Source organism: Bacillus sp. FF-1 (assembly GCF_028548245.1).
In the GTDB taxonomy this organism is placed as follows: domain Bacteria; phylum Bacillota; class Bacilli; order Bacillales; family Bacillaceae_G; genus Bacillus_A; species Bacillus_A paranthracis.
On sequence record NZ_JAQQGG010000002.1, the window covers coordinates 346,029 to 576,714 of the forward strand.

General features: G+C 32.7%; 248 protein-coding genes, 7 pseudogenes, 1 riboswitch and 1 other annotated feature (1 of these 257 running past the window's edge). Of the genes and pseudogenes, 102 read left to right on the forward strand and 153 right to left on the reverse strand.

All coding sequences use genetic code 11. The features are described 5' to 3' along the window. The first annotated feature begins 124 nt into the window (after positions 1 to 124). On the forward strand, positions 125 to 541 hold the full coding sequence (locus PQF83_RS07165) for a DUF3995 domain-containing protein (protein WP_000905587.1): 417 nt from the start codon (positions 125 to 127) through the stop codon (positions 539 to 541). Positions 542 to 680: 139 nt separating this feature from the next. After that, positions 681 to 884, forward strand: a complete 204-nt coding sequence (locus PQF83_RS07170; protein WP_000878365.1) for a hypothetical protein — start codon at positions 681 to 683, stop codon at positions 882 to 884. A 268-nt stretch (positions 885 to 1,152) separates the two neighbouring features. Here the strand turns inward: PQF83_RS07170 and PQF83_RS07175 are convergent, their stop codons facing one another. After that, complete coding sequence (locus PQF83_RS07175) at positions 1,153 to 1,365, reverse strand: hypothetical protein (protein ID WP_000416572.1); 213 nt, start codon at positions 1,363 to 1,365, stop codon at positions 1,153 to 1,155. Between the two features lie 189 nt (positions 1,366 to 1,554). Here PQF83_RS07175 and PQF83_RS07180 point away from each other — a divergent pair, with 189 nt between their 5' ends. The 6 genes from PQF83_RS07180 (at position 1,555) to PQF83_RS07205 (ending at position 6,902) form a co-directional block, all read left to right on the forward strand. Beyond that, complete coding sequence (locus PQF83_RS07180; RefSeq protein WP_000565723.1) at positions 1,555 to 2,559, forward strand: DUF1835 domain-containing protein; 1,005 nt, start codon at positions 1,555 to 1,557, stop codon at positions 2,557 to 2,559. A gap of 144 nt (positions 2,560 to 2,703) precedes the next feature. After that, positions 2,704 to 3,108 carry a hypothetical protein gene (locus tag PQF83_RS07185; protein ID WP_000282686.1) on the forward strand — a complete coding sequence of 135 codons (405 nt, stop codon included), beginning with the start codon at positions 2,704 to 2,706 and terminating at the stop codon, positions 3,106 to 3,108. Positions 3,109 to 3,267: 159 nt separating this feature from the next. Then, positions 3,268 to 4,503, forward strand: coding sequence for a cytochrome P450 (cypA, locus tag PQF83_RS07190; RefSeq protein ID WP_000062106.1), 1,236 nt, complete (start codon positions 3,268 to 3,270; stop codon positions 4,501 to 4,503). Positions 4,504 to 4,770: 267 nt separating this feature from the next. Further along, positions 4,771 to 6,054 carry an MFS transporter gene (locus PQF83_RS07195; RefSeq protein WP_000106380.1) on the forward strand — a complete coding sequence of 428 codons (1,284 nt, stop codon included), beginning with the start codon at positions 4,771 to 4,773 and terminating at the stop codon, positions 6,052 to 6,054. Beyond that, positions 6,044 to 6,676, forward strand: coding sequence for a Vat family streptogramin A O-acetyltransferase (locus tag PQF83_RS07200; protein ID WP_001069222.1), 633 nt, complete (start codon positions 6,044 to 6,046; stop codon positions 6,674 to 6,676). The genes PQF83_RS07195 and PQF83_RS07200 overlap by 11 nt, the downstream gene beginning before the upstream one ends. Positions 6,677 to 6,746: 70 nt before the next feature. Further along, a complete protein-coding gene (locus PQF83_RS07205; protein ID WP_000046091.1) occupies positions 6,747 to 6,902 on the forward strand; it encodes a DUF1540 domain-containing protein in 156 nt (51 codons plus the stop codon). A gap of 101 nt (positions 6,903 to 7,003) precedes the next feature. Here the strand turns inward: PQF83_RS07205 and PQF83_RS07210 are convergent, their stop codons facing one another. Then, positions 7,004 to 7,456, reverse strand: a complete 453-nt coding sequence (locus PQF83_RS07210; RefSeq protein WP_048519999.1) for a PadR family transcriptional regulator — start codon at positions 7,454 to 7,456, stop codon at positions 7,004 to 7,006. Between the two features lie 92 nt (positions 7,457 to 7,548). On the opposite strand from PQF83_RS07210, the gene PQF83_RS07215 reads away from it, so the two are divergent. The 4 genes from PQF83_RS07215 to tet all read left to right on the forward strand — a co-directional run bounded on the left by PQF83_RS07215 (position 7,549) and on the right by tet (position 10,971). Continuing rightward, a complete protein-coding gene (locus tag PQF83_RS07215) occupies positions 7,549 to 8,127 on the forward strand; it encodes a cysteine dioxygenase family protein (protein ID WP_000954454.1) in 579 nt (192 codons plus the stop codon). Positions 8,128 to 8,303: 176 nt separating this feature from the next. Then, positions 8,304 to 9,155 (forward strand): Cof-type HAD-IIB family hydrolase, encoded by an 852-nt coding sequence (locus PQF83_RS07220; RefSeq protein WP_000766401.1) that lies wholly within the window; start codon positions 8,304 to 8,306, stop codon positions 9,153 to 9,155. Between the two features lie 339 nt (positions 9,156 to 9,494). Beyond that, positions 9,495 to 9,557, forward strand: a complete 63-nt coding sequence (locus tag PQF83_RS28560; protein ID WP_106081929.1) for a tetracycline resistance efflux system leader peptide — start codon at positions 9,495 to 9,497, stop codon at positions 9,555 to 9,557. A 37-nt stretch (positions 9,558 to 9,594) separates the two neighbouring features. Further along, positions 9,595 to 10,971, forward strand: coding sequence for a Tet(L)/Tet(K)/Tet(45) family tetracycline efflux MFS transporter (tet, locus tag PQF83_RS07225; RefSeq protein WP_252213118.1), 1,377 nt, complete (start codon positions 9,595 to 9,597; stop codon positions 10,969 to 10,971). A gap of 238 nt (positions 10,972 to 11,209) precedes the next feature. Here tet and PQF83_RS07230 read toward each other — a convergent pair whose 3' ends face one another. The 4 genes from PQF83_RS07230 to PQF83_RS07245 are packed head-to-tail and all read right to left on the reverse strand — an operon-like array spanning position 11,210 to position 15,725. Continuing rightward, a complete protein-coding gene (locus tag PQF83_RS07230) occupies positions 11,210 to 11,683 on the reverse strand; it encodes a hypothetical protein (RefSeq protein WP_001072817.1) in 474 nt (157 codons plus the stop codon). Further along, complete coding sequence (locus tag PQF83_RS07235; RefSeq protein WP_047956284.1) at positions 11,649 to 13,790, reverse strand: site-specific integrase; 2,142 nt, start codon at positions 13,788 to 13,790, stop codon at positions 11,649 to 11,651. The genes PQF83_RS07230 and PQF83_RS07235 overlap by 35 nt, the downstream gene beginning before the upstream one ends. A gap of 2 nt (positions 13,791 to 13,792) precedes the next feature. Next, the gene (locus PQF83_RS07240) at positions 13,793 to 15,139 is read right to left on the reverse strand and encodes a tyrosine-type recombinase/integrase (RefSeq protein ID WP_047956283.1); all 1,347 of its coding nucleotides are present in this window, start codon (positions 15,137 to 15,139) and stop codon (positions 13,793 to 13,795) included. A gap of 34 nt (positions 15,140 to 15,173) precedes the next feature. Continuing rightward, a complete protein-coding gene (locus tag PQF83_RS07245; protein ID WP_000708737.1) occupies positions 15,174 to 15,725 on the reverse strand; it encodes a helix-turn-helix domain-containing protein in 552 nt (183 codons plus the stop codon). 692 nt (positions 15,726 to 16,417) lie between these two features. Here PQF83_RS07245 and PQF83_RS07250 point away from each other — a divergent pair. The 3 genes from PQF83_RS07250 to PQF83_RS07260 all read left to right on the forward strand — a co-directional run bounded on the left by PQF83_RS07250 (position 16,418) and on the right by PQF83_RS07260 (position 22,061). After that, on the forward strand, positions 16,418 to 18,205 hold the full coding sequence (locus PQF83_RS07250; protein ID WP_000994081.1) for a PAS domain-containing sensor histidine kinase: 1,788 nt from the start codon (positions 16,418 to 16,420) through the stop codon (positions 18,203 to 18,205). A gap of 214 nt (positions 18,206 to 18,419) precedes the next feature. Next, on the forward strand, positions 18,420 to 20,546 hold the full coding sequence (locus tag PQF83_RS07255) for a peptidoglycan D,D-transpeptidase FtsI family protein (RefSeq protein WP_000743748.1): 2,127 nt from the start codon (positions 18,420 to 18,422) through the stop codon (positions 20,544 to 20,546). 336 nt (positions 20,547 to 20,882) lie between these two features. Further along, a complete protein-coding gene (locus PQF83_RS07260; RefSeq protein ID WP_000932127.1) occupies positions 20,883 to 22,061 on the forward strand; it encodes a macrolide family glycosyltransferase in 1,179 nt (392 codons plus the stop codon). A 49-nt stretch (positions 22,062 to 22,110) separates the two neighbouring features. Here the strand turns inward: PQF83_RS07260 and PQF83_RS07265 are convergent, their stop codons facing one another. Next, entirely contained in the window at positions 22,111 to 22,791 is a 681-nt protein-coding gene (locus PQF83_RS07265) for an aspartate/glutamate racemase family protein (protein WP_000864405.1), read from the reverse strand. A gap of 153 nt (positions 22,792 to 22,944) precedes the next feature. Then, a riboswitch (SAM riboswitch) is annotated at positions 22,945 to 23,060 on the forward strand. A gap of 139 nt (positions 23,061 to 23,199) precedes the next feature. Here PQF83_RS07265 and PQF83_RS07270 point away from each other — a divergent pair. The 4 genes from PQF83_RS07270 to PQF83_RS07285 all read left to right on the forward strand — a co-directional run bounded on the left by PQF83_RS07270 (position 23,200) and on the right by PQF83_RS07285 (position 26,495). Continuing rightward, a complete protein-coding gene (locus PQF83_RS07270; RefSeq protein WP_001038200.1) occupies positions 23,200 to 23,748 on the forward strand; it encodes an ECF-type riboflavin transporter substrate-binding protein in 549 nt (182 codons plus the stop codon). Between the two features lie 10 nt (positions 23,749 to 23,758). Beyond that, a complete protein-coding gene (locus tag PQF83_RS07275; RefSeq protein ID WP_001182485.1) occupies positions 23,759 to 25,459 on the forward strand; it encodes an ABC transporter ATP-binding protein in 1,701 nt (566 codons plus the stop codon). Then, entirely contained in the window at positions 25,452 to 26,252 is an 801-nt protein-coding gene (locus tag PQF83_RS07280) for an energy-coupling factor transporter transmembrane component T family protein (RefSeq protein WP_000282909.1), read from the forward strand. Before PQF83_RS07275 ends, PQF83_RS07280 begins: the two co-directional genes overlap by 8 nt. Before the next feature lie 135 nt (positions 26,253 to 26,387). Further along, a complete protein-coding gene (locus PQF83_RS07285; RefSeq protein WP_000120182.1) occupies positions 26,388 to 26,495 on the forward strand; it encodes a YjcZ family sporulation protein in 108 nt (35 codons plus the stop codon). A 92-nt stretch (positions 26,496 to 26,587) separates the two neighbouring features. Here the strand turns inward: PQF83_RS07285 and PQF83_RS07290 are convergent, their stop codons facing one another. Together PQF83_RS07290 and PQF83_RS07295 are read right to left on the reverse strand one after the other, a co-directional pair. Continuing rightward, on the reverse strand, positions 26,588 to 27,856 hold the full coding sequence (locus PQF83_RS07290; protein WP_001012258.1) for a sensor histidine kinase: 1,269 nt from the start codon (positions 27,854 to 27,856) through the stop codon (positions 26,588 to 26,590). Between the two features lie 88 nt (positions 27,857 to 27,944). Next, positions 27,945 to 28,826, reverse strand: coding sequence for a serine/threonine protein kinase (locus PQF83_RS07295; RefSeq protein ID WP_000651950.1), 882 nt, complete (start codon positions 28,824 to 28,826; stop codon positions 27,945 to 27,947). A gap of 128 nt (positions 28,827 to 28,954) precedes the next feature. Between PQF83_RS07295 and PQF83_RS07300 the strand changes: the two genes are divergently transcribed. The 12 genes from PQF83_RS07300 to PQF83_RS07355 all read left to right on the forward strand — a co-directional run bounded on the left by PQF83_RS07300 (position 28,955) and on the right by PQF83_RS07355 (position 41,512). Next, complete coding sequence (locus PQF83_RS07300) at positions 28,955 to 29,467, forward strand: GrpB family protein (protein WP_000437685.1); 513 nt, start codon at positions 28,955 to 28,957, stop codon at positions 29,465 to 29,467. Between the two features lie 167 nt (positions 29,468 to 29,634). Continuing rightward, the gene (locus PQF83_RS07305) at positions 29,635 to 30,624 is read left to right on the forward strand and encodes a zinc-binding dehydrogenase (RefSeq protein ID WP_000644542.1); all 990 of its coding nucleotides are present in this window, start codon (positions 29,635 to 29,637) and stop codon (positions 30,622 to 30,624) included. A 261-nt stretch (positions 30,625 to 30,885) separates the two neighbouring features. After that, a complete protein-coding gene (locus tag PQF83_RS07310) occupies positions 30,886 to 31,485 on the forward strand; it encodes an undecaprenyl-diphosphatase (protein ID WP_001104978.1) in 600 nt (199 codons plus the stop codon). Between the two features lie 313 nt (positions 31,486 to 31,798). Then, complete coding sequence (locus tag PQF83_RS07315) at positions 31,799 to 33,937, forward strand: penicillin-binding protein (protein ID WP_000549359.1); 2,139 nt, start codon at positions 31,799 to 31,801, stop codon at positions 33,935 to 33,937. Positions 33,938 to 34,117: 180 nt separating this feature from the next. Further along, a complete protein-coding gene (locus PQF83_RS07320) occupies positions 34,118 to 34,714 on the forward strand; it encodes a TetR family transcriptional regulator C-terminal domain-containing protein (protein WP_001042680.1) in 597 nt (198 codons plus the stop codon). A gap of 84 nt (positions 34,715 to 34,798) precedes the next feature. After that, positions 34,799 to 35,620, forward strand: a complete 822-nt coding sequence (locus tag PQF83_RS07325; protein ID WP_000504475.1) for an SDR family NAD(P)-dependent oxidoreductase — start codon at positions 34,799 to 34,801, stop codon at positions 35,618 to 35,620. Positions 35,621 to 35,675: 55 nt separating this feature from the next. After that, positions 35,676 to 35,934, forward strand: a binding site (T-box leader). Between the two features lie 65 nt (positions 35,935 to 35,999). Continuing rightward, complete coding sequence (locus PQF83_RS07330; protein ID WP_000792988.1) at positions 36,000 to 37,238, forward strand: MFS transporter; 1,239 nt, start codon at positions 36,000 to 36,002, stop codon at positions 37,236 to 37,238. Positions 37,239 to 37,349: 111 nt separating this feature from the next. Beyond that, entirely contained in the window at positions 37,350 to 38,372 is a 1,023-nt protein-coding gene (locus PQF83_RS07335; protein WP_000849933.1) for a serine hydrolase domain-containing protein, read from the forward strand. A 4-nt stretch (positions 38,373 to 38,376) separates the two neighbouring features. After that, positions 38,377 to 38,970, forward strand: coding sequence for a GNAT family N-acetyltransferase (locus tag PQF83_RS07340; protein WP_000350625.1), 594 nt, complete (start codon positions 38,377 to 38,379; stop codon positions 38,968 to 38,970). 142 nt (positions 38,971 to 39,112) lie between these two features. Beyond that, a complete protein-coding gene (locus tag PQF83_RS07345) occupies positions 39,113 to 39,745 on the forward strand; it encodes a VanZ family protein (RefSeq protein ID WP_000281835.1) in 633 nt (210 codons plus the stop codon). Positions 39,746 to 39,999: 254 nt separating this feature from the next. Continuing rightward, positions 40,000 to 40,506 (forward strand): DUF3189 family protein, encoded by a 507-nt coding sequence (locus PQF83_RS07350; RefSeq protein ID WP_000576331.1) that lies wholly within the window; start codon positions 40,000 to 40,002, stop codon positions 40,504 to 40,506. Between the two features lie 199 nt (positions 40,507 to 40,705). Beyond that, positions 40,706 to 41,512: a DegV family protein gene (locus PQF83_RS07355; protein WP_000831948.1), complete on the forward strand. Its 807-nt coding sequence runs from the start codon at positions 40,706 to 40,708 to the stop codon at positions 41,510 to 41,512. A 173-nt stretch (positions 41,513 to 41,685) separates the two neighbouring features. On the opposite strand, the gene PQF83_RS07360 is transcribed toward PQF83_RS07355, so the two are convergent. Next, on the reverse strand, positions 41,686 to 42,258 hold the full coding sequence (locus PQF83_RS07360; RefSeq protein WP_000684439.1) for a DJ-1/PfpI family protein: 573 nt from the start codon (positions 42,256 to 42,258) through the stop codon (positions 41,686 to 41,688). 594 nt (positions 42,259 to 42,852) lie between these two features. On the opposite strand from PQF83_RS07360, the pseudogene PQF83_RS07365 reads away from it, so the two are divergent. The 6 genes and pseudogenes from PQF83_RS07365 to PQF83_RS07390 all read left to right on the forward strand — a co-directional run bounded on the left by PQF83_RS07365 (position 42,853) and on the right by PQF83_RS07390 (position 49,349). Further along, a pseudogene (locus tag PQF83_RS07365) lies at positions 42,853 to 43,384 on the forward strand (recombinase family protein). 63 nt (positions 43,385 to 43,447) lie between these two features. Further along, positions 43,448 to 44,410 (forward strand): helix-turn-helix transcriptional regulator, encoded by a 963-nt coding sequence (locus PQF83_RS07370; RefSeq protein ID WP_001124121.1) that lies wholly within the window; start codon positions 43,448 to 43,450, stop codon positions 44,408 to 44,410. Between the two features lie 74 nt (positions 44,411 to 44,484). Then, positions 44,485 to 45,117, forward strand: coding sequence for a type 1 glutamine amidotransferase family protein (locus PQF83_RS07375; protein ID WP_001193573.1), 633 nt, complete (start codon positions 44,485 to 44,487; stop codon positions 45,115 to 45,117). A gap of 320 nt (positions 45,118 to 45,437) precedes the next feature. Then, positions 45,438 to 45,887: a GNAT family N-acetyltransferase gene (locus PQF83_RS07380; RefSeq protein ID WP_000072998.1), complete on the forward strand. Its 450-nt coding sequence runs from the start codon at positions 45,438 to 45,440 to the stop codon at positions 45,885 to 45,887. Positions 45,888 to 46,708: 821 nt separating this feature from the next. Beyond that, the gene (locus PQF83_RS07385) at positions 46,709 to 47,932 is read left to right on the forward strand and encodes a MerR family transcriptional regulator (protein WP_000690086.1); all 1,224 of its coding nucleotides are present in this window, start codon (positions 46,709 to 46,711) and stop codon (positions 47,930 to 47,932) included. Between the two features lie 112 nt (positions 47,933 to 48,044). Then, on the forward strand, positions 48,045 to 49,349 hold the full coding sequence (locus tag PQF83_RS07390; RefSeq protein WP_000202836.1) for an MFS transporter: 1,305 nt from the start codon (positions 48,045 to 48,047) through the stop codon (positions 49,347 to 49,349). 40 nt (positions 49,350 to 49,389) lie between these two features. Here the strand turns inward: PQF83_RS07390 and PQF83_RS07395 are convergent, their stop codons facing one another. Then, positions 49,390 to 50,088, reverse strand: a complete 699-nt coding sequence (locus PQF83_RS07395) for a hypothetical protein (protein ID WP_001990662.1) — start codon at positions 50,086 to 50,088, stop codon at positions 49,390 to 49,392. Between the two features lie 508 nt (positions 50,089 to 50,596). Here PQF83_RS07395 and PQF83_RS07400 point away from each other — a divergent pair. The 3 genes from PQF83_RS07400 (at position 50,597) to PQF83_RS07410 (ending at position 52,744) form a co-directional block, all read left to right on the forward strand. Beyond that, on the forward strand, positions 50,597 to 51,397 hold the full coding sequence (locus tag PQF83_RS07400) for a GNAT family N-acetyltransferase (protein WP_001009625.1): 801 nt from the start codon (positions 50,597 to 50,599) through the stop codon (positions 51,395 to 51,397). A gap of 45 nt (positions 51,398 to 51,442) precedes the next feature. Beyond that, complete coding sequence (locus tag PQF83_RS07405; RefSeq protein ID WP_000725530.1) at positions 51,443 to 52,309, forward strand: glycerophosphodiester phosphodiesterase; 867 nt, start codon at positions 51,443 to 51,445, stop codon at positions 52,307 to 52,309. Between the two features lie 87 nt (positions 52,310 to 52,396). Further along, on the forward strand, positions 52,397 to 52,744 hold the full coding sequence (locus PQF83_RS07410) for a VOC family protein (RefSeq protein ID WP_001022864.1): 348 nt from the start codon (positions 52,397 to 52,399) through the stop codon (positions 52,742 to 52,744). Between the two features lie 155 nt (positions 52,745 to 52,899). Here the strand turns inward: PQF83_RS07410 and PQF83_RS07415 are convergent, their stop codons facing one another. Continuing rightward, the gene (locus PQF83_RS07415; RefSeq protein ID WP_000021777.1) at positions 52,900 to 53,361 is read right to left on the reverse strand and encodes a DUF2306 domain-containing protein; all 462 of its coding nucleotides are present in this window, start codon (positions 53,359 to 53,361) and stop codon (positions 52,900 to 52,902) included. A 159-nt stretch (positions 53,362 to 53,520) separates the two neighbouring features. On the opposite strand from PQF83_RS07415, the gene PQF83_RS07420 reads away from it, so the two are divergent. Next, a complete protein-coding gene (locus PQF83_RS07420; RefSeq protein WP_000495173.1) occupies positions 53,521 to 54,051 on the forward strand; it encodes a DUF4269 domain-containing protein in 531 nt (176 codons plus the stop codon). A gap of 44 nt (positions 54,052 to 54,095) precedes the next feature. On the opposite strand, the gene norG is transcribed toward PQF83_RS07420, so the two are convergent. Beyond that, positions 54,096 to 55,532 carry an efflux pump transcription regulator NorG gene (gene norG, locus PQF83_RS07425; RefSeq protein ID WP_440017518.1) on the reverse strand — a complete coding sequence of 479 codons (1,437 nt, stop codon included), beginning with the start codon at positions 55,530 to 55,532 and terminating at the stop codon, positions 54,096 to 54,098. A 145-nt stretch (positions 55,533 to 55,677) separates the two neighbouring features. Here norG and PQF83_RS07430 point away from each other — a divergent pair, with 145 nt between their 5' ends. The 14 genes from PQF83_RS07430 to PQF83_RS07495 all read left to right on the forward strand — a co-directional run bounded on the left by PQF83_RS07430 (position 55,678) and on the right by PQF83_RS07495 (position 66,005). Beyond that, a complete protein-coding gene (locus PQF83_RS07430; RefSeq protein ID WP_001107013.1) occupies positions 55,678 to 56,589 on the forward strand; it encodes a DMT family transporter in 912 nt (303 codons plus the stop codon). A 106-nt stretch (positions 56,590 to 56,695) separates the two neighbouring features. Further along, a complete protein-coding gene (locus PQF83_RS07435) occupies positions 56,696 to 57,154 on the forward strand; it encodes a GNAT family N-acetyltransferase (protein WP_001025608.1) in 459 nt (152 codons plus the stop codon). A 30-nt stretch (positions 57,155 to 57,184) separates the two neighbouring features. Then, a complete protein-coding gene (cutA, locus tag PQF83_RS07440) occupies positions 57,185 to 57,523 on the forward strand; it encodes a divalent cation tolerance protein CutA (RefSeq protein ID WP_001160785.1) in 339 nt (112 codons plus the stop codon). A gap of 25 nt (positions 57,524 to 57,548) precedes the next feature. Continuing rightward, positions 57,549 to 57,995: an NUDIX domain-containing protein gene (locus tag PQF83_RS07445; protein WP_000066164.1), complete on the forward strand. Its 447-nt coding sequence runs from the start codon at positions 57,549 to 57,551 to the stop codon at positions 57,993 to 57,995. Between the two features lie 203 nt (positions 57,996 to 58,198). Then, entirely contained in the window at positions 58,199 to 58,465 is a 267-nt protein-coding gene (locus PQF83_RS07450; RefSeq protein WP_001071388.1) for a heterocycloanthracin/sonorensin family bacteriocin, read from the forward strand. A 101-nt stretch (positions 58,466 to 58,566) separates the two neighbouring features. Next, entirely contained in the window at positions 58,567 to 59,583 is a 1,017-nt protein-coding gene (locus PQF83_RS07455) for a serine hydrolase domain-containing protein (protein WP_000288913.1), read from the forward strand. 31 nt (positions 59,584 to 59,614) lie between these two features. Further along, positions 59,615 to 59,758, forward strand: a complete 144-nt coding sequence (locus tag PQF83_RS07460) for a hypothetical protein (RefSeq protein WP_000653680.1) — start codon at positions 59,615 to 59,617, stop codon at positions 59,756 to 59,758. A 284-nt stretch (positions 59,759 to 60,042) separates the two neighbouring features. Further along, positions 60,043 to 61,251 carry an L-lactate MFS transporter gene (locus tag PQF83_RS07465; RefSeq protein ID WP_000815154.1) on the forward strand — a complete coding sequence of 403 codons (1,209 nt, stop codon included), beginning with the start codon at positions 60,043 to 60,045 and terminating at the stop codon, positions 61,249 to 61,251. A 270-nt stretch (positions 61,252 to 61,521) separates the two neighbouring features. Beyond that, positions 61,522 to 62,148 carry a cadmium resistance transporter gene (locus tag PQF83_RS07470; protein WP_000258891.1) on the forward strand — a complete coding sequence of 209 codons (627 nt, stop codon included), beginning with the start codon at positions 61,522 to 61,524 and terminating at the stop codon, positions 62,146 to 62,148. Positions 62,149 to 62,337: 189 nt separating this feature from the next. Then, entirely contained in the window at positions 62,338 to 62,763 is a 426-nt protein-coding gene (locus PQF83_RS07475) for a GNAT family N-acetyltransferase (RefSeq protein ID WP_000706719.1), read from the forward strand. Positions 62,764 to 62,977: 214 nt separating this feature from the next. Then, on the forward strand, positions 62,978 to 63,421 hold the full coding sequence (locus tag PQF83_RS07480; RefSeq protein ID WP_000757639.1) for an NUDIX hydrolase: 444 nt from the start codon (positions 62,978 to 62,980) through the stop codon (positions 63,419 to 63,421). 30 nt (positions 63,422 to 63,451) lie between these two features. Beyond that, complete coding sequence (gene dnaN, locus PQF83_RS07485; RefSeq protein WP_000394454.1) at positions 63,452 to 64,582, forward strand: DNA polymerase III subunit beta; 1,131 nt, start codon at positions 63,452 to 63,454, stop codon at positions 64,580 to 64,582. Between the two features lie 22 nt (positions 64,583 to 64,604). Next, positions 64,605 to 65,126, forward strand: a complete 522-nt coding sequence (locus PQF83_RS07490; RefSeq protein ID WP_000276526.1) for an NUDIX hydrolase — start codon at positions 64,605 to 64,607, stop codon at positions 65,124 to 65,126. Positions 65,127 to 65,171: 45 nt separating this feature from the next. Further along, complete coding sequence (locus PQF83_RS07495) at positions 65,172 to 66,005, forward strand: alpha/beta fold hydrolase (RefSeq protein WP_000269889.1); 834 nt, start codon at positions 65,172 to 65,174, stop codon at positions 66,003 to 66,005. A 53-nt stretch (positions 66,006 to 66,058) separates the two neighbouring features. On the opposite strand, the pseudogene PQF83_RS07500 reads toward PQF83_RS07495, so the two are convergent. Continuing rightward, a pseudogene (locus PQF83_RS07500) lies at positions 66,059 to 66,460 on the reverse strand (MBL fold metallo-hydrolase); the annotation flags it as partial. A gap of 249 nt (positions 66,461 to 66,709) precedes the next feature. Between PQF83_RS07500 and PQF83_RS07505 the strand changes: the two are divergent. The 3 genes and pseudogenes from PQF83_RS07505 (at position 66,710) to PQF83_RS07515 (ending at position 69,413) form a co-directional block, all read left to right on the forward strand. After that, positions 66,710 to 67,687 (forward strand): annotated as a pseudogene (locus PQF83_RS07505) (LAGLIDADG family homing endonuclease). Between the two features lie 135 nt (positions 67,688 to 67,822). Further along, on the forward strand, positions 67,823 to 68,908 hold the full coding sequence (locus PQF83_RS07510) for a hypothetical protein (RefSeq protein ID WP_000494909.1): 1,086 nt from the start codon (positions 67,823 to 67,825) through the stop codon (positions 68,906 to 68,908). A 109-nt stretch (positions 68,909 to 69,017) separates the two neighbouring features. Beyond that, the gene (locus PQF83_RS07515; RefSeq protein ID WP_001169703.1) at positions 69,018 to 69,413 is read left to right on the forward strand and encodes a RidA family protein; all 396 of its coding nucleotides are present in this window, start codon (positions 69,018 to 69,020) and stop codon (positions 69,411 to 69,413) included. Between the two features lie 724 nt (positions 69,414 to 70,137). On the opposite strand, the gene PQF83_RS07520 is transcribed toward PQF83_RS07515, so the two are convergent. From PQF83_RS07520 to PQF83_RS07540, 5 genes are all read right to left on the reverse strand, one after another. Continuing rightward, positions 70,138 to 70,953 (reverse strand): YwqG family protein, encoded by an 816-nt coding sequence (locus tag PQF83_RS07520; RefSeq protein ID WP_000799784.1) that lies wholly within the window; start codon positions 70,951 to 70,953, stop codon positions 70,138 to 70,140. Between the two features lie 78 nt (positions 70,954 to 71,031). Beyond that, positions 71,032 to 72,657: a DnaJ family domain-containing protein gene (locus PQF83_RS07525; RefSeq protein WP_000207492.1), complete on the reverse strand. Its 1,626-nt coding sequence runs from the start codon at positions 72,655 to 72,657 to the stop codon at positions 71,032 to 71,034. Between the two features lie 87 nt (positions 72,658 to 72,744). After that, on the reverse strand, positions 72,745 to 73,110 hold the full coding sequence (locus PQF83_RS07530; RefSeq protein ID WP_000428034.1) for a hypothetical protein: 366 nt from the start codon (positions 73,108 to 73,110) through the stop codon (positions 72,745 to 72,747). A gap of 253 nt (positions 73,111 to 73,363) precedes the next feature. Further along, positions 73,364 to 73,735: a YxiJ-like family protein gene (locus PQF83_RS07535; protein WP_000765967.1), complete on the reverse strand. Its 372-nt coding sequence runs from the start codon at positions 73,733 to 73,735 to the stop codon at positions 73,364 to 73,366. Between the two features lie 12 nt (positions 73,736 to 73,747). Continuing rightward, positions 73,748 to 74,599 (reverse strand): patatin-like phospholipase family protein, encoded by an 852-nt coding sequence (locus tag PQF83_RS07540; protein WP_000789271.1) that lies wholly within the window; start codon positions 74,597 to 74,599, stop codon positions 73,748 to 73,750. 179 nt (positions 74,600 to 74,778) lie between these two features. On the opposite strand from PQF83_RS07540, the gene PQF83_RS07545 reads away from it, so the two are divergent. Beyond that, entirely contained in the window at positions 74,779 to 75,156 is a 378-nt protein-coding gene (locus tag PQF83_RS07545) for a PH domain-containing protein (RefSeq protein WP_000522480.1), read from the forward strand. A 121-nt stretch (positions 75,157 to 75,277) separates the two neighbouring features. Here the strand turns inward: PQF83_RS07545 and PQF83_RS07550 are convergent. The 5 genes and pseudogenes from PQF83_RS07550 to PQF83_RS07570 form a co-directional block, all read right to left on the reverse strand. Continuing rightward, positions 75,278 to 75,751, reverse strand: a pseudogene (locus PQF83_RS07550) (GNAT family N-acetyltransferase); the annotation flags it as partial. 1 nt (position 75,752) lies between these two features. Continuing rightward, complete coding sequence (locus tag PQF83_RS07555; protein WP_000999059.1) at positions 75,753 to 76,274, reverse strand: YfiT family bacillithiol transferase; 522 nt, start codon at positions 76,272 to 76,274, stop codon at positions 75,753 to 75,755. A gap of 16 nt (positions 76,275 to 76,290) precedes the next feature. Further along, on the reverse strand, positions 76,291 to 76,818 hold the full coding sequence (locus tag PQF83_RS07560; RefSeq protein ID WP_000708331.1) for a GNAT family N-acetyltransferase: 528 nt from the start codon (positions 76,816 to 76,818) through the stop codon (positions 76,291 to 76,293). A 63-nt stretch (positions 76,819 to 76,881) separates the two neighbouring features. Beyond that, the gene (locus PQF83_RS07565) at positions 76,882 to 78,204 is read right to left on the reverse strand and encodes an FAD-dependent monooxygenase (protein WP_000482072.1); all 1,323 of its coding nucleotides are present in this window, start codon (positions 78,202 to 78,204) and stop codon (positions 76,882 to 76,884) included. An 82-nt stretch (positions 78,205 to 78,286) separates the two neighbouring features. Next, positions 78,287 to 79,066, reverse strand: a complete 780-nt coding sequence (locus tag PQF83_RS07570) for an undecaprenyl-diphosphate phosphatase (protein ID WP_001104264.1) — start codon at positions 79,064 to 79,066, stop codon at positions 78,287 to 78,289. A 132-nt stretch (positions 79,067 to 79,198) separates the two neighbouring features. On the opposite strand from PQF83_RS07570, the gene PQF83_RS07575 reads away from it, so the two are divergent. Then, positions 79,199 to 79,405, forward strand: coding sequence for a hypothetical protein (locus tag PQF83_RS07575; protein WP_001225587.1), 207 nt, complete (start codon positions 79,199 to 79,201; stop codon positions 79,403 to 79,405). 53 nt (positions 79,406 to 79,458) lie between these two features. Here the strand turns inward: PQF83_RS07575 and PQF83_RS07580 are convergent, their stop codons facing one another. From PQF83_RS07580 to PQF83_RS07595, 4 genes are all read right to left on the reverse strand, one after another. After that, positions 79,459 to 79,839, reverse strand: coding sequence for a nucleotide excision repair endonuclease (locus tag PQF83_RS07580; protein ID WP_001048949.1), 381 nt, complete (start codon positions 79,837 to 79,839; stop codon positions 79,459 to 79,461). A 77-nt stretch (positions 79,840 to 79,916) separates the two neighbouring features. Next, positions 79,917 to 80,480, reverse strand: coding sequence for a GNAT family N-acetyltransferase (locus tag PQF83_RS07585; RefSeq protein WP_000282916.1), 564 nt, complete (start codon positions 80,478 to 80,480; stop codon positions 79,917 to 79,919). A 28-nt stretch (positions 80,481 to 80,508) separates the two neighbouring features. Beyond that, positions 80,509 to 81,081: a hypothetical protein gene (locus PQF83_RS07590; protein WP_001079219.1), complete on the reverse strand. Its 573-nt coding sequence runs from the start codon at positions 81,079 to 81,081 to the stop codon at positions 80,509 to 80,511. 181 nt (positions 81,082 to 81,262) lie between these two features. Further along, positions 81,263 to 82,693: a PQQ-dependent sugar dehydrogenase gene (locus PQF83_RS07595; RefSeq protein ID WP_272792292.1), complete on the reverse strand. Its 1,431-nt coding sequence runs from the start codon at positions 82,691 to 82,693 to the stop codon at positions 81,263 to 81,265. 136 nt (positions 82,694 to 82,829) lie between these two features. Here PQF83_RS07595 and PQF83_RS07600 point away from each other — a divergent pair, with 136 nt between their 5' ends. Together PQF83_RS07600 and PQF83_RS07605 are read left to right on the forward strand one after the other, a co-directional pair. Beyond that, positions 82,830 to 83,087, forward strand: a complete 258-nt coding sequence (locus tag PQF83_RS07600) for a hypothetical protein (protein WP_000173558.1) — start codon at positions 82,830 to 82,832, stop codon at positions 83,085 to 83,087. A 90-nt stretch (positions 83,088 to 83,177) separates the two neighbouring features. Continuing rightward, positions 83,178 to 83,357 (forward strand): hypothetical protein, encoded by a 180-nt coding sequence (locus PQF83_RS07605; protein WP_000026330.1) that lies wholly within the window; start codon positions 83,178 to 83,180, stop codon positions 83,355 to 83,357. A gap of 102 nt (positions 83,358 to 83,459) precedes the next feature. Here the strand turns inward: PQF83_RS07605 and PQF83_RS07610 are convergent, their stop codons facing one another. From PQF83_RS07610 to PQF83_RS07640, 7 genes are all read right to left on the reverse strand, one after another. Then, positions 83,460 to 84,122 (reverse strand): serine/threonine protein kinase, encoded by a 663-nt coding sequence (locus tag PQF83_RS07610; protein WP_002163628.1) that lies wholly within the window; start codon positions 84,120 to 84,122, stop codon positions 83,460 to 83,462. 335 nt (positions 84,123 to 84,457) lie between these two features. Beyond that, positions 84,458 to 84,898: an NUDIX hydrolase gene (locus PQF83_RS07615; protein WP_001202608.1), complete on the reverse strand. Its 441-nt coding sequence runs from the start codon at positions 84,896 to 84,898 to the stop codon at positions 84,458 to 84,460. A gap of 202 nt (positions 84,899 to 85,100) precedes the next feature. Further along, the gene (locus tag PQF83_RS07620) at positions 85,101 to 86,216 is read right to left on the reverse strand and encodes an NAD(P)/FAD-dependent oxidoreductase (protein WP_002163627.1); all 1,116 of its coding nucleotides are present in this window, start codon (positions 86,214 to 86,216) and stop codon (positions 85,101 to 85,103) included. A 125-nt stretch (positions 86,217 to 86,341) separates the two neighbouring features. After that, on the reverse strand, positions 86,342 to 86,995 hold the full coding sequence (locus PQF83_RS07625) for a YdeI/OmpD-associated family protein (RefSeq protein WP_000022222.1): 654 nt from the start codon (positions 86,993 to 86,995) through the stop codon (positions 86,342 to 86,344). Between the two features lie 148 nt (positions 86,996 to 87,143). Further along, the gene (locus PQF83_RS07630) at positions 87,144 to 88,097 is read right to left on the reverse strand and encodes a MepB family protein (protein ID WP_272792293.1); all 954 of its coding nucleotides are present in this window, start codon (positions 88,095 to 88,097) and stop codon (positions 87,144 to 87,146) included. A gap of 87 nt (positions 88,098 to 88,184) precedes the next feature. Further along, positions 88,185 to 88,553, reverse strand: a complete 369-nt coding sequence (locus tag PQF83_RS07635; RefSeq protein WP_000403460.1) for a DUF4180 domain-containing protein — start codon at positions 88,551 to 88,553, stop codon at positions 88,185 to 88,187. Positions 88,554 to 88,689: 136 nt separating this feature from the next. After that, complete coding sequence (locus PQF83_RS07640) at positions 88,690 to 89,382, reverse strand: HAD family hydrolase (RefSeq protein WP_000540741.1); 693 nt, start codon at positions 89,380 to 89,382, stop codon at positions 88,690 to 88,692. A 263-nt stretch (positions 89,383 to 89,645) separates the two neighbouring features. Here PQF83_RS07640 and PQF83_RS07645 point away from each other — a divergent pair, with 263 nt between their 5' ends. Both PQF83_RS07645 and PQF83_RS07650 read left to right on the forward strand, forming a co-directional pair. After that, positions 89,646 to 90,182: a DinB family protein gene (locus tag PQF83_RS07645; protein WP_001167121.1), complete on the forward strand. Its 537-nt coding sequence runs from the start codon at positions 89,646 to 89,648 to the stop codon at positions 90,180 to 90,182. A 147-nt stretch (positions 90,183 to 90,329) separates the two neighbouring features. Continuing rightward, positions 90,330 to 90,512 carry a hypothetical protein gene (locus PQF83_RS07650; protein WP_000273226.1) on the forward strand — a complete coding sequence of 61 codons (183 nt, stop codon included), beginning with the start codon at positions 90,330 to 90,332 and terminating at the stop codon, positions 90,510 to 90,512. 169 nt (positions 90,513 to 90,681) lie between these two features. Here the strand turns inward: PQF83_RS07650 and PQF83_RS07655 are convergent, their stop codons facing one another. The 4 genes from PQF83_RS07655 to PQF83_RS07670 form a co-directional block, all read right to left on the reverse strand. After that, positions 90,682 to 91,281, reverse strand: a complete 600-nt coding sequence (locus tag PQF83_RS07655; RefSeq protein WP_000010578.1) for an undecaprenyl-diphosphatase — start codon at positions 91,279 to 91,281, stop codon at positions 90,682 to 90,684. A gap of 405 nt (positions 91,282 to 91,686) precedes the next feature. After that, positions 91,687 to 94,245, reverse strand: a complete 2,559-nt coding sequence (gene pulA, locus PQF83_RS07660; RefSeq protein WP_001178496.1) for a type I pullulanase — start codon at positions 94,243 to 94,245, stop codon at positions 91,687 to 91,689. Between the two features lie 482 nt (positions 94,246 to 94,727). After that, positions 94,728 to 96,431 carry a M4 family metallopeptidase gene (locus PQF83_RS07665; protein ID WP_002163626.1) on the reverse strand — a complete coding sequence of 568 codons (1,704 nt, stop codon included), beginning with the start codon at positions 96,429 to 96,431 and terminating at the stop codon, positions 94,728 to 94,730. 382 nt (positions 96,432 to 96,813) lie between these two features. Then, positions 96,814 to 97,314 carry an AraC family transcriptional regulator gene (locus PQF83_RS07670; protein WP_000869970.1) on the reverse strand — a complete coding sequence of 167 codons (501 nt, stop codon included), beginning with the start codon at positions 97,312 to 97,314 and terminating at the stop codon, positions 96,814 to 96,816. Positions 97,315 to 97,533: 219 nt separating this feature from the next. Here PQF83_RS07670 and PQF83_RS07675 point away from each other — a divergent pair, with 219 nt between their 5' ends. Together PQF83_RS07675 and secY are read left to right on the forward strand one after the other, a co-directional pair. Next, complete coding sequence (locus PQF83_RS07675) at positions 97,534 to 98,001, forward strand: VOC family protein (protein ID WP_000589645.1); 468 nt, start codon at positions 97,534 to 97,536, stop codon at positions 97,999 to 98,001. A 353-nt stretch (positions 98,002 to 98,354) separates the two neighbouring features. Then, the gene (secY, locus tag PQF83_RS07680) at positions 98,355 to 99,659 is read left to right on the forward strand and encodes a preprotein translocase subunit SecY (RefSeq protein WP_000490140.1); all 1,305 of its coding nucleotides are present in this window, start codon (positions 98,355 to 98,357) and stop codon (positions 99,657 to 99,659) included. Between the two features lie 19 nt (positions 99,660 to 99,678). Here the strand turns inward: secY and PQF83_RS07685 are convergent, their stop codons facing one another. Beyond that, positions 99,679 to 100,710 carry a DnaA N-terminal domain-containing protein gene (locus PQF83_RS07685; protein WP_000700988.1) on the reverse strand — a complete coding sequence of 344 codons (1,032 nt, stop codon included), beginning with the start codon at positions 100,708 to 100,710 and terminating at the stop codon, positions 99,679 to 99,681. Between the two features lie 421 nt (positions 100,711 to 101,131). Here PQF83_RS07685 and PQF83_RS07690 point away from each other — a divergent pair, with 421 nt between their 5' ends. Beyond that, positions 101,132 to 101,995 carry an alpha/beta fold hydrolase gene (locus PQF83_RS07690; protein ID WP_000136574.1) on the forward strand — a complete coding sequence of 288 codons (864 nt, stop codon included), beginning with the start codon at positions 101,132 to 101,134 and terminating at the stop codon, positions 101,993 to 101,995. Positions 101,996 to 102,104: 109 nt separating this feature from the next. Here the strand turns inward: PQF83_RS07690 and PQF83_RS07695 are convergent, their stop codons facing one another. Continuing rightward, positions 102,105 to 102,440 (reverse strand): hypothetical protein, encoded by a 336-nt coding sequence (locus PQF83_RS07695; protein ID WP_001257755.1) that lies wholly within the window; start codon positions 102,438 to 102,440, stop codon positions 102,105 to 102,107. A gap of 11 nt (positions 102,441 to 102,451) precedes the next feature. Beyond that, the gene (locus tag PQF83_RS07700; RefSeq protein ID WP_000025611.1) at positions 102,452 to 103,621 is read right to left on the reverse strand and encodes a ParM/StbA family protein; all 1,170 of its coding nucleotides are present in this window, start codon (positions 103,619 to 103,621) and stop codon (positions 102,452 to 102,454) included. Between the two features lie 209 nt (positions 103,622 to 103,830). Here PQF83_RS07700 and PQF83_RS07705 point away from each other — a divergent pair, with 209 nt between their 5' ends. Beyond that, positions 103,831 to 104,235 (forward strand): hypothetical protein, encoded by a 405-nt coding sequence (locus tag PQF83_RS07705; RefSeq protein ID WP_001080322.1) that lies wholly within the window; start codon positions 103,831 to 103,833, stop codon positions 104,233 to 104,235. A 44-nt stretch (positions 104,236 to 104,279) separates the two neighbouring features. On the opposite strand, the gene PQF83_RS07710 is transcribed toward PQF83_RS07705, so the two are convergent. The 7 genes from PQF83_RS07710 to sleB form a co-directional block, all read right to left on the reverse strand. Beyond that, entirely contained in the window at positions 104,280 to 104,816 is a 537-nt protein-coding gene (locus PQF83_RS07710; RefSeq protein ID WP_000158237.1) for a DUF1697 domain-containing protein, read from the reverse strand. 16 nt (positions 104,817 to 104,832) lie between these two features. Next, complete coding sequence (locus PQF83_RS07715; protein WP_001077572.1) at positions 104,833 to 105,900, reverse strand: aromatic acid exporter family protein; 1,068 nt, start codon at positions 105,898 to 105,900, stop codon at positions 104,833 to 104,835. Between the two features lie 109 nt (positions 105,901 to 106,009). Next, on the reverse strand, positions 106,010 to 106,507 hold the full coding sequence (locus PQF83_RS07720) for a GNAT family N-acetyltransferase (RefSeq protein WP_001020862.1): 498 nt from the start codon (positions 106,505 to 106,507) through the stop codon (positions 106,010 to 106,012). A 25-nt stretch (positions 106,508 to 106,532) separates the two neighbouring features. Then, positions 106,533 to 106,889, reverse strand: a complete 357-nt coding sequence (locus tag PQF83_RS07725; protein WP_000976536.1) for a hypothetical protein — start codon at positions 106,887 to 106,889, stop codon at positions 106,533 to 106,535. A 112-nt stretch (positions 106,890 to 107,001) separates the two neighbouring features. Next, on the reverse strand, positions 107,002 to 107,598 hold the full coding sequence (locus tag PQF83_RS07730; RefSeq protein ID WP_000698002.1) for a YhcN/YlaJ family sporulation lipoprotein: 597 nt from the start codon (positions 107,596 to 107,598) through the stop codon (positions 107,002 to 107,004). 26 nt (positions 107,599 to 107,624) lie between these two features. Next, positions 107,625 to 108,965 carry a germination protein YpeB gene (gene ypeB, locus PQF83_RS07735; RefSeq protein ID WP_000943712.1) on the reverse strand — a complete coding sequence of 447 codons (1,341 nt, stop codon included), beginning with the start codon at positions 108,963 to 108,965 and terminating at the stop codon, positions 107,625 to 107,627. 15 nt (positions 108,966 to 108,980) lie between these two features. After that, on the reverse strand, positions 108,981 to 109,760 hold the full coding sequence (gene sleB / locus PQF83_RS07740; protein WP_001249248.1) for a spore cortex-lytic enzyme: 780 nt from the start codon (positions 109,758 to 109,760) through the stop codon (positions 108,981 to 108,983). 144 nt (positions 109,761 to 109,904) lie between these two features. Between sleB and PQF83_RS07745 the strand changes: the two genes are divergently transcribed. After that, positions 109,905 to 110,237: a DUF3889 domain-containing protein gene (locus tag PQF83_RS07745; RefSeq protein WP_000734897.1), complete on the forward strand. Its 333-nt coding sequence runs from the start codon at positions 109,905 to 109,907 to the stop codon at positions 110,235 to 110,237. A gap of 112 nt (positions 110,238 to 110,349) precedes the next feature. On the opposite strand, the gene PQF83_RS07750 is transcribed toward PQF83_RS07745, so the two are convergent. The 4 genes from PQF83_RS07750 to kynU form a co-directional block, all read right to left on the reverse strand. Beyond that, positions 110,350 to 111,267 carry a serine hydrolase domain-containing protein gene (locus PQF83_RS07750; protein ID WP_000347543.1) on the reverse strand — a complete coding sequence of 306 codons (918 nt, stop codon included), beginning with the start codon at positions 111,265 to 111,267 and terminating at the stop codon, positions 110,350 to 110,352. Between the two features lie 117 nt (positions 111,268 to 111,384). Further along, entirely contained in the window at positions 111,385 to 112,224 is an 840-nt protein-coding gene (gene kynA, locus PQF83_RS07755) for a tryptophan 2,3-dioxygenase (protein WP_000661965.1), read from the reverse strand. A 33-nt stretch (positions 112,225 to 112,257) separates the two neighbouring features. Next, positions 112,258 to 112,887, reverse strand: a complete 630-nt coding sequence (kynB, locus tag PQF83_RS07760; protein ID WP_000858056.1) for an arylformamidase — start codon at positions 112,885 to 112,887, stop codon at positions 112,258 to 112,260. A 2-nt stretch (positions 112,888 to 112,889) separates the two neighbouring features. Beyond that, positions 112,890 to 114,176 carry a kynureninase gene (kynU, locus tag PQF83_RS07765; RefSeq protein WP_000287844.1) on the reverse strand — a complete coding sequence of 429 codons (1,287 nt, stop codon included), beginning with the start codon at positions 114,174 to 114,176 and terminating at the stop codon, positions 112,890 to 112,892. Positions 114,177 to 114,335: 159 nt separating this feature from the next. Here kynU and PQF83_RS07770 point away from each other — a divergent pair, with 159 nt between their 5' ends. Beyond that, positions 114,336 to 114,947, forward strand: coding sequence for a TetR/AcrR family transcriptional regulator (locus PQF83_RS07770; RefSeq protein ID WP_000799603.1), 612 nt, complete (start codon positions 114,336 to 114,338; stop codon positions 114,945 to 114,947). Between the two features lie 35 nt (positions 114,948 to 114,982). Here the strand turns inward: PQF83_RS07770 and PQF83_RS07775 are convergent, their stop codons facing one another. After that, on the reverse strand, positions 114,983 to 115,420 hold the full coding sequence (locus PQF83_RS07775; RefSeq protein ID WP_000062940.1) for an NUDIX hydrolase: 438 nt from the start codon (positions 115,418 to 115,420) through the stop codon (positions 114,983 to 114,985). 96 nt (positions 115,421 to 115,516) lie between these two features. On the opposite strand from PQF83_RS07775, the gene PQF83_RS07780 reads away from it, so the two are divergent. Further along, positions 115,517 to 116,320: an arylamine N-acetyltransferase gene (locus PQF83_RS07780; RefSeq protein WP_000076718.1), complete on the forward strand. Its 804-nt coding sequence runs from the start codon at positions 115,517 to 115,519 to the stop codon at positions 116,318 to 116,320. A 27-nt stretch (positions 116,321 to 116,347) separates the two neighbouring features. On the opposite strand, the gene PQF83_RS07785 is transcribed toward PQF83_RS07780, so the two are convergent. The 7 genes from PQF83_RS07785 to PQF83_RS07815 all read right to left on the reverse strand — a co-directional run bounded on the left by PQF83_RS07785 (position 116,348) and on the right by PQF83_RS07815 (position 121,524). Continuing rightward, positions 116,348 to 116,806, reverse strand: a complete 459-nt coding sequence (locus PQF83_RS07785; RefSeq protein WP_000006421.1) for an SRPBCC family protein — start codon at positions 116,804 to 116,806, stop codon at positions 116,348 to 116,350. A 115-nt stretch (positions 116,807 to 116,921) separates the two neighbouring features. Next, positions 116,922 to 117,161 (reverse strand): DUF3953 domain-containing protein, encoded by a 240-nt coding sequence (locus tag PQF83_RS07790; RefSeq protein WP_001080078.1) that lies wholly within the window; start codon positions 117,159 to 117,161, stop codon positions 116,922 to 116,924. Positions 117,162 to 117,297: 136 nt separating this feature from the next. Next, positions 117,298 to 117,555 carry a DUF3977 family protein gene (locus tag PQF83_RS07795; RefSeq protein ID WP_000873834.1) on the reverse strand — a complete coding sequence of 86 codons (258 nt, stop codon included), beginning with the start codon at positions 117,553 to 117,555 and terminating at the stop codon, positions 117,298 to 117,300. Positions 117,556 to 117,667: 112 nt separating this feature from the next. After that, entirely contained in the window at positions 117,668 to 119,518 is a 1,851-nt protein-coding gene (locus tag PQF83_RS07800; protein ID WP_000881402.1) for a sigma-54-dependent Fis family transcriptional regulator, read from the reverse strand. Between the two features lie 314 nt (positions 119,519 to 119,832). Next, positions 119,833 to 120,171 carry an NIPSNAP family protein gene (locus tag PQF83_RS07805; protein WP_000499967.1) on the reverse strand — a complete coding sequence of 113 codons (339 nt, stop codon included), beginning with the start codon at positions 120,169 to 120,171 and terminating at the stop codon, positions 119,833 to 119,835. Between the two features lie 27 nt (positions 120,172 to 120,198). Next, on the reverse strand, positions 120,199 to 120,741 hold the full coding sequence (locus PQF83_RS07810; protein ID WP_000584348.1) for a GNAT family N-acetyltransferase: 543 nt from the start codon (positions 120,739 to 120,741) through the stop codon (positions 120,199 to 120,201). 12 nt (positions 120,742 to 120,753) lie between these two features. Beyond that, on the reverse strand, positions 120,754 to 121,524 hold the full coding sequence (locus tag PQF83_RS07815; protein ID WP_000493623.1) for a DeoR/GlpR family DNA-binding transcription regulator: 771 nt from the start codon (positions 121,522 to 121,524) through the stop codon (positions 120,754 to 120,756). A gap of 250 nt (positions 121,525 to 121,774) precedes the next feature. On the opposite strand from PQF83_RS07815, the gene PQF83_RS07820 reads away from it, so the two are divergent. Next, positions 121,775 to 122,266: a hypothetical protein gene (locus PQF83_RS07820; protein ID WP_000836189.1), complete on the forward strand. Its 492-nt coding sequence runs from the start codon at positions 121,775 to 121,777 to the stop codon at positions 122,264 to 122,266. A gap of 320 nt (positions 122,267 to 122,586) precedes the next feature. Then, positions 122,587 to 123,183, forward strand: a complete 597-nt coding sequence (locus PQF83_RS07825; protein ID WP_000914447.1) for a hypothetical protein — start codon at positions 122,587 to 122,589, stop codon at positions 123,181 to 123,183. Positions 123,184 to 123,265: 82 nt separating this feature from the next. Here the strand turns inward: PQF83_RS07825 and lpdA are convergent, their stop codons facing one another. From lpdA to PQF83_RS07850, 5 genes are all read right to left on the reverse strand, one after another. Then, positions 123,266 to 124,645, reverse strand: a complete 1,380-nt coding sequence (lpdA, locus tag PQF83_RS07830; RefSeq protein ID WP_000041191.1) for a dihydrolipoyl dehydrogenase — start codon at positions 124,643 to 124,645, stop codon at positions 123,266 to 123,268. A 15-nt stretch (positions 124,646 to 124,660) separates the two neighbouring features. After that, on the reverse strand, positions 124,661 to 125,860 hold the full coding sequence (locus PQF83_RS07835; protein ID WP_000257752.1) for a dihydrolipoamide acetyltransferase family protein: 1,200 nt from the start codon (positions 125,858 to 125,860) through the stop codon (positions 124,661 to 124,663). Between the two features lie 27 nt (positions 125,861 to 125,887). Further along, positions 125,888 to 126,922 (reverse strand): acetoin:2,6-dichlorophenolindophenol oxidoreductase subunit beta, encoded by a 1,035-nt coding sequence (gene acoB, locus PQF83_RS07840; RefSeq protein ID WP_000198894.1) that lies wholly within the window; start codon positions 126,920 to 126,922, stop codon positions 125,888 to 125,890. A 17-nt stretch (positions 126,923 to 126,939) separates the two neighbouring features. Next, positions 126,940 to 127,938, reverse strand: a complete 999-nt coding sequence (acoA, locus tag PQF83_RS07845; protein WP_000921302.1) for an acetoin:2,6-dichlorophenolindophenol oxidoreductase subunit alpha — start codon at positions 127,936 to 127,938, stop codon at positions 126,940 to 126,942. 169 nt (positions 127,939 to 128,107) lie between these two features. Then, positions 128,108 to 128,587: a DinB family protein gene (locus PQF83_RS07850; RefSeq protein ID WP_000951610.1), complete on the reverse strand. Its 480-nt coding sequence runs from the start codon at positions 128,585 to 128,587 to the stop codon at positions 128,108 to 128,110. Between the two features lie 188 nt (positions 128,588 to 128,775). Here PQF83_RS07850 and PQF83_RS07855 point away from each other — a divergent pair, with 188 nt between their 5' ends. Together PQF83_RS07855 and PQF83_RS07860 are read left to right on the forward strand one after the other, a co-directional pair. Then, complete coding sequence (locus PQF83_RS07855; protein WP_001036865.1) at positions 128,776 to 129,621, forward strand: oxidoreductase; 846 nt, start codon at positions 128,776 to 128,778, stop codon at positions 129,619 to 129,621. Between the two features lie 41 nt (positions 129,622 to 129,662). Next, positions 129,663 to 130,172, forward strand: a complete 510-nt coding sequence (locus PQF83_RS07860) for a GrpB family protein (protein WP_000901188.1) — start codon at positions 129,663 to 129,665, stop codon at positions 130,170 to 130,172. 76 nt (positions 130,173 to 130,248) lie between these two features. On the opposite strand, the gene PQF83_RS07865 is transcribed toward PQF83_RS07860, so the two are convergent. The 8 genes from PQF83_RS07865 to PQF83_RS07900 form a co-directional block, all read right to left on the reverse strand. After that, positions 130,249 to 130,629, reverse strand: a complete 381-nt coding sequence (locus PQF83_RS07865) for a DUF4181 domain-containing protein (RefSeq protein ID WP_000355403.1) — start codon at positions 130,627 to 130,629, stop codon at positions 130,249 to 130,251. A 19-nt stretch (positions 130,630 to 130,648) separates the two neighbouring features. Next, positions 130,649 to 131,089: an NUDIX domain-containing protein gene (locus PQF83_RS07870; protein ID WP_001082139.1), complete on the reverse strand. Its 441-nt coding sequence runs from the start codon at positions 131,087 to 131,089 to the stop codon at positions 130,649 to 130,651. 35 nt (positions 131,090 to 131,124) lie between these two features. Further along, positions 131,125 to 131,463 (reverse strand): DUF4181 domain-containing protein, encoded by a 339-nt coding sequence (locus PQF83_RS07875; RefSeq protein WP_071735919.1) that lies wholly within the window; start codon positions 131,461 to 131,463, stop codon positions 131,125 to 131,127. A 41-nt stretch (positions 131,464 to 131,504) separates the two neighbouring features. Then, positions 131,505 to 132,341: a PP2C family serine/threonine-protein phosphatase gene (locus PQF83_RS07880; RefSeq protein WP_000557570.1), complete on the reverse strand. Its 837-nt coding sequence runs from the start codon at positions 132,339 to 132,341 to the stop codon at positions 131,505 to 131,507. Further along, entirely contained in the window at positions 132,325 to 132,810 is a 486-nt protein-coding gene (locus tag PQF83_RS07885; protein ID WP_002163623.1) for an HIT family protein, read from the reverse strand. The genes PQF83_RS07880 and PQF83_RS07885 overlap by 17 nt, the downstream gene beginning before the upstream one ends. Before the next feature lie 102 nt (positions 132,811 to 132,912). Beyond that, the gene (locus PQF83_RS07890; RefSeq protein WP_002163622.1) at positions 132,913 to 133,083 is read right to left on the reverse strand and encodes a hypothetical protein; all 171 of its coding nucleotides are present in this window, start codon (positions 133,081 to 133,083) and stop codon (positions 132,913 to 132,915) included. 296 nt (positions 133,084 to 133,379) lie between these two features. After that, positions 133,380 to 134,216, reverse strand: coding sequence for an ABC transporter permease (locus tag PQF83_RS07895; RefSeq protein WP_001084762.1), 837 nt, complete (start codon positions 134,214 to 134,216; stop codon positions 133,380 to 133,382). Next, positions 134,209 to 135,414: a quaternary amine ABC transporter ATP-binding protein gene (locus PQF83_RS07900; RefSeq protein ID WP_000370623.1), complete on the reverse strand. Its 1,206-nt coding sequence runs from the start codon at positions 135,412 to 135,414 to the stop codon at positions 134,209 to 134,211. The genes PQF83_RS07895 and PQF83_RS07900 overlap by 8 nt, the downstream gene beginning before the upstream one ends. A gap of 170 nt (positions 135,415 to 135,584) precedes the next feature. Here PQF83_RS07900 and PQF83_RS07905 point away from each other — a divergent pair, with 170 nt between their 5' ends. Next, positions 135,585 to 136,442, forward strand: coding sequence for a glycine betaine ABC transporter substrate-binding protein (locus PQF83_RS07905; RefSeq protein WP_001227645.1), 858 nt, complete (start codon positions 135,585 to 135,587; stop codon positions 136,440 to 136,442). A gap of 45 nt (positions 136,443 to 136,487) precedes the next feature. On the opposite strand, the gene clpP is transcribed toward PQF83_RS07905, so the two are convergent. Further along, positions 136,488 to 137,069 carry an ATP-dependent Clp endopeptidase proteolytic subunit ClpP gene (gene clpP, locus PQF83_RS07910; protein WP_000991625.1) on the reverse strand — a complete coding sequence of 194 codons (582 nt, stop codon included), beginning with the start codon at positions 137,067 to 137,069 and terminating at the stop codon, positions 136,488 to 136,490. Positions 137,070 to 137,090: 21 nt separating this feature from the next. Next, positions 137,091 to 137,777: an RNA polymerase subunit sigma-70 gene (locus tag PQF83_RS07915; protein WP_000337497.1), complete on the reverse strand. Its 687-nt coding sequence runs from the start codon at positions 137,775 to 137,777 to the stop codon at positions 137,091 to 137,093. 143 nt (positions 137,778 to 137,920) lie between these two features. Here PQF83_RS07915 and PQF83_RS07920 point away from each other — a divergent pair, with 143 nt between their 5' ends. The 3 genes from PQF83_RS07920 (at position 137,921) to PQF83_RS07930 (ending at position 139,450) form a co-directional block, all read left to right on the forward strand. After that, the gene (locus PQF83_RS07920) at positions 137,921 to 138,241 is read left to right on the forward strand and encodes a 2Fe-2S iron-sulfur cluster-binding protein (protein ID WP_001125380.1); all 321 of its coding nucleotides are present in this window, start codon (positions 137,921 to 137,923) and stop codon (positions 138,239 to 138,241) included. Between the two features lie 4 nt (positions 138,242 to 138,245). After that, positions 138,246 to 138,908: a ribose 5-phosphate isomerase A gene (rpiA, locus tag PQF83_RS07925; RefSeq protein WP_000364536.1), complete on the forward strand. Its 663-nt coding sequence runs from the start codon at positions 138,246 to 138,248 to the stop codon at positions 138,906 to 138,908. A gap of 107 nt (positions 138,909 to 139,015) precedes the next feature. Continuing rightward, positions 139,016 to 139,450, forward strand: coding sequence for a GNAT family N-acetyltransferase (locus tag PQF83_RS07930; protein ID WP_000555715.1), 435 nt, complete (start codon positions 139,016 to 139,018; stop codon positions 139,448 to 139,450). A gap of 130 nt (positions 139,451 to 139,580) precedes the next feature. Here PQF83_RS07930 and PQF83_RS07935 read toward each other — a convergent pair whose 3' ends face one another. The 9 genes and pseudogenes from PQF83_RS07935 to PQF83_RS07975 all read right to left on the reverse strand — a co-directional run bounded on the left by PQF83_RS07935 (position 139,581) and on the right by PQF83_RS07975 (position 146,253). Next, complete coding sequence (locus tag PQF83_RS07935) at positions 139,581 to 140,948, reverse strand: lytic polysaccharide monooxygenase (RefSeq protein ID WP_196240861.1); 1,368 nt, start codon at positions 140,946 to 140,948, stop codon at positions 139,581 to 139,583. A gap of 353 nt (positions 140,949 to 141,301) precedes the next feature. Then, positions 141,302 to 142,495, reverse strand: a complete 1,194-nt coding sequence (locus PQF83_RS07940; protein WP_000124900.1) for a macrolide family glycosyltransferase — start codon at positions 142,493 to 142,495, stop codon at positions 141,302 to 141,304. 100 nt (positions 142,496 to 142,595) lie between these two features. Continuing rightward, positions 142,596 to 142,802 (reverse strand): annotated as a pseudogene (locus PQF83_RS07945) (hypothetical protein); the annotation flags it as partial. Between the two features lie 32 nt (positions 142,803 to 142,834). Continuing rightward, positions 142,835 to 143,353, reverse strand: a complete 519-nt coding sequence (locus PQF83_RS07950) for a DNA topology modulation protein (protein WP_000720550.1) — start codon at positions 143,351 to 143,353, stop codon at positions 142,835 to 142,837. After that, entirely contained in the window at positions 143,350 to 144,276 is a 927-nt protein-coding gene (locus tag PQF83_RS07955; RefSeq protein ID WP_000389483.1) for a phosphotransferase enzyme family protein, read from the reverse strand. Before PQF83_RS07955 ends, PQF83_RS07950 begins: the two co-directional genes overlap by 4 nt. Positions 144,277 to 144,291: 15 nt before the next feature. Continuing rightward, positions 144,292 to 144,687: a ribosomal maturation YjgA family protein gene (locus tag PQF83_RS07960; RefSeq protein WP_001093428.1), complete on the reverse strand. Its 396-nt coding sequence runs from the start codon at positions 144,685 to 144,687 to the stop codon at positions 144,292 to 144,294. A 65-nt stretch (positions 144,688 to 144,752) separates the two neighbouring features. After that, positions 144,753 to 145,460, reverse strand: a complete 708-nt coding sequence (locus tag PQF83_RS07965) for a class I SAM-dependent methyltransferase (RefSeq protein ID WP_000655486.1) — start codon at positions 145,458 to 145,460, stop codon at positions 144,753 to 144,755. 21 nt (positions 145,461 to 145,481) lie between these two features. Further along, positions 145,482 to 145,835 (reverse strand): MmcQ/YjbR family DNA-binding protein, encoded by a 354-nt coding sequence (locus tag PQF83_RS07970; protein WP_000994635.1) that lies wholly within the window; start codon positions 145,833 to 145,835, stop codon positions 145,482 to 145,484. 13 nt (positions 145,836 to 145,848) lie between these two features. Next, positions 145,849 to 146,253: a GNAT family N-acetyltransferase gene (locus PQF83_RS07975; protein WP_000288941.1), complete on the reverse strand. Its 405-nt coding sequence runs from the start codon at positions 146,251 to 146,253 to the stop codon at positions 145,849 to 145,851. 253 nt (positions 146,254 to 146,506) lie between these two features. Here PQF83_RS07975 and PQF83_RS07980 point away from each other — a divergent pair, with 253 nt between their 5' ends. Further along, entirely contained in the window at positions 146,507 to 147,892 is a 1,386-nt protein-coding gene (locus PQF83_RS07980; protein WP_000714669.1) for an S-layer homology domain-containing protein, read from the forward strand. 2 nt (positions 147,893 to 147,894) lie between these two features. After that, positions 147,895 to 148,107 carry a DUF3006 domain-containing protein gene (locus PQF83_RS07985; protein WP_000820164.1) on the forward strand — a complete coding sequence of 71 codons (213 nt, stop codon included), beginning with the start codon at positions 147,895 to 147,897 and terminating at the stop codon, positions 148,105 to 148,107. 141 nt (positions 148,108 to 148,248) lie between these two features. Here PQF83_RS07985 and PQF83_RS07990 read toward each other — a convergent pair whose 3' ends face one another. The 8 genes from PQF83_RS07990 to PQF83_RS08025 form a co-directional block, all read right to left on the reverse strand. Further along, positions 148,249 to 148,665 (reverse strand): GNAT family N-acetyltransferase, encoded by a 417-nt coding sequence (locus PQF83_RS07990; RefSeq protein WP_000680403.1) that lies wholly within the window; start codon positions 148,663 to 148,665, stop codon positions 148,249 to 148,251. Positions 148,666 to 148,697: 32 nt separating this feature from the next. Beyond that, positions 148,698 to 149,054 carry a hypothetical protein gene (locus PQF83_RS07995; RefSeq protein ID WP_000828021.1) on the reverse strand — a complete coding sequence of 119 codons (357 nt, stop codon included), beginning with the start codon at positions 149,052 to 149,054 and terminating at the stop codon, positions 148,698 to 148,700. Then, complete coding sequence (locus tag PQF83_RS08000; protein ID WP_000450774.1) at positions 149,051 to 149,827, reverse strand: serine hydrolase; 777 nt, start codon at positions 149,825 to 149,827, stop codon at positions 149,051 to 149,053. Before PQF83_RS08000 ends, PQF83_RS07995 begins: the two co-directional genes overlap by 4 nt. Before the next feature lie 144 nt (positions 149,828 to 149,971). After that, a complete protein-coding gene (locus PQF83_RS08005; protein WP_000617502.1) occupies positions 149,972 to 150,484 on the reverse strand; it encodes a GNAT family N-acetyltransferase in 513 nt (170 codons plus the stop codon). Between the two features lie 34 nt (positions 150,485 to 150,518). Beyond that, on the reverse strand, positions 150,519 to 151,529 hold the full coding sequence (locus PQF83_RS08010) for an HAAS signaling domain-containing protein (protein WP_001048868.1): 1,011 nt from the start codon (positions 151,527 to 151,529) through the stop codon (positions 150,519 to 150,521). Beyond that, positions 151,516 to 151,863, reverse strand: a complete 348-nt coding sequence (locus tag PQF83_RS08015; RefSeq protein WP_000339350.1) for a PadR family transcriptional regulator — start codon at positions 151,861 to 151,863, stop codon at positions 151,516 to 151,518. Before PQF83_RS08015 ends, PQF83_RS08010 begins: the two co-directional genes overlap by 14 nt. A gap of 169 nt (positions 151,864 to 152,032) precedes the next feature. Beyond that, positions 152,033 to 152,365: a DUF952 domain-containing protein gene (locus PQF83_RS08020; RefSeq protein ID WP_000629057.1), complete on the reverse strand. Its 333-nt coding sequence runs from the start codon at positions 152,363 to 152,365 to the stop codon at positions 152,033 to 152,035. Positions 152,366 to 152,447: 82 nt separating this feature from the next. Beyond that, positions 152,448 to 154,523, reverse strand: a complete 2,076-nt coding sequence (locus tag PQF83_RS08025) for a HelD family protein (protein WP_001059521.1) — start codon at positions 154,521 to 154,523, stop codon at positions 152,448 to 152,450. 365 nt (positions 154,524 to 154,888) lie between these two features. On the opposite strand from PQF83_RS08025, the gene PQF83_RS08030 reads away from it, so the two are divergent. Beyond that, complete coding sequence (locus PQF83_RS08030; protein WP_000127497.1) at positions 154,889 to 155,743, forward strand: CPBP family glutamic-type intramembrane protease; 855 nt, start codon at positions 154,889 to 154,891, stop codon at positions 155,741 to 155,743. A 39-nt stretch (positions 155,744 to 155,782) separates the two neighbouring features. On the opposite strand, the gene PQF83_RS08035 is transcribed toward PQF83_RS08030, so the two are convergent. The 3 genes from PQF83_RS08035 to recQ all read right to left on the reverse strand — a co-directional run bounded on the left by PQF83_RS08035 (position 155,783) and on the right by recQ (position 159,231). Further along, entirely contained in the window at positions 155,783 to 156,520 is a 738-nt protein-coding gene (locus PQF83_RS08035) for an SAM-dependent methyltransferase (RefSeq protein ID WP_001004313.1), read from the reverse strand. A 184-nt stretch (positions 156,521 to 156,704) separates the two neighbouring features. Then, entirely contained in the window at positions 156,705 to 157,088 is a 384-nt protein-coding gene (locus PQF83_RS08040; RefSeq protein WP_000546576.1) for a gamma-glutamylcyclotransferase family protein, read from the reverse strand. Between the two features lie 25 nt (positions 157,089 to 157,113). Next, positions 157,114 to 159,231, reverse strand: a complete 2,118-nt coding sequence (gene recQ, locus PQF83_RS08045; RefSeq protein WP_000494287.1) for a DNA helicase RecQ — start codon at positions 159,229 to 159,231, stop codon at positions 157,114 to 157,116. A 1,074-nt stretch (positions 159,232 to 160,305) separates the two neighbouring features. On the opposite strand from recQ, the gene PQF83_RS08050 reads away from it, so the two are divergent. From PQF83_RS08050 to PQF83_RS08060, 3 genes are all read left to right on the forward strand, one after another. Continuing rightward, positions 160,306 to 160,929 carry a hypothetical protein gene (locus PQF83_RS08050; protein WP_000287692.1) on the forward strand — a complete coding sequence of 208 codons (624 nt, stop codon included), beginning with the start codon at positions 160,306 to 160,308 and terminating at the stop codon, positions 160,927 to 160,929. A 128-nt stretch (positions 160,930 to 161,057) separates the two neighbouring features. After that, the gene (locus tag PQF83_RS08055) at positions 161,058 to 161,414 is read left to right on the forward strand and encodes a hypothetical protein (RefSeq protein ID WP_000606239.1); all 357 of its coding nucleotides are present in this window, start codon (positions 161,058 to 161,060) and stop codon (positions 161,412 to 161,414) included. Positions 161,415 to 161,547: 133 nt separating this feature from the next. Then, a complete protein-coding gene (locus PQF83_RS08060; protein ID WP_000877582.1) occupies positions 161,548 to 162,000 on the forward strand; it encodes a hypothetical protein in 453 nt (150 codons plus the stop codon). 152 nt (positions 162,001 to 162,152) lie between these two features. On the opposite strand, the gene PQF83_RS08065 is transcribed toward PQF83_RS08060, so the two are convergent. From PQF83_RS08065 to PQF83_RS08075, 3 genes are all read right to left on the reverse strand, one after another. Continuing rightward, entirely contained in the window at positions 162,153 to 162,983 is an 831-nt protein-coding gene (locus tag PQF83_RS08065; protein ID WP_000540608.1) for a GH25 family lysozyme, read from the reverse strand. Positions 162,984 to 163,387: 404 nt separating this feature from the next. Further along, positions 163,388 to 164,122 (reverse strand): N-acetylmuramoyl-L-alanine amidase, encoded by a 735-nt coding sequence (locus PQF83_RS08070; RefSeq protein ID WP_000135297.1) that lies wholly within the window; start codon positions 164,120 to 164,122, stop codon positions 163,388 to 163,390. Between the two features lie 239 nt (positions 164,123 to 164,361). After that, positions 164,362 to 164,811, reverse strand: a complete 450-nt coding sequence (locus PQF83_RS08075) for a DUF6884 domain-containing protein (protein WP_001253261.1) — start codon at positions 164,809 to 164,811, stop codon at positions 164,362 to 164,364. A 293-nt stretch (positions 164,812 to 165,104) separates the two neighbouring features. On the opposite strand from PQF83_RS08075, the gene PQF83_RS08080 reads away from it, so the two are divergent. Continuing rightward, positions 165,105 to 165,302: a DUF4017 family protein gene (locus tag PQF83_RS08080; RefSeq protein ID WP_000789869.1), complete on the forward strand. Its 198-nt coding sequence runs from the start codon at positions 165,105 to 165,107 to the stop codon at positions 165,300 to 165,302. Between the two features lie 18 nt (positions 165,303 to 165,320). Here the strand turns inward: PQF83_RS08080 and PQF83_RS08085 are convergent, their stop codons facing one another. From PQF83_RS08085 to PQF83_RS08100, 4 genes are all read right to left on the reverse strand, one after another. After that, positions 165,321 to 166,967, reverse strand: a complete 1,647-nt coding sequence (locus tag PQF83_RS08085) for a M3 family oligoendopeptidase (protein ID WP_000481353.1) — start codon at positions 166,965 to 166,967, stop codon at positions 165,321 to 165,323. A 105-nt stretch (positions 166,968 to 167,072) separates the two neighbouring features. Beyond that, positions 167,073 to 168,002 (reverse strand): manganese-dependent inorganic pyrophosphatase, encoded by a 930-nt coding sequence (ppaC, locus tag PQF83_RS08090; protein WP_000416845.1) that lies wholly within the window; start codon positions 168,000 to 168,002, stop codon positions 167,073 to 167,075. A 161-nt stretch (positions 168,003 to 168,163) separates the two neighbouring features. Then, positions 168,164 to 168,829: a lytic polysaccharide monooxygenase gene (locus tag PQF83_RS08095; protein ID WP_000850064.1), complete on the reverse strand. Its 666-nt coding sequence runs from the start codon at positions 168,827 to 168,829 to the stop codon at positions 168,164 to 168,166. Between the two features lie 224 nt (positions 168,830 to 169,053). Further along, positions 169,054 to 169,557 carry a GNAT family N-acetyltransferase gene (locus tag PQF83_RS08100; protein WP_001180575.1) on the reverse strand — a complete coding sequence of 168 codons (504 nt, stop codon included), beginning with the start codon at positions 169,555 to 169,557 and terminating at the stop codon, positions 169,054 to 169,056. A 105-nt stretch (positions 169,558 to 169,662) separates the two neighbouring features. Between PQF83_RS08100 and PQF83_RS08105 the strand changes: the two genes are divergently transcribed. Beyond that, a complete protein-coding gene (locus PQF83_RS08105; RefSeq protein ID WP_000875268.1) occupies positions 169,663 to 170,304 on the forward strand; it encodes an HD domain-containing protein in 642 nt (213 codons plus the stop codon). A gap of 67 nt (positions 170,305 to 170,371) precedes the next feature. On the opposite strand, the gene PQF83_RS08110 is transcribed toward PQF83_RS08105, so the two are convergent. The 7 genes from PQF83_RS08110 to PQF83_RS08140 all read right to left on the reverse strand — a co-directional run bounded on the left by PQF83_RS08110 (position 170,372) and on the right by PQF83_RS08140 (position 178,010). Beyond that, positions 170,372 to 170,740, reverse strand: coding sequence for a carboxymuconolactone decarboxylase family protein (locus PQF83_RS08110; RefSeq protein WP_000399705.1), 369 nt, complete (start codon positions 170,738 to 170,740; stop codon positions 170,372 to 170,374). A gap of 102 nt (positions 170,741 to 170,842) precedes the next feature. Further along, positions 170,843 to 172,333 (reverse strand): alanine/glycine:cation symporter family protein, encoded by a 1,491-nt coding sequence (locus PQF83_RS08115; protein WP_272792294.1) that lies wholly within the window; start codon positions 172,331 to 172,333, stop codon positions 170,843 to 170,845. A gap of 107 nt (positions 172,334 to 172,440) precedes the next feature. Then, positions 172,441 to 173,925 carry an aldehyde dehydrogenase family protein gene (locus PQF83_RS08120; protein WP_000956375.1) on the reverse strand — a complete coding sequence of 495 codons (1,485 nt, stop codon included), beginning with the start codon at positions 173,923 to 173,925 and terminating at the stop codon, positions 172,441 to 172,443. Between the two features lie 18 nt (positions 173,926 to 173,943). Beyond that, positions 173,944 to 174,840: a 4-hydroxy-tetrahydrodipicolinate synthase gene (gene dapA, locus PQF83_RS08125; RefSeq protein ID WP_000789610.1), complete on the reverse strand. Its 897-nt coding sequence runs from the start codon at positions 174,838 to 174,840 to the stop codon at positions 173,944 to 173,946. A gap of 22 nt (positions 174,841 to 174,862) precedes the next feature. After that, positions 174,863 to 175,804, reverse strand: a complete 942-nt coding sequence (locus tag PQF83_RS08130) for a proline racemase family protein (protein WP_001025583.1) — start codon at positions 175,802 to 175,804, stop codon at positions 174,863 to 174,865. Beyond that, positions 175,801 to 176,838, reverse strand: coding sequence for a proline racemase family protein (locus PQF83_RS08135; protein ID WP_001257532.1), 1,038 nt, complete (start codon positions 176,836 to 176,838; stop codon positions 175,801 to 175,803). Before PQF83_RS08135 ends, PQF83_RS08130 begins: the two co-directional genes overlap by 4 nt. Continuing rightward, on the reverse strand, positions 176,835 to 178,010 hold the full coding sequence (locus PQF83_RS08140) for an NAD(P)/FAD-dependent oxidoreductase (protein ID WP_001215251.1): 1,176 nt from the start codon (positions 178,008 to 178,010) through the stop codon (positions 176,835 to 176,837). The genes PQF83_RS08135 and PQF83_RS08140 overlap by 4 nt, the downstream gene beginning before the upstream one ends. 180 nt (positions 178,011 to 178,190) lie before the next feature. On the opposite strand from PQF83_RS08140, the gene PQF83_RS08145 reads away from it, so the two are divergent. From PQF83_RS08145 to PQF83_RS08160, 4 genes are all read left to right on the forward strand, one after another. Beyond that, positions 178,191 to 179,852 (forward strand): sigma-54 interaction domain-containing protein, encoded by a 1,662-nt coding sequence (locus tag PQF83_RS08145; protein WP_000885712.1) that lies wholly within the window; start codon positions 178,191 to 178,193, stop codon positions 179,850 to 179,852. Between the two features lie 74 nt (positions 179,853 to 179,926). Beyond that, complete coding sequence (locus PQF83_RS08150; RefSeq protein WP_000182238.1) at positions 179,927 to 180,199, forward strand: (2Fe-2S)-binding protein; 273 nt, start codon at positions 179,927 to 179,929, stop codon at positions 180,197 to 180,199. After that, positions 180,196 to 180,528, forward strand: a complete 333-nt coding sequence (locus tag PQF83_RS08155; RefSeq protein WP_000087049.1) for a (2Fe-2S)-binding protein — start codon at positions 180,196 to 180,198, stop codon at positions 180,526 to 180,528. The genes PQF83_RS08150 and PQF83_RS08155 overlap by 4 nt, the downstream gene beginning before the upstream one ends. After that, positions 180,525 to 181,760 (forward strand): NAD(P)/FAD-dependent oxidoreductase, encoded by a 1,236-nt coding sequence (locus PQF83_RS08160; RefSeq protein ID WP_001000597.1) that lies wholly within the window; start codon positions 180,525 to 180,527, stop codon positions 181,758 to 181,760. Before PQF83_RS08155 ends, PQF83_RS08160 begins: the two co-directional genes overlap by 4 nt. 24 nt (positions 181,761 to 181,784) lie before the next feature. Here PQF83_RS08160 and PQF83_RS08165 read toward each other — a convergent pair whose 3' ends face one another. Further along, positions 181,785 to 182,093, reverse strand: a complete 309-nt coding sequence (locus PQF83_RS08165; RefSeq protein WP_000447759.1) for a YxcD family protein — start codon at positions 182,091 to 182,093, stop codon at positions 181,785 to 181,787. After that, positions 182,081 to 182,530: a hypothetical protein gene (locus tag PQF83_RS08170; protein ID WP_000914477.1), complete on the reverse strand. Its 450-nt coding sequence runs from the start codon at positions 182,528 to 182,530 to the stop codon at positions 182,081 to 182,083. The genes PQF83_RS08165 and PQF83_RS08170 overlap by 13 nt, the downstream gene beginning before the upstream one ends. Before the next feature lie 259 nt (positions 182,531 to 182,789). On the opposite strand from PQF83_RS08170, the gene PQF83_RS08175 reads away from it, so the two are divergent. Continuing rightward, a complete protein-coding gene (locus tag PQF83_RS08175) occupies positions 182,790 to 183,554 on the forward strand; it encodes a DUF1836 domain-containing protein (RefSeq protein WP_000447224.1) in 765 nt (254 codons plus the stop codon). A gap of 180 nt (positions 183,555 to 183,734) precedes the next feature. Here the strand turns inward: PQF83_RS08175 and PQF83_RS08180 are convergent, their stop codons facing one another. From PQF83_RS08180 to PQF83_RS08190, 3 genes are all read right to left on the reverse strand, one after another. Continuing rightward, positions 183,735 to 184,571, reverse strand: a complete 837-nt coding sequence (locus PQF83_RS08180) for a metallophosphoesterase family protein (protein WP_000680858.1) — start codon at positions 184,569 to 184,571, stop codon at positions 183,735 to 183,737. Between the two features lie 64 nt (positions 184,572 to 184,635). After that, positions 184,636 to 185,133: a GNAT family N-acetyltransferase gene (locus PQF83_RS08185; protein WP_000454877.1), complete on the reverse strand. Its 498-nt coding sequence runs from the start codon at positions 185,131 to 185,133 to the stop codon at positions 184,636 to 184,638. Between the two features lie 35 nt (positions 185,134 to 185,168). Next, positions 185,169 to 186,284 (reverse strand): HD domain-containing protein, encoded by a 1,116-nt coding sequence (locus PQF83_RS08190; RefSeq protein WP_000275985.1) that lies wholly within the window; start codon positions 186,282 to 186,284, stop codon positions 185,169 to 185,171. A gap of 277 nt (positions 186,285 to 186,561) precedes the next feature. Between PQF83_RS08190 and PQF83_RS08195 the strand changes: the two genes are divergently transcribed. Beyond that, entirely contained in the window at positions 186,562 to 187,167 is a 606-nt protein-coding gene (locus tag PQF83_RS08195; RefSeq protein ID WP_000254816.1) for a DedA family protein, read from the forward strand. A 59-nt stretch (positions 187,168 to 187,226) separates the two neighbouring features. Here PQF83_RS08195 and PQF83_RS08200 read toward each other — a convergent pair whose 3' ends face one another. Then, a complete protein-coding gene (locus PQF83_RS08200) occupies positions 187,227 to 187,694 on the reverse strand; it encodes a hypothetical protein (RefSeq protein WP_000711953.1) in 468 nt (155 codons plus the stop codon). A gap of 140 nt (positions 187,695 to 187,834) precedes the next feature. On the opposite strand from PQF83_RS08200, the gene PQF83_RS08205 reads away from it, so the two are divergent. Next, positions 187,835 to 188,059: a hypothetical protein gene (locus tag PQF83_RS08205; RefSeq protein ID WP_000558707.1), complete on the forward strand. Its 225-nt coding sequence runs from the start codon at positions 187,835 to 187,837 to the stop codon at positions 188,057 to 188,059. A 39-nt stretch (positions 188,060 to 188,098) separates the two neighbouring features. On the opposite strand, the gene dltD is transcribed toward PQF83_RS08205, so the two are convergent. The 9 genes and pseudogenes from dltD to PQF83_RS08250 all read right to left on the reverse strand — a co-directional run. Then, on the reverse strand, positions 188,099 to 189,280 hold the full coding sequence (gene dltD, locus PQF83_RS08210) for a D-alanyl-lipoteichoic acid biosynthesis protein DltD (RefSeq protein ID WP_000782289.1): 1,182 nt from the start codon (positions 189,278 to 189,280) through the stop codon (positions 188,099 to 188,101). A gap of 266 nt (positions 189,281 to 189,546) precedes the next feature. After that, positions 189,547 to 190,074: a GNAT family N-acetyltransferase gene (locus PQF83_RS08215; protein WP_000461339.1), complete on the reverse strand. Its 528-nt coding sequence runs from the start codon at positions 190,072 to 190,074 to the stop codon at positions 189,547 to 189,549. Between the two features lie 116 nt (positions 190,075 to 190,190). Further along, positions 190,191 to 191,813, reverse strand: a complete 1,623-nt coding sequence (locus tag PQF83_RS08220) for a peptide ABC transporter substrate-binding protein (RefSeq protein ID WP_000758243.1) — start codon at positions 191,811 to 191,813, stop codon at positions 190,191 to 190,193. 20 nt (positions 191,814 to 191,833) lie between these two features. Next, positions 191,834 to 192,835, reverse strand: coding sequence for a C40 family peptidase (locus tag PQF83_RS08225; protein WP_000755452.1), 1,002 nt, complete (start codon positions 192,833 to 192,835; stop codon positions 191,834 to 191,836). A gap of 39 nt (positions 192,836 to 192,874) precedes the next feature. Further along, positions 192,875 to 193,936, reverse strand: coding sequence for a dipeptide epimerase (locus tag PQF83_RS08230; RefSeq protein WP_001997652.1), 1,062 nt, complete (start codon positions 193,934 to 193,936; stop codon positions 192,875 to 192,877). Positions 193,937 to 194,078: 142 nt separating this feature from the next. Further along, positions 194,079 to 194,405: a DUF3870 domain-containing protein gene (locus PQF83_RS08235; RefSeq protein ID WP_000271328.1), complete on the reverse strand. Its 327-nt coding sequence runs from the start codon at positions 194,403 to 194,405 to the stop codon at positions 194,079 to 194,081. Between the two features lie 259 nt (positions 194,406 to 194,664). Further along, positions 194,665 to 195,021, reverse strand: coding sequence for an FtsB family cell division protein (locus PQF83_RS08240; protein ID WP_001228720.1), 357 nt, complete (start codon positions 195,019 to 195,021; stop codon positions 194,665 to 194,667). Between the two features lie 387 nt (positions 195,022 to 195,408). Next, positions 195,409 to 196,005, reverse strand: coding sequence for a DJ-1/PfpI family protein (locus PQF83_RS08245; RefSeq protein ID WP_000981417.1), 597 nt, complete (start codon positions 196,003 to 196,005; stop codon positions 195,409 to 195,411). Further along, a pseudogene (locus tag PQF83_RS08250) lies at positions 196,002 to 196,088 on the reverse strand (ankyrin repeat domain-containing protein); the annotation flags it as partial. The pseudogene PQF83_RS08250 and the gene PQF83_RS08245, both read right to left, overlap by 4 nt. Positions 196,089 to 196,241: 153 nt before the next feature. Between PQF83_RS08250 and PQF83_RS08255 the strand changes: the two are divergent. After that, positions 196,242 to 196,673 (forward strand): cytidine deaminase, encoded by a 432-nt coding sequence (locus PQF83_RS08255; RefSeq protein ID WP_000903440.1) that lies wholly within the window; start codon positions 196,242 to 196,244, stop codon positions 196,671 to 196,673. A gap of 254 nt (positions 196,674 to 196,927) precedes the next feature. Here PQF83_RS08255 and PQF83_RS08260 read toward each other — a convergent pair whose 3' ends face one another. The 3 genes from PQF83_RS08260 to PQF83_RS08270 all read right to left on the reverse strand — a co-directional run bounded on the left by PQF83_RS08260 (position 196,928) and on the right by PQF83_RS08270 (position 198,704). Next, on the reverse strand, positions 196,928 to 197,158 hold the full coding sequence (locus tag PQF83_RS08260; RefSeq protein WP_000789033.1) for a hypothetical protein: 231 nt from the start codon (positions 197,156 to 197,158) through the stop codon (positions 196,928 to 196,930). A 311-nt stretch (positions 197,159 to 197,469) separates the two neighbouring features. Beyond that, positions 197,470 to 197,733, reverse strand: coding sequence for a hypothetical protein (locus tag PQF83_RS08265; protein ID WP_001262613.1), 264 nt, complete (start codon positions 197,731 to 197,733; stop codon positions 197,470 to 197,472). Positions 197,734 to 197,939: 206 nt separating this feature from the next. Then, positions 197,940 to 198,704: a class I SAM-dependent methyltransferase gene (locus PQF83_RS08270; protein WP_000490900.1), complete on the reverse strand. Its 765-nt coding sequence runs from the start codon at positions 198,702 to 198,704 to the stop codon at positions 197,940 to 197,942. 205 nt (positions 198,705 to 198,909) lie between these two features. On the opposite strand from PQF83_RS08270, the gene PQF83_RS08275 reads away from it, so the two are divergent. Beyond that, the gene (locus PQF83_RS08275; protein WP_001083949.1) at positions 198,910 to 199,191 is read left to right on the forward strand and encodes a hypothetical protein; all 282 of its coding nucleotides are present in this window, start codon (positions 198,910 to 198,912) and stop codon (positions 199,189 to 199,191) included. Between the two features lie 169 nt (positions 199,192 to 199,360). On the opposite strand, the gene PQF83_RS08280 is transcribed toward PQF83_RS08275, so the two are convergent. The 3 genes from PQF83_RS08280 to PQF83_RS08290 all read right to left on the reverse strand — a co-directional run bounded on the left by PQF83_RS08280 (position 199,361) and on the right by PQF83_RS08290 (position 203,375). Next, positions 199,361 to 201,154, reverse strand: a complete 1,794-nt coding sequence (locus tag PQF83_RS08280) for a Xaa-Pro dipeptidyl-peptidase (RefSeq protein WP_000516715.1) — start codon at positions 201,152 to 201,154, stop codon at positions 199,361 to 199,363. A 204-nt stretch (positions 201,155 to 201,358) separates the two neighbouring features. Then, complete coding sequence (locus PQF83_RS08285) at positions 201,359 to 202,735, reverse strand: sensor histidine kinase (RefSeq protein ID WP_001037245.1); 1,377 nt, start codon at positions 202,733 to 202,735, stop codon at positions 201,359 to 201,361. Then, a complete protein-coding gene (locus tag PQF83_RS08290; protein WP_000865966.1) occupies positions 202,728 to 203,375 on the reverse strand; it encodes a response regulator transcription factor in 648 nt (215 codons plus the stop codon). Before PQF83_RS08290 ends, PQF83_RS08285 begins: the two co-directional genes overlap by 8 nt. 121 nt (positions 203,376 to 203,496) lie before the next feature. Between PQF83_RS08290 and PQF83_RS08295 the strand changes: the two genes are divergently transcribed. Then, complete coding sequence (locus tag PQF83_RS08295; protein ID WP_000591786.1) at positions 203,497 to 203,916, forward strand: hypothetical protein; 420 nt, start codon at positions 203,497 to 203,499, stop codon at positions 203,914 to 203,916. A 55-nt stretch (positions 203,917 to 203,971) separates the two neighbouring features. Here the strand turns inward: PQF83_RS08295 and PQF83_RS08300 are convergent, their stop codons facing one another. The 7 genes and pseudogenes from PQF83_RS08300 to PQF83_RS08335 all read right to left on the reverse strand — a co-directional run bounded on the left by PQF83_RS08300 (position 203,972) and on the right by PQF83_RS08335 (position 211,812). After that, positions 203,972 to 204,421 (reverse strand): GNAT family N-acetyltransferase, encoded by a 450-nt coding sequence (locus PQF83_RS08300; protein WP_000651671.1) that lies wholly within the window; start codon positions 204,419 to 204,421, stop codon positions 203,972 to 203,974. A 268-nt stretch (positions 204,422 to 204,689) separates the two neighbouring features. Further along, a complete protein-coding gene (locus PQF83_RS08305) occupies positions 204,690 to 205,394 on the reverse strand; it encodes an alpha/beta hydrolase (protein WP_000910325.1) in 705 nt (234 codons plus the stop codon). Between the two features lie 281 nt (positions 205,395 to 205,675). Then, a pseudogene (locus PQF83_RS28490) lies at positions 205,676 to 207,056 on the reverse strand (5'-methylthioadenosine/adenosylhomocysteine nucleosidase). A gap of 19 nt (positions 207,057 to 207,075) precedes the next feature. Beyond that, entirely contained in the window at positions 207,076 to 208,074 is a 999-nt protein-coding gene (locus tag PQF83_RS08320) for a phosphotransferase (RefSeq protein WP_000573043.1), read from the reverse strand. Positions 208,075 to 208,089: 15 nt separating this feature from the next. Next, a complete protein-coding gene (locus PQF83_RS08325) occupies positions 208,090 to 208,842 on the reverse strand; it encodes a WecB/TagA/CpsF family glycosyltransferase (RefSeq protein ID WP_001016402.1) in 753 nt (250 codons plus the stop codon). A 12-nt stretch (positions 208,843 to 208,854) separates the two neighbouring features. After that, complete coding sequence (locus PQF83_RS08330) at positions 208,855 to 210,438, reverse strand: M3 family metallopeptidase (RefSeq protein ID WP_000544310.1); 1,584 nt, start codon at positions 210,436 to 210,438, stop codon at positions 208,855 to 208,857. 117 nt (positions 210,439 to 210,555) lie between these two features. Then, on the reverse strand, positions 210,556 to 211,812 hold the full coding sequence (locus tag PQF83_RS08335) for an APC family permease (protein WP_000064913.1): 1,257 nt from the start codon (positions 211,810 to 211,812) through the stop codon (positions 210,556 to 210,558). A 142-nt stretch (positions 211,813 to 211,954) separates the two neighbouring features. On the opposite strand from PQF83_RS08335, the gene PQF83_RS08340 reads away from it, so the two are divergent. Then, positions 211,955 to 212,389 (forward strand): Lrp/AsnC family transcriptional regulator, encoded by a 435-nt coding sequence (locus PQF83_RS08340; RefSeq protein WP_000343324.1) that lies wholly within the window; start codon positions 211,955 to 211,957, stop codon positions 212,387 to 212,389. A gap of 88 nt (positions 212,390 to 212,477) precedes the next feature. On the opposite strand, the gene PQF83_RS08345 is transcribed toward PQF83_RS08340, so the two are convergent. Then, the gene (locus tag PQF83_RS08345; RefSeq protein ID WP_000402339.1) at positions 212,478 to 213,749 is read right to left on the reverse strand and encodes a helix-turn-helix domain-containing protein; all 1,272 of its coding nucleotides are present in this window, start codon (positions 213,747 to 213,749) and stop codon (positions 212,478 to 212,480) included. A gap of 463 nt (positions 213,750 to 214,212) precedes the next feature. Here PQF83_RS08345 and PQF83_RS08350 point away from each other — a divergent pair, with 463 nt between their 5' ends. Then, positions 214,213 to 214,416 (forward strand): hypothetical protein, encoded by a 204-nt coding sequence (locus PQF83_RS08350; RefSeq protein WP_000498065.1) that lies wholly within the window; start codon positions 214,213 to 214,215, stop codon positions 214,414 to 214,416. Positions 214,417 to 214,566: 150 nt separating this feature from the next. On the opposite strand, the gene PQF83_RS08355 is transcribed toward PQF83_RS08350, so the two are convergent. The 4 genes from PQF83_RS08355 to PQF83_RS08370 form a co-directional block, all read right to left on the reverse strand. Then, positions 214,567 to 215,427: a DegV family protein gene (locus PQF83_RS08355; RefSeq protein WP_000538296.1), complete on the reverse strand. Its 861-nt coding sequence runs from the start codon at positions 215,425 to 215,427 to the stop codon at positions 214,567 to 214,569. A gap of 462 nt (positions 215,428 to 215,889) precedes the next feature. Next, positions 215,890 to 216,342, reverse strand: coding sequence for a spore coat protein (locus tag PQF83_RS08360; RefSeq protein WP_000361679.1), 453 nt, complete (start codon positions 216,340 to 216,342; stop codon positions 215,890 to 215,892). Between the two features lie 14 nt (positions 216,343 to 216,356). Beyond that, positions 216,357 to 216,557, reverse strand: a complete 201-nt coding sequence (locus PQF83_RS08365) for a spore coat protein W (RefSeq protein WP_000342253.1) — start codon at positions 216,555 to 216,557, stop codon at positions 216,357 to 216,359. Positions 216,558 to 216,927: 370 nt separating this feature from the next. Then, a complete protein-coding gene (locus tag PQF83_RS08370) occupies positions 216,928 to 217,623 on the reverse strand; it encodes a spore coat protein (protein WP_196240803.1) in 696 nt (231 codons plus the stop codon). A gap of 855 nt (positions 217,624 to 218,478) precedes the next feature. Here PQF83_RS08370 and PQF83_RS08375 point away from each other — a divergent pair. Next, positions 218,479 to 218,910 carry a GNAT family N-acetyltransferase gene (locus PQF83_RS08375; protein WP_000027225.1) on the forward strand — a complete coding sequence of 144 codons (432 nt, stop codon included), beginning with the start codon at positions 218,479 to 218,481 and terminating at the stop codon, positions 218,908 to 218,910. A 502-nt stretch (positions 218,911 to 219,412) separates the two neighbouring features. Here the strand turns inward: PQF83_RS08375 and PQF83_RS08380 are convergent. Both PQF83_RS08380 and PQF83_RS08385 read right to left on the reverse strand, forming a co-directional pair. Beyond that, the gene (locus PQF83_RS08380; protein ID WP_000638717.1) at positions 219,413 to 220,210 is read right to left on the reverse strand and encodes a GNAT family N-acetyltransferase; all 798 of its coding nucleotides are present in this window, start codon (positions 220,208 to 220,210) and stop codon (positions 219,413 to 219,415) included. A 248-nt stretch (positions 220,211 to 220,458) separates the two neighbouring features. Next, positions 220,459 to 221,238 (reverse strand): BC_2878 family exosporium-associated protein, encoded by a 780-nt coding sequence (locus tag PQF83_RS08385; RefSeq protein WP_000501714.1) that lies wholly within the window; start codon positions 221,236 to 221,238, stop codon positions 220,459 to 220,461. Between the two features lie 237 nt (positions 221,239 to 221,475). Here PQF83_RS08385 and PQF83_RS08390 point away from each other — a divergent pair, with 237 nt between their 5' ends. Further along, positions 221,476 to 221,796, forward strand: coding sequence for a hypothetical protein (locus PQF83_RS08390; RefSeq protein ID WP_001062732.1), 321 nt, complete (start codon positions 221,476 to 221,478; stop codon positions 221,794 to 221,796). 54 nt (positions 221,797 to 221,850) lie between these two features. On the opposite strand, the gene PQF83_RS08395 is transcribed toward PQF83_RS08390, so the two are convergent. The 5 genes from PQF83_RS08395 to PQF83_RS08415 all read right to left on the reverse strand — a co-directional run bounded on the left by PQF83_RS08395 (position 221,851) and on the right by PQF83_RS08415 (position 227,380). Then, positions 221,851 to 223,386: an MDR family MFS transporter gene (locus tag PQF83_RS08395; RefSeq protein ID WP_000229604.1), complete on the reverse strand. Its 1,536-nt coding sequence runs from the start codon at positions 223,384 to 223,386 to the stop codon at positions 221,851 to 221,853. A gap of 23 nt (positions 223,387 to 223,409) precedes the next feature. After that, positions 223,410 to 224,117, reverse strand: coding sequence for a hypothetical protein (locus PQF83_RS08400; protein ID WP_000400893.1), 708 nt, complete (start codon positions 224,115 to 224,117; stop codon positions 223,410 to 223,412). 18 nt (positions 224,118 to 224,135) lie between these two features. After that, positions 224,136 to 224,846 (reverse strand): bactofilin family protein, encoded by a 711-nt coding sequence (locus PQF83_RS08405; RefSeq protein WP_001258377.1) that lies wholly within the window; start codon positions 224,844 to 224,846, stop codon positions 224,136 to 224,138. A gap of 13 nt (positions 224,847 to 224,859) precedes the next feature. Continuing rightward, complete coding sequence (locus tag PQF83_RS08410; RefSeq protein WP_000102252.1) at positions 224,860 to 225,483, reverse strand: YhbD family protein; 624 nt, start codon at positions 225,481 to 225,483, stop codon at positions 224,860 to 224,862. A 160-nt stretch (positions 225,484 to 225,643) separates the two neighbouring features. After that, positions 225,644 to 227,380 (reverse strand): SgrR family transcriptional regulator, encoded by a 1,737-nt coding sequence (locus tag PQF83_RS08415; protein WP_000470221.1) that lies wholly within the window; start codon positions 227,378 to 227,380, stop codon positions 225,644 to 225,646. Positions 227,381 to 227,481: 101 nt separating this feature from the next. Here PQF83_RS08415 and PQF83_RS08420 point away from each other — a divergent pair, with 101 nt between their 5' ends. Beyond that, a complete protein-coding gene (locus PQF83_RS08420) occupies positions 227,482 to 228,708 on the forward strand; it encodes an MDR family MFS transporter (protein ID WP_001016137.1) in 1,227 nt (408 codons plus the stop codon). 79 nt (positions 228,709 to 228,787) lie between these two features. Here the strand turns inward: PQF83_RS08420 and PQF83_RS08425 are convergent, their stop codons facing one another. The 3 genes from PQF83_RS08425 to PQF83_RS08435 form a co-directional block, all read right to left on the reverse strand. Next, the gene (locus tag PQF83_RS08425; RefSeq protein ID WP_001267132.1) at positions 228,788 to 229,456 is read right to left on the reverse strand and encodes a YjgB family protein; all 669 of its coding nucleotides are present in this window, start codon (positions 229,454 to 229,456) and stop codon (positions 228,788 to 228,790) included. Positions 229,457 to 229,484: 28 nt separating this feature from the next. Further along, entirely contained in the window at positions 229,485 to 230,330 is an 846-nt protein-coding gene (locus PQF83_RS08430) for a hypothetical protein (RefSeq protein WP_000609539.1), read from the reverse strand. Between the two features lie 99 nt (positions 230,331 to 230,429). Further along, positions 230,430 to 230,686: the 3' portion of a hypothetical protein gene (locus PQF83_RS08435; protein ID WP_000847587.1), read on the reverse strand. Its footprint extends 139 nt past the window's final position; only the last 257 of its 396 coding nucleotides appear in the window; its start codon lies off the right edge, out of view; it ends in the stop codon at positions 230,430 to 230,432.

Sequence of the window (230,686 nt, forward strand, 5' to 3'; positions counted from 1 at the left end):
ACATATTGATTGCTAATGAGAAATGTATCCCGCTTTAATGGGCAGTAAGACCCCCACTGATTAAAGTTTCACTTTATAGCATACCTTAAAGTTAAGGAGTTAAATAAAATAATGGGAGGACAAAATGCTTATTATTACATATATTTCTGTCTGTATATTATTTTTAGTTAGCTTTTTACATGTTTACTGGGCTTTTGGAGGTAAGTGGGCGACAAATAGTGTTATTCCAACAAAAATGGGAAAAAAGGCGTTTACACCAGGTGCAGGAATGACATTGCTCATTGCGTTATTATTAAGTATGGCAGCGATGATTTTATTACAACAAACAAATATTGTTCATTTTGCATTTCCTAATATTATTGTTCGAGTGGGATCCTGGGTGTGTATGATTGTATTTTTCATAAGAGTAATTGGTGAGTTTCATTATTTTGGTATTTTTAAGCGAAAAAAAGATACCCAATTTGCTAGAATGGATACTGCTTTATATATACTACTTTGTGTATTTTTATCTTTATCATTCTTATTAGCAATTATAGCGTGAACATAAAATAGTGGTTGTTTTCTTCAAAATAATATAAACGTGAATTGGCAAATGTAAAAGTGAAAAATCTAGGAGTAAATAAAAGGATGTAAGTGCCTTTTTACCGAATTATAGATTATTATGAAAGGCGGGTGACACTATGAAGTACGTAAAAGTCAGTATGAATGGTGGAAGTGAACACAAATTCTCGATGACTTTAGCTCGGTTTGAAGAACTTATTACTACAGAGAATGGGCTACTAGAAAATAAATTAGTTAGTATTGAAAATGTAATGATTAATCCTACTAATATATCTTCTGTAGTTGAAAAAATCGGTGTACCTGCTAAATTTATGGAAGCTTAAAAATGTGTACATAAAAAACATCCAGGAGGATGTTTTTTTATGTATATGATAATTGTACAATGGATATATGAAGTAGCTAGATATGATATTTAATATATGCACAATAAAATAAGTACAAGCATATAGTAAATAGTAGGACAAGATCTTCGTGTCCGAATCAATACTCAGAAAAAACCTCTAATCACTTTAGGGCTTCCAATAGCAGGGTGCCCTTATTTTTTATGAAAAATGTAGCTCTACAACGGTTTCATTTCAATTATAGCTTTCTTTAACTTTTGATTTTAAATTTATCTTTTACGTTAATAAATATTAAAAATAAAATGACAGCAATTATTAAATTAGACAAATAGAAATTTTGATGAAACAGTAGTTCAAAGGTAACATCAAGTGTATATAATAAAGCAGCAGCAGGTAATATACAAATAAATATAAATCTCCAATTTTTTAGATAATATTTATAATTAGTAAATACTTTTTCCATACATATAGCTCCTATATTTTTTATTTTCTATATAATTATACATTTAAATTAAAGGATTTACAAAATGTTTAGTAATTTTAGCCGTAGCAATCTGTGTAATACATGATTTGACCAAAAAGCTTTTAAAGAATGATTATAAAGTGATACACTATAATCTACGTTATTTATGAAATGAATAGAGGGAATTATATGATAGATAAAATCAAAAATGTTGTAGAGGATATGTACGAAGATGAAGCAAAACATTTACTTCAAAGCATTCTAATTCAGTTAAATTTATTAGAAGAAAACTATAGTGAAGATACTATTAAAAATTTAATGGATATTCCTAATCAACTACTGAGTAATACATCTTATAAAAGAAATGTAAAAGAAAGCTCACACATTCATATTGCATTTGATGATTCAACAGCTGGATGTTTAAAGCATATGCTAAGTCAAGAAGAACGATTGGAAGAGATGGTTATTGCTTTTTCTGAATTCTTTTCAATTGGGCCGATACACAAGTTACATATGAATAAGTGGCAACTAGCAAGACAGGAATGGTTAGTAAACAACTTAAATGCTTATGAAAATTATTTTGAAGAAGAGTATTTACCAAGGTTTTTAGAAACTATGAAAGAACTATACGCTATTCCTAGTGAAACGCCTATTACAATTTGGAAAGCCGATAACGCACATGAACATGTAGGTCTATGTTTTGTAATGGCGCAATTAAAAGATAAGAAAAGTATTCGCGTTATGAATACATCTGAAGCAAGTAAAGAAATATTAAAACTAGAGTATGTTATTCGTGGAACAGGAGAGTTACCACCTGAAAGTTTAGCTCTAATTCAAAAAAGTTTTGTAAAATTGCCGTATTTAACTGTAGAGAATCGGATGCAGTTTGAACATGAGTGGGATAGTCTCTCGAAAAGTACGGGATTTTTAAGAGTTTGGACAGACAATGAAGTGCGTTCTGTACAAGAAAATTATTTTGATCAATTTATTATTGAATGTGCGAAAAGTATAGGTGCTGATCAAGAATTCCTAAAAGCTCCTAGAGTAATTGGTGAAGCACTTGGTCTTGTAGAGCAATCAGTTGGCGATACGTTTTTAGAATATCGCTTAAAGGAATTAATTAAACAAGAAGTATTTGAATTTGAAGGTTCATTAGATGAAATGCGTTTCTATAGTGTGAAATTAAGAAAATAATACATCTATTCCGTTTATGAAGAAGCTCGTATTTTTAAAATACGAGCTTTATTTTTTGTTGAATTTAGGCTATACATAAGCTTCCCAGAGAGGGCATATCACATATGAATGGTAAAGGTAATGAAAAGAAGGTGATTTATTAATATGTATAACCAACAAAATTATCCATATGATCAAGCGATGTATTATAATCCACAAAACTACGGGTATGAACCTACAAATGAAGTGAGAGATATTGAACAAGAAGATTACAGACCAGATGATGCGGAAGATGCTCCAACGTCACCACCTCCGTCACAAGCGCCGTCGTTACCGTCTACATTTGCTTCTCCTGCACAACCAGGTAATATGAAATCTTGGATGTGTAACTGTCTAGGAAGATGGGGCTATTTACGCTTACATCGTCCTGGTCCTTTCGGAAGGGATTTATGGTTCTTCCCGACCGAAGTGAGAAGAAATGGAGTATCAGGTTACACGTGGCAAGGTGGTCGTCGTCGTAAAATAAGTTATCGCTATCAACAAATTAGTAATTTCATGTGCTTCGCATAAAGAAAAGTGAGAGAGTAGAAAGATTTTACTCCCTCACTTTTTTATTTTTCAATATACGAAGTAAGGTTTTGATTAAAAAGTTACAATTTTCACGTTTTTATTAGCGTATAATGCATATGTTGGTTGTTTTTTTTAAACAAATGAGAGTGAGGGAATACAATGTCAATGAAAAATAAAGTTGGGCTAAGAATAGAGGATGGCATCAATTTAGCTTCAGCTCAGTTTAAAGAAGATGCATATGAAATTTATAAAGAATCTCGTAAAATGCAACCTATCTTATTTGTGAATAAAACTGAATTAGGTGCAGAGTGGCTTATTACAAGATATGAAGATGCTTTGCCGCTTTTAAAAGACAGTCGCTTAAAAAAAGATCCGGCCAATGTATTTTCTCAAGATACATTAAATGTGTTTCTTACTGTTGACAATAGTGATCATTTAACGACGCACATGTTAAATTCAGATCCACCTAACCACAATCGTCTGCGATCACTTGTGCAAAAAGTTTTCACACCGAAGATGATTGCACAACTGGAAGGAAGAATTCAGGATATTGCAGATGATTTATTGAACGAAGTTGAGCGGAAAGGTTCATTAAACCTTGTGGATGATTATTCATTTCCTTTACCAATCATTGTAATAAGTGAAATGCTCGGCATTCCAAAAGAAGATCAAGCGAAATTTAGAATTTGGTCGCATGCTGTCATTGCTTATCCAGAAACACCAGAAGAAATAAAAGAAACTGAAAAGCAACTATCTGAGTTTATTACATACCTTCAATATTTAGTTGATATGAAACGAAAAGAACCGAAAGAGGACTTGGTTAGTGCTTTAATACTTGCAGAAAGTGAAGGACATAAACTTAACGCTCGGGAACTATATTCAATGATAATGTTACTAATTGTTGCAGGGCATGAGACAACGGTAAATTTAATAACAAATACGGTATTAGCACTTCTTGAAAATCCGGATCAATTACAGTTATTAAAAGAAAATCCAAAGTTAATTGATGCAGCAATTGAGGAAGGATTACGATATTATTCTCCGGTTGAGGTTACAACTTCAAGATGGGCAGATGAACCTTTTCAAATTCACGATCAAACAATTGAAAAAGGAGATATGGTTGTCATTGCCTTAGCTTCTGCAAACCGTGATGAAACAGTATTTGAGAATCCGGAAGTATACGATATTACTCGCGAGAACAATCGCCATATTGCCTTTGGACATGGTAGCCATTTTTGCCTAGGCGCTCCACTTGCTAGGTTGGAAGCAAAAATTGCTATTACTACTTTGTTTGAGAGAATGCCAAAACTACAAATAAAAGGGAATCGTGAAGACATTAAATGGCAAGGTAATTATTTAATGCGTTCTTTAGAGGAATTACCATTAACATTCTAGAATATTTATTGTAAGACATGCATACATAGAAAATGATTTACATAGAGTATGTATGTGTAATTTAAATTCGAAACGGAAGGGTGAAAACATCCCAATGATCAACTAATTCTATTTGTAAGAGATCTTCGTTAAAAAACGAAATATTCTTCTGAATAGGATTAGTCTGTACATTTATAGAAAAGGGATGTATTTCGCTCTGCGAAAATATAGTCTTTTCATATGATTTGTGCTGCCTCCTGTTCAGAACATGAAATAGGGGGCTTTTTTATGTCGACAAATGTAGAAACGAAACAAAATAATGGGGTATCACAAGTATTAAAAAACCGGTTTGTACAGGGGATTCTAGCATCAGCATTATTTTTACAAATTGGAATATGGGTTCGGAACTTTGCGGTATTACTATATGTAATGGAAATGACAAAGGGTGATGCTTTTGCTATTTCGATGATTTCAGTGGCGGAGTTTGCTCCAATTTTCATCTTTTCCTTTATTGGTGGAACGTTTGCTGATAGGTGGAAGCCGAAGAGGACTATGATATGGTGTGAGACTTTAAGTTCTTTATCAGTATTTGCAGTATTAATTACTCTAATGTTTGGAACGTGGAAAATCGTGTTTTTTGTCACACTTATTTCTGCAATCCTTTCGCAATTTTCTCAGCCATCTGGCATGAAATTGTTTAAACAGCATTTATCGGCAGAACAAATTCAATTAGCAATGTCTATTTATCAAACAATATTTGCGATATTTATGGTGTTAGGACCGATTCTTGGAACATTTATTTTTCATAGTTTTGGAATTTATATTTCAATCATTATTACAGGTATCGCTTTTTTACTTGCAGCAGCTGTGTTGTTATTTCTTCCGAAAGATCTTGAGAATGATAATGAGAAGAAAGAAATCACTATATTACAGGAAATGCTTGATGGTATTAAATATGTGAAAAAGAAAAAAGCATTAACTTTGCTAGGGCTTTGTTTTATGGCAGCAGGACTAGGAATTGGTTTAATTCAGCCGTTAGGTATTTTTATTGTGACTGAGCAGTTAGGATTATCAAAAGAGAGTTTACAATGGTTACTAACAGTAAATGGTGCAGGAATGATTGTTGGCGGTGCTTTAGCGATGGTGTTTGCAAAAAATGTTGCGCCGCAAAAGATGTTAATTATCGGTATGCTTGGTCAGGCAATTGGCATCGGTATTATAGGTTATTCCACCAATTTATGGGTAACACTCACAGCACAACTTTTTAGCGGTTTAGCTCTTCCTTGTATTCAAATAGGTATTAATACGCTCATTATTCAAAATAGTGATACTGATTTTATTGGTCGTGTAAATGGTATTTTAAGTCCGCTATTCACCGGTTCAATGGTAGTAACGATGAGTATTGCTGGTTCATTAAAAGAAATGTTCTCATTAAGTACGATGTACGAAGGCACAGCTTTACTATTTATAATTGGATTATTATTTATTTTACCTATATACAATTTAAAGCCAGTTATAGCAATAGAGAGTGAAATGAATAGGAAAGGAAGTGCTGTGCAACATGAATCCTAATCCAAATGTTAAATACCCTATCGAAGGAAATAAAAATGTTCACTTTATAAAAAATACAATAACGAAAGCTAATATACTCTCCGGAGATTATTCATATTATGATGCGAAAGATGGAGAAACATTTGAAGATCGAGTATTACATCATTATGAATTTCTTGGAGATCGCCTTATCATTGGAAAGTTTTGTTGTATTGCAAATGGAGTTACCTTTATTATGAATGGAGCGAATCATCGGATGGATGGATTTTCGGCATATCCATTTAATATATTTGGAAATGGGTGGGAGAAGTATACACCTAATTTGTCTGATTTACCTTACAAAGGTGATACAGTTATAGGAAATGACGTTTGGATCGGTATGGATACAACAATTATGCCTGGAATAAAAATAGGGGATGGTGCAATAATAGCAGCTAAATCGGTTGTGACTAGAGACGTTGCACCATATACAATTGTTGGTGGAAACCCTGCAAATAAAATAAGGGAGAGATTTTCAAATGCAATAATAGAAGAATTATTGCAAATACAATGGTGGCATTTTCATATTGAAAAAATAACTGAAAATATAGGTGCTATTGTACAAGGAGATATAGAGCCATTAAGAAAGCTAAAAAGGGAATAAAAAATGCATAACAAAAAGTATCATACCTCCGAATTTTGTTAATGATAATAGAACGAGGAGGTGTGATACTATGGCACAAGACGTTTTATGTGAAGTAAACAACTGTAAATTTTGGGCTAACGGCAATAAATGTAGCGCAGACGCAATTTATGTAGTAAGTCATAAAGGAAAACAAGCATCGACTACAGAAGAAACAGATTGCAAAACTTTCGATCCGGAAGTATAAATTTTTGAAGGGTAGCCAAATCGTGGTTGCCCTTTTATTAATTATAGTATTGATAATAAATCTCATTTTCATTCATTGTTTTTAACTTTTCTTTTATTTTTTCATATTTTCTTCATAAGTGATGTAATCCAGAGCAATTCATGTTCGATACGTGATTTACTAAATTCAATTACTTCTGTAATAAAAGGTGAACTAGCATCTAAAGATTGAATAGCAGTAAGTTGTTTATGTAGTATGTCTTGGCGTATTGTTAAAACTTCTTTTCTAGCTTCATAATCAAGCTTTTCAAAAAGCGCGATACGAACAAGAAATTCTATATTGTTTGTCGCGAGTTTTTCGGGAAACTCGCGCAACATTTCAGAAAAGATTTCTTCTCCTGTTTCAGTTATGTCGTACATATTTCGATTTGGCTTACCGACTTGTGTATGTACTTTTTTCGTTATAGCCCCCATATTCTCAAAACGTCGAAGAGAAGGATAAAGCATATTATGATTTAATTCAAAATTCTTACCTATTCGTTTAAAACTCAATAAACTGTTCAGCAAGGTACAAATTTACTGTACCTTGTTTTTTTATTTCTCAATTGTAAAATTTTAGTTGGTTATTTAGTATGGAAGTGTGTGAATAAGAGTAGAGGAGGATGCTTATGTTAACGTGTAATGGAAGTAAGACGTTCCAAACATTTATTAAAGCTGTAACGGATTTAATAAATAGTAATTTGTTAGAAGATCAAATTGTTTGTGGGATTGAAAAATTATTAGAAGAACTTTTAGAAAAGAAAACATGGCTTCCGTTAGAAAAACAGAAGGCGAATTCGGCTCAATATGCACGACACTTGCTTTATGAAGATCCTTTAAATCGTTTTGAAGTATTAGCTCTTGTATGGAAAGATGGACAATCGACTCCTTTACATGATCATGATGGCACATGGGGAGTAGAAGGCGTATTTACAGGAAGAATAATGGTGCAGAACTTTATACAAACGAAGCAGCTTGAAAATTCACTTGTTTATTTAACTCATACAGGAAATCTTTATTTGGGAGAAGGAGAAACAGATAAAGTCATTCCACCAGCTGATTGTCATATTCTTGAAATAGCAGAAAATGAAAGCGTTGTCACTATTCATGTTTACGGAAAACGTTTAGAAAAGTTTAAAATATATGTCCCAACTGAAGAAAAGAATGTGTACATGTGTGAGACGAAATATATTAGTTATAGTTCATAGTTTAAAATCAGAAGCTTTTCTTTAAAAAGAAAAGCTTCTGATTTTATTTTTAATTATTTCTTGACCTGAAACGCTTTTCATAAATTATAACTAAAGAGAACCTCACGAGATCAGTGTGAAAACGATACCTTGAATATAGGTAGAACTCGTGTATTTTAGAAAGTGGTGAAGAAATAATGAAATTAATAGCAATTGATTTAGATGGAACCCTTCTTTCAGGGAATAAAATGATTAGTACAGAGAATGCAAAAGCAATTCGAGCATGTCAAGAAGCGGGCCATGTTGTAGCGATTTGTACAGGACGTTCTATTGTCGATATTGAACGATTATTGTTAGAAGCTGATTTAGAGTGTCCGATCATTGCAGAAAATGGTGCACTTATATATAAAGATAAAAAAATGATGAAAAGATATCCAATTCAAAATATGCAGGCACTTAAAATAGTAGAATATCTTGAAGAGAATGGTTTATATTATCAACTTTATACAGATAAAGGCGTATATGTTCCAGAATATGGAGTGGAAAGTGTACGCAGGGAAATTGAGGATTTGAAAAATTCAAAAACAAATGTGGATATACAAGAATTAGAAACAATTGCAGCATTATACCTTGAGCATACAGCATTTCATAGTACGGAAAGTTGCAAGTCAATTGTAGAAACAGAAATACACGTGCATAAATTGTTGCCATTTTCTTATGATATAGAGAAATTAAAAAAACTAAAAGAAACATTTCTTCATAATTCAGATTTAGCAATTACATCTTCATATTGGCACAATTTAGAGATTAATCATCGAGATGCTCAAAAAGGGAATGGATTATACACCTTAGCTGAATATCTTAATATTTCAGTTGAAAATACTGTTGCGATAGGTGATGGGCTAAACGATGTTTCTATGATGGAAAAAGCGAACATTTCAATTGCAATGGGAAATGCTGTTGAAGAAATAAAAGCGATGTGTAAATATGAAACATTATCTAATGAAGAACATGGTGTTGCACATGCTTTATATAAATATGTAATGTAACATAAAAAGAAAAAAAGAATCCAATTGTTTTATTAAAAGGACAGATAATTAGTAAGTCCTATAATAAACAAGGGATTCAATAAAATGTTACACATTTTATTAAGGAAAGTACACCACTATTGAATAGTGGTGTATTTTTCTTTTAAAAGACCTCTATATGACCTCATTTACTACTACAACATTTGAGTTTTATCATAAATAATTTTATTGTAAAGTGACGGACAAGTTGTTTGAGTTACAATAAAGTCGTTTAAAAAATAGTAAAGTTGCTAAAAAAATGAGAGTCATTTTAAGCTATATGTGATAAAATATACAAATCAAATTTAGGAGGAGTTATTTATGAAGTGCAATAAATATAATTGGGTACATTTAAAGAGGGAAAGCGTATCAATGACCCTATAAACTACGTCTACCCTCATTATTTATTGGAGGGTTAAATGTGAATACATCTCATTCACAGTCAAATTTACGCCATAATCAAGTTTTATTATGGCTTTGTGTTCTTTCTTTTTTCAGCGTTTTAAATGAAATGGTTTTAAATGTTTCATTACCTGATATTGCTAGCGATTTTAATAAGGAACCAGCAAGTGTAAACTGGGTAAACACAGCGTTCATATTAACTTTTTCCATAGGAACAGCTATATATGGAAAGCTATCGGATCAGCTAGGCATCAAAAAGCTACTCCTATTTGGAATTATAGTGAACTGCATCGGATCAGTTATCGGATTTGTTGGGCATTCGTTCTTTTCTGTAATTATTTTGGCTCGGCTTATCCAGGGCGCGGGTGCAGCTGCATTTCCAGCACTTGTGATGGTTGTTGTGGCGCGCTATATCCCAAAAGAAGATAGGGGTAAAGCATTTGGACTTATTGGGTCCATTGTAGCAATGGGAGAAGGTGTAGGACCATTTATTGGTGGAGTGATTGCTGAATATATCCATTGGTCTTATTTACTGCTTTTACCACTTGTGACGATTATCACTGTTCCATTCCTTGCAAAATTAATGAAACAGGAAGACGTAATAAAAGGCTCTTTTGATACTGTAGGGATAATATTCATGTCCGTAGGTATTGTATTTTTTATGATGTTTACGACATCTTATAGAATTTCCTTTCTAATCGTTAGCATTATATGTTTCCTGATATTTGTTAAACATATTAGGAAAGTATCTAATCCTTTTGTTGATCCTGCGCTAGGAAGAAATGTCCCATTTATGATTGGAATCATTTGTGGAGGACTTATATTTGGAACTGTAGCAGGATTTCTTTCTATGGTTCCTTATATGATGAAAGATGTGTATCAATTAAGTACTGCTGCAATTGGAAGTGGGATTATTTTCCCTGGTGCAATGAGTGTTATTGTTTTTGGTTATATTGGTGGAGTTCTTGTTGATAAGAAAGGCTCTTTATTTGTGTTAACAACTGGAGTTGCATTTCTTTCTATCAGCTTTTTAGTAGCTGCCCTTTTTATAGAAACAACACCATGGCTCATGACAAGTATATTAATTTTTGTTTTTGGAGGGCTTTCTTTTACGAAAACAGTTATCTCCACCATTGTTTCAAGTAGTTTGGAACAAAAGGAAGCTGGTGCTGGAATGAGTTTGCTTAATTTTACAAGCTTTTTATCAGAAGGAATGGGTATTGCAATTGTAGGTGGATTATTATCGATAGGTTTGCTAGATCGAAAATTGTTACCTATAAATGCTGATCCATCCACTCATTTGTACAGTAATATGCTATTTCTTTTTGCGGGGATCATCGTCATTAGCTGGTTGGTTACTATGAATATGTATAAGCGTTCAAGAAGAAATAGCTGAACTTGACTGGGCCGCTATTGTTGAATAAAACTTAGATTTTCAAATGACTTTATCGTTATTTTTTTTAGTGTAGTGAAATATCTTACATCAAAAATTAAACAACTTTAAGTATAACCCCGTCCTAAATTTAGAACGGGGTTATATTTATTTGAGCTTTTAAAATTTAATAACTTTATTGTTATTTTACATTTATACAATGAAAAAAATTCCGAGAAGTTATTCTTCATTAAATAACTAATTATTTAAACATTTCAAAATGACCTGTAACCCACTTTTGATGATTACGAGCAAGGTATTGTTCCGTCTGAATAAGTTTATCTACAAGTTCTTCTTTAGATAATTTCATATATTTACTTCTTACTTTTAAAATATTGCGACTAGGTGAAATGTTTCTTATAGTCGATTCATCAAATGTGGTTTGTGGTGCAGTCTTTTTCTTGTTTTGTTTTATTTTAAAAGTCTTACTATATTGTTTGTAATAAGAATACAGTTCCTCATTTCTTTTTATTGTATTAGAATGGATACCTTTTCCTGTTACATCAAGTTCTTTTGATTTCTCATGAATGTTTTTGTATGTTACAGGAATTCCATTTGAAATGAGAGTATCAATTGTCAACATACCTAATTGAATAGAACGATTTTTTCTTTGTTCGTGAACAGACCTCAACCAAGAACGACTACCAGAAGGTGTTAGATTTGATAACTGGTTCATATCTCTGTTCCTCTCTATATTTTTTGATTAAATCAATTTCTTTTAATTCAATTTTAGCTTGTTTCCGCATTTCTTTTGCTTTTCTTACTTCAATTTCGAGCCCAATTTTTTTGAAACGTTTTTCCATGTCCTCTGCAACCTTAATAGCTTCTAATAGTTCATGTTCTTGTTCTGGTTGTGGGATTTTTGCTTTGCACCCTAAACATGCCATCTTCGTCGGACATACATAATCTGTCACACAAGTGCCGCCTAAAACGTTATTAAAAACTCCAACTTTTTCACTATACTCTGTAAGTTCTTTTTGAAGTTCTACTGGACTTCGTAGTAAAGCATCATCTATGTCAATATAGCTAGAAATTACATCTTGAAGTTCACCGACCGATTCAGCAATTTGACTTGGAGTTGGAGCCGAATAGTATTCAGTTACCACTAAGTCTCGTTGATGCAGAATTTTCGCCAAAATATCAATAGGCATCTTTTGACGTTGTACAGCTTCTGTTGCAAATGCATGCCGTAACAAATGTGTTTTTACAATTACAGGAGAGCCCTCTTGTGTTTCAAATCTTAACCCGTGTAGTAGAAATCGAATACAGGCATACACTGCATGAATCTTAAAAGCTTTATGATTATATTGAAAATAATAAGGCTTTTCTCCTGGAAACAAGTGCTTTCTATCATGACGATATTCAACACTGGGAATTTTTCCTCCATAATGATCCTTTAGCATTCGTGAAACGGTTTGGATAATTTGCATTGTTTGTTTACTCACATAAAATTCTTCTACAATATCTCTTCCTTTTGGAATCGCATAAAATGAATAATGAAGTTTTTCTTTTACCAATTTAGTTTGTATACATTCTTTCGTGTTGCTAATTTGTAATAGTTCATTTATTCTTGCTCCTGTTGTTGTAAGAATATCTATCGCCAATAAACCAAATGTACATCCAGCATAAAAAGGTTCTACATCAAAAAAAACACCTTTTACATTATTCCTATAACGACCTAAAAAAGCAGAAAAACTAATTATATCTTTATGACCACTAGCAAACGGAGGGGATTTACTTTCAGAATTCTTATCCATATACCCCCACAATTTTAGAAAGTCTTGTTTTTGTTTTATTTCTTCTTTGTTGGCCCTTTGAAATAAATTTCCTAGAACATCATTTTCAATTAAATCAGTAAACCATAATCCATCTACTTCGTCATCTTCATCTAAAGGTTCAGATTTTACAAATTCTAAAAAGTGGTGATTATTATTTTTCGAATAGGTTGATTTACGTTCTTGTGCTTGTTTAACTACTGTTTTGGGGAAGTATTCTTCGTGGTGTAATACAAATGACTGCTTATCCCATAAACGAAAATAAAAACGTTCTCCAATTCGTGTCGGTTCTTCGTAATGAAATTGCAGTGGAAGAGATAAGTTTTGTTCCTCAACACGTTCTATTGTTTTTTGAAAACTTTCCCTTATACGTTTTATTTGATTCCAGCGGAAATGGGCTTCCGATCGGATTTTGGGTAGAAAAGGAACTATAGCATCTGTTTCATCTTTCCGACTATTTTGTGCCTGTTCCGTCGCTAATTTTTCAAATAGAAAATCATTTGAGTTAAATAAAGGTATAGGAAAAAGAAATTGCTCAAAATATTCTTGTTGTTCGATTGATAATTTATGAGTTAACCACTTTTTCATTTGAGAGGAAAGTGCTCTATAATTTTTAAAAAAACTCATTCTCATAGAATTGGAATGTTCGGGATAAATTGTTCCTTTAAAATATTTATACAAATGTTCCATAACATCAAATTCTGACATCGTATTCAAGTTAAATGCTAAAAAAATATCTTGGAATCTTGGATTAGCATTTATTAATGTATTTCTAATTGTATGCGAATCTAGATTTTTATCCGCACTAGTAAGTATCCCTAATAAGAGATGATTTGCCCAAGGTTTATTAACACAAGCACTCAAGAAATACTTTAAGTTTCTTTCATCTAATTTATCTAAAAGAAAAATACCTCTTGAGTCTTTTAAGTGAAGAATTTTTCCGTCCACTTTTTCCTTTAACTTATCATACCATTCATTATTTGGTACATCTCTAATTATTGTTGACATACTTACTCCAACCCTTCTAACAGTTCTTGTAAATCATGATCTATTTCTTTTTGGACTTCAATTGTTGTATGTTGGAATTCGATGTTTTTCTTCATTTTTTTACTTTGTTCATATTCGATTTCATTTTTTTGCATATTTTCAAACATTTGGTCATGTGATTCTCGATGTTTTTCCTCATCGAAATAATGCTCATACACTCTAATGGTATCTGGATTTTTCCATTTCATATACTTAATAAGTTCATTCTTTCGTTGGTGGATTTCGGAATCATATTTAGAAATGTTATGAATCTCTCTAAGTCTAGTTGTGACAAACCAATGCCTTGCTTTATGTGGATTCAACTTAATATCGCCATTTGTCATTGCTTTGTTCCAATGATAGTACCAAGCATGATACGTTAAAGGTGTACCAAACTCTGAAAGGAATATAGGAGCTTCATCAGATAGTTGTTCATAATTAAAATGGTTTATATCATATTTCATTCTTTCGGTATTAATATATTGAAAAAGGCGTTTTACAGTGTCTTTGCTAAATCGAAGAAACTTTACCTTTCTTCCATAGCTACCTTTACTGAATGTAATGACTTCTTGATGACTTTTTCTTGAACGATAATCTCCAATTGTTAATTCAATGATTTCAGAAGCCCTAGCTCCAGTTTCAAAAAGCATTCGTGATATAACCGTTTCTCTTTGAGACCAATTTATATTTTTCCCCGCTTGATAGACTTGAAAGGGTAAGTGGGGATCGTCAATAATCTTAGGTTGCCATTCATCATTGATAATTTTGAAATAAGAATCCGTTAATCTACGATGTTCTAAAGGTTCTTCTGTTCCGCTAATAGCGGGCATGCGTGGTTTGTCCTTTCTAACACCTTCAACATGACTACGATAGTCATTGAGAATTGCTTCGGAATCTATTAATGGATTAGGATGATTATACTCGTCTAAACGAATAAGCGATTTATAGAATGATTTAATCGCAGATAAAAAACGATTTACGGTATTGGGGCTTTTGTTTGTTAGATTAACAAAGCAAAAACTATCCTTTTCACGAACTCTACATTCCATTTCGCTTTTTAAATAATCTTCAATGGCTATTCGTATAATTTCTGGTGAATCATCCCATTTCACATGTCTTTCTTGATAGTTGCTATGCTGTTCTAACCAATAAAAAAAAGGTAACAGACATTGTAAATAAGATAAAGCTGAACTTTTCGATATTCTTCCTATACTATCTTGGTAAAAGTCCGTTAAAGGCAAAAATGGTTCATTATTACTATTAAAAACTAGCAATTCATATCGACTCTCAACATCCTTCGGACAATATGCATAATAATATCCTTGGCCCATTGTGCAAATCACCTTCCAGCAACTTTAAATAAAATTAATCTTCTAACCAGTTGTAGAGTGCAATCTTTGATTGGTATGTGTTTTCTGCTTTGTTTTGCATCGCATCGTAGTCTTGCTGTGTAAGATCAGATAAGTGTTTGTTTTGTTTTTTAGGTATTTTAACGAGAAGAGTAGTTGGACTCCAATTTTCACGAATCGCTTTTTTAATAAATCCATCAGGGTTTTTCACTTTTGTAGTAGACTGCTGCATAATAAGTAGTATTTCTAAAGTACGTTTAATTCCAACAATAGATAAGACTGAATGAATTTCTTTCGTAGGTGAGGTAAGTGTAACAGCTTCGTATGCTAATTTTATTAGCGTAGCTTCTTCATTTTCAAATGACTTTATGTGGGATTCTTGATGGGGTTCTTCTTTTGTGGGAACGATCTCTGTAATATGAAGCAAATCACTTTCAAGTATCCGCCATCCTTCTTTATCACTATTGCGATATGAATTAGGCAGCTTACCAGAACGTATCCACCTTTTAATCGTTTCTTCATGCTTCCCTATGAGGGAGGACACTTCTTTGACTGTGTATATTTTCATAAACACACCTCATTAAAAGTTTTTGTTTCCAGAATATTCTATTTTAATTATACAAAAATTGAATGCTGTAGTAAATCTATTTTTTTGTTGTGGTAGCAAATGAGGTCATAAAGAGGTCTTCTAAAAGAAAAATACACCACTAGAAATTAGTGATGTATTTCCGTTAATAAAATGTGCAACATTTTATTAACATAAAGGCTTATAAAAGCTTTGTGTGTTAGAACCTACTTTAATATTACATAGTAGATTCTTTTTTCTTTTTATTAGGGGTAAGGTATTCTATGAGATTCATAGAAGCCTTATTACATTTTATTATATAGAATATATTGGAATAAATGTTTATATTTTTCATGATAATTGTGAAAATTTTATGAACTTTATATGTAATGTATTTTTATATTGCTACTAGTGTGTATAAAACTATGTCAAAACTTAACGAATGTAAGGATGTTAAGGAGAGTTCATGCAACATAAAAGATCATGATTGGCTCAGCTAATAATCAGTCGGAGATGAATAAAACTTACTAATTAGAGTTTCAATTTGCATGCATATATTTTTTGTTTTTAATTGAAAAATAAAATTTGTTCGAATAATTATTCTTCAGCTATATACCTACAGGCACATTCTTCGTATAATGGAGAAGTATGAATTTAAAGTTTGTATGAATTTTACATATTGAGGTGAAAAAGGAATGAATGCGCGGCTAATGGAACTTATTGATGTGAGTACAATAGAAACCATGGCAGAACAATTTTATCAATTAACCAACATATCACATCAACTTCTTGATGCTGAAAAAGAATGTATATTTTCATTTGGAATAAATGAAAAGAAAATATGTAAACTTCCCAAAATTGAAATCCCCATTTTTTTATACAATCAATATTTAGGATCTTTTGTTGTATGGTCTCAGAAAAGCGAAATTTTCAATTCCCAAAAATACTTTGAAATGCTTTCAAATCTAATTATAGGTGGGGTAATGAAAGGATTTCAAAATAAAAATACAACGTTACTTACTCGAAAAGAGGAGGAACTACATACAATCTTACAAAACATGCCTGTTATGGTTGATGCACTTGATTATAATGGAGATTTTGTTTTGTGGAATCGCGAATGTGAAATTGTAACAGGATATACTGCGGAAGAGGTAATTGGAAATCCAAACGCACTTCGCTTACTGTATCCTGATCATAATTATCGTCACGAGATACAAAAGAAATTTTTGACTCGTGGAAAGAACTTTAGAGATTGGGAAATGCGCTTAACATGTAAAAATGGTGAAATTAAAACGATAATGTGGTCCAATATATCAGAACAGTTTCCTGTAAGTGGATTTAGTTATTGGGCTGTTGGTGTAGATATTACACATTTAAAAGCAATAGAAGAGAAATTAAAACAACAAACGTCTGAATTGGAATTAATTTTTCAAGCTTTACCAGACTTATGTTTCTTAACAGAAGATGACGGCACAATTATTGATTATAAAGCAGGATCCCCTACAAAATTTTACGTACCCGCAGAAGCTTTTATGGGAAAAAAGTTTTACGATGTCTTACCATCTCCAGTAGCACAGCAGTTTCAGGAAGCCATTAGTCAAGTGAAGGAAAAAGGAACGAATGTAATAGTAGAATATCCACTTACACTTAATGGCAGTATTGACTTCTTTGAAGCCAGGTGCTTACCATTATTACAGGATAAAATTATGATTATCGTACGCGATATTACAGAGCGAAAAAAGACAGAAGAATTGCTAAATAAATCAGATACGCTTGCAGCAATTGGACAATTAGCGGCTGGTGTAGCTCATGAAGTAAGAAATCCGTTAACTGTAATTAAAGGGTTTATTCAATTATTCCAAATTAATAAAGAAGATCAAGAAAAATATTTTAATCTTATGCTTTCTGAAATTGAACGGATAGAAGCAATCCTTCAAGAATTTCTATCCATTGCTAAAACAGATGAAATAAATACAGAAAAGAAAAATATTTATCAAATTTTTAAAAATGTCGTATCGCTAATGAATACAAAGGCAATTATGACGAATATTCAAGTTGAACTATTTACAGATACCAAAGATATAATCATTGAATGCTCAGAAAATCAACTGAAACAAGTATTTATTAACATTTTGCAAAATTCAATCGAAGCTATGCCAGATGGTGGGAGAATTTCAATTCACATAAAAGAAATAGGCAAAGATGGTATCATTATTAGTGTAATTGATAAAGGAATAGGAATACCTGAAGAACGAATTAAAAGATTAGGTGAACCATTCTATAGTACGAAAGAAAAAGGTACCGGTATTGGATTGATGTTAAGTTATAAAATTATTGAAAGTCATCAAGGGAATATAAGTATTATGAGTGAGGTTGGCGTCGGAACAACAGTAACGATTTACTTGCCAAAAATTCAGAGTAAAAAGCCTTTATCAAATTATGATGATAGATTAGAATCAATACGTTCAATTATTAATTCTTAAATACCCAATAACGAAAAGTTAAGCTTTTCGTTATTGGGTATTTTTGTATTTAATTTAGAAAACTTTACCTTTTCTTTAGATTTGCTTTAATTTCTATTAAGTTTTTATCAATATATTAGTATTTGTGCAAAGTAATGTATAGAAAATGTGCATTACTTTTAATATATAGATTCAATTATTAATAGAAATACAGTAAGGAGGAGATTATGACAAGGTGAAAAAACAAGAGAAAAAAAGCGGTAGAGCAGTACCGATGCGGTTAAACATTTTATTCTTATGTGTATTTATATTGTTTTCTGCCATGATTATACAATTAGGTAAAGTACAAATTATTGATGGTGAGACGTATAAAAATGAAGTGGAGAAGAGAGAAAATGCAACCGTTAGCCTTTCTGTGCCGCGGGGGAAAATATTTGACCGAGAAGGGAATCCAGTAGTTGATAATAAGTCTTTACGTACAATTACATATACAAAGATGAAAGGTGTAAAATCAGAAGAAATATTAAAAACAGCAAGACAACTTGCAGACATAATTGAAATACCAAAAGAAGATATAGATAAACTAACTGAGACGGATAAGAAAGATTTTTGGATGCAATTAAATCCGACACTAACCGAAAAATTAGTATCTAAAAAAGAAATAAATAGGTTCAGAGATAAAGATATTACCGGGAAAAATTTAGATAAAAAAATTGAAGAGTTAAAAAGAAAACGAGTTACGGATAAAAATCTTCAAGATTTAACAGATAAAGATATAAAAGTGTTAGCTATTAAAAGTAAGATGACTTCTGGTTATCAAATGGCTCCACAAATTATAAAAAAAGACGTTAGTGAAAAGGAATTTACTATAATTAGTGAAGGTTTAGCAAATCTCCCAGGTGTAGACGTGTCGGTTGATTGGGAGAGAGTGTATGTGAATGATGGATTATTCCGATCCGTTCTTGGAAATGTTTCTAATTCTGATGAAGGATTACCAAGTGAACGATTAGATTATTACTTAGTACGTGATTATAGCCGAAATGATAGGGTTGGAAAAAGTTATATCGAGCAGCAATATGAAGATGTACTTCATGGTACAAAAAAAGAAGTAAGAAGCGTTGCAGATAAACAAGGTACTACAATTAGAACGGAAACAATTTCTGAGGGAAAGAGCGGTAAGAACTTAACTTTAACGATAGATATGGAATTACAGAAAAAAGTAGAAGAAAGTATAGAAAAAATATTAAAGGCATATAAAGGATCTGAATCTATGTTGGACCGTGCTTTCGTTGTAATGATGAATCCGAAAAACGGACAAGTATTATCAATGGCTGGGAAAAGACTTGTAGAAAAAGACGGGAAAACAGAAATTGAAGACTATGCATTAGGTACAATGACTAGTTCATATGAGCTGGGATCAACAGTTAAAGGTGCCACAGTTTTAACTGGATTTGAAACGAAAGCTATAACACCAGGTACTTATTTTTATGATGCACCTATGAAGTTTAAAGGTACTAGGGAGAAGAAATCTTGGAAAGAGTTTGGAAACATTGATGATTTAAGAGCGTTACAAGTCTCTTCAAACGTTTATATGTTTCATACAGCATTAAAAATTGCAGGTGTGGATTATGTGAAAAATAGTTCATTAAATATTAAACAGGAATACTTTGATAAAATGAGGTACTATTTCAGACAATTCGGATTAGGTGTTCCAACGGGTATTGATTTACCGAATGAAACAGCTGGACAAATTGATAAAAAAGATAATCAGCCGGGTTTCTTATTAGATTACTCAATTGGTCAGTATGACACGTATACACCACTTCAGCTCGTACAGTATATTTCAACAATTGCAAACGGTGGATATCGAATGAAGCCACAAATTGTACAAGAGGTAAGAGAGCAAACGTCGCAAAAAGATGAGATTGGTAAAGTGGTGCATGCAGTAGAACCAATTGTTTTAAATAAAATTGATATGAAAGAGGAATATATAAATCAAGTAAAAGAAGGATTTAGAAAGGTATTCCAAGAGGGTGATGGAACAGGAGTAAGGGCGTTCCAAAAAGCATCTTATAAACCAGCAGGTAAAACAGGAACAGCACAGACAGTTTACGGTGGAGAAAGCGATATTGGAAGAAATGAAAAGGGCGAGAGAAGAGAATGTTATAACTTAACGTTAGCAGGGTATGCGCCATATGATAATCCAGAAGTAGCATTCTCTGTAGTTGTGCCGTGGGTTATGAATGATAAATCTGGCATTAACTCTGATATTGGAAAAGAAGTTTTAGATGCTTATTTTGAATTGAAAAATAAGAGATTTACTGGAGAAAATTTACAAATAGATAGCTCTCAAGAAGGTTAAAACATATGAAATAATATAGAAACTAGAGTCATTTAATTTAGGGATAGATTCAAAATGGGTGATAGAAAGGTAAAATCATTCTATCAATTGTTCACGTTTTATAAAATAAATCATATATTGATAGCATAGGACAAGCTGAAAAGCTTATTCTAACCTCACAGAACACTCCTTATCACGGTTAGGCATCTACTTATGTAGATGCCTTTTTTAATTAAATAACTGACAATTATTTATCAATCTAAAGTAGCAAGTATATTAGGACTATTAGGGGAAGATTGACGGTAATCATTACAGTATGATTAATAAGAGTGTTGAAATGTAAGGAGTGAGAAAGAAGTGCTAAATATTTTAATGATTAATTTTCCAGCAGAGGGACATGTAAACCCGACATTAAGTTTAGTCAAAGCCTTTACTGAACGGGGGGATCACGTACACTATATTACTACAGAACACTTTAAAGGCAGAATTGAAGATTTGGGAGCTACTGTATATACCCATCCAGATTTATTAAAGGATATTTCTATTGATACTGAAACTTCATATGGATTGAACTCTTTCTTTCATGTACATGTTCAAACTTCTTTATATATATTAGAAATTACGAAACAATTATGTGAAAGCATTAATTTTGATTTCGTAATTTATGATATATTTGGTGCTGGAGAGTTAGTAAAGGAGTATTTACAAATTCCAGGCATAGTTTCTTCTCCTATATTTTTAATTCCTACTGAATTTTTGGAGACTTTACCTTTTCATCCTAATGCAGAAATACCATTCCAACCTGATGAAATTTCTGAACAGTTACTATATCGAATGGAACATGAATTTGGAGTAAAGCCTAAAAACAATCTTCAATTTATGCATAACAAGGGAGATATTACTCTTGTGTACACAAGTCGTTACTTCCAACCTAATAGCGATTTGTTTGGAGAAAATAACATTTTTATTGGACCAAGTATTTCAAAGCGTAAAACAAATGTAGAGTTTCCACTTGAATTGCTTAAAGGTAAGAAAGTTATTTATATTTCAATGGGGACACTGCTTGAAGGACTTGAACCATTCTTTAATACTTGTATTGATACTTTCTCAGATTTTAAAGGGGTAGTTGTAATGGCAATTGGTGATAGAAATGATCGTTCTAAAATTAAGAAAGCGCCAGACAATTTTATAATTGCTTCATACGTACCCCAATCAGAAATATTAAATGAAGCAGATGTTTTTATTACACATGGCGGCATGAACAGTGTACACGACGCTATTTATTTTAATGTCCCATTTGTCATCATTCCACATGATAAAGATCAACCGATGATAGCACAAAGATTAACTGAGCTGGAAGCCGCACATAGGTTATTGAAAGAGCATGTTAATGTACAAAGTTTAAAAGAAGCGGTAACAGACGTACTTTTAAATGAAAAGTATAAGCATGGTATACGAAAACTGAATGAAAGTTTTTTAGAATGTGGTGGTTCAAAAGAAGCAATTACCGTGATTACATCTCTTTTAATTAAATAGTTTAGACAATATAAAAGCATAGGGGCTCTACCTTTATGCTTTTATATGATTATCCTGCAAACTGCACAGCAGTATTTGCATGTAAAAAAGCAGTATCAAAAACAGGAACAGTAAGGTCGTCTTGGGAAATGAGCAATGGTATTTCAGTGCAGCCTAGTAGTATACCTTCTGCGCCATTTTGAATTAATGATTTTGTAATTTGTAATAGCTTTTCTTTTGATGTTTCTGAAATAATTCCTTTACTTAATTCATTTAAAATAACATGATGAATAAAATTTCTTTCCTCTTCATTTGGGATGATTGTCTCAATGTTATAGTTTGCTAGACGTGATTTATAGAAGTCTTGTTCCATCGTTTGTTTCGTACCCAATAATCCGATACGCTTTATATTCTGTTCTACCATTTCTTTAGCACTTACATCACCTATGTGAAGAAGTGGAATGGATATTGCACTTTCTACTTCTTCAGCAAATAGATGGACCGTATTGGAACACATTAATAAACATTCAGCTCCGGATTTTTCAACCTTCTTTGCAACAGTAACTAATTCGTTTTTCACTTCTTCATATTGATGATTTTGTAATAAAGTCGTTACTTCACCAAAGTCCATGCTATATAAAACAAGCTTTGCATTTTGATCGTATTGAGAGAGTGTAAGTGTATTAATATGTTTATAATATAATGATGTAGATTCCCAACTTAGTCCGCCAATTAAACCAATTACTTTCATCGTACATTCCTCCCGTAACTATTTTGAATTCATTATTTCATAATTCCGATAAGAATACAATGATTTAAATGTACTGTTAAACAAAAAATAAAAATAATTAGAAAAGTGTTGAAAATTATATTGTTTAATGCCATAATACGAATTACAAATTAATACTTATCCAGAGAGGTGGAGGGAACGGCCCTATGAAACCTCAGCAACCCCTATGTAAATGTATAGGAAGGTGCTAATTCCGCGGAGAACACGATGTGTTTTTTGGAAGATAAGAGGATTCTTAAATGTGAAAGAAAATGACCTCTTATGTAAGAGGTCATTTTTTGTTGTATAGAAAGGGAGTGTCGATGCATAATTCATTTTCAAAATAAATATAGAGTAATAAAAGTTGACTATTAAGAGGGGGGAATTGTTATGAACAAATTATCAACAAAATTAGTAGTGGCAATCGGAATTGGAGCAGCATTATACGGGATATTAGGACTTTGGGGATTTTCTATTGCACCAAATACATTTATTAAACCTGCATTAGCTATTTTAACCGTTTTTGGAGCGTTATTTGGTCCAGTGGCAGGACTGTTAATAGGACTTATCGGTCATACCGTAACAGACACAATCGCTGGCTGGGGTATTTGGTGGGGATGGGTTATTAGTTCAGGCATTATTGGCTTTGCAATGGGGTTCATTCAAAAAAGAGTTGGCTTTAGTGTGAAAAACGGGACATATAATAAGGGAGATATTTCTTATTTAGCCATTACTGGCTTAATTGGAATTGTCATTGCTATTATATTTGCTGGGGCATTCGATATTATTGTAATGGGAGAACCGTTTGACAAAATTGTTATACAAGTGTTAGGTGCAACAATTGCTGACGTTATTGTATTTTTAGTTCTTGGATTGCCAATTACAATAGGCCTAGCTAAATCAAATAAGAAACATACACATTTAAAAATTGAAAAGTAGGGATATTAAAATGCAACCAATTATTTCTTTTGAACAATTCAACTTTCAATATAAGCATGCAGCGCAGCCTACTGTGAAAGACATTACATTTCATATATATTCTGGGGAAAAAGTGCTAATTGCTGGACGAAGTGGTTCAGGGAAATCAACGTTAGCTCATTGTATGAATGGGCTAATCCCATTTTCTTATGAAGGGACTAGTACTGGTAATATTTTAATTGCTGGAAAAGATCCGAGGAAAAAGAGTGTTTTTGAACTGAGTAAACATGTAGGCACAATTTTGCAAGATCAAGATGCACAATTTATTGGTCTTACAGTAGAAGAAGATGTAGCCTTTTATTTAGAAAATGAATGTGTAAATCAGGATGAAATGAAAAAGATTGTCTCGGAGTCATTAAAAAAGGTAGGGATGCATACTTTTCATAAACAAAGTCCGCATGAATTATCTGGAGGGCAAAAACAAACTGTTTCTTTAGCGGGTTTGTTAACAACAAATGCTCCTATATTATTGTTCGATGAACCGTTAGCAAATTTAGATCCAGCTAGCAGCTTACATACAATTGAACTTATTAAAAATATACATAAGCAATATAATAAAACAATTGTAATTATTGAACATCGAATAGAAGAAATGTTAAATCTGGATTTAGATAAAATTATTTTAATTGATGAAGGGGAAATTGTTGCGATAGGGGCACCAGATGAGATTTTAGCGTCAAATATATTACCCTCAATCGGATTAAGAGAACCTATGTACATAGAAGGATTAAAAAGATTACATTTTGATAGTAATAATGACGTAATATATCCACTTGAAAATCTTCATAAGGAAAGTATTAGTGGCGTAATAAAAGAGTGGATGGAGAAAAAAGCTTTTTGTAAAGATACTCCTACAAAAAAAGAATTATTGAAAGTAGAGAATTTATCATTTTCATATCCTAATAAACAAAAAGTATTAGAGAATGTAAAATTATCCATATATGAAGGAGAAATTGTAGCACTTTTGGGCCATAACGGAGCTGGAAAATCAACATTAGCTCATAGTCTTATAGGAATAAACAAAACAAAAAATGGCAGGATTTTAATTGATGGAGTAAATATCAATTCTTGGTCTATATGTAAACGCGGTGAGATTATATCTTATGTCATGCAAAATCCAAATCACATGATTACACAACCTACTGTTATAGAAGAGGTTTCATTCACATTAAAATTAAAAAAGGTTTCAAAGAAAGAAATTAAGTTTAGAGCGGAGGAAGCGTTAAAAATTTGTGGTTTGTATCCATTTCGAAATTGGCCAATTCAGGCGTTAAGTTATGGACAAAAAAAGAGATTAACGATTGCATCTGTACTAACAGCAAATCCAAAACTTATCATATTAGATGAACCGACAGCGGGACAAGATTATTATCATTATAAACAGTTTATGTCGTTTATTAGAAAATTAGCTAAAAAGGGAATATCATTTATTTTTATCACACACGATATGAATCTCGCATCAGAATATGCGGACAGAGCAATAGTTCTACATGAAGGGGAAATTATTGCGAATAATACCGCGTCTACTGTATTAGGGCATCCAGAAACATTAAAAAGAGCGAACTTAAAGGAGAGCTCTTTATTCAAACTCGTTAAATTTAGTGGTATTGCAAATCCTGAAAAATTTATGGAACTTTATTTTAATGATATTAGGAGGGAGGAAGGTGTATAATACATATTTCCATCGCATGGACGGAGCAGTGAAATTGTTGTTATTTATTTTTGGTATGACGCTTACCTTTTTATTTTTTGATTTTCGCGTATTGCTATTCGTATTTATAATTGGATGTATCGGACTTTTAGTTGCTAAAATTCCATTTCGTAAAATTTTTATTGTTTTTACTGTTATATTTACATTTAGTTTATTAAATTCTGTCATGATCTTATTTATTACACCAACCCATGGATCTGAATTAACTGGATCGTATACTTCATTTATGTATATTGGATATGCAACAATTACATACGAAACATTATTTTATGCAGCTACACTTTCGTTAAAGTATTTTACGTTATTACCATTTACACTTATTTTTATTTATACGACTGATCCAAGCAAATTTGTGAGTAGCTTAAGTAAATTTCGAATTCATTATAAAATTACTTATGCGATAAATATTGCATTACGTTATATACCTGATATTCAGTCCGAATATAAAGTTATTAAACATGCCCAAGAGGCGAGAGGAGTAGCTTTCGAAAAAGGAGAAGCAAGTTTATGGATCCGCATGCAAAACCGTGTCTTAATTTTTTGGCCTTTAATTATTCATTCTTTAGAGAGAATCGATACAGTTTCAAACGCAATGGATTTAAGAGGGTTCGGAAAGAAGGATACACGTACGTGGTTCTATACAAATAAAGCGAAAAGCCAGGATTTCATTGCTTTATTTGTAGGTATTTTTATTTTAATTGCTGCAGTATATGTAAAGTTACATGTATTTCAAAATTTTTGGTATCCATTTTAAAGCACTCTCAAATGAGTGCTTTTACTTATTTTTATATAGACATGCTCAAAAAAGGGATATTTACATAATGTATAATACGAACCAGTTAAAATGATCAACTACCTATTAGTTTTCAAACCAAAAGGAGGAGAAAATATGAGTTACGGTGGTTCTTGTGGTTTTGGTGGAGGTTTCGCTTTATTAGTTGTGTTATTTATTTTATTAATTATCGTTGGATGCAGCTGCTGGGGCGGAGGGTACTAATTTTTAGTTAGTCTCCACAAATGTAAAACTAAAAAACATAGAAGATACTTATGTATCGAAACAGATAAAAAAGGAGCATAATTGCTCCTTTTTTATTTATTGTTAGATGCGTTTGTATTACATTTCGGAAATGTAATTGTCAAAGTAGTACCTTTATTCATAACGCTTCGGATTTTTAAATTACCTTGCATCGTTTCAATGATCTTAACAGCAACCATTGTACCTAAACCTGTACCTTTCGTTTTTGTACTAAAATACGGTTCGCCAAATCGATTTATTTGCTCTTGTGACATACCAATTCCGCTATCTTCAATTCGTATGATAACTTTATTATTACTAATAGAAGAGGAGATATTTAAAGTACCGCCATTAGGCATTGCTTCAATACCATTTTTTAATAAGTTTAAAAAACATTGCTGAAAGTGCTGTTTATTACCAACTATTGTTGCCGTAGAGAAATCTTTTGTAATATGTATTGTATTCATATTACATAAAGGTAAGATCATATTAATAACTCGATTTAATTCTTGTTCTACTGAAATCTCATCTAATTTTTCTGAAGCAGGTTTGGCAAACGTTAAATAATCATCAATAATTCCTTGGGCGTGATGTAACTCTTCGAGTATATGCTTAATATACTCGTCTCTTGATTCTGGAGTTAAATTTGGTGTTTTTAAAAGTTGTGTAAATCCTTTTACAACAGTTAAGGGATTTCTTACTTCGTGCGATATACTAGCAGCGAGTTGGCTAACAATCTCCATTTTTTCCATTTTAATTAACTTTGATCGCATGCATACTGCATCTTTTAAAACTTCATTAAAATAAACTACAAACAACATTAAAACGGTTGGTAATATTATGAAATAAATGATGTACAAATTATTCACTTCAAAATCTGATAAAGTTAATACAATTACAGTTGTAAATATTGCTAAGAAAAATGTTAAAAACATTGCATAAGCTACTTTAATTTTTCTATTATACGTATTAAATTTTGCGGATGCGAATGCTGTAATGATAAACATTGTTCCATACACTACTATTGTTAACATACTAAATCCATAAAATGAAAATCTTGTAATTAATAAAATAGCAAACAATGTTATACCGACAGGGAAGCCACCATAAAGCGTACCTACTATAACCGGTATTTGTCTTAAATCATGAATACAATTTTCATCCATATAGATAGGATAGCGCATACATAAAATAAGAGGGATACTCGTACAAAGTATAATAAGTAGTTTTTTATATTTCTTCAAATTGCGCCCGCTATCATATATAAAATAAAAAATAAATATGCTACTTAAAATGTATAGAAGGTTATTTAACACGTGTTGATTGATATACACAAAGTTCATAATATTTGCCTCGTTATTTTTAATTTCCTTTTCATATATATTATCATGATAATAGTATAAACTATATATTTGTTTGAATAATATAGATTTATATCTTTTTAGTATTCGACACGTTTACCCACTCTTCATAAAATTCTTTAACTGATGCATATCGTTCGGTTCGGTTTTCATTTACTGCGCGATACGCTATTTCATATAAATCCCTACTTGCTTCCCATTTTGTAAAGGAGCGATCTTTTCCACCACCTAAAATCGCGAAAGCCATTGCCCCCATATTAAATACATTTGTTCTCGAATCAATTATAGCGTGTAGCTCAAATTCTTCAGGAGACATAAAACGTGAGGAACCCCATAATCTTCCCATTTTATTTACGTATGGTTTTTTAGAATATAAATCAATATCACAAATTTTCGTTTCATTTGTATTAAAATTATACATAATACTACCATCATAAAAATCTATCGCTACATATTTTTTCTTTTCGACATATGTATGGAAAGAAAAAATGGAACTTAAGGATTGAACTCGTTTTCTAACAGGTAAATGCTTAAATTTATAAAATGGAGAGTTTGGATTTTTATATTTTTCAGGAGGCGGGAAACTCCAGTGCGAATGAAGACATTCACCATCAAACCAATCGAAAATTAATACATATCCAGATTGAACTGGAAAGTGTTCAATTAGTTTTATAAGCGAGTTGTGTTTTAATTCCTCGTATAGGAAAACTGAATTTTTCAAACGTTCAATAGCGTCGTTTATTGTTCCTTCGTATGCAATTGTTTGTGCCCCTGCGTATTTAATGAATTTTTTATGGCCATTTTTTTCAACACCAAAACTTATATTACCTGAATCTTGCTGGTCAAAAACTGCAAATACGGTTCCTAATTTCAATAGCCAATCAAAATTATGATGTTCTTTTAACTGGAATGTAACTTGATTTAACTGAATTTCAACTGGAATATCTTTCATATTATACCTCGCATTTATTATAATTAAGTTATATATTTCAGTATTCGACACGTTTTGTAAAAATCCTATGTGAATCACATGAAATTTATATAAATATAATAATAAATAATTATAAAAAGGTGGATAAAATGGAACAACAAATCGTTATTAAACCATATGAAAAAGAGTGGCACGAAGAGTATTTAATAGAAAAAGAGAAATTTATTTCTTTATTTGGGGAAGATTGTATTGCTATTGAACATATAGGGAGCACATCTGTACAAGGGTTAGGAGCGAAACCTTTAATTGATATGATGATTGGCGTAACAGATTTGCAAATTATCGAAAAGTGGATTGATGATCTATTAAAAATCGGATATGAGTATGTTCCAAAAGAAACACCTAATTGGCGTTTTTTTAGAAAGGGAAAATGGAGAGCAGGTACTCATCATTTACATGTTTATATTTATAATAGTGACGAATGGAAAAACAATCTTTTATTTCGAGACTTTCTAATAAAGCATGAATGGGCACGTAAAGAATATAGAGAACTAAAAGAGAGACTTGCAGCTACATATCCTTTTGATCGTGTTTCTTATACAAATGCAAAAGCACCATTTATTCAAAAGATATTAGAATTAGCTAAAACTCAAAAGAATTAACATTACAGATTTTTATCTGAAAAAATTTAAAAAATCCCTTCCTGCGTTATTTATAGGGAGGGATTTTTTCTTTTGTCATAACGATATACATCTAATTATTAGAGACAGATTAGTTTATTTATTTCGATATTTCTAGTACATTGAAAATATTAAGGGGGAATGAAGCAATGAAAGCTATTGTACATCAATATAAAAAAGGGGTAGAGGGATTAGAATATAAACTTTCATCTGAAACAAATCCTAATGCCGGGGAAGTAAAAGTAAAGTTAAAAGCAGCAGGATTAAATCATAGGGATTTATTTATTATAAACAATAGAAAAGAAATGGATCTACCGTTAGTAATAGGGTCAGATGGTGCAGGTATTGTTACAGAAATAGGAGAAGGTGTTTCAGCTGATTTATTACAAACCGAGGTCATTATTAATCCTAGTATTGGATGGGATAATATTGCCGAAGTACCAGAGTTACCAGAGGTGTTAGGGGGACCAAAAGATGGAACGTTTGCTGAATATGTAATAGTGCCCGCTGAAAATGTAGTAGGAAAACCGTCATATCTTACTTGGGAAGAGTCTGGCGTTCTATCTTTATCGGCACTAACTGCATATAGAGCGCTTTTTACAAAGGGTAGATTAAAGCGTGGGGAACATGTTTTAATTCCTGGGATAGGCGGCGGTGTAGCGACATTTGCTATGTTATTTGCAAAAGCAATTGGCGCAAAAGTAAGTGTTACTTCAAGGGTAGAGAACAAAAGAAAATTTGCCGAAGCATATGGCGCAGATTTTTCTTTTAATAGTTCTGGAAATTGGGAAGAGAGTTTATGCGGAGGGAAAGTAGATTTAATAATTGATAGTATAGGTCCAGCAACATTCTTAAAATACTTTGATGTATTAAAACCGAATGGGAGAATTGTTAATTTTGGTGCAAGCTCCGGAGATAAAATTGAATTACCTTTACGAGCGTTATTTTATAATCAAATCGATATTATGGGGACATCTATGGGTAGCAGTGAAGAATTTAATGAAATGATTAAGTTTATAGAGAAATATAAGATTAAACCAATTATGGATAAAGTTTATTCGTTGGAAGAAGCGATTCAAGCGTTAAGACGTATGGAGCAGGGAGAACAGTTTGGTAATATCGCTCTACGTATGGAATAAAAATATGATTTAATAACCTATGTTTTTATATGTATATGTTATGTAATATATACACTTTTAGTTAGTGGGTTATATGATTTTAAAGGTTTTTCCATCATATATATTTTTAATGCGTGTAAATAGTTACATAATTGTCAAATGAAAAATAGTAACATGAATAAAGTGAAAATCTAAATGTGTGTAAATGTTGTATACTGTGTAAATCAAGTAAACTTGTATCTTAATTTCAAGTGAAATAAGAAATTATAAGGAGAGAGTAATGTGAATTACGCAGTATTTCAATGGATAAACAATTTAGCAGGTACATCTGTACTCTTAGATAAGGTAATGATTGCTATTACAAATAGTGCTGCATATGTGGCTATTCTATTCATGCTTATCTTATGGTTTCATAACGGAAAGAAAGAGAATGCGATAAGAAAACAATATACAGTGTTGTATACGACACTTTCAGTAATAATTGCATTGCTAGTAAATGTTTTTATTCATTTAGTATACTATCATCCACGTCCTTTTGTATCATATGATGTGAATCAATTAGTACCCCACGCAGAAAACTCATCCTTTGTTAGTGATCATTCTGTACTTGTATTATCGATTGCATTCATGTTTATTCTTAGAGGAGAAAAGTTAAGATATATCGCACTTTTGTGGGCAGTATTAGTTTGTATATCACGTTTGTATGTAGGTGTTCATTTTCCTTTAGATGTAATGGGTGCGGCTGTCATAACGATTTTAACAATCTGTTTATTATTGCAGAAAAAACGTATTTTTGAACCAATAGCAAAACTTGTTTTCAAAATGTATGCATTCGTAGCGAAACGAATTCGTTTTTTAGAGAAATATAACCATGTAGCTTAAATTTCATAACTAGCCTTTTATAGTTTAGGAAAAAATCCCCCTTTGGAAATTCAGAGGAGGATTTTTTGTTGTATACAAGTGAATAGATTACTTGCAATAACAATTTGAGTGTTATGTAAAAAAAGAATGAATATTCTTAAATTTCACGTACTGTATTTTAAGTATTTAAATAACTAACAATAACTATAACTAGTTTCACACTGTTTTAAAGGAATTCATACGAAAACTTCGAAACATATAGTATTGAAAGTAAAAACTACATATTTTGTAGCACATCTTTGTAGTAATTAATGGTGAAAGAAAGGAGCGAAATATGCATAAACTTCAAACGAATAAAGGCGCGCGGTATTTTATGATTGCTTTTATTGTTTTGTTTCTTATTATGCTTTTGCGTTTTTTCTATATTCAAGCAGTAGGGGTCGTGCATAATGTGAATGTAAAGGATCTTGCAACTGAACAACATAATAAAAATGGTGTTTTGGAAGCGAATCGTGGCACGATTTATGATCAAACTGGAAAAGTGCTCGTTCAAGATTCAACAACGTATCGTGTTGTTGTGAATTTGAAAGGTAATGGCAAATTGAAAAATAAAGATGAAACCGCAGCGCAATTAGCTGATGCGCTTGAAATTAATAAAGAAGATGTGTTAAAGAATTTCCATGAAGGGCGTACGCAAGTTGAAATCGGAAAAGTTGGCCGGAATTTGTCTAGGGAAAAGAAAGAACAAATTAAAAAATTGAAAATCCCAGGTGTTTCTTTTATGCCTGAGAAAGCAAGAGTGTATCCAAATGAAGATTTTGCATCTTATATACTTGGTTTTGCTAGACCAGACGATAAAGGAAATACAGAAGGGAAGTTTGGGCTTGAAAAAAGTTTAGATAAATATTTGCGCTCGACAAATGGGAATATAGAATATGTGGGAGCGCGAGGAGGTATCCCGCTTACAAATGATATAGGAAAAATAGAACCTGCTAAACATGGAAATAACGTATATCTTACGCTTGATAAACAAATTAATAGTTTTTTAGAAGAAGCGATGAATAAGGCGCAAGAGCACTATGATCCTTCTATGTTAGTAGGTATTATAGCGGATCCAAAGACGGGGAAAGTTTTAGCTATGTCTAGTAAACCTAGTTTTAATCCTAATAAAGGGGATATTGAATACTTTTTAAATGATCCAATCGCAAATGCATATGAACCAGGTTCAACGATGAAAGTATTTACGTTAGCTGCAGCAATTAATGAAGGTGTATATAACGGGAAAGAATATTTTCAATCCGGCAAGTATTCAGTAGGTTCATCTGATATAAAAGATCATAATGGTGGATTTGGATGGGGATCTATTACATTTGATGAAGGTTTTGAAAGATCATCAAACGTAGCTTTTTCTATTTTAGAAGATCAGTTATTAAAACCAAATAAATTTAAGCAATATATGAACAAATTTGGTTTTAACCAAAAAACGGGAATAGATTTACCTGGTGAAAGTAAAAATACTTTATTATTAAATACACAAATTCAACAAGTAACAACTTCTTTCGGACAAGGTTCTACAGTAACTCCAATTCAATTAATCCAAGCTGCAACCGCTATAGCAAATGACGGGAAAATGATGCAACCATATATCGTTGACAAAGTTGTAAATCCAACAAACAAGCAAGTTATTATGGAAAATCAACCGAAAGAAGTTGGCAATCCGATAAAAAAAGAGACTGCGGACAAGGTAAGAGACTTAATGGAGCGTGTTATTACGTCTTCAAAAGGTACAGGTACAATGTATAAAGTCGATGGTTACCCAATAGGAGGCAAGACAGGAACAGCGCAAATTCCGAATCCTGAAAATGGACGATATATGGAAGGAAAAGAAAATTATATTTTTTCATTTTTAGGTATGGCTCCAATTGATGACCCAGAGTTAATTGTATACTTAGCTATTAAGCAGCCAAAGTTAAAGGGAGATGAATATGGAGCTCAGCCACTCGCTGAAATATTTAAACCAGTTGTGAAAAATAGCCTTGAATATTTAAAGGTGAAACCATATACAGAACAACAAATGACCGATGTAACGAAAAAATCCCAATTAAAAGTGCAAAACTATGTGAATCAATCAATAGATACGGTAGAGAATAATGTAAAAAAAGAGAAACTCCAACCGATAATTTTAGGAGAAGGAAAAATTAAAAAACAATATCCGCAGTCTGGTGAAGTAATGAGCGAAGGTGATCGTATATTTTTATTAGGAAACAACGCAACAATGCCCAATTTACAAGGTTGGTCCATGCGTGATGTTATGTATTTTTCTAAACTATTAAAATTAGATTTAAAAACTTCAGGTACGGGTTATGTCACAAATCAAAGTATTGAAAAAGGACAAGCTATACAAGAAGGCGATATATTAGAACTAGAATTAGAACCACCGTTACAACCGTTAGCAGAGGCAAATACAAATTAATTCAGGAAATATGAAGGGTCTATATAATAGACTCTTTTTTTTATGATTCAAGTAATTTCACGCACCGTAATTTTTAGGGGAAATAATAAACTTAACAGTTACTAAAACAGAAAAACCTACATATATTGAAATTAGAACGACTGTTCAAATTTTTGTATGAAACGACGGAAGGAGTCTACATTGAATAAAAGACGATACGATAGCGATTTAGCCAAAGAAATAATAGCAGAGAAGGCGACAGAATTATTTTCCTTAAAAGGATATACAAGAACTTCAATTGATAACATTGCAAAAGCCTCTGGTTATAGTAAAGGACATATATATTACCATTATAAAAATAAAGAAGAATTATTTGTTTATTTAGCTAAAGACAGTATGAGAAATTGGCACGATAAATGGGAATTAGCAGAAAAACAGTATACAAACGCTACTGGGAAATTATATGGGATAGCTAAATTTGTACTTTATAATTACACAACGCCATTATTAAGAGCAGGACAAGAACTTGCCTCTGATCCGAGCGCGAACCCTTCTACAATTCAACAACTCTATGGTTTAGCTGTTATCCCTTTAAAAACATATCAAAAAATTTTGGATGAAGGTATACAAAGTGGTGAATTTTATATAGAAAATGTTGAGGATTCAAGTCTTTTATTAGGTTCATGGCTAGGTGGATTATGTCAATTCATTCATTCATTTGAAACAGAGAAATTAGAAGTTTTATTTAATGAAGCCATTACGATTTTTTTACTTTCTATTTCAAACAAACATGCGTAGCATTACAAGCGAATTAGAACGATTGTTCAAATCTTTACACTCGTCCGTTTTCATTATATGTATTAACAACAGGAGGTTTTTTATATGGGTGAACAAAGAGTCGCAATTATAACTGGCGGAGCTTCTGGTATCGGTAAAGCTTTAGCTATTCAATTAGCAAATAAAGATATATTTGTAATTATCGCAGATATTAATGAAACAAGTGGTCAAGAGCTTGTGAATAATATAAAAAATAATAATCAACTAGCTAGGTTCGAATATTTAGATGTTACTAACGCTGAATCCGTAGAGGAACTTATTATAAAAATAGTTAATGAGTTTGGTAGAATTGATTATATGTTTAATAATGCTGGGATTGCTATGTATGGAGAAGTATTCGATATGTCTTTAGATAATTGGAAACATATTATTGAAATAAATTTATTAGGAGTAATTTACGGGACACAATTGGCTTACCAATTCATGAAAAAACAAGGATTTGGTCATATCATTAATACTGCGTCTGCAACAGGTTTAGGACCTGCTCCACTTTGTACCGCGTACGCAACAACAAAACATGCTATCGTCGGTTTAACAACGTCATTACATTATGAGGCAGAAGAATACGGTGTAAATGTAAGTGTACTTTGTCCAACTTTTGTAGATACACCCATATTTGAAAAATCAATTGCAATTAATATGAATAAGGGCCAAATTATAAAACAACTAAAAACAAATAAGCCGATTTCAGCAGACAAGTTTGCTGAAATTGCACTGAAAGCTATTCATAAAAATAAATTAGTTATATGTCCAATGCCGTTTAAAAAAACAATGGACGTATTCTTTACCTTATTTCCTTATCTTCATAAAAAGCTAATGCGTTTCATATGCCGAATTGGTCGAAAAGCAAAAATGAGGCAACTATAAATATCTGATTATTTTGTATTTACAGTTAAAGTAAATTGTGATAATATGGAAAAAATCAAATGCAGTGAAGAGAAGAGTAAATAAGATGAATTTTTCACAGAGAGCTCCATTTAGCTGAAAAGGAGTAAAAATTCTTTATTGAACCAAGCCTCTGAGCAGCGCATCGGAATCTATTAATAGAGGGTGGTGTGACGGGAGCTCCCGTTATAGAGCTATGGTATAAGCATGAATGAAAATGCAGTACCAGATAAGGTTAATATGGTGACATATTAACAAACTAGGGTGGCACCGCGATAATAAATCTCGTCCCTAAGATTAAAAGTCTTGGGGGTGGGATTTTTTTATTGGTTTAAAACAATTTGGAAAGCGGGGGCCAAAAATGAAAAACTTAATTAAAGATTGGAAATATCCTTTATTACTACTGTCCGGAGTTGGTATTGCAAATTTAGGGGCATGGATTTACTTAATAGCACTGAATGTACTTGTCTATCATATGGGTGGCTCAGCCTTAGCTGTTGCTACTTTATATGTAATTAAACCATTAGCTACTCTATTTACAAACGCTTGGTCAGGAAGTATGATTGATCGTTTAAATAAACGAAAATTAATGATTCACCTCGATATATATCGCGCGGTATTTATCGCTATTTTACCATTACTTCCATCACTTTGGATCGTTTATGTATTCGTATTCTTTATTAGTATGCCCAATGCAATTTATGAGCCAACTGCGATGACGTATATGACGAAATTAATACCAGTTGAACAAAGACAACGTTTCAACTCATTGCGTAGTTTAATAGGGTCTGGTGCCTCTGTAATTGGTCCATCGATAGCGGGAGCATTGTTAATAGCAAGTACACCAGAGTTTGCTATATATATGAATGCCATAGCATTTCTCTTATCAGGAGTAATTACCTTGCTACTACCTAATCTTGATAAAAAACCTGATATTCATACATCAAATGACAGGTTGTCTCTAGCTGTACTAAAAAAAGATTGGACCATCGTTTTAAATTTCAGTAAAAAATCTTTGTATATCGTTTTCGTGTACTTCTTATTTCAAGGGATGATAGTGTTAACTGCCGCAAATGATTCACTTGAATTGTCATTTGCGAAAGAAGTTTTATTGTTAACAGATAGTGAATATGGTTTTTTAGTTAGTATTGCTGGAGCCGGATTTATTTTAGGAGCAATAACAAATACAATTTTATCAAAAAAATTAACACCTTCATTTTTAATTGGAATAGGATCATTTTTCATCGCAATCGGTTATATAATTTATGCTTTTTCAAATGGGTTTTTAATAGCTGCTATCGGATTTTTTATTTTATCTTTCTCTATGGCATATGCAAATACAGGGTTTAATACCTTTTATCAAAATAATGTCCCTGTCCATATAATGGGACGGATTGGGAGCATATATGGATTATTTATTGCAGGTATCACCATTTTAATTACGATTTTGTTCGGAGTTGCCACTCAATTTATTTCTATACAACTTGTGGTTATTATAGGTTCTTTAGTAATGTTATTTATTACTATCATCTTGTGTGTGTTTACTTTATTGCCATCACATTCTAAAGTGCATTCTTCTGAATCAATACATTCGAAATAATTCTCTTAGTTTTGATTTAAATCTTACGATGTTCAATAGGAGGGTTATCCCTCCTATATATGGAAATATAAGAAAGGAGAACAATATTGATAAACGAGGGTGATTTTTGTAATGAAAACAAAAGATCAAATAGATAACATTGTAAAAGAAACATATCGTCATATAGATTTCTCTGGGGTAATTTTAGTGAAAGAAAAAAAGGGCATAGTTTATGAAGAAGCGTTTGGTTATGCAAATCGAAATGAGTGTATAAACAATACGCTACAAACTAGGTTTGGAATTGCCTCTGGGTGTAAAATATTCACAGCTATCGGTGTCTGTCAACTTGTTGAAAATGGGGTAATTACTTTTCAAACAAAGTTAAAAGAGTGTTTAAGTGTTAACTTTCCAAACTTTAATGAAGATATTACAATACATCACCTTTTGACGCATAGTTCGGGTATTCCAGATTATTTTGATGAAAGTATTATGGATAACTTCGAAGATCTTTGGAAACAAACACCTATGTATTTATTAAAAAGTTTAAAAGACTTTTTACCATTATTTCAAAACAGAGATATGATGTATGCACCAGGAAGTAAGTTTCACTACAACAATGCAGGTTTTATCATACTGGGATTAATAATCGAAGAACAGACAGGACTTAAATTTACGGAGTATATAGAAAAAAACATATTTAATCCAATTGGTATGAATCATTCGGGCTATTTTTCTTTAGATAGATTACCAAGGCAGACAGCTCTCGGATATATAAAAGATGAAATTAGCCAGACATGGAGAACAAATGCTTACTCTATTCCGATAAAAGGTGGTTCGGATGGTGGAGCTTTTATTACTGCGTCAGACATGCTGAAGTTTTGGGAAGCGTTATTTAACTATGAAATTATAAGCCAAGAATATACAAAAATACTTTTAACTCCTCACATCCAAGTAAATAATAATCAATCTTATGGCTATGGAATATGGATTGAAACAAGAGAAAACAAGATATTCAAATATCATGTAATGGGATATGACCCAGGCGTCAGTTTTCGTTCGGCCGTATATCCAGACTTAGGAATTACATTAGTTATTCCATCAAATAAAGAAGCAGGACCCGAAAAATTAATGATAGAAATAGAAGGAGGTTTTTAATTATATGGATATAGAAATTAGAGCGTATAGAAAAGAGGATGAAACCGGTTGGGTACGTTGCCGTGTGTTATCTTTTTTAGATACAGCTTATTACGATAATGTATTTAGAGAAAAGGAAAGATATGAACATCCGGCTATTGAACTAGTAGCTGTATATGAAAATCAAATTGTAGGTTTAATAGATATCGAATATGAATTAGAAGAACGTACAGTTTGTTCAAGAGGAACTGGTCTTGGTGGTATGATTTGGCATATTGCAGTTCATCCGGATTTCCGTAGAATGAAAATTGGTAATCAGCTATTAAAGGAAGCGGAGAAGTTAGCGAATGAACGTAACCTAAATCGCCTAGAAGCATGGACTAGGGACAATCTATGGGTACATGGATGGTATGAAAAGAACGGATTTGTAAAAGTAGATTCCTATTTACACGTATATAGCGATCATACAGACGAGATAAAAGGTGTAATGAAAAGTAATATAGATCAGTTATATCCAGTTCAAACATTTGCTCATTATACAGGTGAAAATAAAGAAGACATAAGAAAACAATTTAAACGAGTGCATGATTGTTTTTGTTTTGAAAAGTATTTTAGTTAACGAGAAACCCTTTATTTACTAAATAAAGGGTTTTCTAATTCTGTACGATTACATATGGATATATGGATTTTTAAATTAAAAAACATTACTATATAGTTATAAATTTTAATTATTAATTCATATGAAAGGATGTGTTAACAATTTGTATATGATCAACGGTAGCTTGTTTATTATTTTAGGGGTTATTTGTTATTTAATTGTACGTGGAATATTAATTGGTATCAAAAATAAAAAACATGTGATTTGGTGGAAAGAAATAATAAGTTTTTTATTCTTGGTCTACATTTGTATGGTTGTTGCAGTAACTTTATTCCCTTTACCAATCGGTTTTCCTTCTAATATTGAAAATCTGAATCGCTCGGTCAATATAATACCATTTGCATCAATTATTAAAGACATCAATCAAATTGGTAGTGCTTATGATGGAGATGCCCTATTTATGATTGGTCTAATTATAAGAAATGTAGGCGGAAATATTTTATTATTAATGCCTTTAGGATTTTTAGCACCAATCCTATGGGATAAATATAAAAAATTCAAAAATACAATTTTATTAGGATTTTCTATATCAACTAGTATTGAATTGCTACAATTAATTCAGTCTTTATTTAGTGGAGTGGGACGAGTTACTGATATTGATGATGTAATATGTAACGTTATAGGTTGTATTCTTGGATACTTTATTTATAAAATCACTATTATGCTAGCTGCTAAATTTAAAATTCAAGTATTTAATGAGACGGATTCTAAAAGAATAGAAACTATTGATAACTAACAATTCATACGTGTTAAAGTATACATTTATTTTGAATAAAGATGATAAAAGACGTACGAGTCAAAAGTACGTCTTTTTACTTTTATAAATAAGCTTATGGCTATTACATGGTGTAACATAATAAATAGACAATAGTATAATCGGAAATGAATAATACATTAATAAAAAAGTATAAATACATTCATCCCTTGTTTATCAATGCTGTGAACGGTAATACTAAATAACATTGAACTTTTATAACAAGGGATGATCATATGATATTCATTTACACGGATTTCGGCGGAACGCATTCAACTGCACTTGCAGCAGCTTATCATTTAAATAAATTACCAACGGATCGTAAGCTAACAAAAGAAGAAATATTAAATGTGGATTACTTTAATAAATTGAAAACTGAAGATATGGGGAAAATTATTTTTCATGGAGTAGATGAAAATGGTAACCCGGTTTATACGATTGGATGCGGCGCATCAAAAATCGTTGTACCTGCGATGAAGCATTTAGGAGAGATTCTGCAAAAACATTATCAAAGTCATGAAAAGATTGTTTTTTCTAATACATCACCAACAGTACCTTTACCAATGACTTTTGGCGGTCTGTTTTCTAGAAGGTTTCACATCGACTTTATCGGCGTACCATTACTCGTATGGGGTGCAAAACTTAGCTGTGATAATGTACAAAGACTTGTTAGTTATACGAAAGAAGCCGGACGATTAACAAATGATTATGTTGTGATTTTAGATAATGAAACTTTTAAATAATGTAGGATAAAAGGAAAATCAAGCAAATTTCTTGATTTTCTTTTTAATTTGTGAAAAAGACAAGAAATATTCACATTTATCATCTATCTACTATAGCCAAAACAATAAAGTCCTGTTACTATTACAGGGATATTCTCTTTTCATAACATAAATATATAGAAAAATTAGAAAAGAGGAATTGAATTAAGGGAGGAACAACATGAAGCGTGTTGCTTGGATTACTGATAGTACAACTGCGAGTTTTACAACAGAAGGAGATAACTTTGTTATCCCAATTGAAGTTATTATTGATGGTGTGTCGTACAAAGATTGTGAAGAAGGTGTGCGTGAGCGCGTTTATAATGCTTTAAACGAAGGTAAAACTGTCACTACATCACAACCTAACATAGGGGAAATGGTAGAGTTATTTTCGAAATGCAAAGAAGAATATGAAGAAGGATTTGCAGTTGCTATTAGCGGAAAAGTAAGTGGAACCTATCAAAACATGAAGTTAGCTGCAGAAATGGCAGGTTTCCCATTAACGGTATTAGATAGTGAAACAACAAGTTATCCAATGGACGAACTAATTAGAAAAGCAAAATCGTTATACAATGATGGTATGACTTTACAAGATATACACAAAACATTAGTAGATGAAAAAAGAAGACCTTTCCACGTATTCCCGAAAAGTTTAAAAGGCCTTTATGCAAGTGGACGTGTAAAGGGAGTTCAATTTTTACTTGGAAGTTTATTAAGTGTCAACTTAATATTAGAAGTAAAAGGTGGAGAGCTTTTACTTGAAAAGAAAGTACGTAAAATCCAAAAATGTCGAGAATACATTAAAAATGAACTTGAAAAAGAATTACCAAAAGTACTTCACATGTTCCATGCTAACGATAAAGATGGAGCTGAAGAATGGATTTCAGATATTAGACAAGCATTCCCTGAAATGGATTTCAAATTATATCCATTACCAATTTCATTTGCGGTACATGCAGGTGAAGGTACAATAGCAATTAGTTATTAAGAAGAAAACCCGTGAATGATACGCGGGTTTTTTTATTTATAAATGGTGCATACCACGCCACCATCAAGTTGAAGTTTTATAGCACTCTAGAACGAAATTTGTGTTAACTCGAAACAAAAATCTTATTTTATCATTTTTGGAGAGCAACCACAATTTCTTGACTTGATTTGAGATTAAAAATATAAACCTTTTCCTACTGGCTGAACAGTTTCTAGTACAATATCAACCATTTCTTCATTAAGTAGGGTCCTTATAATCCAAGCCGATAGTTCTTGAGCAGCAAAACAACCCGCAGCAGTCGATATATTTCCTTCGTTTACGAAACTTTTCTCAATAACGTCTACACCAAATTCTTTTAGCTGTTCTACTGCTGAGGGATATGTAGTAGCTTTTTTACCAGTTAGTAATTTTTTAGCTCCTAATAGTAGTGAACCAGAACACATAGATCCTATTAATTGTCTTTGAGGATCTACATGAATGCTATTAATATATTGTTGATTTTTATATAAATCCTTTACACCTTTACCACTCGCAAAAATTACAGCGTCGGCAAAAGGGATATCAGATATGCTTCCTGTCATGGGAATACGCAAGCCAGACATAGATATATGAGATTGTTCCGTCCCTAAAAGCTGGACATCCCAATCGGAAATACCACCGACTAAACGTACACGATTTAATAAATCCCATGGTAGAAAAACATCTATATCGGTAAAGTTATCGAAACAGACTATTGCAATTTTCATTTTCTAACCCTCCACTTATGTATATCATTTTATTAATAATATAAACATCTCTTTTTTATGTTCTATATCCAGTTATAAATCCCTGTATATTACACGTATATGAAGGAGGTGTAGTAATTTTTTAACGCCTCTAAACATAAAAAGATATAAAATCTTTTTCTTGGTTTCTATCTGTTTTTTGTACAAAACCAAGATCTGTAGCAATAACTCGTAAGGTATTGGGGATGAGAATCTTTAAAATTCTCAAGGAAATAGGTGTAATTTATTACACATACAAATAGAAATAAAAACGTCATCATTTTTTATAAATTCTCAGATAGAAACACGTTTTTCGGTTTTAGGAGGGCATTTTTTCATTAGCTTGTTAATCTATATATAATATGATTTTTATAATTTCCCTAAAATAATTTTGACGTATTTATTTTTTCAATATAAAATAATATTCATCCAAATTTAACCAATACCATATAAAAGATGTATCTTTTTATATGCATAGGTATAAATCTCTTTAGTTTTAAGGGGAAAGGTTAATATGAAAGTAAAGAAACTAGTTACGCTTGTAGTACCATTTACACTATTATACGTGTCAGTTCAATTAACCGAAATTCTTCAAGGCCATTTCAGCAACTGAACGAAATCGGAATGGATATTAATTTGAAGGAAAAGTCCCCAGAGAAACGAAAGATTGTAAGAAACCCCCAAAAATGTTACATGGTATACAAGAAGGTGACATCATTTATGTTACGGACTTAACTCGAATTACTCGTAGTACAAAAGATTTATTTGAATTAATCGATAACATACGGAGTAAAAAGGCAAATTTAATATCCTTAAAAGATACATGGCTAGATTTATCAGAAGATAATCCCTACAGCTAATTCTTAATTACTGTTATGGCGGGTGTAAACCGATTAGAACGTGATCTTATCCGTATGCGATAGCGCGAAGGAATTGAACGAAAGAAAGTTTAAAGGTCGGTCAAAGAAGTACCATAAAAATCATGCAGGAATGAATTATGCAGTAAAGCTTTATAAAGAGGGAGATATGACTGTAAATAAAAAACTTATGAAATTACAAATGTGTCTAGGGCTTATTATATAGAAAGCTATCGGAAAGGAACAGTTGATGAGTTATACCAAAGATCGGAAATATATAATAGAAAATAAGTTTCATATAGAGGTGAAATTATATGCCTAAAATTGACAATATGCTAGCAATTCTATGGATGCTTCGTTCAGGTGAAAAAATCACTGCAAAACAAATTTCAGAAAAGTTAGAGATAAATATAAGGACTGTGTATCGTTATATTGATACAATTTCAACTAGTGGCGTACCTATAATTTCAGAACCAGGACATAACGGTGGATACACTTTATTGAACAATTTTGTAGAGGCTCCTCTTTTTTTTGATTTTGAGGAGCAAACTTCACTATTTCACGCTGCTGTTTTTGCAGAAGAAGCCGGATATTATGGAGGTGAAGCATTAAATAGGGCCATTTCAAAACTAAGTAAATACTCAAATCAAGATCAAGAAACAAAGATAAACCAACATTTAACTAGTCTTGAAGTAATAAGTCGATTAAGTTCACTTTCTATAAAAACTTTTTTGAAGGAGTTGGAGCAGGCCGTAGCTAACGGGTATTCAGTAAAAATTCTTTACCATAAAAGTGGCGAAAAGCAATTAAATTATAGATCGGTCGATCCATACAGAATTATCTATTGGAATAATAAATGGTATGTAATTGGATTTTGTCATCTTAGGAATGATATCCGTAGTTTTAAAGTAGATCGAATTGAAAGTTTAATACAAACCGAAAATAAGTTTAACCGGCCAGATAATTTTTCAGCAAGTGATTTTTTTATAAAAAGTCTTCTTCCAACTATAGAAGATAAGGAAAGTATTATTTCTTTGGTTATTAATGGGGATAAAAATGTATTGGCTGATATTTGCCAACATTGGTTTTTAGGACATTATTTACAAGAACGGACTTCAAATCAAGCAGTTTTTCTTCTTGAAAAAGATATGATACATAAATATGTACCTTATTTACTTTTACCGTACAATAAATCTATTAAAGTTATTGAGCCAATAAGTCTTAAGAATAGAATTATTGAAGTTCTGTCTGAATTAATAAAATTTCATCAAGTATGATAACTTCCCTGACGTTAACTGTCAGGGAAGTTATATTATAATAGCTATATAAATTGTGATTGGAGTGTTATTAGATGCAAACAAAAAAAGCTTTTTTATATGTATTTAATACAATGTCGGACTGGGAATATGGATATTTAATTGCTGAACTAAACTCAGGAAGATATTTCAAAAAAGATTTAGCACCTTTAAAAGTAATTACAGTAGGAGCTAATAAAGAAATGATAACTACTATGGGAGGACTGAGGATAAAACCAGATATTTCCCTTGATGAATGTACTCTTGAGAGTAAAGATCTTTTAATTTTACCAGGAGGGACTACTTGGAGTGAAGAAATTCATCAACCTATCTTGGAAAAAATTGACCAAGCTTTAAAGCGTGGCACTATTGTTGCTGCAATTTGTGGTGCAACTGATGCCCTTGCGAATATGGGATACTTGGATACTAGAAAGCATACAAGTAATAACTTAGAATATACTAAAATGGTATGTCCTAACTATAAAGGAGAAAAGTTCTATGAGTTGGGACCTGCGGTATCTGATGCGAATTTAGTTACTGCCTCAGGAATAGCTCCTCTGGAATTTGCAAGGGAGGTACTGAAAAAAATAGATGTATTTACACCAGATACATTACATTCATGGTATAACCTAAATAAGACTCATAAACCTAAATACTTCTTCCAGTTAATGAATTCAATAAAAAAATGAAATAACTAAAAAGCTCAATTTCTCTATTTTGATTTGCAGAGAAGTTAGGCTTTTTAATTTGGAATTCTCTTATCGATAACGATAAAAATGAACTTCGGTGTTATAAAAAACAAAATTCCCGTTTAGAGGATACGATAAAATCTTAGCTTGATAGGTATGTATTTGTACCCCTAGTATGTCAATTTTAATCTGTTATGAGAAAACACACGGATTTGTATCATCTTATGGTAAAATAAAGTTAAATATTCAGAAAAATCATTGTTTAAAACAAGCAGGATGATAATTAAATAAGATTTAAGTGATGGGGGTATAGTTAATACATGAGTAATGTACATTTTAGAGATATAGATGATACTAATGAATTCAAAGTTAGAAATATAAAATTAAGGTCTGGACAAGAAAAATTTATTGAAACCATAGATGAATGTTTAAATGAAGCTAATACCTATCATGAATGGCATCCGGTAGCTATATATTATGATGAAGAAATTATCGGATTTGCTATGTACGGTTCTTTTGGTCCTAATAAGGATACTTGGATTGATAGAATAATGATAGATGAAAAATATCAAGGCAAAGGCTATGGGAAAATTGCTATGATGAAACTTATTAATATAGTTTCAAAAGAATATGGGGTAAACGTTATATATTTAAGTGTCACTGAGGAAAACAGAACAGCTTATAACTTATACGAAAGTATAGGATTCGAGTTTATGAATGAAAGAGACCTAAATAATGGAGAACTCTTATTTAAGTACGCAATTAAATGAGAGCCATTTGAAATCGATTATTTCTTTACCAAAAGGTAAAGAAATGTTTACTATTCAACTCTTATAGGAGTAGCTCCCCATTGCTATTAAGATAGCAGAACAAAATTTCCTTAAATTAAAAATTACGCTATTCTATTTTTAGAATCATAGGAAAGGATGGCGTTTTTGTATGTTTATTCCTGTATCTGATGAATTACAATTATTTGCACAGGACATTCAAAGTTTTTTATCTCCAAATGCCTTACGGGATCTTGCTAGAGATGTTGGTTTTGTATAACGAACCAGTAAGTATCCTTTGGTTAGTGGTTTATTAAGAATAAGCTTTTTATACAGAATATCTTTGATGTTCGAGATAATATATTTAGATTTATTTAATTCTAAAGAGTCCATTTCCCACCTCATAAATTATAAAATAAAGTAAATTCCCACTTAATTATATCATCATCCTAATTGAAGATTTCGCCTTTTCCTTGCTACCGATAATGAGACGTTATGTGAGCATTATACAACCTAAAATACAGAACATATCACTTTTCACTTTACCCCTATGTAATCTTCTACAGTAATCCTACTCCAATAGTTCACCGTTTATAGGTACATTTCATTAAGTAGAAATTAATAAATTTATTGAGGTTTAATAATTCTAATACTGATAATTTGACATACATTAAACCAAAAGTTGCATGTTATATTACTAGGCACAACAATATAAATGATACCATTTGTTTATTCCGTAAATATTGTTGATAAAAAAGGTGAAAGGATTTTTAAAGGTAAAAATAGAAATCTATATAAAAAAATATTTAAATGGTAGGGATATTATGAAAATCGGTAAGTTTGGAGAAGTAAATAACTTAAGTATTGATACAATTAGACATTATATGGATCTCAGTCTTATTATTCCTGAAAAAAAGGGAGGCCACTATTTTTTTGATGAGTATTGTCAAACAGATTTAGAACTTATAATACATTACAAAGATCTAGGATTTAGCTTGAATGAAATCAAAGAACTATTTTTTTATAAAAATTTAGCAAAATCTATGAATTACGAAAAAGATATCTTTTACCAATCTTTATTCAAACTAAAATATGACAAAATGGAACAGGAAATAGAACTTTTGGAGAAGAAACGGGATAAATTAAAGGGAGTGTTACATGATTTATTATTAACAAATGAAACTTCCAATACAATTATAGGGATAGATTTAAGTATACTACATTTACTTACATGTTCTAAGTGTAGACAAAAACTAATTCTTCAAGATGGAATTATTAATAACAATCAAATTACCGAGGGAAAGTTAATTTGTAATTGTGGTGAAGAATATATAATTACTTCAGGAATAATAACTGCTGGTAAATCATTTAAAGCAAATGAGCGAACGTCACTTGAAGATACTATTTCGGATTATATTCATGAAACTGATAATGCATATTTGGAAAATATGCTTAAAGAAGGGGAATGGGCGAAAAAGAAACTAATACATTTAGATTTAAATAACAAATTAATACTAGATATAGGATCAGGACTTGGGTTCTTTTTGAGGAGCATTTATGAAGAACTACCCGAAGATTGCCTATACATCGCAGTAGATAGAGATTTCAATAAACTTTTATTTTTAAAAGACGTATTAGCGAGAAAAAATCCGAGAAGAAATATTCTCTTTATCTGTGCGGATTTTTTGAACATCCCTATTCAAAATCGGTCAGTAGATATTGTAATTGATCACTCTGGTACGAGCAATTATAGTTTTGAACATGCGGATTTTTTACTTCACGAATTAAACCCACTTTTTAAATCCAATTGTTATTTATTAAGTTTATTTATTTTATTTAAAAATTTCAGCTTAAATAGCCAAATTACAAATAATTTTCGAGCAAATTTTACACTTTCAAAAATAAAGAAAGAACTCCAAAATCTACAGTTTCAATCCATTGATGAAAGTACTTCAAATTATTTGAAACGAGGCGGAAAGTACGAGGATTTCTTTGTTCAAGGTGAAGAAATTTATACATATTCATTTTTCGGAAAAAGATGGGGTTAACCCCATCTTTTATTTATTTCCCCTTAAAATTATTCAAATCGTACATATTGCGATTGGGTTGACCCAAGAACTTACAATGTACGTAACACAAAATTAGGCAGGGGGAAAAGTTATGACAAGTTTACGGTTACATATAGAAAATAAAAAAAGAAACCAAGAACTAAGGAATATTTGTTTATATTCAATTGCAAAAACAGTATCAATATTCGGTAGCTCTATTTATAGTTTCGCATTAGGATTGTATGTATTACAAATAACCGGATCTGCTTTAAATTTCGCGATTACGCTTATTTTAGGAACGATTCCAATGATTGTTATGAATCCATTTGCCGGTGTAATTGCTGATAAGGTTGATAAAAAGAAACTCGTCGTTTGTATGGATGTACTAAGCGGATGCTTATTAATAACTGTTTATATAGTAAGCAACTATTATGGGTTAAACTTATTCATCATTTATACTACTACCTTTCTGATGACAGTATTTACAACATTTTTTGTAATAGGTTTAGAGGCTGCAAAACCAAATATCGTCTCTAAAGAGAGACTAATGAGTCTTAACTCTATAAGTAAAATTATCGATTCTATATCTTTAATTCTAGGGCCTATGTTAGGGGGCATTGTTTTTGCAGTCTTTGAGATGAACACTTTTATAATCATTAACGGTATTTCATTTATCCTTTCGGCTATATCCATATTGTTTATCAACTTTAAATTATGCGAGCAATACATAAATAAGGAATGTTCAATAAGGGAAATTAATTTTATGAAAGATATAAAGGAGGGATACTCTTACTTAATGGAGCGGGAGAACTTAAAAAATACGTTTCGTATTTTAATTTCACTTAATTTTTTTCTAGGATTTTCTGTAACTGTTCCATTGCCATACATTATGAATACAGTTCTCAATATTAGTTCTAAACAATTTGGTTTGATTCAAGGGACTTTTCCAATAGGTATGGTAGTTGGTGCAATAATAGTAAAAAAGATAACGAATCGTTTTTCTTATTCCTATCTATTGAAAAAAACAAGTTTTATGATGGCAATTTTTATGATAGTTTCAGGTGCACCTGTTCTATTCAAAAGTATTGAAGTGAATAAAATTGTATTTGTGACCATCTACTGCGCCATTATGTTCTTTTTAGGGTTAATGATAGCATTAATCGATATCCCTTTAATTTATTTTATGCAAAGAGAGATTCCAGATGAATATAGGGGCAGAGTGCTTAGTATTGGATTAAGTTTAGGTAAAATGATGCAGCCGATAGCACTGGCATTATCAGGTCTATTATTAAATCATATTCCATCCTACACGCTTCCAATTGGAGGAGGAATCGTATTTCTTATTTTAAATCAGGCTTACTCAAATAAATTGAATTTAGAAATTCATTCAAAAGGGTATAGTGTTGAACGTAATTAAATAATATCGAAATAGCGCAGGATCATCATCCTGCGCTTATCTATCGTAATTCAGCTGTTTTTCTAATAACAATCTTATCAATATCGTCTTCTTCATCACCAATAAATAACCCGCGTTCTTTTAAATACGCCTCAAAATATAAATCTGCTTCTGCACGTTCATCATATGGTTTTACAGATAGAACGAAACCTAATTTGTTTTGTTCCTCTAGATGAGAAGTGGAAATGTATGCCGGTACATTGTGGCGTAAAAAGAGTTCTTTAACCGGAATAATCATATCTTTCATTAATTTCGTTAACATACCCATTTCAAACTCGAAATTAAAACGATCTATACTACATAAATCGGCGAATACTACACCAATAAAACCTGTATTATATACTTCTTGATATTCTACTTCCTCGTTACCGTAAAAATTCTTTTCGATTAAATAATTTATAAAGTAAGCAACACCGTCACTTTGTTCAAAAGGCTTCGTTGAAAGAACAAATCCGATTTTCTTTTGTTTATGTAAATATACACATGACATGTATGCTGAAATGTTATGCTCTTTAAATAGAGAGCTTGTTGCCCCAGATAGACCATCTAATACGTGATGAACAATTTGAAGTTTTTTACGGGCGAAATAATAGGATTTCTTTTGTAACTCCAATGTATCAATAAAGACAGAGCCGATAAAGCCTGTATTTGAAATAATAGGTGTTTGCTTTTTTCTTCCTCTGCGCTTTGTTTGAGCCATTGTAAAAATCATCCCTTCATGTACAATTAAAATAAAAAAGAACATTTGTTCGTATATGTATATTTTACTATTAAAACGCTCTAAAGTAAAGGGTTTTTGACGAAAAAACAACAAAAAAGACACCTGTAAAAGGTGCCTTAAACGTTGTAGGGAAGAGGGTTCATCCCAACTATTTATATTATGATACAGAAACAATCTCTTCCGTATCTTCTACATCTAAATGACAGTCCATTGTACGAACATCTTGATCTTCATGACTTCCGAAATAAATAGTAATTTTCATATGTATCGCTCCTTTATTCTAGGAATACCTAAAATAATTACTAGTAATGTTAATATTTATTATATACCACTTTTTTCATTCCGACAACGTTATATCATATTTAATTCTTTAAGGAGACAAAGAGTGATTTATAGAGATATTTTTATAGAAATAGGTATATTTCTTATATGTTATATTTAATACTGAAAGATTCGAATTTGAATTTTTATGAAAGGGGCAAAATGAATGAATTTTAAAAAGTTACTAATAGATAATTTTACATATAAAACTTCATATATTGCGCGGCAGGCACAGGGAATGAATGTGAAAGAAACGAAGGATTACATCGCTGTCGACTGTGGTTTACCTGCAGATACATTTAATATCATTACTTTACTAAACAATAATGTAACGGAAAATATCGAGAAATTATATAAGGAGGTAGCGTACTATAATCAAAAGAAATATCCAATGAGTGTTTGGTTTTGGGATGAGAAGCTAGAGGGTAATATAAAGAATGAATTAATAAAGCTTGGATTAAAAGAAGCAGAACAAAATATCGCGATGGTAGCAAACTTACATACAATACATCCAACAACAAACTTGCCAGAAGGTTTTACAATACAAAAAGCATCTTCGTCAGGACAAATTAAAAAGTTTGGAGAAGCGTTAGCTAGTCTATTTGGTACATCCGAGGAAGGTATACATGTACAAGCATTCTACAATCAAACTGCTTCTTTCCATTTATGGAATAGTGAAAATATGAAACTATACTTAGGGTTTTATAAAGATGAAGTCGTATCGGTTGGTTCATTAGTGTGTACACAAGATAGTATTGGTATTTATGATATAGCAACGAAAGAAGAAATGAGAGGAAAAGGATTTGGTTCTACTATGTTTCATTACTTGCTGCAAGAAGCAAAGGAATTAAACGTTGCTCAATGCGTATTACAAGCTTCACCTGATGGGATTACTATTTATAAAAAAGCTGGTTTTCAATCTGTTGGACAAATGACTGTATTTGAAAATCGACATTTATTTGAATAAATTATCCAAGCCAAATTGCTTTCATGTAGGAGCTAATACATCATTATGAAAAAGATTTATATCGTTACAATCATTTGCGCCTTTCTATTAATAGGTACTTTTGTTTATCATAAAGTAAATGAACTTAAGTACACGAAAGCTATTAATCAATCAAATCACATAAAAAATATTGCACATAGAGGCGCCTCTGCGTATGCGCCGGAACATACAATACCAGCTTATACATTAGGACAACAATTAAAAGCAGATTATATAGAAATAGATCTCCAAATGACAAAAGACGGATATTTAGTAGCTATGCATGATGAAACAGTAAATCGTACTACAAATGGTACAGGGCTAGTTAAGGGACATACATTAGAGGAATTAAAGCAATTAAATGCAGGTTCTACTTACAATAAAAAGTATCCAAATTTAGCAAAGAAAGAATATGAAAATGCTAAAGTTCCAACACTAGAAGAAATAATTGAAATGTTTGGGCATCACGCGAACTATTATATTGAAACCAAATCACCTGATGAATATCCAGGAATGGAAGAAAAGTTATTAGAAATTATCAATCACTATGAAATACAGGATAAAGTTATTATTCAATCATTTAGTGAAGAAAGTTTGCAAAAGCTACATAGTTTACATGTTAATATACCTCTAGTCCAATTACTATCTTACAAAAAAGCAGTTCAATTAACTGAATCAGAAATAGAGAAGTATAGTACATATTGCATAGGTCTTGGTATGAACTACAAATATATTGATGCAGCTTATGTAAAGAAAATAAAGAAACACGGATTAGAAGTTCATCCATTTACTGTAGATAATGAAGCAGACATGAAAAAGTTAATATTATGGGGAGTTGACGGGATGTTTACGAATTATCCGGATCGATTATATTCAGTTTTGAAGTTTAATTAAAAGATACTATTTTTAACGTAATAGTTTATAGAAATTTTCGATTAATATATAATTAATCTAGTTAAAATAAAAAGGAGTGTAAGTAGGATGAATATATTAGCTGTTGTTCCACGCCTCTATGTTTCAGACTTACAAACTCATCTAGAATTTTACAAAATACTATTAAAGCAAGAAAAACCACAGGAATTTCAAATGAATGGAACGCATGTAATTAGATTTACAAATTTACTTTTAATTGAAGAATTAAATGAAACAATTAAGAATCATGTTGCTGCAACGATCGTAATTGATGATCTCAACGAAGTAAAAGAACTAATCTTAAACTATAACGGCGTAATGATTACTGAACCAATACAAGTACCTACAGGTATGAAAATGATAATTCGTCATCCGGATGGTAACATTATTGAATACATAGAGCCTACATTAAAATGAAATTCGAAAAAGAATCCAATACTTTATTGGATTCTTTTTATTTAGCTATAAGTGACTAACTTAAAGCAGTACAATTTTGAATTTATTAATAAAATATTACATTGAGTATAATGTTTTATAATAATCATCAGAAAGTAACGAAAATGTAATGAATTTTAACTACGCTTTTTATATTTTTTTGATACACTGGCTACGAGAGGAATACCGATTAATGTAGGTAAAAACCAAAACCATATAGGTGGCAGTAAATTAATTAAGGGGATATGAATGCCGACGTTTACTAAAAGTGCGGTTACCGCACCTATATAAGAACCTAACATACCTCTAATATGGTGGTGGATCCAATTTTTCCAGCGTTTTTTTCGTGCTAGGTATCCATAAATCGCAAAAGCATAAGAGAAAATTGCTACATAAAATAAATATGCGATTTTATCCCAGTTTATAATGGATAATATAATTGCAGTGAGGGTAATGACAACATAGGATGCATGATATATTTCGCCCCATTCCGTATGTTTCCCTTTCTTCTTTTGAGCAACCATCGCTACAATACCGGTAATTAAACATATTGTTCCAAATAAAATGTGGATGGTTAAAAGAACATTGAAAATACTCATAATAATTCCTCCTTTTTTATTTTTATAGTATTGCAGTATAGGAGAAAAGTTGAAACATATCGTTTATTCGTCTTAATATATTGAAATAAAGGTACTCTTAGAACAAATTTTCTTGAATTTAGTGAGTCACGTATTACGTGAAATGAAGGAGAGACTTCCATGTTTACATCTATTACATATTTACAATCAGGGAATGACAAGCAACAAAAGGTTTATGATGTTTTGAATAAACTAAACATCATGGAGGATTTAGCTTTATATAATCCCGTTCTTTGTGGGACTATACCTATAAGAATTGATACGCTTCAATCTGACTTAGATATAGTAATGGAAGTACATAACTTTGATGTTTTTGAACAAGAAATGAGATCTTTATATGGCTCTTATGAAGGATTCAAAATAAAAAAGAAAAAAATTAAAAATACTGAATCGATAAAAGTAAATTTTGAATTTGAAGGTTTTAAATTTGAATTATTTGCTCAGCCTAAGCCAGTGCGCAACCAAAATGCATATAGACATATGATAGTAGAGCACATGTTATTAATGCAACATCCACATATAAGAGAAGAAATTATTCGCTTAAAAGAGAACGGTTTAAAAACAGAACCTGCTTTTGCTCAAGTATTAAACATTGACGGGGATCCTTATGAAGGACTTATTGTGTTGGGGCAGGAAATGCGGTTGTGGTAAATAAAATACACAAAAACTCCTCTATGGAAAAAGAGGAGTTTTTATTATGTCATTAACTTACGAATTAATTCGCTTAACAATTTAATACCGTTAGTCATTTGCTCTGGAGAAGCATATCCATATGATAAACGAATGTATCGATCTGTTTCTTCTTCATAGATACGTCCCGGGTTTAATAGAATCCCTTTTGATAGTGCCTTTGAAAATAATTTCTTCATCGGAATGCTAGGTACTACCTTTAGCCATATAAAAAATCCACCACTAGGAATATCCCAGGTGGCAATATCTGCACAATACTTATCTAAAGCTTGTATCATTATTTGTCTTCGTTCTTTTAGTTTAATTCTTACGTTTGCAACATGTTCCTCATAAAAACCTTTATTTATCCATTCAGCAGCAACTCTTTGAGATAATGAACTCGATCCATAATCTGTTTGCATTTTTATATCTGATAATCTATCAATAACTGGTTCAGGTCCAATAATCCATCCAATTCTAAGTCCTGGGGTAAGTGTCTTAGAGAGACTACCAATATATAATACATGTCCATGTTTATCCCTTGATTTTAAAGGCACTGGTGGTGGTTCATCAATCCATAACTCGCGATAGATATCATCTTCAATAATAGGTAACTGTTCCTTTTCGCATATTTTTAATATTTCTTTTCTTCGCTCTTTAGACATTAATACCCCTGTTGGATTTTGAAAACAAGGGATTGAGTATAAAATATTTTTCTTCTGACTGTATTTAATTCGTTTTAATAACTCGTTAGGTAATATACCGTGAGGATCCATAGATATACCAGATAGATTTATATTTGTTGATTGAAATACATGAAGTGAATATAAGTAAGAAGGTTGTTCAAGTAAAACGGTAGACTCTCTATGTAAAAGACCAATTGATATTAATTGCAATGCTTGTAATGCACCCGAGACGATTAATATGGAACCCGGTGATGCTTGTATTCCAAATGATTTTACGTATTTACTTATTGCTTCACGTAACGGATAAAACCCTTTTTGTTCCTCATATCCAAAATAGTCTAATTCCTCACTTACTTTCTTCATAATGGACTGCATCGTTTCTAATGGAAAAAGATGAGGAGAAAGTTCGCCTTTACTAAGATGGATAAGTTTGTTATTTGCTTCTGCTTCATTTATTTCTCGTACCATTAACTTGCTTGGTTTATGAATACCAGCCTTTACATATTCACTCCAATCAGGTGGTGGATTTGTTGCTAATAATGACCATGTATTATTCGTTACAATTGTTCCTGCTCCAATTTTCCCTTGAATCAATCCATCAGCCATAAGTTCATCTAGTGCAGTTATTACAGTGCTGCGATTTACTTGAAATAATTTCGCTAACTGCCTTTGACTAGGGATCTTACTTCCAATTGGCCATTCTCCATTTTCAATTTTTTCTTTCATATAATCTACTATCTGCTGATACTTAGGTAGTTTTTTACTAGTGGTCATCAAAAAACTCCTTCGCTCACTTGAAAAATGCCAAGTGGTTGGTTTTTACGATAAAAAACTGGTTGAAGACATTGTATCAACTATTAAATATGATGGGAAGAAATAATTGGTAATTATAAAGTGGTTGGTTTGAAGGGGGAGAGAAAACATGAATTATAAAAAATGGGATTATCGAATTATATGTGCTCATTCTTTTACAATTTTAATTTGGGGAACGGCCTTTCCGGCAATTCGTATGGGCCTTGAATCTTACACACCTGAACATCTTACTTTACTTCGTTTGTTAATCGCTTCATTCATACTTCTTTTGTTTTCGTTTTTATACAAACTACGATTACCTAATCTAAAAGATATTCCAGCGATTTTTTTATTTGGTGCTTTAGGATTTACTTTTTACCACATTGCATTAAACTATGGTGAAAAAACAGTAAATGCTGGATCGGCAAGTTTAATCGTTTCAGTTACTCCTATAGTAACGGCAATTCTTGCTTTTGTTTTTTTAAATGAAAAAATGAAAGCAAATGGATGGATCGGTGGTGTAATTAGCTTTATAGGAATTGCTTTCATATCATTTAGTCAAGGGGGGGCTATTCAATTTAATAGCGGGGGATTATTTATATTATTAGCAGCCGTTTCAGAAAGTCTATTTTTCGTTTTTCAAACATCGTACTTAAAAAAGTACGGCTTCTTGCCATTTACCATATATACAATTTTATCTAGTACGGTATGTATGCTTATTTTCTTACCGGGAATGTATCAAGAAATACTGGTGGCTCCTCTTGAAGTGAATTTGAGCGTTATATATTTAGGTTTATTTCCAACAGTACTCCCGTATATTGCATTGGCCTATATTATATCTCATACTGGTGCTTCCGAGGCAACAAGCTCTCTATATTTAACGCCAGTAATTGCTTGTTTTATAGCTTGGGTATGGTTAGGTGAAGTACCTACTTTTATTTCGGTAGTTGGTGGAGTAATTACTATACTTGGAGTTTTAATAGCGCATGTATCATTAAAGAAAAATATTCGAAGTGAAAAGTACAGCGATATAACTGGATAGATTTTTTAGAAGTGATAATTCCCTGTTTCTTAAAATTAAGAAACAGGGAATTATTTTATTGCGTTGAATATATAAATACATTCTTTTTATAAAGGAGCTTACCATATTGAATATCCAGTTAAAGGTTGTTACGAGAGAGAATTGGGAAGATGCATTAAAGTTACAAGTTAAAGAAAATCAAAGGAAATTTGTTCCGGCTGTAGCAGTTTCACTTGCTAAAGTATATATAAAACCAGATGGGGACGCTGTAGAATACCAACCATTTGCGATATACAATGGCGATCTAATGGTTGGTTTTGTTATGCATGCTGTTGTAAAAGAAACAACTGATATGTATTGGATAAACGGATTTATTATCGATCAAAAGCAGCAAGGTAACGGTTATGGAAAAGCAGCATTACAAGAAAGTATATATTTAATAAAAAATACGTTTAAGGCGTGTAAAGAAATTAGATTAACAGTACATAAAGATAATATCTCTGCAAAGAAACTATATGAAAGTTACGGTTTTCAGTCATTGGGACATGATTATGATGGCGAGCAAGTATATCGCTTATTCGTTTAATTATTATGTAGCAAAGGTGTGAAATGAATTATGCAATTTACTGAAGTCAAAATTGAAGTATTTATCCCTGAAGAATACATTGAAATGTTGAGGAATGAGTTAAATAAAATTGGTGCTTGTAAAACGGGAGAATATGATCATTGTCTGTCCTATAGTTCTGTGAAAGGATACTGGAGACCGTTAAAAGGTGATGCGCCTTTTAACGGGGAAATTGGTCAGATTTGTGAAGGGCAAGAATGTAAAATTGAAATAAAGTGCAAACGGGATCTTGTAAAGGATGCACTTGAAGTTATTAACGAAATTCATCCGTATGAAACACCTATGATTTATATTATCCCGATATTAAATGACTATTTTAATCAAATATAAAATAAATGAATGGGAGGAATAGCAATTGAGCAATAAATTTCATCATATTGTACGAGCTGTTATGATTAAGGATAAAAAATTGTTAGTGGCTGAATATATTGGCCATCATTATTTTTTACTAGGTGGTCATGTTGAAGTTGGCGAATCAGCTGAGAATGCATTAATAAGAGAACTAAGGGAAGAGCTCGGAGTAAATTGTAGTATAAAACAATTTTTAGGAGTCATAGAAAACCGATGGCAAGATCGAGAAGTTCTTCACCATGAAATCAATCATATTTTTGAGATAGATTCACAAGAGCTACATATTGATTTCATACCAAAATCTAAAGAATCTCATTTGGCGTTTCACTGGATAGATTATAATCAAGAAGCTTTACATACTTATAAAATCATGCCAGAACCTTCAGTTAAAGAGTTACTAGAAAGAAAATTAAGTGATGAACTACTAAACTGTTGGATTAGTAATTTTTAAAAACCTCTATTAATAATAAATTCGTCCAGCAAAAAGTGATTAAGAAAATAGGCTGAAAAACAAGGTACATCACCTAGTGTAAGTTCATATTTTGTTGATGTACGTATTCAAGTATATAGCCATTTGTTTCTACTTTGTTTATTAAAATTTATTAACTTCAATATGTGGACGGAATTTATATTTATAAATGGAGGGGTTTCATAATGAATCAGTTTCAACAAGAACTACAATCATTAAACCTTAATGATTATCAAACTGGTAATGTTGTGTATTGGGATCAACAACAAAGTCAATATCCATACTACTACATTCAAGACGATGCACGTCGTTGCGGCGGATGCGGAGGTTGTGGTGGACGCTGTGGCGGATGTGGCGGCAGATGTGGTGGTTGTGCAGGTCGTTGCGGCGGATGCATAGGATGCGCTGGATGTTTCGGTTGCTTTAATTGCTGGAACTGGTGGATCATTTAAGTATAGAACATCAAAGATATTTTGCTTGAAGGAAAGGTGTGAAAACTATTTTGCACTTTTCTTTCAAGCTGTAATTTTTATGTGTATTAAGGGGGATTTATTTGTATACATATGATAAGTTGATTTCTTGGGTAGAAAATATAAAAGAACAAAACCATAGCTCTGCAGCAGCGCTTTGCATAATGAAAGATAACAAAATTGTACTGGAGCATTATAGTGGCTATCACTCAAATACATCTACAAGCAAGAAAGTAACAGCATCTTCACAATTTAACGTTGCTTCTGCTAGAAAAAGTTATTTAGGATTAATGATAGCGTATGCGCTTTACGAGGGGAAAATAAACTCTATTGATGATGAAGCGATAAAATATTTTAAAGACTTTGATCCTGTATTGCTTAGTAAAACGACGATAAGAAATTTAGTAACACATTCGCACGGATTAGAAGAAACGAATGACGGGATAATTTTTCGTGAATTTGAACCGGGGCAAGGATGGGCGTATAGAGATATTAATGTAAGAATGATGACACGTCTTATTTATCAGCTATATAACAAAAGTTTTCCTGAATTGTTAAAAGAGCGTGTGTTTAAACCTGCTAATTTCCAAGAAACAGGATGGAGAATACAGCAAGATGATAATTTAGTTGCAGTTGTTGATGATCCAAATAAAGACGCAATTAGTGAAATTGGTACAGTAGATGACGGTACTGAAAAAAATCTGTTTGTCTCCGCTAGAGAATTTGCACAGTGGGGCAACCTTCATTTAAATCAAGGTATGATAGATGATAAACAAATTGTTCCAAAAGAAGTTATAAAAATCGCTACGAGTTTGCAGAGTCCAACATATGCAAATAAAGAGCTACCACAAAATGGCTTGTTTTGGTTCGTTCAAAATGAACCTGCACAATTAAGTGAACTAGGCGAACGTGTACCAAAAGGCTCGTATCAAATATTAGGAATTACGGGACCAACTATATTAGTAATACCTGAATATAATGTAGTTGTTGCGAAAATGTATAATAAAAGATACAACTACGGCGGTGATAATTATTTATATTATTTACGTGAATTTAGTAATTTAGTCGTTGATACATTTCGTAACAGTAATAGGGAATAATTACTCCTATAACAAAAAGGAGTGATTGAAAGTGAAAGATAAAGTGAACAAAAATAAAAAGCAAAATATAAAAGATGTAAATACAGAACAAAATGCAATTTATAGTGATCCAAAAGATGCAGCTAATATGCAAACGGTACCGCAGCCGAAAGATTTTGATGAAATTGAATATTAATTTTTCGTTTATCCGACTATATGATGAATGAAAAATACATCTTAAGTCCCATCTCATGACAGAAATCTTTTGGTATTCTATATACATAAGCATTTGAAAATGTCTTATCTTAACAAAGCTTTCTTTAAGTAAATCTAATATAACCTGCAGAAAGACACTTCATAATGGAGTGTCTTTTTGTGTACATGAATTCAATTTCCATTTTTCATGCAGTATCTTGCTTTTTAGGATGGTTATACTAACTGTGAAAATTCATGTCACGATAAAAGAAGGGGACAGTTAGTATGAAACAAACTTCTATAAATCCGTTACTAATTGTTCTAGGTACAATCATTGTTCAAATTGGCCTTGGAACAATTTATACATGGAGTTTATTTAATCAGCCCCTTGTAAGTAAGTTTGGATGGAACCTTAATTCAGTTGCTATAACTTTCTCCATTACAAGCTTCTCTTTATCATTTTCAACATTATTTGCAGGAAAGTTACAGCAAAAATTAGGGCTTCGAAAACTCATCGCTACTGCAGGGATTGTGCTGGGACTCGGTTTAATACTAAGTTCACAAGTTTCCTCCTTACCATTACTATATTTATTAGCTGGTGTAGTAGTTGGTTATGCCGATGGAACTGCTTATATCACATCATTATCTAATTTAATTAAATGGTTTCCGAATCGGAAAGGGCTTATTTCAGGTATATCTGTATCAGCATATGGAATGGGCAGCTTAATCTTTAGATATATAAACGGAAATCTGATCGACAGCCTTGGTGTATCACAAGCCTTTTTATATTGGGGGATTATCGTCTTACTTTTAGTATTAATCGGATCGTTCTTCTTACGTGAAGCAATAGTAAGTAACACTGTAGCTGAGACTTTACACAATGATTATACACCTCGTGAAATGATGCGAACGAAACAAGTATATCTTTTGTTTTTTATGCTATTCACATCGTGTATGGGCGGTCTATATTTAATCGGTATGGTCAAAGATATCGGAGTGCAGCTCGTTGGACTTAGCGCAGCAACCGCTGCTAATGCCGTCGCAATGATTGCGATTTTTAACACTGTAGGTAGAATCGTTCTTGGAACGTTATCAGATAAAATAGGTCGAATGAAAATCGTTTCTGCAACGTTTATTATCATTGGATTGTCAGTCTTTACATTAAGTTTCATTCCGCTAAATTACGGCATATATTTCGCATGTGTAGCAAGTGTTGCCTTTTGCTTTGGCGGTAATATCACTATATTCCCAGCTATTGTTGGAGATTTCTTCGGATTAAAAAACCATAGTACAAATTATGGGATTGTATACCAAGGTTTCGGATTTGGTGCACTTGCAGGATCATTCATCGGGGCGCTTCTTGGAGGATTTGAACCAACCTTTATTATAATCGGCGTTCTTTCTGTTATCTCTTTCATTATATCTATTTTAATTCGTCCACCAAAAGCAGAAAAGAAAAAAGAAACACAACATTTATATCGAAAAGTAGCTTAAGTTTAAAAAGAGTCCTCATAAAGGGCTCTTTTTATATTACACAACATTTAATTTTCCCTTTTTAGCCATTGTGTAGGAAGAATACACTTACTTAATTTAAAATGAAATGATTTGAGAAGCAATAAAGTTGTTTATTTATTAACGAATCAAGTAGCAGATAAGTAAAATATTCATATTGTTTTATAAAAGAATCAAAATATTGATAAAAAACTACAGTTAATCCGCTTCGCTAGTAGGCATACATTTCATTATAAAGGTAGTTGGCTTATTTTGGTTACAACTATAATTTCTTCTTTTATTGCATTTACTTCAACAAATATTGATGATATTTTTATACTCCTTGTTTTATTTTCACAAGTAAAGACAGGAGTATGTAAGGAAGAAGATAGAACTTTCCAGGGGAAAACTAAGATAAAAGAACTTTATATTGTTATTGGACAATATTTGGGGTTTAGTGTAATTATTTTTCTAAGTATTATTGGTTTCTTAAGCTCTTTTTTCATTCCTATATCGTGGATCGGATTATTAGGATTCGTGCCAATTTATATGGGGATTAAAGGACTATTCTCGCTTCGTTCTAACAAAAGTAATGAAGTCATTGATAACACTTCTGGCTCATTATTTAAAGTAGCTGCGATTACATTAGCTAATGGAGCTGATAATATCTCAATTTATATACCAATGTTCACTAGTCAATCCTTGGAAGCAAATTTCGTTACATTAATTATCTTTTTTTGCATGATAGCAATATGGTGTTTTATTAGCTACACATTGTTAAGAGCTCCTATTTTAGCTAAAGTACTTGAGAGAAATTGTCATATTATCGTTCCAATTGTTCTAATTGGTTTAGGAATGTTCATTCTTTTTCGCAGTAATACAATTGAATTATTGTACTAATACGTTCAAACTAATGGAAGTTTTAAGTAAAAAGAATCAAACGCGGTAAAAAGCTGTACTACAAATAAAATGTAGTACGGCTTTTTTAAATTTTAGTGAAATGAAACATTGCACTACGACAATTAAGTTAGACAGGATATTACGATTATTAAATTGAATAGATACTTTAAAAGGAGCGTGATAATTAAAATGAAAATAGTAAAACAATGGGTCCAAGAAGATAGTGATTACATAAGAGAAAAAGTAATTGAATATAATCAAAAACATATTTCAGATGAAGAGAAAAAGCCTTCAGAAAAAATTAGTTTTATAGTGAAAAATGAAAATGAAGAAATAGTAGGCGGAATAACTGGAATTACATTTTGGCACCACGTACATGTTGATTTCTTATGGGTTTCTGAAGAATATAGACACGAAGGTTATGGAACCAAGTTAATAAAACTTATTGAAGAATTTGCACTTGAAAAAGAGTGTAGCCTAATCAATTTAGATACTTTTAGCTTTCAGGCACCTGCTTTTTATAAAAAACATGGATATAAAGTAATTGGAGTAAGTGAAGATCACCCTAAAGGGCATAATCGATACTATTTGGAAAAAAGGTTAGAAAATATATAGAATCCCAAAATGAATCAATCAAATCATAAAGAGCGTACGTTGAATAATTACTTTCAAAATACGTTCTTTTTATTTAGAAATGAAGGGGGATCAATTATTACCTTTACTAAGGGTAGATAAATGAAATACTCTATTAATTTTTTTATATTTTAAAACGATTAAATGGTAGAATGTAACAAAGACAGAAAATTCTCGTTATTGAAGGTGGACTTAGATGAAAAAAGTAAATGTTACATATGCGCTTTTATACGATAAAACAAATGAAAAGATCTTAATGGTAAAAAACAAAGGGAAGAATGGTTCTTATTACACACTACCAGGTGGTGCAGTTAAATTAGGAGAAACGTTAGAGGAGGCAGTCATTCGAGAAGTAAAAGAAGAAACCGGTCTACATATAACTGTAAATGGTATTTGTTACATTAGCGAAGCTTTTTTCGAGGAGAGAGGACACCATGCAATATTCTTTAATTTTTTAGGTGAAATAATCGGCGGGGAAACAAATATAACAAGGCCAAAAGAAATTGAAGAGATTACTTGGATGGAATTACATAGAGCAGAACCGCATTTACGTATACCAGAACACTTATTAAATATATTACAAAAGAAAGAAACAGTACCTTACTTTTTTAACGGAACAATCATTCATCAATCTTCATAAAACTATCATTTCATGTAAGGCGGGGAAAAAATGGAGTTTATCGTTAATCATAAACATTTCACTCAAGCACTTTCAGAAGTAAGTAAAGCAATATCTACGAAAGCTATAATTCCTATACTATCCGGTATAAAAATAACTGCAGATCAATCTGGAATTACTTTAATCGCAAGTAATTCAAATATTTTCATCGAAAAATTCATCCCTAGTTCCATGGATGACGAACAAATTACGACTACCTTAAAAGCAGGAACAATTGTTGTACCTGCAAAATACTTCATTGAAATTATAAAGAAAATGCCAAGCGATATAGTAATAAAAAGTAAGAATGAGCAAACAATTACCATACAATCAGAAGAAATCACATTAAACTTAAATAGTTTTCCAGCGAATGAATTTCCTAACGTACCACAAATAGACGATCATGCAGAAATACAAATAGAAACAAAACAATTGATTGATGCGTTTAAACAAACAGTCTTTGCAGTAGCGAAAAATGAATCTAGACCCGTTCTTACTGGCGTACATATCGAGTTAGACCACAACAAATTAATATGCGCTGCAACTGACTCTCATAGACTAGCTATACGTGAAACATTAATTTCTACTAATGTGAAAGCGAATTGTATTGTACCAAGTGCAACCATTAATGAACTTTTAAAATTAATGAACAGCAATTTAGAATTCGTTTCTATTTATCTATCAGAAAGCCACATTATTTTTACATTCGGCACAACTACATTATATTCAAGATTAATTGAAGGGAAATATCCTAATATATCTAGTTTAATTCCAAATGAATTTCAAACAGTCATTAACATAGATAGACAAAGAATGTTACAAGGGGTAGATCGATCAAGCTTATTAGCAAGTGAATGGGCAAATAACAATGTTAACTTAGAAATTGTAAATGAATCTACAATTAAAGTTTCTTCTAATGCTTCTCAGATTGGAAAAATATCTGAGACACAACAGATAGATGTAATTCAAGGTGAAAAACAATTCAATATATCTTTCGATGGACGATTTATGTTGGATGCTTTAAGGGCAATAAAAGAAGAAACGGTTACTTTAAGTTTCAGCGGTTCTATGAGACCGATATTAGTTGAAGCAGGGACACACTCTGCAGCAATCCATCTTATATCTCCAGTAAGAGCTTATTAAAAACGGAGGAAGGAATCACGTTATGTACAAGCACACTTTATGTTTTATAAAAAGAAATGAAGAGATACTTATGTTAAATAGAGAATATGATCCGGTAAAAGGATTATGGAATGGTGTAGGAGGAAAGATAGAAAAGGGCGAAACACCTTTAGAAAATGCCATTCGTGAAATAAAAGAAGAGACTAATATAAAAGTTACGCATGATCAAATTCAATTTAAAGGCATTATTACATGGGAGGATTCTTCATATTCTGGCGGAATGTATGTTTATCTAGTAGAGTTACTTCATGAATTTATATATCACACTCCAAAAAAAGTCTCAGAAGGAATTCTAGATTGGAAAGAGATTTCTTGGATTCTTAGTGATTATAATTACGGCGTAGGAGAGATGATACCTAAATTTTTAGTTGAAGTGCTCCACAATGAATTCATATTAGAGCATAATTTTATTTTATCTAATCATAAATTAATAAATTATAGGAATCAGAAATTGGTTAAGCAGGATAGGTTACTTACTTCTTTATATAATACTATTCGCTTATAAATAACAAACTAAGAGAAAATGAAAATTTCAGATAGGAGATTCGATATGTGGACAACAAATATTATCAAAACTCCAAGAGGAAAGTTTGAATATTTTCTAAAGGGAGAAGGACCTCCACTTTGCGTTACTCATTTGTATAGTGAGTATAATGATAATGGAAATACTTTTGCAAACCCATTTACTGACCATTATAGCGTATATTTAGTTAACTTAAAAGGATGTGGCAATTCAGATTTGGCTAAAACTGATTCTGAATATAGTATGACCGAAACGATTAAAGATTTAGAAGCGATTCGAGAAGCTTTATATATTAATAAGTGGGGGTTTGCTGGTCATTCGACAGGAGGGATGTTAGCTCTTGTATATGCGACTGAAGCACAAGAAAGTTTAACGAAAATAATTGTTGGTGGCGCAGCGGCGAGCAAGGAATATGCATCTCATAAAGATAGTATATATTGTAGTGAAAATGTAAAATTTAATAGAATCGTATCAATTATGAATGCATTAAATGATGATAGTACAGTACAAGAAGAAAGAAAAGCATTAAGTAGAGAGTGGGCACTTATGTCTTTTTATTCTGAAGAAAAGCTTGAAGAGGCATTAAAATTGCCAAATAGCGGAAAGACAGTTGGCAATCGGTTAAATTATTTTAGACAAGTTGAATATAAAGATTATGATGTTCGTCAGAAACTTAAATTCGTAAAAATCCCAAGTTTTATATACTGTGGTAAGCATGATGCACAATGTCCCTACATATTTTCTCGTGAAATAGCAAATTTAATCCCGAACGCAACATTAACTAAATTTGAAGAAAGTAATCATAATCCATTTGTTGAAGAAATAGACAAGTTTAATCAGTTTGTCAACGATACATTATAATCAATAAGTAAAAAGCGAATCTTTTATATAAGACGATTCGCTTTTTATTATAATTAGACTTTTTGCCACCAAGCATACCTAGGATAGTCTGTAGATTTTAACGTAATAGATTCGCCAATTTGAGGTGTTGTAATTTTAACTCCTAAACGGTTAGCTTCTTTCGTAACACGTTCTATCGGGTCACTCCATTCGTGTAATGCTAATGTAAAAGCACCCCAATGAATCGGAAGAAGTAATTCTCCTTGTACATCAATATGAGCTTGTACTGTTTCTTCAGGCAACATATGAATTGCAGACCACCTTGGATCATATTGCCCGCATTCCATTAACGTAAGATCGAATGGACCGTATTTTGCATCAATCTCTTGAAGATCTTCATGCTCTAAAGAAAAAGCACCACTATAACGTTTACTATTAAACAGAGGAAACGGGGAAGAGGCATCTCCAAACTGTGGCTATTTGTAGTTTAAACGAAATCATTTTACCTTTCACCGTAATTGCAGTACATTTAATAAATTTGTCAAATTCATTATTCTTATATACAAAATAAAAACCATGCAGCAGCAGATAAAACGAATACTAAGTAAATGTAAATTGTTTTAATTTAGTAAATTTCTTCTTACAAGTAACAAAGAACATACGTTTTGTTATATGTTATAGAAGAAAATATGTCCCTAATTATTAAAAGGAAGGGGAGGATGTAAGTGCAAATAGAGAGAAAAAAGAAATCAAAATGTAAACTATCAAAATCTGAAATAACGCAGCTATATACAGAAGGGAAGAGTACCTCAGAAATAGCTACGCTTGCTAATGTGTCTGCAAGGTATATTCGTATGGTTCTATCAGACAGCAACGTGCCAAGGCGCACTATAGGGAGCTGGAAGAGAAAGTATGACATAACAGAAGATTATTTTAAAACGTGGTCAAATAACATGGCTTATATTTTAGGGTTTATAGCAGCTGACGGTGTTATACCAAAAGAAAATCAATGCGTCAGTATATCACAAAAAGAAAGTTATATTTTAGAAGACATAAAAAAAGAACTAAAAACAAATCAGCCGCTATACCAAAACAAAAAAACAGGTGTATATATGCTAAATATTAATAGCAAAACAATAAAAGATGACCTTATGAACATACATGGAATTATGCCATGTAAATCTTTTAACATTGAATTCCCTTTCGTACCAGAAGAATATTTACATCATTTTGTTCGTGGATATTTTGATGGGGATGGTTACGTCAAGTATGAAACTTATACAGTAAGCTTTGTAGGAGGATCATATAGCTTTATGAATTCTTTAAATCAGGTACTACAAAATCATAATTTACCAGCCGAATTACTAAATCAAAATAAACATTATCGCGTCATTTTAACCGGAAGAAAACCAATACAACTATTTCCAAAGTGGATTTATAAAGATAAAGATATTTATCTGCATAGAAAATATAAAGAATTTCAGAAAGAAAGTCTAAGTCTAGATCAATTAAAAGATCGAAAGCTAAAAAGAACTTAAGCTGCTGTTAAGCAGAGAAAACAAAATTTCCTTAAGGAATATATGAAAAATAAATGTATCGCTAAAACTTGTTCCATTTTAGAAATAAAAGAACCAACTTTTAAAAGTTGGTTAAAAAATGATAATCAATTTAAAAAAGACTATGAAAGAATTCATTCATTATAAAAATGTAAGGAACCTTAGTATATCTATGCTAAGGTTTTTAATTTGGGATTATTAGAGGACACTCATTTTCGTTTATAGAACTTAATAAATACATAGATTTTATAATGAATTTATTAGTAAGGGAGAGAATATGAAATGTTCACTAATAATAGTCCGGAGAATATATTACATACAGCTTATGAAGCAAAAATGATTTCGTCTGGAGATAATTCGCCATCTATAAAAATAAAAGGAACGAAACTTCAATATTTACTTGTATTGATTCATCTTGGTTTTGAGTCAAATGCTATAAAAATGATGTTAAATTGGACGAATGATGAATTTGAAAAGCGCGTTAATTTATTAGAAGCAGAGGGGCTATTGAAACAAATAGGAGGGAGGTACTATCCAACGTGTATGATTATAACAGTTTGTGAAGGAGAAAAGCTTTATAATCTTTGTGAACCTCTAATTAAACCAACACTTAAGATTTTTGAAAACTATTCAAGTCATATTGAAGATATTTCAAAAAGAATCGACACGTTTAATCATTTATCTAGAGAATCTTATAGTCTTTTATTGTATAGTGGTGTGTTATTAGATTTTGGACAAATAAATTACATTGAAGAAAACTATTTAAAAAAGAAACGACCTTTAAGAAATAAGAAACGATATTATTATGCTATTCAAGAACAAGAACTAACAGATATAGAGGCTTTCGGGATGTATGGTAATACGTATTTAGATTTAGGAGAAGTTCAAATTGGTCTTTATGGAAATTCTCGATATTCAACATTAAATTTAATAACAGCAGATAACGAAACATTTAAAGAATATTTTCAAAACAATAGTACCGATATTAATTATAAGAAAAAACAATTAGTAAAAGGTTTCGTAGCAGCAGATAGACAAAAAGACTTACATTTAAACGTAGTTTACGAAAAATTAGGCTTATATCAAAATTCACAACCTGTTATCCCTGTATTTAAACCAACAGACTTATTTATACTTAACGAAATTGCAAACACAATCAGTGAAGATTTAGTCTTATTATTCAATGAAAACGATAAACCTTTAAAACAATACTTTGCCAGCAGCAGATACTCAAAAGAAATTACTTATGAAGAGTTTTTTATCTGGTGGTATCACTTTTTCTATACAAAAGTAACTGAAGAATTAATAAAACAAGGTGTAATTATAACAAGCACACAAAAAAATCAAACGTACATAATCCATCAATAACTTTAAATTAAAGTGTTAATATACTTTTACAAATGTAGCAGCTGAACGGTAAAATTTGAATTTAAAATCTAATATAAAGAAAATAAGATATTCAAAGAGGAGAAGAGCCATGCAAAAGAAATTTATCAATCCAGAAACGATGCCACCAACTTTTGGATACTCACATGTAGTGGAAGTTAGTAACGCTAAACGAACGATTTACATATCTGGACAAGTAGCAATTAATATAGACGGTCAAATTGTTGGAATTAATGATTTAGCTACACAAACACGACAAGTATTTGAAAATATTAAAATCGCATTAGAAGCGTCAGGCTTAAATTTCAATGATGTAGTAAAATTAACATTTTTCTTAACAGACATTTCTCAAATGGCCGTTGTTAGAGATATTCGAGATCAATACATTGATACTAATAATCCACCGGCAAGTTCAGCTGTCGAAGTTAGAAAGTTAATTAACGATAACTTATTAATTGAAGTCGAAGCAATTGCTGTAGCAAACTAATTTTAAAAACTTATTATGAATCATATCCATGCAATTCGTTTAATGTGTTCATTTAAAACGAATTGCATTTTTTATTGTCTTAAATATAATTTATATCTGGAGACATTATCATCAACAACTCATAAAACAACAACAAATAAGCACACAATTGATTATACAGAATGAATCTGATGAAAAGGGAAGCGTAACAATATAAACTAACATATAATAAGTTTATTACTTTTATCCAGTTAACATAATATATATTATAGGCAGTTATAGAAACGAAGTAATACCAGGTATCAAAACCCAAGTAAACTATACTTAATGAGACGAAACAGAGATTTTTAGTGAGATTCACATAAAATCTTCTTTAAACGCATTTATACAGTTTTTTATCTTTTTTTTATTTATAAATTCATCACAGCAAATCTTAATCGATTATTGATTAAGATTTAACGAATCAAAAACATTTTTGATCAGTAACAATTTTTTTATGCGGAAAAATCTTTTTACAAAATATAAATTAATAATTTTATTTTATGTTGTACTTTATAAATTTATTGCTATTTACACACGTTTTACAACTTTACATTATTTCTTGTTATTTCTGTTATTTACGCTTGACTTTTATTATTCGTATTATCTTACACTCTAGTTAACATAACGTTTATTTTTAACATAAAAAAATCTCCCTCACCTTCAGGAAGATTTTTTAGCTTGCTAGTATTTCATTTATATCTTTTTAGTAGCAATCCCAGTTGTAAATAACATTGGAAAAATCTAGATTTAACAAATCTTCTTTTTTAATAAAGAAATTAGCAACACCAGAATCTCCCCACATAATATTTAATGAGTCGTCTGTATCGATTTGTAGTAATAATATATCATGTTGTTGGTATTTTTCTTCCCATTCCCTTGGATCTGTCTGTGTAAAAAATGGATAACCACCAATTTTATGTCCGAAATCTTTACATAAATCATCATACAGTTCGCCTAATTCTGTATTATTTTCTTCATCAACAATTTCTTCCCAATCAATATCCTCACTAAACATCTTTTCAAATCGATAATCTCTAGATGTTATGGGTTGATAATCTAATTCAAATTGTAATTTTGCCGCTTCAGGTATGATAAAGTCTTCTATTTCTAAAATGTTTAAATAACTAAAATCAGTAATTACCTTATTTAAATCTTCAGTAATTGTAGAATGATAAATAATTCGAAAGTCTTTTTGGATTGTTGGGTGATCAAAATCTGCTCCATAAAGCTCATCATCAGTACTTACGAAAAACTGCAATATTCCTTTTTGGGGCATATATTCAACATGCGGAATTTCTTCAAAGTTTAACTGTGCAAGTAACATCATAGGTTGTCCATTTGAATCTTTAGGATGCTCTTGATCTATAGGTAAATACGGATAACCACCAAACTTACTTTCAAAAAGGGTTGTCTCTGCTAATGTTCCAGACACTTTAATATACGGTTTTACACTTTCTTCTAAAATACTACGATACTGCTCTAGTTCTTTCGGAATTTGAAGTTGATACGTATTCTTCATCACATTTGCCTCCCTTTCATAATGAATTGAAAATGCCTTACTTAATTATATAGCAAGAGATAGCTTCATGAAAAATTGTTAAAAGTCCGTTTTCACCCTCGTTTTTTGCGCACTTGCTGGACAAAGTAAATTATGTTCTAAAACCTTTTTATTAATAGTCCGAATTAAATTCGCTGCTTCTGCAGTATTTGTATTTTCTTTTAGTTTTTCTTTTAAGTCATCAATTTCCTTTGAAATCTCAATCCACCTAGGTAAAACATGATTATTTTTCAAAGTTCTATACAGTTGTTTTTCAGGATTGTACGAAAGATCTTTATCAAGATTCAGTGGTTTCCCTTTACCAGGTAAATTATCAAAAGACCCTTTCTTTTCTGCTTCTTTAACGATAGAACTAATATGATCCTCATACGTATAGGACCAAACTTTCTCATCTTTTACTAAAATCTCTTGCTTTTTTAGTTTTTTATCTAGTTCTTCTTGATTCATAGATTCTCTCTCCTTTTTATTTTTTAGTGTCGTTTTTGTAAGTTCTAATGCCCTTAATCCATCGAATAGCTTTTCTCGCCACCACACGCTATCATGTCCGCCTTGAAACTCTTCATAAGTGGTTTGGTATTTCTTTTCTTCTAAAGCTCTATATAGCCGTTTATTAGCCGTTAAAAGAGGTTCGTTTTCAAGTTCACCTACTGCTATGTAAGAATTGAGATGAGTCGTATTAAAATCTATTGATGAAATTTGATTTTCAATCCAAGGAATTGTATTTTCGTAATTATCCTTTTCCCAATGTACGGATCCAGACATTGACAACACATTTCCGAAAATATATGGATTTTGAAGTGCTGCATAAAAAGCTGCTAGGCCACCAAGACTGAAACCTGCAATTGTTGTATGTTTCGCTTCTTTATGCACACGATACTTAGCCTGAATCCACAGAAGTAATTCCTTCCTTAAAAATGTATTCATTTTATCGTTATAAGTTAGCTCTTCTAATCTATCAACAGGATCTATGGCAACAGCAATACACGATGGGATTTCTTTTTCGTAAATTAAATAATTAAGTGTTTTTATGATTGAAAGGTCATTAATGAATGAATTCCCATCAAATACAATGAGAAGTTCTTGAAGATGTGAAGTGTGAGAATAATCATGAGGCGTATAAATATGAATTTTACGTGTGTTATTTAAAATCGAACTATAAAAAGAATATGTTTCAATCTTTCCGGATGGATAATCATTTGAAGGAAAACGACTGCTATACTGCACTTCCATATCTATTTTTAACACAGACGCTTTATTGGCACCTTCTCCAAATACATTTTCATTGAATGGGTCTAGTCGGTACTGTTCACTACGCTTTCTCCAATCATTTTTGAAAAAATCATTTACTGTAAAATAATAAGTTGAAATGAACCTTTTATTCGTCCTAAACGTAACATACCAAATATCTGTCTGTAACAATCGTTGTAATTGATTTACAGACAGATCCCAACCAGGAAAACTACCGACTACATAAACATTTTCAGTATTTTGATCACCTAACCATATATACGTTATAAGTTTATACTGATTATCTATAGGACATTGTTCTACTAGTGGTGTATGATTTGACTTGATTTCATCCAAAAAAGTATAAAGAGCTTTTTCGTTTCCATTCTTTAATTGATTTTTAAGCTTCTCTAACTTAGGACTGATTATTGTAGTCACCTCTCTTCCTCCTTTGTAGTATTCTATATGTAGTTTTTCATTAGAATCCCTATATAAAAGTAGTCGTAAGTTATGTGTTTAGAGAAGTTATTGATTAGAAAAATGATCAATTGCTTGAATAGAAAGTTCCAATGATTTTATTCTTCTTTCTAAAAGAGTTCTTTGAGGACTCCCGAGCTTTGACTTAACATAAATCTTTTCAATTGATGGAAGCAAACCAATTAGAACATTTCGAGCGTCTGCTAAATCCTCTTGCGTGTAATGATGGGTTTCTTGATTCCAAATACTTTCTAACATAGCTAAGCCGATACTAGCTGCTTTGAGTCTTTTTTTCACTAAAGTAGTGTTTGAGCCTTTTTGAGTCATTTGAGATAGCGCATTTTCAAGTTTACGGATTGTTGACTGTAAAGATTTAATTGATTCTACTTTATCTACATTTGATATGTTTTCCATATTAAACCTGTCCCTTCTTCGTTTCTAAATTAGTTTTCTTGATATTTGATAATACCATTTAGAAGCGAATTTTACTCGAAATATTTGAGTTGGACATGAATTGAAAGGAAAACAGCTAACAAACTTCTATCTCCTCCCTCACACATTCTCTATATGTACTTCTTTTTTCTCGTTAAAATACCTACATGAACAAGTTGTTAATATTGAATATTTTATGAACAAAAAACGTACAAGTAGCACCGCTTGTACGTTTTTAATCAGTAAGGTAATAAAGTAATAACTTTCGAGTCTTTTCATAATTCATGAAATCTCTATACAAAATGGGATACTTCATAATCTCTGTTTCTAAAAAACGATATTGTGGAAACCATTCAAACAAAGATTTCCTTAGCCACTTTATTTGATTGAACACAATCTCCTGTTCATTATTATTAAGCACGTAACTTAAAGTACCTGCTGTATGCATCCAATAATAATTTAAATCAGCGCTTATACAATCATCTTCTGTAAACATATTATTAAAATCTTTTCGTATTTTTCGAATGTCACAATTCGGAAACGGTTTATGCAGTGGACTATGCATTTTCTGCAATTCATTAAAAATAACCCTTTTTCCTAACTTCAACTTTCCACCCCTTTAGTTTTCTATCCAATTTAATAAGTTTTCATAATGATATTGAGCATCTGTATAGCCAAGATTATATAAATTAACGAGCTTTTCTTTACTTCTTTCTATTCCGCTTATTGGAAGCTGTACGCTAGGCTGAATAATATAAAAGTTGTCTTTTTGTTCTATTTGATTCATATAAGATATCGTCTCATTATAAAAACGATAATGTTCTACTAAAGATTGTGCGATATTCGGATATTTCCTATATAAAATTTTAGCTAGGCTAGAAAATTTATTTCGTTGCTTCTCATATCCTTCTGGTTTTGTCATAATTACAACGTTCTTTTCATAACCATCAGTTTGCGCTTTTAAAACCGGAATAGGATCTATAATTCCTCCATCTAGTAATTTTCGATTATCATATTCTACAGCAGGCGCTATAAACGGTACTGAGCTAGATGCACGAATGATTTTTAAAATATCATTTCCGTGTTCTGCTTTATTATAATAAATAGCTTGTCCTGATTTGCAGTCAGTCGTTCCTATAACAAACTGTTCATTTGAGTTTAAGAAAGTTTGAAAATCAAACGGTACAATTTTATTCGGTACTTCATCAAATAAAAAATCCATTCCAAATAATTCACGTTTTCGAATTAAATTTCGATAAGATATATAGCGATGATCTGCTACTAACTCTGTATTTACTTTTTTATTTCTCCCTTTTTGACGTGATAAATAAGTTGCTCCCATACAAGCTCCGGCGGATACGCCCACTACATAAGGGAAAAATAAGTTCTTTTCCATAAAATATTCGAGTACGCCTGCAGTATATAAACCTTTCATTCCTCCGCCTTCTAATACTAAACCGATATTTTTCATGCTATATCCCTCTGCTTCTTTTTTCTTACTTACATATTAGCATAAGATATTAAGATGAGGTTGTATAAAAGGATTACAACAATAGCCAGAAACTACTAATGTAATATCATAACTTCACACCGAGTTGCATGGTACAATATAAGTAACACATTCCACAAATAATGGAGGAGGAATTTCCTATGGGTTTATTTAGCGGTATTTTAGGAAATGCATCAAATACGAGTACAGAAAGTGTAGAACGTGATTTAGAGAAGATTATGTTAGACGATGAGAAAGTTGAACATGCTTATAAATTAATTCGTGATTTAATTGTATTCACAAATCGTCGTCTTATTTTAGTAGATAAACAAGGAATATCAGGTAAAAAAACTGAGTATCATTCAATCCCTTATAAAAGCATTACACAATTTAGCATTGAAACAGCTGGGCATTTTGATTTAGACGCTGAACTTAAAATTTGGGTATCTAGTTTGAGCACGCCAATTACGAAAGAATTTAAAGGTGACGATAGTGTTTTAAGCATTCAAAAAGCGTTGGTAACATATACGACGAAATAGTGCATTTTTGCATGTTTATTCATTTTAAAAATTACTAATCCGATTATTTTGGAAGAATATACATTAAAATTGTATATTTAATCTAAAATAACATAAAAAGGTAAAGCGTATTTTAAACGCTTTACCTTTCTTTTTTGTAATAAATAAGTGTAGTTTTATCATTTAATTTCTTAGTTACTTCTGTTCTTTTATATCCCATCTTTTCGTATAGAAAACAATTTCTTTCTTCTTCTAAAATCGTAGCAAGTTCAAAACTTCGTGCTTCTGGAAACATCTCTTCAATTAAAATAAGTACCTTCTGAGCAATTCCTTTCCCTTGATAGATTGGATGAATAAACATTGGACTGATCCAAAATTTATAAGGTAGTTCTTTTTGGGATATACATATCGCTCCAACAAGTTTCGAATCTATTATCATCTTATAAAAATTACTGCTGGGATTATTTATTCTAAATATAGTTTTTTCAATAGATTCATTTGCTGGGTTTGTTTCATAGTCTTTATATTTATGTAATAAAGGGTTAAATGAGTCTATTTGCATTTGAAATAAAACTGCTGCATCACTTTCTGTTGCCTTCTCTAATGTAATCTCCATGTTACCAATTTAGTCGTTTTCTTAATGAAGTTATATGAGCTGTATGATGACGACCATGCCATGCATATAGTCCAATTGCAGCAGCAAGTTTTGTTTCACCAGTATCTGGATGGTTAAATGTCTTTTCTAAATCTTCAAGTTCTAAAGAATATAAAAGGTTAACCCATCTTTTATGTAATGACTCTAACATTACTAATGAAACATCTACTGGTAATTTAGAATCAGGTAATTCTGCCCACTTTTCTTCTTTATATGGTTTAATCGTTGGATTCTTTTCTGTTAGTGCTAATTTAAAGCGTATGTAGCTATTCATGTGGCTGTCAACAACGTGATGGACTACTTGACGAACTGTCCATCCACCAACGCGGTACGGTGTGTCTAACTGCTTCTGATCTAAATCTTTAATAGCTTTCGTTAGTTCATTAGGTAAATCTTCAATTTCTTGAATCCATGTATCTATCATGTCTTCCGTTATAGGACGTTTGTATGTAAATTGCCCAATTGGATATCGTAAATCATTCATGAATAAGTCCCCCTTCTTATAAGCGCGAAGTATTTCTCCAAATATAATGTACAAAATTCACCTGTTCCCCATTCAATTGTACAGATGTTGTATCTGCTTCGTTTTGATAAGAAGAAAACCCGCTTTTTTCTAGTACAATTTGTGATGCAAGATTATTAGAAGTTGTTTTAGCATGAACCTCATTAATTTCATTATTTTTTGCTACGTCTAAAATTAATTTTACGGCTGCAGTTGCAACTCCTTTTTTAGTAAATTTTTCTCCGACCCGATAACCTAACGAACTGATTCGAGTCTCCGAATCTATATCTATTAAATTTATTCTTCCTACAATTTCATTTTCTTCGTTACGAATTAAATAAAAATAAGATTCTCCATCCGCCTGTTCTATTAATAAATCATCTAGTAGTTTTTGAAAATATTCAAAATCAAAATATTGCGAGCCACGATTAGGTACCATTGTTTCAAAAAAAGACTTATTCGTAAGTTCAAACGTAAATAAATCCTTAGCATCGTGTTTCTTTAATTGTTCTATGTATATTTTCATTTCGATTACCCCTTCTATATCTACTAACTGTTATATATTCTTTTTTAATCAACTATTTTCCTGCTATTTCTTTCGTTTTAATAACACAGCAAGTAGCACTTTTGGATGAAATAGGTGAAATGGATTACGAATTAAATTCATCACTCGTACTAACCGAATATAAACATCAGAATTACTTGCGGATAGTCGATATATTTGTTTCGTATACCATAGCTGAAATTTTTGTTTTGTAGTTAATTCTCTCTGTAGCTGCGGGTGACGTGATATTTCCGTTGTTGTCATATCCCAAGGGGTTTCTATTATAGTAGCTGCCTTTTTATAAAATTGTTTTGTAAATGTTTTATCAAGTTGTTTTCTACCTTGCAGAAGTAATTGCAACTGGTGAGCTTCCATAGCTGCAACGGAAACACCTTGACCGAAAACAGGATCAAAACGACAGTGTGCATCTCCAACGACTAATAATCCTTCTGGCATATTTGTAGTGAGATCAAATCTCCGACGTACTTGATAAGGAATTTTATACGTTTTGATATCTGAAATTGCCTCCGCTTTATTTAGGAAATCTGTAACATTGGAGATTGATAGATTTTCAGCAAAATTATAAAATTCCTCATCTGTTTGTGGTGCTTTCTCACTTGCATACCCGCTGAAAGTAACAAAATAACGATTATCCTCAATCGTTTGAATAAGAACACCATGCGGATTGTCAGGGAAACTTGGAGACATTAGCATATTACAGCAGTCTAACTCCTCATTTTCTTTAAGTTTAAACATTTTCGTTGCGTAAAATAAATTAATACGAACTTTCTCTTCTTGTACTTCAATTTCGTATTCTCGTAGCCACTCTATACTTTTTGAACTAAATCCACTTGCATCAACAACAATATCTGCATGTATTTCTTCTTGTATGCCTGTCTCTAAACATTTAACTTTTACTCCACATACTTTGTTAGCCTTTCTGTCTACTATTAACCCTTCCACTAGTGTTTTAAATTTACTGGTGATATTTGAAATTTGATGTATTCGTTTTTGAATATGCCATTCAAGCAAAAACCTACTTTGTTGAATCATATGTACTTCTCCTGTGAATGGCTGTTTCCATAAACCAAATTGATGCCATTTTAAATCGCGAGTAAAGTTATTTACGATACTACCTGCTTCTATTAATTCGTTCGTAATATTTGGAAACAATTCCTCAATGGCGTTTTCTCCGCCTTTTAATAACACATGAGGATGATTACTTTGTGGAACTCTTTTTCTCGAAGACTTTCCATCCCATCTTTCACCAGCTTCTATAATGATTATTTCTTTAAAAGAAGTTGATAATGCTTTTGCTGCGAGCTTTCCTGCCATACTTCCACCAATAACGATAGCCTTATTAAACATGTTTTCCCCCTTAATAAAAAGAGATCCTGCCTTGTATGAATGAAACAGGATCTTAAACTAATTAACTTCTTTATCATTATACTTAAAACACATCAGTAAATTGCAATGTTAAAATTAAAATACCTAATCCCCATACATAATACGCGAATACTTTTAAGGAATGATTTTTTAGATATTGAATCATCCATGAAACGGCTATGTAACCGAAAAACGCAGCTGATAACGTTCCGACAATTAAAGATGTACTAGAAATAGATTCTGCTTTCCCTTGAAAAACATCTGCAAATTGCAAAATGATAGCTCCGACAATAGCTGGCGTTGATAATAAAAAGGAAAAGTAAGCAGCGGTTTCGCGGTCTAACTTCCTCCATAATGCAGCGACGATTGTCATACCAGAACGAGAAATAGCCGGAAAAATAGCCGCTGCTTGAAATGAACCGATGATAAATGCATCTTTATATGTAATGTCATCCATTTTTTTACGACCATTCTTTTGTTTATCCGCCATGTAGAGGAAGAATCCGGTCACTAAAAACTCCCAACCAATCGTAATACCTGTTTTTGAAATATCCTCAAAAAAGTCTTTAAATAACAACCCTATTACAACCGCAGGTATCGTCCCAACAATAAGTAGTAGCATCAGCTTTGAAAACGGATTTTTGATTAAATATATAAATTCTTTTTTGTAATAAATAAACACCGCAAGTAAAGTCCCAATGTGCAGCATCGTATCTAAAAACAATCCTGCTTCATCTAATTGAAACAAATGCCTTCCTAAATAAAGATGACCTGTACTACTTATCGGTAAAAACTCTGTTAAACCTTGTATGATCCCTAATATAAAAGCTTCTAACCAATTCATGATGGGCCCCTTTCTTGTTTGCTTGTACCAATATATGAAGGTTAAATTTTCGATATGAAAAAAACTATATTTCTCTATGAATTTACTTTCAATTCATGGATATATATGTAAAAAGGGATGAGGAGGCTTACTATGCGGAAACATACAAAATTCGGCAATGTATTACTGTGGATAGGACCTATCCTTGTATTTGTAGGGTTATGTATGACAAATGTTATTTCTGATATTCCTTTCTTTTTTGGAAAACATAAAACAATTGGAATTGTACTTATATGTATAGGTGTAGTTTGTTTTATTGCTGCTAATCATTTAAAAAAAGGAGAAAAATATGAGGGCTAAATCTAACTAAAAAAACAATCCCAGTATATGTGCTAGGATTGTTTTTTTATTGCTTATTTATAGAATACTTTATCAACGTTATATTTTGCTTTGTATTCGTTAATGATATATGTTTCGTAAATTTCTCTTTCAGTTGGATCTTCTACGATACATGCATCAATGCGGTATACTTCATCACGGTGGTTTTTGATTGGAGAAACATTATCTTCAAAATGCTTCTTAATACGTTGTCTAATTTTACGAGCTTTACCTACGAAAAGTAGTTCGTCATTAATATTGTAAAACATAAAAATGCCGCCTTTATCTCTAGGGAACAAGTGGAAATCGATAAAACCATTGATTGGCGTAATTCTTGGCTCGTCTCCTCTAATAACTTGTTTACGTTCAGTAATTGTAACATCAACTTCAGGGATACTAATTTTAATCAAGTTCATTCACGTCCTCTTTTATTATAAAGATAAATAATAGCATACATATGTAAGAAAAGCTACGTTCATAGCCATATTTCATTTTATAATTCAAATATTATAGGTGTATCATATAAACTCTTCTTCCAAATTATATGATCACTTGATTCTCCCCAATAATTTTTCAGTACATAACTAGGCTCTCCAAACTTCTTCGTCCATATACTTTGTGCTTTTTTGTAGCCACTATCTAAACAGTACTCTGTTATACCTTTGCTAAGTAACGTAAGAAATATTGCATTTAGTAGTAAACTCCCGATACCCTTTTTTTGATACTCCGGCAGTATAAAAACAGTTCCTATTTCATACAAATCTTTAAGTACACCGCCTGTACAACTATTAATCAACGTACTTGCTGGACCAACTTCAATTGTTCCGATGATTTTATCGTTATTTGTATCAATTGCTAATAAAAAGTAACGTTTTTCTCCATTACTATCAAAATCTGTTTTCAAATATTGCTTTTTCATGTCAATTTCATTTTCTATGTCATCCAATAGTTGTGATAATCCTTCGTCTTTATATGTATTCGTAATAACTATACGGAAAAATAAGTGTAGTTCCTCTAAATCATCCGAATTTGGTCTCCTAATTGCAACGTTATACATGTTTTTAAGTCTCCATTCCATACAAGTGTTAAAACCATACTCTATATACTCTATTCAACAATATTCTACAAAGCCCTGCATAGATCCAGCAGTATAGAAAGCTCAGTATAAATATTGATAAAATAATTTTTATATCCATAGTTGTATGAATAGTAGGACCAAGTACTGGAAAACGGAAAATATCGAGAACTATCATAATTCCTATAAGTAGACAAATTGCAGAAAAGGAAACAACCCAAATTCTCCTCTTGAATTGTATAAAGGAAAGCCCTAAGGCTATACCTAATAAACCTGTAGTAAAAGGAAAAACAATTAGTTCACTTGGCTCAATAATAAATAATAGGAGAATAGTAAGGAAATAAGAAAGTACTCCCTCACGAATAGAGTAGCAAATCGCCAAAAAAATTGGTAACGTCGCAAAAGGGCTAATAAATAACCCTATACCAGGAATTAAGTTACCTGCTGCTTGAAACATGGTGGCCAAAGCACTCATTAAAGCTGTAATGACTACTTTATTTGCTAGGGATAATTTTCTTTTATGAACAAAGTCCCCATTATTCTTTATCATAAGTTGACACCAATAACGTACAAATCGATTCATCAAAATACCCCCTAAAGATATCTCATCCATCACTTTCTATCTTATTCATACACTAGTGGTTTATGAGCTGTGTTCTACTTGTAATGAGTTACTATACAATAAAAGGCTTTTAGGGGGAGAACTTGTACGTTTTAAAACAAAGGGAATTCCTTGTACGATTAAACTACGAGTGTATATCGTATTAAGGGATAATTTCAAAAATGGTACCTTTGTTAAAATCAGTTACTTTCATAGAACCGTAAACTCCTAAATATAACCTAGTTTGATCCAAATTTGTTCCTAAACTCATATAATAAGCTGATTGCGTACCAAAATCATAATCAGTTTCAATAACATGAAAATCAGTATGTTTACCATCTGTACCTGCTCTAGTATATGCTAATACACCTTTAACTGGCGGCCGAGACTCTTCTTTTCTAGCAAGGTCAGTAAACACAACACTACCATGTAAATTCGGGATTGCAGTTCCCATATATGGTTGAACGCCTGTTAGTGAAGTTCCTCCAAACTTATCCGGTCTTGGATCTTTATGAAAATAACTAATGAGTGGCTGAATTCGCTTCACTGATGTTTCTATTGTTTCATTATAATAAGCCATTGTTCTCTCATCAAAAGTAGGATTTTCAGAACAGTGTTTTATAAAAGAAGTAGGCAATTCTCCTTCCCATCCTCTCCAACCAAAATTAATAAATCCATCTTGATTGGGGGTGAGTCTCATTACATGCATTTGAACAAGTTCGGTAACCCGGATTGGTTTATATTGAACAAATGAAAAAATAGACTCTACAATATCCTGTCCGACATTACCTGTATATTTAATATACTGATTATAAAACCTTTGGAATGAAATACCGGTTATATTACGAACACCTTTCGCAATTACTGTAAGTGTTTCTTGTATAGATAGAGGAAGTTCATTAAAGCGTGTAACGACTGGAGGATTATTTATGAATGTATTTTTACTTACATCGATTTCAATAATTTTACCTGCTATTTCTAAATCATCTTGGCTTAAATTGAACGGATCATAACCCGAGCCACCATCTCCATTTGTAAAAACAAGTTTCCCCGTCTCTGGAGAAAAGTTTAAAGTATTTACTCCATTATGATTAAAAAATGGGCGTTTTATATTAAGTAATGTTCTACGTTTTTGAGGGTGACCGTTTGATTGTAAAATCCATTCTTCAATTGTATCGATATGATCATATTGCGTATCTCTATTTAGCCATTTTAAATTTAAAGTTTTCGGGTCACAAGGATTCGGTTTAAATTGTTCAGAAAGTGCACTAGGTCCTTGAGTGCCAGCGACAGAATAATGAAGATAAAATAAACCGTTTTGATAAAATTGTGGATGAAATGCTAGTCCTAGCAATCCTCGTTCATCATAACCACTACTAGAGACACCTTCTTCAGATGTGCCTAATTTTATAATTCGCGGACGAATATTTAAAAATGTTTTTATGACGCCATCTCCTATGTAGAAAACCTCTCCTAATTGCGTTGCAATAAATAGCCTTTCAGCCGATTCACCTGGAAGAATTGCTGTTTTTATTACAGTGGGTAAATTGATGTTATGAACAATGGGTCGTAAACGAACTTTAACTTTTGTCAATTAACTTTACACCCCTTTATATTCTTTTTAATAGAAGAGTATGATTAGAGGGATCTTATTAGTATCAAAAAGAGAAATTCCTTTTTATTACAATTTTGTATATAATATAATTATAAATAAACTAGGAGGGCTACTTATGACACTTTTACTACAAATCATCTTACCGCTTATATTTGCACTATATTTATTTACCCTCTATCGTAATACAACTATTGGAAAAGCTGCTTTTCTTTTAGCGGTCATTATTGGGATTTTTGGATTAGAGAACATTTTTCAGCATGCTAATCTAACAGATCATGCTATTTATCCATATTGGGGCAGTTTGAAGGTTGTTGTTATTATTTTATCAGTCGTATTTCTATTTAAAAAAGATGGTTTAACAGGAAAATATTGATTTATAATGCTGTACATATTTTATTGTTAAACTGCTTTTAATTTATAAAAAAGAAATGTTTATGTAAAAACACGAAGGGATGTGTTACATATGTCTATAAATATTATTTCTATAGTTTCTATAATAATATGGATTGTGTTGATTACAGAACTTATAAAACCTTCAAAAAAACAGAATGGACGAAAAATAGTAATGTTATTAACTGCTGGTTCCGCATCAACACTTATTTTGACGATTTCATTTATTCAAAATATCTCGTTTTGGGATTGATAGTGATATAACTAGCAAAAATATGTATGCATAAAAAAGATTAGGACCGTACATCTCTAATATGTACGGTCCTTTTGTTTACTAGCGGTTCACTTATAAGTATTACAACTTGAATTTCTTTTTAAGATTCTTATATTTTCTATACGAACGTCTAACAATGTTTAACATAAAATACGGAATTTTAACAGGGAAAGGCAATTTATAAATGAAAGGCAAATAAAATGTAAAATATGCCTTTTCTAGATCTCTCCACTTACTATCTTCATTTGTTTTTAAGAAATCAGATACATCGACTACATATCCCCTTCCTTTTTCCATCATCACATTTTTCCCGTGAACATCGCAGGGGGTTAATCCTTGTTCTCTTGCATACTCTAAAGCTTTATTGATATCAAGGATCACCTGCTTAGGGATTTTAATCCCTTTATGAACAGCATCGTATAAGGTAATTTCTTTTAACCGTTTCAATACTATGAAATTTTCTCCTTTATAAATAAGCTTTGAATAAGAAGGATGGTTTCCGATTCTGCGGTATACTTCTGACTCTTTTTCAATGCCTTCTCCTTCGCGCGCGTATACTTTCACTACCCAATCTTTGTACTCTTTGTGCATGAATACCGCGGCATAATTACCTTTCCCTAAACACTTCCAAAGTCTAGGAATATCTTTAACTACTACAGGCTCGGATTCATCCTCGCTTCTTATGCTTATCTCTTTTAATAATTCATTCTTTATCAATCCCACAAAACAATTTATACTCATCATTTCCACTCCGGTTTTGCTAAAAGTGGGCCTGCCCACATTTTAACGAAAATATACACTAAGCGAATTTTAGCATAAAACTGGTCATCTTTCTTCTTCAAATAAAAAGATGACTCGTTTTATTTGAACTGTTGAATACTTAATATGTATTCCGCTATTCAGAGCCAAAAACCATACAACAAAAAAATATTTCTAACTATTTTCATTTTTTCAGAGGCAACTGTATAGAGCTTTTCTTAGTGCAAGTTCTCTTGGTTCATTGGTCATGCCAAATCTATATTTGATTTTTTTAAATTGTTCAATTCTTGTTCTACTACTATCTTTGTTAGCTAACACTTTTATTGTTTTAATAGTCTTTTGTTTAATTCCCACAATGCTGTTTTGTTGCTATCCCACTTCAAATACGTTACGGCTTCCTCAAAGCATAACCATTTATAATGTAAGTGTTCTTTAGATAATGAGATGTTTTTTGTAGGTACTTTAACTCCAAACGAAAATTCTTTTATTACATAAACGTCATCTCCCCAAAGGAATTCTCCAACTACATCCTCTACTGGTAGTGAAGACACAGAATCTAATTGTATATATGAACATTCTCTTGTAATACCAGCCTCTTCAAACGCTTCACGTTTTGCTGATTCAATAGGAATCTCACCGTCTTCTCCACCACCAGCTATTCCTTGCCAATAACCATAATCACTTCGGTTGAAAATCGCATATTGAATAGAATCGTCAGTTTTTATATAAGGAAATATTAATACTTGATATGGTGCTCTCATTACTTAACCTCCTCTCAAAAAAAGCTTTAAATAAATAGAAATAAAGAGCAAACATCACAATTCTACATTAATAATGCACGTTCATGGTGTCGGCTCTTTATTTTTAAAGAATTTCATTTTTCGTAAACAGTCTTACTCTGAACGGAGAAAAAACTACTTATTTCCTATCGAATTTGCTTAGTGTATTTTTTCATACCCGATGTTATTCAATTGCGCCCGCAACGTCATAATCATTTAAATCTAACTCAATTGGTTGTCCCAGCGCTAACTTAGCAAGTTCTGATCCTAAATATGGACCTGCAGTTAAACCTGAGGCACCTAATCCGTTTGCAACGAGAATACCTTCAAAGTTAGGAAGCGGGCCAATTACAGGTAAGAACCCTGGTGTGAATGGTCTAAATCCAACTCTCGTTTCAAGCATAGTAGCATTTTCTAAGCCAGGTGCAACTGTTAATGCTTTATGGAATACTTCATTTAAACCACCAGCCGTTACACGGTGATCGAAACCAGTATCATTCTCATGTGTTGCACCAATTACGACATGGCCATTGTCAAATGTTAAAATGTATTGATCATTTGGCGGCATAACAACTGGCATATTTTCTGTTGCTGTATTTTCCATTTGCAAATGAACAATTTGTCCTTTTTGGAATGTAACTAAGAAGTTAATTCCTAATGGGTTTAAGATTTCGTTCGCCCATGCACCAGCCGTTACAATAACCTTCTCTGCTAAAATTGTTTCATCGTTTACTTTAACTCCCGTAATTTGACTACCTTCACGGACTAATACTGCATTGCCTTTTATAAAAGTTGCACCATGTTTTTTCGCAGCACTTATTAATGCATTACGTAATAACCTTCCATTTACTCGTGCAGCACCACTAATATGAACAGAACTAAATTCTTCTGATAATGCTGGGAATAATTTTTTCGTTTCTTCAGCTGATAAGCGATTGATTTCACCAATCTCTGGGGCATCTTCACGACGTTTATACGCTCGCTCTTCCATTTGATCTAGTTTTTTCTCATCAGTATGTAAACTAATTGCACCTACACGGTTGTAACCTGTATCCGTTTCACCGTCGTCTTCTAATTGCTGAATTAACGAAGAATAGTAACGTGCACCGCCTTTAACGATTTTATACCATGCTTTATTACGACGTTGCGAAAGCCATGGACAGACAATACCTGCTGCTGCATCTGTTGCTTGACCTACTTGTTGACGATCCACGATAGTAACGTTCGCGCCAGCCTTAGCAAGATGGTAAGCAGTAGACGCTCCTAAAATACCAGCTCCAACTACAATATACGATTTCATTTCAAACACCTTTTCTCTTTTGCTAATTATATAAATATAAGAACATCCCTTAGTATAATGGAAGGAATACTTTTTTCAATGTACTCATCGCAATTAATTGTTGCATCATTGTGACTTTCCTAATCTTATTTTTTCTTTTTGCGGAATAAATCAATTGTTTTATAGCCTTGTGATAGAACCTCAATCATCTTTTCAAAACGTTTTTCACGTGTTTTTTCTTGTTTGACAGAAAACAGATTACGTGCCCAATCTTTTTTGTATCCAGGTGTTAAACTTTGATAAAACTTAAGTTCATTTGGATGATTAGCTAATAAAGCTTCAACATCTTGAATTCGATCTGCATAATCAGCTACACATTGGCTCATTGCAGGCGTTTTCGTCGCTTTTTTCTTCTCACGCTTTAAACCTACAATAGTAAAGATGTCATCCATACTTACCATTCGCGCAAATTTAATATCGCTTTCTCCCACATATCCATCTTCTCCAACGTTTAATGCTGGAAACATCTCATCACGGTGAATAAACGTACTGTAGCGAGAATTTCCTTTTTTCGGATATGCGAAGAATATGTATCCTTTTTCAATTAATAATTCTTCATTACTAATAATATAATTCGTTTGTTTCACCATTTCATCCAGTGTTTCTACAAAAATAAAAATAGCATCGTGTTCTTTTGAAAATGCAGTTTCTTTCCCAGTAAAAATGTCATAATCACTTGGTTCATTAATTACGACCATATTTGAATACTTATTAAGCTTTAATTTATCGATTATTGACATAAAAATCTTCCTTTACATTTAAAATTCATTGTTTATCCTTTTTTATACTGTTCTAGTGTATTATATCTATTAAGAAAATCAAACTTTAATAATTGTTTTAAATTAAAATAACCGATTCTTCATAAGAACCGGCTAGCTATTCGCGTTATCATAACTCAATAGCAAATAAAGTATTTAAAAGCTCTCTATATTGCTCTTCTGTAATTTCACGTTTCGCTTTTTCGCCATGAACTATTTCAGTGAAACTAGTATTGGTTAAAGAGACATGACCAGATTCCGTCAATTTCACTGCAATTGGTCCTTTATTGAAAATAGATTTCTCATCTTCTACTACTCTTTTTTGAACATCATTCACTACTATTTCATCAATGATACGATTATAAAAAGCATGACATACTTTCCACTCACCGTTCGTATCTTTTCTTTCTAGAACGTAATTCCCTTTACTCGTATCTTTTCGTCTCACTCGATACGTACCATTTTTAGAAGAAACAGCCTCACCAGTAAAAGGCACAGGGACTAGAGGTACTAATGAAGCAATACCTACATCAATTACGTATCGTACGTTATCATAATTTAGAATAATCGTTATATGTCCATTCTCAAGTGCCCATGCGTTTTGATCGCTTAAATCAACAAAATACTGAAGCTGCCACATTTGGCTCTTTTTAGCTTGGTTGCTAACAGGGGTATCCCAGATCGGATAAATCCTCATAGCCATCTTGCCTTTTTGATTTTGTGTTCTCAAGATTTTTTCTTTAAGAAGAATATCTTTAGGGAAAATAAATTGTCCTAGTTTGTTATCATCTATACAAGTAATAATTAATAAGTCAGGAGCAGCGTCATAAGAGAATGCTTGATTTTGCATATCGTCATCTTTCTCCCAAAAAGAAACAAATTGACCAATTTTATTAGGAGTAATTTTTGATTTTCTAAAACGAATGGTTTTGTTATTTAAGTGAAATATACATCCTGCATATTCTGCGTTTTGCTTTTCTTCTTTTAGATTCGTAATTATTAAATTGTTAGGTTTGTAAACTATATTGTTTAAATGTCGGATTGTATCATTAAAATTGTTCAAGAAAACTCCCCCTTTATTCATTTCTTAGTTTACCACAAACGTCAGTTCTTCTATATCGTATATAATCATGAACTAAGTGAAATCGGGGGATTTAGCAAGATATAATTATTACTTTAATGTACTTAGTTTTTCAATTGCTTGTTGTTCAGTTGCTAAGTAAAAAATATCTTTACCTTTATTACATTCATAAATAAAATCCTTTAAGCTTTTACTAGTATACATAGAGAAATCTCCAACAATAGCAAATTTCACCTTGTAGTTTATAAACTTTTGAAGAATATCGCCCGCAAGACGTGTTTTTAGATCAAAGAAATCTTCACTTATTAAAGATTTATGGATAATAATATGCTTCGCATCTACCTCATATTGAACAGTTGCCATAGTATCTAATGCAGATTGAACATCGGATATTAATACCTTATCATTTCTAATGACCGCAATATTGATTCCATCGATTACTACTTTCTTTATTTCCATAGTCTCACCCCTTTATAATTTACACAGTATAAGTAAAATTGTTTTACAAAACTTCGTATGAATCATAGATTAAATTAACCGCAGCTATTAAAATCGCCTCTATTTTTTATTACTAATACGGTCAATGAAATTAATTTTACTTGTTAAAAAAATATTGTGGCGTAACATAACTTAACAAGCTATCCAAAGTGTTAATCTCAGCATATGGTTGTATTTTGGTAGTATTCTTGATTTTCTGAGGGTTAAACCACACACCTTTTATATTTGCATTTTGAGGACCAGCAATATCCTTTTCTAAGTCATCTCCAACAAATAATACATCTTCTGGTTGCACATCAAGTTTATTTAATGCTAGTTCAAATATACGTTTATCCGGTTTACTCAATCCTACTTCTTCAGAAATAATGATCGTATCAAAGTAATTGTTTAAATTTGTGTTAATTATTTTAGCCTTTTGCCTTTGAGTTGAGCCATTTGTTATAATTCCAACTTCAAAGTGCTTCTTTATATGATTTAAGAAATGAATAGTATTTTTGTCTATTGAAAAACATTTAGGGAAATTTTCATTCCAAAAATCTTGGATATAATTGCGTTGCAACCTATACTTCGGCGAAAATTCATCAAACAACGATTCTAAAACTATTGCTTTATCACTCATGCCGTATTCCCTTTTATCATATTCTTTAAATTTCCGTAGCATATTGTTTTTAACTGTATCACTAACATCTTCATAACATTTTTCTAAAACAAATAAAAACAATGTATCTACTGCCTTATCCCTATTAAGTAACGTATCATCTAAATCAAACAGCATAGCTTTATAACCCATCAAATAAATTCACAACCTTTCTATATTTCTTAGTTATCATCAAAAGTAATCAAAAAACAATTCATATCAAAAAACTCCTAATAGAACGCTATTCTAAGAGTTAAATCAAAAATCCTTTTTCTGTTTGTTAATTGATGTGAAAGTACATAATTTCAACTAAGGTAGTAGGTGAATTTTTTAATTATAATTTATAACTTTCAGATTAATTTGAAAGTATTTTGTGATAAGCTGTACGTAAAGATTAAATATAAAGGATGATTCGTATGCAAATTAGACCAAAGGCAAGTGAATATAACTCTTATTATGCTACGTATGTTAACTTAGTATCAGACGGAAATATCATACAAATTTTAGAACAACAAATAGAGGAAACGAATCTTTTATTAAAAGACATTTCTGATAGTGAGGGACTTTTTCGATATGCTCCTACTAAATGGAGTATAAAAGAAGTAATCGGCCATATTGCGGATACAGAACGTGTTATGGCGTATCGCTTGTTATCTATCGCTCGAGGCGAGACAGCAGAACTTCCAGGCTATAACGATGATATGTATGTTCTTAAAGCTGCTTTTGATAAGCAATCTATGCAAGATCTTCTTGAGAATTTAATAGTTGTTCGCCAATCTACCGTGCATTTACTGAAAAACTTAGATCAAGACACTTGGTTACAAAGAGGAAATGCGAACAAATCCGAAGTTACAGTTCGTGCATTAGCATACATCATAGCTGGACATGAGCTTCATCATCTACAAATTATAAAAGAACGTTATCTTGGTTCTAATGCATATCCAGTAAGTTAATACTTGAAGAAAAAGAGTCCCATTTATATAGGACTCTTTTTCGCTATTTATAAAATTCACCACGCAAGATGCAAACGAGCCCTTATACATAATTTTCTTCAGACTGATATACTATAAACACAATAGTTCTAGAAAGGTGATGATATTATGTATGAACAACAAAATAATAGGGATAGAGATCAAAAAATGATGTTTTTTATGCAAGGAGTTCCCACAAATAGAGTTAACATGAATCAATTGCCAAAATGGATTAGAATCTTCGGCTATTGTGCGTTTGGTTGGATGATACTATTTAGTTTCATTATGATTGTAGGTTTAATTCTGCAATAACGATACATTCAAAATGTTAACGGAACAGCATTTAGATTATACATCTAGGTAACAAGCTATTTTATTACCTAGATGTACTACCCATTCCTTTTCATCTTCATGAATGTAAATAAGTGCATTGAACATTCAACTTGTGAAGAATAGTAATGAGGGTGATAAAGGTCTATACTCACAATCCTTTTGATTTGTTTTTGGATGGTAAAACATGTTTCTCTACTCTTTCATATTGAGTAAGTAATTGCCTAATTAAAGATAATTTCGGTACTAACCAATGCGAAAATACCGCCGAAATACATCCTATTAAAGCCCCTACTGCAACATCAAAAGGATAATGAACCCCTACCCAAATACGAGAGATCGCTATACAAAGCGCAAGTATAAGCCATAGCCATCCAGTTTTTTTACGAACAAGCCAAAACGAAAAACAAATTGAAAAAAAGAGAATCGTATGGTCACTAGGAAATGAATTATCTACAGCATGGTCGACAAGTTTATTAACATGAGGCAATACTGCAAACGGTTGATAATTCAGATGGAATTTCCCTGCTATTTTTCCAATCACCTCAGCAATTACAAAAGCAACCATCGCTTGAATAACCATCATCCTACTTTTTCTAGATCCAATAAACCAATAAGTTAAAATAATTAAAGCTAAAATATATACCATATATTCTGCCAAAAATACTATGGCCGGGTTTAGGAATGAATATTGTTTACCTAAATCATTAATGGCTCGAAAAATATCGATATTGAATTGAGAAAAAGACATTTCAAATCCCTCCTTATTAGTAAGGTGTCTTACTGATTGCCATATACTTTTATTACATGGATAGTGTTGGTTATTGTACCCACCTAAAAATACCAACCTCTTATGACACCGCTTTCTTCTTTTTCACTTTAATAAAAAAAGAAAAAGGAAAACATCGAACTTTCTTACAATCATTCATGCATTCTTACAGTTTTGTCATTTTCTCGTCACTTTGAAAATAGATTCATCGTCTTGCTTTTTGCCATATTCACAACCACGGAAAAGATAATTACATATAAAAAAGAGAAGAACCTTGGTAAGTTCTTCTCTTTTTTTATTAAATTGTAATATAATTACAGTATGTGAAATTATACTATTTTAACTTTAAAAGCGAAGCGAAAACAATCTTTCGTTCGCTTTTGGCATTTATTTAATCGGTTTCTCTGTTTTTAAAACAAATGAACTTAATGCAGGAACTTTAATTTTATTGTCATGGACAACAGAAAGTGGTTTACTTCCCGCCTGCTTCCCGTCTACTAGTACTTTCCAAGGACCTTTCGATGGAAGTGTTATTTCAACAGCTTCTCTATTTGCATTGTGAGCCACCGTAAAGTATTCATTTTTATTCCCCTCTATTGTATAAGCTACAGTATTTTTCGGAGCATGAATAAATGATATATGTGTTTTTATTTGCTCTGCAGATGTCATTCGAAAAGCTGAGTACTTTTTGCGTAATTCTATTAAACCCTTCATATAATCTACTTCATTATTAAACGTTGCTCGGCGCAGCCAATCCATCTGGTTAATTGAATCTGGAGATTTGTAACTGTTATGATCACCATATTTCGTGCGCATAAACTCTTGTCCCGCATGTAAGAACGGAATACCTTGTGATGTTAATAAAATCGAAGAAGATAATTTATGCATTTGTTTTCGCACTTCTTCACTGTCACTTGGATTAGTCAACTCAAGTTTATCCCATAATGTATGATTATCATGCGCTTCCACATAAGTTAGCACCTGCTCTGGATCTTGGTAAGTCGACGAATTTGTATCGTAGTCAATGCCTGCGGTAATACCTTTTTTAATACGGTCTTCCATGTGTTCCTTTCCATTTACAAACCCATTTTCTTTCTCTTCAAATACACTACCTTTTAATCCATCACGTATATTATCGTTAAAATGAGCAATCCCTTTCATTTTCTCTGCATTTTTTTGATTTGCTTTCAACTCTGCTGCAAGAGGTGTATTTAAATCCCAACCTTCTCCATGCAGTATAATAGAAGGGTCAATTTGATTAACAGCTTTACGTATTTCATTCATTGTTTCATAATCATGAATACCCATTAAATCAAAACGGAATCCGTCTAAATTGTATTCTTTTGCCCAGTATGTTATTGAATCAATCATAAATTTCCTCATCATTTTTCGTTCTGAAGCAGTATCATTTCCTACACCAGTGCCATTTGCAAATGTTCCGTCTTCATTGTAACGATAATAATAACCTGGAACTAACTTATGAAAATTAGATTCAGTAGCATTATACATATGGTTATAAACTACATCCATAACAACGCGAAGGTTATTATCGTGCAATGTTTGAACCATTTGCTTTAATTCAGTTATTCGAACAGTTGGCTCATATGGATTTGTAGAATAAGATCCCTCTGGAACATTGAAATTTTTCGGATCATATCCCCAGTTATATTGTGGTTCGTTTACATTCTCTTCATTTACTGAAGCATAATCAAATATCGGTAAAAACTGAACGTGAGTAACACCAAGGTCCTTTATATGATCAAGTCCTGTTTTTACACCTTCTGGCCCTTTTGTTCCTTTTTCTGTTACACCTAAATATTTTCCTTTCTGTTTAATGCCACTTTCGGGCTGAATAGAAAGATCACGTACATGCAATTCATAAATAATAGCATCTTCCGGATTTTTTAATTTAGGCTTTTTGTTAGTGTTCCATTTTTTCGGATTTGTTTCTTCTAAATCAATAACCGCACCTTTATCTCCATTTACAGAAGCAGCACGTGCATAAGGATCAACTGCTTCTGTCCACTTATCACCAATTTTTACCTTATACGTATAATAGAGACCTTTTTGATTCCCTTTAAGTTCTGCTTTCCAGGTGCCCTTTTCACCTTGTTGCATATTTATTTCAGTACCTATTTTATCGTTCCATTTTTTATATGTAACTAACTTCGCTTCACTCGCAGTAGGAGCCCATACACGGAACTTTGTATGTTGCGCGGTATATGTATTTCCTAAATCGTTACCACCATAATAAAATAAATGATCAAATTCCTCACTACGAATGACTTTACCAATTTCAGTATTCGTATCAGCTAAGTTTTCTATTTTAACTTTGTATGTTTGTTTTAAATCAATTTTCTGTTCCGTAATTATTTTCACCTTATTCGTAATATCTCCACTGTTTATATCATAAGGAGTAATATTCTTAATTTTAATACCTTCAATTTCAATTTTCTGTTCCTTAATATGAAATGGAACATTCGTCGTTACAGTGATTTCATTGAAACTATCAATAGTTGCTTTTTGAATTGATAGATCCGAAGAAGGCTTAGCGTTATATACCTTTTCATCACCAGAAAGAATCCATACTTCAGCACGACCGTCCTTTATATTTTCAATCCAACGATCCCCACCATCTTTTTCCCACTCATTTGTACGAATGATGAATCCTACACGATTATAGTCACCATCTATATTAATCTTAGCGTACTTTCCAAATTCATCTTCACCAGTAAATTCATAAGATGTACCATTTGCATTTTCTCCCCATAACCAAAGATTCCAGTCTTTTGTATTTCCAAGCTGCTCTTTGTAATGAATGATAACTTCAGTTGTTTTCGAATTTGAAACTGCCTTTACACTTTGAAACGAGAAAACAGATGATAACATAACGATTATAGTAAGCAATAAAACTGATTTGTTAATTAATCTTTTTGTCATTTGCACTACATACACCCTTTCTTTAAATAGTACGGACGATTTATTATGCCCGTACTGCATTACACAATTTAAATTAATCTAGAAATCTCTTTTGCTTCCCCCCGTATTGGTTATTTTCACATATGTATTTCAATGATCTTTCCAATACGAAAACGTTTGCATTGATTGTTAAAAAAATAGTTTATTTATGTCTTCATATATCTGTAAATACGAAAAGATCAGGGAAATTATTTTAAAGCAATCGTTTGTTATCGCTTTCATTTTATAGCACTTCCCATTAAGGGGTCAATATATTATTAATTTTCTGTTTTTATATACTATAAACCTAAAATCTTTGTCGCAACTTCTTAAAGGTAGAGTACCTAATTATTGCTTAGTAAGTTTATTTTTCAAATACATTGGTATGAAAAAAACAGCTAATATCCTTAAAACGACATTAGCTGTTTTTCATAATGTAATAATATATGAATAAGAACTATATTTCTAACTTACTTAATTTTTGCTGCATCAAATGCCTTTTGTACTGTTTGAACTTCAGCTGAATTTGCACCATATTTGTTAGTTGCCACTCGAATACATGCTGATCTTAATTCTTTGAAATTAGAAGTCATGTTTAACTCATCTGTATTTGCGTAATAGAAAATATCAAACATTTTATCTTCACCAATTCCTTTAACAGTTACACCGTTATGAGTTCCGCCTTTTGCGATGAGATACGCAACTTTATTGATAATGCTTGAATTAAAATGAACGCCACCTTGATCCCATCCATTAAAATCATTAAATTCACTGTAATCATCTGGATAAGGTACTCCAAGTGAAGATGGAACAGAGGCTGGGTTTTCCATATCACGGAAGACAGATCCAGTTTGTTCTCCCATCGTCCAGTTAAAGCTTCCATTATTTACGTATTTCTCAATAGATGTTCCCATAATATCAGATAGTGCCTCATTAATCGCACCAGATTCACCGTAATATTCAAGATTAGATTCACTAGAAGTAACAGCATGTGTAAATTCATGGCCAGCTACGTCATATGCTTTGACGATAGGATCACCATATACAAGCATACTTCCATTATTAGCACTCAATGCATTCTGCCAATTTTTCGGATCATTCGTCTCTTCAGAATCCCAAGCGTGTACAACTGAAACTACCTTTTGTCCCTTATTATCAAAGCTATTACGGTTGTATTTATCTTTATAAAAATCAAAAACTTTTGTTGCTAAGTAATGAGCACTTACTGCTTTTGGATCGTTAAATGTTGTTGAAGTACTAGTTGCTAATGTACCAGGATAATAGCTTTCTTCTTTCGTAATATCTCTGTAATTCACATCATATGTTTCAATTCCTTGCCCTCTTGTATAATCAGCAAGAGCATATTTGCCATTACTTTGTTTAGAAATGCCAAATGAACGAGAGATACCTAAATCATCTTTGCCAGTGCCTGTTAATGACGTAAGACTGCTTTTTTTACTATTCTTTAAAGCGCTAACTAATTTGTCACTGGCTTTTAAGTTAGACTCTTGCACCATATTTTTTAACATATCACCATTTTGTGCATTTACTAAATATGTACCAGAAACATATTTTGGTGTGGCAGCTTCAAATGTAACCTGGTACGCATTGCTAGCTTGGCCATTATTTTCATCAACAAAAATAACTTCCTTAACTTCTGGCTCAGAAATAAAATTGATATCATTCCCGTACTTCGTATAAATATATTGTTTCGCTTCATCTTTTGATAGATTGATAGGTTGTTTCAATTCTTCTTGTTTTAAATTTTGCGCGCTATCACCTGAAACACTTTTAATAACACCGTTATGATCTACGTGTGCAGTTAATTGATGGCCATATACTTCTTTTCCTTCATATGTTTGCTGTATACGTACAAGTGTAGTCCCATCATATGAACCACGTTTTTGAAGAATTTTATAATCTACTCCAGTTTCTCCATTGACTTGCTTTGGAGAAAGAGCTTGTTCTGTTTTCTCCTTCAGAGCATCTTTTACTACATTCTCTGGTGCCTTTTGTGACGGTTGTGTAAGTTCACCTGAACGGAATGATTCCTCCTGAATTTGAACTTGTAGTTGATCTGTTTCCTCTGCATGACCTACTCCGTATGGTGCTACTGCTGTTAAAGCTAAACCTGTTGTTAATGCTACCTTAGTTAACGTCTTTTTGTTTTTCATTTTTTCACCTCGTATAATTTTGAAATAGAAAGCTTGTACAAAGTATACTTGCTGTTCCTGTCGAAAAAAAGGGAAAATACACAATTTATGTAACATTATGCAAAATTACATAATATAAGGACGATGATTCAAATTAAGAACAACTTATATAAGTGCATGAATTTCAATAAAAAAAGAGCACTTTAAGGTGCTCTTCAAATACGATTATAAATTATGCATTGTGTCATTTATTAGTATATGCTCGTCTCATTTAATTGTTTATTTAATGTTTTCTCTACCCAATAATCTTTTAAAAATATATCATCCAATACACCGGCATCCTCCGTTACTATTTGATTAGCAAATAAAAAATATAGTAAAGATAGTGCTAGATAGAAACATACTACTTATTTGCATTCATATTTATTGGTACTTTTTTAATTGGCACAAATAAATCAACCTTTAACTTTCCTTCTAAATCTTCTGCAACATTATTTAAGCAAAACTCTAAATTATCTCTATCATAATCTGCATCATACTCACTATTTGGTAGCCACTCTGCGTACATGTATTGATACGCTACACTTAATTTATGAGGTTCATCATAGAATTCGTATAGAGCGTATAGACCTCCATCTACACTTTTAAATTGCACACCCTCATGTTGTTCTTTCTCAAAGTTTTCAGGTATGGTCACGCAAGCATCATGTCGGCACATATGGCTTGCAACAAGTTCAGGATTATCTAATGAGATTCCGATAAATGATTGCTCCGGTGGATAAAGCTTATTTTCAATAGACCATTTCAATAACTTTCCCCAATGATCTTGTGGTTCAAAGTAACTACCAGTTCTTCTTATGAATGCCACTTCTAATGGTCGTAATTCTTTTACAACTACTTTCATCTATATCATCCCCTTATTAAGTATCTATTCAATTTATTTATCTTTCAATTTGATAAATCCCTTTTAAATAAACAAATTTCTTAATTGCATAAATCTTAATTGAAATAAGATTATTTACTACTAAAGTTGTATGTACTTTCATACTTTTACTCGATTCTATATTCTTTTTTAACAGCTATAGTAATGATAAGAAATTGTAAGAATAAAGGAGGATTTAAATTGATTAAAGGAATATACGAAGCACACTTACCGGTTAGCAATTTAAGAAACTCAATTGAATTTTATGAAAAACTAGGGTTGAAATTAGCTTGGAGCGATGAATCAACAGCATTCTTTTGGATTGAAGAAGGAATGAGTTGGCTGGGGTTATGGGAAGGTTCTGAATGTGAAACGAAATATCATCCTTCTTTACGTCATATTGCATTTAGAGTTTCATATGAGGATTTAAAAGAATCATTAAATTGGTTACACTCACTTCAAATTAAAGCTGTTCCGTTTGGGAGTAATGAATCTATTGCACCTTTTGTCCGTCCACATCAAGGTAATGCATCTGTTTATTTTATTGATCCAGATGGTAATAGCTTAGAACTTATTTGTCATATTATTGTACCTAATGCACTAAAACATATAACTAATAAATTATCCTTTAAAGATTGGGAGAAACTATTAGCTGACACATTCGAATGAATATTAGCTATAAATCATAATGTCTCACCTTTATTTTTATAACATGTATAATAATCCCTAATAATAATGTCCTATCAATTTATCATTAAATAAATGTAAAAAATGACCCTATTTATTCATTTTTCATGCGTATGTATGTACATTTGTTAATTTATTCGATATATTATGTGTATTGAATGATTACGAAAAACTTATAGCTCGCTAAAAATACCTTATATTTTTATATCCGTGAAAACTACAAAATGTATAAAATTCCATTTGTCAAATGAATTTAATGCGGAAGGAGGTTTGTGGTTACTTCATCGGGATATAATAATCAGTTTTAAACTGATAAAAATATAGGAGGCGATATAATGTTTCGTACGATTTCAAATTTCATGAGAGTAGCTGAGATAAGAAGGAAAATCCTTTTTACATTAGCGATGTTAATCGTTTTTCGAATTGGCACGTTTATTCCAGTTCCTCATACTAACGCAGAGGTATTAAAAGTACAAGATCAAGCTAACGTTTTAGGTATGCTAAACGTATTTGGCGGAGGAGCATTGCAACACTTCTCAATCTTTGCTGTAGGTATTACACCATATATTACAGCTTCCATTATAGTACAATTACTACAAATGGACGTCATACCAAAATTTTCGGAATGGGCAAAGCAAGGAGAAATGGGCCGTAAGAAATCAGCTCAATTTACTCGATACTTTACAATCATTCTCGCATTCATACAAGCCATTGGGATGTCTTATGGCTTTAATAATATAGCAGGTGGACAATTAATAACAGATCAAAGCTGGACTACATACTTATTTATTGCAACAGTTTTAACTGCAGGTACTGCATTTTTACTTTGGTTAGGTGAACAAATTACCGCTAACGGAGTAGGTAATGGTATTTCGATGATTATCTTCGCAGGACTTGTAGCAGCGATTCCAAATGTTGCGAATCAAATTTATTTACAACAATTTCAAAATGCAGGCGATCAATTATTCATGCACATCATAAAAATGGTCTTAATTGGTCTTATAATTTTAGCGATAGTTGTTGGGGTTATTTACATTCAACAAGCTGTGCGTAAAATACCGATTCAATATGCAAAAGCTGTTTCAGGAAACAATCAATATCAAGGAGCAAAAAACACTCATTTACCTCTAAAAGTAAATAGTGCTGGTGTAATTCCAGTCATCTTTGCTTCCGCATTTTTAATGACGCCGCGTACAATTGCGCAGCTCTTCCCTGATTCAAGCGTATCAAAATGGTTAGTTGCAAACCTTGATTTCGCACATCCAATTGGAATGACCCTATATGTAGGTCTTATCGTTGCTTTCACATACTTCTATGCATTTATTCAAGTAAATCCTGAACAAATGGCAGAGAATTTGAAAAAACAAAATGGATATGTACCTGGTATTCGTCCTGGTAAATCAACAGAACAATATGTAACGAAAATTTTATACCGTTTAACATTTATCGGTGCAATTTTCTTAGGTGCAATTTCAATTTTACCGCTTGTATTCACAAAGATTGCTACATTACCACCTTCTGCACAAATTGGTGGTACAAGCTTACTGATCATTGTCGGTGTGGCACTTGAAACAATGAAAACGTTAGAAAGTCAGCTTGTAAAACGTCATTATAAAGGGTTTATAAAAAAAGCGAATTAAGTAAAAAAAACACAGTTGGTTATTTTTCCAACTGTGTTTTTAATTCTACTGCATCTAATTTTTCTACTAATGTACCAATGATCTTTTCCAAGTTCATTATTTTTTCTTCTAGGGCTCGAATGCGTTTATTGCTCTCGTCTACATCGTTATATTTTAAACTGTTATTGGATACTTTGAACTGCTCCCCTAATTCGGAAGTGATATCTTTAATAGTTGATTTTTCAGCATTACCTAGTGCATTTGTATTTGATTTTAATTCAAATTGAAGCTTATATGTATTTCCAGTTAACTCTTTTGCTATTTGCGAAATTAAATCTTTATAAGACTTTTTAACCCACTCTTGTTGGAATTCGTTTTCAAAATAAATGATTAATGAATCTTCATTTATTCTAGCTGTCGTTTCTTTGACCCATGTTTCATATGATGGTCTCGAAATTGTTAATTGCATTTTTTCTTTTATTTTATTCCAAATTGTACTGGATTCCTCTTGTTCCGAAGTAAGTTGATTCTTTTGCACATGATGAATCTGAGCTATTGAAGTAGCATTTGATTTTATTTCAAACCAAATTTGATATTCTTCATTAGAAAGTTTCTGTACGGTACTTGAAATTATATTTTTATACTCACCTTCAAGCAAATCACGATGAAACGCATCTTCACAAAAGATTATTACTTTATTATCTTTTATCGTAGCGTTTGTATTTCTAATCCATGTCATAAATGTTTTCTCTGCTATTTTAGGTCTTAATGCTTTCTTTACTTCATCCCAGCTACTAAGCTTTTCTTTTTGGACATCTTTCAAGTTAGATGGTTCGCCATTACATAGATCAAACTGAATTTCAAAAGTCGTATTAAACATTTCTCTTAATGTATTAAATACTAATTCTTTATAATGAGATTCTAACCAGTCACGTGCAAATTCATTTGGACAATAAATTGTTAATATATCATCCTCTAAATAAACAGTAGTATTCGTAAACCAAGTTTCATATGATGGTTTTGAAATTTGCGGTCGAATTTTTTCCTTTACTTCAGTCCAATTTATTTTCATAATAACTCCCCTCTTCTTACAGATCTCTTTCATATAGCTTAATAATATTACGCCTTTCCAATAAATAAAGTCAATCCGTATCATGAATAAAATGAAACATGTTTATATTCACTCAAAATATAAGCTTCTCTAACGCCTTCTTCATTTTAATACCTCGTTATTCTTAACAACTGGTTTTAAAACTGGTCTGTCTTTTCATTCTTCAACACTACTATATTGATCTATAACAATTGCTTTCATGTCCTCTCCCTTGCTGTTTATTTTAATAACATACAATTATTTCTCAAAATTTTTCCCCTTAAATTATCATAAACTTATTTTTGAGGGTAATTACGCAAAAAACAAAGCAAATCTAACACACAACTTAGAGTCATTCAAAATTTTATGTTTAATTACATTCAAAAGAAATGGAGAGAACTCTATGACTGAAAAGATATTTAAAATAAACGAGATTGATATATGTACAGAAAGCTTTGGAAACCCTAAAAATCCAGCTATTTTATTAATTATGGGTGCTACGTGTTCAATGGTTTATTGGGATGAAGAATTTTGTGAACAGTTGGCTAACACGGGGAAATTTGTTATTCGTTTTGATAACCGTGATGTGGGACGCTCTGTCGCATATGAACCTGGAACTTCTAATTATTCCGTTACGGATATGGCTGAAGATGCAATTGGGGTACTAGATGCTTATCATATTGACAAAGCGCATCTATTTGGTATGTCTTTAGGCGGTATGATCGCTCAAATTGCTGCTGTAAAACATCCCGAAAGAATATTAACATTAACATTACTAGCTACAAGTGTGATAGGCTCTGACAATAACACACGTGACTTACCCCCGATGGATGAAAGAATTTTAACACATCACGCAAATGGCACGCATTTAGATTGGACAAATGAAAATATTGTAGCAGAATATTTAGTTTCAGGGTCCCGTCTATTATGCGGGTCCAAACGCACATTTGATGAAAAAAGAGTCTATAATCAAGTAAAACAAGAAATTGAACGAGCTAACAATTTATTAAGCATGTTTAATCACGCTTTACTTCAAGGCGATGATGCATATGAAGGGGTGCTTCACTCCATACAAGCACCTACATTAGTCATTCACGGAACAGACGATACCGCACTCCCTTTTGAACATGGTCTAGCACTTATCGATGAGATTCCTAACTCAGCTCTATTAACTCTTGAAGGCGCTGGACATGAGATTCATCCTGATGACTGGGAAGACATCATTCATACTGTTACTGAACATACAGCCAAAATAATAGAAAAATAATGAATAGGAGGGGCACGCCGCAATTTGTGTCCCCCTATCTTTACATGTAAAAACGCCCATCACTGTATCCGTATGTATAGTGATGGGCAATATTTATATTTTTCTATGTTTAAAAAAACGGACAATCTAATTGATCAACAGCTTCCCATGTTTTTTTTTTTATATTATCGGTGGATTTATTTGCTTCTAGTGGTAAGCTTTTAAAAGGATTAACTTCTACTTTTAATAAAGATGATGGCTCAACGTATAACGAGAAAACATGGCTACTTGGTATAGCTTTTGACACATCAATATCTCCTACTTGTTTAAAAAGTTGCTGCGCTGCAAAGAAAAAGAAGTTGGTTGGATTTGATTGTTTATTCAGCCATGCAAGCATTTCAGGTGATACTGACTTATGAATATTAATTTTTACTCGGTCACCACGTTTATATCGCCTAGATCGCATACTTCCACCAACTAACTTATTGTTAAGTTTGTAAATCCTAACTCTTTTTGCTTATGCTCTCTATATTTTGGCGAACAAGTGTAGACTAATAATCCACGTGCATTTGTAAATAATGGATTATCTACAAAGATTACATTTGTTAAACGCCCTTTTTGTTTTAAAATCATTTTCAGGCTATTTTTTATGATAACTGCGCCCCCGCCATAAATAAAAACATATGGATCGTCTTTCATATCATCAATTTTGTTAATAATATCCGTTGCAACGCGCGCTGCTAAACCTAATAGTGCTGGTTGTGATTCCTCAACTAATAATGCATTTCTAGGGTGTTTATCGTTTAAATAAATTTGATTGAATTCTGTAATACTATCAATTGTCTTTGTTGGATACTTCCGGTTCCATCTCGTAATAATTTGTAGTAACGTTTCTTTCACACCGTACGATAAACCCTTACTTAGTTGTGGTCTAAAGTTTACACCTAGTGAAACGACTTCTTCTGTCGTTCCTGCACCAATATCAAAAGATAATAATGTTTTATCAACAAAATCAATTTCTGACACTTTATTTTGTTCACATTCTATTTTATGTTTTACAACATTTCCTTCTTCATCATATACAATGCCCCACGTCCCAGAAGCACCCTCAGGTAGGCATTTGCAATATTCGATGGAAATATTAATTGTAACATCACGTCCGTTTGGATAATGGAACACAACCTTATGATTCCCCATATAACGTTTCGCATTTTCCGCCGCTATTTCTTGTGTAATAAGCTGCATAGGGAGAGCAACAGATAAATCATATCGAATGTTAATGTGGCTAGAAGTTGGACTTTGACGCATAGCACTTACCGCTAAACCAGATAGAATCGTAATAACCATTAACTCATCAGTTGACTTATTCGATTTCTTCTCAACCTCAGTACCTTTTAATTGATCTTGAATGACTTTTTCTCCAACGATATACCGCACATTATTTAACATTAACGATGGAGAACTAATGGTCACGTCAATGTGATTTTCTAATTCAGATAATGAAACATCTCCCTCATCTAACAATCCTGTAGGCTCTCCTATATATAAAGCATATATACTCGGAATAAAAATAGGATCTTGCCCTTTCACCATTAACTTCAAACCGTTATTTCCTGCATCAGCACCAGCTTTTAAAAGAATAGACATAACTACCCCCTAAATTAATCTGACATCCCTTCCAAATATATGCGAGCCCATTCTTTTACATTCAAATGTAATGTAATTTTTTATTAATCATAAAAACAAAATATCATATTCTCGGCTCTATATGTAAAAAGTATTTGACATGAAACTTTTCCAATTTTATACTATAATTGTAAAGAGTTTTTTACAACAGTGGAGGTGCCATTTTTCATATGAATCGCAAAAAATTCATTTTAATAACAATCGTTTTATCATTACTTGGAGTGCTTATACACGGGGCTTATAAATACATCGCTGAAGGTGCGATTTTAGGTGGAACAATTTTCACAAGCGCTTTAATACTTAGCTACCTTATCAATCATATTACATGGGGAGATCCTCACGGTGTATCAGAAGAAAGTCAAGATGAAATGGGACAACAAATTACATATAAAAGCTCTAAAATTGCATATTTTACGCTCGTAGTTGTAATGTTCCTTATATTACTCTTCTCTGAAGGGTTTTCTATGGGAGCTAATTTAAATGGGGTTAAAAACTTCCCTCTTTTTATTGCACTGTGCTCTTCATTCTTTATTCACCCTATTGTCGAGCTTATAGTCGCAAAACAATATAAATAAAAAGATGAGATTTTCTTTATACAGAAAATCTCATCTTTTTATATTTACATCCCCTCAACTATCACTTTTAATTTATTCACAGTCCGCCAATTTCTTACTGTAGCTGGTGTATGCAACTTCTGAAACTGGTTCATTAATTTAGAGTTTCGAATGCTATTTTTGAAAAATAAATACACAACTTTTTCATGTATATAACAATCTTCAGTCTCATTTTTTTGCATAAGTAGCTGATCTTTTTCTGTTTTAGAAAGTTCATGTGCTAAGAAGGCAATATGTATACTTTCGCCTTCTCGCAATGAATTGACTTCATAGGGGCATCTTTTTGTAATGTTTATAAATTCCTCATGTGTTCTTAACATAACCGGAACATCAAAACCAAAAACATTTTTAATTTCAGACTGTATTCGTTCCTTTAGAAATGTTATATCTTCCTCAGATTTGAATACGATATTCCCACTTTGAATATATGTTTTCACTTGTTTCAACCCTATTGATTCAAACGCTTGTTTTAAATCAGCCATTTTGATTATCTTATGCCCGCCTACATTGATTCCTCTTAGTAATGCAATATAAATTGTCATATCAATCCTCCGCATTTTAATGAACTGAGCAATTAAGTTGATTTTCACTCTCATATTTCTCGAATATTTGTTTTAATTCCTCTAACATATCATGTATAGATAATATCTCAAATAAAATGATAGATTCACTTGAAAAATGATGATGATATTGATTCGGTTTACAATGTGCTAAATCATTTTTATTAGTCCAAAATTGCTTATCTAATTCATCAATCAGTTTAAAATGTTCCTCATCTATTTTTTCACAATGATTTCTTAATATAGAAATTATAGAATGAATTGTTCGTCGTAAAATTTCTTTTTCATTTTGTGACCAATCACATGTTTCAATTGGTGCTCGAGCTAAATTATCTATATGATAAATAATTTGCTGTAATAAATGAAGTTGCTTTTGTACAAGTAAAAAGCTTCTCATTTCTTTTTTTGTATGTCGATGGTATTTCCAATCTTTTTGCTCATATTGAACAAATTGTACTGCTTTATGTAATAATATAGTTAATTTAGAAAGAGTATAGGTTGTCTCCTTTTTTATAACTTTCCCATCCATTAACACAGTAAGCCATTCCTCCATAACATTTGCCGTTTTAACAAATAGCTCTTCTGTACATCCCGAAATTGTTTTAACATAGTGTGGTGGCAAAATAAAAAAATTCACTACAGTAGACACTATAATACCAGTAGATGTAGTAGCTAATCGAATTAAAAATGCAGTAAAATAATGATCTGCCGTAATGGGAATCATTGCAACAGCAGTTAAAGTTGCGACTAACGTTCCTGCGTGTAGCCTTAGTTTTTGACATGTAACGATTGTAAACATTGCCGCTAACGCATAAGAAAGCGCCTGATGACCTAGGAAAAATGTGAAAGTCATTGCATACGCCGATCCAATTGTTGAAGCTGGAAAACGAACTAGTCCTTTTTTTATAGAATCCGTTGCGGTTGGCTCAATTGTTACAATTGCTGTAATAACAGCAAAAATAGTTGGGATATTGAAAAATTCACAAACTAGAACTGTAAGAAAAACTGCAATTCCTGTTTTTATCACCCTTCCACCAATAATATTCCACTTTTTAACTTGATTCATTTTGTATTTCCTTCATTTCTATTTCGTTTATTTATATATTCTACATCATATATCGTATTAAATAAAAAAACTTACTACTTTGTTATGCAAGAGTAAGTTTTTCTTCTCATTATTGTATGATAGGTAAATGCATTACGATTTGTTGACCAATTGGTCCCATTCTTCTAAAACCTTTATCTTGGAAGCCAACTTTTTCGTATAAATTTTGTGCTGGAATATTTTTTTCATTCACAGCAAGTACAACTTCATTTTTCATCGAAAAATAACGTTGTACAAACTCTTGTAATAGTGCCAGTGATTTTTTAGCGTATCCCTTCCTTTGTCTATTGTGATTTATAGAAAATGAAGTTAAAAGTAAAGCGTTCTCATTTTCTGTGAATTCCTGTACTCTATCTCCTGTTTGCAATGCAAAAATACCAACAGGTACCCCATTGTAATCTAAAATAACAATGACATTTTTTGTACGATCATTTTTTGCTTTTTTCAATAATTCAGCTGGGTCCGACGTAAATTGAACTTGTTCACTTGGTAAAGTAAATGTTTCTATAACTTCTTTATATTCCTCTTTATACGGAACTAATTGAATCTCCCCTGTATGTATGTTCATGATAAACTCTCCCATTTTTTACTTATTAACTTAAACCTTGCTGCACTTTAGAATGTACTTTGCCATCTAAAAATGTAATTTCAACTAATGCAGTTGGATTGCTTCCCTTCCAAGCAAAAATTTGCTTAATTTGTGTAGAATGTTCCACCCCTTCTTCTATGAGTAAATCCCCTTCAAAACCAATTAAATCTTTCACTTCTTTATAAGTCATTCCTTCATTTATATTGGAGAAATGATTTATATTGATAGATTCTTTCTTCTGATTTTCCATCACAGTAGAAGAAGTCGCTGTGTGCTTTTTTACTTCTTTCTTCTGTTCACACGCTGTCATACTGAAACCTAAGCATAAACTACATAATATTAATGTGCTTTTTTTCATCATAACAGTTGTCCCTCCCATCATAATTAAACCATATATTCCCTTAAAAATAAACTGAATATTTAATATTATATTGAAAAACCCTGTACAATTTAGTACAGGGTTACTGTTAAATTTATTTATTTAAATGATTATTTGATTGGTCATTCTGTTCTTTTCTCAGTTCTTGCTCTTCATCTTTTGGTAATTGTTTATCATTATCTTGAATTGGATTCGTTTCTTTATTTTCAATCATGTCATTTGGAACTTGTGGCATTACACGGCCAACAATTGCTGCTAACTCATCCAGTATACCTTCGCCTGTTTTTCCTTTTTTAATTTGCTTTCCAATTTGTTTCAGTCGTTCATACGTATCAACATCTGCTACAACAACTGCATTAGCACCATCAGGATCGTTTTTCAAACTTTCTGCAACAGAGTATTTAATGGATTCAACACGTGTTCGATCTAGTTTCGCTTTTACATCAATTCCTACGATAGCATATTTCCCAACTACTACCGCTGTCGCATCATTCACACCTGGCACACTTGCCGCTAAAGACGCTAAATGGTCCGCTGCTTTTTCATTTGGCTTATTTGACTTATTTGTATAATTAACATTTTTCATTGAAACATTTTTTTGCTCGGGCTTTTCGTTTGGATTATCCTTTTTTCCAATACTGCATCCAGTTATTAAAAAACAAACCATCAACATATATATTAAAATCTTCATTATTCTCACCACTTTACCATTAAAGTTTAATCATAAATTTTTTCAACAGCTTGCATTTTCTTCACTTTTTCTTCTGCTCCGCTATTTGCATTGATGAAAATTTGGTACGTATCTTTCCCTAAAGTACCTACAAATTCATAGCAAAGTACTTCGTTATGCAAATCGTTTACTACCATTGCTTTTCGTTCTTCCATTACCTTTACATCAGGGTTTATTTTCTTTCTTGCTTCTGCTGCAGTTAGCTTTGCCGAAGGGATTGTTCGTTTTTGATGTGATGCTAAATATTCTTTCGCCGAAAATCCGACGATAGAACCGTCATCTAAAGCAATTTTCATTTGAATTGCCTCTGGATAAATTCGTACGCCATTCTCATTTACTACATACGTAAATACTCCAACATTATCATATTGTGAGCTATCATAAAGCTCCATATTATGAAACTTATGGTCCTTTAAGAATTTCAAACCTTTACTTCCTGCATCGTTTAAACTAATTTTCTGTTCTTTAATTTCTCGATTATTCATAACCCAAATTGGATATCCGCCTTTTCCGGTAATATCCATATAAAACTCATTATTCGTTGCCTCGTCTTTAATTTTCACACTATAGAAAGATTCTTTCGCACCTTTTCCGCTTTTCTCGACTTCTACTTTTTCATTTCCTTTTAAATTTAAAAACGATTTTGCAATTTTCGCCGCTTCATCTTTTGAAATTGCTTTTCCTTCTGCTGCAAATCCACCTTTTTTATTTTTTTGTGCACTTGTAAAGGTCGGTCCGAAGTTTGTAGATGAATACGATGTTACATTTTTTTCTACTGTCTTTAATCCGTCAATAATTGTATTGTCTGCAGGATCACGATTTGATGCGAGTGCCATCTCAACATCCATCCAGCGTAAATTGTTTTTCAAAACAAGATGTTGCACTTTTCTTAGTTCATCTTGTATATTCCCTGCATTGGAATATAAAGTTTGCAACGTTTTGTATTCTTGATCATTTAACGGTTCTTTTTCTAAATCACGAATGGCTGCACGGTAACTAAAATCACCGATATTCGCTAAAAATTCTTCCGTTTTATTAAAAGGCATTAATGTTAAAGGAAGTTGTCCTACATCCGAACGAGCTTCCGATGTTAATCTCCATACATCTGCTAATGCAGGCGATAAAGATGCGCGCGAATTCATCGCAAGCGTTGTTCCAATTTTATCGTGCAATAAATCAACCTCATACGCTAAATCATGAAACGCACGTTGATAGCTATTTTCTGCTCGAATTAATACTGCATTCTTTTCTTGGTGCTCTTTATAGCCCCAGTATCCAGTTCCAACTACACCAACTGTTAATAATACGATTATAATACCTCGTAACATAGTTCCACCTCCGCTCTATTTACAGAAAATATGTTTCCCGATCTTTTTAATTTGTGGACGAGTCCAAATCCATTTACTTGTTGCAGTATCTGGATTGAAATAATACAATGCGTTTCCTGTTGGATCCCATCCATTAATTGCATCTAATACAGCTTTTTTCGCTGTTTCATTTGGTGTTAAATATATTTGTCCGTCTGCTACCGCTGTAAATGCTCTTGGCTCAAAGATTACACCTGAAACGGTATTTGGGAATGATGCACTTGTAACACGATTTAAAATAACTGCAGCGACTGCAACTTGTCCTAAATACGGCTCACCACGTGATTCTCCGTATACTGCGTTTGCCATGAGCTGAATATCATTTTGAGAATAGCCATTTGGAACATTTGTCCCTTTATTTTGAGGTGGTTTATTCTCTTGTGCAGTGCCACCACTATTTCCTTTATTCGTTGTCGTTCCTTTATTAGCAGTTGACTTATCATACTTCGTTGCCTTCACGAGCATTTGCTTCGTTTTAGCTCCAGCTAAACCATCAACCGGTAAACCAAATTTCTCTTGAAAATTCCGAAGTGCCCAGTATGTACCCCATCCGAAAACACCATCTACTTTTCCCGTATAAAATCCGTTATATTTCAAACGAGATTGCAGTTCAATGACATCTTCACCAGATGCTCCCCTTTGAATGACTTGATTAGAAAAGGCTTCTACATTTTTTAGTTGTATACTACTGACCATGAAAGACAGTCCTATGAACGCAAGCAAAACTGCTATTTTAAAAACAGGTTTTTGGCGCATAATTTTCCCTCCTTAATTATGTAAATGATTTCTTGGTTATGTTTTGTAAAAGGCTCGCTTTTATGTAATGAAGACAAAAAAATCCAAACTAATATCGTTGAAAAAGTATGTAAACAATATAAAAAAAGGTAAAAGGAGTTCATTATGAAAAAATTGTTAAAGCGTGTCGCACTCGTTATTCTGTTCCTAACAATATGTTCAAATGTATATACAGGCTCAGCAATTGTTCATGCACAGCCGCCGTATGCGAAATGGGGTAAGCTTGCTGTAGAAAAGACGAAAGAACAATACCCGAAAGCTGATATAATTGATTATCTTCATATAGGTAGAAAACCGAAAACCGTTCAAATAACAGTTGAAAAATTTAAATTATGGTTACGTGAAGATGGAAAAGAATACGGTGTTTTTGTTGATGTAGAATTTGAAACGAAGACGGAGAAATTTATTAAGGTGTCATTTCAGAAGACGAGTAGATAAAATGAAAACCTCACTGTTTATAATATAAACAGTGAGGTTTTCATTTCTAAATTACTTTCAATTGTGAAGAAATGAAACAATTGAACTGGATTAAATGGATTTACTTGTGCCCTTACTGAAAATTACAATTCTCTTGTATATGTTCAATAAATAATTTTAATGGAACAAGTCCACGTTTAGGCATATGACTACTTATTACAGCAGCTACCTCTAACTGCGGAATGATAACGATATATTGCCCGCCATATCCCATAGCAAAGTACATACAGTACGGTATGTGAAATCTTTCGTTATTCAATACCCACCAGTGATATCCATACGCCCCGACATGTTCATACGTTTCAAATAGAGGTGTACTTGATTCTTCTAACCATTTCGATGATACAATTTCATTCCCCTGCCAATATCCATTTTGTAAACATAATATTCCTAGCTTTAATAAGTCTTTTGACTTCATTTTCATACCGAAGCCGCCGACATGTATTCCTTGTGGGTCTTGTTGCCACTCATATTCGGTAATTTCTAATAGATCAAATACATATTTTTTCGCAAACTGTTCTGTCGGCATTCCAGTAGCTTTTTGGATAATGTAACTAAGTAAATGCGAAGAGCCTGAGTTATAATTCATTTTTGTAGCGGGTTCTTCAATTATTGGTTTTTCTAATATATATTGCACCCAGTTCGCTGATTCTACAAAGTCATTCGGGAATACTACTCCATTTCCAAACTCTTTCCACTCCTCACCAGTAGTCATTGTTAATAAGTGATAAAGCGTCAAATCATGTTTTCCCTCAGGTACATTTTCAATCCACTCTGTAATGGGTGTATGTATATTATTTATATAGCCTTTATCAATTGCAATACCTATTAATATAGATACAATGCTTTTTGTAATCGAATTTATTTTATATAAATTACTTGCACATTCAGGTGTTTTATAATACTCAGTTGTTAATTCCCCTTTTTGATAAACAAGAAATGTATTTACTTTTTTCTTTTCAAATTTATTTTCTAGCTGCCTGAAATCCAATACTTTACCTCCAATTAAATCATTACCTAATTTATTATATCTTGTAGCTTTAATTAAAACATACTTGTGTTCAAATAAAAAACAAACCTGCCAGTAATGAACTGACAGGTTTGTTTTTTATAATTTTGTGCGAACATTCCAAAGCTCTGGGAAGAATCGTTGATCAAGTACTCGTTTTAAATAAGATACACCTGAAGAGCCACCTGTTCCCATTTTATGTCCGATAATGCGTTCTACTGTTTTCATATGACGGAAACGCCATTGTTGTAGCCAATCTTCAATATCAATTAATTTTTCAGCAAGTTGGTATAAATCCCAATATTTTTTTACATCCGCATACACTTCAAGCCATGCCGCTTCTACTGTTGCGTCTTCTTCATAAGGCTGCGTAATATCACGATTCAACACATCTTTATGAATAGGAAATCCTTCTTTTACAAGTGCTTGAATTGCGACATCATATAAACTTGGTGCATGTAGCGCCGTATGAAGTCGAGCGTGTAATTCTGGATCTTTTTCATAAATTTTTAAGGCATGCGGCGTTTTATAACCAAGCGCATACTCAATCATACGATATTGATACGATTGAAAACCTGAAGCTTGACCGAGCGAGTCACGAAACTCAATGTACTCTGACGGCGTTAATGTCGCAAGAATATCCCAAGATTGAATGATTTGTGATTGAATTTTTGATACACGTGCTAACATTTTAAAAGCTGGTTGTAATTTGTCTTGTTTAATAGATTCAATTGCTGCGTTTAACTCATGTAAAATAAGCTTCATCCAAAGTTCGCTTGCTTGGTGAATAACGATGAACAACATTTCATCATGGTGGTCTGATAATCTCTTTTGAGAAGATAGTAAACTATCTAATTGTAAATATTCCCCGTACGTCATATTCTCTTTAAAGTCCGTATGAATCCCTTTTTCCATAATTACCTTTTCATTTTCTTTCATATTAGCAAAACGCCCCTTTATATATATTTCTACTTATATTGGTCTAATAACTGCTCGAACTGGACTTCCATCTGCATCTGATAAGGCAAGTGGTAATGCGATTAGTTCGTAATCGCCATCTGCTACATGATCTAGTACGACATTTTCTAAAATGTGTATACCATGTTTAAACAATTGATGATGCGCTGCTAATTCTTTATCATCTAATGGATCAACTGATGGTACATCCACCCCGATTAAACGTATACCTTTTTCTGAAAGAAACGGTGCTATATCCGCACGTAAATGCGGGATTATATCTGGGAATTCATTCGCTTTACCATGTGAAGATGTGCGTAACAACAAGCGTTCTACGCCTTCTAAATGAAATTTCTCTAATTCCTTTTTCCCAATGCTTTCAAGATTAGAAACGTCAATGATTCGCGTAGGTCCGACATAAACTTGGATATCTAAATCTAACACTTTCTTTCCATCATTATCAAAATGAAACGGTGCATCAATATGAGTACCTGTATGAATACTCATCGTTAACTTTCCGACATTTACTGAGCCACTCTCTTCTTTTGACCATGATACTTCATACGAGAACGGTGTATCCCCTGGCCAAGTAGCAATATCATTATTTAGCGGTTGTGAAATATCAATCCACTCTGATGTTTTCATACTTATGCCACAACCTCTCGCTTATTTTCAAATTGCTTATACTCTTCATCTTTCATGATTTTCTTTAAAATCATAACAGACTGCCATACTTCTTCGTACGTATTATATAAAGCAACTGGCGCAAGTCTCACTCCATTTGGCGCTCTAAAATCTGGAATTACTCCATTTGCTTTTAACGCTTTACATATACGTGCTGCTTCTGCATGCTCTAAATAAATATGCCCGCCTCGTTTTTCATCCTCAAATGGATTTCCAATTGTAAATCCGAAATTTTTTAATTCATGATCAATCAAATTAAGCATGTATCTTGTAATATGTAATGATTTTTCGCGTAAACGTTCTATACCAGCATCTTTAAATATTTCAAGAGAACCGATTAAAGGTGCAGTACTTAATACGTGTGGTGTACCAATTTGATAAGCACCTGCATGATCAGCAGCTGTTAATGTATGTTCCATATCAAACTGCTTATCTTTTCTAGAACTAAACCAACCTGATAATCCAGGAAGTCTATTAAAATGCTTTTTATTCACATAAAGCCCTGCAACGCCACCAGGTCCCGCATTTAAGTATTTATAATTACACCAAATCGCGAAATCAACATCCCACTCTTTGAAATGATGCGGAATAGAACCGATTGAGTGACATAAATCGAACCCGATATGAATACCACGCTTATGCGCTTCCGCTGTTAAACGTTTCATATCAAGAATTTGGCCGCTTCTATATAGTACAGAAGGTAATAAAATTAACGCGATATCATCTGTCATTGCATGAATAATATCATCTTCAGAAAGTGTTCTACCATCTCGGCTCTTCACTCGTACTAAATGCTCATCTGGATCTAATCCTTTTAAACGAATTTGACTTTGAAGTGCATATATATCGGACGGGAATGTCAACTCATCCGCAAGAATTTTTGTGCGAATTCCTTTCGGCTCATAGAAAGTTGCGATTACTTGATGAATATTCGTTGTCGTGGAACCGGTTACAATAGTTTCTTCTGGTAAAGCTCCAATAAGAGGTGCAGTCAATTCACCTAATTTCTCCGAAAGGAAAAACCACGGATGCTCACCCTCGGTCCAGCCGTCAATACCGTACTCTTTCCATGAATCTAGCAAAGTAAGTAACGATTTCTCTGCTCTTTTTGAAAGTAGCCCTAATGAGTTTCCATCTAAATATATTGTTCCTTCTTTTTTATAAAATTCAGTTTGAAAATCTTTCAGTTCATCATGTTTATCACATTCAAGCGCATACTCATAAGTTGGTTGAAATGGTTCTGTATACATGGTGTCACCTTCTCTTAATTTTCTTTTTATTCTAACTAATTGAAATATATCACCTTAGTTGATATAACGTCAATGATATTATGTCAGTTGACTTTATATATGAATTTCTTTTACAATACAGTTATATTTTCAGATATTTCAGTATAAAGAGGTGATTCTTTGAAAAACACTACTCTTTCATCAAGAAAACACCGCTCCTTAGAAACAAAGAAGAAACTATTACACTCTGGTTACACTATTTTTATTCGTAACGGATTTCAAAAAACGACAATTACACAAATTATTAAACATGCAGAAACTGGTTATGGCACGGCATATGTATACTTTAAAAACAAAGATGATCTCCTCATCGTTTTAATGGAAGATGTTATGAATCAATTTTATGATATTGCTGAGCGCTCTTTTTCGCCTCAAACGACAGAAGAAGCACGTATAATGATTCAAAATCAAGTTAAAGCATTTCTACAATTAGCAGAGAAAGAACGAGCAATTTTACAAGTTGTAGAAGAAGCAATTGGGTTATCAAAAGAGATACGTCAAAAATGGGACGAGATACGGGAACGCTTTATAAACAGTATTACGCAAGATATTACATACTCTCAAGAAGGTGGGTTAGCACATTCTGAATTGAATAAAGAAATTGTAGCACGTGCTTGGTTTGCGATGAATGAGATGTTTCTTTGGACGATTGTGCAAAATGATAAAAAGATCGACCTAGAAGAAATTGTGCATACATTGACGAAAATGTATACGACTGGTTTATATAAATAGCACACCTTCAATACATAAGGTGTGCTATTTTACATCTATAAAAATATATTATTTGGGTATGGTAGCGCTAAAGAAGGCTTTTCAGATAATGAGAAATATTGTAGTTTTAAAGATTCACCATCTATTGATTTTAGTTTTCCACTAGTAATTTCACATTCAAACACAACAACAATATATTCTACTTGATCGCCATTCGGATATGTATGGCGATACTCTTTTCCTCCAAACACCCCTTTTTGTTTTTTTACTTGCACTTTCAATCCTGTTTCTTCCCACACTTCACGAACTACCGCTTCTTCTGGAGTTTCTCCAGGCTCAATTGCTCCAGCTGGCAAGCTCCAGTATTCTCCACCAGGATATTGAAATAAGATTTCCCCTTGCTCATTTTTAATAACAGCAGCTACACTCGGTATAAAAATTAGTTCATGACCTAATTGCTCACGGATTTGTTTATAATATAGCGACATCGACATATAATTCTCTCCCACTCTATTAATAAATAACTGTATTTTCTGATATCTATTGTATAATAATACCAAAAACGATTTCTATATAGAAAGGATCAGAAAATGTCTCAAGAAAAACTAGTAAATAGCTTTCTATCATTTTTAGGTATGACAAAACAGCCTACTAGCTTAAAGTTTTTAAATGAGCTTATTAAAGCTCATCAAGAAAAAATAAAATGGGAAACCCTCACTAAAATAATTGACTGGGAAAAGGATAATGAAACAGGTAATTATTTCCCTTCCATTGAGACATACATAAACCGTATTACAACAAAAGGTCTCGGGGGTACTTGTTGGACGCACTCAATTGGATTCCATTGGTTATTATCAAATCTTGGTTTTAATGTTCATTATATGTATATGGATCCCGGACATTTATGCTTACGGGTTAACTTAGACCAACCTTATTATGTTGATGTTGGTTATTGTGCACCTTTATTCCAAGCTTACCCACTTTATGAATCATTTCAAGTAAGTAATGTAAGAGAAACTTTCACTTATGAAGTCTCAAATAATAGGATTAAAATTACTAGAGATCCAGGTCCAACAAAAATCTTACATACAGATCCAATACATTTATCAAGTATGAAAGAACTCATTACAAAGTCTAACGATTGGTATACATCCCCTGTATTAAAGAAAATTCAGATTTTCGGTTATATCGATGGTATTCCAACTTCTATTAATGATAATGTTTTAAAACGATATTTCCAAGGTAAGAAAAGAGAACAAATCATTACATCTTCTGAACTTAATTATTGGATAACAGAAAGATTTTGTGTTGATAAAGAAATATATGAAAGAGCTATTGAGATTTTCAATAAAAAATCTTCAAACAGTAAAAGCGTTACTCACGAGATTGAGTAACGCTTTTACCTTAATATATTTTTAATCTTAATCTTCTTTCTGATAAGCAGCTTCTACACATTCTGCTAGACGCTCAATTTGTTCCATAGTTAAACCTCGTGAAATCCAGCCTGTTAACTTATACATAATTTTATAGTAAAGATTACTAGGTTCATATTCTGAAATTAATGTAAGTGCTGTACCCTCCTCATCTTCTTCTAACATATAAGTCATTGCCGAATAACCTTGCTTCATTTCACTGCCAAGTGAAATAATATAGGGTGCATCGTATTCAAGAATTTCTACTTCTGCCTCCAATATTTTCTTACCGACTTTTTGAACAGTAATATATTTATCTCCTACACGTGGATTTTCTTTATCCATATTTGAAGGATAGCGATTTTCTATTATAAACGTATTCCATTCTTTTATTTTTTCATCTTCTATTATGTAGTCACATACAACATCCATTGGTGCTTTTATTACTATTTCTATTGCAAAACTCATTATACTGCCCCTCTCAAATACCCTATCCATTTCTATTTTAACTAAATCATTATGCCATATTTTATATAGTGAAATACAAGTAGAATTTTAATTTTTTATTAATTTAAAAACTTATTCATACAAAATATTTTATTAAAGATACAACAATTAAAAACAAAGCCACAAGTAATAAAGCTATCCCTATACTTCTATTTTCTTTTTCGTTATTTTTTAAATTTTGCACCCCTAAGCTAACTAATATAAACCCTAAAAGCGTTTGTAAAATTAGCATACTCATTTCCGAAGTATCATTCCAACTATAAATGGAATACCCCATTATAATAATTGCAAGTAAAACCGTTACGATCCTATTCATACGAAAATCCCTCCTATTAAAAAAGAAACCGCTAAGTTTCCTTAGCGGTTTTATTAACAATTTATATTTAGTAAAAGTGCTTTTCATGAATTTGATATAAGTCAAAAGAATTTCCTGTCCAATATAACTACGCATGTTAGCCCACTTTTTCTTTATCCAGTCTACTTACAATTCCAACTATAAATTTATATTCAATCCTCCTCTTCTTAACTTTTTTAAACCCTTCTTTCGTATCAAAAATTAAACACGTTTTTCGAAACCACACTCGTACATATAATGACTCAAAATAAATAGGTTTTATAATTCCTCGTTCTTCAAATTCAGTTCCATCTTTATTTTCGGTTTCTGTTCGAACGAACCACTTATTTCCGATGCCAATTTCAATATACTTCACATAAGTCCTCCTTCTGGAAATTAATTTCTAACTATTCTATTATTTCCCCGGTAAGCGCACATTCCGACAGAACATGAGCCCACAAAGAAAAAGTAGATTACAAAAATCTACTTTATAACTTATATTTTTGCATTCGTTTATAAAATGTACTTCGAGGTACATCTAAAAGTTTTGCAGCTAATGAAACATTTCCATTTGTCTTTTCTAACGCTTCAATCATGCTATCACGCTGTATTTTTTCACGGAAATTTAATATTTTCTCTGTTTTATTTTCTGCTTGCAATTCAAAATGAGGTTGATTTCCCATCATTGTTTGTAATAAAAAAGAGATTTGTTTTTCGCATATTTCTCGTCCTTGCGACAAAATGTATATGCGTTCTAATACATTTAATAATTCTCGAATATTTCCGGGCCATGTATGCTGAGAAAATTGATTACAAATACTTTTTGGAAATACAACATTCCAATTCTTTCGTTTGCAAAAATGTTTTATGAAGTACGGAATATCCTCTTTTCTTTCTATTAACGATGGGACATATAGTGGATAAACATGTAAACGATAATATAAATCTTGACGGAATTTCCCTTCTTCTACTAATCGCAATAAATCTTTATGTGTCGCAGTAATAATACGAATATTTACTGGTATCTCTTTTGAACTGCCAATTGGGTTTACTGTTCGTTCTTGTAAAACACGCAATAATGCTACTTGCATCTCTGGTGGCACTTCACCAATTTCATCTAAAAATATTGTTCCTCCGTCTGCTTGTTCGAATTTCCCTTTATATCCTTGGCGCCGTGCACCTGTAAACGCTCCTTCAGCATAACCGAACAATTCACTTTCCATTAATTCTTTCGGTAATGAACCGCAGTTAACAGCTATAAAAGGACCATTTTTTCTTGGACTATTTTCATGAATCGCTCTCGCTACATATTCTTTTCCTACACCTGTTTCACCACAAACATATACACTTGCGTCAGTTGGTGATACAAGCTTAATTTCTTCTAAAGTATGTTGAAATGCACTACTTGTCCCAATTACTCCAGGAAAAGTGATGCCATTTATAAATGAGGACGTTGAAAATGATTTTACTTGTTTATTTCCCTTTACATAAATACATTTCCCAATCATTCTATTATTACTGTATACTGGCACTTCTAATTTAGTTTTCAATCCATAGTGCATTAAATCTTCAAGTTTCATCCGTGACCAATTACATACTCGTTCCCGAACCCTCTTGCTTGCAGAAACGATAACATCACGATGATTACAAATTACAACTTGTTCATCACTGTCAATTACATCTAAAAAACGATGGATTAACTGCAGTTCATTTTGATGTACTCGAATACTACATTCACGTTCAATCGCATGTGCAATCGAAGTTACCATACCGAGCATATATGGATGCGAAAACTCAATCGGACAAGAGAAATCTAGAACGCCTATTAATTTCCCATCATCATTATGAATAGGAGCGGCCGCACAGCTCCAGCTATGAGATGCGACAGAATAATGCTCTGTACCACTTATCATAATAGCCTCTTCAATCTCAAGCGCTGTTCCTATCGCATTTGTACCAACAGCCGCTTCCGTCCATTTCACACCTTCAATGAAATTAATCTGTTTCGCTCGTTGCAACGTTTGTTTATTTCCACTTAACGATAGAACGTAACCGTCTGGATCGATTAATAATGCCATCATTTGCAGTTCATCAATGGTTTTTCTCATATTTTGTATTTGAGGTATTGCTATATCTAGGAAGATTTCACTCTTTTTCTTTTGGTCTTGAAAAATATTAGAAGACAAAATTTTCTGACCTTTATTCATATGAGGATTCACATTTGCTTGTTTACATCGATGCCATGATTCTGAAATTCTTTCGTTTATACGGTTCGAATCAAGGACACCTTCATCAACAAACTTTTTCCATGTATGTAAGTAAAACGGTGAAGCTAGCATTGTATCATCTCCCTATTCATTATTTTGGAGATTTGTAAAAACATACTTTTATTATAAAACTGAATAAAAGCGTTTTCAACAAAACTAGAAAGACGACACAAATATGTTAATAATTTGAATATCTTAATGCACTTCTTTATTCTTTTTTAGTAGCACTATATTTTGTATAATGGAAGCAAAGAAAATACATAACCAAAACCACTTTTGTGGATTTCCATTTATAAAGAAAACACTCACGGCTATTGCAAATAAAATTGTGGATGCTACACTAAAATATAATTTTGTTTTCATTCCCATTATCCATCACCTCTCTATCACTTTACAGTACACACTAACTCTTCATTTTTCATCTCTACTATGTACTCCTGTAAAACATATTCTCTTCCGCCATGTTTTTCATACCATTCATGAATTCTTCTAGCATGTTTCTCGTCATTTCTAATCTTTGATTCTATTTCTTTATACTGTTCATAACTATCATATTCCCATATGGCAAACACTTCGGTCGTACCATTCTTATTATCTTTCATCCAGCGTCCTATTAGCCTAGAGCCATGCTTTAACTGATTAGGTAAGTTCGTATGATTGAAATGATCATTAAAAATTTTAATAAATTCATTTTTTACTATATAGTACTTTCTTCTATAAAACATACATTTCCACCTCTTTAATGAACAGACTCAAATACACCTTCCCATTACAACCGTATTATAATACTTCCCATCCGACAGCCTTTTATCATTTTTTAAAATACCTTCTACTTCAAAACCTAATTTTTTATATAGCTGAATGGCTTTTTCGTTTGTCTCTAATACTTGTAATGATATCTTTTTAATCTCATTTTCATCAGCCCAATGAATAGATTGTTGCAATAACCTCTTACCCATTCCATATCCCCAAAACTCTTTTAAAATACAAACGCCAAATTCTACTTTATGAGATAACCTCTTCAGATTTGAACCTTCGCACCTTGAAAATCCAACGATTCGGTTGTGCACTTCTGCAACTAAAAACAGATTCTTACTCTCTTCACTATCTGTTTTTATTATTTTTTGAAACCCTATCTTATCTATAAATCCCTCTCCAGCTTCTCTATCCATATTTTCAGTTTCTCCATCGATCTGAACTCTAATTTCCGACAACTGTTCCGCATCTGTTTCAGCTGCAGGACGAACTGTATAAACTAATCCATTTATGTGAAACTCTTGCCCTTTTATAATCATTTCAAACTCCTTTTAAATGCAGTCTATTGATGATATTACAATTTCTTTACCTTGTTTCTCAAATTCTTGAATTGTTTCTTTACTAGCCTCCGAATCTGTTATTATAAGGTCAATTTCAATCAGTGACTCTCCTTTTATAAAGTAGTCTATTCCAAGTTTATTATGAGGAGCTAAACAAATATTTCTTCTAGCAATCTTACTTACTGTTTTACTAAAAAAAGCAACTTCCGGCGTTGCAGTACTTATACCATTCAATGAAATGCCACCACCTGTAGAGAAATTAAGATCAATAGAAAATCTACTTATCAACTCTGAGGCAAGTGTATCTGTCATATTTCCTGATGGTTTCACCATTCCACCAATTAAGTACATATCAATGTTCTTATATTCCCGTAACGTACTAGCAATTTCTAAAGCATTCGTAATAACTGTAAATGATGTTTCAGGTAAATATTTTAACATGGCATAATGAATGGAAGCTCCACCAATAAAAACGGAATCTCCTTCTTGTATATAAGAAGCTGCGATTTTTGCAATTGCGTCTTCATATACAGAACCATTACTATAACGTTTCAATGGCTTGGTAGCTAAATTCCGTACTCTAGCAAGTTCAATTGCTCCTCCATGTGTTCTTTTTAACAAGCCATCCTTCTCCATAATAGACAAATCTCTTCTTATAGAATCGATAGACATATCGAAACTTTCCGCAAGATCCTTTGCAATTACCCTTCCATTTTTCTTAAGTAACTCTAAAATTTTCTCTCTACGCTCTTCAGTAAACATGTGTCCACCTCTGTTATTGAAGATTCTGAAATCTTATCCTTATTTTAATTATATGCATGTCTCTTCCGCTTTACAATATTTTCACTTCTTATTCACTCCGTTTTATTCAGCTTTTTCCCTCTTTCTATTCCATTAACTTGACAACAAAATAAATGTACATTTGCATATTCCGCAAATATACTTCCATTTCCTTTCCTATTCATGTAAAATTATGCCTATGTTTTACTTTTTAACACAGAAAGGAATTATTATGAAATCTATAATGAAAGTAACTTGTACAGCATTATTATTTACAGGGATAATGGCAGGATGTAGTGGAAATGCTACACCAAAACAAGAAAAAAGCGCTCTAGCAAAAAATGCAATGCACTATGGGGAAATCTTTAAAAACGAATACTATAGAGCAACTGTTGAAAATGCTAAATTTGAAAAAATAGACAAAGAGTGGCGTCTCACAGCTCGCGTTACTATAAATAATGCTCGTGTTGACGGACAAACGATAGATCTTTCAGAAATAAAATATTTCATAAAAGATGAAAAAACGGGTAAAAAATACAAAGGTAAAGTTATACAAAATGAAAATGCTAAAAAGGTTCCATCTGAGTTTTCTTTAACTACCGACATTGTATTTAATATGAAAGATTCTCCAAAAGATTTAAATAATATGTATTTATACATAGATAGCAAAGCTGCGCCATTAACAGATACATATTGGAAACTTGATAATTTAGCAATTAAATAAAAAACAGTCAAATACGACTGTTTTTTTGTTTGTAAAGTAATCAAGTTTACTAGTAATCTATCTCCAGCAATACATCTTTTGCACAAATCGTTACTTCTTCAGCTTCCCTCCTAAAACATTTTAACATCCAACAAAAGTGATATATCTATTTATTATATCATTCTAATAACTATTTTTTCTAAAGAAAAAATGCAAAACTGTAAATATTCCATCTTTTATTTCTAAAACTTCAGAATATTTACAATAGTTGATAATTAGAATACATTTTACTAGTACAAAGATTCACCTGTACAAAAATCTAAACTAAAAGGGATGGTTATATGTTGAAGAAATTAGTAGCAGGTACATTAGTAGCGGGATTTGCATTAACTGGAGGACTAGGAGTAGCAAGTGCTGAAGAAAAAGGTAATACAATTAAGTCTTTTGATTATTTAAAAGTGGATGAACAGAATGTTAATTCTCTTACAAAATTAAGTGATCAAGATAAGAAAGACATCCAAATTACTATGGTATTACCAGAGCAAAATGAAAATGGAGATTGGCTAGCTTATGGTTTTACTAGCCGCGAAACATTAGATGCTTATATTGAAAAGGATAAAAAAGTACTTAAAAATAAAATTAATCCTTTAGGTAGCGGTGCTGGTAGTACTGATTTTTATGAACATAAAGATAAAGGTGGTCAATATATTTACTGGAGCAGCGGCTTTAAAAACTTACCATCTAGCTGGAACGACAGAATTTCCTCTGTAAGTACAGCATCACCTTCAGCAAGTTATTCAACGACACTTTGGGAGCATACTTCAACACAAGGCTATGGAAAAGGTGTTGTATTCAAACATGCGGATTGGTACGGTAAAACTGCTAATTTAGCTGCTGATTGGAACGATATTACTTCAGCGATTGACGTAAAAAAATAATAGGATATTCAATTTCTCCCGTAAAAATTCAAACCACTATTCTCTTATTCATTTAGAGAATAGTGGTTTATTATAATTCCATTTAAGCGTGTACAGCATGTCCTACCGCTTGCAATAAAGCTTCATGAATCGCTTCAGATAAAGTTGGATGCGCTGCAATATAATCTCTCATAATATCGGCAGTAACTTCCGTATGAATCATTACAGTTCCTTGACCAATTAGTTCTGTTGCACGAGGACCAATAATAGAAATTCCAACAATTTCTTGATATTTAGGTTCCACAATAACTTTTACTTTCCCCGTTTGTTCTCCAATAATAAGTGCTTTTCCATTTGCTGTAAAAGGAAATTCTCCAATTTGTATGTCACCGTACTGCTCTCTTGCATCTTTTTCTGTTAAACCGACACTAGCAATTTCTGGAGCGGTATAAATACAGCGAGGTACAGCATGGTAGTTTACTTTTACATCTTCTCCACTCGCGTGTAATGCTGCCGTCGTTCCTTCATGGAATGCAACGTGAGCAAGCTGGATTCCACCAATCACATCTCCTGCTGCATAAATATGTGATACATTGGTTTGCATATGTTCATTCACAGAAATTCCTTTATTTGAATATTGAATGCCTGCTTTTTCTAAATCTAATTGTTGTACACGTGGTTTTCGGCCGACAGAAACGAGAACAAATTCTGGATTAACTTCTTGGATACTTCCTTCATATTCAAATGAAGCCTGCTTCTTATAATTATTTAATCCTTTTAAAGCTGCTCCTGTAAATATTTCTACACCATCATTTTCTAGTTTCCCTCTTAAAATGTGTGCGATATCTTCATCTTCACCTGGTAATAATTGCGGTGCCATTTCAACAATCGTAACTTTTGTTCCAAGACGACTATAAATACTTGCAAACTCGCATCCTATTACACCACCGCCAACGATTAATAATGATTTTGGTATATAATCTATGGACATTACATGGCTACTATTTAAAATCCACTTTCCGTCAAATGGAGCAAAGGGTAATGCAGTCGGTTCTGAACCTGCCGCTATAATGAACTGTTCTCCATCTACTACATCTTTTTTATCACCGTATATAACCCGCACACGATGATCCGTTTCAAAGTTCGCTTTACCTTGTATAACTTTTATTTTATTTTTCTTCATTAAATATTGAATTCCTTGAACGAGCTGCGTTACAATTTTTGATTTCCTCGCCTGCATTTGCTTCCAATCAATTGATATACTTCCATTATTGAGTGTAACTCCATAATGATTCGCTTTTCTTACAATGTCATGCACTTCTGCACTTTCTAACAATGATTTTGTAGGCATGCACCCAACATTTAAACAAGTCCCGCCAAGATCAGCTTCATCAATAAGAGTGACATCTTTTCCATTTTGAGCTGCGGTAATTGCCGCTACATAGCCAGCAGGTCCGCCACCAATAACGACTAGTTTACTCATTCTCTCACCTTCTCTTTATAAAAGAATTGTTACAGGTTCTTCTAAATAACGTTTAATTGTGCGTAAAAATGCAGCTGCTGGTGCACCATCTAATACACGATGATCGAATGTTAAACTTAAAGGTAACATACTGCCTTTTTTTATTTTCTTCCCTTTATATACTGGAACATGTTCAATTGCACCTACACCTAAAATACCAGTTTCAGGTGTATTTAATACTGGCGTAAAATATTCAATACCGAAGCTACCTAAATTACTAATTGTAAAGGTTGTCCCTTGCATATCATCACTACTTAAACTACCTTCTCTTGCTTTTTGTGCAACGTTTTTAATTTGTTTAGATAACTCTACTAAAGATAGATTATTAGCAAAGCGAATAGCTGGAACGACTAATCCTTTTTCTAATGCGACTGCCATGCCTAAATGAACATGTTCAAATTGATGAATTGTATCATCCATATAAGCACTGTTCATTTCTTTATGCTCTCCAAGCGCTAATACAACAGCACGAGAAACGAAATCCGTAATAGTTAGTTTGTTATCGTATCGTTTTTGTACAACTGCCGCTATTTCTTTATGTAAAGCAACTAAATCTGTAACATCTACTTTCATCGTTAATGTTAATTGCGCACTATTTTGTAAGCTTGCATGCATACGGTTTGCGATTGCTTTCCGCATACCGGTAACAGGAATTACTTTACTTTCTTCTTGTTCCAATACTTCTGGAACTGTCACTTTTTCTTCAAGCGCTTTTAATACATCCGCCTTCGTAATTCTTCCGCCAGGGCCTGTACCAACTAATGCTTTGATATCTAGATTTTCAGACTTTGCAATTTTCTTCGCTACAGGTGAAATTTTGATTCTTTGCTTCGCCACTTCTTTCGCATATGGTTCTGGATGTTGGACCTTTTTAGGCTCTAGATTAGGTGCTTTTTCTTCTACAACATTTATACTTTCATTGATTTCTACTTTTTCGTTCAGCTTACCGATATAGCAAATGACAGTGCCAGGTGGAACTCCCTCATCTTCACTAACAGCTATATCAAGAACAGTTCCATCAGCTGGTGCTTCTATTTCCGTTTCGATTTTTTCCGAATTAATACTAGCAATTAGTTCACCTTTTGAGACATGATCGCCTGCTTTAATATTCCAGCTCGTAATAATACCTTCTTTCATCGCCATACCTAACTTCGGCATTACAACTTCTACAGCCATGCTTCTCTCTCCCTTCTCATCTTTTTATTACACATGTAATAAAGTTTGGTCTCCGATCATTTCTGATACAGTTTCAATTACTTTTTCCGGCGTTGGTAAATATAACTTTTCAAGTGGTGGCGAGAACGGAACTGGTGTATGTGGTGCTGTAATTCGTTTAATAGGTGCATCTAACAAATCAAATCCTTTATCCGCTACAATTGCCGCAATATCTGTTGCGATACTACATCTTGGGTTTGCTTCATCAATAACAATAAGGCGATTTGTTTTTTCAACTGATGCTAAAATCGTATCTTCATCAAGCGGTGATAAAGAACGTGGATCGATTACTTCTACTTCAAGTCCTTTTTTCGATAATTGCTCAGCAGCCGCAAGTGCTGTATGAACTTGTTTTCCAATTGCGACGATTGTTACGTCAGAACCTTCCCGTTTAATATCCGCTTTTCCTAATGGAATTGTGTAATAACCTTCTGGCACTTCACCCTTCATATTGTAGAGTGTTTTATCTTCAAAGAAGATTACCGGATCATCATCTTCAATTGCCGCTAATAGTAAGCCTTTTGCGTCATATGGAGTAGAAGGAACGACAACTTTTATACCTGGAATGCTCGTAAATAACGCATACAAACTTTGTGAATGTTGTGCAGCTGCGCTAAAACCTGCACCATGCATCGTACGTACTGTAACTGGCACTTTCGCTTTACCACCGAACATATAGCGGAACTTTGCACCTTGGTTTAATACTTGATCAAGACAACTACCGATAAAATCATTAAACATTAATTCAGCAATCGGACGTAGTCCTGTTGCCGCAGCTGCCATTGCTGCTCCCATGTAACCCGCTTCTGAAATTGGTGTATCTAAAATACGATTTCGACCAAATTCTTGTACAAGGCCTTTCGTAACACCAAGAACACCACCCCATGCTTCATCATCTTGCAAGTGATCAACTTGTGCACCACCTGCAACGTCTTCTCCTATTAAAATTACATTTTCATCACGGCGCATCGATATTTTCATCGCTTCATTAATTGCAGTTGACATACTTACTGTTCTAGTCATTATTTTTCACCCTCCTCTTATTTGTAAGAAACGTATACATCTTTTAATAACTCTTCATCCTCTGGATATGGACTATTTTCACTAAATTCAATTGATTTTTGAACCGCTTCATCTACTGCCTTTTCCATATCTACAAGCTCAGATTCAGTTAATAAAGCTTCATGAATTAAATGCTTACGGAAATTCACAATCGCATCTTTTTCATTTAAATGTTCTTCTTTTTCTTCTGAAGTTTTATACGTTTGTGCTTCACCTTCGAAATGACCGTAATTACGATATGTCATACATTCAATTATTGTTGGACCACCGCCGTTACGCGCACGTTCTACTGCTTCTTCAGCAGCTTTATATACAGCTAGCAGATCTTTTCCATCCACTTGAACACCTGGAATGTTATAAGCTTTCGCACGATCCGCAATAGAATCACAACTTGAAGCATATTCAAATGTCGTTGCTTCACCGTAACCGTTATTTTCAGCGATAAAAATAACTGGTAACTTCCAAATCGCCGCTAAGTTAACCCCTTCATGGAATGTTCCTTCATTATTTGCTCCATCACCGAAGAAACAAACACTTACATCTTTCGTTCCTTTATATTTAGCTGTTAATGCCGAACCGCAAGCAAGCGGGAAACCACCACCTACAATGCCATTTGCACCAAGCATTCCTTTATCTAAATCAGCAATATGCATGGATCCGCCTTTACCTTTACATAATCCTGTCGCTTTCCCGAAAAGTTCAGCCATCATACCGTTTAAATCACAACCTTTTGCGATACAGTGTCCATGTCCTCTATGCGTACTTGTAATACTGTCACTATCCGTTAAGTGGGCACATATACCAACTGCTACCGCTTCTTCCCCAGCGTATAAATGGACGAAACCTGGCAGAACGCCTTGCGCGAATAATTCATGCACCTTATCTTCAAACTTACGAATCTCTAACATTTTTTCGTACATCCAGCGAGCTTGTTCTTTCGTAATTCCATTCCCTTTACTTTCAGTTGTTTTTAACATGTTCAGCCCTCCTATTTTCTTGTTCATCTTTTATATTGCAAGTACCGTGCCAATTTCAAATCCTTGATTTAATAGGTTTTCTCTCTATGTTGAAAATAAAAAAGTGGACAAAATGAGACATTAGTCTCGTTTTGTCCACTTTTGTTCACCTAATTTGAAAATTATTATCTTATTCACCATCAAAACTCTTCTGTAATTTTCGGATGTAAATAATTTGACCGATATGATATGCATTATGAGTAGTTACATTGGCTAGCACTTCCCACCACTTTGCAGAAACAGGAAATCCCACTACATCGCTTTCAACCCTTTCTTCATTTATGAGATTTTGCCATAGTAACAGTTTCTCTAGTAGTTTTTCTCGTAATTCATCGAAAGTTTGATTATTTGAAAGCATAAAACTTTTGTTATTATCTCCAATAGCGGGCACAGCATTCACATTCGATTCTTTATATCTAGTTTGCCACGTAGAATTCCAATACAATAAATGTTGTACAATTTCAGCTATACTGTTACTCTCTTCATTCGGTTTCCAGAAAGCTTCCCTCTCAGATAAACCCTTAACTGCATCTGAAAACGGAATATACCAACTAGGATCGTTCGCATTCGCTAATAACTGATCTGCTAATACATCCTTCACATGGGCCATTATTCTTCCCTCATTTCATAAACGTATTCATACTCACTTCTCTATATACGCTGAGTCCGTATAATTTCCTCTTTTAAAAATCTCATAGAATATAGAATTAACGGGTAATGCTCTCAAAACGAATGTAAGAATAATAGATTTTCTTATCATAACTCGTTATGATAAAAGAAAAAGAAAGCTGGCAGAAAATGAACAAAAAAGTCGCAATTATTACAGGATCCTCAAGTGGATTTGGACTATTAACTACACTCGAACTCGCAAAAAAAGATTATTTAGTTATCGCTACAATGAGAAACCTTGAAAAACAAGCGAACTTACTATCTCAAGCTACTCAACTAAACTTGCTGCACAACATAACAGTCCAACAATTAGATATAACCGATCAAAACTCTATACATACCTTTCAATTATTTTTAAAAGAAATAAACAGAGTAGACCTCCTTATTAATAATGCAGGATATGCTAATGGTGGCTTTGTAGAAGAAATTCCAGTAGAGGAATATCGCAAACAATTTGAAACGAATCTTTTTGGTGCTATATCGATTACTCAGCTTGTTTTACCTTATATGAGAGTACAAAAAAGTGGGAAAATCATTAATATAAGCAGCATTAGTGGTCAAGTTGGATTCCCTGGTCTATCTCCTTACGTTTCTTCCAAATATGCATTAGAAGGATGGAGTGAATCCCTTCGTTTAGAAGTGAAACCTTTTGGAATAGATGTTGCTTTAGTGGAACCTGGTTCTTATAACACGAATATATGGGAAGTTGGTAAACAACTAGCTACAAACCAATCTGATACTACTTCTCCTTACAAAGAATATATGGATAAAATACAAAAACATATTAATAGCGGCAGTGATACATTTGGTAATCCGATAGATGTTGCTAATAAAATTGTAGAAATTGCTGAGTCTAAGCGTACGAATTTACGTTATCCAATCGGTAAAGGTGTAAAATTTATGATCTTTGCAAAGAAAATTCTTCCTTGGAGATTGTGGGAATATCTTGTTTTGAGAAGCTTTAAGAAAATGTAATTACCTTTATTGAAAACCATTTTGAAAGAGGTGCTAATTAAATGTTAGGTTTACCCTATGGTAAAGTGTTTTTAGTTCCATGGACTGAAGAGTGGGCAATTGAATTTGTAAAGGAGAAACAATTCATTGAGGAACAAATTGGCGAACATATTTTAGCGATACACCATATTGGTAGTACTTCTATTCCACATTTAAGTGCAAAGCCCATTATTGATATAGCAATTGAATTAGAAAATTATAGGGACGGTATACATTGTATTAAAAAATTAGAACTACTAAACTATAAATATAGAAAAGATGTATTGCCTGAACGATATTATTTTAATAAAGGTGAGCCAAGAACTCATCAAATTCATATGTATGAAAAAGGGAATACACATGTAATAGAACAATTGCAATTCAGAGATTACTTAATAGTCAATAAAACTGCTCGTATACAGTATGAACAGTTGAAGATTCAACTTTCACAGGCTAATCCTAATGATAAACATCAATATGCAGAGGATAAAACAAATTTCATTAAATCCGTATTAGCGAAATTAAATGTTTAAATTGAATAAGAAACCATTTAGCAGTAAATGGTTTCTTATTTATTAGTTATCTCATTATGTATAATCAAATTTTTAATTATACAGCAGGTGGAACGAAATAAAATAGTATCGAGAGCATCAATATAAAAGAAACCATTCCCGTTATCGAAAGTATATATTCTTTTGATTTTCTATCATATTTCCATTCCATCCATGCTCTTAAAGTCCATGATATCCCTAAATAAGTGAACATGACATAAGCCATTTTAGCGTTTTCAAATTTAAACATATAATAACAACTACTTATTACATAAATAATAATAAGACCTATTTCTAATTTTACATGTAAACTATTCACATGCTTATATCCAAAGAAGCCTCTTTTCTCCATATTTAATTTTCTTCTTAAAAACTGTTCTAAAAAGTAACCACCTATACCCAGTCCAATAATAATAATTAAAATTGTAGAGATATCCATTGTTATCCCTCCAATTACTTTATATATTTTTAGAAACAAAGTGGACTATATTATGGTTATTCTCTTCTAAATAACTTACAATTCCTTCAGGATATGTTGGCTTCTCCTTTAATTCCTCTATGCTCTTCCATATTAATATAATATTCTCATGTTCTTTATGCCTTATTTCATTTGTAACCATCTCTTGAACAGTTCCCCAATATATCAATGTACAATGATGTCCTTTTTCGTTGTTCCACTCGAAAATATGCTCATTTACAACAGCTAGCTCTTGGACATCAATTTTCAAATCGTATTCTTCCATTAATTCTCGTATTATCGCTTCTTTTGCTGGTTCACCAAATTCAATAGAGCCTCCTGGAAAACGATAAAATGATTCATTTTCATCGCATTGAACGAGCACTTTTGAGTTATCTCCATTATAAATAATAACTTCTACACGTAATACAGATCTATTCATTATTTTCCTCCTTTAAATCTTTAATTGAAAATTTATTAAAGAAAGAAGTATATAATTAATCCAGTTATTATTAGCGCTGTAACTGCAAATAATGAAATCAAGAACTCGCGCGATTCCTTATCATATTTCCACTCCATATATGATTGAAATCCATATAACGTGATAAAAAACAAAAGAGGTACATACCCCATAAATATACGGTTTGGAAACAAAGCACTTATCGCAATAACAACTATATAAGAGAAAATAATAATTCTATTCCCCCATTTATGTGTTTTATTCACATATTGATTATCCCATCCCTTTTGTTTCGGGATGTTTAATCTTTTTCTTGCTATTTTTTCAAAAACGAATATACATAGTACCCATAAAATTAATAGAGTTATTTTGGTAATTGACAGAAAACCCTCTCCTTTTATTTTCTTACTTTTATTTTCTCTGGCTGATCACTCGGATAAGTAGCCTTTCCTTTATTATCAATGTCCCAACTAATAATTGTCGCACTATCGCGTCCGAATTGATGATGAACGTGCTCTAATACATGATGAACACTTTCTTCAAGTTTTATATTATTTCTATTCATATCACTATACAGATTTACAGGAGTTTCATACCGACGTTCCCCGCATTCTAATACTCCATCTGTCACCATTACAATTCGATTCTTTCCATTACGTAATTCACGAATGCCTGTTGAATAACAAGGAACAGGTAAATCAAATGTGTTTACATTTCCAATCCATTCGTAAAAATGACGTTGATTTAATGCATATTGTCCTAACTTATGTAACTCTTCATGAAATACATAAACTAAACAGTCTCCAATAGATAGCCACCATATATAATTTTCTTTTCTTACACATAGTAAGCAAGCTGTTTCACCTTTAATTCTTTTACACTTTTCCTTAAATGAAGAAGATTGTAAGATTGTAAGAATATGATTTTCAATAGATCGAAATACTGTATCAATCGATTCATTCATCATTTCTTTTATATTTTCATATTCTTTTTGAATTGTATTTACTACTAAATCAACACTTTCTGCACTATTATGTCCATCTAATATAGCTGCAAATTCCCAATCACCATTTGACCAAACTAACGCACCATCTTCATTCTTTTTTGCTCCGGCACTAATATTCCCACCATATGCACCGAGCACGATATCACCATATTGCTTTACCGAAATTTCGTCTAAACACATTTCTCTACTTCCAATCCATGAATGTTGTCTATTATTTGTTGTATGCATATTCACTCACCATATACTTTCGTATTCTTTCGCATAGTTTTTTGATTTTTTCTGTATCACTATAAGGCGCACCGTTCCATTTCTCTACTTCAGTCAGTGACCAAAACTCTTTTGGTGTATTTGCATAACGCGGTATGATGTGCATATGCATATGTGGTACACCATTCCCTGAAACAAAAGTGTAAATATGTTCGGCACCTTCACTTTCTTTTAGTGCTTTACTTACTCTACTTGATATAAGTCCGAACCTTTTTGCTTCTTCATCTGTTAGCTCAGCAAGACCAGGTACATATCTTTTTATATCTATCATTACATAACCAAGATACGTTTCTTCGCTATCCCAGTGGACATGTCCAACGTAAACGAGTTCATCTTCGTAAATAGCTCCACCTGGAACTGTAATATTTCCTTTATGGTTTTCACAAATGAAGCAGTTTTGTTCTTCTTGATTATTTGTTGGCATATCCATTACCATCCTTTTTATATATAATATCATAAAAAAAGGAAAAATAGGATTTATATTCCGAAAATTCATTCTTTTAATACGAAAATTTTGAATTGAATTTACACCTCATTTTTTCTTCAAAACCACAACTCCAATTACAATCCCAATCACAATTCCGATTACTAAATTATTTGTAAAATAACCTTGGACTACACCGATTACAACCCCTATACCGACGCCTATTGCCAAGGCATCATTGCTTTTGTTCTTTTTAGACAAAATAGCATCTCCTCTCATAATTTCTTCCAAAATACTATCTATTTACATGAAGTCACTGTCTCCTAATATATTCGCTATTCCACTTAATAATTTCCAAAAAATGTACTTTATTACTTATACTTTTCCACCACATAATCCTCTTCTTAAGAAGAGATTTTCAAGTCGCTGTTAAACAAACATATCGTTATTCATCGAAGAATTAAATCAATGAAATAAAAAAACAAGTTTTTGCGTCAGCTGACGGTTCTGTTATCGTTCGAATATAATCTATTCAAACAAAAAACACACTTTGTATAATAAAGTGTGTTTTCTTGTTATCTTCTTTTTTGGTGAAATCCTTGTGTAATACGATCTAATATAATCGCAATGACAACAATGGCTAGTCCCGCTTCAAATCCCATCCCGATATTAACTTGTGTCACAGAGCGGTATACATCAACTCCAAGACCTGGAGCTCCTACAAGCGATGCTGTTACTACCATTGATAAAGAGAGCATAATACTTTGGTTCACACCAGCCATGATCGTTCCAGTTGCGAGTGGTAATTGTACTTTAAATAATTTTTGTGATGCGGTAGAGCCAAACGCATTCGCTGCTTCTATTAAATCTTCTGGAACTTGTCTAATTCCTAAGTCAGTAAAACGAATTGTCGGTGGCATTGCAAAGATTACCGATGCAATAATCCCAGGTACTACTCCTACTCCGAAAAATGTAATCGCAGGAATCAGATATACGAAAGCCGGCATTGTTTGCATAAAATCTAATGTCGGTTTTAAAAATTTTGAAAACCGTTCATTTTGCGAAGCTAAAATGCCAATTGGGATACCTACAATAATTGAAATAATAACAGATGTAAGTACAAGAGCTAATGTCTGCATCGTCTGTGCCCAGTAGTTAATATTCAAAATAAATAATAATCCGATGAGTGTAAAAATAACTAAAGATACTTTTCTCGTTGTGTACCAAATGAGGAAACACAAAATAATAATCATCAATATAGCCGGTATTATTGTTAAAAAATTAGTGAGTAAATCAACGAATCCACCGATAATATAAGAGAATCCTCGGAATAAGCCTTCAAAGTGCTCATATAAACTTGCAACAAATGAGTCGACCCATTCCCCTAAAGGAATACGTGGTATACTATTCATCGTCTTTCACCTCTTCTTCAATATTACCTGCAAGAGCTTGAATGACACTTTCACGTTTAATAATTCCTCTTAGCCTTTTCTTCTCATCAATTACTGGTAACGGATATTTCATCTCCGCCATTTTCGCATAAGTTTCTTCCAGTAAAGTATCTAAATACACGTGCGGAATATCGGTAAGTAATAAATCAGCAATCGGCCATTGCTTTTGTACTGCTTTACTCGCATCATCTGCCGTTAATATTCCTAAAAACTCATATTTTTTGTTAACAACATACACTGTAGAAACGCCGGCATTTCTCATAATTTGAAGTGCTACACGTGGTCCACGGTCAATTAATAACGTCTCTGGTCGTTTTAATATAGATTCCGCCGTTATTACTTTTCCTAAATTCACATCCGCCACGAATTTCTCTACAAATTCATTCGCAGGACTCATCATAATTTCTTCTGGCGTTCCAATTTGGACAACTTCTCCATCTTTCATTAACGCAATTCGATCACCAATTCGAAGGGCTTCATCTAAATCATGCGTAATAAAAATAATTGTTTTTTCCATTTTATCTTGTAATTCTAACAGTTCATCTTGCATTTCTTTTCGAATCAGTGGATCTAATGCACTAAATGACTCATCCATAAGTAAAACATCCGGATCATTCGTAAGCGCTCTCGCAATGCCGACACGCTGTTGCATACCACCACTCAGTTGACTTGGATAATTATCTTTATGATGATCAAGTCCAACTAACTTCAAGGACTCTAACGCTTTTCTCTCTCGTTCCTCTACTGGAACTCCTTGTATTTCCAACCCATATGCAACATTTTGCAAAACGGTACGATGAGGGAATAGAGCGAATTTCTGAAACACCATGCTCATCTTCGTTCTTCTCACTCTTCGCAACTCTTCTTTTCCCATCGTTGCGATATCCTCTCCATCTATGTATATATGCCCCGCTGTTGGTCTAATCAGTTGGTTTAACATACGAACTAATGTCGATTTCCCGCTACCAGACAATCCCATAATAACGAAAATTTCTCCCGTATATACTTCGAACGTCGCCTTTTTTACGCCAACGTTCATTCCTGTCTCTTTCAAAATTTCCGATTTACTTTTTCCCTCTTTTAATAAGGTAAGCGCTCTTTGCGGGTGTTTCCCAAATACTTTTGTTACGTTTTCAACACGTACCTTTGTATTATCCATGTCACTACTCCTTTTCTACCCATCTATTCACATAGTGTTGCGATTTTGCAAAGAAATATTACATAAAAATAACATTTATAAGATTTCTTTAAAATTCTTTTTTCCGTTCATAATAAGAATGCTTACTTATACATTTATTTAAAAAGCAAACGTTTCTTAGGAGGTTTTTAATGAGAAAGAAAATATGGCTCATATGCCTTGCATTATTTATTACTATGATTTTCTCTTCATGTAATGCAACAAATGCAAATTCGAAAGGAAAAATTAAACTAGGTGTAACAAGTTGGAAAGAAAACATTGCAACTGCAAATATGTGGAAGGTACTACTAGAACAAAAAGGCTACAAAGTTGAACTCATGTATTTAGAAAAAGCGGCAATTTGGACTGGTGTTGCTCGCGGTGATGTTGATGCTAATTTAGAAGTATGGCTACCCGTTACGGATAAACCACTAAATGATCGTTATAAAGATGATATTGTCTTAAAATCAAAATGGTATGAAGGAACCGGACTAGGTTTAGTTGTCCCTTCTTATGTGAAAAACATAAACAGCATTGAAGATCTAAATGCACATAAAGATGAACTAGATAATAAAATTGTCGGAATTGAACCTGGCAGCAGTCTTATGAATTTAACGAATAAAGCGATGAAGGAATATGATATAAAGCTAAAACTTGTCCAGTCTTCTGAAGCTGCTTTGATGAGTGAACTAAAAAAAGCATATACGAAAAAGAAACCAATCGCTGTTACGCTTTGGAATCCACATTGGGGTTTTTCAGAATTTGACTTAAAATATTTAAAAGACCCTAAGAAAGTATATGGTGAAAAAGATGACATTTATTACTCCGTTCGTAAAGGTTTCGAAAAAGATCATCCGGATATCATAAAATACTTTGATAAATGGAAAATGAACGATGAACAGCTTGGTACATTAATGGTCGAGTTAAATAAAACGAAAGATCCCGAAGAAGCGGCGCGAAAATGGATTAAAAAGAATCAAGCGTTAGTCGATGAATGGATAAAAGATTAATAAAACAGGCTAGAGAATATACTTTACTCTCTAGCCTGCTTTCTGCTATTTTTTCGTAACAACATCATCTACAATCCCATATGCCTTTGCTTCTTCTGCGGTCATAAAATAATCTCTTTCTGTATCATGTGCTACTCTTTCAATCGGTTGCCCTGTTTTTTCTGCAATCATTTTATTAATATCATGTTTTAACTTTAAAATTCTTTTTGCTGTGATTTCAATTTCCGTTGCTTGCCCTTGTGCACCACCAAGCGGCTGATGAATCATAATTTCACTATTTGGGAGTGCAAACCGTTTTCCTTTTGCACCTGATAATAATAGCAATGCACCAAATGATGCTGCAAAGCCCATGCATAGCGTTTGCACGTCTGGTTTGATTAAATTCATCGTATCCAATATGGCAAAACCTGCTGTCGTTGATCCGCCTGGACTATTAATGTATAAAAATATATCTTTCTCTGCATCTTCTGCTTCTAAAAATAATAATTGAGCTACGACACTACTCGCTACTTGATCATTTATTTCTGAACCAATAATAACAATACGGTCTTTTAATAACCTTGAGTATATATCATAGGAACGTTCTCCTAATTTCGTTTGTTCTACAACATATGGAATTGCATTCATTTTAAATCCCTCCAATAATTGTTATGCTGCTAAAAGCATACAACTGTAGGAAGAAGGTTGTTTCACATTAAATAATAAGACTGGCTGTTTAGATGGTAACTTAGTAAAATCTATTGTTGGAAGCAGTTTCGTTAATAATTCCGGTCTCTCTTCTCGAATAGACGTTACTACAACTTCCATATCGTCTGTGAATTCAACTATCTCTATCCCTTCTTCACTTACAGTTTTCAACCTATTTCTACTCCGAAACAAAGAAGCTTTTACTGCCCCTTCCGATACGGAACATACTTTAGCAATATCAGCGATACTATATTGAAAAACATCCTTTAATAATAAAATCGTGGATTGCTGTACATTTAATGAAGATAATACTTTCCCTACCATTTCATGCAAATCTGCAATTTTTTCATGTGGTTCTTCAAAAGTAATTTGGTCTCTTATTTTTTCATGAACTGATTTTGACTTTATTTGATCTAACCAACGATTTCTAGCTATTTTATATACGAGCGTCATACAAATATCTTTATTACTATATTTTTGAAGTACTTTACAAACCGTTTCTTGGGCAAGATCTTCGCCATCCCATTTATTTTTCGTTAAAAATGTACAGTATCTTTTCAACTCTCCGTATTGCTCAATTAAAAAAGTTATATTTGAATGATTCATATCGATATGATTTTTCAAAATATGAGTTACTTTTGTGCACAAAATAACCACTCCTTTTCAGCGCTTACTTAATTAACGATTCAACAAATAAAAAAGTTACGGGGCATATAAAAAAATTATGTTTATGTTCAATAATTCGCGGTCATAAATATGTTATGTACAATTTTACGTGAGGAGGAACAAATTTGCCAAAATTAACAATTGAAGGTGCGGGAACTTTTGATGTAAAAGAAGGCACAAAATTAGTATTAGCAATTGAAGATAACGGTGTAAACATACTCCATCGTTGCGGCGGAAAAGCACGTTGCACAACTTGTAGAGTAGAAATTATAGCCGGTGATTTTTGTGAAGCGAGTGCGAATGAAAAAAACGCGATGACAGAAAAAGGAATTGAAGATCATTTACGATTATCTTGTCAAATGCGTGTACATAAGGATATAGTAGTTCGTCCAGTACTTACAGTTGAAAGTTCAGGTCTTGATGCTGGACCACGTCCGGCGGAGTAAAGCGATGGATTTAAAACAGATAGCTGGTGAATATGCTGCAACCTTCGTAAAAGATGGTATGAAGATTGGTCTTGGTACAGGATCAACCGCATACTGGACGATACAAAAATTAGGTCAACGTGTAAAAGAGGGATTATCAATTCAAGCTGTCCCAACATCAAAGGAAACGGAAGCATTGGCACAGCAGCTAAATATTCCGTTGATTTCGTTAAACGACGTACAAAGTCTTGATCTTACAATTGATGGCGCTGATGAAATTGATTCTAATTTACAGCTTATTAAAGGAGGCGGTGGTGCATTACTTCGCGAGAAAATTGTAGCCTCCTCCTCGAAAGAACTTATCATTATCGTTGATGAATCAAAAGTTGTGACACGTTTAGGGACTTTTCCATTACCTATTGAAATCATACCTTTTGCATGGAAACAAACCGAAAGTAAAATTCAATCTTTAGGATGTCAAACAACGTTACGCTTAAAAAATAATGAAACGTTTATAACCGATAATAATAACATGATTATCGATTGTATATTCCCTAATCATATACCTACTCCTTCCGATTTACACAAAAGATTAAAAATGATTACTGGTGTAGTTGAAACCGGATTGTTTGTTAATATGACTAGTAAGGCGATTATTGGAACAAAAAACGGGATACAGGAATTATAATGAACGCTGACTCTTACAGTCAGCTTTTTTATATTTTCTCGTTATTACGTAACATTATGATATACTATGAAAACAAAAGCACATTACACTAGAAAGGATTGAACAATTTGCACTCCAAACTCATAACAGAACTTACAGATTTAGAAACTGCCTTTCATATTCGAAAAGAAGTATTTGTAAAAGAACAAAATGTCCCACTTGAAGATGAATTCGATATGTTTGATGAAATCGGGGAGAAATGTAAACATATTTTAGTTTATTATAACGAGCTTCCTGTTGGTACAGGTCGCATACGATTTGTTGATGGAACTGGAAAATTAGAACGTATTTGTATTTTAAAAGACTATCGTAAATACGGTTTAGGAAAAGTAATTATTCAAACGTTAGAAGAAATTGCTCGTGAAAAAGAATCTACAAAAGTAAAACTACACGGTCAAACACAGGCTGAAGGATTTTATAAAAAACTAGGTTATCAAACCTCTTCTGATGTATTTATGGAAGATGGCATTCCGCATATACTTATGACGAAAATGTTATCATAATAAAAAAGGCAGTATATGAAACTACTTTACGTATTCATATACTGCCCTTTTTTATTTATAGAAAAATGAATTCTCAAGATGTCCTTTTGCATCAAAGCCCATTATCTCTTAGTTCATACCAAGGTAAAGCTTACACTGTTTTCCATAATGATAAGGCATAAATCCAGTTTGGATCCCCATTTCCTTTATAACTTTGGACTGCTTCATATACTTTTCCCTCGTGTAGAACTTTATCTCCCTTTTCATATGCTTTCTTTGCATCCCATTCTTCATATGAAACGCTTTCAGTTTTTGTAGTAATTATGAATATATCACTCTGTACAGATTCATTTCCAGCTACATCAACAGCTTTCACTACATATTTATAAGTAGTATTAGAGAGTAAATATTTATCCATATAAGAAGTCGTATTGGATGTTGCAATTTTTTCCATTGATCCTTTTGTTTCTCTATAAATATCGTAATGGTCTACACCAATATTATCGTCAGAAGGACTCCACATTAGATCCACACTTGACGCTGTCGTTCCCATACTATGTAATCCTTTTGGTTGTGTTGGTGCTTCTGTATCAGGAGCCTCAACTGTTGTTTTCACTGTAAGCGTTGCACTTTCTTTCGATACATTTCCAGCTGCGTCAATTGCTTTTATAGTATAAGAGTATTCTGTACTTGGTTGTAATTTTTTATCAATAAAATGAGTTCCTGGTACTGTATCAATCATCTCTCCGTTACGGAAGATTTGATACCCTTTTACCCCTACATTATCCGTAGAAGCGGTCCATGCTAGTTCTATACTATTCGCTGTTACTTTTTGTGCCTGAATTCTATTTGGAATGCTTGGAGCTTCTGTGTCTGGTTTTACGTCATTGATGAGATTAACATCAATTACATTATAGAATGCATTTGATGTATCAGCTACATCCCATACTGCTAAAATTACATGATACCCACTTCTATCAGTAGGTACATTGATTTTGTGAGTTAAATGATTTGAGGCTGCAGAACCATCATGTTGCACAGTTCCAATTGGTTCAAAATCTGCTCTTGTGAGCGCTTTATTTGGATTCCATCCTTTTTTTGTAATATAGTAATGCCATTTGCTCGTTAAGTGAGGCGCTGTATATTTCCACGTAAATGTATTTTCCCCGCCTGTAATTGTATTTTTAAACCAACGATCGGCAGTTTGTTGATCTAAAATACCACCAAACTTACCACCTGCAGAAGCGATTTGACCATCAACTGGGCCAGTTTGCGGGAACCCTTTTGGAGCTTCCAAACTTTGTGGTTCATACATAACACTTCCGCAGTTTACATTTAGTGCACCATAAGTTGGACTACATAAAGCAGATCGGCTGCTCGGCTTTTCAACAAAACCGTGCGCGTATGCGTTTTGAGGAATAAGTGTCGTGCCAATAATTCCAGCTGTTAATGCAACAGCTCCTAGACTTTTTTTGTTCATTTTCATGTTTTGTAGTTGTTTTAAAAATTGATTCTTCATGTTCCTGTCCCCTTCTTGTTATAATTCGTAGTGTAATGTGGGCTTCGATGTAAAAGAATAACAAGAGACAATCTTGTAACGATGTATGTGTTATGCATACACCGCAGTGAAAATATATTTCATTTCTTGTGAAATATTTCACTTGATGAATATATCATGACATAGAAATCATCAAAGTATGTGCAGAAGTTGTGCAGAAATGATGAAAGCATTAGTAACACGTAAAACTATGGTCCGAATTTACAAAACAGAATATTTAACATTTCAAAACAACGAATTCTCCGCTTCATATAAAAAAAGAGTGTCTATATCATTTCATATAGACACTCTTCTCATGTATAATTTTCTATTTATTATTGACCTATAAATGTAAAAATCTCATCAGCAGCTTCCTGATAGCCACCAGATTTCAGGAAAGATTCCTTCAAATTCCATGCAACTTCTTTATATGATGGATTATTTAATACCAGTTCTACACTTTCACGTAGTTGTTCTACAGTTAATTCTTTCATAGATAACTTAATCCCAGCTCCTAGATTCTCCACTTGCTTTGCGATTACTGGCTGATCTGCACTTTGCGGAATTACAATGAGTGGAATCCCGTTATATAGCCCTTCATGTGTACTGTTCATTCCACCATGTGTAATAAACAACTTTGTATATGCAAGTAGTTTCGTTTGTGGTACATAGTTTTTCACAATGAAGTTTTTAGGAATTTCACCTAAATCACTTATGTTCGTTTTATTACCAATAGACATTACAATAGTATGCTCGCTATTCTCGAACGCCTTCATACAAAGTTTATAAAAATCAAGCGCTTCATTAAAAACAGTGCCTAGCGAAATGTAAATCGGGCTTTTTTCTTCAATTGAAGTAAAATCAAAGTCTTCATTTTTTACTTGTGCAGGGACGGATGGACCTACAAATTTAAATGTTTCATTAAACATATCTCCAAAAGGCTGGAACTCTTTTATTGTATATACAATAGTAAGTGACGCTGGATTACAGAAAACTTCATATGGTGAGTTTATTTCAACACTATACTTTTCCGCAACCTCCTTAGTTAATCTTTCAAAATCATTATGTATCCTCTCCTGAACTTTCACTGGGATACTTTTAGACAAGTGATCTAACATTTGTTGAAATGATTTTTCATCTTGTGCAAAAGATGTACAGGAATTTATTGCCGGAAGCTTTAAAATTTGAGCAATTATACGGCCACAGCCAAACATCGAATCATGAATCATATAATCAAAATGTTCTCCTTCAATTTGTTCAAGAACACTTGGTATAATAACATCTGCTGTATGTAGAAGGCCATTTATTCTTTCCTGCAAATAATTTCGGCCACCGGAAAGAAATGCTTTTATAAACCTTTGTTCGTCAATTGTTCTTACAATAGCCCCTGTTTTTTCAATACGTTCTCTGAAAGCTTCTATTGAAAAATAAACTACCTCTTCCCCACGCGAAACTAATTCTTCTACAACTTGCAACGTTGGATTTATATGTCCTTCTGATCCAGCATTAATGAATAAAACACGTGCCACTTAAAACACTCCTTACTTTAAATCTTATCTATATTATTTTGCTCTTATAATTTTTCTAAATGGACTTAGCGAGCCTAAATCCAAGGTCATCTATGTAAATTACAACTGGTTTGTTTTTATCTTTGGATAAATTTGATGTATGATTCGTAATCGCATCATATAATTCCATCGTTACAACATACTTTGCAAGAAGAAACGAATTAACTTGGGCTTTCCATTCTTTCTTTATTCGATCATCTCTTAATTCTACTTTTCCTGCTGGAATTTTCACCATATTAGAATCAACTAGCCTAATAAATCTATCCAATTCTATACCCCCAGGTTATTTCTTTTTATAATCTAACCATTTATAGCACTGTACTTCTCTAAAAATAGTCTTACTTCATTTGTAGATTTTAAAATAATAACATCTTTATCCTTACTCAATTGATTTAACTTCTTTAAAATTGTAGGTCGCTTCGTCTTAGGATATTCCCATATCCATTTAAAAAATTGTAAATCAAATCTTTCCTTACATCCCGCGCCCATATCTGGTCTTGTTTTATTCCGATATTGTATAACTCTTTTAAAAGCACGATAAACACATATTGTTCTATGAATATCAAGAAAAATAATTGTATCAGCTGCGTTCATTCTTATGTCCATTGTCCCGCCATAATTCCCATCAATAATCCACTCATCTTCTTTCACTAATTCATTCTGAACCGTTCTTTGCTCTTCTTTCGGTACTCCTTCCCAATTCGGTTTCCAAAATAGTGCATCAAGATGATGTACTTTAATATTTAATTTATTGCCTAACTGCCTTGCTAATGTAGACTTCCCTGAACCACCAGAACCTATTAATATTATTTTTTTCATATTTGTACACTACTTTCTATTAATTCTTCAATAGTTTCTTTATTAGCAAAAATCCAGAAAAACATCTCTTCATTTAACTTTAATAAATCTTTTAACTGAACAAAATAAGTAATAAAGATAACTTGAATCGAAAGCATGACATACCAAATAGACTGTAGTTCTTCTTTCATTAAAATGTTTTGTTTATTATATCCTTCAAAGATTGTGCTGATAATATGTTGCCACTTCCCTCTTAATACTTCATCACTATATAACTCACTCAAAATACTCGTACAGCAATAGCATAAATCGAATACTCTTACATTACTTTCTAATAGTTCAAAATCTATAAAACCTTGAAATTCATTATCTTTAAAGATTACATTGGATAAGTGCATATCACGATGAATAATTTGCTCTCGTAATGGGTGAACTATTTCTTTGAAAGCTGTATGTATTTGATTCATTTTTCGAATTACATCCTGATGAACATACTCATTCTTTTCTAAAATAGGTAAAGCCCATCCGTATACTACTTTATACAAATCTCTTTTTACTAACCCATTATTATTCACCGAATTAAGTACTTGATGTAAATTAGCTATTTCTTCTCCAATTGTACTTCCTAGCTCCTTCAGATTTTCTGTATCTTTTATTTCAAGTCCACTTCCAGCAATATATTTGTACAAACAATAATACTTCTCTTTATAAAATACATACTTTTTACTATTACTCGTTTTCACTAATTTTTGTACTTTAACCCCTTTTTCCTCAAGCTGTTCTAATACATGTATTTCAACTAATAGTTGTTTTATCGATCCCTTTTCCTTCAAAATATAGGATTTATTATTACAATGAATCTTTGTTACGTTTGCTTTTATTTCAGTAGCTGTGACATCTTTATCTTCAAACCAAAAATTCACAATTTCTAATATATCCTCCATAATAAATACCTCCATTTAAAATCGCTTATTCGTCCTTAATATAAACTCAAAAAGAAATCCTACCCCAACACCAATTGTATAAGCAACTAAATCACTCCACAAAAATCCATAACCTAATACGAGTCCACCTAAAGTCGTTGCACGAATACTATCTATCCATTCAGCATGATACAATTGGCTCACTTCAATCCCGTAGCAAAACATTAAACTAACAAAAGCCAATTTCTTCATTTCTATTTTATGAAATAAAAATCCAAATCCAATAAAAATCATTAACGCCCATAAAGCATCACCTAAATAATCATTTAATAGAGCCGGCAGTGCAAAAGCAAACTTTCTTGAACTAAGCCCTAAAATAATAACAAGGATTGTAAACATTGCGTATAGTAATCTATTTCGTTTCGTATTCATTTCAAAACTCCTAATTCATCATTTATAACTGCAAAATAGCTAGTAAAATATAATCATTTTACTAGCTATTTATTAACTGCTTTAACAATAAGAAAATGTGGATTTGTATTTAAATAGTAATAAGATTTTTCATTTACTTCTTTCATCTTTTCAACTGGCCTTGGTTCGACCATTTTTTCTAACATAAAATAATTTGTTGTTTCATTAATAATATCTTGAAGTGACCTTCTAAAAAATTCAACTTCAATTGTAATATTAGGTTTAATCCAAGTATCTACTAATAATTGTTTTTCAAAATAATTTTTACAAGTAAACTTTGTAAAATCCATAAAAGGATGATGAATAGAGTATATAAATTCTCCACCTGGCTTCAATACTCGACGAAATTCCTGAAATACTTGATTCCAATTTTGTAAATAATGAAGAGTTAACGAACTTACAATTACATCAAAAGTATGATCTTCAAACGGTAATACTTCTTGCAAGTCATGACAAAGAAACGTTGCTTTATCCCCCATACTATCCTTTGCAGCTTTTACCATTTCATAACTTACGTCAATTGCAGTAACATTTGCTCCTCTTTCTACAAATTGAGAAGTATACCATCCAGCTGCACATCCGGCATCTAGTATACTCTTCCCTTCTAATTTCTTTGGAACCATCTCCATCATCGCTGGTCTTTCATAATAGCTGTTATATGGATTTGCCACATCTAGATTTTCTTTATATGTACTCGCTAATTTATCATATGTATCTTTGATCGTGTCTTTCAATACATCCACCCCTTATACATATTAATCTAATAACTCTTGCTGCTTTCTCTTTGAAAATGATTGTAGAACTAAATCATACGACCAATCAATCATCTTATTAATTTGCACTTGTTCTACATCTTTATGTATATACACCGTATTCCAATGTTTTTTATTCATATGATAACCCGGAATGATTGTTTCTGGATACTCTTCTCTTAATCTTAGCGCAAGTTCTGGATCACATTTTAATGTTATTGCCGCTTTTTCGCCTTCTTCATGGTTCAATATCGCAAATATTTTATTATTAAGCCTCATACACGTTGCATTCCAACCATCTGGTGAATCTTCTGTCGCTTTTCTTTTCGATAAACAATATTCCCTTGTTGCATTCATTCTAATTCTCCCCTTATTCTTTCACTATTTGATTACGATGCATCACAATTTGTTTCGTCGCTTGAAATTGTTTTTGACCATAAAACTTTATAAGCTTCTCTCCACAAAATAAGCTCACAATATCGATATGAGATATTTCTTCAAGTAACATTGTAAGCATCTTCTCTCCAATACCTTTATTCCTTACACTCTCATGCACAACAACATCTTCTAAGTACGCTCGAAAAACACCATCTGAAACAACTCTAGCAAAACCAATTAACTCATTTTCTTTCCATACCCCAATTGCTATACTATTTTTTAACATTTTTTGAATATCGATTTCTTTTCTTTCTGGCCACCAACCGACAGAATCGTAAAGCCTCTTTAATTTTTCTGAACAGATTGGTTTCTCATCTTGTAATTTATATGTATACATTTTCTTTCTCCCATTTAACATGATATAAATTATTATAAATGATTTTATAAATTTATAATATGGATTTTACAATTGCAATATAAACAATTCTCTAATACCTTTCCTATCCCCTCTATTAAGTTAGATTATTTCAAATTAACGAATTTATGGAAATACAAAACAACTAATAAAATATTTACTTATTAAACTTTGAATTACTTGTAATAAATGGTAAAGTTAATAAGGTAAAAAATACATTAAGTGAGGCGATTTTTTGAAAAAGTTTAGTTTATTACTAACAACATTTGTCATGATTTTAACATTGTTCATTCCAAATCTTACAAGTGCTAAAGCTTTCCCAGATGTCCAATCTAATCATTGGGCAATTAAGGAAATTAACTATTTATCGGATAAAGGTATCATTAATGGTACGCCAGAAGGAACTTTTAAACCGGGTGATGATGTAACTCGTGGACAAATGGCCTTAATGCTAGATTTATCATTAAAATTAGAAAAACCATCTAGCTATAATCATATTTTTTCCGATGTAGCCAAAGGTATCTATTACTATGATTCTGTACATAAGTTAGCACATAATAACATTGTACAACGTGAAACAAACTATTTCCCTGACCGTTCATTAACTCGTGCAGAAATGGCAGTAGTTTTAGTTAAAACTTTTAATTTGCAACCTACAGGTGCAGACGTCAATTTCCCTGATGTTCCATCTACTCATTGGGGTTACAATTTTGTCAAAATTTTAGCTCAAAATAATATTACAGCTGGGTTTCCTGATGGTACATTTGGTCCAGACGTAAAAGTAACTCGTGAACAGTTCGCCGCATTTTTAGCTCGTGTATTAGAACCTAGTTTCCGTCCGGCTCTTCCTAAGCCTAAAGGAGAGTTAGAAGTTCATTATATTGATGTAGGACAAGGTGATGCTACTTTTATTAAATCTCCAAGTGGCGAAACGATCCTTATTGACGGTGGTAACAACGGAAAAGGTAAAGTAGTAGCAAATTATTTAAAAGGATTAGGATTCCAAACTATCGATTATATGATTGCTACTCATCCTGATGCCGATCATGTAGGCGGATTGGATGAAGTACTTTATGCTATGAATGTAAAAAACGTTTACGCACCTAAAGTAAGCCATACGACACAAACGTTTCAAGACTTTTTAACTGCAGTAGCTAACAAAGGGTTAACTATTAAAGAAGCGAAGTCTGGAGTAACTTTACCAATCAATGGTTTAAACTCACAATTTTTAGCTCCTGTTAAAGAATACGGTAACGATCTAAATGAGTGGAGTGCTGTATTAAAAGTAACACATGGCAGCAAATCTTTCTTATTTACTGGTGATGCTGAATCTAAAAGTGAAAAAGATATGGTTGCAACGTATGGTTCCGGCCTAAAATCCGATGTATTAAAACCTGGCCATCACGGAAGTAAGACTTCTTCTTCTCAACCATTTTTAGATGCAGTGAAACCAAGTATCGCTGTAATCAGTGCAGGTGCAGGTAACCGATATGGCCATCCCACACAGGAAACTTTAGCAAAGTTAAATGCAATGTCTGTTAAAGTATATAGAACGGATTTAAATGGAACTGTAATTATTACTAGTGATAGTTCTAACATTTCTGTAAGAACGGAGAGATAATTATGAAGAGAGGTATTATTGACCGTTTCGAAGGCGAACTAGCAGTTATTGAAGTGAATAACGTAACAATTGATGTACCTAAATCCAAACTCCCTTCCACTGCAAAAGAGGGTGATGTTCTCATAATAGAGGATGATACGTATACAATTGATAAGGATGAAACAGATAAAAGAAGACGTGAAATACAAGATTTAATGAATAAGCTATTTGAATAGTAAAAAAAGAAAATCCTTGTAATACGAATCGAACTATTTCTTCGCATAATTGCATCAGATGGATTAGTTTCTATAAACTAAAAAAAGCATCGCCTTATTGGCGATGCTTTTAAAAAACACTTTTCTCGCAAAACACGAATACTATAACCTCTTCTCTAAAAAGTGTTGACTATGCCCTTTCGGATGATCTTCAACAACACCATATTCTCGGTAGCCATGCTTTTTATAAAATTCTGGTGCTTGAAAACTAAATGAATCTAATAATATTAATCTACAACCTTTTTCCTTCGCAATATCTTCAATTTTATGTAATAGTTGACTACCATAACCATCATGACGAACTGAATCATCAACCCATAAAAAATCTATATGAAGATGATAAAAATACATCGTACCTGTTACGCCGCCAAAGATTTTCCCAGCCTCATCTTTCACAACAAAACTTACTTGTTCCATCGGCTGTTTTGCTTCATCAGTTAAAATAGACATGTTATATTGAATGACTTTATTTTTTATGTATTCTCCTTCAGCGCGAGTACCATTCTCTATGTGTTTCATATATTCCTTCCTTTCAACTTAGTAAGTTATCTTTAATTTTTACTTTTCCTCTTTAAAATACTAATAAATACGAATCCACCATATGTAACAAAGCATGAAAAACCAATTATCCCTGGTACAGAGACATAGCCTATTCTTATATAACTTATAACTGCAAAAGAAGCAATAGATAGTAAAATAGATGGCCAAAATAAAAGAGCTGTTTTTTTTCGTCTCTCTTTCTTCTCAGAAACACGTGTACCAAAAAGTAATACAATACAAATGAGGATCGCTGCAAAATAAATAGTATCTAATGACAAATTGTGATCGTATAGTGCGATACCCACTTCAAGAGCAATAATCGTTACAATTAACATAATGATTGTTGATGTCTTTAAGTTTCTTTTCAATTACTCACTCCTAGCATACTTTGACTATATTCTTTGTATATGTACTTCAAAGCTACCACAAAAGCTTCATCTACCTCTTTATTTTCAAGTCGATTAGGTAAATCTTTTCCCCCAATAACATAAAGAAACGGAAATTCGTTAAATATTCCTATTATACCAATATTTATTGCAGCTGAAGATAGCCCACCTGTCATATGAGCTAAGTGATATGAATGTATTCCTTCATATTCAGCTTGCTGTCTTACCATGCCGCTAATAATTGGTTCCCATAATTCTGCTTCTGATTTATAACCCTGAAAAATATGTACTAAAAGTGAAAGAACTTCATTTAATTCTCCAACATTTTTCTCATCTCTAGCGTCCTCTTGTATATAAATTTTTGAAAAGTACGTTTGGGCATACATTTTCACAGCATCCCATCCACCACAGTACATTACAACTGACTGTGCAACGTAACTATCATGACATGCTATCATCACTTCTACTGCTTTACTAAGTGTTAAAGTCCTTCTTCCTTGTAAATGTGGATACAACTGCGCACTATCTTCATTTGGATTAAATTTAACATGATGAAGTATATCATGCCAATTACATTTATTTTCCTTCACCATCTGCGCTACTACAAATCCTATTGTTACTTTTGCTGCCGATGCTAACGGAATATTTAATTCACTATTATATGAAGCAACTATGCGATTACTTTTTGTAGAATAAATAGCTATCCCAACATGATCAGATTGTATCTCTTTCATTTTTTGAATGACAGTTTCCATTTCCCAGCCTCTTTTCCAAACGTTATATTATTTTTTAATAATTCAATATATAATATGAAATCCCTTTTTTAGATAAGCATTCTTATGATTACAATAAGAAAAAGGTAGCATGAATAACTCCATGCTACCTAAGATACTAATTTTCTATTCTTCTAAAGGATTTTTAGGACCATTAAGCTCCAATTGATAAAAAGCTAAATCTAGCCATTTATTAAACTTATAACCAGCCTTTTTAATCGTCCCTGCATGAACAAATCCATAGTTTTCATGTAAGGCAATACTTTTCTCGTTTTCCGCATCAATTCCAGCAATTAAAGTCATATATTCTCTTTCTTTTGCAATTGTGATCAATGCTCTCATCAAAGAAGTTCCAATCCCACATTTTCTATATTCCTTATCAACATACACAGAATGCTCAATTGAATATTTGTAGGCAGGCCAAGCTCTAAACGGACCGAATGTCGCAAATCCTACTACTTTATTATCTAGTTCGTATACAAAAATCGGATAACCATCAGCCTTTTTTTGTTCATACCAATCTATTCTATTTTCAAGGGTTACGGGTTTATACGTATATACAGCAGTTGTATTCAGTATCGCATCATTATAAATATCTAAAATGTATATTACATCTTTTTCCGTTGCTTCCCTTATCATCGTTTTCTTCCTTTCATATACGTTCTCTTTTTAACTACCTATTTGTTACACGAACACTAGCTTTTCGAAAGCCATCATAAATGTTTAATGCAGCAGATAAAACATAAATGAGAATACCCCCACTAATTAGCCACTTTTTAAGTTCTTCCGGAGAAATAGTGAACACATTTGCCACAAACGTAATAAATCCATCGGTAAATATGTGCGGATTTACTACAATTATAATGAATACTATCGTTCCAGCTATTTGGAGAATAGCATTCCCGATTGCCAATCTTTTTGTCCATTGTCCCTGTACTAATTTATAAAGAGATATCGCTATTTCAAAAACAATTATCATCACAACGATTGGCCAATACTGAAGTAACACATCTTGATTAAACGTTGGCGCGACAAACTTCAATCCACTTCCCGTACCACTGTATACGCCAACGAGATGATTCGCATAAAAATAAAGTGTACCCCATATTGCCGTCCACATTAACCCTCCAAAAACTTCAAACTTGGAGATTGCTTTTTTCTTCGGAATGTACGAAATATTTTTCAAATCATCTGGCGTCCACTTTTTTAAACTTGTCGTCAACGGCTCGGTATCTTTGTTTTTATCCGTTCTTTCTAAAATAGCAAATACGAGTGTTAACCAGAAAAATACATGGAGGGCTACTTCAAAAATTTCTCCAATGCCTTTACCTATTACTTGTAAAATAACATTTAATACTGCTTGATCACCAGTATAACTTAAAAAATTTTCTGCAACCATTGCAATGAGTGCAATAACAACTGCAATTGGAATGATCATTTTTAATAATGTCGTATATACATCAAAATAACGCGGTCCAATTAAATGCATCGGTCTATCCAAATATCCATTAGCTAATGAAACCGGACTCCCCAATTTTTCAAGAACCCTTTTTTCATCATCTTCATTATAATCATCAGGCAACATATCCTCAACTGTTGACCGTAGCTCAAGAATAATATCTTCACGATTTTTTTCAGGTAATCTCTTCGCTACTTCCTCGACATAAATATCAATCAAATTCATTCTTGTCCTCCTCCTTTAATAAGTTATAAAGTTTTTTCGAATCCTTTATCCATTCCTTTCTCAACTGCTGGAATATTTCTAATCCGTATTCAGTTAAAACATAATATTTACGAGGTCTACTCTCTGTTTTATCCCAACTACTCGTCACTAGCTCTTGCTTTTCTAACCGGCGAAGTAGTGGATATAAAGTACTTTGATCGATTACGATTCCTGATTTCTCTAATAATTGGACAAGTGAATATCCATACTGCGGCGTTCTTAATTGGCTTAAAACCGCTAATGTTAATGTACCTCTTCTTAGTTCAGTAATTAATGAATTTAATAAAGCATCCATGTGTTCACCTCATTTTCATTACTATATGTCATACAGTATATGTTTTATACTATGTATCGTACAGTATTAGTGTGACAAAAACAACAATATTTTACCAAAAAACGGATAATAAAAAGCACAAACTATATGATTTGTGCTTTTCTAACTAAATTATTTACTTGTAACACGCTTACCTTTGTAACTCTGGTAATATAAATTCCCCGTTTTCCTTAAGCAATGGAACAACATCTATAATTGCATCTATATTAATTGCTCCGTAAACATGCGGATATTCTTGGCCGTTAGAAGCAAGTTCATATTTTATTTCTGCTTTTAACAGAGTTAGATCAATTGTTAGTAATAAAACTTCTTCTTCATGACTAAAATGTTTTTCTGCGACTTTTAAAGCTTGTTCAAAAAACGAACAATGAATAAATCCCTCTTCTTTTAATGAGGCTTCATTAATTTCTCCCTTTATCTTTGCGATTTCCCAATTTCTTTTCGTTATTACTTTTGTAATCATTGTTATTCTCTCCCCGAACCTTTATATGGAAAAACAAGAGGTCCTTCTTTTTGTTACTAGAAAAGCCTCTTGCGTTTCATTTTTATTTTAATCCGTTAATTAAAGGCGATGCTTCCCCACTATGGAAAATCCATAAATCATGAAGTGATCTCGTGCATCCGACATATAGTAACTTCGCATCGTGTTTTGTATTTTTGTAATGTTCTTCATCAACATCAATGAGTAGCACAGCGTCAAATTCTAGCCCTTTTGCCAAGTATACAGGTACTACTGAAATACCACCTTCATATTTACTTTGATCTGCTTCAATGACGTTTACAGCTACTCCTGCCTTTGTTAATTTCTCATATATATCGCGACATTCATCGTCTGTTCTTCCTATTACCGCAATTGTTTTCACATCATCATTTTGTAAATGTTTTAACGTCTTCATAATCTCATTAAATTGATCTTCTGCTTGAATTACTTTGACCTCTTCACCACTACGAAAAACTGGTGTCGCAAGCCCTACTGGAATCTCGGCGTTTTTAATTATTTCGTTCGCAAATTCAATAATTTCTTTTGTAGAACGATAGCTCCTCGTCAGTTCATAATAGCCTGTTTCTTGGAATACTTCCTTAAAAGCACTCCAATCTTCAATCCCTTGGTAATCATAAATCGCTTGAGATAAATCACCTAATATAGTGAAAGAATTACCTAATGTAATTTCTTTTAATACATAAACTTGGAATGGTGAGAAATCTTGCGCTTCATCAATAACGACGTGATGAAATTTCTGCCCGATTTCAATACCTGTTATGCGATGATGTATGTAAATTAAAGCGGGTAAATCTTCTACATACACTTCTTTTTTACGACAACTCTTCTCAGTTTCTTTCACAAGTTCCTCGGGTAATACTTCGAGTATTTCTTTGCTTTTCAATATTGAACTATATATTGAAAGCGAGCTCATTTTCGGCCAAAACTTCATATAACTGTTCAATCTCTTTGTCGCTTCTTTTTTTAATAATTTCTTCTCGTTTGTTTCGCCATACTTTTTTAGTTCAATTTCAATCCAGCGCTTCATTCGGCCAACTAAACGTTCTCTTCTTTTCTTTAATGGATAATGTTTATACTCAACTTGCATCCATTTTTTTATATCTTCCACTGGAATAACAGCTTTATCCCATGCCTCAAAATTACTTGTTGGCACTAGTTCTTTTTCAAATTGAACCATTTGCTCTTCAATAAAGGACTTAAATTCTAGCGTACCTTTCAATTTACCAAGCATAACCTTTCTTTCATCACGATTAATAGAAAATGCTTCTTTCAACTTTTCTTCTGTCTGCTTCAGTTTCACCGAATCATCTAACGTACGTAATGCCCAGTCCGGAAATGTTGTTTGACTAATATTCCCAACACCTAATTCAGGAAGCACACTCGAGATATAGTCTAAAAACAGACTATTCGGAGCGAATACAATCATTCTTTCAGCTTCTAGTTGCTCACGATATTCATAAATTAAAAAAGCAAGGCGATGTAAAGCGATCGTTGTTTTACCGCTCCCTGCAACCCCTTGAATTAATAATGGCAAGTTTCTTTCCGCACGAATAATATCATTTTGCTCCGATTGAATCGTCGAAACAATATCCTTTAGTTTATTATCTTTATTCTCACCTAATCGATATAGAAGAAAATCATCGGCATGCGAGACATCTTCATTTCCTTTTACATATGTATCAACAACACGTTCTAATTCTCTTTTTCGAATAGAGATATTTCGCTTTAAATAAACATCACCTTCTACTAATCCATCCGGTGATTGATAAAACGCTAATTCTTCACCGCCGGTAAATGAATAAAACATACTTGCGACAGGTGCCCGCCAATCAATTACAATTGGCTTCATCGTATCTTTATCTGAAACACCAACTTTACCGATGTAAATCGGCATAACTTCTCCCTTGCCATCCTCTTGAAAATCTAATCTACCAAAGTACGGTTCTTGTACCCCAATACGTAAGTTTTGTCTATTAGACTCCCTCATACTTTCAAGAATTTGCTCTTTAAAATCATCGCCGTAATAAACTGGAATTTTTTCAAGCTGTTCTAATTGATCATCCATCGTACGTAATGTATCTTTCATTTTTTGTAACTCTTCTTCAAAAATGTTGTTCATTTGATGATTCCCTCCTGTCCGTTCTAATTTTTCAGTCGAAATATAATTGTATTAAAAATCCAATTATAAAGTCAAGGACTTAATTTGTTTTTTCTGAAAAAACTTACTTTTCACCTTTCTAATATTGAAATTCAAATGATATTTTTACATGATAAGAATATATAACATCTAAATCATACAACTACACATATAATAAAGTGATTTATACAAAAGCCGCTATTTTCTATTGATTAAAAGGACTTTATACTATCTAACTAAGTTCCCCTTACATACTCTCCAGCTTCTTTTCTAGTTATCTATTATTTCATTGATAAAATACCCAAGGTCACAAAAGTCAAAAATAAGAGTAAAGGAGTCTATTGAAAATGACTGCTACCAAAAGAAAAACCCTTAAGTTACATTTACTTATTTTTGTGTTCATTGTATTGGCAAGTGGCTGGATTGGCGTAATTCTAGATTCTTTTCTAACAGATCAGCCTGAAGGAAACTCTTTAGGCATGGGACTGTGGTTAATATTACCTTTCCTCTCATGTATTTTCCTTAGAGTTATTAGCCGAGATTGGAATGATTTTGGTATAAAACTAAATTTGAAGGCAAACTTTAAATGGTACTTCGTTGCGATACTAATTTACCCGTTCGTTACAGTAATAACGATAAGTTTAGCACTTATTTTTGGAGTAGCAAACATAACTAGTTTTGAAATATATTCGTTATTGTCACTCATATTCATGTCTACTATTGGTAACTTTATTAAAAATATTTTTGAAGAGTTTTCATGGCGCGGTTATTTAACTCCTAAGCTCATTGAACTAAAGTTAAACGATTGGTTTATTTATATTATTTCTGGTTTAGTTTGGTCTCTTTGGCATGCCGCTTATTATTTAGTTTTTTTACCAAATGAATATTTCGAATCTATTTCAAGGTTAAATATGCTTTTATCCGGTTGCATACTTATGGTTTCTTGGTCTATTATGTATGTTGAAATATATAGACTTACAAAGTCAGTATGGCCATGCGTTATCATGCATGCAATTGAAGATGCTGTTCCTACCGTTTTAGTTACAATAACAGGGATTATTACACTTACCAAAGGCAGTGATTTTTGGTTAAACCCTATTAGCGGAGTCGTTGCTACTATTGTATTTCTTGGAATTGGGATTGTACTAAGATCTATAAGAATTAAAAAAGAACGACAATTAAATACGAAAAACAGTCAATGATTCACATTATAAAAGCACAAAAGAGTAAGGAATTAATCCCTACTCTTTTTTTATTTTTATTCGATATGATAAACATTCATTTAAAGACGCTTGCTCTTTATATTTCCTCTCTTCAAAGTCATACGCTCCTCCTGGGAAAATCCCAACTATACTGAAACCCGCCTCTGCACATAAATTACTAATCTCATCTATCGTATAGCAACGTAAAGATTGTGTCACGATATCATTTGAAGAATCCTTTTCCCACCAGTGGTCCAGCATCCTAGCATTCTCACTATCATATTCATATTTTCGCATTGCAGAATAAATCGGCATTTCTTGTCCATTTGCTTTTTCCCAATATAATGGTTGATAAATATCAATAAGTGCACACCCATCATCTTTCAACCAATTATGGATTCGTTTTAATAAAACCAATTGTTCTTCATCTGTCCCTACACCAAATCCATCTAAATAACTAACAACATCAAACTTTTCTTCAAAGTTAATTTTATAAAAATCAGCGCAATGAATCTCAATATCACTAGTAGAATGTTCTTTAGCAAACATAACTAACTCTGGTACAAGCTCAACAGTAGTCATTTTTACATCCAAATTAGACATCGCTCTTGCAAAACCACCATTTCCAGCTCCTAGTTCTAACATCGTTTGAAATGAATATCCAATTTGTTCTTGTACTTCTTTCGCAACTTCCTGCAACCAATTTTCATTTTTTATATTATAGCTTAGTAATTCAAATTGTTTTTTATAAAATTCTTTTACATTTAATTCGTTCATTATTATTCTCCTCCTGTACGTTATTTTTCTACTACAGGTGAGAAACTAAATTTCTGATACCCATGAAAAATCCTCCTTTTGATTTCCCTACATTTACATTTTATCTAAATAATAAGAATTTTTAAAGTGCCAAAAATAAAAGAGCAGATAATGGACAATTCCACTATCTGCTCTATGGCTGCTATTATTTCCCTTGTTGATACTTCAACCAATCACCAGAAATGATAACTTTCTTTAGCATATTTTTATCTTGAGCGAGATATACATATGCCTCTATTTCCCTATCACCATCAAATACTATTTGTGTGATTCGTTCATATAAATCCGTCTCTGCATTACCTGTATATTCTTCTAGTTCGTCTAACTTATGCAATATGTCATCATTTACTTCATAAACTTCTCCATACACCTTTTCTTCATTCGAATAAGTCATCGCCGGATACCCTTCGTTTGTATCAAATAATTCCCCATACGTCCATGCTTCGTCTGCAATGCATATTGCACCTTGCATATAATGAGCATTCGTTTGCTTTTTTCTTAACGTGCCATACACAAAAACGTGATGCATTAATCCCTATCCCCTTTACATGTCACTACTTTCTAATTTGTAAATAAGCACGAATCATAAAGTAACTCACTTCATTCGGAAGTTGTTCCTTAATCGATTTCAGACCACCATCAGCATTTTGCACAGCAGTTTCAATCAGTTGCTCGTATTCTGCAGGAACAAAACTGTTCCAGTCTACTTCCATTCCATCTTCAAAACAACGAATTAAATGATTTTCAATCGTTTGTCTTGATAATCCACGTTCTTTCGCAATTTCATCTAGATTAATACCTTGTTTATACATTTCATACGTTTCCAAATGAGAATTTGCTGAAGCTTTCCCTGATTTCTTCCGTTCTGTCACCACTTCTGTTTTAATAGTTTCAGCATAGTTTGGGTTTTCCTCAATAAAGTGCTGAACTGCTTGTAAGAAGTGCGAACCATACTTCACAAGTTTGTGTTCACCAATCCCTTTCACAGTTAAAAGTTCAGAATCGCTTTGCGGCATTTTTGCGCACATATCTTTCAACGTTTGGTCAGAGAAAATAACGAATGGAGGTACCCCTTCTCCTTGCGCAATTTCTTTACGTACTTCGCGAAGTACTTCAAATAAAGGATGATCTTGAACGATTTGTCTTGTCTCTACTCGTTCTTTACGTAAAACATTCTCTTTACCAAGTAACACTTCTTTCCCTTTTTCCGTTACTTTTAGTGTCGGGTAAGTACCATGTTCAACTGCAATTAGCTCGTCTGAAATTAAAAACTCAATAAATTCACTCACTTCTTTTACACTACGATTTGATAAAAGTCCGTAAGTTGGCAAAGTATGAAAATTAAATTCAATGACTTTCTTATTTTTAGATCCAGTTAGTACTTGTGCAATCATTTGTTTACCAAATCGTTGGTTCGTCCTAATCATACAAGATAAAACCATTTGCGATTCTCTCGTCACATCGATACTTTCTCGGTCGTCTGTACAATTACCGCAGCGGCCACAATCTTCTTTTGGTTCTTCTCCAAAGTATTGCAAAATAAATGATTGTAAACATTGTTCTGTATGACAGTAGTCAGTCATATTTTGCAGTTTTTCAAGTTCGTTTGAAAAACGAGACTCTCCTGTCGATTGATCAATTAAAAAGCGTTGTACTTGTACATCTTGAGAAGAATAAAGCAATATACATGCACTATCTAATCCGTCACGGCCAGCACGTCCTGCTTCTTGGTAATAACTTTCCATATTTTTTGGAAGTTGATAATGGATAACGTAACGAATATTCGATTTATCAATACCCATCCCAAACGCAGATGTGGCTACCATTACACTCACTTCATCACGTAAAAAGAGTTCTTGTTGCTCATTTCGATCGTTATCACTCATACCGGCATGATATTTTGATACAGAAACTCCCGCTTTCATTAAATCCTCATACAACTGATCAACTACTTTTCTAGTAGCTGCATATATAATCCCAGATTCCTTTTGATTTTGACGAATATAATCTGCTAAATATGCATTACGATCTTGTCCTTTAATAACAGAAAATGATAAGTTCTCGCGCTCAAACGTTGTCATAATCGTGTTTTCTTGATTAATTCCAAGCGTGTTGCAAATATCATCACGAACTTGTGGTGTTGCCGTAGCAGTTAATGCTAATACGAGCGGCTTTTCTGGAAGATAATCTAATATACGGTGTATATGTAAATAACTCGGACGGAAATCATGTCCCCACTGCGAAATACAGTGCGCCTCATCAATGGCAATCATCGGGATTTTCATATCGATCAGTTGGTCAACAAACTCCATTGAATCAAGTCGCTCTGGCGCTACATAAAGTAACTTATAATGGCCCTGTTTCGCTAATTGAATTCGTTGATTCGCTTCTGTAATCGAAATAGAACTATTAATATATGTAGCTGAAATACCATTTTGTACTAATGTATCTACTTGGTCTTTCATAAGTGATATTAAAGGCGATATAACTAACGTTGTTCCTTCAAATACTAATGCGGGAATTTGATAACAAATTGACTTACCACCACCTGTAGGCATAATACAGACAGTATCTTTCCCATCTAATACATTTTTAATTGTTTCATCTTGTCCTCTTCGGAATGACGAATAACCGAAATAAGACGCTAAAAGTTCTTGTGCTTTTGTAAACAAAAAAGAGTCACCTGCTTTTCTTTATCTTTCATCTACTCCTATTATATCATCTCTTATGCATCATGAAAGTGATGAATACATGACTATCAGCCTGCTTTTTCATTATTTTATGCTTCTTTACGTTTTTGAGAATTATTATCAATTATAACGAATTTCAAAATAAATACACATTTTATTAATTCTCCTTGAATACTACTAATCTTATACATATGAATTCAGGAGGTTACTATATGAAGCACTGTAATATTAGTTCCATCAAACAGAAAACCATATCGAACCAACTCCAATTCTCAAATAATGAAGCGTGGAAATATGAATCATACTATAAGTACCAACCATTATTTTCTTATAGAAAGCTTTTTCATTTTCTTTCTCAACTTTTTAAACGTTAATACAGGTGCGAAATAGATCATTCATAATAATTTTCTCAATATAACCCTTATAGACTTACTGCAATACAGTTGGTATTATATGAAATATTCTGTTGGATAAACCCCTTAAGTTGACCTGCTTATATAAGCGGGTCTTTTTTAATTTATATATATTTCATAATACTTTTAGATGTAATTATAAATCTTATCACCATTTTATAATCTTAATCCACTCACTACAAATGGTCATAATTACAAAAGGTAAAATATAAATGCTTAACATTTAATTATCTAATTCTTTTTTCTCAATACACAAAACGAATTTCACTTGTTACTATAAAGGTACTCCAGATGAGTTTTTGCTCATCGACATTATCTAGTGAAAGGGATCTGCCGCGGGAAGCAGGTCCCTTTCACTTTATTAAAGACTCACTTTCAATTGGACACATTTACCAGGTTTTTTTAATAGAATTTTATGATAATATTACGTAGTCGAGTCCGACATCTCGGCAATACCCTTTTGAGGCTCTGCAACTTCCCTTGCAGAGCCTCTTTTACTTTATATTCAATTTATTTGTATATAACGCAATAAAATTCCTCATCTTTTTCCATAGCAATTTTTGAAAATAAACGAGGACACGTAACTAATTATAAATTCCTATCATACTTTGAGTTATACATGTTCAAAGGAGTGTTACCGTTTATGTATTCTTATCGGCAATCGTATTACTCCCCCTATCATAACCATTATCTACACTTTGATACATCTGTACGTAATTACAGAATTAGTAAAAATGAGAACTTTTTAAAAGGTTATATGCGTTCCTTTTGGGAACAACATGTCGCTTGGACGAGATTAGCTATTATAAGTATTGTCTTTCATTTACCAGACGTAAACGTTACAGTTAAACGTCTTCTTCAAAATGCAACACATATGGGACTATCTCTTGAACCATTCTATGGTGAAGATGCAGTAAAAAAATATAGTGCATTAATTAAAGACCACTTAGTAATTGCAGCAGATCTTGTTAAAGCCGCAAAAGCTGGTGACCAAAACGCAGCTGTCGCTATAGAGAAAAAATGGTACGCTAACGGTGATGAAATTGTAGCGTTTCTTACTAGCATCAACCCATATATACAAAAAGAAGAATTTACACAAATGTTTTATGAACATCTAGCATTAACAAAAGCAGAAGCACTGGCATTTCTAAATAAAGATTATGAAGCAGGAGTAAAATTGTACGATAAAGTTGAAAAAGAAGCTTTAGAAATGTCCGACATGATAACAAACGCAATCGTAAAGCAATTCCCGCAAGTATTTCAATAACAATAAGCCGATTTGAAAACCAAATCGGCTTATCGAACTTTCTAGCAATGATATTTCACCTGTCCTCTTTACATTTAACGTATATCGATATATTTTATTAATATCCGTTTTTTATAGGAGGAAACAGTTTGATTAACGCCATTGGTCTCGTATTTATACTTACAAATAAACATGAGAAAAAGAAGAAAGTTTATCTAAATGAAAAATTCGCATTAATAGACATTATTGATTCTAAGGAAGTAATTGATGATGAAGGGAACTCACTAGTAGAACTAACATGTAAATACAGTATATATTTAGATGAAAAATACTACTGTAAATCTCTTGATGATTATACTGGACAAGTCTTTCCCTTTTTAAGTGCTAAAATAGGAAAAGGGCTTCTCAGAAACTTAAATTATTACTTTTCTTACGTTGATGCCTATGATAAAAAACCACCCGTTAAAGAAATTAGATCACTTATGAAACAAGTAACGAACAGATAGTGAAAATACTAAAAAGAAAGCATCTCACTTCAGATGCTTTCTTTTTTATCTAGAACTCTTTAAATTCTATCCTTCTTCTAAAAATATGTATTGAGGCATACTTTAAATTAAAAACATTGGAGGATTAAAGTGAATGAAATACTCAGAAACGATAGTTAGTAAACGCCTTCGAACACTTAAAATATGTAGTATGTTTATCATGCTAGTTTTAATCGCATGGATTGGATATACAAAATTACTTTATGAAAACGGATTTCTTCAAGAAAAAAAGAATTCAGTAGAAGTAATGAATACTAGCATTACAGGAGAAATAGAGCAGCTTTTTCATATAAACTTGCAAGGTTATCGAAAAACAAGCCTTGATGCTGTTATAGAAGCCAGTAAAACAGATCCAAGCGAACTATCCCTAATTGAACTAGTCAACAAATCCTGCTCGCGAGATTGCATAGGCGAACCAGTCACATATGTAAACTCAAACAATGGATATATCTTTTATAAGGAATCTAATGGAACTAATGTAGCTATAACGATTAAAAAGAAAGACACATGGTTAATTGTAAAGAAATCTGTTCAAGATGGAATATAATCACCCCAAAAAAGAGTACGTATCGTACTCCTTTTTATTATTAATACCTTTCCTCTTCATGCCTACAATGGCATTTCGCTTTTGTTTTACATAGAATTAAAAGATTACATAAAAATAAAAAAACGTCACATGACGGCTTTTTATTTAGCAAACTACTCTTTTGTATAAAAATATTTAAGTCCTTTAGCATCTAACCACGCTGTCGCTCGATCTAATTCATTCCCTTGGCGATATGCTGTTTCAAATCTAACTAATCCTTGTTTATCTCCATATGAGATAATACGAGATTCATACCCCAGAGCATCCATCATTCCTAACATTTCTACTACTAACGCTGTACCAAATTCATACGTAACAACTTTACTAAATTTATTCACTATAATTCCAACTCCTTCTTGTTTTGTCGATTGTTCAACAGTTTGATTAGTAAACCAAACTAACGGCTTATTTCCCATTAACTTATTTAAATCACATTTTCCTATGCCAGCTACATTCCCTATTTCTGTGTATTGCCAAATATCACATGGGTAGGCTGGTTTGTTACCACCATAACGAGGAATCCATACAAAATCACAATTGACATTTGCCATTCCAAATGGATCATACATATGATGAGCAATATATAAACCAACCTTCTTAGCTCCTAATCTGCGTAATTCATCAATAAAAGCTTGTGCACCCGCTCTCATATCGTTCATTGTTTTTACTTCTACGTCAGCTACCCAAACTGTTGCATTTTTATCACCACGGTTCCAAAAGTCTCTCGCCTCTATCCGTGCATCCTCTACTGAAACGAAACGACAGAACGCATAATTACCAAACGGAATATTTCTTGCTTTCATTGCTTGCACATAATTTTTATATAAAGGATCTACATAATTTGAACCATCTTGCACACGTGCAATTACAAAATCTAATTGTGGTGCTGCGATATCCCAGTTAATGTCGCCATTCCATTTCGAAATATCTACAATATAACCCATTATTTCACATCTCCTTTTTCATTATTATATTCAAAGCTTGTTTTTTTGCTATTATCAACTAATAAATAGTATGAAAGGTAGTGTATTATTGCGTAATATTTTAAAATTCAGCTTATGTATTGAGAAAATAAAATATTATTACAGGTTTAATAAGTAAAGACTTACAAAGCTCTAAACTATAATCAGTAGGAGGCCACAAGCAGTGCAATTCCCAGCTAATTTCTTAGCTTCATCCGAATTTTGAGGTATGAATTTTACTGCCATTAAAGCGTGATACACAAAACCACCTTTCTGACAGGTGGTTTTGTGTACTAATTTACATATACATTGTTCATGTTTTTATAGTTACATAATTATTAGTTACTTAATATACTTGTTAACTAAAAATAAGACAATTTTTCGTTTTATCTCACGTACTCATAGTACCATTTACGTGCATCTAACCAAGCTGTAAATTTATCGATATTTCCGGACGGATAGCCATTCGTTATAGCATAACCAATGCCATCTTTCTGAACGACAATTTGTCCATCAATACCCGCATCTACCATAGCTTGAGCCAAATCTTGTAAATTACTAAATGCTACACCGCCAGTTTTTACTTTGAGCAAGTCCGTTGCACCTCCTCCAGTTTGTCCTGTAAGAGCAAATACAATAGAATTAGCGATTTTATCAACATTCCATTTTGCCATGTCGGATTCATTATCAATAAATCCTAATTCAATAAGAATAGCCGGTGCTTTCGTTCCATTTAATACTGCTAAATCTGTACGTTGTTTCGCACCTCGATCACGCCATCCAATATCTTTTGCTAGTTGAGCTGAGATTTTAGCCGCCAAATCTTTCTGATCATAATACAAAACCTCAACACCCTGTCCATTTCCATCACTTGCATTAAGATGAAAAGAAATAACTAAATCCACAGCATGGGAATTGCTATTCCGAATGATATTATTTAAATTTTGTGATTGAGTTGTCCCTACCTCGTCCGTATCGTCATAAACCGTGTGTCCTAGGGACCTTAACTTAGTCGCCACAGCATCTTTAACTTGCCTATCTAGAACGTGTTCTTTCCGATTCCCGAAATTAGCACCTTGAACAATACTATTGTGTCCTCCGTGCAAACTATATCTGGCCATTATTTATCAACATCTCCTTTCTTAATATCATATTCAAAACTTGTCTTATTGCTATTCCCACTTACAATCTTAACTGTACCCATACATCCTACATTTTCTAAAAGTGAAGGCAATTCGTTTTCGTTATAAAAAGTGGTGACACGAACAAAAAGCATCACCTTTTTGGCGATGCTTAAAAACTCTATTTTACGTTTTAATTCCCTAAAAACAGTTTAAGCTCATAGTGACCGAAACTATACTTATATTTCCTCCTCTTCCTTCACTGCCTCTTTCAACCTCTGCAACATATATCCAATGCCTTTACATCCTTCTAACGGATATGTAATCATTTCTTCTGGATATAGCTTTGTTACTACTTTTTTATGCTTTTGCCCTGCAAGTAAGACGATTTCGTCAAACTGTAGTAAACTTTTATCTACCATCTGTTTTTGTAATTGCTCTATACTTATTACCTTATCGCTCTTTGAATCAAACCCAAGATCATAGTTTTCTAGTACAATATCATTTGGCCTTAAAAATCCATGCTTCGCTGATAATATAACCCAATTCTCGAAAAACATAGTTGCATAAGATTGACATGCTTTTCCGAACGGGCTAATATATACATCTTTTGCTTCCATTGGTCCATAACCTGGATACTTATCCCAAATTTTCTTCTTTCCGCATGGAATTATGCATAACCTTCTCATATATTTCTTACCTCTTCTCCTGCATAAGTAAAGTTAATTATTTTATACATTTTGCCCTCAACATGCTATATAATGATATTAAATATAAAAATTACATCTTTTACCATATAGCCATCTTTTTTACTAATAATTCACTTTTTTAAGATTTGAACCCCCATTACCCTATTTAAACATAGTACCCCTTGTAAATATTATAATACTATAAACAATAGTATATTTACTTTTCAAAGCCCTTAATAATAATTAAAGTATATAAATAACCAAATAGAATATCTTTAGAAGGAGGTGAACAAATGAAAAATATACTCCCTGCACTAGTACTCTATATTATTGTTTGCGTAATCGCTATGATTGCTCCAGCATCTCAAAGTTATAATCATGCGGGCTGGAAGTTGTTTGTTGGGCAAGCGTATGCTATACCTATTTTTCTCATTACAGCTATTATTACATTTTATATAAACAAGAAAAAATCTACGAATAAACAGTTATAAGGATAGCGAATGCTATCCTTATTTTAATTCATTGATCACATCCAAAATAACACTTGCAGTACTTTCTATCCTTTCTTCCGAAAAATCAAACGTGACACCTGTTTTTTCATATATTTCTTGTATAGATAAATTCCAATCTGCACTCGCACCTTCTTTAAAGAAAGCAATCGCTTTTTCTGGGTCTTCCCAGTAAATTTGAAACAATTGCATTGCTCCTATTTGTGCAATTGCATATTCAATTTTATAAAAAGGAAACTGAACATAGTGAAATGACTCTATCCAGCTTGCACCGATTTCATCCTCTAATCCTGCAAGGTCGACTGTTGAATATTGATATCTTTTGCATAGTTCGGCGTGTTTCTTATCACGTTCTTCTGGTGTATGGTTTGGATTCGCATAGATCCAGTGCTGGAATACATCTCCTGCAATTGACGACATTAATAAAGACAAAGCACGATATATTTGTAGGCGTTGCACTTCTTTATATTCATCCTCTTGCTTATAAAAAACATTCAGCTTATCCATTACTAATAACTCAAGACTGAGGGAATAAAGTTCAGCCACCTCTTCGCGCAGATATCTTTCCTGCATACTACTATCGTTTTTAAATTGTTTATAAAAATGAAATGCATGCCCCACTTCATGTATAAGTGCATTAATTGCATAAAATGAAGGACTAAAATTAGAATACACAAAAACCTCTTTACTATGAGGCAAGGTAAAACAAATAGCTCCTGGTGCTTTATTTTCACGTTCTTCTACGTCAATGCATCCAGCTTTCCTTATATGAATAAATTTCTCATAAAAATATAAATCTGTCTTTCGAAATATTTCTTCCACACCATTTAATAAATCAATCACATTTTGGAATGGGACTTTTGGTAAATTACATGGAGAAAGATCCCAAGGGCGATACGTTTTTACACCGAGATTCTTTTTGGAAATACTTCCCAACTGTTTCCAAATTGGTACAACATACTTTTCTATAGATTCATGGAGCTTATAGCAATCATCAATACTGTAATCTCTGTTTTTTTGTTTAAAAGCATATTCACTATAATTATTAAACCCTGCATTTAAAGCTATCTCATTCCGCAATTGTATAAGTGCATTCATAATACGATCCACTTCTGGTTTCACTGCACTCCTTGCTTCACATAAAGCGTACCAAGCTTTTTCGCGAATAGCTCTATTTGGGTTATCTAGCTTTGCTTTAACGTGTGCATACGTCTTTTGCTCGCCTTCCCAATTAATTGTTATGTTAGACATTATTTCTCTATACTTCGTAATGCACTCTTGCTCTTTAATAGAAAGAGCAATGTTTTTTTCATTAAACATTTTACTCTTTACAAATCTTGCTTTTTTCATAAATGCATATTTTCGCTCGTCTAATAAGTTAGAAAACGGACACTCTATAAATTTTTGGTCAAACTTTGCATTGTATCTTTTTAAAAGTGGTTGAATTGTATTTTGATTATACATATGTAAATCATGCATATTTCTGTTACCTGTATCTCTATACGTGGCGATTAAACTACTTGTTATCTTCTCTTCTATTTCAGCGTTTACACGCAATTCATCGAAAAGCCAATTTTCTAATTCTAAAACAGAAGTAATATTTCGCTCTAAAAGTGACTGTAATTTACTCTCCAAATCATTAAACATACACAACTCTCCTTTTAAAAATCTAATTTTCTGTTTTTTAGAGAAAGAAAAAGACAAGTAGCCAATCTGACTACTTGTCTTTTTGTTAAATCATACTCAATAATATTACGCTTGGAATGCTTCTGTTAATACTGGTACGATTTGTTTTTTACGAGATACTACACCTTTTAATGTAGCAGTATTGTTTTCTAGGTATACGTTGTATGCTTTCTCAACAACGTTTGCTGCTTTACCGATCGCAAGACCGACAGAATCGTTAGTTAAGATATCAGTTACAACGAATAAGAATAGGTCTAAACCTTTTTCTTCTACTACTGCAGAGATAACTTTTTCAAGTTCAGCTTGGTGTACAAGAACGTCATTTGTATCAACAGCGTTTACTTGTGCGATTTCAACTTTCGCATTACCCATTTGGAATTCTTTAGCGTCAAGGGAGATTAATTGCTCCATTGTTTTTCCGCTTAAGTCAGCACCAGCTTTTAACATTTCTAAGCCGTATTTGTCAGCATCTACACCAGCGATTTCCGCTAATTCACGAGCTGCTGCTACGTCTTGCTCTGTGCAAGTTGGAGATTTGAATAGTAAAGAATCTGAAATGATTGCAGATAACATTAAACCTGCAACTTCTTTACGAATTGTAATGCCGTTTTCTTTGTACATCTTGTTTAAAATTGTAGCTGTACAACCAACTGGCTCACAACGGTAGTAAATAGGATCGCTTGTTTCAAAGTTAGCAATACGGTGATGGTCAATAACTTCTAACACACGAACAGATTCGATATCGTTAGCACTTTGTTGACGCTCGTTATGGTCAACTAAAATAACGTTGTCCACTTCGTTTGCTACTGTCTCAACAAAACGCGGTCCTTCTACTTTAAAATAGTCTAACGCAAATTGAGTTTCACCGCTGATTTCGCCTAAACGTACAGGCTCAGCATTCATTCCTAATTCTTTTTTCAATTCTGCATAAGCAATTGCAGAACAAATTGCATCTGTATCTGGGTTTTTATGCCCGAAAACTAGTACTTTTTCCATGTTTTCCACCTCTTCATGAAAAGGATATCTTAAAGAAGCAAATATGACAATATTTAAAGCATAATTTTTTATAAATAATTGCACTTTCTTCTATATTTTTCATCGTTTTTCGTAAAAAAGATCATCTAAAATGAATTAGATGATCGAAATGTATACTTTATTTAAAATAAAGTAGGAACTTGCACTACATGATTTAGCACGTTATTTGATGCTAAACCGTTATTTACAAGGTTAACATCTATAACTTGATAAAATGCATTTCCAGTATCTGCGATTTCCCACACAGCTAAAATAAGGTGATATCCATTTCTATCAGTTGGCACATTTGCTTCATGTGTTACGGAAGTTCCAGGTCTAGCTCCTCCATCATTTTTTACATAGAAAGGCACTAAATCTAAATCAGACCTCGTTAAAGGCTTATTCGGATTCCAATCTTTCTTCGTAATATAATATTTCCACTCTTTCGTACTATGAGGAGCCGTTAGTTTCCACTTGAATGTATTCGTCCCACCGTTTAACGTAACTTTCTTCCACCTATCTACAGTCTGTACATCTAAAGCAGGGAAATGGCCAGCTCCTGCGATTTGACCATCCGAAGGTCCTAATTGCGGGAATCCACCTATTCCTTCTACACTTTGCGGCTCATATTGAATCGGACCGCAGTTTACATTTACCCCTTGCTTACATAAATAAGAACGGCTCGCTGGTGATTCTACGTATCCATGAGCTGAAGCTTTTTCTGAAAAACCGAAAGTTAACAATCCTGTAAGTAATATCCCACCACTTAATATAACTTTCTTCACCTTCTGTAAACCTTTCGTTTTCATCTCGTCATCCCCTTTCCCATAATAAAGCGAAAATAACTATAGTTGCCTAGTCATCTTCTCTACATCCATTATAAGTCGAGGAACATTACGAAAAGAACCCTCTAAAAACTTTCTCAAATTCAATTAGCACATTAATTAAATTCAAATAACACCGCTAGAGAAATATAGACGGTGTTAAAAATCAAACTTTATTATTTTAAGCATGACAGCATTTTAATCATCACTTATAAAAATTTATAATAAATAACTGTTGCATCTAAATTACCATTTGGAGAAATTGCGTATTCTGGTATTTTTCCAGCTTCTTGATAATCTAATGATTTATACAATTTATTCGAAGGATCTCCTTCTCTAGTATCTAGCACTAAAAGAGTCCTGTTTTCTTGCTTCGCTCGTTCCTCTGCTTTGCGCATAAGTGAACGTCCAATGCCATTACGTCTAAAGTTTGGATGAGTCATTAACTTACAAATTTCAGCTCTATGAATCCCATTAGGCTTTGTAACGAAATGTAATTGAATACTCCCTGCCACTTCATTATTTATTTTAGCAACATATAAGATCACTTCTGGTGCTAAAACAGTTTCCCAATACTTCGCTGATTCTTTTTGATCCAGTGGAGGTAAAAAACCAATTGACGCCCCATCATTTACAACCGTTTTCAAAAGTTCAGAAAGCTCTTCCATATCATCATTTATTTTCTTAATCTCTTCAATTACTAAATTTTGCATTACTAATCCCCCTTTTGTTTCATTGTACCAATTTTTAAAGGAGGAATAATGATATACTAAGATGAAATTCTTTAAAACATGCTTTTTTAGGGAAAGGATAACGATATGAAATATATAGTAGATAGAACATATGCAAAAGAATTACTCGAATGGGCATATGAACAAAACCCCGGTCCTTGGTTTGAACATTCAATAAATGTTGCTCAGGCAACTGAAAACATAATTATAGAACTTATTAAAAATGGGTATAACCTAGATGCTGATATAGCATATAATGCTGCCCTTTTGCATGATATCGGAAGATACAAAGGTTTTACCAAATCGGTCATTCATTCCTACGATGGTTATATGTATATGAATGATTTAGGGTATACAGGAAACGCTGTTATTTGTGTTACACACTCATTCCCATGCAAAAATGAACATATAGATATCGCAGCGGAGTGGAGTCTCGTTCCTGATCATATGAGAATCCAGTTAGTTGAAATATTGAATGAACATTGTAACTACGATTTATACAATAAAGTAATTACTCTTTGTGATGCTCTTGCTGACGCGGATGGTTTTACTACGCTGGAAAGAAGATTGATTTCCGTTAGTTTACGTCACGGTACAACGTCTCATACATCATTACATTGGAAAGGGTTTTATGCAATTAAGAAAGAATTAGAAGCTTTAATCGGTAAAAGCATATACACAGTTCTTCCTGATGTAGAGAATTCGATTTATGAAGATATAAAATATTAAAGTGAATACAAATGTAATTTCACATAAAAAACGTTTTAAACATAAAGTTTAAAACGTTTTTTTCTATTCAATGCTTATGATTTTTCAGTTCTGTTAAACACTCTTGCACTAAAGTTACCGCTTGACTCATTGCAGCTCCACCAGCAAATGCTGCTGATACACCACACGCTTCCAGAATTTCTTTATCTGAACACCCTTGATCAAGACACCCTTTTGTATGATAAACGGTACAATATTCATCTTGCGTTGCTAGACTAATTCCTAATGCAATAAGTTGTTTTTCTCTTTTTGTTAAAGAACCCTCTTGAAAACAAGCTTGCGTGAATGCATTATATGTTTCAGCAATTTCAGGAATTTGGTTTGTAAAACTACCGATTCCTTCTTTATAATGATGTAGAACGTCATTTACTGAACTATGATGTTGTTCGTGTTCCATCTTATTATTACCCCCATTCAAATTATCTGTACCTACTGTAGTATGTGATGAAAAGAAGGCAATATACCTCGTTCAATAGAGTGAATGTTCAGTTTATTTAAACTACAGTTTCAGACTATCATCCACTACCTCTTGTTCTTTAACATTTTTTCTTTGAACCTCTTTACTTCTTTCTTCCCAAAATGTTAAACCTTCAATTCCTACATTTTTAGGATCAAATACTGGATCTTTCCCTTCTTTTTTCTGCACTTCATAATCTTTTAACACTTTTAATGCGATTTTACTTAATAGTAGAATCGCAATTAAGTTTAACCATGCCATACTACCAATTCCTAAATCCCCAAGATTCCATAAAAGCGACGCTGATTCTATGCTACCGATGTAAACCATAATTAAAAATCCAATTTTCAAAACTGGTTTTAACCAGCTATATTTAAGCTCACGATCTAAATAAGTAAGTGTCGTTTCAGCGATATAGTAGTATGCGAGTAAAGTTGTAAATGCGAAGAAGAAGATTGCGATTGAAATGAATAATGGACCAAACCCAGTCATAACAGTTTCAACTGCTTGTTGTGTATAGATTGGACCAGCATCAACATTCCCTATATTTTTTACAATAGCGCTTTTCCCTTCCGGTATAACATTATACATACCTGTTATTAAAATCATAAGAGCTGTCGCTGTACATACGATAATTGTATCAATGTATACAGAAAAGGCTTGAACTAACCCTTGTTTTGCTGGGTGAGATACTTCAGCCGCAGCAGAGCTATACGTCGCTTCTCCAACGCCAGCTACATTTGAAAATACAGCGCGCTTTACGCCCCATGCAATTGCTGCACCGACGATTCCACCAAACATTTCATTTATACCGAAAGCACTAGAGAAAATTAAAGCGAACATACTTGGAATTTCCGTTACATTCGCAATTAATACGATACATGTAACAATTACATATCCAATTGCCATAAATGGAACGAGCATTTGTGAAACGCCTGCAATTCTCTTTACGCCACCAAAAATGATTGCCGCTAATAATATGACTAACAATATACCAGTTATATATTTGCTAATACCATTAGAGTTTTCGAATCCAACTGCGATACTACTAGATTGAATACCTGGTAATAAAACACCATATGAAAGTGTTACAACGACTGCTACAATGATTGCAAACCATTTCATTTTCAATCCTTTTTCAATGAAATATGGTGTACCACCGCGATATTCATTTCCAACTTTACTTTTATATACTTGAGATAATGTTGATTCAACAAATGCACTAGCTGCTCCTAAAAGAGCCATTACCCACATCCAAAATACAGCTCCAGGCCCGCCGAAAGCGATAGCTGTTGCGACCCCTGCAATATTACCTATTCCGACCCTACCTGATAAGGCTAAACAAAATGCTTGAAAGGATGAAATTCCCGTCTCCGAGCTCTTCCCTTCAAATAATAGTTTAATCATCTCTTTAAAATAACGAATTTGTAGAAAACGAGTTGCAATAGTAAAATACACCCCTGCCCCTAATGCGAAAATAACTAGCCCTATACTCCATACTTGCCCTACTAACCACTCTACTAATTGCTCCATCCAAATCCCCCTTATCATTCTTTAGAACACTATTTTATATATAAGAAAACGGACAACTATTATTAAAACTTCCAGTTGTCCGTCTATCTCATTATTTCATCTCTCTATTACTTTATATTTACCCAAACACTTTTCACTTCTGTGTAATTATCAAGCGCATATGAACCTAACTCACGGCCGATACCAGATTGTTTAAATCCACCAAATGGTGCCGCTGCATTTTCTAAGTTATAATCATTAATCCATACCGTTCCTGCCTTTAATTTATTGGCAACTTGATGTCCTGTTTTAATATTTTGTGTCCATACGCCTGCAGCGAGTCCGTAAGAAGAGCGATTTGCTCTTTCGATTACTTCTTCCGTTGAATCAAATGGAAGTACAACGACAACTGGACCGAAGATTTCTTCCTTAACTATCGTCATATCGTCAGTAACATCTATGAATACTGTTGGCTGTACAAAATAACCTTTTTCAAATGCACGTTCACCACCAGCAGCAACAGTCGCGCCTTCAGCTTTTCCTTGTTCAATGTAATGTAGTACACGCTCTTGTTGCTTTTTAGATACGAGAGGACCCATTTCCGTTTCCTTCTCCATACCTGCTCCAAGTTTCACGTTATTCGCCATTTTTACTAGTTCATTTACGACTGTTTCGTAATGTTTTCGGTGAACGAACACGCGAGATCCAGCACTACAATTTTGGCCGTGATTATACATAATACCTTGGAATGCACCGTTAATCGCTTCTTCTAAATCAGCATCTTCTAAAATGATATTTGGTGATTTACCACCAAGTTCTAACGTTACATGTTTAATTGTTTCTGCAGATTGACGCATAATATATTTTCCTGTAACTGTTGAACCTGTGAAGGCTACTTTATCAATATCATGATGGTTTACAATTGCAGCTCCCGCTTCAGGGCCGAAACCTGGCACAAAGTTTACAACACCATCTGGAAAACCTGCTTCTTTAAAAAGTTTCGCTGTATATAATAACGATAAAGGAGTTTGTTCTGCTGGTTTTAATACGATCGTACAACCTGTTGCTAGTGCAGCTCCCATTTTCCAAGAAGACATAACGAGCGGAAAATTCCAAGGAATAATTTGACCTACAACGCCAACAGGTTCATGGCGTGTGTAATTTAAATAATCTTTTGAAATCGGAATGGTTTGCCCGATAATTTTCGTAGCCCATCCCGCATAATAGCGATAATTTTCTACAGTCGCTGCAATATCATCATCCAGTGCTACTTGATATGGCTTCCCATTATCTAAAGCTTCTAACTGTGCTAATTCTTCTCCATGCTCTTCTATTAAGTCTGCTAATTTATAAATAAGATGTGCTCTTTCAGCAGTAGTCATTTCTGCCCAAGGTCCTGATTCAAATGCAGATCTTGCCGCTTTTACTGCGACATCGATATCCTCTTCTTGTGCTTCGCATACGATAGCTAAAATATCTTCAGTTGCTGGATTGTATGTCTCAAATGTCTTTCCACTAATGGAAGGAACAAATTCACCATTAATAAACATTTTAATTTCTTCATTTAAAAACGCTTTCACTTTTGGTTTTAGTTCAATGTTTTTCGTTAACATTTATGCTCTCCTCCTTATTTAAACAGCTGCATGAGCTGCAATTTTTGAAATAATCGTTTGAAGTTTTTGATCTTCTTCTTCAGTTAATCCGAGTCTCGGATAACGTGAAGGTCCTCCAGCTTGCCCGTGTAATTCCATTGATCGTTTCACAATTTGCACATACTTTCCTGATCCTTCAAGAAACTCGCAAAGGGGTAAAATAGCGTCGTTTATTTCCCAAGCTTTTTCTAATTCACCATTTTGGAAATGCTCATACATTTTCGTAACAAGTCCCGGTACGATATTACCTGCTACTGAAACCCATCCCGTTGCACCAACTAAATAAGATTCCATAACTAAATCTTCAGATCCACAGAACACTTGAAAAGCATCTTCGCCTTGTCTTACTAAATCTCTCGCTTTTCGAATATCTCCGCTAGATTCTTTAATATGTGTAACATTTTCACAGTCTTTTCCAATACGTAGCATGAGGTCTGTACTCATATCAACACCAGATGTAAACGGGTTATTGTATAACATAATTGGAATATTTACAGCGTTTGAGATTTCTTTAAAATGAAAATATATTTCCTCTTCTTTCGGTTTACAATAATACGAATTTATAATTAATGCACAATCCGCTCCATGCGCTTCTGCATGTTTCGTATATTCAATCGTCTCTTTCGTCGTCTCCGCAGCAGTTCCAACAATAACTGGTATACGACCATCAACTTCTTTTAATACTGTTTCTACCATTTTAAATCGTTCTTCTTTTGATAAACTAACAAACTCTCCTGTGCTTCCATTAATAATAATGCCAGCCACTTTTTGCTCAATAAAGTAGTTTACGTTTTGTTTTACACCGTTCCAATTAATCTCTTGAAACTCATCCATCGGTGTGATTAATACTGGAAATGCCCCTTTAATATTTTTCATATTTATCTCTCCCTTTACTATTTTATTTTAATAAAAATCCTGTCGGAAACGGATCTGTAGGATCTAATAGAAACGTCTGCATCCCTGTAATAAATCCTCTACTTTCAAAACGGAAAATGTAACCTATTTCTTCCTTCTTCACTTTTTCAACAGTTATAAAGCTATTACATATACTTTCATTTATAAAAGGTTTATCCGCTATATAATTATTTTTAAATAACGCGTGAACATAAGACACAATAGTAGAAACAAAACCTGGCGATCGTACGATAAAGTTATCTTCATGAAAGGTAATCGACTTTATATGGTTCTTTTCTTTTTGCGAAGAATCTACTAAAATAAGCCTTTTTATTAACGACTGTTTTTGTATAGCTTGTAGTGTACTTTCTCCCCATTTTTTCAATTCAGAAATGTTTTCAATATGAATTTCTGGTGAATACGCATCTTTTTCTACAACTGCGTATACTTTATCTGCCTGTATGAGAGAGTAACTTATATGTTCAACTTGTAAATTTTTCTCAATCATATAACATACTTTACTTTCAAACGAAACAGATACAACTTCATCATGCTCTACATACGCATGAACTAAAAATATGCCAGATAACGTTTCGATTTTGTATTGATTCGTCTCTCTCTTTTTTAAATATCCGCTTTCTAGTAACATCGTTATGACTGCGACAATACCTCCGTAATGAAGAGGTATTGACCCTTCATGATTAAAAAATAATACAGCTGCATCGATTTCCGGATGAATAGAAGGAACGACGATACATCCATTTAAACCGATAAAACCACGCGGTTCATTTAATAAAAGCTGCATTTCTTCCGCTAATTCACCTGAAAATTGTTCGTTTAATTGTTCTAAATTGTAGTAGTACTTGCATGGTACATCTTTGATTACACGGAATACCTCGCCATTTACGTGTACGTCTACTGCTGTATACATTTTTTGAATGTTCATTTTACATCCTCCGTTTCATGTTCCATCGGCGGAATTAGCAAAAAGCCTTCTTTCAGTGGATCCTTTTCATTGTAAAAAAATCTATGCATCCCCATAAGCCAAGCTGAACCTGTAATTTTCGTTACGACAGCTTCAATATTTTCAACATTTGTCGTATTTATAACGCACCCTTTAAATAAAGAACCAACGATACTCTCGTGAACAAACTCTTCATCAATCTCAATTTTTTGGTTAGCATATAATACCGCTAACTTTGCTGATGTTCCTGTACCACATGGAGAACGATCAATTCCTCCAGGCGGAACGACAACTGTATTTTTCACATGCGCACTTTCATGTGTAGGATCTGTATAAAACTCCACATGGGTTAATCCTCTAATAAACGAATGCTCTGGATGAATGATTTCAAATTTCTCATTAATGATATTTCTTATATGAATTGCCTTATCTATGATTGTAGATGCGTTTTCTGGTACTAACTCTAACCCTACTGATTTCGCATCGATAATGGCATAAAAATTCCCTCCATACGCAATATCAGCCTCTACAGTTCCAATGTCTTCGACGTTTACAGTAATGTGTTTCAGTAAAAAAGCTGGTATGTTACAAAAGGAGACTTCTTTCGCTTTTCCATCTTGAACAAAGATATCCACTTCAACTAACCCGGCTGGCGTGTCTAACTTTAACGAGGTAATCGGTTCAACTACCGGAATTAAACCTGATTCAATTAAAGCTGTACATACACCAATTGTATCGTGACCACACATCGGTAAATATCCACCTGTCTCTATGTAAATAACACCAATATCTGCTTCAGGATGACACGGATCTGTTAATAGTGCTCCTGACATTACATCATGACCACGCGGTTCATTCATTAACAATTTGCGAATCCAGTCATACTCCTTTTTCATATGTAACATCTTCTCTGCCATCGTCTCGCCTATTAACTTAGGTAGACCGCTAATCAATGTTCTCGTTGGATTCCCACCCGTATGTGTATCAATCGTCGTAAAGACTCTTTGTGACCTCATCCGTTTAACACCCTTTCTGTAAAACGACTCAAACGAAGTGGTTCAATAGGAATGATTGTTTCTTTTTCATTTAATAACTCTTCAATCACTTTTCCTGTAACTGCGGCAAGACTAATGCCATCCCCCTCATGCCCTGCTGCTATAAAGTAATTTGGGATATGTTCCACACGTGAAATAATCGGCAAATGATCTTCTGTCCACGGGCGTAATCCAGCATAGGAACGAATCACCATCATATCCGCCATTTTCGGATAAAAACGTATTGCTCTGTTCGCAATACATTTAATAACCTCGTTATTTATCCTCGTATGAAACCCTACAAACTCTCTACTACTACCAATTAAAAAATTTTGGCTTTCTGTCGGCTCAAACACAAGAGCTACCCCATATTTTTCAGTTAAAGCATCCACTTTTCGTTGTCCGCCAAATTTAGAAATTAAATAACCAAATTCCATTACTTTACGGCAACCAACGTGTTGTTGCCTTGAAGCTACAATAATATGCCCTTTTCTCGGTTCAATTGGGATATTTATATCCAACATTTGTCCGATTTTCGGAGCCCACACACCCGCTGCGTTCACCACTTGCTTCGCAGTAAACGTCCCATTTGTCGTTTCTACAATAAAGGAACCTTCTTTATCTCTTTTCATTTCTTTTACTTCCGTATGATTAAAAGCCTTCGTACCATATTTCTTCGATTCTGCAAGAAGTGAAAAAGCAAGAAGATATGGATTTACAGTCGAATCTGTTGCGCATTCTAACCCGCCTAATAAATCATCTGCAAAAAATGGCGATTCTGCTCTTATATCTTGCCTATCAAGCATTCGAAACGGTAAACCCGCTTCTTTTTGACGATTCACCCATTGCTGCGCTGCTTCCATCTCTTCATCCGACTCACATACAAGAATACTTCCTGGTGCCCTATATTCAAATGAGTGCTCTAACTCTTCACTTAAATCCGTTACTAATTTTTGACTTACTAACGACATTTGACTATCAAATCCTGGGTCTTTATCAATAGCCAAAATATTTCCGTCACACCGTGAAGACGTCCCGCTGACAAATTCTCCTTTTTCAATGATTGTTACGTCTCTTCCGTATTTTGAAGTGTAATAAGCGATCGAGCAGCCAATAATACCGCCGCCAATTATTAAAACGTCGCAGTGCCTCACAAAATACTCCTCCTTCCCCTAAAGCTCTCACTTTCTTTTATGCAATTGACGTGCCAACTGTACATATATACAATTTTTATAAATAATATTTTTATTTGTAAAAATATTTTAAATTTATCGCAAATAAGTGTATTATTTTTTTATCACTGTCAAAATTTTTATACATAATAGGAGGACAATATGGCATTCTCATTTCCCACAATAAAAGAATTTCTAAAAATTTTATCCATTAATCATACATACTGCTTGCAACATATTGAGCAAATTAACGGAAAGTATTATTACCGCCCTTCTACTACAGAAAAATATAACTGCGCAGTAATATATGAAGATGAATCATTCACCGCTTTAATTGACGCGTTTTCCAATGAAATAGTCGTTATCATAATGAACGAAAATAAAGAGCCTATATGCTGTATAACAGCTCAGCAAATCATCCCGTTTCTTGTTAAGTCATACAATGAACTCCATTCTTTTTATAACACCGTAATACAAACAACGGATTCTTCCGTTACAGTCATCGATGATAAAGAACGCGTTTGCACCTGGACAGATGGCGCCGAGAAGATCTTTTCAGTCAAGCATAATGAGATTATTGGGCAACCTATCACTCGTTTTTTTGACTATAAAGATTTGGAAATTTTGCAATCATTACATGACGGAAAAAGTATAATCGCTCAGTTCCATCAACCTCGTCCAGATTTGTTCGTATTAATTAACTCAAATCCAGTTTATTGTAACGGTGAAATTATAGGAGCAGTCGTTTCAGAAACTGACGTTACAAATCAAGTCGCATTAAATGAAAAACTATTCAATATGTCACATGAAATGCACCGTTTAGAACAAGAAGTAGCAAAGTATAAAGATGAATCCGACCCTTTCCTTACGATGAATGGAAAGAGCCCCGTTATACAAAGAACGATACAATTAGCTAGAAAGGTTTGTTCGGTGAAATCAACTGTTTTAATACTCGGCGAAAGTGGTGTTGGAAAAGAAGTATTTGCGAAAGCAATTCATGATGCAAGTGAAGCAGCTAAAGCTCCGTTCATTTCAATTAACTGCGGCGCAATTCCAGAAGCATTATTTGAAAGTGAATTATTCGGCTATGAGCGCGGGGCGTTTTCTGGTGCAAATAGTAAAGGTAAGAAAGGTAAAATAGAGCTCGCCCAAGGTGGCACATTATTTCTTGATGAAATAGGAGAAATGCCGCTCGATATGCAAGTGAAACTTTTACGTGTACTACAAGAACGAAAATATTACCGAGTTGGTGGAGAAAAAGAGATTCATATTGATTTCCGTATTATCGCTGCTACCAATCGTGATTTACAAGAAGAAATGAGAAAAGGCACGTTCCGAGAAGATTTATACTATCGTCTAAATGTAGTTAGTTTGCATATTCCACCGCTGCGCGAAAGACGCGAAGATATCATTGAATTAACCTACTCTTTCTTAAACGATTTTTCAATCAACTATAACAGACCCATTCGCGACTTACCGTCCAGCATTATGCATGAACTGCTTCATTACAATTGGCCAGGTAATATTCGCGAGCTCCGTAACGTTGTCGAAAGACTTGTCGTATTTGCGACTGACGGTATTATAAAACAAGAATATTTACCATTTCATACAACCGAAACTTTAGATAATCATGCGGCTCATTCCTTATTACTCAGCAACAATAATACAATCCTCTCTTTACAAGAAGAGATGGAGGAACATGAGAAAAAGGTCATTGAGAGGGCTTTACGCATTTTGAATGGAAATAAATTAGAATGTGCGAAACAACTTGGTGTTACGAGAGCCACTTTATATAACCGTTTAAAAAAGCTCGGGTTACAATAAACCTTACCTCCTCTATATTGGCATAGTTTTTGCATTATATAATTTGTGCAAACCGAACTAGAGGAGGAATACATATGACGAATAAAGACCACTTAATTGTTTGTCGATGTGAAGAAGTTACATACGGTCAACTTCAATCGACAATTGCTGAATATAAATGCTCGGCAAGAGAATTAAAACTAAGAACACGTGCTGGCATGGGATTTTGCGGTGGCCGCACATGTAGAATGATGATAGATCGAATGATTGAACATGCAAATCCAGGCGTAACTACAAATGATATTCCATTGAAATATCAACCACCGGTACGAGCAGTTACTTTTGGATCGGTAGGTGAAAGTAAATGAGTAGAATTACACATCACCCTATTTTAGGAAGTTTACATAATAGTAATCGCATTACTTTTCAATTTAACGGTCAACAATATGAAGCATATGAACATGAAACGATTGCGGCCGCTTTACTTGCAAACGGAATAAGAACATTAAGAGTGCACGAAGATAACGGAACGCCGCGAGGTATTTACTGTAATATCGGACATTGTTCTGAATGCCGCGTCACAGTAAACAATCAAGCAAACGTACGAGCATGCTTAACTGTCGTTGAAAAAGATATGGTTGTTGCTAGTGGTAAACAGCATCCAAATATCGTGAGAGAGATGGTGAAAAAGCGATGAATGATGTCATAATTATCGGAGCTGGCCCAGCGGGTTTATCAGCCTCTATCTCTTGCGCTCGATTTGGACTGAATGTACTTGTTATTGATGAATTTATGAAGCCTGGCGGAAGATTGTTAGGACAATTACATCAAGAACCTACTGGAGAATGGTGGAACGGGATAAAAGAATCAAAACGCCTTCACGAAGAAGCACAATCTCTTTCAGTTAATATTCAATGTGGCATTTCCGTCTATAATTTAGATAAAGATGAAAGTTCTTGGTACGTACATACGAATATCGGTACGTTAGAAGCACCGTTCGTTTTACTTGCTACTGGCGCTGCTGAGTACTCCATTCCCCTTCCCGGTTGGACACTTCCAGGAGTCATGTCAATCGGAGCAGCCCAAGTAATGACAAATGTTCATCGCGTTCAAGTTGGGGAAAAAGGAATCATTATTGGTGCTAACATTTTGTCATTCGCTATTTTGAATGAATTACAATTAGCAGGCATCAAAGTTGAACATATCGTACTTCCTGAAAAAAGTGAATTAAGTCAACAGGCTGGAGAACCAGAAGAAGTTTTTAACTCTCTTTTAAATGCGGCTCATCTCGCTCCTTCTGCTTTTCTACGCATAGGTAGCCATTTTATGAAATATGGCTGGATTCGAAAAGCCGGATTAACCTTCTATCCAAACAGCGGAATGAAAATAAACGGTACACCTCTTCACCTTCGAAAAGCAGCTCTTGAAATTATCGGAACAAATCAAGTTGAAGGTGTACGCATTGCTAATATTGATACGAAAGGAAATATCGTAACCGGATCGGAACAAATATATGAAGCAGACTTCGTTTGTATTGCCGGTGGCTTATATCCTCTCGCTGAACTAGCCGCTGTAGCTGGCTGTCCGTTCCGTTACATTCCGGAATTAGGCGGGCATGTTCCTCTCCATTCCGAAGCAATGGAAACCCCTCTTTCTGGTTTATTTGTAGCCGGCAATATAACTGGCATTGAAAGCGGGAAAATTGCCATGGCACAAGGGACTGTTGCTGGATATTCAATTGTAAAACAGGCAAATAAAAAATCCCATTCTGTGGAACAACAATTGCAACAAGCAATCCAACATGTACATGCGGTACGTCAACAAGCTGCCATTCAATTTAACCAAGGTGTTGATGTCGGTAGACGGAAAATGAATGAAATTTGGCGTGATTATTCCCTTGCATATGCACATACTAAAAAGAGCTGCTGAGAATACTCTCAACAGCTCTTTTTCCTACTCATCTGAGTTATTAAATTTCGCTAACGCGTAAATACCTTCTTCATCATCTAATTCAAGTTGTAATCTCGCCGCAAATGAATTGACATTATATTCTCTGTCAAGTAATAAGCGTAGTGCTTCGATTAAGTTCGCTTGAATTAAAATTTGCTGGCGACCATTTACCTCTACTTCAGCAGAAAAACCATAGTCATCGTCGTACATAAGTTCAACTAAAACTTCTTCTGGACCAACTTGTCTTTTTTCAGCGATATATACGCAAAGGGCATTGATCAGTTCTTGTTCAGAAATTTTTATCGTTTCCATGCTACTTCATCTTCCTTTTTCTTACGTTGATCTTTGAAGTATTTAAATGCACGAATTGCTAACATTACGATACCAGCCATTACTAACATATTTACCATAAATGCTAATACAGAACCAAGAGCTCCCATATTTGCAAATAAGCTACCCATTAGTAAACCACCGAGACCACCTAGTAATAAACCTTTCATAAAGCTTCCTTTATTACTTTTTGGTGCTGTATTTGTTGCTTTTGTTTTTGAATCAGGAGTCGTTTTTTGAGAATTTACATTTGAGTCTTTTTTGTTTAAATCAACTTTTGACTTTTGACCTGAACTTGGTGTAAACGACTTTTTACCAGATTTGTAACTCTTCGCTGCTGCGTGATCTACAAACATGAAGCTACTAGCTCCAAAGATAACCATGAATGCTGTCATGACTGCTACAAGTTTTTTCAACATATTATATCCATTCTCCTTTTATATAGATATATGTGAAATCTACCTTTCTAGTAAATTCAGAATGATAGATTTATTTTTAAAAACATTTTAAAGGTTCTTATGAACTTATTATATGAACTTTTGTCGAAATATGCAAGTGTTATTTACTTCCGACAGTTTAGTGACAAAGGAAAAATTAAGCAAAACAGAATTGACTTTAAATGAAACAAAACATATTATAGGTTCATAAGAACTTTTTATTATTTATGGAGGTGAAAAGATGGAAACATTTCATCTCACACGAAACGAAATGGCTACCCTTCTTCTATCATTAAGAGGATGGAATACGAAAAAGCCTCTCGGTATTTTACAAGAAGCTTGGGCAAAGTCACATAAAAAAGATATTGAAAGCGGACAAAGCGTAACTGCTTTTATCACTACCGCACTTTCACCTATTTTTGAAAAACTGATAAAAATTGACGATACAGACGTCGGTTTCTCTTTAAATGAAATAGTCGCGCTTGGCAATCAGATCGAAAACACAAGTTTCTCTGTAACTGCCATGCAAAACTGGGTGAAACGAGATATAAAAGAAATGATTGGCTCTCCTCAAAAAGGAAAAAAATATTCAATTGAACAAGCAGCCTTACTATTCATTGTTGAAGATTTAAAAACAGCACTTGATTTTGAATCCATTCGTAAGCTATTACGCCTTATCGTAAACGACCCAGCCGATCGAAGTGATGACTTAATCAATCCTGTTCATTTATATGGAGCATACTCTTCTCTATTTGAAGAACTCAATCAAGGGAATTGCTTACAATTAAATGCAACAGATACAATCCATACAATTGAAAACATCGTAAAAGAAAGAGCTGATAAAATTGCAAGCAAGTTCGATCAGGTTAATAACGAACAACGTGAAGCAATCCGTAACGCCATTATTATCGCCACACTTTCTGTACATACCGCATATGTACAAATGTTAGCGAAACGTTACGTAACAGCAACTTTATTTCTACAAAATTTAGATGTGAAGCCGTAAAAAAACAAGCATCCCCCTATCTTATATGTAGAACTGGGAGATGCTTGTTTTTTATATCAATATAAGATGCAAAAATCGTTTACATATAAGTTTCATTTTACAATTGCTCTTGATTATGTAATTATCATTACTAATCTATAATTCATTCAACAATCTTCATTTCGTGCTACTAAATGCCTATTAGATTTTCTCGATAAACTTAATTACATCATCGTTGTAATTGTATTTATCATTAATTTCTCGCAATAATTCAATATCGTGAGTATGAGTTTTTCCAGTCTCGAGCAATTCGCGATATAAATCAATATAAGGAAGATTTTTACTAATAGCGTTTTTTAATTCCTTTTCTACATCATAAGAAACTTTTTTAAATCTCACCTCCGCAATCCCTGCCTCATCAATCTCAAGAATTGCATACTGAGCACGTAAGTCAGAGTTTAGCTTATTCCACTTGTAAAAAGGTTGTCCAACTGTTCCTGGGTTAATAATTAATTGATCATTGCTACTATAGCGCAACAATTGATGGTGGGTATGAGCGTAAATCGCAATATCATATTCACGATCAAATAACCGATCAAACTGTTCCTGATTATTAGTGGGCCACAAATCTCCTCCGTAATTTTTATTTTGTAAATTATGACTAATACTGATTGATAAATCATTAACCTGTTTTATTATCTGTAATGGTAAATTTTTAATATGCTTAATATAGTTTTCATCCAAGTTTTCACATTGATACTGAACTAATCTAGAAACATAAATATCAGTTGCGTTATCAATATCAATGTTTTTATTAAGAACATCAAGAAAGCTATCTTCCCAGTTTCCTTGTACATAAGTATCAACGTTAATACTTTCTAACATTTCAAATAAATCATTCGATCCAGGACCAGGCATAATTAAATCTCCTAAAAACCAATACTCAGTCACACTTTCTTTCATAGAATCTTCGATAACTGCTTTTAAAGCAGTTGCATTTCCATGTACATCTGCCAGTAATGCAATTTTATGTTTCATGTATTTTATTCACTCTCCCTAATTCACGCTATATTCAGAATTAAATACACACGCTTTTTTCTTTCTATACTGTTTCCTCTTTCTTAACTCTACGCATTTCGTACACTTTCACTTCATTCTCCACATACGATTTTACTTTTTCAAATCCAGCTTTCTCATAACAACGAATCGCCCTCTTGTTATCTTCCCTAACTTGCAATAGAACTGCTTCTATATCAGGGTCTAAAAATGATTTACTAATAAAATACTTTGTAATCTCCGTTCCAAGCCCTTTTGAATATAAATTCGAAACGCCAATGAGAATAGAGTATTCCATCACATATATATCATCATATTTCGTCTTTTTTAATCCAACTCTACCTATTACTTCATCCTTCACTACTATTACATGATAACTTGCATGAGACCGCGACAATTTTTCGGTCCAGTACTGACGAAGCTCTTCGATTGTATATCGCTTAAATGGTTTTATATCCGCTATGTTATGTAATTTTTCATCGTTATACCATTCTAATATAACTGGTAAATCATCCATTTCTAAAAGGCGTTCTTTCCACTCCACATTTCCACCTCATCCATTTTATGTTTTCAAACTAATTAAATTGAATATGCATATTCTTTTTTAGGTAACCTTACTATCTCTCGAATAAAAGGGGATTTTTCTACAATATCCTCTAGCTGCCCCTCACTATAGACGTAAATACCACCTACATATGAACTGTACGCCTTTTTCTCAATTATTATTGCTAAATTATTATTCTCCCTCTTAAAATCACCCTCCAGCCCTTTTTGAAATGATAAACTTTTAGTACCTGAAAAATAAAGCTGAATTAACGCCACTAATTGTTTGTCCTCTGATTTTGCAAAGCACTGAACTTCATGTAAAATCATTTCATCTTGTAATGGAAGAAAGTCCTCTACTAATAAACCCTCTTCTTTATAAAAGAAATTTTGTAATTCAGGAGTATAGAATTTAAGGTTTTTTTCAGTTATCTTTTGAAAAATGGATTGCAACAATAAATCTTTTCCTATTACAAACGGATGACCAAAGCCATTATTATAAAGTCCTTCTTTCATTTTCATTAGTTGTTCAATCAAAGGGATTCCAGATTCTTCAATTACAAGTTTACCATTAATAAAACGCATACTAGCAATCAGTTCTTCAATTCTTAAGCCCTCTAATTCAAGATTAGAATAATATAAATCTCTATTCCAAAAATCTAATTGATCCATGCCTAATGAATTAAATAATAGTTCATCTATAATTAGAAAAGCACCATCTTCTGTTAAAGCTTTCATTACATCATCTAATAATCCAGGGGTCTGATTTAAAATCGTGCGTATTTCTTCGTCCTCTTGAATGATTCGTATAGTCCACTCACCATGATCTTCACCTGATATTTGTTGAAAACAATGCGAATACGGACCATGGCCAATATCGTGTAGAAGTGCTACAACAGATAATAATTCCCTCTCATATTCTGATAAATGAATATCACCAATATTCGTAAGATGTTCTATCACTTTATTTACAAGTACATATACACCTATTGAATGTTCTTTCCTCGTATGTATTGCGTTTTCGTGTAAAAAGTATGTATGTCCTTGTTGTTTTATATCCGCCAACCTTTGAAATGCTTTTGTATTTATCAATTGAAGAATATATCTATCCTGAATAGATATTGGTCCATAAATCGGATCTGTAATATACATATGTTCTCCTCCTATTTTTGTAAATTAAAGACCTCCACTATTATACTTAATTTTCAGTCTATTATCATTAGAATATGAGGAATTTTTAATAATCTTTTCATTCTCTCTTCATGAAAATTGAACTTATATACTTTACTATAATCCTTATAAAGAACATAAAAGAATTGAAATAGCAATCCCCTATACAAATAAGGTATAATCTACACATAGTGAATCTTTTATATTATTAACTATAAGGTTCACCTATTCAAAAATACATAAACTAGAAGGTGCAACAATGGTAAGTAGTTTTATTCACTCAGTATTAACATTTTTTGAAGGGCTAGGTTATTGGGGCATTATGCTTGGACTTATGATTGAAATTATCCCAAGTGAGATTGTCCTTGCTTATGCGGGATACTTAGTATTCAATGGTAGTATCTCATTTTTAGGCGCAGTTGTGTTTGGTACAATTGGTGGTGTTATTGCTCAAATCTTTATTTATTGGATTGGCCGATACGGCGGACGCCCTATATTAGAACGTTATGGAAAATATATTTTCATACATAAAAAACAAATAGATGCTGCAGAAGATTGGTTTAATCGTTACGGAACTGGCGTCATTTTTACAGCACGCTTCATTCCAGTAGTGCGTCATGCGATTTCAATTCCTGCTGGTATTACAAAAATGTCATTCCTACGTTTCACTACGTTAACAGCACTCGCAATCATCCCTTGGTCTATCATTTTCATTTACTTAGGTGAAAAACTAGGTGAAAATTGGGAGAATATTAATGATATCGCTGGACCATATGTGAAATCATTCGCAATTGGTGGCGTCATACTTATTGTTTTATACTTCGTTATAAAAAAATGGACAAAAAAACGTAAAAATCTTGCGTAAAAATATAAATAAAAACCGCTATACATTCATTACGAATGTTAGCGGTTTTTATTATAGGCTTAATTTTGTATTAGAAATTGCATTATTTCTTCTTTATGCTTTAAGTCATGTTGAATGAGTGATGAAAAGTAATGATTTAATTTCACTTTTTTAGTGCCAAATTGGTAGTCATTATAAAAATATTGGGTGGGAATTCGCCCAATTCCATCCACTAACTGTTTACGAGTAACACTAAATTGATTTAATAGTTCTTCTTTTGAAATACCAGATCTTGCATATTTAATTGCTCCCTTATTCATTTCCTCAACATCTATTGGAACATTTGGTACAGATTGTCCACTTATAAAGTATGGAATTCTATCCTTTATTAAAAACACGTCCCAAACGATAAAATGTGAAATCACATCCGCAATTGCCCATGAACCTTCTCTTAATGCCTGAAACCATATATCATCAGGTACTTGCTGTAATGTTTGACACCATTCTATTATATTTAACTTTTCTTCTAAAATATTTTCTTTCTTCATTATGCATTCCTTTCTCGCACTTGTAATTCATTCATATGAATATCTTCTAGGAATTATATAAAAAGCCTCCATAATTATGTGGATAAGCAACAATTCACTCATTCATTTCGTATATTATCTCAAAAAGGAGTGATTCCCCTATGCATTGGCAACAAAAAATACAATACTTAATCGGACGCCCTATCGGTATTTCCTTCATAAATGGGCAAGGAACCTCTGGTGTATTATGTTCAGCACATGATGGTCAATTATATGTGTATGAATACCTTTATCAAGCGCAGTTCGCAATGAAGCATTATGATTTTAGCCAAATTCAAGATATACATGCCTTTCCGAATTGCCCACATCAAAATCCTCTATACTAAAAAAAGGAACAGCTTATAGCCGTTCCTTTTTCTCCACACTTATTTCTCAGTATAAAAGTTTTGCACTGCTTCATCAAAGTAAATCCAGCCTTTCCAACCTAAATGAATTGTATCTTTTAAGAAATACTTATCATATTCATGGCCAGAGAAATCGACTACTGGATACCCAGCTTTCTCAACTTGTTCCCTAACTTTTTTATAATACACTTCACGGCGCTCTTTAGGGAAACCAGCGTAATCATACCACGGTCCATTTACAGGTACAGAAATAAAGAGCGGCTTGACATTTTTCTCTTTAAAAATATTTAAAACAATTTGTAAGTCATCATATTCTGGTGATTCGTCATATGATTCATTTGCTCTAAAGTTTTTTAAACCTTTTAACTTTTTCTTCAAATTATGTTTATAGTAATATGGATTTTCAATTCCGAATGTGTTTGTAGTAGATTCCGCTTTCCCTTCTTCTTCCGCATGTTTACGTGCATCTACCCAAGAAATTGAACGTAGTCCCACATTTGTTTTTTCTTTCATCGGCTCAATCTTAAATATGGAGTTAAATAAATCCCTATGATCTAAAATATTTCGATGCATATAAGCAAGTGGTTTAACTAAACCCGCTTTTACGTTATGTTTCGTATCATTAAATACAATACCTTCTAAGGAATTTTTTAATATATCATCTTCTTGAACAACTTTATAATCTAAAAGTCGTTTCGCAATTTGCTTCTTCATTTCTACATTTATTTTATCATTAAAAATAAAATGATATGCTTGTTGTTTAGAGAAATTGTTCGTAAAATCCCCCTGCGATACACCAGTCTTTGTAAACCATTGTGGTGATAAAACAAAGACTACTTTTTTACCTTCTAACTCATCCATTGTAGATGTCATATTTAATATATGAGCTAAACTTTGTGTACCGCCAATCCCAATTAAATATGGCGTAAAACCAGCGGGATTTACTTTGAAATAATTAGACGGATGATATGCATCCATTCGTAAAAATTCAGATGAACCGTACATCGGTAAATACTGCGAATTCTCTAACATTTTCTGTTGCAAGAATACACTTTGTAATTTTTCTTTTTGTAAGGAAGTTGCCGCATCTGCTACCTTCTTATCACTAATCAGTGATACTAAACTTTTCGATGGGATGAGTATGATAATAAAAAAAAGCACACACGCTAAAATTATGGGACCAAAGGCATGCTTCATTTTCATTTTTTATTCCTCTTCCTATCACAATTAAATTGTAACCCTTGTCTTTGACACGTCATCATTTCTCTCCTTTTTCTCTATACATGTTCCATTCTATTTATCTATTATATACATGTATGTATTTCTTTCCTTGTTCTATTAAGACCCATATATAGCGCAAGAAAATGATTCCATAGAAACACGTTAATTATACAAGATTCTACATACATTTCACACTGAAATTTTAGTAATAATTTTATTTTTTAACAATGAAAAAACATATGAAATGTCTAGAATTCTTCGGATGATGTATTGAGTTCAAAATATGATAATAAGCGCCCGCTATAATCAACTTCATGAGTATATATAAACCCTAGATTTCGTAAAAGTTTTTTCGAGTTCTCATTTGCTACTTTTACTCTAGCAATTATTCTTTTTACATTCATCATCTCTTTTGCATATTGAATGGAAGCCTTTGCTGCTTCTGACGCATATCCATTTCCCCAATATTCCGGATCAAGTAAATACATAATTTCTATTTCACCTGTTTCATCTATTTTTCTTAAACCACAATGTCCTAAAAGCTCTCCTGTATTTCTATTAACTAACAACCATACCCCGAAACCATACTGTTCCCAATGTGATATTAGTTGCATAATATAGTCCTTCGCTTCTTCCTTTGACATTCCCTTTGATTTAGCAAGCCATTTGCCAACAGCCTCTTCTTTTACTATGCTATAAAATTGATCAACATCTTCTATAATGGGCTTTCTCATGAATAACCTTTTTGTATGTATTACTTTCTTTTCTTCAAACATAAAACTTCATTCCCCTCCAAAATTTTATACAGACTAGTAAATTATACCATGTACTATTTACCCGACTTTAACTAAAAAACAGACTACCACAAACGTGGAGTCTGTTTTCTCATCCTTTATTTTTGTACATCTGCCCACTTTAAACTTGTTGCTGGTCCAAATTGATGTACGTATAAATCTTTCACATACGGCTTTTGTAAGTACGATAATCCGCGCTGGAATACTGGAGCAATTACCGCATCATCCAGCAACATCTTCTCAGCATCTTGCAATGCTTTCCAACGGTTTTTTTCATCATTACCTAATTCTGTTTTAATCTTCTTAATTAACGCATCATATTCTGGATTTGCATATTCAGTATTGTTTACACTGCTTCCAGAAAGGAATACTTCTAAGTAAGTCATTGGATCTGGATAATCTGGTAACCAGCGTGATAACGACATTTCATATTCTTTCTTCTTCTCTAGCGCTAATTTTTGCGTGTGTGGTTGTAATTTCACATTTACCTTTAAGCCAGGTAAGTTTTTCTCAAGCTGCTCTTTAATATATTCTCCTACTTTTTTGAAGTTTTCTAAATCATAGTTTAATAACTCAAGCGTTACTTCATTTGTACCTGTTTCTTGCTTCGCCTTTTCCCAATATTCTTTCGCCTGTTTTACATCCGTTTTATTAAACTCACCTGCTGTACTTCTAAAATCTTTTTTATCTGGACCTTTTAAAAATCCTTTTGGCACGTAATAGTTTGCAGCAACCGAACCATCATTTAAAAATGAAGTCGCAAGTCCTTTCTTATCAAACACTGTACTTAGTGCAAGACGTGCATTTTTATTTTTAAGAATCGGTACATTTTCATTGAATCGGAAGAAGTACATAACCGGATCTGTATATTGTTTAAGCTCTTTATTATTTTTATATTTATCTACGAATTCAGTTGAAATGACAGCTCGATCAACTTTATCTGTTTCATATAAATTTACCGCAGTTGAAATTTCTTTAACAATTTGATAATTTACTTCATCTAGCTTCACTTCTTTTTTATCCCAATACTTATCGTTTTTCTTCATCGTAAAACTAGCTTCATGCTTCCAATCAGCTAATGTAAATGGCCCATTATATACCGCTTTATTTGCTTCTAATCCGTATTTATCACCTTGTTCTTTCGCATATTTTTCGTTAATTGGATAGAACGATGGTAAAATAAGTAATTTCGTAAAATACGGTACAGGATGTTCTAACTCTACAACGAATGTTTTATCATCCGTCGCTTTCACTCCTAATTCCTCTAACCCTAGTTGTTTCTTATTTATTTTCTCCGCATTTTTCACATCGTACGCAATGTATGCATATTGAGAAGCCGTATCCGGATTAATAAGCTGCTTCCAAGCATATACGTAATCTTGCGCTGTTACTGGATCTCCGTTAGACCACTTCGCATCACGCAAGTGGAATGTATATGTTTTCCCATCTTTACTCACTTCATATTTTTGTGCTCCAGCCTCAATCACTTCATCGTTTTTCGATAAGCGGAATAATCCTTCCATGACGTTATTTAAAACGTTAAATGATACTGCATCTGTTACTTTCCCTGAATTTAATGACGGAATTTCACCCGTTTCTAGTAACTGTAATACTTTCTTCTCATCTTTCGGCTTTGTCGTTGTTTTTTCTTTTGCGCAGCCAACTAAAATTGAAGAAACGAATAGAGTACTAACTAATGAGTAACGAACAACTTTTTTCATTTGAAAACCCCCTCTATTTTTTAAGGTAAGTAACGACGGGCGCCAGCGTATTCTTCTATATATCCTGGTGTATTTAGCGGTATAATCTCTACCGATCTTTCAGCTCTCGGTGAGTGAATCATATTTCCATCACCAATGTACATCCCCACATGATGAACACTGCCTTTCCCTTGATCATGTGCAAAGAAGATTAAATCTCCTTTTTGTAAATGTTCTTTATCAACTGCAACTCCATTTCTCGATTGCGGACCAGAATCTCGTGGAATTGTAATACCGTGCGATTTATAAATCGTATGTGTAAATCCAGAGCAATCAAATCCGAAGCCACTTGTACCAGCCCAAATGTACGGTAATCCTAAAAACATTTTCCCTGTGTTTATTAGATCATCGGCCGTCGGGGTTGGAATATCATTTTGAGAACGGTAAACTGTTCCATCATTTTTTCGTAGCCAAGCTTTCTGCCCATTTGGTAGCAACACGCGGTATGAAATCGTATCTTCACTAAGTAGCGGCAGTCGCGTATTATAGCTCACTTCAAGCGATTTATGTTTTTCAGAAGGATTTATATATAAAATGGCTGTCGGTTTCGTTACTAATACGAAAGGTTCATTTGTTTTATCTGCAAATTCTTGATTATATGTTAACTGTTTTTCAGGCATCCATCCTGGGTAGCCTTCTTCATTTCGAGGTGTTGGCTGACCATGGACTAACACTTTCACCCAATCCCCTTTTTTATCTACAACTGTTACTTCTTGGCCTAATAACGCTTGCGTTTCTAATTTATTTGCACTTGTTAACCAAAGTTTCTCATCCAGCGTCATCGATTTCGTCCACTTCCACAAATCAACTGGATTTGTAGCACTTGGTGCATCAATTGGCCGTAATGAATCAGGCGTGGTCCAAAGTGTTGCGGCAGATACATCGATAAACGCCTTACTATCTTTCTTTTCTTCAGCATTTGCTGATGTAAACGATGAAAATATAAATAAAGTTGTTAAAAATGCAGTTCCTACTTTTTTCATACATATCCCCCTTAAAAGATAATTTACTAGTCTCTTCTCCTAAGATTTACTATTCACTGTCGATTGAAGGTTTACCTTTGATCCAGAATAAGTCATTCCTTCCGGTTCTTCCATTAACCAAAGTGGCGCATCAAGATCGAAGTAATGAATATTAGGATGTGCAGCAGCTAAATGTGCAACAGCGCTAACAGAAAGAGAAGATTCCATCATGCTTCCTACCATACATTTCACACCAGCTGCTTCTGCGATATCAGCAATACGCCACGCTTCACGTATGCCTCCACATTTCATTAATTTAATATTGATTAAGTCTGCATATCTTCCTTGCACAATTTTTAATGCATCACTCGCTGAAAATATGCTTTCATCTGCCATAATAGGTGTTTGTACATGATCTTTGACGTACTTTAATCCATCCCAATCTTTCGCATGAACAGGTTGTTCAATAAATTCAATATTTAAATTGCGATTTTCCATCTCTTTAATGATAGAAACTGCCTCTTTTGGATTCCACCCTTGATTTGCATCTAATCGTAACGTCGTATTTTTTGGTACGCTATTTCGAATCGCTTCAATACGTTCTAAGTCTAAGTGTGCAGATTTCCCCACTTTAATTTTTAAAGTTTGAAATCCTTTTTCTACATGTTGCTTTGCCTCTTTCGCCATAATGAACGGTTCATCTACACTTACAGTAATATCTGTGTGAATTTCTTTTTTTCCACCTAATAATGCGTAAAGTGGAATGTTATGATATTGACAATACACATCATATAATGCGATATCTACCGCGGCTTTCGCACTTGGATTTCCAATGCAACTCATTTGGATGTGCTGTAGTAACTGCTGAAATTGAATGATATCTTGACCAATTAAATTGGAACGCATCGGCCCTAAAATTGCTTCTTCAATCCCGTTAGCGAAATCCCCCGTAATAACCGGTGTTGCAGCTGCTGCACCCTTGCCAACAATTCCTTCATCTGTATGAATATATACATCTATACTTTCTATTTCGGTTACGGTACGAAGCGCGGTTTTAAACGGTGTATGAAGATTTACACGTCTACGATTTACTTTTACATCGGTAATTTTCATTTTGTTCATCCTTTCGTTGTCTGGCAAAACGGATCCTTAATTCTCAACTTTTTTGGAGCAAAAGATCTCCGTTTTCGCTTACTTTTCATATAGAAGGTAAATGTGAAATAAAAAATCCAGCCATAAGAAGATTCTTACGGCTGGATTTTGTCTATGAATGGGTAGACAAAGCAGCGATTTGATTATATTTTTTCTGTGCATCTTTTAATGCTACAAGTAATGCTTTTTGAGACGAACCGAAATAACGATCTTTTATTTCCATTACTAATTCTGGGTCATTAATATTTTTATGTAGAAATAAATATTTAACGAATTGAGATGTTAATGCAATTGTCGCTGAGCAATCTGCATCTACAATTTCCCCAGTCTCCTTAACAAGTACAAACGCTACAAAATAGCTTTTAAACTTTTCGGTAATGGGATTATTTTGAGGTGCTTTCGCATCCCCTACGACATAAATTGTATTTGAAGCGTACACAGCTCTCTTCCTTTCTAATACGGGATAACGGTTTTCTTAATAGTCGTATGAGTGATAAACTCAACATGGATTAAAAAATGTATCCGCTTACCTTGTATTATAATACAATTGACAGAATTTTAACAACATTTATTTTCGTATATATTCCATAAGTATAAAAACAGCTCCAGCTCTTCATTTTTACAATATGTAATTGTTTCTTGTACCATGACATTCCTACATGAAAAAACAGCTAGCTATCGCTAACTGTTCTATTACACTATTTCGGCAACACAAATATAGTTTCATTTGACTTAGAAAATTGATATTCTTTTCTCGCAAACTTCAAAATTTCTTCATCATCATCTGTTAAATTTTCTATGTTAGTCTTTAAAGAAGCCTCATCTTTCTTTAAAGAAACCAATTGTTTTTTTTGATTCGTAATTGTATCTTTTTTTTCTACAATTATTTCTTGTTGTTTCGTTAAAATAAATTGAACGTACAAAGTAGCCGCCGCAATAAATATAAACATGAATATAAATCGTCTTAGTTTTTTCTTATTAATTGCTCGATTTTCATTAGACTGTGATAGTTGTTCTTGTATATTAGGAACATTTATTCGCTTGAGTTTCCTCATTATGAAATCCCCCTAACACATATATTTTCACTACCATCGGCATGATTTCTTATTAACTTTAATTCTATTCTTATAAAATAAGCTCCTTCACAAAAATATCTCACTAATTAACCAATTAAAGATAGCATTCGACGACATTTCCATATTTACATTGCATTTTTTTATGTATGCTGGCATAAAATAGTAGTTTCTGTTATTCTTTTTCTACTATTGTAGAAGAGTTTTTTTACATACAAAGTTCTCCTTGTTTTAACATGGTTACAAGGAGAAAAGAGATGCATTTTCGTACATTCGATAAACTAGAATGACTGTTTAAGAGCTTAAGTTTAGAGCATAGATCATACCTATATACACTCAAAATAAGAAAAAAGCCCAATTTGGGCTTTTTTAATTTTGTAAATCAATATCATATTCCATATTTTTGGCCGTTTCTTCAGCGATCTCCACACCTAGCAAATTTTTCACAATATGAAATGACATGTTAATACCAGCTGAAATACCTGCCGATGTAATAATATGTCCTTCATCTACAAATTTCACATTCTCCATTACTTCTACATTCGGAAAATCTTTTTTGAAAGTTTGAATACTAGCCCAATGTGTTGTTGCTTTTAACCCTTCCAGTAAACCAGCTTTCGCGAGTAATAACGCTCCGGTACAAACTGAAGTCATTAGCTTTACTTCTTTCATTTGCTGACGAACCCAATTTATTACAATATCATTTTTCACTTCATTTTCCCGTGCGCCTTTACCACCTGGAATGATTAATATATCAACTGGTGGTAAATCTTCAATACTATAATCAGGCTTTACCTTTAATCCGTTCCTTGCTGTAATCATTTCTCCATTTTGGCTAACTGTATAAACAGTAAATGGTTTCTCTTCATGTACTTTAGTGATAGAAAAAACTTCAAATGGCCCTGCAAAATCTAACACTTCCACCTCATTAAATAAAAATATCCCTACACTCCATTTATTCATCACACGTTCACTCCCTGTTGCAAATAATGTAAAAGGTGAGTATGACCTTTTTCTAAGGCTATATCATAGGCTGTTTTCTCATCATCACACTCTTCTATATGTTCTGTTGATTATTATATATTCCTTTTTTAATTATAGTTTACATAATAATATTATCTATTTAACATTTATCTTTTATTTTAAATATTAAAATTTTATGCTAAAATAATGCTAATCATGTTTAGTATGGAGGAGAAATTATGTTACACGTAATACCTTTAAATAGTGAAGACTATGATTTAATTAAAGCTGCTGAAAAAGTAATCGAAAAAAACTATAAATATGGTCGTCATCATATCGGTTCAGCTGTACGAACTAAAACGGGTAATATTTATGCAGCAGTGCATGTTGAAGCGAATGTTGGAAGAATAACAGTATGTGGTGAAGCTATGGCAATAGGAAAATCTATTTCCGAAGGTGATCATGAATTTGATACCATTGTAGCAGTTGCACACCCACACCCTCATGAAGATATAGAAAAATGTTGGGTTGTTGCTCCATGTGGGATGTGTCGAGAATTAATAAGTGATTACGGAAAAAATACGAATGTTATACTCTCTTATAATGGTGAACTTGTAAAATGTAACGTAATGGAATTATTACCTGAAAAGTATACAAGTGAAGTAGAATAATTATTCCTGTGTTCCATTCATCTTATAATATTATTCCAATAAAAAACAATCCGTTTTAAAAACGGATTGTTTTTTTATTTCTGTTTTATGCAGTTTATTTTATTTTTCTATTTTTTAAATAATTAAATTATCATTAATAAAAATGAAATTAAAAATATTTAAGTTTATTACATTTTTTCATTTAAAAACAAAAATGCGTTTTCTCCTTACATTCGATAAATATTAATATAAAATCTCTAAAATCAGCAGTCTTATCATACCAATCTATAACAATTCTGTCTTCTTCCCTTACCTGTTTCCTTTAACACATATGATTTTAATACAAGCGACGTTAATGAATCTGTTAATGTTTTATATGATAAATTAGATAATGCCAATAGATCGTTCGTATATAACATTCTATGCTTCTCTAATAATAATAGTACTAATCGTTCAGACGGTTTTAATGCCTCATCACTTTCTAGTATAAAGTCTATATTTTTCATTTCTCTAATTATTACTCCTTATATAAAAAAATACTTACGCAACTAATTTAATATAAAAATAATACATAACAAAATTTGAAATATATTAAAATAACATTGTTTTAAAACACTATTATACTATAACATAGAAAAAGCATTTCCCGAAATAGGAAATGCTTTTTTATTGCTTATAGAATTCTTCAAACCATACATTATATTTCAAATATTGATCCGTACAATTCCCTACAAACTTCTCTGATCATTCAAAAGTATTTGTAGTACATCAAGTTCTACTAAAATGAGTTAACCATTTTCCGGCATTTTGTTCTACCTTAAATATTTCTTGCGATGTGCGGCTTACTGTAATGACTTGTTCCACCACCGCCTACTACTACTTTACCGCCTTGTTCGAAAATTAATAATTTACTTGAACCATCTGCAAGAAGTACTATTACTTCAGCATTATTACTTGTTGCTACATAAATTATATAACCACTTTTTGATATACAAGTTTCCCAATTCGCATCAAATTCTGATCTTACTACACGATTTGAATACACTTGATTTTCAATTCTATCTTGTTCTTCGTTTGCCAAATTTATCCCCTACCTCTCTAAAATATCATTTATAGAAACATTACAGTTCTATTTAAAATAGTGACTGTCTTTAATATAAATAGTATATGTAGTTAGTAGAAGGATGCTTGGACAATGAAAACGTAATAACATGTACGCAATATAATATACAATTAAAACAAGACAATCGATATTGTATCGATTGCCTTGTTTTCTTACATACTTCTTTATTTTTCTTTTCGCACAGCTTCAAAAGTAAACATTTGATTTGCATTTGACGGTTTTTTTTCAAAAACATAGTCAGCAGAGCAAGTAATATTAGAGAAACCAATACTTTCTAAAAGAAGTTTAAACTCTTCTATTCCATACCAACACACCGCAAAGCGTTGCAATTCCGTTTGTACTAACTGCCCTTTACTCCATTTTTCATATTTTAAATAGGATAGAGTAACTTGGTTCAGCCAATCTATTTCAATTGATTTATTTTCTAATGTAATTCCGTCACCATTTGGTAAAGAAAAAGTCGATGTATGAATCTCCCCCGTCTTCCAGTCATACGGAAGCATAATATCTACGATTAATCGTCCGCCTGGATTAAGGTGTTCATAAAAACATTTCAATGCATTTATAGAATCCTCTCGATTTTCAATTAAGCAAAAAGAACCAGTAGGAATGATAATTGCCTCATATTTATGCGGAAGTGAAAATTGTTGTAAGCTTCCTTCATATAAATTAGGGTGTAAGCCTCTCTCTTTGCATCTTATACGGCACGATTCTAGCATCTCAGGTGAATAGTCAATCCCATCTACTGTAAAACCAGCCTCAAGAAGCGGGATGATGACACGCCCTGATCCTACTGCTGCTTCGAGAATTCTTCCTCTACAATTTTTTAAACGTTTTTCGTAATACTCAATATCACCATTTAAAGAATAACCGACAGGCTTTGTGTAATCATAAAGTTCCGTGCAAAGTGTACTATAAAAACTAAACATTTATTTTCTCCTCCGTTTTTTACGTACGGAAGATTTCCATTCAACTAATCTTCCTGTACCTGTATTTTTAATAAAAATTCGAAAGAGCTGACTGTCATACTATATCACTCACTTTCCATAGAATATAATCATATTTTATAATATTTCCTTTGAAATGCCAATGTAAATAATGAAAATTCAAACTCTTTACCGAAAGGAGGATATGATGAATTCATTCATTATATTTCTTTTACTTCTTATTGCTTTTAATGCTCTAATTTTCTTTATAGCGAAGAAATATAGGCAAATATGGAAAATATCTAGTGGTATTTTCATTCTTGCTGCCCCCATTGTTTTCTTCGCCACTTTGCACATAATTGGCGAAAAAGTAGGCGATGGATTCGCTGGAGGTTTTGCTGGGCTTACATTTAGTGGCCTATTGATCATAAATGCAATTTTTTTATTTATTGTAAGCCTTTTTGTATCTACCAATAAACATTCACATTAAACTCTCCCTTTCAAAATGTAAAGAGGTTGTCTCATAAGTCTCTTTCGAAGTAAAATCACATGAAATTGAAAAGGAAGAAACGTTATTAAATCAACGTTTCTTCCTTTCACTTTCTATTCGGTTTTGGCTAAAAAGCACCTTTTGGGACAGCCTCTTTATCCATAACTATTTATTTCACAATTGGCAATGTCACTTCACTTAATTTCACTGTAAGCTTCGTGCCCGCTTTCGGTCTAATTGTATAATCATAGTCGCTAGCAATTAAAACGACTCCTATTTGATGCCCAGCTTTAAAGACATAATCATCTGGCTGCATGTCCCATGTAAATGTATAATCTTTGCCTGGTTGAATCGCTGTTGAATTTTCTATACTTTTTACGTTTTGTGGATCCATCCAGCCTCGTGTTACGATTTCCGGCTTCGTTCCTCCATAATCAACAAGTAATGCTGTTAAATTTGATACAGATCGATCAATATTTCCTGTAATTGAAATCTTTGGTGTACCACTTATACGCGTATCTTTTTGCAGTACAGGCATTGTATACACTAATCGATTGGCTACTTCTAATTCTGGATTTGCTACTAATTCGTTTGATTTCATTTTTGCATCATCTACGAATGAAAACATCTTATTAACAGAACCCATACTGAATGGTAAATTAACTGCTTTATTACTTAAATACATTCGCACTTTTGACGGTACAGCTGCTGAATCTGGCCAGTTTTTTAATTTTTCCCATGTTTTATTTTCACGTTGTACATCAACCATTGGCTCATTCATAATCCCATTTTCAATTCCATATAACCAATAATCGAACCATTTATTTTGTGTTCTTTGCCAGTCATTCGTTGATGTTCCACCGTGTCCACCTTGATGTAGCCACATTTTACGAGGAACATCATTCTCTCCAAGCGCTTCCCACCATTGCGCGAACTGCTTCGTTTTTACATTCCAATCATTTAAACCATGAACAACAAACACACTCGCTTTTATATTTTTAGCATCTTTTACATAATTTCGTTTATCCCAAAAATCATTATAATTACCAGTTTTCCGGTCCTGTCCGGCTGTTAGCTCTTTTATTACTTGTCCGCAAACTTCAGGGTTTTCCCTTGTTAATACTGCTTCTGCCATATTATCTGTATCTTCTCCTTGGTATCCACCTGGCGCAATCACTGCACCGTTTGCACGATAATAATCATACCAACTACTAATCGCTGCGATTGGAATAATTGTTTTCAACCCTTCAACACCAGTCGTCGCAACAGCATTTGGTAACGTACCATTATAAGAGACTCCTGTCATACCGACATCTCCCGTTGACCAATCAGCTTTAACTTCCTCACCATTTTCTTTATATGCTTTCGCACGTCCATTTACCCAATCAATTACAGATTTCGTCCCTAATATTTCTTGCTCATCCCCAGTCGTCGGACACCCATCTGATTTCCCAGTTCCAATACTTTCACCTAAAATGACTGCATAGCCTCTTGGTACATAATAATTTCCATACGAACCAAGATTAACAGCTCCATACGGTTTCCCTTCATACGCATACAATTCTTCATCTACGTTATATACAGGTACATCTTTTAAGCCAGCTCGATATGGACTCATTTCATATATAACAGGAACTTTCACATTCGAATCAGTTTTTGGACGCATAACTTTTACCGATACACGATCCTTTTTTCCATCTCGATCACTATCTACTTCCGTTTCTACAAATAAATTTTCAATAATTGCTTCATCAAGCGAATAAATCGGTTTTGTCATCCCATTTTCTAATTCAATTTTCGTACTTGAACGTAACGCATCTGAAACAATTCCATTTAACTTCACGTCATGCTCATTTATGTAGTTTGTTTCTTTATTATCTGCATACGCAGTCATACTAGAAACTCCTGACGTAATTGATAAAGATAATATTGCTGATAATGTTGCTATTTTCTTTTTCCCCATATCCTTCCCTCCCCATTTATGTCTCCTTTTACTATACAATATAATTACTGAAAATTCAGTTTATTTTTTTTTATACAGCAACTTGAGAAATTTGTAGAACACTCTTCCAACGGGCTTTCAAGGTTATATATTCTGATTTACTGCTCTCATATAATCAATAAAAAACATCACCTATTAATAGACGATGCTTCTAATTGTATTGAATTAGTCATTCTTCATAGTAATATAAAACCGTATTTCTCCCTCTTTAGTAGATACGCCATAGTCAAAACCATGCCTTTCTAAAATACTTTTCACTATCGCTAGTCCTAATCCTGTGCCTGATTTTTCTTTACTTCGTGAAGAGTCTAAGACATAAAAAGGTTCCCAAATTTTATCGACATCTTTAATTTGTTCTGCATTAATCCCATTTTTAATTTGAAAATATACACTTTTATTTCTCTCTTCTAAAGTGATTATTATGTTTTGATTTGTTGTATATTTTATTGCGTTAGAAATTAAATTTTGAAACACCATTCCCATTTTATTTAAATCCGCATAAATGACCTGATTTTTAATATTACTGTTCGTCTGCAACTGTATTTCTTTCGACTCCAGTTCAATTTTATGCTTATCTATTATACTTCGGACTAATGGTTCAATAGGGAATTCTTCTTTTTGTAAAACATCTCTTTCTAACTTCGAAAATTGTAATAGTTCTTCAATTAAGTTTGATATTTGATCTGTTTGTTTAATAATTGTATCTACGTATGTCCCATCATCTAACCCATCCTTAATTCCCATAGAATATGCTTTTACTAATGCAATTGGTGTCTTTAATTCATGCGTCACATCACCCATAAATCGTTTTAAATGTTCATTACGATCTGTTAAATCTTGATGTGCTTCATGTAGTGTATCACTCATGATATTAATACTATCGGCTAACTCCCCTATTTCATCGTTCGTTTTCACTTTTGTTCTTTTAAACTTCAAATGTGAAATGTCCTGAGCTACATCACTTAGCTCTTTTAATGGAGTCGTTATTATTTTTGAAAGTATCCACACAAGTAAAATAATAAGAAGGAGTGAGAAACAAAGAATGTATAAATAAAATGTATTTAACGTTTTTATAATTTCGTTAGAATGTGCAATAGAAGTTCCCATTAAAATTATTGTATTATCTTTTGCAATATATTTAGCGAAAAAACTTGCTTTTAACTTCTCTTGATCATATAGTTTATTCGATTGCCCTTCCACTTTCACCTTCATGACTGCGTCTTTCGTAATCCACAGTTTATTTAAAACTACTTTCTTTTTCGTAAGTTGCATGCGTAACGATTCGTTCATATCATCTTCTGACTGATTGATTGACGTATATGCAAACGTAACGTTATTTTCGCTTTCAATTGTACGAATTACATCTTCTAACTCATTTACAGGTGTATTTTGTATTTGCACTGTAAATTCATTCAAGTTCTCTCTCGTTTTGTAAATATTATATTTCGGTAAAAGATAGTTAATTATTAATAAAGAGATCGTAAAAATAAGAATAACAGTTAAAGAAATGCTGAGAAATAGTTTTTTTCCAAGTTTATTCACTCTGCTCCTCCAAACTATACCCTAAACCACGATGCGTCTTTATAATATTTTCTCCTACTTTTTTACGTAACCTTCTTACATGTGTATCAACAGTTCGCTCTTCTCCAAAATAGTCAAATCCCCATACGATATCTAACAATTTTTTACGAGTCAAAATCATGCCTTTATGACTTAAAAAACACTTTATTAATTCTAGCTCTGTTTTTGTAATATCTAACTCTTTGTCATTTTTATAAACTTTATTTTTCGTAAAATCTATTTTCAAATCTTGAACTTGAATGACATCATCATGCTGTATTAGCTTTTTCGCTCGAGTAATGAGTACACCTGGATGAAATGGTTTTTTTACGTACTCATCTGCCCCGCTTTGAAGAGCTGCTAATTCATCTTCACTTTCACTTTTCGCCGTAAGCATTAATACTTTTACGCTTGAGTTTTTCTTTATTTCCTTACAAACAGTAATACCGCTATGTTTCGGCATCATCCAATCTAAAATAGCTAAATCAATTTTTTCATCATAAAATATTTGAAGTGCTTCTTCTCCATCTTTCGCTAAGAAAACTTCGAAGCCTTCTTTCTCAAAATAAGCTTTTAAAATCCTTAGCATATCTTGTTCATCATCTGCGATTAATACTTTCATACATTATCCTCCATTGCTTTTAAACAAAAATCAATTGTATCATACAACTTCTTTGTTACATAAATGTGACAGAAAAATATTTGAAATTTTTAAGGGTATAGTAAAGACGAGGTGTTGTATTATGATTAAAAAAATTGGAGTCATTACTCTTCTTTGTTTCTTATTATCGACAAATGTGTTAGCAAATACAAATCAACAAATTGAAGTATTTGATTGTCAAAAAGAAATGGTCATTCAAAAACAATCTTTAGATCCAGCTATTCAAAAAAAAGCTGTTCAATTTGCTAAATCCATTACTGGCGCCTTCAAAAACTTAAATGTCGTTCCAAAAGATGGTCACATGATAAAAATCCCTTTATCTAAACCAGTTTCTATTACAAATCAATGGCTACAAACAACAATTGATGAAGTACTTATTCTTCTCCCTCTTAATCAAAAACCTTATATTATGCTTTACGACGATGAAAATAATCCACATTTTTATTATGTAAAAGGTGATCCGAAGGGACTATTGAAAGAAATGAATGTTAAACATAATTGACTAGAAAAAAGAGACTTCATACGCTTATTTTTCGAAGCAGAGGTCTCTTTTTTTACTAACATAATACTTTATAGTGACTAGAGCCTTTATATACCTGCCCCTTCACAAATCCATTTGCACTATAAAATGCATCACCTTGTTTTGTATCTGTATGTAAAACAACTACTTTAAAATTCTTTTCCGCATGAGATAATAGTCGCTTTAATAACAAGTTCCCTAGCCCTATACGACGATAGTCCTTTGAAATATAAAATCGCCTTAATCGGCCAATCTTATTATTTTCTGTATATGGATCCTCATTTAACCCTCCTATTCCAATTAACTTTTCCCCTTGAAAAATACCATATAGACATTCACCCGTTTTATTAAATGTGTTTATTTTATTTTCATATTCACTTATTAGTTTTATTAGGAAATAAAACCCTTCATCTTTGCTTTCCTGAACAAGATAATCGGATTCGTATATCATTAAATCTTCAATTTGTTGAATATGTATATCTTTCAAGTAAATCCCCCCTTAATATAGAAACACATAAAAATGCTCTAGAATCATTTATTCTGAGCATTTTTATGATTGTTATCTTATTCAATTCGTAGTATGTGTATTCTTCACTTCAGTTTTAAATCGATAATATAGTTGTTTAAGTCTTATTGAACTAAAGTAGCTGTTTGCTTAAATGAATAGATTTACATTTATAATGTCTCTCAAATATAATATCAGTTTATAAATTCATCATTCTACTCTAACATTGTTCAAGTTAAGTTATAATTTGTTAATCTATAAGCTTTTGTAACCACAGTTCAAATATCTTTAACTGTTCTTCAGTATGAAAATAATGTTCACCTGTCTCCATGACTTCTAATGCACAACGATGTTTTTTTGTAAAATCGTTAATAATTTCAAATTCACACAGTTCATCCTTAGCTCCGTACATAATATATGTATCTATATTCCATGTATTAATAGGATGTTCTTTTACATAGCATAAATAATCCCAATATAACTTTTGACCAATTGGTGTCTCTATAGTCATTTCTTTTTGCAAAAGTTCTGGTGTTACATTAAACCATTTCATCATATTTTCGATAATTCGTTCCATATTAACTACTGGTGATAAAAATAATGCCTTTTCAATCACATCATTTTGATAGGCTAAAAGGCTAAAATAAGCTCCTATACTACATGCAAACACACTTACTTCTTTCCAATGCTCTTTTGCGTAATTCATAATTATAGATAATTCACTAACACAAAACTGTACTTTGCAAGGAGTATTATCATTTGTTCTTTCTCCATGCTCAGGTAAATCAAAGCTTAATACTTGATAACCTTTTTGATTAGCTTCTTCAGCTAATATTTGAATAACTGCATCTTCCTTATTTGACATATTTCCATGTACTGCAATAAAAACTTTTTCACTTTTATCTCCCCACAAAACCGTGGGAATATTATTAATGTTAAAATTATCTTTAAGCATATTTCCTCCATAGAATAAGTCATATAGTACTTGGCAAAAAACGCACACACTTTATAATCCAAATCAAACCATTACTAATCCATCACAAATGAATACCACTATCTCTACCTCTGTATAACAGAGTCTACTTTGTATTTAACATCTTTCTTTTTCCATTTCTTCAGAAGCCACAAGTACTTATTTTAATTCCCCACTAAGCAATTTACTCCGTTAATGGAAGAAAGATTTTTAAACGACTTTATTATTTTTAGAATGATTATATTGTAATTTAAACAACTTCATTATCTCTGTATAGCAGGCAATATCCCCTTCAACTCCAGTAAATCATCTATTACTATATCAGCTTGGGCAAGTTCATCTTCTTGTGCAAAATCAAAATTACATCCAATCGCAATCAAGCCATTATCTTTAGCTGCGTTTATATCAGATAAACGATCCCCGACTACAGCTGCTTCTTTTATATCATATTTGTTCAAAATACTTTTTACTAAGTCGCTTTTATTAAGTGAGTTTATTTGTTCAATACTAAACGTTTCAGTAACCCATTGATCTAACTCATAATAAGATACGATTGCTTGTAAATATTCAGTTAAACCATTACTAGCAATATAAATTGAACAATTATTTTCTGTTATATATGTAAAAATTTCTTTTACATTCGGATATAAAGCACCTTTTCCGCTCTTAATGTTTTCAATTAATCTTTCTAAAAAATATGCATCTGTTTGTTCTCTTATTTCAAGAGAATGATCCGGTAATAAAGCTTCCCAAACTTTCGGTAAAGGTACACCCATTATTTCACGGTATTTATCAATAGGCGTTACCGTATCCCATAATTGAAGGGATCTTAAGTGATCAAATGTATCATCTAACGATAATTCTAAAATTTTATCTGTTTGAAATAACGTTCCGTCCATATCAAAAATTAATGCTTGTAACATTTCATTCTCTCCTTTTGAATTATAATACAGTTTTACTTGATATATTTTTCAGCATCTCAACGATAATTTCTGAACAATAGTTTGCGGCCGTTTTCGCGAAGTCATCATAAGAAATTTGTGCTTCATCGTCTGCACTGTCAGAAATACATCGCATTACGAGAAACGGTACTTCATTTATGTAGGCAACATGTCCAATTGCTGCACCTTCCATTTCTGTACAATGCGGTGCATATTCATCTATTAATTTCGCTTTTAGGTTTGAATCTTCAACAAAACATTCACCGCTTACGATTCTCCCTTCATGAACTCCAATATGTAAACTACTACTATTGCATGCAGTACGTGCTAACTCCATTAATTTCTTACTTGCGTAAAACTCCTCTTGGAACGGGAATAAGTTTTTCATTTGAGTCTTACTTACATCATGATGAGTTACATTCGTTGAAATAACTATATCGCCAACTTTTACATCTGGATGTAGCCCGCCAGCAACACCTGTATTGATGATAGCATCTACATCAAATTTATGAATTAACGTTTGCGTACATGCGGCTGCATTAACTTTCCCTACACCACATCTTGTAACAATTATTTCTGTTCCCATGAATTCCCCAACGTAAAAAGGCATTCCTGCGATTGTTTGTTCTTCTTGTACAACTAATTTTTCTAAAAGTAAGTCTATTTCAATTTGCATTGCTCCGATAATGCCGATTGTGTTCATATATGTAATCTCCCTTTTCTTATAAATCTGCCAATATACTATGTAATGCACCGTAATTTTTAGCTATCCAATTCATTTCATCCGCGAAACGTGAAGGTGGTACACTATGCTGATCCATATTGGCATGAATCCACCATGTACTCTCCATATACCAAAGCATTTGAATTGCCCGAACAATATTCCCTACTGGAAAGTCTAATTCATTGCGGTACCCTTCTAAAAATGATGCAACAAGACTCTTATTTAAAACCCCATCATGTAAGGAACAAGATATAACCGCACGTCCAATATCCAATTTCACATAATCATAATCCAGACGATCAAAATCAAGAATTGCCGAAACCTTATCGTTATGAAATAAGAAATTATCTACCCATAGATCACGGTGCACCCATCCCTTTTTACTATTATAAAATTGATCTACATTTACCAATTGTGTTGCCTCTTGTTGTAAATTTATATAAGGAAGAATGTGCTCTTTTCCTAGCCTCTCTGCTTCTCTCCTTTTCTCTTCCCAATGTGTCAACCGTTCCTCTTTAGTAGGCGGAACGAATTTAGGGATATCTCCTTCTATTAAAGTGCCGTCATTTAATAATTTATGCATATGACCTATCGTCTGACCAAGAGAGTGGATTTCCTTTTCATTCACCTTTCCTGGTGAGACTAGATTACCTTCTTTATGTTCTAATACTATAAATCTTTCATCAGTTTTTGATATATGCATTACATTATTTTTATAAGTTAACAATTTTGGGCATCTTACACCATTATTATGTAATCTTTGCTGTTGTTGTAATGCTTGCAATAAAGTCAATGGGTCATATAACTTATATCGTTCTTTATTATATTGCTTTAATACAAAGTTCCCTACATCCGTTTCGAGTTTCCACTTTAAGTTTAACCAACCACGATGAATTGGAATTACTTTTTGTATTTTAAATTCAAATAAAGATTCGCACTCTACTTGCAGCTCTTGTAATATCATATTAGCTTTTTCATTAGATAACGACTCTATCATCTTTTTTGTCCTTTCTTAACTTGCTGTTCTTTTCATTCTCTCTACCAAAACTGAAATTAAAAATTTCGGAAGTACAAGTTGTCTCTTAAATCTTTTCGGCTGCGAAAGTAACCTATACAGCCATTCAGTTCCTGTATCCCTCATAATTTTTGGTGCTCTTTTTACAGTACCAGATATTATATCGATCATACCTCCGATACCTATAGATAGTGGAATGTTTAATGTTTGTATGTTTTCATAGATGAATTCTTCTTGTTTTGGTGAACCTAGTCCTACTAGCAGTAAGTGCGGCTTGAATTGCTTTATTTTCATTTTTACTTCTTCTATTTCCTCACCATTTACAAATCCATGCTGTCCTTTAAACTGTGCTCCCGGGAACTGCTCATTTAATTTTTCTAATGCCTTTTTATTACTTTCTGGAGCAGCTCCAAAAAGAAAGACGCGGTATCTATTATCGTTACAATATTTTATTAAATCGTGAGTGATATCTGCCCCAGTGACGCGTTCTTTCAGCGTTCCTTTTAATATTTTCGAGCCAATTATGACACCAATTCCATCCGCTGTTATTAAATCCGCAGATAGTAACATCTTTTTAAACTGTTTAGATTTAGCCGTGCTTTCCTTTGCAGACATCACAATTTCAGGATTTGCAGTTACTACAAATCTTGGTTTCTCTTGTTTTTCATGTAGCCAACCTTTTAATAAACTTATAACTTGTGCATATTCTAAAGTTGAAAAAGGTATTCCCTTTATAAGTTGGTGATTCACTTTACTCTCCCCTTACATAAGTTGCAAATATTCATCAATATCTTTAGAAATTTGTTTAAAAGCTTTATCCCAAAATTCATAGCTTGTTATATTTATTTCAAAATGTTTTTTCATAAGTTCTTCCACTGAATTTTTTCCTGTTTCTCGTAAAAACTCTTTATATTTCAAGTGAAAAGTACTTTTCCTTTCTTTAGCTATTTCTAATAAACTAAAACTAGCTAAATACCCAAATGTGTATGGATAATTATAAAAAGGAACATCTGCTAAATAAAACTGAACATATTTCATCCAAACAAACGGCTGATATTCTGATAATGAATTTCCATATGCTTTTTCTTGCGCTACTATAGATAATTTCTCGATTTGATCAGCACTTAAAGGACTTACTTTACATTTTTCATAAAAGTTCTTCTCAAATTCGAACGATGCTCGAATTGCCATTATATAATTAAAACAGTTTCTTATTTTCCAGCTAAGCAATGACTTTTTTATATCTATACTATCTGTTGTTTGAATTAGATAATTTATAAGCAATGTTTCAAAGAAAATAGACGCTGATTCAGCTGTACTCATTGGCAAATAATCATCTAAAAAAGAAGAGGATTGCTCAAAACTCATATTATAAAAATGCCAAGCATGTCCTAGTTCGTGGGCAAGTATCCTTACACTATCGATACTTCCGTCATAACGCATAGAGATTCGAGATTCTTTTTCACTGAAAAAAGGAGCACAAAATCCACCTGGGGGTTTATTCTCTCTCGGTTCTGCATCTACCCAACCACTTTCTATCGCATGACGTGCAAATTCTGCTAATTCTTCATCTATATTTTTTAATGCATCGTATATGTTTTGTACTGCTACTGAAAAAGGAATACTAACCTCATTATTCTCCTTTACTGTCATAAGTTCATGCCATGTAATCGAAGCTCTACCTTTCTTATACACGTTTAAAGCACTTACTAATTTATCTAGGTTTTCTTCTGTCGCATTCCATATTTGTAATAATACAGTTTCTGAAATACCATTCGCATGAAGGGACCTTGCTAAAATCTCTCTATCTTCTAATTCATTACCCTTTGTATTACGCAATCTTCCTATTTGATTTAATACAGTAGCAAAAATTTCTTTCTCCTTATGCAAAGCACATATTAATGACTCGAATACTTCTAGTCTTTCCTTTTCATTATCACTATTCATTGCAACATGATTTGCTTGTCCAAATGATAATTGCTTATTATTGTGCTCTATTTCTATCCTATTCCTTAATTGTATGTACATATTTTCCCACGCATGTAGTTCATCTTTTATTAGCCTAGTATTATCAGTAATTTCCACTTTACTTTGCTGTATGACTTGCTGCACTTCACTTTTTAGTTCCTTTACTTTCATAGTTAATCTAGTAATGTCAGATGAAACACTTTCTTCAGTCAATCGACAGTACAAATAGTATTCTGCTTTTTCAATAGCTTGTATAAGATTTGAAAGAATCCCTATATCTTTTGTTACAAAAAATTGTTCTTTTAACTCCAATATTGGAGTTAGGATATCTTCATTCGAATACAATGAATCTAAATCCCACTTAGCAATTTCATGCATTTTATAGCCGCCCCCTTTTTTACAAATAGTTACAAATATTCCCCCTTCACAATTATATATGAAACGAAAAAATTTTAATATCTTTAAATATTTAGATTTCTATAATCTCATTCTTATTTATCTTCTGTTACGAAACCGCAAATAGCATAAACATATGAATGATACTGCCAATGGAATAAGTATTACTCCCCCAATAAAAGGATAAACCACTATGCAACATGTAAAAGCTACTACAGAAAAAACTTTTCCTAACTTGTTTTTTATTAATTTCATTCCAGCCGCAGCACCGACTATATATGTAATAATTCCTAATGAGTTTGGTATTAATACGATGTTCTCTATACTAATTTGAAAAACGAAACTTATTAGCAAACCAATTATTGCAATACAACCTACCACTTTTACTGCATTTGTTGGGTTTTCTCTTTTTTCATTAATATGTGCTAAATAACGAGGTGCAATTTCTTCTTTCCCTAGTGAATAACCTAAGCGCCCCATACTTGCAATAAATGCATTTGTCGTCCCTAAACAAATGATAAAAGCTACAAATCCAATTATCCACGCAAATTGGGCACCTAATGTTTGCTTGATTACAAGCACAAGAGCTGTAGTATTATCAGCATTGATATAATAAGATTTCGTTCCAATTACTGATAATGCAATACCTATATATAAAACTCCAATAATAACAATCGCAAATCCCGTAGATAAAATAATATTTCTTTTTCTAGGTGATTTAAATTCAGGAGCTAAACTTGCAATAGCTTCCCAGCCGAAAAAAGACCAAAAAATTAATAAAGATGCCTCTAAAATTGGATTTATTTCATGCATAGAAATATGTACATTTATATTTTTTATTTCAATATAAGGTAGTGAGCTAATAATTGTTATTAGCAAAATAAAGAAAGTTAATACACCTATACATACTTGAAACACTCCACTCATTTTTAACCCATATAAATTGAAACCGATTGAAATACTTAAAATAATAAGCGCTATAACGTAAGAAAAATATGATGATAAAGCAAATACTCTCACTATATACATTCCACCAGTCATTGAGACAACAATTTGCCCAACACTACCTGCAATAAAAAAAGACCAACCTATAATGGCGCCTATATTTTTGCCGAAAGCTTTCTCTGAAAAAGTAGCAATTCCACCAGCACTTGGATATTCAATTGATAAAAAAGCAAATGTGAATGCAAGTGGAATACTAAGTGAAATCATAAAAAGCCACGAAACAATTGCATTCCCTTCTGCTACACTTGCTGTCATACCAGGTAATATAAGAATTCCTGATCCTAAAACCGCTCCGACGTATAAAGCTGTCCCTTTTTTAATAGAAATTGTTTCATTAAAATGATTAGACATTACATACACCTCCATTTATATTTTAATTATAGGAACTTATCAGTCTATTCAATATACAAAAGTGTATGTAATTTAATATAAGATTTTATATTGTGTATTTATTTCAGAAATTTACTTTCAATTTTGTAAAGGAGCATAATTCATGGATGAAATCGATAAAAAAATAACCCTTTTATTACAAGAGGATGCCAGAATGACAATTACAGAAATGACTGATCACCTGCACCTCAGCCGCCCTAGTGTCACAGAAAGACTAAAAAGATTACAAGATGCAGGAATAATTGAAAAGTATACAGCTCGAATATCACTTGATATAATTGGAAAATCAATTCAAGCATTTTTAAGAATCGAAAACTTAAAGATTCCATGCAAAAAATTTGAGGAGAAAATATACGAAGAACAAAGGATTCTTGAATGCCACCGAGTAACAGGTGAAAGTAGCTATTACTTAAAAGTGGCAGTTCACTCTATGAAGGAATTAGAGGAATTGATTGATATTGTTATACCATTTGGAACAGTTAAAACTTCTATGATTTTATCTTCACCAATACCATATCGACCGGTAATTATAGAATAGCAATAAAAGAGGTTATCCAAAAAGTATAAAATACTCTACTCTTTTGGATAACCCTTTACAATTTATAAGAACTTTTAACTAAACTTCTTTATAAATCCATTTTATTTTCAGCTGATATTTTAAAATATTTCGCAGATAATTTATAAGAGCGATTTTCATTATAAAAGTTACCTAATTCATAGGATAATTCAGCAACTAAACGATGTTGGTTTTTTTCTACTCCCACTTCAATTGCCTTTTGCATATTTTTCTCATATTCATAATAATCCCCACGTATTTTGAATACTTTAGCTTTCAAACCATATAGTTGAACATGTGCAATTGGTACATCATAAATTGATAAAAAATGAAATGCTTCATTCATAACCTTATTAACATTTTCCCAATCTTTAAGTTCTATGTAAACCTCCAACATGTTTCGTAACGCATATACTTTTTGATCTTTCTGTGATAAAAATTCACTTAATTCCAAAGTTTTTTCGTAGTATTTAATGGCATTCGCATAGTCTTTCAAACCTTGATAAATTTTCCCGTAATCATAAGAAATTACAGGTAAATACTTTGACTCACCATTAATAGCCAAACTATTTTCTACTTGCTGTAAAATTTCAAGTGCCTTTTCATATAATTCATCCATAATATACAATATTGCAAGCATTAAAAGTGTATTTACTACGTTCTTCTGCATACCATTTTTTCTGTATATGTTGTAAGCTTTTAAGGCATACAAACGACTAATACTTTTATCTTTATAAAGCTCCTTATATACATGACATAAATTATAGTATATATGACCATGTTGTTCAGTTTCTTCTGCTCCAAGTAAACTCTCAGCCTGTACATATATATCATGAGCAGCACTGTAGTCTTGTTTATTATAAAAATATAAACCTCGAGCTTTTAAATAATAAATATAATCTTCAGGATCTTGCATTTCAACCTGACTTGGTATCATTTGCGAAGCTTGAACTATAAGCGACTTCACATATAACATATTTTTTTGCCGGGCATGATAGTATATAAGTACACCATATACCTTTAGTAATAAAGGTATATGGTGTACTTCACGAACGTATAATTCTAACAAAGATAAGTCAGCTTCTGTAATACTTTTATCTTTTTTATATTTATTACATATATTAAAAATAGTAATCTTTATTTCCTCATAATTTCCATTTATAAGATAATCGCTATCTACATCTAACTTCTTAGAAACTTTTTTTATAAAAGAAGATGACGGTTTTATTTTTCCACTTTCTATTCTACTTAAATATGTTATTGAACATATTCCTGATACGAGCTCCCCCTGTGTTAATCCTTTATGCATTCGAACATAGCGAATACGTTCCCCTATTTCCATCTTTCTACTCTCCCTGCTTAACCATTTCTTACTTTTTACCAAATCAGCCATTATGCATTTCTTAATCTTTCATATTAAGAAAATGTATAATTTCACAAATGTAAAAAAATGTCTCACGCATTTTAATTTTACATTCATACTATGATTATTTCTAGATGGCTTGTTAAATTTTATGGTTAAAATTTGGGTTTTTCGTCCATTTTTTTCATGAGATTTTACTACTTGTTATTAACAAAGACAGAGTCATATACTTGAATTACGATAAACTTAATGAAAAGGATTTAACTACATGTAAACTATTATTATTCATTTAAGATAGTTATAGTTCATTACATTTGTCTAGTAGATAGAAGATATCTATTGTAAACAAGAAAATCAAATAAATTTAATAGACGGATTATTAATATCAAATCCTAGAAATTAGTTTGTCGAATTATTTAATAAATACGAAAGGATGATACACATGTTTGTAAGACTTAAAGATGCATCTTCACGAAAAATAGTAAGATATGTTGGAGGCGCTGCTTTACTTTTAATATTCGCTTCTTTCATTTTTCAGTGGAAAAACGACTTAGTAATTGATCAAACTGAACGATTCGGCTTTGGACTAGCGATTATCACTTTCCTATCTACCTTCTTACCTTTTAAAGAGAAAGTTAATAAATAATTACATATAAAGTGAAACTTTAATCAGTGGGGGTTTTGTTCATCCCCCACCTAACTTCTTTGTTTCCGCTGAATTTTGAGGTGGGGGTCTTACTGCCCGTTAAAGCGGGATAAATTAGATTAAAAAAGGATTGATCAAATGATCAATCCTTTACTCTACTTCATTTAAGAAAAACAACGTTATAACGCCAGGTCCTGTATGTGCTCCGATTGCTGCACCAATTGTATTTACGATAAATACTTCACAGCCAAATCTTTCTGTAATTAATGCTTTTAATGCTTCAGCTGTTTCTAAATCGTCACCATGAGTTATACCGATTGTTTGACCTTTAAGTTTTTTTCCACGCTCTTCCATTATATCGACAATTCGGCCAAGTACTTTCTTTTTCCCTCTTACCTTTTCAAGTGGTACAAGTTTTCCTTCTTCCACGTTTAAGATCGGTTTAATGTTTAGTAAACCACCGATAAATCCTGCGACTTTACTTAAACGTCCACCTCTCACTAAGTACTGTAAGTCAGCTACAGTGAAGATATGTTCCATATGGTTCATTAGAAAATCAACACGTTTTAAAATATCTTCTTTTGATGCGCCGTCTTTCGCCATTTTAGCAGCTTCTAAAACAACAAGACCTTGACCAAGCGAAGCACATTTCGTATCAATAATTTCTAAATCTAAGTTAGCATATGTTTCTTTTACTTCCTCTTTAATGAGAACTGATGATTGATATGTACCAGACAGTTCAGATGAAAAAGCTAAATATATACAAGGATTACCTTCTTTTGCATAAGAAACAAATTTTTCTTGGAAAGTTTCAAGTGAAGGCAATGACGTTCTATAAACAGCGCCTTCTCTCATTTTTTGCAATAATGTAACTGACTCTAATGTTACTCCATCTAAATACTCTGTTTCTGATTCATCATAAACACGGAGTGGAATTAAATCAATATCATATGCTTGCAGCAATTCTACTGGTAAATCCGCCGCACTATCCGTAATGATTTTAACACCCATTTTTAAACCTCTATTCTGTTATAAATATAAAATAATAAAATAAAAATAGTACCTTTAAATTATATACGTAAAACTTAAATGAAGAAAGGAAAACACTTTATATTGTATGCACTATTCTTCAAAACTTGAACTGTTAATACAAATGATTCTATTTTAAACACCTTTTTCTTATTATTTTTCTAAAACACGAATAATTTTATAAGTATTTTGTATCATTATATTTTAATTCTTTATCTTAATATAATCTTTTCAAATTCATACTGTTTAAAATTTAAAAGCCAAATCCAATAAAGGAAATGGCTTTTAAATTTTCATAAAATAACCAAACTTCATTTTCCATCACATTGCTCTCATTATTATTTTAGCGATGTTAAATATTAGTCCAGTTATGATTAATATTTATAGCCTGTACTATAATTAAAACAGTAAAAGAATCACTAGATAAAAAACAAGTTAAACACTTTATAAAATATTCAATTTAACTAGTAACGCTAATAAAATTTGGAGAAGAATTTGAACATTTACTGCTATGTCTGTATCAGTAGTCGTAACTGTAACATTTCTAGAATTTCTAATAACAGTTTCTTGTTTATTAATTTGTTTAATAGATGATTTTTGAAACAATTCTTGTGCAACACGATCAGCTTTTTCACTATCTGCTATAGAAATACTTATTATAACCACGATAGCTGCTTGTAATGCCGCTTGAATAGATAACGCAGCTTTTGTATCTGTAGTAGTAACTTCTACATCTGCTGAATCGACAATTGTAATTGATTCTTCAGAAATTTGGTAAGTTTTACTTTCTTGCGCAGCTGCTTCTGAAACACTAGCATTTTTAAAAGATGGATGAGGATTTGAGTAATCTAATGCACTCCATTTTTTATTTTCATCTGAATGACATGTTTTGTCCATACGTTCACCCCCTTTCAATCTAAATAATTATTAACTTGTGATTGTATTTCAGAAACAATACTTTTAATTTGCTGCTTTTTTTCTGGCGATAAATTTTTTAGTTTTTCTTCATTTATCCCATGCCTATTAAAAATATCTGAGAGTAAAAGGTCTATAATTATATTCTTTTGATCCTTATCAAACTTAAAGGAAGAAAATTTGTTTAAATCATCCATTTACAATATTCACTCCAATCAATTTTCTATAAAAATTTCAAATAACTAAGAGCATTATATGTAATTTAATAAAAATTGCTTGGACAAGTAACTTAATCTTCTATTTTCCACTTCTTTTTACTAATAACTTCAAAAAGCTGGCTTCTAATAAGAAGTCAGCTTTCTTTCCTTCACTTCACATAAATATAAGTTTCATTTACTGTTAAATAATGTATTTCAACTTTATTTGTAGTTTTCCACACTTGCTTTTTCATTTATCTTGAATATTAATTCAGTCATAATAAGAAGTCCAAGCTTGTACCATATGTTACAACAAAAAACGTTTACTTAGAGTGAAAACTTATAGCTAAATATCAATAGGATAGACACTTTATAAAATGTTTAGTTTAACTAATAAAGCTAATAAAATTTGAAGGAGAATTTGAATATTCACTGCAATATCTGTATCAGTCGTTGTTACGGTTACGTTTCTGGAATTTTTTATAAATGTTTTTTGTCTATTAATTTGTTTAATAGCTGATTTTTGAAATAATTCTTGTGTTATTTTATCTGCCTTTTCACTATCTGCTATAGAAATACTTACTACAACCACAATAGCTGCTTGTAATGCCGCTTGGATAGATAGCGCAGCTTTTGTATCTGTAGTAGTAACTTGTACATCTGCTGAATCAACTATTTCAATATATTCCTCAGAAATTTGATCGATTTTATCTGTTTGTATAGCTTCCTCTAAAAAATTTGTATTTTTACTAAACGAATAATAATTTAATGATTCGCAATCTTCTTTTTTTGGCTCACAATCCTCTTTTTTTGGCTCACAATCCTCTTTTTTTGGTTCACAATCCTCTTTTTTTGGTTCACAATCCTCTTTTTTTGGCTCACAATCCTCTTTTTTTGGCTCACAATCCTCTTTTTTTGGTTCACAATCCTCTTTTTTTGGTTCACAATCCTCTTTTTTTGGTTCACAATCCTCTTTTTTTAGCTTAGGAGCTCGTTTTTTCGGCTCACAATCCCGATTTAATGGATCTCGGTTTTTCTTTCTTCTACAAACTTCACATTCACACATAAAATCACCCCTTTTAGTCTTAAAAGTTAGCAATATTAAAATATTGACTAACTATTAGCATTTTATGTATTTTTTAAAGATTTGTTTGGACAAGTAACTTAATCTTTTATTTTACTTCTACTTCTTTTTCTAATAAAAGAAAGCTGCCTTCAAATAAGAAGACAGCTTTCTTTGCGACTACTCTGGAATAGATTTCATACAATATAATTGTTCCTTTCTTATAACCTGAACTCGTCACTTTAGTTATAAAAATGTGAGTATATCCTATAACCTTTTTTAGGGATCATCCATAATTTATTTCATAAAAAGTGCTTTATTTTACTGAAAGGTGGTTGCGGAAACAACCGCCTTTTTATTCGGAACAAAATACAAAATAAAACTTTTATATAAAAGGCCCATAATTAAATACACTTAACTTCATATGATATATTGCATCCTTTCTTTTTAGAATGAGTAGTCGTTACTGAAGGGCACTTTTCGAAGTGCTCTTATTTTTAAATCCCTTTTCTTTTTCAGGAGGTTTTTTTTGCTAAATCCTAATACGATTTTTATCACTCAGGCTGGGGATTATTATATTTCCTTACTAGTTCCAATAATATAGTAGCTACACCAATTAAAATAAGCCTATAAACTCTATACGCTTAAATAATAATGCGTTACCAAACACAAGAACTAGTTTTACACTAAATTCACAAGGTTCTTATCCTCTTTTAGTTGAAATTATCATTTCAATACCAGCAAATCTACAACTTCAACTAATAAATTTTGCAAATGTGCTATATCAAGGTTCTTTTGATATAGCATCTTATGTTTTATATAATAAAGATAGTGCTAGTATTCCGAAGGAGGATGTCTATGAGTATCCAAATGGCTACATCTAATGATTTAGAATGGATTAATAATCAATATGACTCAATAGGATTTGTACGAAGTGATTTAAAAAGAGACAAAGTTGCAATTATTACATACAACAATGAGTATGCAGGTGTTGGACGATTAGTCCAAATAGATGAAGATACTTTAGAAATGGGTGGAATTTATATTCTTCCTCAATTTAGAGGGCTACAATTAGCTGGGGATCTTGTTTCATTTTTAGTAGAAACTGCGAAGAAATTACAAGTTCCAAATGTATATTGTCTTCCTTTTGAGGAATTAAAAAACTTTTATAAGAAATATGGCTATACTGAGGTCGATACTCCGAAAGAAGTTGTTCATCCAATTATTCTAGAAAAATATAATTGGTGTTTGGATCATTATGAAAAGCATGTTTTATTATTTAAGTTGTAAAAGTACCTAAAGTGAGTATATATAAATATTAATTATACTTTTCCGCATAGATAATAACCCTAATTTATTTGGTCAACATCAGCTTCTACAAGATATACTATTACTTCTTACGCTGTCTTTTTTCTTAACCTTACTTTTGTATAAATGATTAGTTTGTTTAAAATTACCTTAAATCGTATTCAAATAAACTAATCGAAAGGACAATTCCTATATAATACAATTAAGTAATTAAAAGGAGCGTTATTTATGATAGATGTAATAAGACTCGTTATCTTTACTGTAGTTGCAATTGGTGCCATTATTAACATATACATAGAATTTAAAAAACCTAAAAAAAGTATATTCTCAATCGTTTTTTTATCAGTACTCTTAATTGGATCCTCAGGATTAATTAAAAATATTTTATCTCAACTTTTATAGAAGATTGATTAAAAATCAACCTCCCGTCAATAATGTAAATAACATGATTGTATCTCTCCATTCCCCCTTTGGAGAGGAGCAGTTAGCTTTGGCTAACTGCTCTTTTATTTGAACTATTATCCACAAAATAAGTATCATACGCCTTATCAAAAACATATCCTAGTTTTTCAGCTAGTTTTGCAGATGTAGTATTCGCTGCATCCCAGTTTGGATATATCCCTTTTTCTAAACAGTCCAAGATTAGTGCTGCACTAACTATAGTCGCCAATCCTTTTCTTCTATAATTGTGATCAGTCGCAACTTCAATTTCAATGCCATTATCATAAATGCTATATGATGATGCACCGCATACAACTTCTCCTTTATACAAGATACAATACCCTATACCTCGGTTTATATAATCTTCTACTGATTGAAATTGACTTGTAAAATCTTTAGAGACTTTATGTAATGTAGGGTTATTTACGATATTTTCATCTATTCTTCTTAACTCGTATCCTTTTGGAAGCGCTGATATAAGAGATTGTAATTTTGAACGATCAAAAACTTCTGCATTACGTTTAAATTTATAGCGTAAAAACTTATCTATTTTTCTTTCGTAAAATGTTTCTAGACGCTTTTTCCATTCTACACTATTTACGATGGCTAACATTCTATCAGGAATGTTTCGAAGCAATTCTTCTGTTTCTTTCACCTTTGAATCCCCAGCATAAAATGTAAAGATCCCTACCGTAATTTGCGCTACTGTCGGATTTTCAAGATCATTTACCCAAGCGGTACCCATATGTCCTTGTAAATAAGAAAGTAAAACAACGTTATTGAAATCTTCGAACATAGTAACTAATTTTTCTCTTGTATGTATATTCGCTTCATATATCATTACATTCCTGCTTTCTTTAGAATTAATGTACTTCTACTCTTTTCTACATATAAGCAAACGTCTACTACATTCCATATAATTATAAATTATTCATAAATATAAAATTATTATAACATTTAATCAAAAAGTAAATGACTTTCTAGTGTATAGGTTTACAGATAATATACTTAATAAAAATTCACAATCTATAATCTTTTATTATGTAAAAACCCTTAACATTAGTTTAAGGGTTCATTTAAAAATATATGTTATAACTCCTTCTTATAAACAAATGATTCTCTTCCTCCGTTTTTATATACTTTAGTCACTTTAACAACTGATGTGTACGTATTATCGTCATTTGATATTATCTTTTTCATCTCTTCTATTTCAGCATTACCAGTTCCACTCTCTATCCTCAAACAATTCGAAATGTTGAGGTATCCACTCGATGCGAAAAGAATAATAAACGTAAGATCAGGGAAATTAATGAACAGTATTCCAAACTTTAAAGGATTCGTAGCCGTATCAGATAATACTAGTCGGAAACTTAATGAATCAGGTACTTGAACAAAATCTTTAGAAACAATTGCTTCACCTATTATAGTAATTTGTTTTACTACATTTCCCATCTCATCTATAAACCCAGTACAACTAGGCGCATCAATTGTTTTTGCTTGAAGTGATAAATTCAATTCTGAATTGTGAAAGTCAAAAAAGAGTGTGCTTCCCTCTGTTAAACATTGCGGACAAACGTTTCCAAGTAGACTGAAATCCTCTTCAATAAATTTGACTTTCGTTTTACAACTACAAACTTTTCCTATTCGAATTGCATCAATCTTAGAGCAATCTACAAAAATAACCTCATCGTCCTCTTGTACGAAGGATACGACACCATTCTTCTTATTAAATGAAAGAAAATAAGATACAACAATTTCATTTCCGGCAATTACAATACTCTCAACTTTTGTAAAAGGCTCTAGACTTCGCAAAAATTCACAAATACTATTTTGACAACATCGATCATTTCGTTTTGGCTCACAACCCACTTACACTCCATCCCTTCTCTATATGTTTTATCTCATACACATAATATGAGGGGGATATGAGAAAAGCTTGGACAATATAACTTTAACGCAGGAATATATTTGCCTACTTATCGCATTAAAAATGAGTACTAACACATAAATTTCCCTATAAATACATATAACAATTTCATCTTTCATGAAAAAAACGTTATAATGAAGTGTAGCCTCTACGATTACGTTATAAAGGAGATTAAAACAATGGCTAAAATTAAAGTATACCAAGCAAAAGAAGAAAATATGGAAGCAGTAAAAAACATCATTGATGTTGAAGAACAAAATCCAACTGCTGAAAACTTACAAAATCTATACGCATGTGTATTAGATACTGAAGATATGGCATTGCCTGAATCATACATTGAAGAAGATATCTTAATTGATTCTATTGAAGTTATGGTTAACGCTTCTCAAAGCAAAATAAGAGACTTAGGTGCTTACGATGTAATCGAAGTTCAAAACAAAGGTAAGAAAACACAAATTTTATTATTAGCAGACGAAGAATACGAAATCATCGAAGGCTAATCTAAATCCGTACATACGAAAAAGCTCCTTTCCAATTGGAAGGGAGCTTTTTCATTACGCTTTTGATGTTTCGCTCTTTTTATTCTTTTGTTGTTTTTTAATTACCATGCGCTCATTTCCCATAAAGAAAATAAATATGAATGCTAAACCAGCTGGTACCAATGCCCACATAAATGTTTGGACAATTGAGCTAGAAAGAGCATCAATAATTTTATCTAATATTTGCGGTGGAATTTGAGATCTTGCCGATTCTGATAAAATAGCTCTTGAATCTCCTAAAGCGTTTGTATTCATTCCCCCGTTCATACCTTTAAATGCTTCTTCTAATTGATCTTGGAAACCTGTTCTTTGGATCATTCCGAAGATTGTAATACCAAGCGTCATGCCTAATGAACGAATGAAGTTACTCGTTGAAGTCGCAGACCCTCGCTGTTCCATACCAAAGTTGTGGATAGCCGCCATACTTAGTACAGAGAATGAGAAACCAACTCCAAATCCAATAATAATCATATACACTGTTAATAATACACGACTTGTTTCTGACGTTAATGTGCTTAATAAAAATAGTCCAATTAGCATAATAACAGCAGAAATAATCATAATGTTTCGGTAGCTAAGCTTCGTCGTTAAAAACCCACCTAATTGCGCTGTTACAACTGATCCTAACATCATCGGTAATAGTAATAACCCTGAGTTTGTTGCGGTACCTCCGTATACACCTTGAATGAATAACGGAATATATACAGTTGCTGACATAAACGCAGCACCATAACATAAAGCAATAATGGTACTCATTCCGAATAAACGCTGCTTAAACATCTCAAATGATATGATTGGCTCTTCTACTTTTCGTTCAATAAAAATAAATGCAATAATTAAAATAGCGAATCCACCAAATAAACTTAAAATAAAGCTAGAATCCCAATCATATTTTTGTCCGCCAAGTTCAAGTGCAAACATTAAAGAAACTACTGCACCAACTAAAGTAATTGCGCCAAACCAATCAATTTTTTGTTTTCTATGAACTCGTGATTCTTTATAAAAGAATGTAATAAAAATAAGTGCTAAAATACCAAGCGGTAAGTTAATGTAAAATACCCAGTGCCAACTAATATAATCTGTAATATATGCGCCAAGTAATGGCCCGAAAATACTTGACAATCCAAATACTGCTCCGAATAAACCACCCATTTTCCCGCGCTTTTCAGGAGGGAAAATATCAAACACGATAGTAAATGCAATCGGTACTAATGCCCCGCCGCCAATACCTTGAATCGCACGATAAATGCCTAACTGTGTAATGTTTTCAGCAGTACCACAAAGTGCCGAACCAATCATAAAGACGATTAAACCAAAAATAAAGAATCTCTTTCTACCATACATATCTGATAGTTTACCGAATATCGGCATACCTGCCATTTCTGCGACCATATAGGCAGAAACGACCCATACAAAGTTTTCAAGACCTCCTAAGTCACCAACGATCGTTCCCATCGCTGTTACGACAATGGTATTATCCATTGATGCCATTAAAATACCTAGCAATAAGCCCGCCACAATAAAGCCGAGCTTATTATTCTTCTCAACCATAACCTTGCTCTCCCTCATACTACTTATATTTGTTTATGTTCTTTTACGACTGTATTACCCTTTTGATTAAAACTAGTATGATATTCTACAACACTAATTTCACACCCAGGGCCAATTGTAACGTTGTTTCCTCTCACTATGTCAGCAATCGTATGTTCTAAATAAATATCATCTCCTTCAACAATTGAAGTTTGAAGGTTTCCAACATGACTAATAAAAGGAAGAAATCTCGCTTTTTTACGAATCGTAATTTTTTTACCACCAATTTCTCTTACCTTACTTCCTTCATAACGAAGTGAGATTTGAATATTTTCAGCATTAAGTAATCCATCACTTTCAAGACCACCAGTTAATGATAAATTTTCTACTTCAATATTTCCCCTCACATTTAAAGCACCTTTTACATCGACAAAATCACCTGAAAACTTCCCAGCAATATCTATCATACCTCTAACTTTTGTTTTTTCAATATGTGCATCACCATGCATTTTTGTATTACCATATACTTTTACATATTCTGCATCGACATTTCCTTGTACTTCACTATCTCCATACACAACATAATTTTTTACTTTCATATTCCCCCGTACATCACTCGTGCCGTACGTTTTAAATTCATTACAGCTCATATCATTAGAAATCGTTCCTTCACCGCGAATCTTCACTTTATTATAATCTCCGCCTGCTGAATTACCGGAACCATTTACTGTGAGACTATGTGGATGTTCCATATTACTTTCTCCTTCCCATTAAACCTGCTTAATTTCTTTTACATTTGCGCTTTTATCAACAGTAAGAACACCTGTATATTCAATGAGTTCAATCTCACAGTTCGGTCCTACTGTAATATTGTTTCCTCTTACCGTTCTTATGTGAGCATAATCAATATCAATATTGTCACCTTCTAATAGTTCAGCTTCTAACTGCAAGCCAAATACTGTTTTAAATAGCCTACTTAATGTACCTGATCTATGTCTTACTTTAATCGTTTGACCACCAATTTCTTTCGCGCGACATGTACCGTGAATATTAATATTTATTTCATCAGCGCTTAATAATCCGCCAATTGTAAATTGCCCTTCTGAAGAAAAAGTATCCACTTCACAATTACCGTCAATTGTTGCTTGACCATTGACTTTAAATTCTTCACCTGTGACATTTCCGCCTATCGTACCTTTTCCTGCAATTTTCAAACTGTTTGCCTTTACATTTTGCGTAATTGTAGCTTTCCCATCAATCCGCATCGTTTCAGCATGAACTGTGCCATCGACTTTACCAGATCCGCTAATTCGTGCACTGTTACTTTTCAAATCGCCAGTAACTGCTCCGTAACCGTTACATTCAAATTGCTCACATTCGACATTTCCATTCACAGTTCCTTTTCCGTTTAATTGCACTTTATGAAACTCACCGCCATTCGATGAACCGTAACCATTTATAATCAAATTATCTGTACGCATACTTTCTCCTCCATTACAACAATTTAGTTTTTAATGCTTCGGTATGTTTCATAATCGCTTCGCGTAAAACGATTTTGGTGCCTTTTTCAAAAATTAAGTCGTCCACGTTTGAAACTAATAAACATGTAGAAATACCTAACTTTCGGATAATGATTAAGTCACACGTTTTATGTTTCATTGCTTCATAATTTTCACGTAAAACTTGCAAGACCATTTTTCCTTCTTCTAAACTAATCTCTCCCGATTGTAGTAATTCTTCTAACATGTACACATAAAGAATATCTACAAATTGAAACTCTGCTGTTTTATTCGTTTGTTCTATGAAAAATTGTAAAACTGGTTCTGATGCAATCCCTTTACGTAAAACGTCTTCCTTTGTTAAAAGAATTTCTCTCACACTCGGTGAGAACATATTCGCTAGTTCATCAAGTGATAGATCCTCTTTCATCGTTTGGATTTTATCAATTCGCTCTAAAATCTTTTCTTTCGGAAAAAATGTCTCCTGACCCGTGAATGTAGACTTTCGTACAAACCAATCTTCCGGTATTAAATTTTTTCTTTTCCACCTATATAACTGTCCATATGAAATACCAGTAAGTTCTAATAAATCTTTTTTTGAAATTAAATCTGTACTCAACTGTATAACACTCCTTCCTGATAACAATGTAACATAACACTGTTACGCTGTAAATAGACTTTTATCACAAGTAGCGTAACAATGTGTAAAACAATCCTGTTTCACACAAAAAAAATAGGGTTCTCACGCATCTTATAAAATGCGTAAAAACCCTTATATATCAACATGTAAACCATATTTCATAAAAATCAATCCACCCTTGTGAATTAATCATTATATTTTGTACTTTTTCATGAGAAGTTACTTGTTGTTTGTTACGGTATAAAGGAATAACTTGAACTTGACGTAACAATGTCTCCTCAATATCGCGTAACAGTGTAACTCTTTCCTCTACTTGTTCTTGTTTAAAATAAGGGGACAATAATTTATGAAAATCCACGCTGCTTTGCCCATGAATAAAACTGTTTTTTGTAAGAAACATATATAACAAACTATCTTCTATTCGTTCGCTAATTGTTGCGCTATCATGCATCATATCAGCCTTTTGTATCGTACTAATTTCTAAAAGATCTTCTATTTCAAGAAAATTGGTTTCTACACGAATCCCGTACTTCGCACACTCTTTTTGTATCCATTGTGCATCTTCAACGTGATCTCGTCCTGTAAATGTGTATAGTTGTAGCACTTCACTATGATACGTACTCCTTTTAATTAAACTTTGGATATCTTCGTCAATATCTACTATACTTTCATTTGCTAATATTAGTTTCTTTGCCACTTCTCCACGTTCTCCGCCGAGTTCTTGAACGATTTTATCACCATGAATAATTTTGTATAGCGCTTTTCGAAACAGCTCATCTTGCATTGGCCCTTTTTTTACAAGATTACACGTTACATATGTCACATTCGATTCAAGCCGTGAAAGTTCTTTATTAAGATTTTCTTTATCTTTATACTGTGCCTTTACTAATACGTCATATGTATTTACATTTTGCTCTACATTCAATAGTTCAATTCGGTCAAGAAAAGGTCTTTCACGATAATATAAATCATGTACTTCTAATGCAAATAAATGTGTATTCTTCTCTTGTAATATAAAAGGTCCTGTACCTATGAAGTTTCCCGCTTCATCTTCCTTTACGATAGAACATTGTTCTGCACTTAGCATATGTAAAAACATCCTATTTTCCGTATGTAATTGAATTTCAACAACAAATTCATCCACTGCACGGAAACTTTCAACATGTTGTAACATCCATGCATGTGGGTTGTTTTCAGCTTTCATAAATCGTTTTAATGAATGTATGACATGATGTGCAGTAAGTCGTTTCCCATTATGAAGACGAACGCCTTTTCGTAAATAAAAAGTCCATACCTTTTCAGCATCATCATATTCCCATTGAAAAGCAAGCCTTGGTTCTATAGAGTTTGTTTCCTCATTTACATATACAAGTGTATCAAAAATATGTTTAACCATATGACATTCCGATCGCATCGTAGCGTAAACCGGATCTAAAGCGATATCTAGATTCATTTGTACTTGCAAACGAAGGACATCTCTTCTCCCTTCAGATGTCATTTCTATTTTATGACCAAATATTGAATCAATCCATGACTGATATTCACTCTGTACGGATGAAAATAGCGAGCTATAGCGTTCCACAAATTCGATTCCGCTCCTCACATCCCCTTTTTTCGTTATTTCTTTTCCCTTATCTAAAATTAATGACTTCGGATGCTTTCGAAATATTACTTTAGAACGCCTCCCTCTCCCTCGTCCTGGAAACCAAGCAATCCAATTTAACTCATCTAATTTTTTTATAATCAATTTACTATTACGTTCTGTACAAAATAATGTTTCGGATATATTTTGGACTGTTATTTCTAATTGTTCTCCTTCTTTTTTCCCTTTCCCATAGGCAACCCATAGTTCAATGTATTGATCTAAAATAAACATCATATTCCCCCTAAAAGGTGAAAAATACTCCCTATTCTTTTTACCCTTTTTCCATTTCTCCTTTCATCTTATCATTTCAATATAGAAAGGAGGAAATAATATTGAATCATCTCTTATTACGTTACAATAAACCAATCATCATTAGACTGTGCGGTGAATTATTAACTCGAACAACAGAATCCATGTTAGCTATCATTATGATTATTTACGTTAATAAGATGCTAAACGGCAATATTATGATGACTATGCTTATTTTCGGGTTACAACCGCTTTCGGACATTATATTTACACTTATTGCTGGAAGAGTGACTGATAAATATGGGCGAAAGAAAATTATGTTACTCGGCTTACTGCTGCAAGGCGTTGCAATCGGCAGCTTCATCTTTGCTCAATCCGTTTTTATATTTGCTTTGTTATATGTCATAAATGGGGTTGGCCGTTCCTTATATATTCCTGCTCAACGTGCACAAATAGCTGATTTAACAAAACAAAATCAGCAAGCAGAAATCTTCTCTCTTCTGCAAACGATGGGAGCAATAGGTACCCTAATCGGCCCTTTAATTGGTACTATTTTTTATAAGACTCACCCTGAATATGTATTTACAGTACAAAGCATTGCACTTATAGTATATGCAGTCGTTGTTTGGACGCAGCTTCCAGAAACCGCTCCGGCAATGACAACACCAACGCAAAAATTTGAAGTAACATCTCCAAAACAATTTGTACACAAACATTACGCAGTATTTGGACTTATGATTTCTACACTTCCTATTAGCTTTTTTTATGCACAAACTGAGACGAATTATCTTATTTTCGCGAAACATAATTTTCCGGATTTCGAACCCACACTCGTTTTTATTTCAACATGCAAAGCTATTATGGAAATCTTTCTGCAAGTTTTCCTCGTGAAATGGTCTGAAAGATTTTCTATGGCGAAAATTATTCTTATTTCTTACACATGCTATACAATAGCTGCAATTGGCTACGGGCTTTCAGCAACAATCGCGTCACTATTTTTTACATTACTCTTTTTAGTCATTGGTGGAAGCATCGCTTTAAACCATTTACTTCGATTTGTTTCAGAAATCGCCCCTACAGATAAACGTGGATTGTATTTTTCAATTTACGGGTTACATTGGGATATATCCCGAACGTGCGGTCCTGTACTTGGTGCCGTTTTATTAAGTAAACTAAACGGTAGCATGCTATTTTATATTTGTGCTTGTTTCTTAATAATTGGGGGCATTATTCAAGCTCTTTTTGTTCAAAATTTAGAGCGTAATAAAATAAAAAAAGACATTTCGGAGCATACTCCCCATGTTTTATAGGCTGCATTCCCCACCCTTTTAACAGTAAAAAGAAGGATGTCACAAAAGTCTCGATGACCTTTGTGACATCCTTTCTTTATTACCCTGCCATTTTATTAATACTATCCTCAGGCGAAAATACCGAAATATGATTTACCTTACCAGTCGATTTTGGAATGATGAATTTTAACTCAAACTGATTGTTTACTTTATATACATATATTTTATCTTCACCATTTCCTTTAACTGAGTTTGGTTTTCCTAATGCCTTTTCAATTTCTTGTAATGTAATTGATTTTAGTTCTGCATGATAGGAGCGTACATCAAAAACTTGTGATCCTTTATTAAAACCGAAGGAAACATTTTTATTTGTAAAAGTTGCGTACATTCCGTTTCCTGCTTGTTCTGTTTTATCTGCTTTCCCCCACGCTTTTTCTATTTCTTCAATATCTCCTGTATGCGCTGCGAACGGAACATTAGGTACTTTTCCTTCTTTCGCTAGTTCAAATAATTCTTTAACGTGGTTAATTGATTTTTGATTGATTACTGTATCTTTCGTGCTTGGATCTATCTTTGGTTTTGTTGACCCTGCCTTATTTGATTTTTCATCAGGCTCTTTCTTTTCTTCAGAAGTATTATTCTGTTCATTTTTACTATTTTCCGTTGTTGGATCTGTTTCCTTTTTTTCGTCCGTTCCTTTACATGCTACTAATGCAAAAATACATGTAAAAGCGAGAAATAACATACCTATCTTTACATACACTCTCATACATTTCAGCCCCCTATCATAATCTGATTCATTTCGATAACCAATCCATTACACCTCTTTTCAAATTGTGTTTGTTCCAAAAAGTAAATACTTCACTCTCGCCCAATGCTTGTGCAACATATTCTACAAAAGCTGTTCCTAAAAAATAACCGAGTCGGTTGTATCCAAAATATTGTCCGCCAGATAACCGAAACCACTCTTTCTCTTTTTCAAACGTCCATCCTTCTATATAATCTTTCAAAAAACGTTTCTTTATTTGTTCTTCATTTTCTATATAATATTGTAACCAACGTTCACCATCATCGTCATATGAGTAATACACGGATTCATTTAAACCTTTCACAATTTGCTTTGATACGTATGTTGCAACACCTTCACGATACAAATTAACTGCCGCATCGGTCCACTCAGCTTTCTCCCAATCCATTCCATTATTTTGTAACATAACATTATGATATATATGCCCTATTTCGTGAGCGACAATAACACGAAGGTGATTTAAATTTGGAGATAATTTTTCTGCGGCAAAAAACATATCTCCAATAATCTCTCTTTCTACAAATGCATTTGATCCAAATCCTCCAACAAATAAATGAAATTTCATTTTTACATCAAAGTTAAATTTATTATGATATGCATTTGTTACCTCTTGGATAATGATTGGTAATGTTTTAGTAATGATACGAATGTCTTCTATTTTTGCGGGATATTGTTTTATGGCATTAGAAAGACGTTCATTCGTATTAGGACAATGATACTTAAAGTATTCTTCAAATATCTCTGGATGCGAAGTGAAGTATTGATTGAGGACTGCTAATTCTACGTCGGTGCTTTCCCATAATTTTAAAAAACTTGGAATTGTATTGTTTATCATTTTTCCATCTCCTTATATATCCCTTCTCGCCATTTACACTGCACTCCTTCCTTAAATAGAAAAAAGCTGCCCAAAAAGGACAGCTTTACATATGTATTTTTACACTTCGATTGACTTACCATCTTCAACAATATGGTAAAGTAAGTGAGCTAAATGATGAATTGGACCATATTCTTCCTCTTCCTCATCCGTTTCGCCTTGGAATTCAAGATCATTTAAGTATAGTGCTAAAAATTGATAGTATAATTTTAAGTCAAATCCGTAACACGCAGTTGGCTCTTCATGATCTCCTTCATATTGTAGCATTAAGTATTGATCATTTCCTTCTGCATCTTCTGCGTCAAAGAATACGAAGA

Bases quoted from the DNA above. Each gene is read 5' to 3' on its own strand.
- PQF83_RS07165 (WP_000905587.1), top strand. From the start codon at position 125: ATGCTTATTATTACATATATTTCTGTCTGTATATTATTTTTAGTTAGC.
- PQF83_RS07170 (WP_000878365.1), top strand. From the start codon at position 681: ATGAAGTACGTAAAAGTCAGTATGAATGGTGGAAGTGAACACAAATTC.
- PQF83_RS07175 (WP_000416572.1), bottom strand. From the start codon at position 1,365: ATGGAAAAAGTATTTACTAATTATAAATATTATCTAAAAAATTGGAGA.
- PQF83_RS07180 (WP_000565723.1), top strand. From the start codon at position 1,555: ATGATAGATAAAATCAAAAATGTTGTAGAGGATATGTACGAAGATGAA.
- PQF83_RS07185 (WP_000282686.1), top strand. From the start codon at position 2,704: ATGTATAACCAACAAAATTATCCATATGATCAAGCGATGTATTATAAT.
- cypA (WP_000062106.1), top strand. From the start codon at position 3,268: ATGTCAATGAAAAATAAAGTTGGGCTAAGAATAGAGGATGGCATCAAT.
- PQF83_RS07195 (WP_000106380.1), top strand. From the start codon at position 4,771: ATGTCGACAAATGTAGAAACGAAACAAAATAATGGGGTATCACAAGTA.
- PQF83_RS07200 (WP_001069222.1), top strand. From the start codon at position 6,044: ATGAATCCTAATCCAAATGTTAAATACCCTATCGAAGGAAATAAAAAT.
- PQF83_RS07205 (WP_000046091.1), top strand. From the start codon at position 6,747: ATGGCACAAGACGTTTTATGTGAAGTAAACAACTGTAAATTTTGGGCT.
- PQF83_RS07215 (WP_000954454.1), top strand. From the start codon at position 7,549: ATGTTAACGTGTAATGGAAGTAAGACGTTCCAAACATTTATTAAAGCT.
- PQF83_RS07220 (WP_000766401.1), top strand. From the start codon at position 8,304: ATGAAATTAATAGCAATTGATTTAGATGGAACCCTTCTTTCAGGGAAT.
- PQF83_RS07230 (WP_001072817.1), bottom strand. From the start codon at position 11,683: ATGAACCAGTTATCAAATCTAACACCTTCTGGTAGTCGTTCTTGGTTG.
- PQF83_RS07235 (WP_047956284.1), bottom strand. From the start codon at position 13,790: ATGTCAACAATAATTAGAGATGTACCAAATAATGAATGGTATGATAAG.
- PQF83_RS07240 (WP_047956283.1), bottom strand. From the start codon at position 15,139: ATGGGCCAAGGATATTATTATGCATATTGTCCGAAGGATGTTGAGAGT.
- PQF83_RS07245 (WP_000708737.1), bottom strand. From the start codon at position 15,725: ATGAAAATATACACAGTCAAAGAAGTGTCCTCCCTCATAGGGAAGCAT.
- PQF83_RS07250 (WP_000994081.1), top strand. From the start codon at position 16,418: ATGAATGCGCGGCTAATGGAACTTATTGATGTGAGTACAATAGAAACC.
- PQF83_RS07265 (WP_000864405.1), bottom strand. From the start codon at position 22,791: ATGAAAGTAATTGGTTTAATTGGCGGACTAAGTTGGGAATCTACATCA.
- PQF83_RS07270 (WP_001038200.1), top strand. From the start codon at position 23,200: ATGAACAAATTATCAACAAAATTAGTAGTGGCAATCGGAATTGGAGCA.
- PQF83_RS07275 (WP_001182485.1), top strand. From the start codon at position 23,759: ATGCAACCAATTATTTCTTTTGAACAATTCAACTTTCAATATAAGCAT.
- PQF83_RS07285 (WP_000120182.1), top strand. From the start codon at position 26,388: ATGAGTTACGGTGGTTCTTGTGGTTTTGGTGGAGGTTTCGCTTTATTA.
- PQF83_RS07290 (WP_001012258.1), bottom strand. From the start codon at position 27,856: ATGAACTTTGTGTATATCAATCAACACGTGTTAAATAACCTTCTATAC.
- PQF83_RS07295 (WP_000651950.1), bottom strand. From the start codon at position 28,826: ATGAAAGATATTCCAGTTGAAATTCAGTTAAATCAAGTTACATTCCAG.
- PQF83_RS07300 (WP_000437685.1), top strand. From the start codon at position 28,955: ATGGAACAACAAATCGTTATTAAACCATATGAAAAAGAGTGGCACGAA.
- PQF83_RS07305 (WP_000644542.1), top strand. From the start codon at position 29,635: ATGAAAGCTATTGTACATCAATATAAAAAAGGGGTAGAGGGATTAGAA.
- PQF83_RS07315 (WP_000549359.1), top strand. From the start codon at position 31,799: ATGCATAAACTTCAAACGAATAAAGGCGCGCGGTATTTTATGATTGCT.
- PQF83_RS07325 (WP_000504475.1), top strand. From the start codon at position 34,799: ATGGGTGAACAAAGAGTCGCAATTATAACTGGCGGAGCTTCTGGTATC.
- PQF83_RS07330 (WP_000792988.1), top strand. From the start codon at position 36,000: ATGAAAAACTTAATTAAAGATTGGAAATATCCTTTATTACTACTGTCC.
- PQF83_RS07335 (WP_000849933.1), top strand. From the start codon at position 37,350: ATGAAAACAAAAGATCAAATAGATAACATTGTAAAAGAAACATATCGT.
- PQF83_RS07340 (WP_000350625.1), top strand. From the start codon at position 38,377: ATGGATATAGAAATTAGAGCGTATAGAAAAGAGGATGAAACCGGTTGG.
- PQF83_RS07350 (WP_000576331.1), top strand. From the start codon at position 40,000: ATGATATTCATTTACACGGATTTCGGCGGAACGCATTCAACTGCACTT.
- PQF83_RS07355 (WP_000831948.1), top strand. From the start codon at position 40,706: ATGAAGCGTGTTGCTTGGATTACTGATAGTACAACTGCGAGTTTTACA.
- PQF83_RS07360 (WP_000684439.1), bottom strand. From the start codon at position 42,258: ATGAAAATTGCAATAGTCTGTTTCGATAACTTTACCGATATAGATGTT.
- PQF83_RS07370 (WP_001124121.1), top strand. From the start codon at position 43,448: ATGCCTAAAATTGACAATATGCTAGCAATTCTATGGATGCTTCGTTCA.
- PQF83_RS07375 (WP_001193573.1), top strand. From the start codon at position 44,485: ATGCAAACAAAAAAAGCTTTTTTATATGTATTTAATACAATGTCGGAC.
- PQF83_RS07380 (WP_000072998.1), top strand. From the start codon at position 45,438: ATGAGTAATGTACATTTTAGAGATATAGATGATACTAATGAATTCAAA.
- PQF83_RS07385 (WP_000690086.1), top strand. From the start codon at position 46,709: ATGAAAATCGGTAAGTTTGGAGAAGTAAATAACTTAAGTATTGATACA.
- PQF83_RS07390 (WP_000202836.1), top strand. From the start codon at position 48,045: ATGACAAGTTTACGGTTACATATAGAAAATAAAAAAAGAAACCAAGAA.
- PQF83_RS07395 (WP_001990662.1), bottom strand. From the start codon at position 50,088: ATGGCTCAAACAAAGCGCAGAGGAAGAAAAAAGCAAACACCTATTATT.
- PQF83_RS07400 (WP_001009625.1), top strand. From the start codon at position 50,597: ATGAATTTTAAAAAGTTACTAATAGATAATTTTACATATAAAACTTCA.
- PQF83_RS07405 (WP_000725530.1), top strand. From the start codon at position 51,443: ATGAAAAAGATTTATATCGTTACAATCATTTGCGCCTTTCTATTAATA.
- PQF83_RS07410 (WP_001022864.1), top strand. From the start codon at position 52,397: ATGAATATATTAGCTGTTGTTCCACGCCTCTATGTTTCAGACTTACAA.
- PQF83_RS07415 (WP_000021777.1), bottom strand. From the start codon at position 53,361: ATGAGTATTTTCAATGTTCTTTTAACCATCCACATTTTATTTGGAACA.
- PQF83_RS07420 (WP_000495173.1), top strand. From the start codon at position 53,521: ATGTTTACATCTATTACATATTTACAATCAGGGAATGACAAGCAACAA.
- PQF83_RS07430 (WP_001107013.1), top strand. From the start codon at position 55,678: ATGAATTATAAAAAATGGGATTATCGAATTATATGTGCTCATTCTTTT.
- cutA (WP_001160785.1), top strand. From the start codon at position 57,185: ATGCAATTTACTGAAGTCAAAATTGAAGTATTTATCCCTGAAGAATAC.
- PQF83_RS07450 (WP_001071388.1), top strand. From the start codon at position 58,199: ATGAATCAGTTTCAACAAGAACTACAATCATTAAACCTTAATGATTAT.
- PQF83_RS07465 (WP_000815154.1), top strand. From the start codon at position 60,043: ATGAAACAAACTTCTATAAATCCGTTACTAATTGTTCTAGGTACAATC.
- PQF83_RS07475 (WP_000706719.1), top strand. From the start codon at position 62,338: ATGAAAATAGTAAAACAATGGGTCCAAGAAGATAGTGATTACATAAGA.
- PQF83_RS07480 (WP_000757639.1), top strand. From the start codon at position 62,978: ATGAAAAAAGTAAATGTTACATATGCGCTTTTATACGATAAAACAAAT.
- dnaN (WP_000394454.1), top strand. From the start codon at position 63,452: ATGGAGTTTATCGTTAATCATAAACATTTCACTCAAGCACTTTCAGAA.
- PQF83_RS07490 (WP_000276526.1), top strand. From the start codon at position 64,605: ATGTACAAGCACACTTTATGTTTTATAAAAAGAAATGAAGAGATACTT.
- PQF83_RS07495 (WP_000269889.1), top strand. From the start codon at position 65,172: ATGTGGACAACAAATATTATCAAAACTCCAAGAGGAAAGTTTGAATAT.
- PQF83_RS07510 (WP_000494909.1), top strand. From the start codon at position 67,823: ATGTTCACTAATAATAGTCCGGAGAATATATTACATACAGCTTATGAA.
- PQF83_RS07515 (WP_001169703.1), top strand. From the start codon at position 69,018: ATGCAAAAGAAATTTATCAATCCAGAAACGATGCCACCAACTTTTGGA.
- PQF83_RS07520 (WP_000799784.1), bottom strand. From the start codon at position 70,953: ATGAAGAATACGTATCAACTTCAAATTCCGAAAGAACTAGAGCAGTAT.
- PQF83_RS07530 (WP_000428034.1), bottom strand. From the start codon at position 73,110: ATGGAAAACATATCAAATGTAGATAAAGTAGAATCAATTAAATCTTTA.
- PQF83_RS07540 (WP_000789271.1), bottom strand. From the start codon at position 74,599: ATGAAAAATATCGGTTTAGTATTAGAAGGCGGAGGAATGAAAGGTTTA.
- PQF83_RS07545 (WP_000522480.1), top strand. From the start codon at position 74,779: ATGGGTTTATTTAGCGGTATTTTAGGAAATGCATCAAATACGAGTACA.
- PQF83_RS07555 (WP_000999059.1), bottom strand. From the start codon at position 76,274: ATGAATGATTTACGATATCCAATTGGGCAATTTACATACAAACGTCCT.
- PQF83_RS07560 (WP_000708331.1), bottom strand. From the start codon at position 76,818: ATGAAAATATACATAGAACAATTAAAGAAACACGATGCTAAGGATTTA.
- PQF83_RS07565 (WP_000482072.1), bottom strand. From the start codon at position 78,204: ATGTTTAATAAGGCTATCGTTATTGGTGGAAGTATGGCAGGAAAGCTC.
- PQF83_RS07570 (WP_001104264.1), bottom strand. From the start codon at position 79,066: ATGAATTGGTTAGAAGCTTTTATATTAGGGATCATACAAGGTTTAACA.
- PQF83_RS07575 (WP_001225587.1), top strand. From the start codon at position 79,199: ATGCGGAAACATACAAAATTCGGCAATGTATTACTGTGGATAGGACCT.
- PQF83_RS07580 (WP_001048949.1), bottom strand. From the start codon at position 79,839: ATGAACTTGATTAAAATTAGTATCCCTGAAGTTGATGTTACAATTACT.
- PQF83_RS07585 (WP_000282916.1), bottom strand. From the start codon at position 80,480: ATGTATAACGTTGCAATTAGGAGACCAAATTCGGATGATTTAGAGGAA.
- PQF83_RS07590 (WP_001079219.1), bottom strand. From the start codon at position 81,081: ATGAATCGATTTGTACGTTATTGGTGTCAACTTATGATAAAGAATAAT.
- PQF83_RS07600 (WP_000173558.1), top strand. From the start codon at position 82,830: ATGACACTTTTACTACAAATCATCTTACCGCTTATATTTGCACTATAT.
- PQF83_RS07605 (WP_000026330.1), top strand. From the start codon at position 83,178: ATGTCTATAAATATTATTTCTATAGTTTCTATAATAATATGGATTGTG.
- PQF83_RS07610 (WP_002163628.1), bottom strand. From the start codon at position 84,122: ATGATGAGTATAAATTGTTTTGTGGGATTGATAAAGAATGAATTATTA.
- PQF83_RS07615 (WP_001202608.1), bottom strand. From the start codon at position 84,898: ATGAGAGCACCATATCAAGTATTAATATTTCCTTATATAAAAACTGAC.
- PQF83_RS07620 (WP_002163627.1), bottom strand. From the start codon at position 86,216: ATGAAATCGTATATTGTAGTTGGAGCTGGTATTTTAGGAGCGTCTACT.
- PQF83_RS07625 (WP_000022222.1), bottom strand. From the start codon at position 86,995: ATGTCAATAATCGATAAATTAAAGCTTAATAAGTATTCAAATATGGTC.
- PQF83_RS07630 (WP_272792293.1), bottom strand. From the start codon at position 88,097: ATGAATAAAGGGGGAGTTTTCTTGAACAATTTTAATGATACAATCCGA.
- PQF83_RS07635 (WP_000403460.1), bottom strand. From the start codon at position 88,553: ATGGAAATAAAGAAAGTAGTAATCGATGGAATCAATATTGCGGTCATT.
- PQF83_RS07640 (WP_000540741.1), bottom strand. From the start codon at position 89,382: ATGGGTTATAAAGCTATGCTGTTTGATTTAGATGATACGTTACTTAAT.
- PQF83_RS07645 (WP_001167121.1), top strand. From the start codon at position 89,646: ATGCAAATTAGACCAAAGGCAAGTGAATATAACTCTTATTATGCTACG.
- PQF83_RS07650 (WP_000273226.1), top strand. From the start codon at position 90,330: ATGTATGAACAACAAAATAATAGGGATAGAGATCAAAAAATGATGTTT.
- PQF83_RS07655 (WP_000010578.1), bottom strand. From the start codon at position 91,281: ATGTCTTTTTCTCAATTCAATATCGATATTTTTCGAGCCATTAATGAT.
- PQF83_RS07665 (WP_002163626.1), bottom strand. From the start codon at position 96,431: ATGAAAAACAAAAAGACGTTAACTAAGGTAGCATTAACAACAGGTTTA.
- PQF83_RS07670 (WP_000869970.1), bottom strand. From the start codon at position 97,314: ATGAAAGTAGTTGTAAAAGAATTACGACCATTAGAAGTGGCATTCATA.
- secY (WP_000490140.1), top strand. From the start codon at position 98,355: ATGTTTCGTACGATTTCAAATTTCATGAGAGTAGCTGAGATAAGAAGG.
- PQF83_RS07685 (WP_000700988.1), bottom strand. From the start codon at position 100,710: ATGAAAATAAATTGGACTGAAGTAAAGGAAAAAATTCGACCGCAAATT.
- PQF83_RS07690 (WP_000136574.1), top strand. From the start codon at position 101,132: ATGACTGAAAAGATATTTAAAATAAACGAGATTGATATATGTACAGAA.
- PQF83_RS07695 (WP_001257755.1), bottom strand. From the start codon at position 102,440: ATGCGATCTAGGCGATATAAACGTGGTGACCGAGTAAAAATTAATATT.
- PQF83_RS07700 (WP_000025611.1), bottom strand. From the start codon at position 103,621: ATGTCTATTCTTTTAAAAGCTGGTGCTGATGCAGGAAATAACGGTTTG.
- PQF83_RS07705 (WP_001080322.1), top strand. From the start codon at position 103,831: ATGAATCGCAAAAAATTCATTTTAATAACAATCGTTTTATCATTACTT.
- PQF83_RS07710 (WP_000158237.1), bottom strand. From the start codon at position 104,816: ATGACAATTTATATTGCATTACTAAGAGGAATCAATGTAGGCGGGCAT.
- PQF83_RS07715 (WP_001077572.1), bottom strand. From the start codon at position 105,900: ATGAATCAAGTTAAAAAGTGGAATATTATTGGTGGAAGGGTGATAAAA.
- PQF83_RS07720 (WP_001020862.1), bottom strand. From the start codon at position 106,507: ATGAACATACATACAGGGGAGATTCAATTAGTTCCGTATAAAGAGGAA.
- PQF83_RS07725 (WP_000976536.1), bottom strand. From the start codon at position 106,889: ATGATGAAAAAAAGCACATTAATATTATGTAGTTTATGCTTAGGTTTC.
- PQF83_RS07730 (WP_000698002.1), bottom strand. From the start codon at position 107,598: ATGAAGATTTTAATATATATGTTGATGGTTTGTTTTTTAATAACTGGA.
- ypeB (WP_000943712.1), bottom strand. From the start codon at position 108,965: ATGTTACGAGGTATTATAATCGTATTATTAACAGTTGGTGTAGTTGGA.
- sleB (WP_001249248.1), bottom strand. From the start codon at position 109,760: ATGCGCCAAAAACCTGTTTTTAAAATAGCAGTTTTGCTTGCGTTCATA.
- PQF83_RS07745 (WP_000734897.1), top strand. From the start codon at position 109,905: ATGAAAAAATTGTTAAAGCGTGTCGCACTCGTTATTCTGTTCCTAACA.
- kynA (WP_000661965.1), bottom strand. From the start codon at position 112,224: ATGAAAGAAAATGAAAAGGTAATTATGGAAAAAGGGATTCATACGGAC.
- kynB (WP_000858056.1), bottom strand. From the start codon at position 112,887: ATGAAAACATCAGAGTGGATTGATATTTCACAACCGCTAAATAATGAT.
- kynU (WP_000287844.1), bottom strand. From the start codon at position 114,176: ATGTATACAGAACCATTTCAACCAACTTATGAGTATGCGCTTGAATGT.
- PQF83_RS07775 (WP_000062940.1), bottom strand. From the start codon at position 115,420: ATGTCGATGTCGCTATATTATAAACAAATCCGTGAGCAATTAGGTCAT.
- PQF83_RS07780 (WP_000076718.1), top strand. From the start codon at position 115,517: ATGTCTCAAGAAAAACTAGTAAATAGCTTTCTATCATTTTTAGGTATG.
- PQF83_RS07785 (WP_000006421.1), bottom strand. From the start codon at position 116,806: ATGAGTTTTGCAATAGAAATAGTAATAAAAGCACCAATGGATGTTGTA.
- PQF83_RS07790 (WP_001080078.1), bottom strand. From the start codon at position 117,161: ATGAATAGGATCGTAACGGTTTTACTTGCAATTATTATAATGGGGTAT.
- PQF83_RS07800 (WP_000881402.1), bottom strand. From the start codon at position 119,518: ATGCTAGCTTCACCGTTTTACTTACATACATGGAAAAAGTTTGTTGAT.
- PQF83_RS07805 (WP_000499967.1), bottom strand. From the start codon at position 120,171: ATGTTTTATAGAAGAAAGTACTATATAGTAAAAAATGAATTTATTAAA.
- PQF83_RS07810 (WP_000584348.1), bottom strand. From the start codon at position 120,741: ATGATTATAAAAGGGCAAGAGTTTCACATAAATGGATTAGTTTATACA.
- PQF83_RS07815 (WP_000493623.1), bottom strand. From the start codon at position 121,524: ATGTTTACTGAAGAGCGTAGAGAGAAAATTTTAGAGTTACTTAAGAAA.
- PQF83_RS07820 (WP_000836189.1), top strand. From the start codon at position 121,775: ATGAAATCTATAATGAAAGTAACTTGTACAGCATTATTATTTACAGGG.
- PQF83_RS07825 (WP_000914447.1), top strand. From the start codon at position 122,587: ATGTTGAAGAAATTAGTAGCAGGTACATTAGTAGCGGGATTTGCATTA.
- lpdA (WP_000041191.1), bottom strand. From the start codon at position 124,645: ATGAGTAAACTAGTCGTTATTGGTGGCGGACCTGCTGGCTATGTAGCG.
- PQF83_RS07835 (WP_000257752.1), bottom strand. From the start codon at position 125,860: ATGGCTGTAGAAGTTGTAATGCCGAAGTTAGGTATGGCGATGAAAGAA.
- acoB (WP_000198894.1), bottom strand. From the start codon at position 126,922: ATGACTAGAACAGTAAGTATGTCAACTGCAATTAATGAAGCGATGAAA.
- acoA (WP_000921302.1), bottom strand. From the start codon at position 127,938: ATGTTAAAAACAACTGAAAGTAAAGGGAATGGAATTACGAAAGAACAA.
- PQF83_RS07850 (WP_000951610.1), bottom strand. From the start codon at position 128,587: ATGGCCCATGTGAAGGATGTATTAGCAGATCAGTTATTAGCGAATGCG.
- PQF83_RS07855 (WP_001036865.1), top strand. From the start codon at position 128,776: ATGAACAAAAAAGTCGCAATTATTACAGGATCCTCAAGTGGATTTGGA.
- PQF83_RS07860 (WP_000901188.1), top strand. From the start codon at position 129,663: ATGTTAGGTTTACCCTATGGTAAAGTGTTTTTAGTTCCATGGACTGAA.
- PQF83_RS07865 (WP_000355403.1), bottom strand. From the start codon at position 130,629: ATGGATATCTCTACAATTTTAATTATTATTATTGGACTGGGTATAGGT.
- PQF83_RS07870 (WP_001082139.1), bottom strand. From the start codon at position 131,089: ATGAATAGATCTGTATTACGTGTAGAAGTTATTATTTATAATGGAGAT.
- PQF83_RS07880 (WP_000557570.1), bottom strand. From the start codon at position 132,341: ATGCATACAACAAATAATAGACAACATTCATGGATTGGAAGTAGAGAA.
- PQF83_RS07885 (WP_002163623.1), bottom strand. From the start codon at position 132,810: ATGGATATGCCAACAAATAATCAAGAAGAACAAAACTGCTTCATTTGT.
- PQF83_RS07890 (WP_002163622.1), bottom strand. From the start codon at position 133,083: ATGAGAGGAGATGCTATTTTGTCTAAAAAGAACAAAAGCAATGATGCC.
- PQF83_RS07895 (WP_001084762.1), bottom strand. From the start codon at position 134,216: ATGAATAGTATACCACGTATTCCTTTAGGGGAATGGGTCGACTCATTT.
- PQF83_RS07900 (WP_000370623.1), bottom strand. From the start codon at position 135,414: ATGGATAATACAAAGGTACGTGTTGAAAACGTAACAAAAGTATTTGGG.
- PQF83_RS07905 (WP_001227645.1), top strand. From the start codon at position 135,585: ATGAGAAAGAAAATATGGCTCATATGCCTTGCATTATTTATTACTATG.
- clpP (WP_000991625.1), bottom strand. From the start codon at position 137,069: ATGAATGCAATTCCATATGTTGTAGAACAAACGAAATTAGGAGAACGT.
- rpiA (WP_000364536.1), top strand. From the start codon at position 138,246: ATGGATTTAAAACAGATAGCTGGTGAATATGCTGCAACCTTCGTAAAA.
- PQF83_RS07935 (WP_196240861.1), bottom strand. From the start codon at position 140,948: ATGAAGAATCAATTTTTAAAACAACTACAAAACATGAAAATGAACAAA.
- PQF83_RS07950 (WP_000720550.1), bottom strand. From the start codon at position 143,353: ATGAAAAAAATAATATTAATAGGTTCTGGTGGTTCAGGGAAGTCTACA.
- PQF83_RS07955 (WP_000389483.1), bottom strand. From the start codon at position 144,276: ATGGAGGATATATTAGAAATTGTGAATTTTTGGTTTGAAGATAAAGAT.
- PQF83_RS07960 (WP_001093428.1), bottom strand. From the start codon at position 144,687: ATGAATACGAAACGAAATAGATTACTATACGCAATGTTTACAATCCTT.
- PQF83_RS07970 (WP_000994635.1), bottom strand. From the start codon at position 145,835: ATGAATGCAACAAGGGAATATTGTTTATCGAAAAGAAAAGCGACAGAA.
- PQF83_RS07975 (WP_000288941.1), bottom strand. From the start codon at position 146,253: ATGTATACATATAAATTACAAGATGAGAAACCAATCTGTTCAGAAAAA.
- PQF83_RS07985 (WP_000820164.1), top strand. From the start codon at position 147,895: ATGAAGAGAGGTATTATTGACCGTTTCGAAGGCGAACTAGCAGTTATT.
- PQF83_RS07990 (WP_000680403.1), bottom strand. From the start codon at position 148,665: ATGAAACACATAGAGAATGGTACTCGCGCTGAAGGAGAATACATAAAA.
- PQF83_RS08000 (WP_000450774.1), bottom strand. From the start codon at position 149,827: ATGGAAACTGTCATTCAAAAAATGAAAGAGATACAATCTGATCATGTT.
- PQF83_RS08005 (WP_000617502.1), bottom strand. From the start codon at position 150,484: ATGATAAGGGAAGCAACGGAAAAAGATGTAATATACATTTTAGATATT.
- PQF83_RS08010 (WP_001048868.1), bottom strand. From the start codon at position 151,529: ATGAATTTGATTGATATTTATGTCGAGGAAGTAGCGAAGAGATTACCT.
- PQF83_RS08015 (WP_000339350.1), bottom strand. From the start codon at position 151,863: ATGGATGCTTTATTAAATTCATTAATTACTGAACTAAGAAGAGGTACA.
- PQF83_RS08020 (WP_000629057.1), bottom strand. From the start codon at position 152,365: ATGATTACAAAAGTAATAACGAAAAGAAATTGGGAAATCGCAAAGATA.
- PQF83_RS08025 (WP_001059521.1), bottom strand. From the start codon at position 154,523: ATGAACAACATTTTTGAAGAAGAGTTACAAAAAATGAAAGATACATTA.
- PQF83_RS08030 (WP_000127497.1), top strand. From the start codon at position 154,889: ATGACTGCTACCAAAAGAAAAACCCTTAAGTTACATTTACTTATTTTT.
- PQF83_RS08035 (WP_001004313.1), bottom strand. From the start codon at position 156,520: ATGAACGAATTAAATGTAAAAGAATTTTATAAAAAACAATTTGAATTA.
- PQF83_RS08040 (WP_000546576.1), bottom strand. From the start codon at position 157,088: ATGCATCACGTTTTTGTGTATGGCACGTTAAGAAAAAAGCAAACGAAT.
- PQF83_RS08050 (WP_000287692.1), top strand. From the start codon at position 160,306: ATGTATTCTTATCGGCAATCGTATTACTCCCCCTATCATAACCATTAT.
- PQF83_RS08060 (WP_000877582.1), top strand. From the start codon at position 161,548: ATGAAATACTCAGAAACGATAGTTAGTAAACGCCTTCGAACACTTAAA.
- PQF83_RS08065 (WP_000540608.1), bottom strand. From the start codon at position 162,983: ATGGGTTATATTGTAGATATTTCGAAATGGAATGGCGACATTAACTGG.
- PQF83_RS08070 (WP_000135297.1), bottom strand. From the start codon at position 164,122: ATGGCCAGATATAGTTTGCACGGAGGACACAATAGTATTGTTCAAGGT.
- PQF83_RS08075 (WP_001253261.1), bottom strand. From the start codon at position 164,811: ATGAGAAGGTTATGCATAATTCCATGCGGAAAGAAGAAAATTTGGGAT.
- PQF83_RS08080 (WP_000789869.1), top strand. From the start codon at position 165,105: ATGAAAAATATACTCCCTGCACTAGTACTCTATATTATTGTTTGCGTA.
- PQF83_RS08085 (WP_000481353.1), bottom strand. From the start codon at position 166,967: ATGTTTAATGATTTGGAGAGTAAATTACAGTCACTTTTAGAGCGAAAT.
- ppaC (WP_000416845.1), bottom strand. From the start codon at position 168,002: ATGGAAAAAGTACTAGTTTTCGGGCATAAAAACCCAGATACAGATGCA.
- PQF83_RS08095 (WP_000850064.1), bottom strand. From the start codon at position 168,829: ATGAAAACGAAAGGTTTACAGAAGGTGAAGAAAGTTATATTAAGTGGT.
- PQF83_RS08100 (WP_001180575.1), bottom strand. From the start codon at position 169,557: ATGCAAAATTTAGTAATTGAAGAGATTAAGAAAATAAATGATGATATG.
- PQF83_RS08105 (WP_000875268.1), top strand. From the start codon at position 169,663: ATGAAATATATAGTAGATAGAACATATGCAAAAGAATTACTCGAATGG.
- PQF83_RS08110 (WP_000399705.1), bottom strand. From the start codon at position 170,740: ATGGAACACGAACAACATCATAGTTCAGTAAATGACGTTCTACATCAT.
- PQF83_RS08115 (WP_272792294.1), bottom strand. From the start codon at position 172,333: ATGGAGCAATTAGTAGAGTGGTTAGTAGGGCAAGTATGGAGTATAGGG.
- PQF83_RS08120 (WP_000956375.1), bottom strand. From the start codon at position 173,925: ATGTTAACGAAAAACATTGAACTAAAACCAAAAGTGAAAGCGTTTTTA.
- dapA (WP_000789610.1), bottom strand. From the start codon at position 174,840: ATGAAAAATATTAAAGGGGCATTTCCAGTATTAATCACACCGATGGAT.
- PQF83_RS08130 (WP_001025583.1), bottom strand. From the start codon at position 175,804: ATGAACATTCAAAAAATGTATACAGCAGTAGACGTACACGTAAATGGC.
- PQF83_RS08135 (WP_001257532.1), bottom strand. From the start codon at position 176,838: ATGAGGTCACAAAGAGTCTTTACGACGATTGATACACATACGGGTGGG.
- PQF83_RS08145 (WP_000885712.1), top strand. From the start codon at position 178,191: ATGGCATTCTCATTTCCCACAATAAAAGAATTTCTAAAAATTTTATCC.
- PQF83_RS08150 (WP_000182238.1), top strand. From the start codon at position 179,927: ATGACGAATAAAGACCACTTAATTGTTTGTCGATGTGAAGAAGTTACA.
- PQF83_RS08155 (WP_000087049.1), top strand. From the start codon at position 180,196: ATGAGTAGAATTACACATCACCCTATTTTAGGAAGTTTACATAATAGT.
- PQF83_RS08160 (WP_001000597.1), top strand. From the start codon at position 180,525: ATGAATGATGTCATAATTATCGGAGCTGGCCCAGCGGGTTTATCAGCC.
- PQF83_RS08165 (WP_000447759.1), bottom strand. From the start codon at position 182,093: ATGGAAACGATAAAAATTTCTGAACAAGAACTGATCAATGCCCTTTGC.
- PQF83_RS08170 (WP_000914477.1), bottom strand. From the start codon at position 182,530: ATGTTGAAAAAACTTGTAGCAGTCATGACAGCATTCATGGTTATCTTT.
- PQF83_RS08175 (WP_000447224.1), top strand. From the start codon at position 182,790: ATGGAAACATTTCATCTCACACGAAACGAAATGGCTACCCTTCTTCTA.
- PQF83_RS08180 (WP_000680858.1), bottom strand. From the start codon at position 184,571: ATGAAACATAAAATTGCATTACTGGCAGATGTACATGGAAATGCAACT.
- PQF83_RS08190 (WP_000275985.1), bottom strand. From the start codon at position 186,284: ATGTATATTACAGATCCGATTTATGGACCAATATCTATTCAGGATAGA.
- PQF83_RS08195 (WP_000254816.1), top strand. From the start codon at position 186,562: ATGGTAAGTAGTTTTATTCACTCAGTATTAACATTTTTTGAAGGGCTA.
- PQF83_RS08200 (WP_000711953.1), bottom strand. From the start codon at position 187,694: ATGAAGAAAGAAAATATTTTAGAAGAAAAGTTAAATATAATAGAATGG.
- PQF83_RS08205 (WP_000558707.1), top strand. From the start codon at position 187,835: ATGCATTGGCAACAAAAAATACAATACTTAATCGGACGCCCTATCGGT.
- dltD (WP_000782289.1), bottom strand. From the start codon at position 189,280: ATGAAAATGAAGCATGCCTTTGGTCCCATAATTTTAGCGTGTGTGCTT.
- PQF83_RS08215 (WP_000461339.1), bottom strand. From the start codon at position 190,074: ATGTTTGAAGAAAAGAAAGTAATACATACAAAAAGGTTATTCATGAGA.
- PQF83_RS08220 (WP_000758243.1), bottom strand. From the start codon at position 191,813: ATGAAAAAAGTTGTTCGTTACTCATTAGTTAGTACTCTATTCGTTTCT.
- PQF83_RS08225 (WP_000755452.1), bottom strand. From the start codon at position 192,835: ATGAAAAAAGTAGGAACTGCATTTTTAACAACTTTATTTATATTTTCA.
- PQF83_RS08230 (WP_001997652.1), bottom strand. From the start codon at position 193,936: ATGAACAAAATGAAAATTACCGATGTAAAAGTAAATCGTAGACGTGTA.
- PQF83_RS08240 (WP_001228720.1), bottom strand. From the start codon at position 195,021: ATGAGGAAACTCAAGCGAATAAATGTTCCTAATATACAAGAACAACTA.
- PQF83_RS08255 (WP_000903440.1), top strand. From the start codon at position 196,242: ATGTTACACGTAATACCTTTAAATAGTGAAGACTATGATTTAATTAAA.
- PQF83_RS08260 (WP_000789033.1), bottom strand. From the start codon at position 197,158: ATGAAAAATATAGACTTTATACTAGAAAGTGATGAGGCATTAAAACCG.
- PQF83_RS08270 (WP_000490900.1), bottom strand. From the start codon at position 198,704: ATGTTTAGTTTTTATAGTACACTTTGCACGGAACTTTATGATTACACA.
- PQF83_RS08275 (WP_001083949.1), top strand. From the start codon at position 198,910: ATGAATTCATTCATTATATTTCTTTTACTTCTTATTGCTTTTAATGCT.
- PQF83_RS08280 (WP_000516715.1), bottom strand. From the start codon at position 201,154: ATGGGGAAAAAGAAAATAGCAACATTATCAGCAATATTATCTTTATCA.
- PQF83_RS08290 (WP_000865966.1), bottom strand. From the start codon at position 203,375: ATGAAAGTATTAATCGCAGATGATGAACAAGATATGCTAAGGATTTTA.
- PQF83_RS08295 (WP_000591786.1), top strand. From the start codon at position 203,497: ATGATTAAAAAAATTGGAGTCATTACTCTTCTTTGTTTCTTATTATCG.
- PQF83_RS08305 (WP_000910325.1), bottom strand. From the start codon at position 205,394: ATGCTTAAAGATAATTTTAACATTAATAATATTCCCACGGTTTTGTGG.
- PQF83_RS08320 (WP_000573043.1), bottom strand. From the start codon at position 208,074: ATGATAGAGTCGTTATCTAATGAAAAAGCTAATATGATATTACAAGAG.
- PQF83_RS08330 (WP_000544310.1), bottom strand. From the start codon at position 210,438: ATGCATGAAATTGCTAAGTGGGATTTAGATTCATTGTATTCGAATGAA.
- PQF83_RS08335 (WP_000064913.1), bottom strand. From the start codon at position 211,812: ATGTCTAATCATTTTAATGAAACAATTTCTATTAAAAAAGGGACAGCT.
- PQF83_RS08340 (WP_000343324.1), top strand. From the start codon at position 211,955: ATGGATGAAATCGATAAAAAAATAACCCTTTTATTACAAGAGGATGCC.
- PQF83_RS08345 (WP_000402339.1), bottom strand. From the start codon at position 213,749: ATGGAAATAGGGGAACGTATTCGCTATGTTCGAATGCATAAAGGATTA.
- PQF83_RS08350 (WP_000498065.1), top strand. From the start codon at position 214,213: ATGTTTGTAAGACTTAAAGATGCATCTTCACGAAAAATAGTAAGATAT.
- PQF83_RS08355 (WP_000538296.1), bottom strand. From the start codon at position 215,427: ATGGGTGTTAAAATCATTACGGATAGTGCGGCGGATTTACCAGTAGAA.
- PQF83_RS08360 (WP_000361679.1), bottom strand. From the start codon at position 216,342: ATGGACAAAACATGTCATTCAGATGAAAATAAAAAATGGAGTGCATTA.
- PQF83_RS08365 (WP_000342253.1), bottom strand. From the start codon at position 216,557: ATGGATGATTTAAACAAATTTTCTTCCTTTAAGTTTGATAAGGATCAA.
- PQF83_RS08370 (WP_196240803.1), bottom strand. From the start codon at position 217,623: ATGTGTGAATGTGAAGTTTGTAGAAGAAAGAAAAACCGAGATCCATTA.
- PQF83_RS08375 (WP_000027225.1), top strand. From the start codon at position 218,479: ATGAGTATCCAAATGGCTACATCTAATGATTTAGAATGGATTAATAAT.
- PQF83_RS08380 (WP_000638717.1), bottom strand. From the start codon at position 220,210: ATGATATATGAAGCGAATATACATACAAGAGAAAAATTAGTTACTATG.
- PQF83_RS08390 (WP_001062732.1), top strand. From the start codon at position 221,476: ATGGCTAAAATTAAAGTATACCAAGCAAAAGAAGAAAATATGGAAGCA.
- PQF83_RS08395 (WP_000229604.1), bottom strand. From the start codon at position 223,386: ATGGTTGAGAAGAATAATAAGCTCGGCTTTATTGTGGCGGGCTTATTG.
- PQF83_RS08400 (WP_000400893.1), bottom strand. From the start codon at position 224,117: ATGGAACATCCACATAGTCTCACAGTAAATGGTTCCGGTAATTCAGCA.
- PQF83_RS08405 (WP_001258377.1), bottom strand. From the start codon at position 224,846: ATGCGTACAGATAATTTGATTATAAATGGTTACGGTTCATCGAATGGC.
- PQF83_RS08415 (WP_000470221.1), bottom strand. From the start codon at position 227,380: ATGTTTATTTTAGATCAATACATTGAACTATGGGTTGCCTATGGGAAA.
- PQF83_RS08425 (WP_001267132.1), bottom strand. From the start codon at position 229,456: ATGAGAGTGTATGTAAAGATAGGTATGTTATTTCTCGCTTTTACATGT.
- PQF83_RS08430 (WP_000609539.1), bottom strand. From the start codon at position 230,330: ATGATAAACAATACAATTCCAAGTTTTTTAAAATTATGGGAAAGCACC.